The organism is Bacillus sp. ISL-34 (assembly GCF_018613325.1).
Taxonomy (GTDB): domain Bacteria; phylum Bacillota; class Bacilli; order Bacillales; family DSM-1321; genus Peribacillus.
Genome location: NZ_JAGGQJ010000001.1, coordinates 1 through 164,864 on the forward strand (window position 1 = coordinate 1; position 164,864 = coordinate 164,864).

A 164,864-nucleotide genomic window follows, 5' to 3' on the forward strand; every position below is an offset into this window, starting at 1 on the left:
AAAAATGAAATACCTTCTTCTAATTATCTAGTTTTGAGGGAATAAAATTTTTTCTTGCATTTTCTCAAAAAGACGTTATAATAATATATGTCTTGAAAAAATGTTAACATTGTTTGGTGACGATAGCGAAGAGGTCACACCCGTTCCCATTCCGAACACGGCAGTTAAGCTCTTCAGCGCCGATGGTAGTTGGGGGTTTCCCCCTGTGAGAGTAGGACGTCGCCAAGCTTACATTGTTCCGCAGTAGCTCAGTGGTAGAGCATTCGGCTGTTAACCGAACGGTCGTAGGTTCGAGTCCTACCTGCGGAGCCATTATTGGAGAGCTGTCCGAGTGGCCGAAGGAGCACGATTGGAAATCGTGTAGACGGGTAACCCTGTCTCAAGGGTTCAAATCCCTTGCTCTCCGCCATTTATACCTGGCCCGTTGGTCAAGCGGTTAAGACACCGCCCTTTCACGGCGGTAACACGGGTTCGAATCCCGTACGGGTCACCATTTAGACAACATATTGGAGGATTAGCTCAGCTGGGAGAGCATCTGCCTTACAAGCAGAGGGTCGGCGGTTCGATCCCGTCATCCTCCACCATTTTTCAATAAGATCAGGTTGTTTCTGCATAAAGGATTGATTAATCAGCCCATTGAAACGCTCAACACGAAAACTTGATGCATAAAAAGCAACATTATTACCGTCGCGGGGTGGAGCAGTCCGGTAGCTCGTCGGGCTCATAACCCGAAGGTCGCAGGTTCAAATCCTGTCCCCGCAATCTATGGTCCCGTGGTGTAGCGGTTAACATGCCTGCCTGTCACGCAGGAGATCGCGGGTTCGATTCCCGTCGGGACCGCCATTTTTATTGTTTGGCTCAGTAGCTCAGTCGGTAGAGCAAAGGACTGAAAATCCTTGTGTCGGCGGTTCGATTCCGTCCTGAGCCACCATAGTAGTGCCGGTGTAGCTCAACTGGTAGAGCAACTGACTTGTAATCAGTAGGTTGGGGGTTCAAGTCCTCTTGCCGGCACCATGTTTCATCCATATGCGGAGGGGTAGCGAAGTGGCTAAACGCGGCGGACTGTAAATCCGCTCCTTCGGGTTCGGCAGTTCGAATCTGCCCCCCTCCACCATCTTTATTACAGGGGTATAGTTTAAAGGTAGAACAGAGGTCTCCAAAACCTCCAGTGTGGGTTCAATTCCTACTACCCCTGCCAATTTCAATCCTATAATGGCGATTGTGGCGAAGTGGTTAACGCACCTGATTGTGGTTCAGGCATTCGTGGGTTCGATTCCCATCAGTCGCCCCATTTTTAAAAATATGATATAATGATTACAACGTTATTGGGCTATAGCCAAGCGGTAAGGCAACGGATTTTGATTCCGTCATGCGAAGGTTCGATCCCTTCTAGCCCAGCCATATGCGAAAGTAGTTCAGTGGTAGAATACAACCTTGCCAAGGTTGGGGTCGCGGGTTCGAATCCCGTCTTTCGCTCCAAAAACGTTGGCGGCATAGCCAAGCGGTAAGGCAGAGGTCTGCAAAACCTTTACCACCGGTTCGATTCCGGTTGCCGCCTCCAACATACATGCCGGTGTGGCGGAATTGGCAGACGCGCACGACTCAAAATCGTGTTCCTCTGGAGTGCCGGTTCGACCCCGGCCACCGGTATCATGAAACAGCCAAGAGTGCTGTTGAATCAAGGTCTTACACTTAATTGTGTAAGGCCTTTTTTCTTTTTTTTTTGGATGTCAAAGTTCGTTTACTCACTGCACATTATTTGTGTCAAATCTGTAGTGTGAGATTCTTGGACATAAAAACTGTTTCAACCTGATGAATATCTTTTGGATCATTTTAAAAGTTGTTTTATAAGGTGGTATAGAAAATGACATATTTCATTATTCTGGAAAATGTTCACGTTCGAATAAGAATCAGGTATCACCTGTTGTAAAGCAGCATATTTCAATTCCATTAGATTAGAACATCTCCTTTGCCTACTATACGATAAAATAGGATGAATTTCCTCTTTAAAAAAGACAGCTCATAATAGAGCTGTCTTTTTTAGTATTCACCATTTTCTTCTGAAATTGGAATTCCTTCTGCATCAAGCAATTCCGGCTCTGGTTCTTCATTTTCATATCTATATTTTTGTTCCTTCACTAATTTTTATCTTTTGATATTCTTCTTTGCTCATTCCTTCCCAAGTTTTCAAAAGTTGAACATGGCCAATGCCAGGATTCACATCTTGTTGAGCATCCATTAAAGCACTGCTAAAAAATATAACTCTGTAGAGAAAGGCCATTGTTACAAGCGATACAATTAAACTTACGTTTTAGCTATTTTTAGGAATTTTTCATTGGTGGGATAATTCTTTCAGAGTGCGTAATTGGTCAAAGGTGGGCATGGTTTGCCCATCCTTTTCAACTGTATAAAAGTCGACTTTCCACATTACGCAGCTCTCCAGATGAAACACAATCGGCCACAATTATTTGTAAAGTTCTTGTAGCTGTCATTTTTTTATCTGGGTGCTTCGCCTGAAGATGCTGTTGTATCGCTCGGAAAAGTTCATTATTTTCTGGACGGTTGGCGTTATAGATTTCTTGTAAACTCTTCGAATTTCCCATGGCTTTTCCTACTTTCCATCAATTGTGAATTACATATGCAAGCTTATTTCTGATATTAGTATTGTTTATATTTCGTCTGAGCGCTTCTAATTCCTTCTTTTTTCAATTAAATCATCACGCAGAAAAAGTGAGATTGCTCATAATTTTTACATGGGTGAATTTTCTAGTTTTCATCAACTATGAAGGTGAGTTCCATAAATGTAAATGGATTTTGGCATTACTGGTTTCATAATTTCACCCTCCTAATGAACTAAATATTCTGTCACTTCTGTTAATACAATAGTATGAAGTATCGGGAAAATACTGTCAATCTATATTTCAGTTGTATCTACCAAAATCGCAACATCATATATATAACTACTTAGTGAGGCATGCAAAATGGTATTTTTCTTTCTGGGAAGCGATCCATATAGAAATCTACATACTCCTGAATAGTTCATAACTTACACTGCTGTTTTTGTGCGTACTAAGTATATGATTTTGTGGATTAATAACTTATGCTCAATTTTTTATTATAAGATAAAAATTTTATATCTATATGGTTACTTCATAGTTTAAGGTATTTGTGAATATTTTATGCTAACATAATAATGGTTAAAAGAATGTAATTAAGATGAGTGAATGATCGAATTATGACTCGGAGGAACTTAAAATGAAAAATAAATTTAAATGGTCAATGGTTTCTATTGCAATTGTTGCATCAGCTCTTACAGTGGTATCCACATTAAAGCAAAATGCTGAAGAGTATGAATTAAAAAAATCAAAGGCCGAGGATCCAAACAATTATGAAATTGATCATTTTAAACAAGTGGAGAAACTTACAGAAGAAGAAATGGAAGAACAAACTTCAGAAATTGGCGGAGTTCAAAATGAACTTGGTATTAGTTCAAATTCAGCTCAAGATGAAGTTATTGAGGTTATGCATCACATGACACATCAAAAAGTTATTTCTGAAGACAAATGGGGAGCAGTTGAGATGAATTCCGAAAACATCAATGCAGTTTACGAAATAGTGAAAGATAGCGACTTCATGCTTAAAGACGATTTGTTAAGAATCGTTACTGGCTGGAAGGAAGGAAGCTTTGACAACGTTGCTCAAGATCATAACTATTTTTGGAAATATCAAGATGGAACTGTTGGGAGAGCTACCGGAATACTTAACTCAAATGAAGAAGCAGAATTTGTCAAAAATAACTTTTAATAAGTAGTAAAAAAGAGCCCATCGAGACTTAATATTATCTCACTTTTAAATATTCTTTATAATAGAAAATACCCTAAAGTACAAATATTGGTGTGGGGATAGTTTGCAATAAGTAAATAGAATTAAACTGGATATTAATTTGAAGGGTCGAGAGAAGGTTAAAATTTACAAATTACATCAATCAAAATCAAGGAGAATTGAAACCAAGAAGTATACAAAATCGAATCAAACAGCATGGCAACTTATCGGAGATTAAGGTGATAGGATTCCATGTCTTACAGTTAGACACACTCATGCTAGATTATTCATTTAAATGTTCATACAGTTAAAAATAAAAAACGAATGGGTCAAAGAGTACTAACTCTACCATTCGTTTCGTAAAAAAGAATTGGTCAGTGATTTTAGATTTCAATATTCATAGCATTTAGCTCTGCTTCCGTATAGCCAGAAGAGGATAGGGCGATTTCAATTTCTTCAGCAGCCTTATAATCAAATAATTTAAATTTAGACATTAAAGCGAAAGCATTTTGATTTTCAATTGCCAAGGCAACAGCTTCCACGTCTTGCAGTAACTTCAGGTCTTCAATGTAGAATTGAGCGGTTCTCATTGCTAAATACTCATTCATTGTACTCGAACTGTAGAAAAGTCTTGTTAAAGTGGCGATTGCGTTAGGAACGAAAATCTTATTCATAATTACCCCTCCACTATTCGTAATATTCTGTCATTTGAGCTACTACTAGTATGAGTCACTCTAAAAATGTTGTCAATCTTTATCTTTTGAGCATTTTAACTCACCATTTGAAAGTAGATCCCGAAATAATATCGTTTTGTAATATGCTTCATATTTTAAGGACAAGATGTTAAGCGTTGAAAGTAATCCCAAAAATAAAGTTTATTTGGAACTAATTGTTTTATGTTTTGAAGTATGTGATGAATTTCATTTAGTTATTAGAACTGATATGGGTGCAATAAAAGACTTGGAGGAAATCATAAATAAGTTCAAAGCATCATTTAAAGAAATGAGATGCGAATCAACACGGGCTAGTACAACTCTTGGTGATAATCAAACTGCAAATGTTTATTATTTTTATGCTGATAGGATTGCAAAATCATTAATAAAAATGATTGCAAAATCTCTTTATCAGTGGGAAATGCCTAATTTGCCTGAGGATTTGTCGTTTTTTAAACAAGGAAAGGTATGGTTGGCTACTTCTTCTCATAAAAAACAAATTTTTATTTTCCCTGAATGAAACCGAACCTTCAAAAATTATGGTATTGAAGGTTTAAAAGTTGAAGAATTGGATGATTAAACAAATTATGTCTTTTGGAAATATACAAAGAAATAACTAAAGAGGATGAACCCTATTTTGATTCCAACGCAGCATTAAAATCAAGATCTCAACGATTATGTAAGGTCTTTTTTCTTTGTCTTTATTACGACAAATATAATTTAGAACCTGTGCCTTTAGAATAGACCGGAGGGAATATGTTAAGAAGTTACAAAGGGCGATAAACGATGAAGAAGCATTTGAAAATTTCTTTAGAGAAATGTTATTTATGAAATCTAAGAACAGGGAAGTAGCCGCTTCGTAGTTTTTTTAATAATATCGATGAAATATGGTAATGAATAATAAAACCACTATCTAAGAACACTTCACATAACAAATTTTCTAAGGGGCGGAAAATTGTGAACAATATGGGCTGTCAATGCAGGTCAAATGAAGAATTACAGCAACTGGTCGATAAGGCAAAAAAATATACCAATATGGGAACGGTGGCAGACTATATACCGGCTCTTGAAAAGGCGAATCCTGAGGATTTGTCTGTTGCTATTTACTATCCTGACGGAAAAGGATTTTGTGCGGGGGATGTAAGAGGTAAATTGACCCTGCAAAGCATATCAAAAGTTTTGACACTTGCTCTGGTATTAATGGAAAAGGGAGAGGAATATGTGTTTTCCTATGTAGGAAAAGAACCCACTGGTGACCCTTTTAATTCGATTGCCAAGTTAGAGACAAACAAGCCCTCCAAGCCGTTAAACCCGATGATCAATGCAGGAGCATTGACTGTGACCCACATGATTGCAGGTAACAGTGTAAATGAGCGATTTCAGCGTGTTTTACGTTTTATCCGGGAGTTGACGCAAAATCCCACTATCGGATTTAATGAAGATGTTGCCCGGTCAGAATACAATACAGCAGACTTGAATAGGTCGTTAAGCTATTTTTTAAAGCAGCATAATGTAATAAATGAGGATGTGGAGGATTTAATTGAATTGTATTCGAAGCAGTGCGCCATTGAAATGGACAGTAAGGATTTGGCGAGGATAGGTTGTGTGCTGGCCATGAATGGGAAAGATTTGTTGACGGGAAAGCAAATCATCCCCGGGGACATTGCCCGTATTTGCAAGACATTTATGGTTACTTGCGGCATGTATAATGCATCAGGTGAATTTGCCATTAATGTTGGCATACCAGCTAAAAGCGGTGTTTCAGGGGGAATCATGGGAGCCGTTCCCGGAAAATGTGGGATTGGAATTTATGGTGCAGCGCTGGATGAGAAGGGGAACAGCGTTGCCGGGATAAAAATCTTGGAAATGATGGCGAAAAAGTATTCCTTAAGTATGTTTAATTTATAACACAGCATTAATGATGAGTCGATTGATATTCATTATGTAGGTAGGTCTTACAGAAAGTGAAACGCCTATCAGATGCATGATTGAATGAGGTTCAGTCTAAAGCTTTAAAGAATCAAAGCATTTACTTTCACGGTAAAAAAGAACCCTGCTTATAAGGCAAGGGCCATAGGCTCGATCATAACAAGTTGGAAAAAAGAGATACTTTTTTATATAATGCATGTACCTCTTTATTCCGATTTTCCCCGATGTCATTTCTTAGCTCGCCTTCCATATCGGTCATTAAATCCGCTAATTTCAATGCCTTTTGTCTGTCGGAAATATTGCTGCGAATGATATATTCATATTTTGCATTGTATTCAGTCAGTGACATTTCTTCCGTCCTCCCATCGTGCAAAGTCATTTAAGCTGTCCTCTGGTCCTTCATCATTAATCCCAATGTACTTTAGTGTAATTTCAGGATGTGAATGGTTAAGGATCATTTGTAACTCAGCAAGGTTCTTACTTCGTTTATAGTGCCAGTACCCGAAAGTTTTCCGCATGGTATGAGTACCGACGCCCTCGATGTCCACCATGTCTGCTGCTTTATTAAGCTGTCTGTAAGCTTGTATCTTGCTTATTGGCTTATTCCCCTTGCGTGAGGGGAATAGCCATTCACCATCAATGGTGGCTATATAGGCTACCAATTCATTACATATATTGTTAAGCTGTATCATTCTTGGCTTCTTTGTTTTGCCTTCCTTAATGATGACCTCATTCTTGCCTTTAATGTCCTTTATCTTCAGCGATAATAAATCAGTTACACGCAAGCCGGTATTGATGCCTAACAAGAACAATATGTAGTCTCTCTCGCTGCAATGTCTTTTCAATGACCATTTCATATCATCTAACTTTTCCAATGATCTGATTGGTTGCACGTCTATTAAATGTTCTTTCGGCAAATGTGTTCACCCTTATTTCACACTAATGAAATCAGTATTTTGAATGTATACTTTTAAGAGTAACATTGAAAAAGGATGGAAGTCAATGTGAGGAGTATACTGATATTTTTGGACTGTCCATTTTAGTCCGAGGTATTTTGGTTGTTTATTACTATTAAGGTTGAATAATAGCAATAAAAACTTATGGAACTTGATATAATGAAAATAGTAATATTTTTCTAAACTAGTGTTATTGATGGATATTTAATAGATGAATTAATTCATTCTGAATTTATGCTTTGGCAGGATTGGGGAAACCACCATGAAGAGAGTTTTAGCTATATTGAAAAAGTTACTGCCTTTAAGGTCAAGGTTGATTACTATGGCAACTATGATAGTGTTTTTTTACTGCATGTTCTTGTTCGCAGACCTGGAGAATGAAAATAGGATATCAGACAGCGAGCGTCATAACGAGCGATCAGTGAATTTTGAAGAGATGAGCAATCAAGAATCGGAAGAGGTGCCAGCAGGTTCTTTGGTGAACTATTGTAAAGATAGCGCTAATGAAAGTCGCTCCTCCAGCTGGTTTGGTATTGAAGTAAACGAAATGGAACCTAGCGAATACACGGTTGAATGCATTGAACACTTGGAATAGCAGCAGAGTTTTCTATGAATCACCTGGAAAATTGAAGTTCAGGATTCACAAAAATACATCCGTGAAGTAATTGTTTATAAGGGCTTCGCTGAAAATGATCGGTATCGAACAGGGTACACAGCAGGGGAGGCAGAGGAAGTTCTATTTGTTGCATACAGAATATTGACTTTAGCCTGTTTGGGTCTTAACCAAACAGGTTTTTCGTATGAAAGGAAAACCAATGGAAAAAATGGAATAGAATATAATGAAGAATGAAGAATGAAGGAAAATTTTTTCACCCCCATATCTTTTTCCCTTTCTGAAACGTTTATAGGATAGAGGGTGTTGAAGGAGTGAGAAAAATGATAAATAAGTTGAAGGAAGATATTTCTGAAGAAAAGGATAACGGCATGATTTTGCGTGAAGTCTATCCTGAATTGCTTCGGTTTTGCCGATTTCTGACCCAAAATAATTGGGATGGGGATGATTTGGCACAGGAAACGATATTGAAGGCAATGCAGGGCTATGGGAAGAAAACGGAGATAACAACGGCTTTATTGAAGACGATAGCCCGACATTCCTGGATTGATACGATACGAAAAAGAAAAAAAGAATCCTTAGAGGATCTGTTGGATACTGAACAGCAGGGGTCAATTGGGGAAAACGCCATTGAAACGGTTGAATATATAATAAAATCCCTTACCCCGAAACAAGCTGTAGTGTTCATATTAAAGGAAGGATTCCTCTATCGGTCAAAAGAAATCTCAGAATACTTGAACACCACGGAAACGGCTGTAAAGGCAATCTTGAACCGTGTGAAAAAGCGTTTTGACAATGACGTAGAAGAGCGTAAGTTGTCTTGCGTGGAAGATTGGCAAGATGAGGAAGAACAGCGGCTCATGTCCCTGATGACACAGGCTTTAAAAGTCCAAAATCCTGATATCCTCATTAGAAGCATCCCATCTTTCAAATCCCTGAACAGTGAATCGATGATTCCTAAACTGATGAATCGTCCGATTCTTTCCAAATCAAGCTTCACTCCTTCAAACACACTCTCAATGGCTGCATAGCCAATATCATTGTTAGGAGGAAGAAGAGATATGACCACCATTCCATATGTAATTGAGCAATCCGGCAAGGGTGAGCGCTCGTACGATATTTATTCCAGACTTTTAAAAGACCGTATCATCATGATTGGGGAAGAGATCACCGATCATTTAGCCAATAGTGTGGTTGCCCAACTGTTATTCTTGGCAGCAGATGCACCTGATAAAGAAATTACCATCTTCATAAACAGTCCAGGGGGATCGACCAGTGCCGGTTTCGCCATTTATGATACGATGCAATATATTAAGCCTGATATCCGGACTGTATGTACGGGAATGGCCGCATCATTCGGTGCCATGCTTTTGTTGGCGGGTACGAAAGGGAAAAGGTGCGCTTTGCCAAATAGTGAAATCATGCTTCATCAACCGCTTGGTGGGGCGAGGGGGCAAGCCACGGAAATTGAAATTTCTGCCCGAAGGATTTTAAAACTAAAAGATCATATCAATCAAATCATCTCGGAAAGGACTGGGCAGCCTCTCGAAAAGGTGGCGAAGGACACAGACCGTGATTACTTCTTAAGCGCAAATGAGGCGAAGGATTACGGTATAATCGATGAAATAATCGTTCAGGATAATTAATCCTGATAAAAACGACATCAGTAAGTAAGCTCAACGAAAACGAACTGCGGATATTATATCGCAGTTTCTCTGTTTGGCGACAAAATGGGGTTCGGAGTTAGTGAGGTGAAGGTCGAAAAAAATTCGTGAACGGTCGAATAAATTGCTACGGTCTTTAGGTTTTTTACTGTAATCCTCATTGGATTGAAGAAATTTGCGACACTCCTGCCGAATAACTGGCTAGCCGAGACACCAAAGGCGCATGCGCCGAGGAGGCTTGGCAGACAGTCGGCGAAAAGGGAGCGGATTTCTGAAATCAACTGAACTTTTTAAATGGAAAACTGCAGGCAAACTGAGTTTACATCGCTTTTGTCTACAGTCTGAGAAACTGCCGATATCTATATCGGCAGTTTCTTTTTTTACCCTATATTACTCCATATACTTATCCACAAAATCCCATACCTTGTTCCAATACTTTTCCGGATCCACTAATTCAGCTTCACCATGCCCAGCACCCGGTATTATCAATTTATCTTTGTCTACGTTTGCTGCATTATATATGTCATCGAGCATGGAATAAGGGACGAATGAATCTTCTTCCCCATGGATGAATAACATGGGTGTTTTACTTTTGAGCACTTGTTTGACAGCTGATGCTTCATTTAAATCGTAGCCTGCACGCAGCTTGGTCACCGTGTTGGCTGCATTCATTACTGGGAATTTTGGCAATCCGAACAAATCATCAAGTTGATAGGTGAATACGTCCATTACCGAGGAATATCCGCAATCCTCTATGATCACTTTAACATTGGAAGGCAGCTTTTCCCCGGAGGTCATCATGACGGTTGCCCCTCCCATGGATATTCCGAACAATGCAATGTCCGCCTGGGGATCTTTATCAATAATTTGCTTGATCCATAAAAGCATATCTTTCCGATCATCCCAACCCATTCCAATGTAATCACCTTCGCTTTTTCCATGTCCGCGAAGATCAGGTGCCAGCACATTGTATCCATTTCCGTAGAAATTGCGTACCCACCGAATCATTTGTGTGTTATTGCCGGTATAACCATGAACGACAATAGCCCATTTATGGTCTTGGTTATTATTTTCATAAAGTTTAGCACTAAGTTTTAGTTGATCTGTAGAAACAATGCTCATCTCATCCGGTTGATGCTCTTTGGTAAATTCCGCATCCTCCAATTTACTGGATTGTGCCATTTCACCTGAAACGGCTTCAGATTGGGCAAGATGTGGGTTATCGCTTAAAAAATCTTTTTCCTTATCCGGATTTAAGGCGAAATTGTAAAAATAGTTTCCCGTAAATCCATACATAGCGACTAGAATAATAGGAATACATGTCGCAGCGATACTGAATTTCTTCATTCAAGAATCCCTCCAAAAATCCTGACCATCATTTATTAATAGTACAATATTTTGAAATGCTTGTGAAAAAATAGAATGGTACCTTGGGTAATTATCGATATCTTAAACTACTGTAATTCTTACTGAAGGGCAGGGAAGGTTGGATGCCGCCTTTTCTGGATAGTCCATCCATTTCATATGTTAAAATAAATATTATCTTACATTATCAATGGAGGAAGTTTTTATGAAGAAAACGCAAAAGGTTTTACTTATTAGTGGGATCTCTGCTGTTGCATTATTCGGGGTGGGGTTTGCTTCTTTTAAAATCATGGAGAACTCCAATGAGTACGAAAAAGCTCAACTGGAAATCGAAGCCAGGGAAGCGAAAGAACAAATGGAAAGAGAAAGTGAGGATGTAAAAATCAAAGCCCAAAGGGAAGCGAAAGCTAAAGCGGCGGAACTTGAAGCGAAAACAGCGATATATGATGGGCTCGAATTTGAAACAGGACTTGATGATGACTCAACCGAAACCGAAGTCATGGACGTCATGCATAAAATGACTCATCAAAAGGTTCGCTCGTAAGATAAATGGGGAGCTATACCGATGTCCCCTAAGATTATAGAAGAAGTTTATAAAATAGTGGAATCAAGTGATTTTCAGCATAAAGATAGATTGCTGGCCATCGCTGCCCGGTGGCGAGACTTTGATTTTAGCACGATCGTTCAGGACCACAACTTCTTTTGGGAAGACAAAGAAGGCACCGTTGGAAAAGCCCATGGTACATTAAGTCGGGCAGAAGAGGTTGAATTCATTGAAGTCAATTTTAAATGAGGGGGAAAGTACTGAAAATGCCAAAGGGCGAGTGGCAAGACCTGTTCAATAAAAAAATACTCAAACCTCCTGCAATTAGGCCGGTTCCTCAGGAGGTTGAGTATATTCGAACCTTTCACTCGATACAGGAGTTTTATTTCTTAATAATTAGTCTGCTGGACTCGTTCTCCTTGTTTACGGGAACGTCTTTTCCGACAGTGACCCTGCGAACGACGCGGTGCTGGTCCCCGTAATCGGCAATAGCGTAATGCTGCGTGGCTAGGTTATCCCAGATGACCACGTCCCCTTCACTCCATTGCCAACGCACGGTATTTTCTAAGCGCGTGACGTATGAATCGAAGATACTTAATAATCTTTCGGATTCACTTGTTGTATATCCTTCCACTCTTCCAGCAAAGCCACCTAATAACAAATGCCTTTTTCCGGTTTCTGCGTGCACGTGAACGACTGGATGCCTTGTTTTATAAATGGTCGACTCGAATATATCACGATATTTCTTTTTAACCTCATCATCATCAATGTTTTCGGTTTGTTTGAATTGAGCATAATCATATTCATTTGTATGGATTGCCCATAGTCCATCCGCTAATTTCTTCAATCCATCCGGCAGGTCTTCATATGCTTCATTGGTATTTGCCCAGACTGTATCGCCGCCAACATCAGGGATGGTTACACCTCTTAAAACAGAGTATTTAGGAACTTCTGGAACGAAAGTGACATCAGTATGCCAATGGTTTGCTTTAGCACCCTGTTCGGAGTCAAGTTCGAAAATATAGTTCGTATTGTCTTTGACGGGTACTGTAGGATGCGCATAAGGTTCACCCAATAGTTTGGCAAATGCTTCTTGACTGGCATCGTCCAAATGGTTTTGACCTTTGAAGAATACGACTTTATGATCGTTTAACGCTTGTTTGATTTCATTGAAAATAGCTGAATCCAAGTCTCCGCTTAATTGCACTCCTTGAATTTCCGCTCCAATCCTTCCTGATACAGGTACCACTTTTATTTGTTTGGTTTTTGTCTCCGTCATAATCAATCTCCTCCTGTAAGGTAAGTTCTTTATTTTTTAAAGGCTTCATCAATGTATTCATTGTGGATCTGATTTTTAAAATTAAATGATTTCTTGATATAACCCACATCAGCTAAAGTATCGATTGATTCTTGTTGTGCTTTGATGGCATCTTCGGTAAAGTAGATATTTGGTTCTTCAGCCGTTATTATTTTCTTGACCGTATCCACAGGCAATTTAGTTTCTTTAGAATAAATTTCAGATGCTTCATCTGGATTTTCAATTTGCCAATCGGCAGCTTTTTTATAAACCTTTAAATATGCCTCGACAATTTCAGGATGTGCTTTTGCAAATCCGTCACGTGCAATGATTGCACCAGGAGCTAATATTTTTCCTTTCACTTTAAGTGCGACAGCATTCCCTTTTTCAATATTATTAAGGTAATAAGGGTTCCAGATAGCCCAGGCGTCCAATTGTTTGGTTTCAAAAGCGGATTGAGCATCATCCGGTTGTAAATTGATGAGTTTAATATCTTCAGTCGTTAAACCATGTGCTTTCAATGCCTTGATTAAATAAACATGACCCGTTGTCCCCGAGGCAACACCGACCGTTTTTCCCTTTAAGTCTTCAATCTTCTTTATGTCTCCTTCTGGTTGAGCCAGGATCCTGACAGATGACTCACCTCTTCCTGTTTGTGCAATCACTTCAAATGGCAGATTCTTATCAATGCCAGCAATCAGTGCACCATCCCCTAAAAAGGACAGGTCAACCCGATTGGAAGCGAGGGATTCCAAAAGCGGGGGACCACTCGGGAATTCACTCCACTCGATTTGGGCATCCAGTTTAGAAAACTCTTCGTCGAACAATCCCTTTTCCTTTGCAATGACCAAGGGCCCCATCTTGCCATTTAAGGCAATATGGACTTTAAGTGAATCACTTTTCCCGGAAGCTGTACTGGCATCGGAATTACAGCCTGCCAGTACAGCGAGGCTTATGATGGCAAGTAGTATTGCGGTTAACTGGTTACGATATTCCTTCATGAATTCCCTCCTTTTTTTATTACACTTACCACATCTGGATAGTCAGATTAATGACAAAAAAGAGATTCAACGAAGAGTATGCAGGTTCACTCTTCATTGAATCTCCGGTAGTCCAGTTGATTCACATGACCTTTATTGAATTGGCTCCTTTGTGCATCGGGTTTGTGTATGATTGCATCTTAACAGCTGTTAGAATAATCTGTCAATTGCTTTTTTTAAAACTAATCCGATAAAAAAAGTTGGCATTAGGTGTTGATTATAAATAATCGATAAGTTAATATAAAATGAAATATTGAATCGACTAGTTAACTAGAGATTCAGCAAAGGGACAATATGTGCCTTATTGCTGGATCTCTTTTTTTTATTTGAGAAAGGGTGAGGATATTGGTAGCGACGTTAGAAATTAATCATGTAAGCAAAACATTTAAGGATGAGAATGAAAGTGTCCATGTTTTGAAAAATTTAAATCTGACCGTCAACAAAGGTGAGTTCGTCACCATCATTGGTCCGAGCGGCTGCGGGAAAAGCACATTATTAAAGTTGATTGCAGGACTTGATTCAGACTTTGATGGCGCGATCATAGCAGGGGATCATCCGGTTAGCGGTCCTTCTAAAGACCGTGGTTTCATTTTTCAGGAGCACCGATTATTTCCATGGCTAAACGTGGAGAAGAATATTGCAGGTAACCTTCCATTAAAAAAAACGGACATTAGAAAAAGGGTGGATGATTTGATTTCACTTGTTAAACTAAAAGGATTTGAAAAGGCGTATCCACGCCAATTATCCGGTGGAATGTCACAGCGTGTTGCCATTGCCAGGGCCTTATTACGTAATCCTGAAGTTTTATTGCTGGATGAGCCATTCGGTGCATTGGATGCATTCACACGAACGCATCTTCAAGAGGCTTTACTAGAAATATGGGAGAGGAATAAGACAACGATGGTGCTTGTCACCCACGATATAGATGAATCCATCTTTTTATCGAGGAAAGTTGTCGTCATGGATGCAAAGCCTGGACGGATTAAAGCTATCGTTCCAATTGATTTGCCATATCCAAGAACTCGAACAAGCAAAGCGTTTCAGGAATTCAGATCCGTCATTTTAACCCAACTTGATCATCATCCTGAAGAAAGGGAAGATTGGAGCATTTAATTAAATTTTTGAAAAAAGGAAGGATGAAGAAAATGTCTACACAGACTGTTGCTCAAAACAAACCGCTTGTCATAAGGGAAACAACAAAACAATCCAAACTTGCCAAAACAGCATTGCGGGGTTCGGTCCTTCCCGTTGTCGTGTTGATTGCATGGCAATCATTAGGTTCAATAGGCATCCTGCCTGCCCAATTATTCTCATCACCTTTATTGATCGTCACCACATTCATTAATCTCGTTCAGTCAGGGGAAATGGGCATGCATTTACAAATCAGTTTAACGCGGGCTCTTCTTGGCTTTGCATTAGGTGGTTTTTTAGGCTTATTGCTAGGAGTCATCGTTGGCATGCAAAAAAAATCCGAAGAATATCTAAACCCAAGCATTCAAATGTTACGAACAGTGCCTTTACTTACGATTACCCCTTTATTCATTATGTGGTTCGGATTTGGCGAACTATCTAAAGTGCTGCTTATTGCTTTAGGTGCTTTTTTTCCTCTATATTTACAAACTTTTTTGGGCCTTCGGAATGTGGATAAAAAACTATACGATGTTGCCCGAATCTTAGAGTTCAGCCGAATGGAACAAATCACGAAGCTGATGATTCCTGCAGCATTGCCAAACATATTACTTGGTATCCGATTAGCCTTAAGTGCTGCTTGGATGTGCCTGGTCGTCGCTGAATTGTTAGGTGCGGATAGAGGGGTGGGCTTCATGATCCAGGATGCCCGTTCATTCATGCAAACGGATGTCGTATTCGTAGGCATCATCATTTTTGCCCTGGCTGGTAAAATCTCAGACTCGGTTGTCCGCTTTTTAGAAAATCATTTGCTGAAATGGCAAGATAGTTTCAAAGCCTAATTGAAAAAGGATGACCGCCGGGTGATGGTAGGTCATCCTTTTTCTTGTTTGGAATGTATGTTTAATCTATTTCTTTAAATAAGGGCAAATAAATGGTGAAAGATGTTCCTTTGTTCACTTCACTCTGTACCACGATTTTCCCTTTGTATTTTTGAACGATGGAGTAACAAACGGTCAGGCCGATACCAGTTCCCCTTTCTTTAAGCGAATAAAATGGGGTACCAAGTATTTCAAGCTGTTCTTTTGAGAGGCCTATTCCTGTATCCGTTATTCGTATTTTTGCCATGGTGCGTTCCTGCTCTGTTTCCACCTTGATGAATCCGGGTTTGTTCATTGACTCAATTCCATTTTTCATGATATTGACCAGTATCTGTTTTAGCTCGATCGGGTTCATGTTAATCTGCAGTTCGTCACGGAAATCCAGAAGAAAGCCTATGTTTCGATTATTGGCGAAACTGGTTAATAGATCGGAAATCTTTTGGATTTCATAATTTAAAGGAATGACCTGTACATTATCCGTTTGCGGTTTTGCCAATGACAAATAGTCATTGATTATCACTTGTGTATATTCAAGTTCTGTAAGCATGGTCTGTACATAAAATTTTTCCGTTTCATTCAATTCCTTCTCTTGATCTAATAACTGGGCAAACCCTTTCACGACTGTAATCGGATTACGTATTTCATGTGCAATGGTGGCAGCGAGCTGTCCGACTGAGTTCAATTGCTTGGCCTGCTGTATTTCCTTATGAAATGCATTAGTGGATTCCATCCTATTATTGGTTCCTATGAATACGAATACCAATATGATTTGTATGGCGATGAAATTAAGCGCGTTGCCGAAACTATCCAAAGCGACATATTCATAAGTGTATTGAAGATCCGTTTTTGAAATGAACAAGATGGAAGCAGGACCTAATATGATATTTAAAGTGGCGACAATATAAAACCCGAATTTATCAAAGAGAAAAATGGGAATCAAGGGTGCTATAGCAAATAAAGCCAGCATGATTGCAGTATCCGGGAATATCCAGAATTTGCTGTATAAATAAACAGTAATTAAGAAAATGAATAGGGTTTTATAAAAATTGACTTCTGTTTTTAAGAAAAATAACAGAGAAATTATCATCCCCGATATTAAAATGACCTGTAATGCCATCTCGTAGGGATTATCTTTCCAACTTATAGGTGATACAGAAATCCCAACTAATAGTAAAAAGGATATCATTGCCATGAATGCCTTCAGTATAAATCGGTGTTTGGTTTGATAATATTGGTAATTTTTTAACATAATTCCCCTTAGTATTAATATTCTGTTTGTTTAATAGTAATATGATACTAGTTTTTTGTAAATCAGAAAAAGATAGATTTTGTCATCGATAGTCTCTCTGCCTATACTTTAGAAATGGCAAGGTTCGGGTGGAATTTAGTACCGGAAGGGGAGGTCAAGGAGTTAAGGTATCCATTCTGTCCAGGCCCTCTTAGTATGTCAACATTGGCACACCTGATCTAATATATGAAATTTATCGGCTTTAGGTTTGGTTTATTATGGATATGAAAGGCTTGAATTTTTAATGAAAACGGTTAAAGACTTATTTAATAACGAAGTAAGGAGTTAAGTAAGTAATGAGAAGGATTTGAAAATACTTAATCATGTTCATTTAGGTGACTGTTTTTTTCTACTATTTCAAAATGTACATGCCGAGAAACTTTTTATATTTCCTTATTGGATTACCAGTATCCATGTTCAGCACATTTTTCATTTATGATTTCTTTAGAAAAAGAGGCTTTTAGCTTTTAATCATTAATCAAATAATTAAGCTGTCATTCTACTTTAGGCATAACAAATTAAATGAATGCCTTGGGGGTAATTCGTTTGATAGGATATTTTACCCGTTTTATCTAATATATCATTTCTTTACATAATATTTGCTGGAGATTCACATTCACCTCCTAAAATGATGGTAATAATAGGAGGGAGAGAGGGAAAATGAAAACGAATATAAAGAAATTCGGTTTTTGTATGATGAGTGCGGCCTTTATCTTGCAGGCTACTTCCATGGGGGCTACAGCTGCAAATGGAAGTCATTCCAATTCATCTATTTATGAGAAGAAAATCGTCAATATCGCACATCGGGGAGCTTCTGGTTATGCTCCTGAACATACCATTCCCGCTTATCAATTGGGAGAACAAATGAAAGGCGACTACATAGAAATCGATCTTCAGATGACCAAGGATGGAAGATTGATAGCAATGCATGATGAAAAGGTGGATCGTACAACGAATGGTACTGGTCTGGTGAAGGATTTAACGCTGGCAGAAATCAAGAAACTGGATGCCGGTACATGGTTCAATGAAAAAAATCCGCAATTGGCAAAAGAGGTATATGAAGGGTTAACGGTTCCCACTCTTGAAGAAGTCTTTAAGAAGTTCGGAAAGCAGGCCAATTACTATATCGAAACAAAGTCCCCTGAAGTATATCCAGGAATGGAAGAAGAACTTCTGCAGGTTCTGGAAGAATATAAAATGGTGGATTCAAAAGGCCGTACCAAGAATGTATTAATTCAATCGTTCAGTAAAGAAAGCCTTATGAAGGTTCATGACATGAATCCAAAGTTACCGCTTGTGCAACTTTTTTCTTATAAGAACCAAGCAACCATTTCCGATGAAGAATTGGAATCCATTAAGGAATATGCAATTGGCGTTGGCCCGAACTTCAATAAGGTAGACGGACAATATGTGAAGATGGTTCGCGAACATGACCTTCAATTCCATCCATATACAGTAAATGAAAGAGCGGATATGAAAAAGGCTCTTGAATGGGGGGCAACGGGGCTGTTTACGAATTATCCCGATGTATTCAATGAGGTACTAAGTGAGTATAAGCACAATAATAAAGGAAATATATAAAGTTACTAAATAAATGGTTTCATGGGTGAGCCCCGGTTTTCCGGGGATTTTTTTGTAATGAAGGATATGTATTCTTGGGAAACTCAGGTGTTCATAGGCTTAGTAGTCTTTTTTGGCGGGTATATCAAATGTATTAAGAATATTTTAGGAGGTTGAATATGAAGGCTGTAACTTTTCAAGGAGCAAAGGATATACAGGTAAAACAAGTTGAAGATCCGAAACTTCAGCAAAAGGATGATATCATCGTCCGAGTGACTTCAACGGCCATTTGCGGGTCCGACCTCCATATATATCAGGGTGCTTTGCCGACGCATAAGGATTACGTCATTGGCCATGAACCGATGGGCATCGTCGAAGAAGTGGGTCCGGAAGTAACGAAGGTGAAAAAAGGGGACAGGGTTGTCCTGCCTTTCAACATTTCTTGTGGGCACTGTTATTATTGTGAACATGATATGGAGAGTCAATGTGATAATTCAAACCCCAATGAAGCTGTGGATACAGGCGGGTACTTTGGTTTTACAGAACGATATGGGAACTATCCAGGCGGGCAGGCAGAATATTTAAGGGTCCCATATGGAAACTTCATGCCGTTTGTCATCCCAGAGTCATGTGAACTTGAAGATGAGGCGCTTTTGTTCATGTCCGATGTGCTGCCAACAGCATATTGGAGTGTAGAGAACGCTGGCGTCAAGAAAAATGATACGGTAGCGGTATTGGGCTGTGGGCCGATTGGCTTGATGGCTCAGAAGTTCGCTTGGATGAAAGGAGCAAAAAGGGTCATTGCCATCGACAATCTTCCTTATAGACTCAATAGGGCAAAACAGATGAATAAGGTTGAGGCGTATAACTTCGATGAATATAATGATATGGGCAGCTACATTAAGGAAATCACTTCAGGCGGGGCCGATGTGGTCATAGATTGTGTGGGAATGGATGGCAAGAAATCAACGATAGAGGCAATTGAGCAAAAGCTGAAACTTCAGGGTGGAACGTTAAGTGCTATCGAGATCGCACTTAACGCCGTACGTAAATTCGGCACGATTCAACTGACTGGCGTATACGGATCCAAATATAATATGTTCCCATTAGGTAATTTATTTGAGAGGAACATTAACCTGAAAATGGGACAAGCACCGGTCATTCACTACATGCCCAAGCTTTTTGATAAAATCACGGCTGGAGAGTTCGACCCCACGGAAATCATATCCCATAAAGTCCCTCTCGAAAAAGCGAGTGAAGCCTATCAAATCTTTAACGATCACGAAGATGAATGTATTAAAGTGGTGTTAAAGCCATAATGTGATAGCGTGAAAGGATACAAAAAAACAGCTAACTGTTGAATATCAACGGTTAGCTGTTTTTTATTTTTCTTAGCCCTGCTTAGCCTTTCTCCCAAAAACCGTCCACAATAAATAAATCAATAATGATACTACTTGCATTTGTTAAGCGGGGCTTTTAAGCTGAATAATAAGTTTGAACAATGTGTAGGAAATTGTTGAAAATCAAAGAGTATAGGAGTACAGCTAACAAACAGATGCTTTGAAGGAGATTAATTTTAAATTTATTAATAGTAAAGTCCAACAATATCCATACAAGTATTCGTTATAAGATGTGTTAATAGATAACAATTGGTTGGATTAAATTAATGGAGGAAAGTTATGGGGAATACAGAAGATATATGTTCTATTTTGGTAGATGGGGATAAAGAAACTGTTTGGAATGCTATTACTAATGAGTATAAGCTCTCACAATGATATGTTCCGGGTTTTCCTTGGAAAATCCCCAACCTGAATGTAGGGGAGAATGTAACTTTTACATTAATGCCTAGTGTTCATAATAATCTAACAGAGAAGCTTCTTATGTCCTTTATATTAGATGAGGAAATAAATGGAATAAGAGTTACAATGAATTCGGGAGGCTTCAATCAGTCGTTAGCAAATTTGAAAGCCTTGATAGAGGGGAAGGGAATACCCTACATCTAATGAAATATTTGTTTTAGTTCAATTATTGAGGTTACTGAGGCAACCTTCTTCTTGTGGAACTATCGGGGTAGCATTCCTTTAATAACTGAAAATGAGGTTTGAACGAAAAAAGACCTATTGATAAGATGAATGTGTCTCAAGCTGGCCAGCTAAAAGGACCAAAACATCTATTTGGAGGCCTCACAATGAATTATAGCCAAAATCCTAAAATCTCTCAAATTACTTCTGAAATCTTAATTGTCGGAGTAGACACCGCAAAACACAATCATGTTGTGAGAGCCGCCGTGCATAAATGATTTAGTAGGCGCTTCAGTGTCTAAGAAGGAGCAGGGAGTATAATTCTATTAAATTCCTTCGTTCTATTCGTTTCAGATTACTTGTAAAAAGCCGATAATTCCTACGTAGGAATCATCGGCATTATTCATTCAGAACTATGTGTATTCTGCGTTGGTTAGTAGAGAGGGTACAGTCAAAGCGGTACCCCTAGTGTAAGTGATTACATGGAGAATGAACATACCTTCAATTATAATCATGTGAAGTCTGTTCTTACCTCAATAGGTTTTTTCACAATACCCCAAAAACAAAGAGCCGCACATCCGGCAATAATTCCACCCGAAATAAATGCTAATGTGTAAGAACCGGTAGTGTCCACAATCATACCTGCTACAATTGGGGAGAATGCACCGCCAAAGTAACCACCAAAACTCATAATTGCACTAGTAGATGCCACGACAGAAGTAGGTGAAACGTCCGCAGCAAGGGCCCAAGATCCACCTGTAATTGATGAAATAAAGCAGATTGCGAGAGTCATTAAGGCAACGGTGAAAATGATACTATGAACAAACGGAAGTATCACGACAACAACAGCTGTCAATATAGCACTTGTTGAAATTAAGATGCGTTTTGAATTCATTGGAGAGGCCATACCACGATCCACCATTTTCTTCGTTAAATATCCACCAAATATGTTGCCAAAAACACCACCTAAATATGGAATGCTTGCGTAGACACCTAGCTCAGTTAAAGATATATGATAGGTCTCAATTAAATAGAGTGGTAAGAAGACCAGGAATATATTCCAAATCCAAATTGTACAAAAGTAACCTAATATCAACCCCCACATCGTTCGATATGTAAAGAGGGCTCCCCATTTAATTTTCGCAGTTTTCTCTTTTTCATTTTCTTCTTCATGATCAGATGAAATGTAATTCAGTTCTTCCTCAGTAAGTTTGCGGCTCTTCTCAGGGCTACGGTAAAAGATGAGAAAAATAACCCCGAAGATTATACCAATTAAACCGGTCGCGAAAAATAACCCCCTCCATCCAAAGGTAACCATTAAGAAAATAAGAATCGGTGGAGAAATTGCTGGTCCCCATTTGGAGGCAGAATCCCAGAATCCCGTAGCCAAACCTCTTTCTTTTTTTGGAAACCATTCGGAAGTAATTTTCGCACCTGTCGGCCAAGTTGGGGCCTCCCCAATTCCAAGGAAGATCCTAGCAATAATAAACATGACTAACGTATTCGCCATTCCTGTTAAAGCTGTGGCAACACTCCATAAAATGATTGCAACAAAATATACTCTTTTTGCTCCATACTTATCAATAAGCCACCCTGCGGGAAGTTGCATGGACGCATAGACCCAGGAAAAAATCGCTCCTAACAGACCTATATCTGTCTTTGAGAAACCTAAATCTTTCATAATTTCTGGTGTCGCAATTGATAAATTAGTGCGATCAAGATAGTTAATTATCCCGCCTATTAAGAGCCAACAAACAATCGTCCAACGGAATTTTTTCGTCGTTTCTAACGGATATTGCATTTGATTAGTATTCGATGCAATTTTCAAAGTCTTACCCCTTTCCCTTTACAAGGGTTCACGATAACAAAACGGAAATTTTGTACGTTAGCAAATTTGAATAGGGAAAATGATCATTTTATGTGCACTAAGAACGAATAACGGTAACTTGTTAAATTGATATTACTTTGTTTTTTTGAGAATGAGTTCAGCTTCTTGAAATAGTGATTTGAATTGAAGTTTAAGAACGTTTAAGCCCCAAAAACTCTTGTTATTGATACGTTCCTTTTATTTCAACATTTATAGCCTTAAGTACAATTTTTCCGAAATGTTGTCTGTATAGCGCCATTTGGGATTCAAATTCAAATCAATATCTCCAGTGGTATTAAATAAGGTGACCACTGAAGGGATGATGCCGTGAAACTTCATTCACTTTACTTCCTTTCAATCATGAGATCATTTAGCAAATTCTTATAGGTATTACCGCTTGTTAATCATTTTAACTAACCTTTAATAAAGACTGTTTTTATAGCCGTGTAGAATTCCTTCGCAGCTTCCCCTTGTTCACGTGATCCAGTACTAGATGCTTTCATGCCTCCAAATGGTGCTTGAAGTTCAACTCCTGCACTTTCTGCATTGATCCGAACGAGACCTGCATCAATGTCATCAATGAATTCAAGCAAAGAGCTTATATTAGATGTGAAAATGGATGCACTCAATCCATACTTTGTATGATTAGCTATTTCAATGGCTTCTTCTAAGTCTGTGGCTCGAAGGAGGGCAATAACTGGACCAAAGATTTCTTCCTGGGCTATTTTCATATTTGATTTTACAGCTCCAAAAATAGCTGGAGAAACATAAAAACCTTTTTCAAATTCTCCACCTGTTAATGTCTCCCCGCCAGTTATGAGAGTAGCGCCTTCTTCTTTTCCAAGTTCAATATATTTTCTTACTGTATTAAATTGGCTTTCACTTGCACATGGACCCATCCAGATACCTTCTTTTAGACCATTTCCTACAGTAATTTTCTTCGTGTCTTGAACCAATTTTTCTACAAAAGCATCGTAAATTGGACTCTCTACAATTACCCGACTTGTGGCGGTACATTTTTGACCAGTTGAGCGGAAAGCACCACTTATCACGCCTTCTACCGCTACTTCTAAATCGGCATCTTTAGTGATAATTACTGGGTTTTTCCCACCCATCTCTAATTGAAATTTAATACCGCGTGCAGCAGCGGATTTTGCCACACCTTCACCAACAGTTTCTGAACCAGTAAACGTGATGGCATTTAATAGAGGGTGATCAATTAAAGATTGTCCGATTACTGATCCAGAACCTGTAATGAAATTCAATACTCCCTCAGGAAGTCCCGCTTTAGCAAAGCATTCCACCACTTTCGCCGCCGTTACCGCTGCTTCAGTTGCTGGTTTAAACACGACTGTATTACCATACACGAGAGCAGGTGCAATTTTCCAAATTGGAATAGCGACAGGGAAGTTCCAAGGCGTAATGACACCGACAACACCAATTGGTGTTCGTTTTGTAAACATAAGGGCATCCTTATCAGAAGAAGGAATGACGTCACCATCCTTTCTCACTCCTTCACCAGCATAGTAACGAAGGATTGCGATGCCACGCGCTGTTTCTCCTTTTGCCTCAGGAAGTGTTTTCCCCATTTCCTTTGTCATGGTTTCAGCAATCTCGTTCAAGTTCTCCTCAAGAATGTTGGCTATAATAAATAAAAATTGGCCTCTTTCTGCCTGCCCCATTTTTCTCCACGCTTTTTTTGCTTGATGCGCTGCTTTGACTGCCTTTTCTAAATCTTCTTTTGTTGATTTTTGAATATGACCTACTATCTCGTTTTTGTTAGCGGGATTAATGCTTGCTTCTACTTGTTCATTTAAGCCAGTTACCCATTCGCCATTTATATAATTTAAATATGTTTTTGCTTTTGTACTTACAGTCATGCTAACACCCTTTCTTGAAAAATAGTGAATGGGTACAAATTATTAAAGCCCAATGTACCCATTCAGATAGATTTTTTATGTTTTTAAAAAATTAAACACTTACTTGTTTAGAATAATTAAAAGCCTCTTCTAATTTTTGATAGTGTTCTTTACTCAATGGTAAGCGAGGCGGACGTGTAGGACCTACTGGTTTACCAGCTAATTCCATCATATATTTAATAGATTGAACTAGTTGAGGACTAGCATCATAACGGAAAAGAGGTAAAAGATGCTTATAAAGCTCAAGTGCTTCCTTTACTTTTCCTTCTCTTGCTAACTGGAATAATTCTACACCTTCTTTTGGTAAAGCATTTGGAACTCCAGAAATCCAACCAGTAGCTCCAACCAACGCTCCTTCAAGAGCAAGATCATCTACCCCAACCATTACTTCAAGATTGGTTTTTTCTAGAATTTCTTGCATACGACGTACATCACCTGAAAACTCTTTGACGCCAACTACATTTTCAAATTTCGAAATTTCAGCTAGTAAATCAGGAGTTAAATCAGTTGGATAATCTTTTGGATTATTATAAGCAATAATTGGTAGACCAATCTCAGATAGTGCTCTATAGTGTTCGATAATTTCATTTTCTAGAGGCTTATAGTTGATTGGAGGTAAAGCCATAATACCTGCTGCACCATGTTCTTTTGCATGTTGTACCCATTTAACAGATTGAGCAGTTGAAGGTGCACCTGAACCGACTACAACCGGAACTCGACCATTAGCCGCTTTGATTACAGTTTCTATTAATTTTGCTCTTTCTTCGCCTGTAAGAGTAGCATATTCTCCTAAAGAACCCCCTGGAACAAGCCCATCTACTCCTTGTTCAATTAACCAATTACATAATTCTGTCAATCTATCATAATCAACCTGATAATCCTCAGTAAAAGGGGTAACGAGCGCTACATAAACTCCATTAAATTTTGTCATAATAAACTCCTCCTAATTTAATCTTTTTTTTAAATATACTTTTTTTACTAAAGTTTTCACTAAAATTGAAGTGGAGCTTCATTTTTTAGTGTTGCCACATGGGTTTGTGAATATCGTGATCTTCTGGATAATCTTCAGTAAAAGGGGGGACTTGCATGAAATTCAAAGAGTTTTGCCATAATAACATCCTCCTAATTTAATCTTTTTTGAAAACACACTTTTTCTTCAGTGAAATTTTTTTGATAAAATTGAAGTATCACTTCATTTATTGATGATGTTATCACACTGATTACACTTTGTAAACAGAATTTTCTGAATTTAACTTTTTTAATTTAGAAGTAAAGGGGTCCTAGGTGGGGGATTATGCTGAGTTAATCAGTAATCCACTTGATTTCGAATAATATATTAAGTACGATTAATGAAATTAACGTAATACTTTAATTGCTAAGCAAAAGAGAGTTTTACTCACTATGACCCGTGTGGAACATAAATTTCTAGTATATATAGGTTAAAGGTGGATAAAGAATGGACGATTCAATAGGAGTTAAAATAAAAAAATTGCGCAAAGATCGAAAATTGACATTAAAACAAGTATCTGATAAAACCAATCTTTCTATTAGTTTTTTATCACAAGTAGAACGTTTAAAGTCATCTATTACACTTGAATCGTTAAAAAGGGTTTCTGAAGCCCTTGATGTCAATCCAAGCTACTTTTTTTCTGATCCAGAAAAAAAGACTAAATCTACCGTTATACGAAATGCTTTAAATGATTTAAACAATAGACCGAATAGTTTTATTTATAAAGATTTAACTAGTAATATAGAAAATCCACTTTTTACTCCTTTTTTAGTCATGCTGAAACCGGGTGATAATAAGGGAAGTTCTTATTCACATAAAGGACAAGAGTTTCTTTATGTTTTAGAAGGCACTCTTACTATTTTAATGGACGATGAAGAATATGATTTGTATCCATCTGATTGTATGTATTTAGACTCGACTACCCCTCATAATTGGATGAATAAAACAGGTTCCGATGTGAAGTTTCTATGCATTTCATCTATCACTATTTAATATTCAGAAGTCGGCTCTGATGTAAAAAACTTCAGAACATACCGTACTATTAAACTAGAGAGAATGTGTATCGGTATAAAAAGACCTGTAGACTTCAAATGGGAACATCATCAGTCCAACTAGAGTGACATAGAAGCGATTCTTATGATTAATATGAGCAGGCTCACCAAGGGGTGAGGTCTGCTCAAAATCACAGTGCATTCAGTGATGAACTGTTTGGCATCGCATCATAACCCGTAACAGGAAATTCATGTCACCCGTGTTAATGAATTATCCTTGTGCCTGGTAGAGATTTCCCCAAAGCTTGTTCATTTCCTGGATTGAATTGGATTGCAGATTGTTGGCGAGCGATGCGGACATTTTGTATTGCTTGTTGCAGTTCTTGATCAATTGTTTTCAATCCTTTTCCGGCATGTTTGGTGATTGAGAGGCCTGCAGTTGTTCCTTGGGCCATGGCAATTTTACCGCTTTCAATACCTGTTATATTACCGGCTACAAATAGCCCATCGAGAGGGGTTTCCATCGCCTCTGAATGGTGGGGCACATGGCCACCAAGTTCAGGAACGTATTGAAATGGACACCCGGCAACGGCAGCAAGCTCTGTCAGTGGATATAACCCACCTGCTATACAGACAAAATCTGCCTCGTGAATTGTTTCTGATCCAGCAACAACATTGCCATTAACATCTATATCGGCGATACGAACTCCTTCTACTTGATCTTTACCGATAATTTCGAGTGCAGCTTTACGAAGTTGGAGGGGAGTACCGTTTACTTTCATGCCGTTTTTTGGATAAAATTTCAACCCGATTTTTCTGATCCAGTCATTTTTCATGAACCCGCTCCCGATTCGTAATAGCGGTGATGGAGCGAGATGAGCCGCTTTTAAGAGCGATTTCATAACTTCCTCAGGTTCACCCGCTTTTTGGCTAAGGGCACTTTTTTCTGGGAGAACAACTCGATTAATCGTTATGCCAGCTAATTGTAATTCATTTAAAATCGCAAATGCTAAAATATTCGCTCCGATAATGATACCCTTTTTGCCAACTTGAATGCGATGAACGTTTGTCATTACTTGAGCCGCACCGATGGACATTACACCGGGAAGGGTCCAACCGGGTAGTGGGATAGGGTACTCGGCTGCTCCGGTGGCCACTAGTACAAATGGTGCTTCTAGCGTACCTAGGCTCGTATGCACATTCCATAGGTGATTTTCTTTCTCTAAGTTGTAAACAGATACACCACAACGGATATCGACCAATAACTTTTTCGCTTCTTGATGAAGGCGTTCGGATTCTTTAATGCCATTCCACCATTCTCCAGAAGCTTCTTGATGAAGTTGTCCGAGCAATCTGCCGCCTGGCTTTATAAATTCATCAATAACTGTCACTTTGAGTCCAGAGCCTGCACAGGCAATAGCTCCTGATAATCCTGCTGGTCCTCCTCCAATCACAATTACATCAATCATCGTTGTTCCACCATCCTTCTTATAATATTTGGATGCTGTTTTCCGCTTTCAACGACCATATCTTTTTCTACAACCGTTAAGCAGGCTCTGACGTTGACTTGATCATTTACAGTTACACGGCACTCCAGACAGTGGCCGATGTTGCAGTAAATACCCCTAGGTGTTCCATTATCTTCATGAACGCGCAGTTTTCTTATTCCATTTGCTAAAAGAGCAGCAGCAACTGTTTCATTTTCAAACGCTTCATATGTAACTCCATCAAATTGAAAAGAAATACGTTCACTATCATCTAAATTCCCTAAAATAGGATGATTTACTATTCTAGTCATTGATTTTCACCTACTGTTCCAAATGTCACCGGTCGAATAGGTGGCTGGTATTTTAACGGAATTTCACCAGGTGAAACATTAGGAATGATACTCTCGATAATCCTATCTATTGTCGGCCTGCACGTGCGGCCTCCACAAAAGCCCATTCCAGCTCTCGTTCTTAATTTTAATTCTCTTGCTGTGCATTTATGTTCATTTGCTGTTGACTGAAGATGTCCGAAAGTAACTTCCTCACAACGGCAAATAACGATGCTCTCTTTGTTAGCCATTTGTATTCCTCCCTCATTTTCTTATATGAAGGATATTATGCAAAAAACGTGCCAACTTAACGACGCAAGAGGATTAATTTAAGCCAAGTCGCTTCAATCGATTGTATAAAGTAGTTCTTGTAATACCGAGTTGTTTAGCGCATTCTAATTTATTTCCATCCAAAATCTGTAACGCTCTTTCAATTACTTTTTTCTCGTGTTGATCCATTTCCTCTTGTAGAGTTTTAATAACGAAGTCATTTTCTTTAAGTGCATTAGATGCAATCGTGGGGGTGTTATCAAAGCTGATATTATTTGTATGAAAGGGCAAATAATCTCTTATTATTACGCCATCTGTCGCAAATACGATAAGCCGTTCCACAACATTGCGAAGTTCGCGAATATTTCCAGGCCAATCATAACGAAGAAGTTCATGGATTACTTCTGGAGGAAATTCATGAACCGGACGCTGATAACTCAATGAAAAATCGTTTAAAAAATAATGGGTTAATTCGATAATATCCTCTTTCCTCTCTCTTAAAGGAGGGATGTGCAGACTGACTACATTCAAGCGATAATATAAATCTTCACGAAACTTCCCTTCTTCCATTAATTCTTGTAAATCACGATTTGTGGCAGCAATGATACGGAAGTCTATATCGATTTCTTTTTCTCCACCGACACGATAATATTTCCGCTCCTGTATTACGCGTAGAAGCTTTACTTGTATATCGAGCGGCATATCGCCTACTTCATCAAGAAATAATGTACCTCCTTTTGCCAGTTCTATTTTTCCTTTTTTTCCTTTAGGGTTAGCGCCGGAGAAGGCGCCTCGCTCATACCCGAATAATTCACTTTCAAATAAAGACTCTGGTATCGCGCCACAGTTAATTGAAATAAAAGGTGCGTGTGGTTCTTCACTCGCTTCATGAATAACTTTAGCAAATACCTCTTTTCCGACACCGCTTTCGCCCAGTATTAAAACCGTTGATTTAACAGAACACACTTTTCTAGCTAAATTCACTGTTTTTTGAAGGGCAACACTCTTTCCTTTAATGGAATTAAAGGGATCAGACGAGTCTTTATACTTTGCTACTTCTTGTTCTAAACGGTGTACTTCGTTGGACATATTAAATAATTTTTCATTAAGCACGACTTGATTCGTGACATCCGTTTCTGAAACGACTGCACCGATAATCTGCCCATTAATATAAACTGGGTTAGCGTTAATTAAAACAAACAAATCGGACCGAGGCTGATGGTACTGGCCTACAATACTTTTCCCTTCATGCAATGATTGCAAGATTATTAGGTTATTATAGTCAAAAAAATCGGTAATCGGTCGGCCAATTATATCTTGATTGTTGACTGAGAAAATTTTTTCTGCACCTTCTGTCCATGTACAAACGCGCTCCTTGTCATCAATGACTGTGACGGAGGCGTCCGTCGTTTGAATGACAGTTTCATAAAAGGCCTTTAATTGATAGTAAGAGTTATAAAGAAAATTGAGAATTTGTACGGCTGTTATATAGCCTATTGGATTTTTGTTTGTATCAAGAATAACAGCTGTGGAATGATGACTAAACGCCTGAATCAAGTTGATGAACGAATCATCCTCATAAACAACCTTGCATGGAAGCTCATGTGTTTTTGCTGTTGAACAATAATAAAATTCACCGTTTTTCTCTTCAATGTGGTCCTTATCGAACGGTGTATCCATTAGCAGACGTTTTATTATTTCTTTCACTGACGGTAATGAAAATAACATGATACCCTCCCGGACTGTAAAAAAATATTAACACTGTGAAAAAAATTATACACTTATTTTTAAAACATTCAAAAAATTTTTACAATTATTCCGCATATAAGGCAGTAGAACCATAACCTCTAGAAATCGAGGGGCCTAATCAGGAATAACTGTCCATAAGTGCCTGATTATAGGAACAAAGATTAATAGTGCCACGTCTCTAAAAGCTATCGCTTTTCTTTGTTGCTTTCTCCCCACGAGGTCTCTCTAACAATCAGTAGAGATGGAATAATTACCCATAGTAAAGCTTCACTCTAGTTGGCACACTAATTGCTTCGTTAGATAATGAAGCCATTTCGTCGAGGGGAGGAATGTTATGTGAAACACTGTGACGTTTTAGTGATTGGTGGGGGAATAATTGGTTGTTCAATTGCCTACTATGCTTCTAAATACGGAAGAGACGTAACGATAATTGAAAAAGGGGAATTTGTCAGTGGCACGTCGTCACGATGTGACGGCAATATTTTGGCTATTGATAAAGATCCAGGTTTTGATAGTCAGATGTCGTTGGTTAGTCAGAATTTAGTGGATGAATTAAGCAGGGAGTTGGAGCATTCTTTTGAATATCGGGCCCCGGGGAGCATCCTAGTTTGTGAGTCAGAAGAGGAGATGGAAGCGGCTCAGAAATGGGTTGACCGTCAAAAAGAAGCTGGCTTACCATTCCGAATGCTTGATCGGCAGGATATCCGGCAGGATTCTCCCTTTTTTGCAGATGATTTATTTGGCGGTTTGGAATGTGCCACTGATTCCACGGTTAATCCTTATCTTCTAGCTTTTTCACTTCTTGAGGAAGCAAAAAAACTAGGTGCTAAAACCTTGAAACATACCGAAGTAAAACAAATGAAAAAAGAAGAAAGTGGTTCATTTACTGTAGAAACGACAAACGGAGTTTTTACCGCGGATCATGTCGTTAATGCGGCAGGGGTATGGGCGCCTCGAATAGGAGGGATGCTTGATCTTTCAATTCCGATTGAACCGAGAAAAGGCCATATTATCGTTGCTTCAAGGCAACAACATGTTGGATCTCGAAAAGTAATGGAGTTTGGTTACTTAATTTCAAAGTTTGGTGGAAAGCGTCGCGTCGATCCACTAACTGAAAAATACGGAGTAGCCCTTGTCTTTGAACCAACTGAAAGCCAAAATTTTTTAATCGGAAGCAGCAGGGAATTCGTTGGCTTTAATACGAAAATAAACAATGAAGTCATCAAATGTATCGCTAACCGAGCAATACGCTTTTATCCAAAAATGGCGGATATGATGGTGATTCGCTCGTACGCAGGGTTACGACCGTGGACGGAAGACCATTTGCCAATCGTTTCCCGGGTGGAGCAAGTTCCAAATTATTATATTGCGGCCGGTCATGAAGGTGACGGAATCAGCCTGGCGGCAGTGACAGGGAAAATAGTGGAAGAACTAATTAATGAAAAAGAAACGTCTATTCCCGTTGAACCGATTAGCTTTAACCGTTTTAAAGAGAGGGTGTTGAGCAGATGAAGGCACAAAGAGTCTTTACAACAATTGATACACATACAGGAGGGAATCCAACGAGGACGCTAATTAACGGTCTCCCGAAACTCGTTGGAAAAACCATGTCAGAAAAGATGCTCCATATGAAAAAGGAGTATGACTGGATTCGCAAGCATTTAATGAACGAACCACGTGGCCATGATGTCATGTCTGGCGCTTTGTTAACGGATCCGTGCCATCCGGAAGCGGATATTGGCGTGATTTACATAGAGACGGGTGGATATTTGCCAATGTGTGGACATGACACAATTGGTGTGTGTACTGCTCTAGTTGAATCGGGATTGATACCAGTTAAGGAACCGGTCACTTCGTTAAAATTGGATACGCCTGCTGGACTCGTTGAAGTGGATATTTCCGTAGAAAATGGAAAGGCGAAAGAAGTATCTTTTTGTAATATCCCAGCGTTTCTATTAAAAAGCGTTTCCGTTGATATTGAGGGACTAGGATGTATAGATGCTGATATTGCGTATGGTGGCAATTTTTACGCAATCATCGACGCTAAATCGATTGGATTGGATTTAATTCCAGAGAATGCTTCCAACATTATTGAAAAAGCGATTAACATTAGAAATACCATTAATGAAAAAACTGAAATTGTTCACCCGCAATATACATTTATCCGAGGGTTAACACATGTTGAGTTCTTTACCGAACCGACCCATGAGGAAGCAGATGTGAAAAATACAGTTGTTGTTCCTCCAGGAGGAATCGACCGCTCTCCATGTGGAACTGGCACTTCTGCTAAATTGGCAGTTCTATATGCTAAGCAAGAAATTTCAATTGGGGAAGAATTTGTTCATGAAAGCATTGTCGGATCCCTATTTAGAGGGAGCGTACTGGAAATAACGGATGTAGAAGGCATCGAGGCTGTAGTGACCAAAATTTCGGGGTCAGCTTGGCTGATGGGAATGCATCGGTTCTTCTACCACGAAGAAGATCCGCTCAAGGAAGGGTTTCTACTCATTCCCCCGATGGAACATGAAATGGAGGACGTGAAATGAAGATTCAAAAGGTATATTCAACCACAGATGTACATGTAGCCGGTGAGGCGTTCCGGGTTATCAAAGATGTGCCATTCATTCATTATCAGAATTTGGAACAATTAAATGAACAGTTTCCGCAGGTTTTTGCAGAAGAAATCAACCTTTTATTGAATGAACCGCGCGGATTTGCAGGCTTAAATGGCTGTCTTGTTGTTCCGCCGTTTATTCGAGAAGCAGATGCCTCAGTGTTATTTTTCAATCATGAAGGAACGGTTCCCCTTCATTACGGTGGCATCGTTGCTGTGATTACAACTTTACTGGAATGTGGCCATATGAAACCAAGGGCGTCAGGTGAATACAAAATCGAAACGGTCAGTGGTGTGATTTTGGTTACCACTATTATGGAGAAGGATGAAGTGGTTTCAGTGGTGATTGAAAGTGAACCGTGTCAAGTAGTCCAGACAAACATCCCATTGTCTTATTCGCATTTAAATACAAAGTTTTCTCTCGTGAAAGCTGATCAGTTATATGCAGTGTTTGATAAACGTGATATGTCTGCAGAGATTCTTGTCGAGGAACTTTCTGAATTGAAGAGATGGGGGCAAACAGTGTTTCAGGCTCTCGAGTCAAAATTCCCTGTAAAAGGTGCCATCTTAATGGATGATTCTCATCTAGAAGAGGGACGAATTAAAACGATCACTTTCCGTGAGGACAAGTATATTGTTCGTTCTCCTGGCTTCGGATCGACGATGGCATGTTATACAAGCTTACATTCTAAAGGTGGATTGTCTATGGAAGAACCATTCGTAAATGAAAGTATTTTTGAAAGCTCTTTGACAGTACTAGTAGCCAAACAAACAGAGAGTGGATACAAGTTCACTTTGACAAGCCGCGGCTTCATTACAGGTATGCAGTTATTTGTATTGGACCCAACTGATCCCCTGCCTGCTGGATTTTTATTGAAATAATTGAAAAGAGCAAATAATACTCCATTTAAACTCGCTGCAGAAAACATTATAGCGCACAAACTGGTGAATCGCTTAAAGCAGACACAATCTGGATTAATAATTGCAACATAGAAGACTGCAGTCATTCAATGGTTATATACCATTGAAATGGGCTCTTATAAATTTAAAATAAGAGTATTCATAGTTGCCTAGTTGTTGTTTTAAGGAGGCTGTTTAATATAGCTATCAAACAGAGCTTATTGATTATGGGAGTGCCCACCTTTTTAATTGGTGTAGAGAACCACTCTTATAATTAAATATTACAAGAGTGTATAATCTATTATTTTAATACAGAGAGACTTTTGGACCGAAAATAAACTACCATCCCAGAACTACAATATTTACAAGAATTGAACTCTTTCAAATAGCATTGTCTAGTTGCATTTGAAGAATAGAGAGTTTCAGAATTTTCATTAAATATACAAGTATAATATTGGGGGGATTGGATGGAGAAAATAGTAGAATGGTTAGTTGGACAAGTGTGGAGTCTCGGATTGGTCGTCTTTGCACTAGGAGCAGGGTTATTTTTCTCGATTGCCACTCGATTTTTACAAATACGATATTTTAAAGAAATGATTAAATTGCTGTTCGAAGGCAAGAGCTCAGATACAGGAGTATCATCTTTTCAGGCTTTTTGTATGGCTCTGGCAGGACGTGTAGGAATTGGGAATATAGCAGGTGTGGCTACGGCCATTGCCTTTGGAGGTCCAGGGGCGATTTTCTGGATGTGGGTAATGGCAATATTAGGAGGGGCTAGTGCCTTTATAGAATCCACTCTTGCCCAAGTATATAAAAGTAAAGTAGGAAATGAATACCGAGGAGGTACACCCTATTTTATTGAAAAGGGATTAAAGATAAAGTGGTTTGCTGTGTTGGTCGCTATCGTTGTCACAATTTCCTATGGATTTTTATTGCCAGGCATACAATCAAGTACTATTGCGGTTGGATTTGAAAATACATCTGGTATAAATAAGAGTATCACCGGAGTTTTATTAGTTGTCTTGCTTGCAACGATTATTTTTGGTGGTGTTAAGCGGATTGCTAATGTCGCAGATAAAATAGTTCCTTTTATGGCAATGGGATATGTGGTAGTTACATTCATCATTTTATTTGCGAATATTACGAAGGTTCCTGATATGTTTTCTCTTATCTTCTCGAGCGCATTTGGCACGAATCAGGCTTTTGGGGGCATCATCGGTGCAGCTATTGCGTGGGGAGTCAAGAGGGCGGTCTTCTCTAACGTTGCTGGTGTTGGTGAAGGAACATACAGTTCTGCAGCTGCTGAAGTTTCACATCCTGCCAAGCAAGGATTAGTTCAAGCCTTTTCTGTCTATATCGATACGATTGTTGTATGTACTGCGACGGCTCTAATGATTCTTGTAACGGGCATGTATAGCGTTACACCAGAAGGAAAAGAACCAATTGTTGAAACAATGGGTAATATTGAAGCTGGACCAATCTATACTCAGGAAGCTGTAGAAACTGTTCTACCAGGATTTGGTTCTGCATTTGTTTCCATAGCCATCTTTTTCTTCGCTTTCACCACCTTGATGGCCTATTATTATATTGCCGAAACGACCCTTGTTTATCTTGATAAAAAACTAAAGTTTCAGTGGTTGAAAACAGTCCTGAAAATTGCATTTTTAGTAATGGTGTACATTGGAAGCGTCGAATCAGCATCTTTATTATGGGCCCTAGGGGATTTGGGTATAGGAAGTATGGCTTGGCTTAATCTTATCGCTATTTTACTTCTGACAAAACCGACCTTAAAAGTATTAAAGGATTATGAAATTCAGAAAAAAGCAGGTAAAGACCCGATTTTTGATCCAAGAAAAGTAGGGATAAGTGGAGCTGATTTCTGGGAAGGGAAATGTAAAGAGATGGAAAGTGAGGCTTCTAAAGACAAAGAGTCTATCGGTTAAGGGAGGAGGGGACAAATAAAACACTCCCTTACCATAGAATATGTCTTTGTGTGAGATTACGTCAAAATGTGTGTGTACCTTTAGTGAAATGAGGAACAAAAAAACGCTTTTATCGAGGATACTGAAAAACGAATATTATGTAAATAAAGAAGGGAAAGGAAACCACCTTTTTCTTAACATAATTCTACAGTTAATAAATTTCTAACATTAATTATAGTTCTTCAACAATCAGGCGCTTTTGTGGAATAAATAAAAAAGGATCATACATATTAGCAGGACTAATACGTATGATCCTTTTTTACTTTTCACGCAAAAAATATGTATTAAAAAAGTGCAAAATAAATCCAAAAGTTACACTAAAAATTTAAATGCTGAAGCGGATTATTATTATATCATTAAAACAAGAGACTCTTCTCTCCTCTTAGTTAGGCCATTTGGGGACCTTTTTAAATCCAATGCCGTTTCAAGAATATCCAACCTGTTGCAGTAATTGCTTTTTGAACTAACAGGTGCTGCACTTCATTACCAGGAGTTGGTCAGCAGCTTCTTTACTTATGGAACTGAAGGGGCAGGATAGTTTAATAAGCAAGGTGGAATTTAAATAGTATTTAGGGGAATTTGGACTGGATAAGGAACTTGAAGAAATAATTGTAAAAGCATTTTTTTCTAAGAGAATTCAAAAAGGAGTTTTGTTTGAAGCGTAGTTTAGTAAAAGATATCAGTACATAAGTAAGCGGAGATGAAACATTGAAAAATCAATTATTATGAATCGAAAAAGTAAAGTGATCTTCAAAAAAGAGACGATGCTTAGTGTTCTTGAATAAGGGTTTTTGGTAATGAAATGGAGTATTTATATTATATAATGATAGTGACAAAAGGAGGATGTACAGATGGTATATAATTCGGCAACAGAACTTTGTGAAGGGTTTGGGTTTCCGCCCGTTCACGTTAAATTGACGATAGAGATCGTCGATAAGAGATTGGGACCTGTAAAGGCGGAAGCAGAGATTGCCATCAAGCCTGTTAAGTCAAAGGAATATCTAGAAGTATTGGTGGAAGAATTGGAATCGGAGCATATCTTTGCTGATGAAAATGGCAGTATCTATGGCAGCTTCGGCATCGATCAAAGCATCCAGATATATGATGAAGTCCTGACTACCATTCCGGTCGATGAGTTGATCGGAAAGGAAAATTGGAAAGAAACAATTGAGGAATCCATCACTGTGGATAAGCTAAAGGAACAACTGGGGAAATCCCTAAATGATTATCAATTCAGTGATTTGAGCGGAAAATATAAATTCAGGAAAAGATGTACGATAACAGAACTTCAATTCATAGAATGAACGATAAATGGAGAATGCGAGATGCGTTCTCTTTTTTCGATGCTATCATAATTAAACTCCTGGATCTTTAAAATTTTTTAAACATACACAATGTCAAGGGAGAGTCCAGTAAGGTTTTTTAATGGTTTCAACATACTTTTTTTTATAGTTTTACATAGGGTAATATATTGATAAGGGCATTTACAAGAAACGATTATTTTAAAAGATAAAAAGGAGAATATATGAAAATTGGTTTGGTACGGCATTTTAAGGTGGCACATGAATTTCCTACTGGGAGATCTGTGACGGCGGATGATATGAAGCAATGGTTTGAGGACTATGATGCAGCGGATATTATTTATGGAACGACTTTATTTGGCGCGGAGGATTGGCAGGAATGTTATTGCAGTGATATGTCGAGAGCGGTCAAGACAGCGGAACATATCTACCCAGGTACGGTTCATCGGATGGAGGATCTGCGGGAAATACCTTCCCCCCCTCTTAAAGGAAGGGTAAAGCTGCCTTTCATCCTTTGGGCCATCTGGATTCGCTGCTGCTCGGTGTTAAACAGGCAGACAAGGTCGGAAATTAAGATTGCAGAGCGAAGAATCAATAAAGTATTGGATGAAGTCTTTGCAAAGGGGGAAAGGGATGTTCTGATCGTAAGTCATGCCGCCCTCATGGTATATATGAGGAAAGAGCTGATCCGACGAGGGTTCACCGGTCCAAAATTCAAGATTGCCAGTAATGGAAAGCTGTATGTATTTGAAAGATGATAAGTGGGAAAATATCTGGTTGCCTACCAGAAAAGGTAAGTCATTTTTGCTGATTTTAAGAAAGAGGAAGGGATTTTCCGAATAGTTATTCTTTTTTTATTGGTTGTGGTTTATTATTGTAATAGTGTAATTTTTTCGAATTCAATAATAGGGAAAGAGGGGTGGACATTTTGCTGAAGGCAGTTTTTTTTGATTTAGATGATACATTACTATGGGATCAGAAAAGTGTAAAAGAGGCTTTTGTGGCCACATGTGAAGTGGCCAAGGAGAAATATGATCTGAATGTCGAAGAGTTTGAAGAAGCGGTGCGAAAGGAAGCGCGTGAGCTTTATTCTTCTTACGATACATATGCATTCACACAAATGATCGGAATCAACCCATTTGAGGGACTATGGGGGAATTTTCAGGATGATCATGATGAATTCCGGAAGATGGCCGGGATTGCACCGGCATATCGGAAAGAAGCGTGGACGAGAGGTTTGAAGGCATTAGGGATCGATGACCCGGAATTTGGGCTTGAACTGGCAGAACGTTTCCCTGCCGAGAGACGCAAAAAGCCATTTATCTATGAAGAAACATTTCGTGTTCTGGATGAATTAAAAGGGAAGTATAAATTGCTATTGCTTACGAACGGATCTCCTGAGCTGCAAAATACCAAACTTGAAATTACGCCTGAACTAGTTCCTTATTTCGACCAAATCGTGATTTCAGGCGCATTTGGAAGAGGTAAACCGGATGCCTCCATTTTTGAGCATGCTTTGGAAATCATGGAGCTTGATAAGGATGAAGTATTGATGGTCGGGGATAACTTAATGACCGATATCCTTGGAGCATCAAGAGTAGGCATAAAGTCGGTTTGGATAAATCGCCATGATAAGGAACGGAATGAAGTGATTCCAACCTATGAAATCAAGCATTTAGAGGAGCTTTACCCAATCCTTGAGAGCCTGGGGAATTAATTGACGGTCCTCTCCAAATAACAAATTTTGGAGAGTTGTAATGAAAATATTAGGTCTTTCAAATTATTTACAGAATGAAAAGGGTGAGATATAGTTACCCTGTAATCAATTAAATTATTTAGACTAGGGGTGTCCAATAAAAGTTGGGCTGAGAGAGAAGCGCTTAAGCTTCTTAACCCTCAGGACCTGATCTGGTTCATACCAGCGTGGGGAAGTTAGAATCTACTAAACAATGACTTTTCAATTGGTCATTTCTGTAGCCATACTAACGTTAGCCAGGTCTTAAATATGAGATCTGGCTTTTTCGTGCGAAATGGATTGGATTTTGTCCTTTTTAAATGAACTTAAAAAGGAGAAATGAAATCATGATGAGTAATTCAGTAAATGACATTAACGTTTCAATTATGTCCAGTTTTGCCGGGAGTAAAAAAGTGTATGTTGAGGGATCTAGACCCGATATTAAAGTACCCATGCGTGAAATTAAGCTAAGTCCGACTACAGGGTCATTCGGCGAAGAGGAGAATGCGCCTTTACGAGTATATGACACAAGCGGTTTTTATACGGATTCAGAATATCCCATTGATATTCATAAAGGTCTTGCCCCGATTAGACGTAACTGGGTTCTGGAAAGGGAAGATGTTGAAGAGTATGAAGGACGTGAAATAAAGCCCGAAGATAACGGGTATAAAAAAGAGTCACAAACCAAAGCGGAAGTTTTTCCGGGATTGAAAAGAAAACCATTGCGTGCAGCGAAAGGGCAAAACGTAACCCAGCTCCATTATGCCCGAAAAGGTATCATTACTCCGGAAATGGAGTTCATTTCGATCAGGGAAAATGTAACCCCTGAGTTTGTAAGAGAAGAGGTTGCTAGCGGGCGGGCAATCATTCCGGCAAATATTAACCATCCTGAAAGTGAGCCCATGATCATCGGACGTAATTTTCATGTGAAAATAAATGCGAATATTGGAAATTCCGCTGTTAGTTCATCGATCGAAGCTGAAGTGGAGAAAATGACTTGGGCTACACGTTGGGGTGCCGACAACATAATGGATCTTTCCACCGGAAAGAATATTCACACGACCCGGGAATGGATTATCAGGAATTCACCTGTGCCAGTTGGGACGGTTCCGATATATCAAGCACTGGAAAAGGTGAATGGAGTCGCTGAAGATTTAAATTGGGAAGTTTTCCGGGATACATTAATCGAGCAGGCTGAGCAAGGTGTCGATTACTTCACCATACACGCTGGTGTGCTTTTGCGATACATTCCCATGACTGCAAAGCGAGTTACGGGAATCGTTTCCCGGGGGGGCTCCATCATGGCACAATGGTGCTTGGCTCACCACCAAGAAAGTTTTCTCTATACTCACTTTGAAGAGATTTGTGAAATCATGAAGGCTTATGATGTCTCTTTCTCATTAGGTGACGGCCTCCGTCCTGGATCCATTGCAGATGCAAACGATGAGGCACAATTTGCTGAGTTGGAAACACTCGGGGAACTGACGAAAATAGCTTGGAAGCACGACGTTCAAGTCATGGTGGAGGGACCCGGTCACGTACCGATGCATTTGATTAAAGAAAATATGGATAAGCAGCTGGAAGTCTGTCAAGAAGCACCATTCTATACCCTGGGACCATTGACGACGGATATAGCTCCTGGATACGATCATATCACTTCTGCGATTGGTGCTGCCATGATTGGATGGTTTGGAACGGCCATGCTTTGTTATGTGACACCGAAAGAGCATTTGGGACTTCCGAATAAAGAGGATGTTCGTGTAGGGGTCATTACTTATAAAATTGCAGCCCACGCAGCTGATCTTGCTAAAGGCCATCCGCAGGCAAGAAAACGGGATGATGCCCTTTCGAAGGCTAGATTCGAATTTCGTTGGAGAGATCAATTCAATCTTGCCCTCGATCCTGAAAGGGCAGTTGAGTATCACGATGAAACACTTCCGGCCGAGGGTGCCAAAACAGCCCATTTCTGTTCAATGTGCGGACCAAAATTCTGCAGTATGAGGATTTCTCAGGACATCCGTGATTTGGCGAAGGAAAAGGGTCTGGGTTTTGAGTCGGTAATCGATGAAGGCCTTAAAGAAAAAGCGAATGAATTTAGGAAAACGGACGGGGAAATCTATCAATGATTCCGACGAGAGGGAGAATTCGATGAATCGGGTAATCCAAATAAAAGTTGAAATGAAACAGTTGGAAACTCAATTGGAACAGCTGAAAAGGGAGCTGAACATTTTACACGAGAATTGTAATCATGAATTTGTAAAAACTGATTATAGTCAACAATGCACAAAGTGCCACTTAATCGAAAGTCTGCAATGGTAGTGATTCCGTAATCGTCCTCGGATTATCGAAATGAATTCCTTAATCATGTTGGGCATCCAATCACAAATGTCACATGATTAGGGGATATTTCATTACTATTTACATTACATACTTGTTTTATTAATATGAAGAGGAGGAGGGACAAGCCACCCTTTTTCCTTATTCAATCTTAGGAAGTCAGCACCCAATGCAGCTTTATTGGTATGGAATTGTGCGAACATCTGTGCAATATCTTCGCGGATGCATTGACCCATGATTTGGCTGCAAGCAACTAATCCTGCATTGATATCGATTGATACTGAAGCAGAGATTTCAGGATCTTGAAGACGTGCCCCAACGGGAATATCCTCCAAATTAGCTTTAGGTCTTTCAGGTGGTGACGGAGGCAGTCCTACGTTATTTTCTTTTAATAATAATTCAATTTGGTCATGTTCCTGTTTCCCTTGTTTGATCACTTCAACAAGTAATTTATGCAGGTCCTTGTCGCCAGTATGATTAAGCATGGTTTGATGACAGGCAATCAACCCTTTTGTAGTTGTTAGAAATGCCCATGTTCCAAATACCTCTCCGTAATGCATAGGCTCTTCTTTCGGATTTCCGCTTAAAATTCCCATAACCATCCTCCTTGGAATTCACTATTTAACGCATTTAAATTACCCTGAATTCATCCATGTATACATCGTTGATGTTTGGAAAAGTTAGAGGGCTTTCAATGCTTAACCTTTTATTCCTTGTAGCCATTCTTGATAACATTCATCACAGAGCATTTCATTTCTATCCGTGTCAGTAACTTGGAATGTTACGACATGGATTTTTTTTTCTTCCGTGTCATCACTGCAATAGAAGCATTTATGTGTCATTAGAAATCCTCCCATAATATAAAGTGTTTATAGTTTAAAGCGCCACGGTTTTTTTATACAGAAAACATGATGCAGCAGCTTATTGGTCTTCTTGGAAGAGTTTAGATTGAATAATCCTGTTGGGGTTTAACATACTAAACTTGTTCGCACCATTGATAAAACAAGGAGGAAATACGATGCAAAACCAAAATCAACAAGGTCAAGTACACCAGAACATGCAAACGGGTGCTATTCCCCCACAAATGAATCACGGTGGTCACGAAGTATTCGATGTACATGAAGTGTTGTCGGGAGCGATTGGTACTTTAAACACGTATACTCTTTTGCGTCAGCATGTACAGGATCAGGAATTGCTGAACATTTTGGATCGTCAATATCAGTTCATCCAAGAAGAATATAATATATCATTGGAGTGCTTCCAATCGGGCCAGGATCCTTCTAAACCGACCCAGAGCTACAAAATGAATCAAGGTAACGATTTTATATATGGATTGACACCAACACAGCCAAAGAAACCTTTGCAATCCGTCTCGGAAATTACGGATGAATGCATTTCAGCGATGATGCTCGGAGCTGTCAAGTCTGCAGCATCCATGAAAGCGATGGCAGCGCTTGAAATAACGAATCCGGTGGTACGCCGCGTATTTGCAGATTCCGTTCCGAACTGCATTGAAATGGCATATGAGATTTCGTTATATCAAAACAAACATCATTACTACCAAGTTCCACAGCTTGCACAGCAGGACATGCTGCAAATGATGAATTCTTATGCACCCGCACAAAGAAATAACAACATGAGTCATTAAAAGCATTTGTAAAAAATAAAGAAGGGATGGGACAATTGTCCCATCCCTTCTTTATTCCTGTTTCATCTGATTTATTTCCTGGATGCATTCCTGGACGAGGGTTACAGCCTGACTCATTGTGGCTCCTCCGCCGAATGCCGCGGTCACACCAATGGCTTCAAGAATTTCCTGTTCGGAACAGCCTTGATCAAGACATCCTTTTGTATGATAGATAATACAGTATTCATCTTGTGAATATAAGCTTATTCCTAGTGCGATAAGCTGTTTATCTTTCTTGGATAATTGACCTTCTTTAAAGCACTCTTCCGTAAACGAATTGAATTTCTCAGCGAGATCAGGCATTTTATACGTAAAGACACCAATTCCAGCTTTATAATCACGAAGAGCATTTTCAGTAGAATTGTTAGCTTCAAATTCCATTTTCCATTCAGCTCCATCCTAAATTTTTTTCATCAAAAATTAGTATGAGCTAAATGTTGGTTGATTAAACAGAAACACAGGAGTTTACCGAAGTAATCATGGAACCGCCTGCCTACAAGGAAAGTGATTCCTTGGGCCGGGTGGCTTTGAACCATTGATAGCAAAGGATGCATATAAGTGCAACGTCAATGGCATCTCCGGCATAGTACATTAACATTCCTCCATTTTCCGCTTGTACCTTTGTGACTCCGCTTGGCGGATGGGCAAAAATATATTTAGAAAGGATATCATGGCCAGCCAGTGAAATTGTAAATACGATAGCTCGAAACATGAAGCTGAACCTGTGGGGCGCAGGGTCCATATAAATCATCGAGGCAGTGAATAGATAGCCCGCTATGAACACGTGAAAATGCACTAATGCATGTAGAAGGGCATTCTGATGCATCAACCCATACAAACCGGTCGTATAAAGTATCCAAAGCCCCCCAATATTAAGCACAGAGGCAGTGATTGGATTGCTTATAATGCGCAGCTGCCAACTTTTCAACACCTTTGAAAGGCGTCTTGCTGATTGTACATCAAGTGTTCGCAGTGCAAGGGTAATAGGTGCAGCAAGCACGAGTAGGATGGGTGCAATCATTCCAAGCAGTAAATGACCAACCATATGCGCCGTGAAGTCCAAATGCGCGCGATTGGCTATGGGACCTATAATTGCAGAGGCTGCACAGATGGTGCCAAAAATCCAAAAGAGTGTACGGTATAAGGGCCATTTTTTAAAGCGGCGGCTCGAAATTACGACTGCTGCGATATAAATCACTATAACAAGCGCGAATGGAATCAATAAAATCGGTTCAAAACCAGCTCCATTATCATGAATATGTCCATTACTGTGCATTCCGGCCATCTTCTTTCAAGTTAAGTAAGCTTCGTCTTGTTTGAATGACGAGGGTAATGCCGATCAAGATCATGATTGTGGCTGCAATATTCCAAATCAAATCGTATGGGAGAATATCGACATTGTATCGGATTTGATGGAGACGCATGAGCTTGTGCTGGATGATCCCGTCATATAACTGAAAAGAACCTGCCCCGAGCAAAACTCCCCCTATCCACCTTTTCAGCCAAAATCCCCTTCGACGGCGAAGGTCAGCGAACATGAACAATGACCCGACCGTTGCAAACCAGCTTAGGGCATGAAATAAACCATCCGAGACAAGCCCGATATTGGATGTGGACTTGTCATAGAAATGATGCCAATGTAATAGTTGGTGAAAGATGGCCTCATCGATGAATGCCACCAATCCGATCCCGAATAGAAAACCGGACCATAGATTACGAGCTGAATAAGTATAGCGTAATTCTGAAATAGATTGATCTTTTTGATTTCGGGGCTTGAAATCCATTTTCCACCCTCCTTTTAAGTTTTTTTGTAAAATGATCATTTTCCTATATATGGTTCTTTCTACTTTACCCTGTAATGTAAAGTTATAGACAGGTAAATGGACCTTTTATAAATCTTATTTATTGAGCATTTCATAGCCCTTAGATAATCAATGGCTTACAGTTCAGTGATTGTTGTTAACAGTATGTAAATTTTTTCTAATTATTGTTCGTTATAACAGGATTCATGTTTCAAGCATGGACAGGCGGGTAATAAAAAACCGTAGATCAATAAAACAACGAACTATAATAAAAGGAGGAGTTAATATGTTTCGTCATCAAAAGGAATTGCAATTTGAAGTTAAGGTAGATCGACCAGATCCGATGCTTGCCCGTCAAATTCAGGAAGTGTTAGGTGGACAGTTTGGGGAAATGACAGTCATGATGCAATATCTTTTTCAGGGTTTTAACTGCCGTGGAGAAGAAAAATACAAAGATATGCTGATGGATATTGGTACAGAGGAAATTGGACATGTAGAGATGCTTTGTTCGCTCATTAGTCAATTGCTTGATGGCGCTTCTCCGGAAGATCAAGCAGAGGCTGCAAAAGATCCTGCTATAGCAGCGATCATGGGTGGAATCAATCCCCAGCATTTGCTCGTGAGCGGTCTTGGCGGACTGCCAACCAACTCGAATGGGGTGCCATGGAACGGATCTTATATTGTAGCGAGCGGAAATCTATTAGCGGACATGCGATCGAATCTGCATGCTGAAAGCCAAGGACGCCTTCAAGTGGCCCGTTTATATCATATGACCAAAGATGAAGGGGTACGTGCTACCTTCCGTAAAATGTTAGCCCGTGATCGTTACCACCAATATCAATGGATGGCAGCCATTGCAGAACTTGAAGAAAAAAATGGCGTAGTGGTTCCCGCGTCATTCCCACCGGAAGCGGAAATGGAATCTCAACCGGAAGCGTACGAATTCTGGAACTTGTCAGAAGGTAATGAATCAGCAGACGGCCTGTGGGCAACAGGAAGCGCCCCAGATGGTACAGGAGATTTTGTTTATGTAGCTGAACCAGTTGCAAAAGGGCAGATTCCTAACCCTAAGGTTCCTGCAACACAATTGCATCATGACCTGGATAGAAGTCAATCGCTTAATAAAAGGTAATAGAAACTCTTCTAAAAAAGCTCGATGGACCCGAAAGGGACATCGGCTTTTTTTATTCTATCATGTTTACCAAAACCGATTATTTGCTTGTGGATATTTTTTGGAGTAGCATAGTTTCCATCTTCAAGACAAACGATTTTAAAGCGTGATACTAATTTAATTGTAAGGAGTGGGACAAATGAAAGCAGTGGTAGTTAAAGAACCGGGTGGAGCGGAACAATTACTATTTAAAGATTTTTCCAAGCCTGTGCCGGGAAAAGGGGAAATATTAATTAAGGTAAAAGCCTCTGCAATAAATAGAACGGATATTGTTTCACGAGAAGGGAAATCCGGTTATATGGCCAATCCAATATTAGGGATTGAAGTTTCTGGGGAAGTGGTGGAAACAGGGGAAGGTGCAAATATACAATTAGGGACAAGGGTCATGGGCCTTGTAAACGGCGGCGGTTACTCAGAATTTGCCTTGATGCCGGCTGATAGAGCGATGAAAATCCCGGATAACCTGTCATTTGAAGAAGCGGCAGCGATTCCTGAAGTATTCTTGACTGCGTACCAAACCTTGTTTTGGTTAGGCGAATTGACGGATCAAGATACGGTTTTGATTCATGCTGGCGGAAGCGGTGTAGGCACAGCAGCTATTCAACTGGCAAAAAAACTGACAAAAGCGAGAATCATCACTACAGCCGGCTCAAAGGAAAAATTGGATTTCTGTCACTCACTGGGGGCCGATATTTGTATCAACTATAAAGAACAATCTTTTGATGAGGAAGTAATGAAAGCTACAAATAATCAAGGAGTGGATGTTATCCTGGATTTCATCGGTGCTTCTTACTGGGAGAAAAACCTTAAAAGCATAAAAACTGATGGACGATGGGTACTGATAGGGATTCTGGGCGGAACTGTAGTCGAGAAGGTGAACTTGATGGAACTTCTCTTAAAAAGAGTTCAATTAAAAGGCACTCTATTAACTCCTAGAAGTGATGAATATAAAAAAGAGCTAACGGAAGAATTCGTTACAAAGGCCATGCCGTTGTTCCTCCAAAATGAAATCAAGGCAATCGTGGATCATGTCTTCCCTTTTGAAGAGGTACAAAGGGCGCATGAACATATGGAAGCAAATAAGAATTTAGGTAAAATCATCTTACAGGTAAATGAATGATTAAAGAAAACAGTTTCGAAGCATGTATGGAGGAGGATGCCTAGAATTACGACATTATTGGGCGCCCTCTTTTCATGGTGCTTGATAAGGAAAAGGTGGAATGTGGGTTTTGTTAATGGCATATCGTTGAAGAATGAAATATGGGCAAAGTATAATGAATATATACAAAGTCAAGATGCTCTTCATCGGTATCTGTTAAAATGGGGGAATCGTAATGAATGAACTGAATGCATTATTCAGGAAAAGAATAGGGCTCCAGGAAGATGTGAAACTGACATTCGAGAAATTAGATGATATTCTGGATAAAGCTGCGAAAACCATTCCGTTTGAAAACTTATCAATCATGGCATCCCATCTGAGTGATATCAATAGAGCCAATATCATGAACAAAGTCCTCGTGAGGAATGAGGGTGGATTGTGCTATGAATTGAATGCAGCCCTTTATTTTTTCCTGAAGGAAAATGACTTTGATGTATCCTTGGTTCGAGGTGTCATCTATAATCAGGGGTGGATGACCATAGGAAGGACCCATGTTACCATTCTATTGAACCATGAGGGCAAAACCTATTTGATCGATACGGGCTTTGGCGGGAATCTGCCTTTAAAACCAGTTCCGTTGGACGGAGAAACGGTCGTTTCCCAAAATGGTGAATTCCGGATAAAAAAAGAAAGTACCGACCATGGAGATCATATCCTTGAATTAAAACTGAAACATAAAGATCGCGATTGGAGAATAGGGTATGCTTTCGATTCTTCAAAACCCGTAGGAAATATAGCGGAACTTAATGAGGTCCAAACGATCATAAGGGAAAATCCCCAATCGCCATTCAATAAGCATCCATTAATCACCCGTCTGACAAACAACGGGAACATCACTTTAACTGATACATCCTTTACAAAGTGGGAAGGTGGGAAAGTGACGAAAGAAGAAATAGATGGAACACGATTTAAAGAGTTAATGAAACAGCACTTCGATAGATAGTGGAAAAAAGGACTGAATTTCAAAGGCATCCCTACCGAGATTGTCCATTCTCGATAGTCTTTTTATGAATACAATGATCATTCCTTGGGATGTCATTGATGTGAAAATTTATAAAGCTCATACTAAATAAATAATTTTCTACACTCCTGCCTGGCTTGTCGAGACCCCGCAGGCGCTTGCTTTGATGAGGTATGGCAGCCAGTCGGCGGAAAGGGAGCGAATTTCCGATAACATTTGAAAACTGTAGGCAAACCAGCTTTCTTCAAATTTGTCTACAGTCTGAAACATCCATTACGGATGTTTTTACTATATATTCAATAGATTCGAATTCAGTGGGGTGAGAAGGATATGGAGAGGAAGAATCGATTGGTTTTTACTAGATCGAATGCTGCTGCTAAACGAAAATTCGATGAAGCGATCACCATTTTGGAATATAGCGTAATGCTCGTTGAATTCTTTGGATTAGAAGAGTTCAATAATATAATTGCCGGACAGTTAAGGCTGATTTTATGTGAAACGAAAAATACGCGCATAAAGCGGGAAAAGGTCACGATTGATCAATCCTTAATAAAGAAAATTAATCCTAACCCGCGGTTGTATCCCATTAAAGACTCCATTCAAATGAGCAATGTTCATATTACGGAAGACATCTTCGATTATACTAAACAGAGGATTGAGCTAAAGCTTTGGAGAAATCAAATTATCTATAAAAACGATATCGAAGGAAAAATCCAGGAAATTAAAATCATTGATTTTATTAAGGAAACAGCTAATAAGATTGGCGGTGCACAAGCTGAATCAAGTTTCCCTAATAAGTCCATTATTTCGGATGGTCATACCAAAATCATGTTAATAGCTATAGCGAAAGGGTTATTCAAATCCATAGGCAGGGATTATAAAAATCATGCCTCCATGAACCTTTCGCATATCATGCAAAAAATCGAACAATCAACTTTATGAGACTAAACATAAGAAGGACTTTTGGCCAAGTCCTTCTTGCTTGGTTTCCGGAAGGATTGAATACCTCTAATAACCTCTATCAATAAACCATCTCTTTTTACTTCTGTTAAACCACTCTCGATAGCATGCTGTGCACTTTTATTATTAAACCCTGATTACAAACAAACATTGAGGCCTTATATGTAAATGTAAAGACTTCTAAAATGCAGCTATAGACGTTTGAGATCATTTATAATGATATTTCACATGGGAAAATAGCCCATACAGATAAATTAACTAAAGATAAAAAGAAAGAGATGATGATTATGAAGGATTTTGATGGAAACCTTCCTGACGAATGGCTGGAACTAGTAACATTGGCAATGAAATCTGATGTTACAAAAGAGCAATTCAAAAAGTTTCTTAAAGAAAAGTCGAATGGCAATAAAAGTAGCGATTGTGGTGGCTAATGAACGCCATCAGGTTAAATTGAGGCAGGACCATTGCATAAAAAGTATGAGGCTTCATTTCTTTTGCCACGAGTGTACTCCATATTTTCTGCATATTTAATTGGTAAGATGGATGTAATCATAAGGGAGGTTTTATTCATGAAAAAAAGAACAAAATTGCCTATCATCCTATCATTATTAGCAGCCCTGTTTTTAGTCCTTGGTGCATGTTCCAACAGCGATGATAAAAACAAAGAAGATAAAAAAGAAAAGGATCATAGTGAAATGGACATGAACCATTCTAGCTCGGGTGATGTTCCAGAAGGATTAAAGGCTGCAGAAAATCCAACCTATGAAGTTGGAAGTCAAGCGATTATCGAATCAGGTCATATGGAAAGCATGAAGGGGGCGGAAGCAACAATAGTGGGTGCCTTTGATACGACTGCTTATGCAATTTCGTATACGCCTGCAACTGGCGGAGAAAAAGTTGAGAATCATAAATGGATCATTCACGAAGAAATCAAAGATGCAGGTGAGAAAACATATGAACCCGGAGCGGAGGTCACAGTAAATGCTTCTCATATGGAAGGGATGAACGGGGCTGTCGCTGAAATTGAATCTGCTGAAAAAACGACTGTTTATATGGTCGATTTCACTCCGACTACTGGAGGAGAAAAAGTGAAGAACCATAAATGGGTAACGGAAAGTGAATTATCAGCGTCTGAATGATTTAACATCATGATTTGCAAATCAGAAGAAGAAAATAAGACTTGGTTATCCTTAATGGTTTGTTCCTATTTTATGAAATCTCACTAGGTTGAAGAAATTTGCGACACTCCTGCCGAATAACTGGCTAGCTGATGAGGCTTGGCAGACAGTCGGCGGAAAGGGTGCGGATTTCTGAAATCAACTGGAACGTTTTTTAATAATAAAAAAGACTGTAGACCGACAATAGAATATGTTGGTCTCAGTTAGTTCACAACATTGGGGGGAATGGTCTTATCCGAATCCCTTTCACGATTTTTTTGAGGGAATGGTTACCATAATTTTAAAACAGAATTGGTTATACTCCATGACTTTTTATTCATTCAAATGGCATGAAACCTCACTAGGTTGAAGAAATTTGCGACACTCCTGCCGAATAACTGGCTAGCTGATGAGGCTTGGCAGACAGTCGGCGGAAAGGAGCGGATTTCTGAAAACAACTGGAACATTTTTTGAAAAAACTGAACAAATTCGCTTTAATTCGAGTTTGTCTACAGACTAAAGGAATGGTAAACAAAGCCATTCCTTTTTTTGTGAATGGATTTTCTTGTTTGCAGTGGGTTGTAAAACTTTAGTATCTGTTAATATGGCTTTATCAGATATGTAAGAAATGAGGTGCGTATGATGAGTGGATTAACTATTAAACCTTTTACGGAAAATGACTATGAGGCGCTGAGCAATTATTGTTTACCTATAGAACAAGCAATCTATACTTCTTTACCTTTGAAAGTTATCGAAGACTTCAGGAAGGATAAATATAACCTCCCCATGGTCATTTATTTAAATGAGGTTTTGATTGGTTGTTTTGCCTTATATACGGATAAAGCGGGAAATCAATATACAAGTAATGAGAATGCAATTCTTCTAAAATCATTCTCATTGGATTTGCGCCATCAAAAAAAGGGGCTAGCTTTTAAGACTTTAAAGGTGTTGCCTGATATGATCAAACTAAGTCATCCAGATAAAGATGAGATTATTTTAACAGTGCATCATTCGAATGTTCCAGCGATAAATTTATATAAAAAAGCTGGATTCATTGACAAAGGATACAGATTTAATGGGGAAGAAGGGGAGGAATTTATTTTCCACTTTGCTCTGGATTAAACAAATGAAATACTTCGGGAGAGTAAGATAGAAGAAAAACAGATCACCCATGAGACGATTATCAGAAAAGAAACGATACCTGCTTAAAATGACAGTCGGCGGAAAGGGAACGGGTTTCTGAAATCAACTGGAACGTTTTTCATAGAAAAAAAACTGTAGGCAAACCCGTATTTCGAATTTGTCTACAGTCTGAAGCAATTAACTTATTTTTTTAGAAGGTATTTCATCCCAAACCTATCTTGCAGGAAAATTTTCACCATGAATTCATGAATATGGATACGATATGATTCAGAATTCATGGAAGCCATCCTACAATTTCTAAAAGGGTCAGAACAATCTCAAAGACAATGAGGATCACAATGATCCATTCAACGAATAGTCCCCTGATCGAATGGCTGATGTTAGAAAACCCATCCATAATGTTATATAAAATCTCGGTTTTACTTTTCAGGATTTTATACCGATCATTCAATTCAAAAAAATTAAGCATGCTGTCATAAAATTCGCCGGCAATGCTGCTTGTCCATGTAATATCAGGTTTGTCCAGAATCATGATATACGCTAGGGTATTGTACTCGTGACGTACGATTTTTGCAGTCGTCCTCGCTAGTTCCTTGTTGCCGATTCTCAGCTTGCCTTTTTCCAGTCGGTCTATCATGGCTTCGAGCTTGTCGTGGATATTTCCGAGTTGTTCCTCAGTTTTTTCAAGTGCCACCGATTTTGCGAGAATAGTGGAAATTAATTCAGGGTAGAAAAATTCATATTTAGGCACAACTACATATTCGTCTGTCAAATTGATGTTTTCAGTTTCACTGAAGTGAAGGCTGTAATCGTCTGTATATCTATCTAAATTGACGAGATCAATGTCCGGCTCGAAAGAAAGGATAAAGGATGAAAATTCCTTAATCTCCTCCGCGTGTGAGTAATTGATGAAGACAATGCTGCCAAAGGAAAAAACCAGCACCTGCTGCGATTCTTCCACATTTTTATTAAGGATGGAACTTAGAATATCGCCCTTAAGGATTAAAGGCTCTTCCCAGGTGAATTTTTTTGGAATGCCGCAATGAATGGCGATTTTATTCAAATCGATTTCATTAGTGATTGCAAATGCTTTAAAGGTAATTGGTTCCATCTATATCACTCTCTTCAGCAAATTGGTCTTTTTTCGATTCTATTCTATTCTTACAAAAACATGCTTGAATAATTTTTGAGGATAGAAAAAAGTTCGCTGATTGTTCAGTAGATAAAGAAAGAGATCCTGATGATCTGGTAACCTAAACGAATATCTTCCATTAAGGATAAAAAATTTTAACAACAGAAAAATATGATTTTCACTGTATTTAAATAACCAATATTCCATAAATTTCTTCAGAAGGTATATGGATAAAAGATGAAAGTTTCGTAGAGATGTCATGAACATAAATCCCGCAATCCAGCAATATGTTCGTATGTTTTTTTAATAAAACCGGTATTTGCCTACTCTCACTTTGGCCGATAAACATCGTTTGATTTCTAACTGCTAAACCTCGAGTATAACCAAGGCATTTAAAAATATTTTCCTCATTTCTTTTTACTAGGAATTCACCTGAAACACAATAATACATCTTATTATCATAATGAAGTACACTGTGAGGCTGATGTAATTTTTCATGGCAAATCTTAACCACTTTTCTTTCCTGTAAAGAATATTCTAGAATCACACCTTGGTGGATTGTTTTATTAGGGAAATAACTTGCGAAAGAGAGGAAATGTTTCCTTGGAGGATATGAAAACATTGATACATATAGCTTATCATTTGCTATATACAAATCGTTGACGTGGCAAACATCGTCATTTTCAGGTGAAAATCTAATTTCATCAATTCTTTCCAAATCGTTTTCCAAATTATAAACACCAATTGAGTTAGTTTTGGTTTCAATAATATAAGCTTTATCATTGTCTATTGCTACACCATGTAAATCTAATTCTGTAGATAAAGCCTTATTCTTTATAACCTTTAAGTTTTCATCCAAAATGAAGATTCCATGAGAATTGGAAATTACGACAAAAGAGCTGCCGTATTTTGTAATGCCTGTGCATCCAACATTTAAAATTTTTTTTATTTCATATTGTTGTTGTTTAAATTGGACTAAATATAGACCACCTTTATGATTGCAGCATGAAATTAATAATTTACAATCATCTATGGGTATCATGTAAGTTCGCACCTCATTTTTTTAGACAATTCCTTTTCTTATAGTATGAATTTTTATTGTAATGGTGTAGACAAGTTATGGAGGATAATAGTGGACTTTATAACCGATTAAAAAGGAGTATTCGTTTTGATTATGCAAGTCCTATTAACACTTAAAATACACTAGTTTATATGTAAGAGGGCGATTCCGCTAAATGGATCGTCCTCCTTTTTTATTTTGCTTGTTTATATGCCAGCCTCCTTCATGCCAATCATGATGCTCCCAGTTATGTCATTACTTAAGCTTTACAAAAACATATAAAAGTTCATGAAAACTTTACTTTTATTTACAGAATTCTCATATTGATGTCAATATTCAGTAATACATGTTTGTTATAATCGATTGACGGTTTTAAAGGTGATTGGAAAAGAGTCTCTTAAAAATCCTTCATTTACAGATAAGTAGCAGGCCGATTGAAGATGACTGAATAGTAGGAGTGAACAAAAATGGAGGAATCTATAAATCTATATGAGCTTACATTTAGTGAAAAAGATAGATATGTAATCATTACGAATGCTTATCCACATGAAGATCAGTTATATCGGAATGGGTTTATCCACCGAAGAGTCAAGGCTTATCTGGATGAGGGTTTGAAGGTTGATGTCTTTGTTTTGCATCCTGCCTATAAAAAAGCAGAAAAGTATACGTATGAAGATGTGCCTGTTTATCGTGGAACTGAACAGCATCTGCGCATTTTCTTAAATCATAAAGTACATAAAAAAGCGCTCATTCATTTTGTTAATCCTAAAATGGTACAAGCGATAAAAGAAACGAACACCGATTTACCGATTATCACCTGGATACATGGATTTGAAACGGAGGCATGGCATAGAAGATGGTTTAATTTTCTTGAAAGTCCTGAAAGCTTGAGGAAGATACTTGAAATGTCGGACGACTATTATGTAGCACAGCTTTCTTTCATGAATTGGTTTTATCAAACGAATGAATTGGATACAACCTTTGTTCATATTTCCAAATGGTTCAAAGAACATATAGCGGAATGTGACGCAAGAGCAGAATCGAAAAATTCAGTAATCATTCCTAATGTAATAGATGACAAGCTGTTTACCTTTATTGAAAAGCCAGTTGAAATGCGGACAAAAGTCCTTTCAATCAGGCCATACGCTTCACGAAAATACGCCAATGATTTATCGGTGAAAGCAGTTCTAGAACTATCGAAGAGACCATACTTCGATAAGTTAGAATTTGCATTTTATGGTGATGGAAAATTGTTCGATCAAACCGTTGAGCCAATCAGGGATTTTGAGAATGTAACGATTCATAAAGGTTTCCTATCTCAGGATCAAATCGCTGCATTACATAAGGAGTATGGAATTTTCCTTTGCCCGACCCGTTTGGATTCTCAAGGCGTTTCCATGTGTGAGGCAATGTCGAGTGGGCTAGTGCCGGTTTCAACAGATATTACGGCAATCCCGGAATTCGTTAAACATGATGTTTCTGGCCTTCTGACAAAACCTGAGTCTCCTATCGAAATTGCAGATGCAATAGAGCGCTTATATTACAACCCGGACGTATTTTTAAGAGTGTCAAAACAAGCTTCTCAGTCGATTCGAGAAAAATGCGCGGTAGATGTTGTTATAAATAGAGAATTGGAGATTATCCAAGGTTAATGGAAGGGAGTTTTTTCAATATGGACGAACGAAACGAATATTGGAAAACTATGTATGAGGAACTCGAATTACAAATGAAAGACATGATGTCCATGACATTGGAGCTCATAGAGGGCAATGGCACTGAAAAACAAAAAATCATTGAGAATATTACAAAAGAAAATAATATGCTGCGAGAAGAATTAGAAAAAAGTAAGATGGCCCAAAAAGAAAATATTAAGCTTAACAAAGAAATACGAAGACTTAAGTTATTAGAACACAAATTCAACGTTACATATGCAGGGAAATTCACATTAAAATATCTTGCGCTTAAATCATCTATTAAAGAACAAATAAAAAAATAAAAATTCATATCAGATTTCAGTCATTGGAGTGAAAACTTTGAATTCACATGAACTAGTTGAAAACAAAAAAATGAAGGTACTTCTATTTGGCTTTATTGACATGAATTCAATGGATGGATCTGCAGTATTTTTATCTTCCTTAGCATCGACCATTGCGTTAGATTCTAACATCGAAGTTGACTTACTCTTAGCTAGCCCGGTCAAACGTGATATATTAATTCAGCCTCTTGAGAAATTTGATAATATAACCATTCTAAATCCTTTTGTTGATCCTTTTTTTAGTGTCTCCGATGATGAATGGGTAAAAAAAGGTGTCATTGATTTTGATATAGCTGAAATGCTCATTTCTCATTATTGGAGTCAAAAGGGATATGATTGGCTATTTGTTAGAAGCATTGAGACTGTTGAAAAAATAGCAAAGCATAAGCATATCATAAAGAATACATTAGTTTATGCTACAGGATTGACTCACATAGGCCAGGATGTTAATGAAAAAAAATTTGAGAGCATCAAAAATATATATGATCAGTGTGCGTATTTCTTATGTCAAACAGAAGAAATGTGCGAATTTGTCATTGAGATTCTTCATTTGAATAAAGAAAAAAACAAAGTTTCCCTGCTTACCCCGATGATACCAAACATTGAATCAGCGGAAGGGCAGATCCGGTTAAAAAACAAACTAGTATATACAGGGAAATTCGACCCAGATTGGAAGACCATTCCGATCATTACTGCTTTTAAAGAATTAAAACGCGAGATTCCGAATCTATCACTTGATGTTGCGGGGGATAAATTCAAATGGGTTAAAGATGATTCTCAGTTTAAGGAAGAAGCGGCATACCTCCTTAAAAATACAGATGGGCTTACATGGTACGGGGCATTAACAAGGGAGAATGCCCAACAATTAATCGTGAACAGTGATATTGGGATAACCTGGAGAAGTGAGGAAATGGACAGCAGCCTGGAACTGTCTACAAAGCTTTTGGAGTATGGGATTTTAAGGAAGGCTGTAATAATGAATCCAACCAAAATGCATATAAAGCTTTTTGGCGAAGATTACCCGTTATATGCTGTTACAGAGAAGGATTTTCGTGACGCTGTCAAATTAGCATTATGTAATAAGGATATATATGAGTTTGCGGCAAAACGAATGTATCAGGTCAGCAGGCAGTTTTTATTTTCGGAAGCAATAAAAAAACTGCAAGGACTATTATGGAGCAAGCGTATTACAGATTTTGTGGAGCAAAGTACAAATATGTTTTATGTTGATGTAGATGACTTTGATGAGCTGAATAAGCATGCACCATCAAAAAAAGTGAAAAAATTGCCTGCAGAGTTTATTGTTGACGAAGTTTTCACCTACATTGTCAAAAACATACCTGAAGAAATAAAACGAGTCGAAAAGCTGTTTAAACTTTCTGGGTATGGTCAAATCATTTCAGCAGAAAAAGCTGGATGTTATACATTTCTCCACATCCATAAAAGTTATGGAAACTTTGAACAAAATTTTCAAAATAACATGCCATATTTAAAAGCTATAGGATTTGAAACCAATGGAAATCCTAAATTAAAACCAAAAGATGTGGAAATTCCGATGAAGGAACAGGCAATTGCTGATAAAGAAAAATATGATTTGAAAGGGAAAAATAAAGAATTCGTTAAAGAAGTAAAGCAATTAAAAAAACTGAACGCAGCTCAACTTAAACAAATTACTAAGCTGGAAAAACAAAACCTAGCGCTTGGACGTAAATACGATTCACTTTCGAAGTCGAAAATGGGTAAAATGACATTCAAGTATTGGGATTTAAGAAAAAGGCTTAACTTTTAATAAGAAGGGAAAAGCTTTCCGGCAATGCAATGGAAGAACTTCTCAACCTATATTTATCAAAGAAAAGCTCCTGAATGCTGCATCGCTTACAGGGGCCTTTGTCATTTATATCGAGAAAAGGAGCAAGGATTCTTGCAAACTTTTTATGTATGTTGTCGATTTCCACAATGTACAGTTTACTATTCCATGAAAATTAAAACCTGGACGTAAGCTTAATATAGAATCAAGAATTACAAAAAACTAACCTTTTAGCACCAAATAGACCGATTATCCTTTTGTGGTGTTATAATATTCTGAAAAAGGGGGAGAGATGATGGAGGAGATTGTGGTAAAAGCGATTCAGGATGATTATCCAGATGCATTTGCATGGTGTTATGGATGTGGTCGGTTAAATAAAGATGGTCATCACTTTCGAACGGGTTGGCTAGGTGAGCAAACAAGGACAATTTATACACCGCTCCCAGAGCACACCGCAATTCCAGGATTTGTTTATGGCGGCTTGATCGCATCTTTAATTGATTGTCATGGAACAGGTTCCGCTGCATTGGCAATGCATCGTAAGAATGGGCATGAAGTTGGAGATGGAGTGGAGCCTCCCAGGTTTGTAACTGCGTCACTGAAAGTGGAGTTCGTAAAGCCAACCCCAAACGATGTGCCATTAACAGCAGTTGGGACGATTCATGAGGTTCATCCAAAGAAATGGAGAATCGAAACAGAGGTATTTGCCATCGATAAACTATGCGCCCGTGGAGAGGTAATCGCTGTGGTGATGCCAAGTACTTTTACAAGCAAAGAGTGATCAAGCCCTTGGAACAGGTCAATAGTAAGCTGATTGATGAAAACGTATTCAAAAGCAGAATTAGATTTTTTGTATCAAAGGGCCGTCCAATTTTTTTGGACGGTTATTTCGTGTATCTGAGTATCCATTTCAAGCATGTTATCGCTGTAAAGTTGCGTGTAGCTGGAAATCACAATCCAATTATCAAAATATCAATATACTTACATTATAAGCAAAGGGAGGTCGCAGAGATGAAAATAAACGTAGAGATAGATGAGGAGATCAAGGCGATAGAGGTGCTTATCCGCAATCATGAATGGAATGAGGAAGTGCAGGAACTGATGGAGCGCTTGAAGGAGAGGAAAAGACCGTATTTTGTTGGCAGGAAAGAAGAAATGCAGCATGTCTTCCGGGCAGAAGAAATCATCTGTTTGTTCACAGAGCAAGATTCCATAATGGTGCGGACGAAACAGGGGACTTTCGAAATGAAAGAAAGGTTATATGAGCTGGAAAGGGACCTTCCTGGCAATCAATTCGTGCGATTGTCCAAGTCAGTGATTGCCAACTTAGATGAGTTAAGCAGATTCGAGGCATCCTTCAACGGGACCTTATGTGTGTATTTCCGGTCAGGGGAAAAAGAATATGTTTCTCGCCACTATGTTCAAGGAATCAAGAAAGCATTTCAATGGAAAAGGAAGGGATTATGATGAAAACACTATTATTCCGTAGCTTTGTTGGGATTTGCTTTGGGGCACTCGTGATGGTGCTGACGTGTTTTGGAGTGATCGCTTTTGGGGAGGCTACTTCATTAGACAGTGGAATATTTGTGAAAAACGCGATAGGCTGCATATTATGCGGCTGGTTCTTCAGCACGGCAACAATCTTCTTTGAAAATGAAAAATGGAGTTTGTTATTTCAAACCATCCTGCACTTCCTGACTGTCAGCATTCTTTACTTCCTATTATCTTTCTTTGTTGGTTGGATTCCATTCAGCTTAAAAGGATTAGCTATAGGAATTGGGATATTCATCCCATTCTATATGATTATTTGGATCGTATTCTATCTCTACTTCCGCTTCCAAATGAAAATATTGAATGATGGACTTGATAAAAGAAGGAATTGAGAGCGGACTGACACATGGGGATGAAAGCCCTTATACCTGCTCGATCTATAGCAGGTCTTATCATTTCATTTTTCCTGTGGTACTCATCCATTTGTTTGACCCTCCTTTGGAAATTCAATAAGGAGACATCGCTCCCTGTTGAAACGGTGTCTCCTTATATTTTATCAGCTTTCTATCATTAACATTTCATCATAGATTAAGTTTTGTCTAAGCTCAGTTGCTGTTTGCATCGATATTTGCTCATCTTCAACCATTTGCTGAATGATATCACGTTCGATTTGCATTGCATTCAACTGAAAATGACTCACCATCTCTTCAAAGCGATTTGCTTCTTTTTCACTTAATGTTCCGAATGGATTCAAATAACGATTATATCTTTGAATGACAAGCATGACTTCATGACGGTTTTCAGGTGTAGTTTGTTGTTTGATCAATGAAATGGCTTCCTTTGAAGCTTCTTTTTGTGCTTTACGGACCTCCCGGATCAGGTCCGCATTTTTTACGATGGAGTCCTCTAATTTCGCTTCCCATTTCTTATCCCATTTGACATTGATCTTTTTCTTGAAAAGAATCGCCTGTAAATTGATCCAAGCCCTTTTCAGGGATGATTTTTGCATATAATTTAAAGTTCTTGAAATATACACTTTATAAAGTTCAAAGGCAGTTTCAGATATAGCCCCTTTTTCGACTAATCCAGAAACGACTTCCAATTCCTTATTGGCCCCTAGTTTCACTAAATCGCGTATTGTCCGATTATCCGGTCTCTTCGTTATTCCACGTTCCAAATCTATCAGTTGTTCATTTAAATTTTCCATTACTTGATGGACAGCTTTCTGGTTATCGATGGTTGCTTCTTTGCTCAGTTGATTGATCGTTTTATTTAAAACAATTTTATAAGCCTCATCAGAGGTTAGGCGTTCATCTTTGAATTCAATCGGTGTCTTTACCAGTAATGGCAAGAGAACCGTAGCCAATATGACGCTTAGCAATATAACGCACGCTGCGATAAACAAGACTGTATTACGCATCGGGAATAAAGTATCATCCGGCATAAAATATGGTATGGATAAAGCTGTAGCCAATGTAATGGTTCCATGAATGCCGCAAACGGATGTCAAAAATGCAAATCGTGATCTTGAAACATTCTCCTCATCAGTGTCATTGCTATCTTCTGGATGAACCCTTGACATGATGAATTGCTCTAATGGATTCACTCTGTTTTTCGTAAAAGTATTATGCAGAATGTATACCCAAATAAAACGGATCACCAATAATAAAAGAACAATCAAAACACTTATCCCAAAAAGAATACCCCTATTTAAGTCGGACTCAATTTCCTTATAAACACTCGGCAGCATGAATCCTAATAAAGCAAATACCAGTCCATTCAAAACATAACCTAATACAGACCATGTATTAGTTGATACAATTTGCAATTTAGTTGTGGAACTCTGAAGGCGATCCCTCTCGATTCCATGAATTACACCTGAGGCAACCACGGCCAAGATTCCGGAAACATGGAATTCCTCCGCTACCATATATATGACAAAAGGCGTAATCAGCTCGATAACAATGGACATGGAGATTTCTTCAAGTCCATGAACCCGTAAAAATAATCGCAATTTAACGATTAAGTAGCCCAATAGGATACCTATAAAGATACCGCCTAAAGCTACAAATATAAAATTAAGCGAAGCATCTTTTATGGAAAATACTCCAGTTAAGGCAGCTGCCAGGGCAACTTTAAATGCAACGATTCCAGCAGCATCATTGAAAAGTGATTCACCTTCAAGGATGGGCATCATATTTCCGGGCAATTTCAATCCTTTTGTTATCGATTGTACCGCTACGGCATCCGTAGGGGTAATCGTGGCTGCTAAAGCAAAAGCGACAGCCATCGGCATATCGGGTATTAACCAGTGGATGAAAAAACCTCCCGCAAAAACAGTCACAAATACTAACCCAAAGGCCAATAACAGAATAGGTTTACGCAATTCAAGCATTTCTTTACGGGACGTATTTTTTCCTTCTGTAAAGAGCAGCGGAGCAATGACACAGATCATGAATAATTCTGAATGAAAATCCAACGATAATTGAAATGGCAATAATGAAAGCACTGCTCCCATGGATATCTGATATATCGGCAGTGGAATACGAGGCCATATGGCATTTAATATTGTAGCGATTATTGTGGAAACTAATAATCCGAGCAATGTGATTAAGAATGACATAGAATCTCCCTTATTTTCTAATGTTTTAGTCTGATTGCCCATGAAACTTATATAAAAAGTTAAAAAAGCAGAGGTATTTTAAAGCGAATATCCATCCCTTAAAAAAATAACCCCTACTCTATGGTCTTGCGTATCATGTTCAAAATCAATACGTAAACAGAGACAAAATTTTCGGCTAATCTGCAGCCTCGGTTTTTGATATACCCCTTAGTCATTAATTACAAACAGGATATCACAAGAGTTTACGGTTTATTCAAAATCAACTTATAACATAGCTATTGCTATCAATTCTGCTAAATGAAAATTAGTTCATGCTGGGCTCAGGGATTTTCTGTATAAAATACCCTTAATGAAGAAACATAGAAAAATGGAGTTAGAGCGACCTGCAAAAAAATGGGGGTAACCAGCTTGATTCGTAATGTAGGTAGATTGTTAAGGAAAACGAAAGAAAAAAAATCCATTGTACAAAATAATTACCAGGATTCTAAGCCTGCAGATGCACTTGATGCGAATTTCAGTCAAAATGTAGAAACACTTCGTTCTGTTTATGATAATTGCTCGGATGTCATGTTCCGTTCGTTCTTACTTTTCGGAAAGACGAGAGCCATGCTTATTTACATTGCAGGACTCTCAGACATCGAGGCTATAGAGCAATATGTGCTATCTCCACTCATGCAAGAGTCATCAAAAGAGCCACAGCCATTAAATGAGTTTATTGAACATAAAATGCCCGTTCCTAAAGTGGTAAAAGTGAATATGTTGGCGGATTGCATTGAATCGATTTCCTCTGGAAACCCGATCCTTCTATATGAAGGGGAAAGCGATGGATTTTCTTTAGGATTGTCCAAATGGGAAAAGCGGGCGATTGAAGAACCTATGGCAGAGGGGGGAGTTAGGGGGTCACGAGAGGGATTTATTGAATCTCTGGAGGTAAATACGTCCCAATTGCGACGTATTATTAAAAGTCCTGCCCTTAAATTACAATCGATGAAGATCGGAACTTATACCAGGACGAATGTTTCAATTGCTTATATTGATGGACTTGTGGATAAAACACTGATTGAAGAGATTACAACTCGGTTGGAACGAATTAAAATAGACGGTATTTTAGAAAGCGAGTACATCGAGGAAATGATTGAGGATAATCCGTATTCACCTTTCCCTCAGATCATGACGACAGAACGGCCGGATGTAGCCTGTTCTTGCTTGCTGGAGGGACGGGTTGTCATTCTTGTAGAAGGAACCCCTTTTACTTTAATTGCACCAATATCCTTCTTTTCTTTGATTCAATCACAAGAGGATTATGCTCAACGTTTTATGGCAGGCACTTTTATCCGTTGGTTACGTTACTTTTTTATGGGATTATCCCTTTTGCTTCCTTCACTTTATGTTGCTATTTTGACGTTCCATCATGAGGCGGTCCCAACCGCACTCCTGCTAAGCAGCGCGGCATCCCGGGAATCGGTCCCTTTTCCTGCAATAGTAGAGGCATTGGCTATGGAAATTACCTTTGAAGCACTAAGAGAGGCAGGGGTTCGATTGCCGAAGCAGGTAGGTTCTGCTGTCAGCATTGTTGGAGCGCTAGTGATTGGTCAAGCTTCCGTACAAGCGGGGTTGGTTTCAGCGCCAATGGTCATTGTAGTTGCGATTACGGGAATCGCTTCTTTTATGATGCCTCGTTATATTGCCGGAATTGCTTTCCGGATGCTGCGTTTTCCAATGATGCTGCTTGCCGGTACATTAGGACTGCTTGGTATCATGATGGGGATCATTGCCATAGTCATTCACTTATGCAGCTTGCGTTCCTTCGGTGTTCCCTACTTAACGCCACTAGCACCGTTAAAAGGTCAAGAGCTGAAAGATGTGCTGTGGAGAGCTCCTTGGTGGAGGATGACTACACGCCCGCGCCTCACAGGGGATTCTAATGTATACCGTCAACCCCCGGAGCAGGGACCAAATCCGAAAAGGGGAAGTGAAACGGAGTGAATAATGGTTGGAGGCGAATAAAGATATTGGAGAAAGTAAAGAGCCGTCATTTCATGAAAAGCGTCCTTCTTTTGCTCGGTATTTGTGGAACAACCCCTTTTCTAAGCGGTTGTTGGGATCGAACAGAAATCACTGATTTGGCGATTGTCACAGCAGCCGCCATCGATAAGAAGGATAATAATCAAATCGAACTATCCGTCCAAGTCTTTATTCCAAGTTCAATAAGTAGTGGAGGCGGCGGTCAAGGAGGAGGGGCCAGTCAAGGGGGGGCTGTTACGACATTGGTGAGATATGAAAAAGGCTCCAATATGTCAGATGCATTGTCTAAGCTTCAAAGCAAGCTTCCGCGAAAAGTATTTTGGGGACATTGTAAAATATTTGTATTCGGTGAAAAGTTAGCGAAGGAAGGAATTCATGAGCAGCTGGATTTTTTACTGCGCCATCCGCAGCCAAGAGAGAAAGCAAATGTGTATGTCAGCAAAGGGAAAGCAAAGGCTATCGTTGAATCTTTGCCACCCCTGGAAAACTATTCAGGGGAAGTGCTTAGAGAACTATCTGATTTACATATTGGGATGCTGGTCACAATGCAGGATTTAGATGAAATGTTAACGGGTAAGCCTCAAGCGGCCGCACTTCCATTCGTTAAAATATTGCCTCCAGAGAAAGGGCAAACGAAATTACAGGGAATTCCTTACATTGTCGGAACAGCCGTGTTCAAAAAAGATAAAATGACTGGAACGATGACGGAAAAGGAAACTAGAGGGCTATTGTGGTTGAGGGATGAAGTGGAATCATACACCGTGACCATAAAGCCCAAAGGGGTGAAAGGGAAGATATCTTTAAGTCCAGTGTCAGCCAAAGTCAAGATCATTCCGCAAATTATCAACGACAAATGGAAATTATTGGTGAAGGTAAATACAGAAGGAGCTGTTATTCAAAATGGAACGAATTTAAACCTTTCAAGTCCAAAATCTCTAAAAGCTGCAGAACGAGCATATCAAAAAGATATAGAAAAACGCATCGAGATGGCTTTTCTGCATACTCAGGATAAGAAAGCGGATATTTTAGGGTTAGGTAAAGATTTCTATAGGAAATATCCTAAACAGTTCAATAAGATCGAGAACCAATGGAATGAAGTATTTTCAGAGTTGGAAGTGGAAATCGATGTTATGGCCCATATTCGCAGACAGGGCTATATTAACAAACCGGCGGGTTTGTCTGAGAAAGAGGTGAAGGACAAGTGAGATGGGGGGCTTTTTTGTGTACAACCGTGATTGTAACTCTAATCATTTTGTATGAATGGCCGAAAATGAAAAAAAATCCTAAAAAAGATAAAGTGGCATTTCTTACACTGCTCCTCATGTGCTTGGTTCTGTCCATGTTCAATCTCCCACAGATGTCAGGACCCACTCAATGGGTGGAAACACTTTTCAGACCATTTGGAGAGTTTATGGAAAAGTGAATCTATCAGTAGGTTGCGTGATTTCAAATCCATACTATCACAGAAAGGAGGAAGCAGATGGAGAAAGGGAAAATTTCATCTCTGCAGATGGCATTCATGATGTATCCGACGATTGTGGCAACTGCTATTCTCGGGGTTCCCAGCATCACAGCGAAATATGCCAAAACTGATTTATGGCTGTCTCCCATTTTTGCTGCGCTCATAGGGTATCTGACGGTGTATATCGCTTATAAACTGCACCAACTTTATCCGAAACAAACGGTGATCCAATTCGCTGAAAAGATCATTGGTCGGATTCCGGGGAAAATTTTCGGTTTTTTACTCTTGTTTTTTTATATCCAGAACACGGGGCTAATCCTTAGAGGTTACGGAGAATTTGTTGTCGACTCCTTTCTGGTACGTACCCCGATTAGTGTGATCATGGTATCGATGGCACTCCTTTGTGCATTTATCGTACGCGGAGGGATTGAGGTGTTGGGGAGAGCTGCCGAATTGTTTGTACCTGTTTTCATTTTTCCAATCTGTATCTTAATCCTCTTGCTGATTCCTGATCTTGAATTCAAGAATATATTCCCGGTATTGGGGGAAGGAATTATGCCTCCAATCAAGGGTGCGATTGTACCGGGGGGATGGTTCAGCGAGTTTTTCCTGATCATTTTCCTCCTTCCTTTCTTAGCGGATATGAAAAAAGGAATGAAACACGGGATGATGACTGTGTTTGCCGTGATGATGACGTTAATTGTGGTGAATCTTACGGTTCTTTTTGTACTTGGGTCAACAACATCCACAAAGCTTTACCCCTTGATGAATGCATCTCGATACATCAGTTTGGCCGACTTTTTTGAACATGTAGAGTCCGCCGTCATGGCGGTATGGATAGTAGGGGCGTTTGTGAAAATTTCCGTTTTTTATTATGCATCTGCTTTAGGTACAGCGCAGTGGCTGAATCTCTCCGACTATCGTCCTTTTGTATGGCCGATAGGGATTTTGATTGTCATGTTCAGTTTGTGGTCGTTGCCTAGCTCTATGGATGTCAGTCGTAATGATGTCAACGTCTTTCCGTTACAAGGAATTTTGATGCAAACGATCATTCCTCTGTTATTGTTGGTGATTGCTGTTCTAAGGAAAAGAAATCGTAAAGGAACCGAAACCAGCTAACTGGGCATTTTTTATGCTAAATATCCTATCGAAAAGGTGCTATCTATGTTCGCATTCACGCAGGTGGCAGGACCAACTGAATGGATTGAAACTCTTTTTAAGCCGTTTGAGGAGTTTATGAAAAAGTAAATCTATCAGTGGGCTACGATTTCAAATTTACATACTATCACAGAAAGGAGGAAGATGATGGAGAAAGGTAAAATTTCATCTCTGCAGATGGTATTCATGATGTATCCGACGATTGTGGCAACGGCCATTCTCGGTGTTCCAAGCATTACAGCGAAATATGCCAAAAATGATTTATGGCTGTCCCCCATTTTGGCGTCTCTCATCGGGTATGCGACGGTATATATCGCTTATAAACTGCACAAACTTTATCCGAAACAAACGGTTATCCAATTCAGTGAACAGATCATTGGTCGGATTCCAGGGAAAATTCTAGGTTTTTTATTCTTGTTTTTTTATATCCCGATCACAGGGCAAATCCTAAGAAGTTACGGAGAATTTATTGTCGACTCTTTTCTGGTCAAAACCCCGATTAGCGTGATCATGGCATCGATGGTACTTCTCTGTGCCATTATCGTACGCGGAGGGATAGAGGTGTTGGGGAGAGCTGCCCAATTGTTTGTTCCTTTGTTTATCTTTCCAATCCTCCTTTTAATCATCTTACTGGGCCCTGATCTTGAATTTAAGAATATATTCCCGATATTGGGGAATGGAATTATGCCTCCAATCAAGGGTTCGATTGTACCGGGTGGATGGTTCAGCGAGTTTTTTCTGATGATTTTTCTCCTCCCTTTTTTAACCGATAGAAAAAAAGGGATGAAATACGGGATGATGTCTGTTTTTGCCGTGATGATGACGTTAATTGTGGTGAATCTTCTGGTTCTTTTTGTACTCGGTTCAACAACAGCCACAAAGAATTATCCCCTGATGAATGTATCTCGGTACATCAGTTTGGCCGACTTTTTTGAACATTTGGAGTCCGCCATCATGGCCGTATGGATAGTAGGAGCGTTTGTCAAAATTTCTGTGTTTTATTATGCGGCTGCTTTAGGTACCGCGCAGTGGCTGAATCTCTCCGACTATCGTCCTGTTGTATGGCCGATAGGGATTTTGATTGTAGAATTCAGCTTTTGGTCGTATCCTAGCGCTATGGATGTCAGTCGTTTTGATATCATCGCCTTCCCTTTTTATGGGGTTTTGATGCAAACATTGATTCCACTGTTATTGTTGGTGATAGCTGTTGTTAAAAGAAATAGACAGAGAAAAGGAAGCAATTCAAGCTAACCTTTTCTGTCACTTGGTTTAAGAGAATTGAAAGAGTATGTAATTAAAGTCATGCCCCATTCGAAAAAAGATACTTTTTCGAATGGGGTGTTTTTGTTGAGAAAAAAGAGAAAAGCTTATGATCATCAGATGTATTTTGCAGCAGGTTAAAAATAATTAACAATTTTTTTCAAACCGTTTTGAAGTTTGTCCCGTTATCTATAGTACAAAGTTTTTTTAGAAGGGAGAGGAGAAAGACTTGAAAAAGATCATTTTCGTTGGGTGTATATCATTGATGGCAGTACTGTTAGGATTTTCACCGGAAATGGGTTCGAAACGGGGGCAAGCTGTCAACGATGTCGTAAAAGTATATGGACCAGGTGGCCCTCTTGGACCTATCAAGGAAGTGGCGGAACAATTCACCAAAGAAACGGGGATAAAAGTTGAAGTAACAGCGGGACCCGAAGCAAAATGGATTGATCAAGCGAAACAGGATGCGGATATCATTTACGGAGGGTCCGAGTATATGCTAACAGAATTTATGCATGATCATCCGGAGGTCCTTGATGAAAAAAAACGTACAGAGTTGTATACACGGTCAGCTGGAATTCTGGTTAGAAAAGGAAACCCAAAGAATATACAGTCATTGGAGGATTTAACGAAGAAGGGCGTAAAGATTGTAGATGTTAATGGAGCCGGGCAACTGGGGCTATGGGAAGATTTGGCTGGAAGAAAAGGACTTATTCCTGGAATTAGCAGGAATATTGACATTTCAGTGAAGTCCAGTGCAGAAGCTATCGATCTATGGAAGGCAAATTCTAAATTAGACGCCTGGATTACATATGAATCCTGGCATTACCGTCTGGCGGATGTGACGGACCTGGTTCAACTCCCTGAGGAAGACAAGCTCTATAGAGGGACCCCGGTAAGCATAACAAGTAAGAGTGAAAACAAAAAAAAGGCAAAACAATTCATTGATTATCTTAAGACGGAAGAATCCCATCTAGTATTTCAAAAATGGGGATGGAAATAAATTGACGAGGAGTGAGAGTATATGAAAAAGTGGATGGTATTTTCAGTTTTTATGATGGTCCTAGTTTTGGCGGCATGTGGAAATGAAGCTAATAATTCAACCCAAAATGATCAAGTGGTTAGTGGTACAGCCGATGAAAAAGCAGTAACCCTAAAATTAATGGAAAGTGAAACAACAGGCGAATACCTGGCTGATTCCAAGGGAATGACACTTTACTTTTTCAAGAATGATAAATCAGGAAAAAGCAATTGCATGGGTGATTGTCTGAAAAAATGGCCACCGTTCATGGAAAGGGATTTTACTGTCCCTGAAGGATTTGAGGAAAAAGACTTTGGAACCATAAAAAGGGAAGATACAGGGGAAGAGCAGGTAACGTACAAAGGGTTTCCACTCTACTATTTTGTGAATGATAAGGCAGCGGGAGATGTCAATGGCGAAGGTGTAAAAAATGTTTGGTATATTGTAAATAACAAGACGATTTTTCCAAAATAAGAAAAAAAGGGAACGATCACGGATGGTCGTTCCTGTTACACGTTTTTTCCAAATTTACTGGTGAGGAGTTGCAGGTGCGATTGAAAGAAAAACTTGATAAGGAATTGATGGCATTAGTAATGAAAAAGCATCGTCCTGCTCTGGAAGAACTTTATGACCGGCATATTAAATTAATCTATGGTTTTATTTATAAGTTCACAAATGGAAATGCTGAAAAAACTAAAGAGATTGTGCAGTTGGTCTTTTTAAAGCTCTGGACCACAAAAAGCAGCTACAATTCCGAAAAGGGGCACTTTGTAAGCTGGCTTTTGACCGTTACACGAAATGTGTGTGTGGATTATGTCCGTAAAGACAGCGTTCATATTCGGAATAACAAACACATGGACATGAGTCGTCCAATTGACATAGAAGATCCGAATAATGATATAGAAAATGGGCTATTACACAGTGAAATTGCCAATGCAAAAAGTAAGTTAAGCAAGCCGCAAAAAAGACTGATTGATTTACTGTATTGGAAAGGGTACTCGTTAACGGAAATTGCCAAAATTGAAAATGAACCGATTGGTACCATCAAGAGCAGACTTCACCAGTCGCTTAAATTGTTGAAAAAGTATTTGGAAGTAGGTGGTTTGTAAATGAATAAAGAGTGCGCTAACCTGCTTTCATTTTTATCGGGAGAACTGGGAGAAAAAGAAAAAAAAGCATTCGCGGAACACTTAATTCAATGCTCTGAATGCACTAGGGAGTATGAACAAATGACGGAAGCCTGGAATTCATTGAAATGGGATTTCGAAGAAAAAGAACCTTCTTCTTCCCTGAAATCAGAGGTTATGAATTTTGTCTTTGAGACTGATGATGAAGTTCCGGTGAGAAAGGAAAAGAATTGGAGCAGTTTTTTCTTTAAGCAGTTTACTCCAGTAACTTCAGGACTTTTGTTGGCAGCGCTAGTTTTGGCGTTTGTACTGTTATATTCCAATATTCAACTGAAAAAGGAACTTGCAGCTATCAATCTGCCAATGGAGGTTAAAACGGCGCTATCTTTGCAGCCTGTCGATAAGACGGCTGTAAATATGAATACGGACGGTGCTGCATACATTTTGCAGCAAGGAGAAGATAGAAGGTTAATCGTGCAAATTCAGAATATGCCTAGCCTTCAAGAGTCCGAGGTGTATCAAGTGTGGTTGCTGAAAGATGGAAAACGGACAAACGCAGGAACTTTCAAGCCTGATGAAGCCGGCACAGGATCATTGACATACAAACTGTCAATTAATGATAAATTCAATCAAATTGGCATCACAAGAGAACCAGATTCAAATAGTACAAAGCCGAGAGGCGAAAAAATAGTTGGCTCTTCATAAAAATAAGAGACTTGCCCGCAAAGGGAAGTCTCTTATTTTTATGTTCGCACTTTGACCATGGAGTCGTGATTTACAAAATGGAAGTTCATATGAATTGGAATATAAGAGTTACCATTATCGATCACTAGCAACGTATAACCAGCATGATTCGGTTTGGGGGCAAAAGGATTGTTCAGTGAAATATATTCAGGTTAAACAATGTATTTTGCTATTTATTCATTAAGTCCTCACAGTACTCCCTGATCAATGCCGAGGCTTTCGTTTGGCTGATAGAGAGGTCCTTCGCGACTTTCCTTGATGATTTGTATGTTTGGTAAGATTTCCTGATCAATATCCGTTTCGTTTCATCAAGTGCTTTATCGAGAGAAGTGGGGAGATCAATCTGTGTGACCTTTTCAACGTTTTCGGTAATCATTTCTGGCAAGTCGGACATTAGGATAACGGAGTCACTTATTAAGACCAACCGTTCAATCAAGTTTTCGAGCTGGCGTACATTGCCTGGCCATGAATAATGAATTAATAGGTTCAAGCATTCTTCTGAAATGACTTTATTTTCATGATATCTTTCATTGAACTTATTTAAAAAATTGTACGTAAGGGGAATGATATCTTCTTTACGTTCTCGCAATGGAGGCAATTGAATATCAATCACATTCAATCGGTAAAATAAATCTTCCCGGAATCTTTTATCATTGACCATTTCTATTAAGTTCTGGTTTGTTGCAGCGACGATGCGGATGTCGACTTTTTTCATTTCACTGCCGCCGACGGGAATGAACTGTTTGTCCTGGATTACTTGGAGAAGCTTTGCCTGGAGAGCGAGCGGTATTTCCCCAATTTCATCAAGAAAGACAGTGCCACCGTCTGCGGATTCAATCAATCCGCGTTTTCCAGTTTTGTTTGCACCGGTAAAAGCTCCTTTTGAATAGCCGAATAGTTCGGATTCGAGCAGTTCTTCCGGAATGGCTGCACAGTTGATCGTCAGGAAAGGTTTGCTTTTCCGCTTACTGATCCGGTGGATGAAATGGGCAAGCACTCCTTTTCCAGTTCCAGATTCCCCCTGGATCAAAATCGTGGAATCCGTCGGCGCCACCTTTTCACAAAAAGTGAGGATGCGGTTGATTTTACCGCTGTTAGTAATGAATCTCCCCGTTTCATCTTCGTCATGAGTTAATTTCGACTCACTACTTGCTTCATTCGCTTTTAACATTTTATACGTTTGGGTTTCTGTCGATGTAGTGACGACCAGTTCAATTTCACCGGCATCATTTAAAATCGGAATCGCTGATGTCATCAATTCCGCCCCAATATACGTTTGTTGTTTCATGTAGCAAGGCTTTTTCCTTTTAAATACCTCAGGCACGATGGAGGGCGTCCAGTATCCTTTTTCAAATAAGTCCACATTATTTTTCCCGATGACATCAGCAGGCTTCAGCCCATAATGGCGCTCACATGCCTTGTTGACGTAAAGAATCCGCTTTTCACCGTCAAGGACGAAAATCTCATCTGAGGAATGATCAAGAATCTTTAATAGAGTTTGGAGCGTCATCTCGACACTTTCAGTAGAATCCGTGCTTTTCATAAGGTAATCCTCTCTTTTCAAAAGGGAATGAGTGAATTCTGAATAACGTTTCATCAAATTTGAGTTAAGTATAACTCAATATGACAGCGTTTTCAAAGAGAATTCCAAATATTTAGTTTATTGAAGGCGGTTTCCGGGTTTGGCACGCATATTGCATTATATAAAATTATCAATTGGTGAAATTGACGATTGGCAGGGCTTGCATGTCAATAATTATTGCATGAATTCACATGCAAGCATATTGGTTCCAATAAATGGAACCATATCAAGAAAGACATCTAGGGGGGAATGAGTTTGGAAGAAAAATATACTGACATCACTATTATCGGGGGAGGACCGGTTGGTTTGTTCACCGCTTTTTATGCGGGGATGCGCCAAGCTTCAGTGAAAATCATTGAAAGTCTCCCTCAATTGGGAGGGCAGCTGTCTGCTTTGTACCCTGAAAAATATATTTATGATATTGCGGGTTTCCCGAAAATTCAGGCCCAGGAGCTCATCAATCGATTACTGGAACAAATGGGTCAATTCAAAACGGATATTTGTCTTAATCAATCTGTGGAGACCATTGTTCGTACTTCGGATGGGATGTTTGCCATTACGACATCCGAAGAAACACATTATACGAAAGCGATAATCATCACTGCTGGAAACGGGGCATTCCAGCCTCGGAAACTAAAAATCGAAGGCGAAGAAAGATTTGAAAATGCCAACCTTCATTATTTCGTCCAGAATATGAGTCAATTCGCTGATAAGAAAGTGGTTGTGTTCGGTGGCGGTGATTCGGCGGTCGACTGGTCGCTAATGCTTGAACCGATAGCCGAAAAAGTGACACTCATTCACCGAAGGGATAAATTTCGTGCCCATGAACACAGTGTAGAGCGTTTGAAACAATCTAAGGTGGAGGTCTTGACTCCTTATCTCCCAGCCGAACTGATCGGAGAAGAAAGTATAGAAAAAGTGATTGTGACGGATGCGAAGAGTGGAAAACCGCTTGAATTGGAAGTCGATGACGTTCTCGTCAATTATGGATTCGTATCATCAATAGGGCCAATAAAGGATTGGGGACTTGAAATAGAAAACAACTCCATCGTTGTCAATTCTAGGATGGAAACGAATATCAAAGGCATATACGCCGCAGGAGATATTTGCACGTACGAAGGGAAGGTGAAGCTGATTGCCAGCGGGTTCGGTGAAGCGCCTACAGCAGTGAGTAATGCAAAAGTTCATATCGACCCGAGTGCGAAAGTTCAGCCGCTGCACAGCACGAGCACAATGGGAGGGAAAGAGAAAAGCACAACGTCCGTTTAATAATGTGAAAGGGAGGAGGGAAACCACATGGCTATATACACACAATGGTTGACCAGGAGACATGTATCGCTTGCGGGGCATGTGGAGCGACTGCACCGGAAATCTTCGATTATAACGATGAAGGAATCGCTTTTTCAATCCTGGATGCCAACACAGGAGCAACTGAAGTATCCGGTGATCTGGAGGAGGACCTGGAAGATGCTTTTGATGGTTGTCCGACAGATTCGATTAAGTTGGCGGCGGAACCTTTTGCCAATATACCAGTGACATCAGGCTGAAGCGGAAGGTAGGATCAATTAAGAGATATCAACCTTTATATCTAGTATGGCAGGAATGCTTGTAATCATTTTTTAGGGGGAAATGAATGATGGCTTATAACAAGGTGGAAAATGTAACAAATCGTACATTTGAAAGAACATTGACATATGACAAATACACGGATCCGAAAGTTCTCGAAAAGGAAATCGATCTAGTATTCTCTAAATCTTGGCAGCTTGTGGGTCATGTCAGCCAATTGGAAAAAGTGGGATCATTCTTTACGACAGAGGTAGCCAATGAGCCGATCATAGTGAACCGCGGCCAGGATGAGGTGATCCGCGCTTTTTATAACGTTTGTCCGCATCGTGCTACTAAGCTTGAAAAAAGTGAATCAGGCAAGAAGAAAATCTTACAATGCAGTTATCATGGTTGGACGTTCAAATTGGATGGGAAATTGAACAAAGCGCCGAATTTCAAAGGCGAAGATGAAGCCTGTGTACAAGATGCCTGTTTACGCTCCGTTCGCATGGAAATCTTGGAATCTCTAATTTTTGTAAACTTGGATGATAATGCGAAACCGCTTAGCGAATCTTACGGCGATTTCTTTGACCGTTTAAGTAAATACCCGTTTTTAAGTGAGTTAAAAAGAACAAGCCAAAAAACGAGGGTGATCAAGGCAAACTGGAAAGCGTTCATAGATAACTATTTAGAATGCGACCATTGCCATGTAGCACATCCAAGCTTTGTTGCAGCACTAGATATGGATGATTACCAAATCATTACTTGCGATAACTATTCACTGCAAGGTTCGATCGTTAAACCGGATAAAAATTACGGAACGGTCGATTTAAATCAGGCGGAAATGCAAGGTGGATCCTTTTTCTGGCTGTGGCCTAACTTGATGTTGACCATTTATCCAGGTCCCGGCAATATGGCAACCATTCAAATGGTTCCGATTGATCACGAAACGACTTTGGCTGTTTACACATATTATTTCCGCGATGAGAATTTGACTCAGGAAGAGAAAGATCTTGTTACGTTTGCCGAACAAGTCCGACAGGAAGATGTGGAACTTGTAGAGCTGGAACAAATCGGTTTCCGCTCCCGTGCTTTTAACAAAGGCAGATATTCTTCTTCGGAAAAAGCAATTGTTCAATTTCATGAAATGGTATTGGAGGCCCTAAATGAGTAAATTAGCGAATCAATTGAAATCGAAACAATATCTAATGATCAATGGTGAAAAAGTCGAAACGGTAAGCTATGCTCCGCTATATTCCCCTTATTCCGGGGAAGAAATCGCCCAAATTGCGATGGCGGATAAAGAGCAGACGGAAAAGGCGATTGCTGCCGCCTACAATGCGCGCGAAGTCATGGCAAAAATGCCAGCTTATCAAAGGGCGGATATATTGGAGAAGGCTGTCGCGTTATTAATGGAAAATGAGGAAGAAGCGGCAGAAATCATATCCCGTGAATCAGCCAAACCGATCATGTTCGCAAAAGCGGAAGTCGGAAGGACCATCGAAACGTATAAGTTCTCGGCTGAAGAAGCGAAACGGATTCACGGTGAAACAATTCCTTTTGATGCTGCCATAGGCGGAGTTGGCCGAATTGGTTACACGTTAAGAGAGCCGATCGGGGTTATTGGCGCCATCACCCCATTTAACTTCCCGATGAATTTAGTGGCGCATAAAGTCGGACCGGCAATAGCTGCAGGGAACACCATCGTGTTGAAGCCTGCTTCGCAAACTCCGCTGTCCGCACTTTTCATCGCAGAAATATTTGAAAAAGCGGGTCTTCCGGCTGGCGTATTAAATGTAGTGACAGGTCCGGGCAGCACGGTTGGGGAAGCGATTGTAGAAAACGATCGGGTAAGCATGATCACATTCACAGGCAGTCCAAGCGTTGGAATCGGCATCCGCAACAAAGCGGGTCTGAAAAAGACCACACTTGAACTTGGCTCGAACTCGGCTTTAATCATTGATAAAGATATAGATATCGATAAAATTATTGATCGTTGCATCATGGGTGCCTTCTCCAATCAGGGGCAAGTCTGTATTTCATTGCAACGTGTATATGCACATGAAGAAGTGTATGAAGAGTTTGTCGAAAAATTCACTGCAGCGGCCAAAAAACTTAGAATTGGCGATCCATTGAATCCGGATACGTATATTTCCTCCCTAATCTCCAAAGGGGAAGCTGCCCGTGTATTGGGCTGGATTGAGGAAACTAAAGACAGTAAGGCAACGATCGCTGCAGGGGGGAAATTGCAAGGTGACATTCTTGAACCGACAATCATTACAAATGCGGATCATACGCTAAAAGTTTCATGCCAAGAAGCATTTGCTCCGGTTGTCATTGTCAATAAAGTTGGTTCAGTGAAGGAAGCGATTGATCAAGTGAATGATTCCCGCTTTGGTTTGCAGGCCGGTATATACACAAACAATGTGAAAAACGCATTGTACGCATCACGGGAATTACGTGTAGGCGGTGTGATCATCAATGATGTGCCGACCTATCGTGTCGATCAAATGCCATACGGCGGAGTGAAAGAAAGCGGGACTGGCCGTGAAGGCATTAAATATGCCGTGGAAGAAATGACCGAAATGAAATTGGTCGTTTGGAATCAAGACTAAAAATCGAGGAGATCATTTATGAAACAATTCAAAATTGCGGTCATCGCAGGAGATGGCATTGGCCCTGAAGTGATTATTGAAGGCATAAAGGTATTAAAAAAAGTGGCTGAACTGGATTCAGGTTTTCAATTGGATTTCACATACTTCCCATGGGGCTGCGAATTTTATGCCGAAAATGGTAGAATGATGGATGATGATGGGATCGATAAGCTGAAAGCTTTTGACGCAATTTATTTGGGAGCGGTCGGGTTTCCGGGAGTTCCAGACCATATATCACTATGGGAGCTATTATTGAAAATCCGTAAAAGCTTTGATCAGTATGTCAATATCCGGCCCGTGACATTGTTAAAAGGGGCCCACTTGCCTCTCGTTGATGTGAAACGTGAAGATATTGATATGCTGTTCATCCGCGAAAACACTGAAGGTGAATATTCAGGCGCAGGAGATTGGCTGTTTAAAGGGCAGGAACATGAAGTTGTTCTGCAAAACGGTGTGTTTTCCCGTAAAGGGACGGAAAGGATCATCCGTTATGCTTTTGAAACCGCGAAAAAAGAAGGCAGATCGCTCACGAGCATTTCTAAAGCCAACGCCCTGAATTATTCGATGGTTTTCTGGGATCAGGTATTCGAAGAGGTCAGCAGGGAATATCCTGAAGTCGAAACGGCTTCATATCTTGTCGACGCAGCGGCAATGCTGATGATCAAAGACCCGAAGCGCTTTGAAGTCGTTGTCACTTCGAACCTGTTCGGTGATATTTTAACAGACTTAGGGGCTGCGCTTGCTGGAGGAATCGGCCTTGCTGCCGGTGCCAATATTAATCCTGAAAGGGAATTTCCGTCGATGTTCGAACCAATTCACGGTTCAGCCCCTGACATTGCCGGCAAAGGTATCGGAAACCCGCTTGCCTCCATTTGGTCAGCAAGCCAAATGCTCGACTTTTTTGGCTATGAATCACATGGTAAGATTGTTCTTGCTGCGATTGAGCAATTGTTGCAGGAAGCCCGGGTGCTCACGCCCGATATGAATGGCACGGCATCCACTTCCGAAGTGGGGGACCGGGTAACGGATATCATCGAGTCAATCATTTTATCCAAGGTCTGACTTGTATTGATAATGGATCGTTCAATAGGATTGAATGGTCACTGAATATAATGATGCATCCAAGTATTAAGCCAATCGTTTATACAAAAGGAAGGGGCCAAGGCTTGGATAGAAAAGCACTTGGCCTCTTGTTTTTACGAGCAGGGAACACCGGAATCGGGAAGGGGATCAGGAATACACAAAAGTATCTCTAATCAATGGTATAGCTAAGAGGAGCGGTCATGATGAAAAAAGTTGAAATACTTGTCGAAAAAAATGTGCCATGCACTATGAGGGACGGCACCGTACTTTATGCGGATGTATACAGACCTAATTTGAGTGGGCAGTTTCCGGTTTTATTGACCAGGCTTCCGTACAGTAAGGACTTACCGCATTACTCCCATCGTTATTTGGATACAAATCGTCTTGTAGAAAATGGATTCGTTGTCATCATTCAGGATGTGAGAGGACGCTTTCAGTCAAATGGAGAATTCCAGCCATTCAGCCAGGAAGCGGATGATGGATACGACACAGTGGAATGGGCGGCCTCACTCTCGTATTCTACAGGGAAAGTGGGCATGTTTGGCCTATCTTATTATGGATACACGCAGCTGCTTGCAGCGGAAAAAAAACCTCCACACTTAATCGCCATTTTTCCAGCAATGACGCTGAATGACCAAAGAAATGGAACGGTATATCGTAATGGGGCTTTTGCTCTCGGCCTTTTTGAGACGTGGACATTGGAATCGATTGTACCTGATTTGCTGAAGCGGAAGTATGAAAAAAATAAGGAAAGAACTTCAGCATTCCGAAAGCTTGCTGACTTCCTCAACAATATTGAGGACTTGTATGCATATGCACCTATTAATGATTGGCCGCCATTAAAGGTTCTGGACGGAGATAACTTTTTCTTTGAACATTTGAATCACCCGATCGAAGACGAAACTTATTGGCAGAGTTCAAGTATTACTGAGAAATTTGATAGGATACAGCTGCCTGCTTTTCATTTGGGCGGTTGGTATGATTGTTTTATCGGTCCTACTCTGGAAAATTACGTGGAAATGAATAAAGTGAATGGCCAATTAAGCAAAACTCAAAAACTGATTGTTGGACCATGGAGCCATGGCCTTTTTTCCTCGATCCAGGGTGAACGCTCTTTTGGAGTGCACGCGTCTGGGGATTGGATTAACCTTGAAGAAGATATTACCATCCTTCATATTCGCTGGTTTAATCACTGGCTGAAAGGCATCGATAATGGAATTGAAAAGGAACCGCCCGTGAAAATATTTGTAATGGGGATTAATGTATGGCGTGATGAAATGGAATGGCCGCTTGAACGTACTGAATATACGAGTTATTATTTGCACAGTAAGGGAAAAGCGAATACGAAAACGGGTGATGGGCGCTTAAGCAGAGAGGAACAGGAGGATGAAAAGACGGATTCATATATATATGATCCCCAAAATCCTGTACCGACAAAGGGTGGAGCTACACTTTTTTCCGGCCCGCTTACAATGGGGCCATATGATCAGAGCGAAATCGAAAAGCGGAACGACGTGCTTGTTTATACTTCTGAGCCATTGAAAGAAGCACTTGAAGTAACAGGTCCGGTTAAAGTGAAGTTGTTTGCATCAACTGACGCAGCGGACACAGATTTTACTGCAAAGCTTGCGGATGAATCACCGGATGGCAAAGCGATTATTTTAACCGAGGGAATCGTCAACGCAAAATACCGGAACGGCCATCGAGCTGAAAAAGAATTGAATGGGGAAATCGTTGAATACGAAATTAACTTGTGGGCTACAAGCAATGTCTTTCTTCCGGGTCATCGAATCTTGCTTGAAATTTCATCAAGCAGTTTCCCACAATATGCCCCAAATCCGAATACAGGGAAAACAATGATCGAAAGCAGTGAAACAAAAACGGCCAGACAAACGATTTATCATAGCAGGGAATTTCCTTCTCGCATTCTATTGCCAATCATTCCTACAAGTGAAAAATGATTATAAAAGCTGGGAGGAGAGTCTTCCTTATGTTTGTTTTTCAACATTGTCACCTGTTTTATGAGTTAAAAACAGTTCAGGTGAGGTGATTAAAACTCAAGGAACAGATGATTAGTATTAAAAAACAAAATTGTAAAAATCTTAAATCACTAATATTGATAGGGTTAAGGGGTGAATGGTTATGAATAAAAGCAATTGGCATAACTCTTGCAAATAATAGAATGATGGGGGGATAAGTTCATCCATTATAATAGATTCCAGGCATAAGGAAATGACCGAACAGATAGGCATAGTTTTGTCTCTTATGTTATTTGTAAGCCAAGGAAAAGATGATTACATTGGAATCTGTTCTGCATCCATAATTAGAGAGAAAATGATATTAGTAGTTTGAAAATTTTTAATATTTTATCTTTTTTAGGTTAGTAGTGAAGCTACTGCCAGTGTGAAGGTGTTTAAGGAACAAGATTTGCATAACCCATTTTTTAAGCGCTTTCATAAGCCGTTTCATTAACAGATTTATTAAGAGGGGGACTTCAATTGAAGAAAATCATTGTGCTGCTCAGCGTCATACCCGCAATTGGCTCATTATCTGTGGTTAACCGTGTAGAGCCATATATATTAGGTTTGCCTTTCATTATCTTTTGGTCCACAGCCTGGCTTATTTTAACATCCATCTGCCTTTATATTAGCAGCGTGATCTGTGATAGACAGGAGGAGAATAAATGAACAGTTCCATATTAATCATCACCCTGACTCTTGCTTTGGCTTTTTACTTAGGTATCCGCGCAAAAAAGGGGCGTGAAATGAAGCTTGACCAGTGGGCAGTCGGGGGGAGGAACTTCGGTTCTTTAATCATGTTCGTTCTGATGGCAGGAGAGATGTTTTCGACTTTTGTGTTTCTTGGAGCCAGCGGAGCGGCATACCGTATGGGCGGTCCCACTATCTATATATTTTGCGCTCTTACTTACATCGTTCCTTTCTGGATATTACCCCCTATTTGGCGCTATGCAAAAAAACATAATGTGCTGACGCAATCTGACTTTTTCACAAAAAAGTATAATAGCAAGTCATTGGGACTTCTCGTTGCTGTTATTGGAGTCCTATCAATGATTCCCTATATCGTATTACAATTAAAAGGCTTTCAGATCATTGTTTCCGAAGCATCATATGGATTGATTCCCCCAACGGTTGCTGTTTGGATCGGAATGCTCTGCGTAACTGTTTTTGTATATGTGTCAGGAATTCACGGTTCGGCGTGGACGGCAGTATTGAAGGATATCCTCATTCTTGTCGTAATAGTGTTTTTGGGCATATATTTACCTATTCATTACTTCGGCGGAATACAACCGATGTTCGAAACCCTAGAAGCAACAAAACCGGGATTCTTGTTGCTTCCTGATGAAGGGCTGAGCATCTCTTGGTATATTTCCCTTTGCCTGACCATCGCACTGGGCCAATATATGTGGCCGCATTGCTTTGGAGCGAGTTTATCTTCCCAAAACGAATCAGCTCTGAGGAAAAATTCTGCCATTTTACCTCTGTATCAAATCATTCTGGTTTTCATTCTTTTTATCGGTTTTACGGCGGTTTTGCAGATACCGAATTTACAAGGCGGAGATACGGACCTTGCCTTATTTAAAATCGCGAAAGATGCTTTCCCGCCCTGGATTGTTGGCGTTGTCGGAGCAGCAGGCATGCTGGCTGCCCTTGTACCATGTTCGATGTTAATCTTGACGGCAGCCACGATTTTATCAAAGAATATTTACAAAGCTGTTAAGCCTGACACATCGAATGAACAGCTTGCCAAACTAACCCGTATATTTGTTCCGATCGTATCTTTAGTCTCCTTGATCTTTACATTCTATGGAGGTAATACGATGATTGCGTTACTGACCATGGCTTACAGTTTTGTGCTGCAGCTATTCCCTCCTTTAGTATTCAGCTTGCTTAAGAGAAACCCGGTAAGTAAAGCGGGGGCCTCTGCAGGAATGATTTTAGGGGTGGGGTTGGTCGCTTACTTTACGCTGGCAGAGGCAACAATGGCCACTTTATTACCAAAGGCACCGCATTTCATACAGGATCTTGATATAGGAATCGTCGCCATTACCTTTAACCTTATCGTCATGCTGGCTGTCAGTGCTTTCACAAGAAAAGACAAACAAACGATTCTGGAAGAAGAACCGGTTAAACGAATAATCACTTCTTGATCAAAGGAAGCCTTATAACTGGGGTGCTTCCTCTATAAAGAACGATACAAAAAAGGATAGCCTTTGAAGCTATCCTTTTTGTAGTTTTCCAAGCTTGCAGTATATATTTACCATGAATTTGTATAAGTAATACGTAATTAAAGGAAATGTGTTAAGTTGGACTAAAATGATTATGGAGGCAGCGATGAAATACGAGATTATCTTATTTGATGTTGATGATACATTGCTAGACTTTGGAATATCGGAAAAAAAGGCACTGCATGAAGCTTTCTTAGAGTTCGGTTTGCCCACAGGGGCTAGGGATTATGCGGGATGCTACCAAGAAATCAGTAAGGTTTTATGGAGGGATTTGGAACAGGGGCTTATTGATTTAACAAATCTGGGAGTGGAAAGGTTCAAGCGGTTGTTCCTGAAGCATGGGCTTGATATCGATGCGGATGCGTTCGGCCTTGCGTACCTAGAACATTTGGGAAAGGAAATACATCTTCTGCCCGGGGCTTTGGAGGTTTGCGAGAAGCTTGGAGGATGCCGGCTGGCTATTATAACAAATGGCTTCACGACAGTGCAGACAGCAAGAATCGGGGGCTCACCCCTTTGCAATACCTTTGAGACTTTGATAGTTTCCCAAGAGGCTGGGTTTCAGAAGCCAGATAGAAGGATTTTTGATTATGCATTTACCAAGTTAAAGATTACAGATAAATCGAAAGCGTTGATAGTGGGTGACTCCCTGACATCAGATATACAGGGCGGCTTGAATCATGGAATGGATACATGCTGGTACAATCCCAATCAAAAGGATAATAATCTGGGAATCAAGCCCACCTATGAAATCCGGACGCTGACCGACCTTTTGGAGATTGTAGGAATTAAGGAAGCTTAGAGAGTTATGTGCGTTCATAAAAACAGAGGCTGGTTGTCCAAGTGATAGGACGTGCAGCCTCTGTTATTACTTATGCCAGGGATTTTAGAATCAGTTCAAATCCAGCTCATGTGGTTTGAGTGTTTGATCACTTTCTTTCCTTCTGCTGAAATGAGGTGATAATATACAAAGCGCCAGGGAAATTGCGAGACCTGCCATCATGAATCCGCCAAATACCAAAGGGGATGGGCCATATGATTCCGCCATGGTGGTCCAGATGAGCGGACCGAAACCTGCAATGGCTGCCGCGATCTGATAACCGACGGATAATCCAGTATAACGGACCTTGGCTGGAAAGAGCTCCGAGAATAATGTTCCTTGTGTAGAAAAAATGGCTCCCCAGATGACGCCGAGTACAACTGCCTGCATAAAGTAGAACCAGCCGACCCCTTGCCCAATCATTGTGAAATATGGGATGGCCAAGATGAAAAGGAGAATCAGGCCCCCAAAATAGATGATTTTTCGATCTATAAAATCAGAAATGTAACCAATGACAGGAATCGTAACTAGCATTGTAGCGCAGCCAATCGTTAAACCGGTCAAAGCAGAATCTTGGGAATAACCAAAATACAGTGTAGTAAAGACGAGAACATAGGACATGATGAATACATTGAAGAACCCGTCCCCAATTTTTAGTCCGATCACTTGCAGCACATTTCTCCAATCGTGTTTCAACGTTTCAATAATGGGAACTTTCGCAAGATCACCGCTATTTTTCTGCTGCTGGAATTCCGGCGTTTCTTCAATGCCACTCCTTACCCAGATTGCCAATGCGATCAGTACACCGCTTAAAAGGAATGGAATCCGCCACCCCCAAGATAAAAATTGGGCATCGGTTGTCAAGGAACTGATAAGGGTTAGGCTGAACGAACCGGCAACCAAACCGATGGGGACTCCTAGCTGGGGAATGGATCCATATAACCCACGAACACCCTTTGGAGCAGATTCCGTTGCCAATAGGATGGCTCCGCCCCATTCACCTCCCAAGGAAATCCCTTGAATCAACCTCAGCACCACCAAGATGGCGGGGGCTGCCAACCCAACCTGGGCATAAGTGGGCAGAACACCGATAAGCATTGAACTCCCTCCCATACCAATCAGGGTGAACATGAGTGCTGCCTTCCGTCCGATGCGATCACCCATATGACCGAATAGGATGCTTCCGATTGGACGGGCTGCGTAACCAGCCCCGAAAGTGACAAAGGCGAGAAGAAGTGAAATGGCAGGATCATGATTTGGGAAGAATAGAGTTGTAAAAACCAGGCCCGTTGCTGTCCCGTATAAATAGAAATCATACCACTCAATAACGGAACCAGCTAAACTAGCGAAAAGAACTCGACTTTTTTTCATGATAAATGCTCCTTTAATTCTTAGTTTTTCATCAAAATTGTTTTCAACAATAAATAAAGCCGAAATGAACAAAAATAATGGTTAAGGAATATAAGTGGAAAACTGGATTATTTAGATTATTTTAGAAGGCTTATCCATACCGGTCAACATATTTCTGACTTTTCTGAAAAAATGAAACGAATAACTTAGCTCTCATCACCTGTAATGGAATATAATTAATTCTAAAGTAATGGAAATAAACGATTCGATCTTCCCGGATAAAATGAAAAAGTTTTAACTAAGGAGGAGAATTAAACTCAAATCATTTAGTATTTTTTATGTATAGAAGAGTGGCAAAGTGGAAATCATGTGGATAAGAAAATAAAAAAAGAGGAAAGGATAAGATTTTAATAAATAATAATAATCTCCAAGTTATTTAGTATAATAGAAAAAAGGTTAAGGAGTTGGTTTCATATGGAGAAGCAATTGCCAGGAACATCGCTTGAACCTGAAGAGATGGCTGAAATGGTTTTGAAAAAGGCCCTTAGTGATTACCGGAAAGCACAAATCGAAAAAGAAATCGATGACTCATTAAGAAATCGTGATAAGGAAGAATTCCTGCGTTTAACTGAAATATTGAAGGGCATTTCATGAAATTTTATACACTGTGAACAAGACAAGTAGTAATGATGATATAGAAAGTACACCTAAAAGCCAGCACGGCTTGATAATATGAATATGAAGCTTTATATAACTGATACATTCTAATTAAATAGCAATCTTTAGTATTATAATATTTTACATTGTAAGCGCTTTCTTGTATAATCAAATAAAGAAAACGTTGGGGAGAAGTTTTGTATGTCAGCTAATGGCGGAATTCACAGGTATTAGTGGCTGAAAAGGTTTGCACCGGGATAAAAACTAAAGGGGGAAAAAGTTATGAAAAAGAATGGAGTGTCGTTAGTTGAATTTGTTCAGGAGGATCGGTTCGAACTCAGCTCCTACATTACTTCTTTATTTAATAAACTGAATGACTATGTTCCCAAAAGTCTTAAAGATAAAAGGTGAATGACAATAAAAAATGGATCAGGAAGATATGCATAACTTCCTGATCCATTTTTTATTTGGTTTTTTGGATTTAGAGTTTTAAGTAGTGCACTTAAATGGAAGTCTCAATAATTGACAATGAGAATCGTTATCGAATAAAATGATTCATTATAAGTATATCGATTGGAGATGTTCAGATTGTTCGTTCAGATGAGAAAAATGGAGGTAAAAGAAGGTAATGCAGAACTAGTAGTAAAACGGTTCAGTGGCGAAGGGATCATAGAAAAGCAGGAAGGGTTCATCGATTTAAGTGTGATGGTGAAAAAAGTGCGACGCGGGGATGAAGAGGTCATCATTATGATCAATTGGGAGTCGGAGGCGCATTGGAAGCAGTGGGAAAAGAGTGAAGCCCATATCGCAGGCCATAAAGCAAACCTTGGGAAACCAAAGCCTGAATATATCGTCAGTTCGGAAGGATCATTATATGAAGTGAAAGCTATAAAAAAGGCAGTGAAATAACCGACTTAAGCTAGCCTTTTTTAAATTCCGTACAATAGAAAAGATATTTCCTACGTTACTGGGTGGAATATCCTATTTCTCAATCATCGTGTAGCATAAGGATGCGGAATGGTTACCGTTCACATATAATAGCTTACCTTCACTAAAATTCAGGCTCCCATTATGGGTGCCTCTTTTTTTATGAATTCATCTCAAAATAGGATATGTAATTCCATTTCTGTTGATATAGTAAAATATCTTTTATTTTCATTAAAATGGAGACATTCATATAAATGTAAAAAAAAGGAAAAAAGGAAGGCAGTCCGAAAAGTTTACATATATGAAATAAATAGGGGTGCTGTTCTTAGGTTAGCGGGAATACCTATTATAAAGTCAATTGAGTTTAGAAGTATTAATATACCAAAATACCATACCGATATCGATAAAGTAGTTATTTATATGGAATCAAGACCGGTCCTAGCTTGGATTTCGATTACGACGATGAGGTATTCTCCCTGGAAATGTTTTTTACTAAAGATTCAAGCCCATTTCCATATCCATCAATGTTTTGAAGTGGGAAGAAGAGAGAATATTATAAAAAATCCAAAAAAAGTGTTTACAGGGAAAAAAATTCATTGTAGTATTTCCTTATAAAGTAAATGAAATCGATTTCATCCCGAATCAAGATTATGTACAAGCTATAACAGAAATGGGAGTGGATTGGTCCATACCTTTTCTTCAGGTGGACCTCCTGAAAGAAATGAAATCGATTTCATTCGCAGATTATTAGCTTGGATTTTGGGATCGAGCTAGAAAACTTATTGATTGATCCTAATAAGCAACATGGATGGATTTTTTCCATAGTCAAATGAAATCGATTTCATTGACGGCGATACTTATACTGGCTTGATTCTACAAAATACTTTATTTTAAGGAGGAAAAAACATGTCTTCAGTAACACATGAGGTGAAAAAATTAAAAAATTATATAAATGGTGAGTGGATTGAATCCACTTCAAAGGAAACGGAAATCGTGTTCAACCCTGCAACTGGTGAGGCGATTGCCGAGGTGCCACTTTCAACTAGGGAAGATGTGGATCGTGCGGTTCAAGTGGCGGATGAGGCTTTTAAAAAATGGTCGCAGGTTGCTGTCCCGAAAAGGGCTCGCATATTGTTCAAATATCAGCAGCTTCTTGTGGAAAATTGGGAAGAACTTGCTAAACTGGTCACTATCGAAAATGGTAAAAGCTTATCGGAATCGATGGGTGAAGTACAGCGGGGCATCGAGTGTGTCGAGTTTGCGGCGGGTGCACCTACGCTGATGATGGGAAAACAGCTTCCGGATATCGCGACAAACATTGAATCGGGTATGTACCGTTACCCAATTGGTGTAATCGGCGGTATTACTCCATTTAACTTTCCGATGATGGTCCCTTGCTGGATGTTCCCGCTTGCGATCGCATGTGGCAATACATTCGTGTTAAAGCCATCTGAACGTACCCCTTTGCTTGCAGCACGCATTGTTGAACTGTTTGAGGAAGCAGGTCTTCCTAAAGGAGTACTGAACATTGTTAATGGAGCACATGACGTGGTTAATGGGCTTCTGGAGCATGAAGATGTGAAAGCCATCTCCTTCGTCGGTTCACAGCCAGTGGCGGAATATGTATATAAAACAGGCACGGCTAACTTGAAGCGCGTCCAGGCTCTTGCGGGAGCGAAGAATCACTCGATTGTCTTGAAAGATGCCAATCTTGATATGACGGCCAAGGAAATAACAAGTGCAGCTTTTGGATCGGCCGGTGAGCGTTGCATGGCCGCTGCTGTTGTTGTCGTAGAAGAAAGTGTAGCGGACCAGCTAGTTGAAAAATTGAAACAGGCAGCTGATGCCATTACGATCGGTAATGGTCTGGATGACGGCGTTTTTCTAGGACCTGTGATCCGGGAAGGAGCTAAGAAGAGGACTATTGATTACATCGAATCAGGTATAGCTCAAGGTGCGACCCTTGTACGCGATGGCCGTAAAGACGAGGCAGCAAGCGGCAATGGATATTACCTTGGGGCTACGATTTTTGATCATGTGACACAGGAAATGAAAATCTGGCAAGATGAAATTTTTGCACCAGTGCTCTCCGTTGTCCGTGCAAAAGATTTAACGGAAGCCGTTGAGATTGCCAATGCTTCAGCACTGGCAAACGGGGCTTGCCTTTATACGGACAGTGCAGCTGATGTACGCCAATTCCGTGAAACGATCCATGCCGGGATGTTGGGCATAAACGTGGGTGTTCCAGCACCTATGGCATTCTTCCCATTCTCTGGATATAAAGATTCATTCTATGGTGATCTTCATGCAAATGGAACCGATGGTGTGGAGTTCTATACACGTAAAAAAATGGTCACTGCACGCTACGTGAAATAAGGTGAACGAAAGATATTGCAAGATGGCCCGTTTGGATACGGGCCGGATTTTTTGAAAACCAAGGAGGTACATATGAGTAAACTGCTCCAAAAGCCGGAAAAACAAGAGGTCGCTGAAGGTGTTACAGCCGTTCAATCAGTTACGAAGGGAAATTCTCCTTTAGAATTTGTTGAATTCAAAATAATTGAGTTGGTTCCGAATGCTAGATATTCCGAATTATTAAATAAAACAGAATGCTGCATTGTCGCACTTACGGGAAAAATCAATGTGACTGTAGGCGAAGATGTATACCGTGATTTGGGCACACGAGATAGTGTATTTGATAAAGTGCCGACTGATAGCATTTACGTCTCGAATGATAGAAGTTTTGAATTGGAAGCGATAACCAAAGTCAGAGTGGCACTGTGTTATTCGCCTTCTGATAAGCAACTTCCGACTAAATGGATTAAAGCGGGAGATGTTGATGTGGAACATAGGGGCATTTTGAGCAATAAGCGGATGGTGCATAATATATTACCGGATTCAGCTCCGTATGCGAATAGCCTTCTCGTGGTTGAAGTATATACAGAAAGCGGAAACTGGTCGAGCTATCCCCCGCATAAACATGATCAGGATAACTTACCAAATGAGTCATTATTGGAAGAGTCCTATTATCATGAAGTGAACCCGCCTCAGGGATTCATCTTTCAGCGAGTATATACAGATGACCGTTCGATCGATGAGACCATGTCGGTTGAGAACGGCGATGTCGTACTTGTACCGGCAGGTTATCATCCGGTAGGGGTGCCTGACGGTTATGAATCATATTACTTGAATGTAATGGCCGGTCCGGCAAGGACATGGAAATTCTACAATGATCCCGATCATGAGTGGATCCTGAATCGTTAAAGGAAAAGGAGCTGTTAACCGGATGAACTATACATTTCATGCCGATAAGGAATTTGACTTGATTGCCATTGGCCGTGCTTGCATAGACTTGAATGCCAATGAATATAACCGTCCGATGGAAGAGACCATGACATTCACGAAATACGTTGGCGGTTCACCTGCCAATGTTGCCATCGGAAGTGCGAAATTAGGCTTGAATGTCGGATTCATCGGTAAGCTTGCCGATGACCAGCACGGCCGTTTCATCGAATCTTATATGCGTGAGGCAGGTGTTGATACATCGAATATGATAATCGATCAAGAAGGACATAAAACGGGACTCGCCTTCACCGAAATTAAAAGTCCTGACGAATGCAGTATCCTGATGTATCGGGATGATGTAGCCGACCTTCATTTAGCACCTTCGGAAGTGGATGAAGAATATATCAAAAAATCAAAGATCCTATTGGTTTCAGGGACGGCCTTAGCAAAAAGCCCATCACGTGAGGCCGTTTTAAAAGCAGTCAGCCTTGCGAAAAGAAATGATGTAAAAGTCGTATTTGAATTGGATTACCGTCCTTACACATGGAATTCCATTGAAGAAACCTCCGTTTACTATTCGTTAGTCGCAGAGCAATCAGACATTTTGATTGGCACGCGTGATGAATATGATGTAATGGAAAATACCGAAAAAGGTACAAATGAAGAAACCGTCCGTTACTTGTTTAAACATTCCGCAGACCTGGTCGTCATCAAACACGGCGTCGAGGGTTCATATGCCTATGCCAAATCAGGCGAAGTTTTTACAGCGAAGTCCTATAAAACGAAAGTATTGAAAACATTCGGCGCAGGGGATTCATATGCTTCCGCTTTCTTATATGCGTTAGTGAGCGGAAAAGGGATTGAAAGCGCTTTGAAGTTTGGCAGTGCTTCCGCTTCCATAGTAGTGAGCAAGCACAGCTCATCAGAGGCAATGCCCGTTGCAGAAGAAATCGAGGATTTGATTGCCGAACGCGTGTAAGGAATTTATCTACATAGAGGGGTGAACAGAAGATGGGAACAGTGAGGTTGACGACAGCCCAGGCTTTGATCAAGTTTTTAAATCAGCAGTACATTCATGTTGATGGTGAGGAATCTCCATTTGTAGAAGGGATATTTAATGTATTCGGCCATGGGAATGTCGTTGGTATCGGTCAGGCACTCGAACAGGACGCTGGCCACTTGAAAGTAATTCAAGGAAAGAATGAGCAAGGGATGGCCCATGCAGCAATTGCCTACAGCCGCGAAATGCTCCGAAGGAAAATTTATGCCGTCACTACATCTGCCGGGCCAGGCTCGGCAAACTTGATAGCTGCGGCGGGGACGGCACTTGCCAACAATATTCCTGTCCTCTTGCTTCCTGCTGATACATTTGCGACACGTCAGCCGGATCCGGTTCTTCAGCAACTTGAGCATGAGCATAGTACGGCCATCACCACAAATGACGCTTTTCTGGCAGTATCAAGATATTGGGATCGCGTCACTCGCCCTGAGCAGCTCATGTCCAGTCTGATCCGGGCCTTCGAGGTGATGACCGATCCCGGGAAAGCCGGGCCAGCGACGATATGCATCTCACAGGATGTAGAAGGGGAAGCATTCGATTTCGATGAACATTTTTTTGAAAAACGCGTCCATTATTTAGATCGGAAAGCTCCGGTTGAACGGGAACTGCAAGGAGCTGCCGAGAGAATTAAAGCAAGTAAGAAGCCGATCATCATCGTCGGTGGCGGAGCAAGATATTCCGGAGCTCGGGATATTTTGATGAAGCTGGCAGAAAAGCATAACATTCCACTTGTGGAAACACAGGCAGGTAAATCGACGGTGGAATCATCTTTTTCTAAGAATTTGGGCGGAGTCGGAATTCTCGGTACGATGGCTGCCAATAAGGCTGCACGCCAGGCAGATCTCGTAATTGGTGTCGGGACCCGGTATACGGACTTTACGACTTCTTCCAAAACTGCATTTGATTTTGAAAGGACAAAGTTTTTGAACATTAACGTCAGCCGCCTTCAAACCTATAAATTAGATGGATTTCAGGTCGTCGCCGATGCAAAAGTGGCGCTCGAGAACCTTGAAGAGTTACTAGTGGGCTATGAAACCGAATATGGGGAAATGCTTGGAGATTGGAAGGCGGAGTGGCTTTCCGAACGGACCCGTTTAAGTCAAGTCACTTTCAGCCGTGAAAATTTCATGCCTGAAATCAAAAGCCAGTTTTCACAGCAAGTCTTGAATGAATACTCGGATGCATTGAAAACTGAATTGGCCCAATCCACTGCGATGATTGCAATAAACGATACGGTCGATCAGGAAAGTGTGGTGGTCGGTTCAGCCGGATCACTTCCGGGTGACTTGCAGCGCCTCTGGCATTCAAGCGTGCCAAACACGTACCATCTTGAATATGGATTCTCCTGCATGGGCTACGAAATTGCAGGAACTTTAGGAGCTAAGCTTGCCCATCCAGACCGGGAAGTCTATGCCATGGTAGGGGACGGCAGTTTTCTGATGCTTCATTCGGAATTGATCACAGCCATCCAATATAATCATAAAATCAACATTTTGTTGTTTGATAATTCAGGCTTTGGCTGCATCAATAATCTGCAAATGGAGAATGGCAGCGGAACATATTGCTGTGAGTTCAGAACACATGATAACCAAATTATGAATATTGATTACGCAAAAGTGGCGGAAGGGTACGGAGCCAAAACTTATCGGGCCAATACTGTCGATGAGCTGAAAGCTGCATTGGAGGATGCAAAGAAACAAACGGCATCTACATTAATAGAAATGAAGGTTCTGCCGAAAACGATGACGGATGGTTATGACTCCTGGTGGAATGTTGGCGTGGCAGAGGTCTCGGAACGAGAAAGTATACAAAGGGCATATGAAGCGAGACAAGAGAAATTAAAAATGGCCAAACAATATTAAAAGGGGGCAGCGGAAATGCAGGAGATTTCGTGGGGGATTGCCCCAATTGGCTGGCGTAATGATGACATTCCGGAAATCGGAGCTGAAAACACTTTATCCCACCTTTTAAGCGATATTGTCGTGGCAGGATTTCAGGGGACCGAAGTGGGAGGTTTCTTCCCGGAACCGGCGGTCCTGAATAAAGAGCTGCAGCTTCGGAACTTAAAAATAGCCGGTCAGTGGTTCAGCAGTTTCATCATCCGTGATGGCATCGAAAAAGCAGAACAGGATTTCCATGAACACTGCAAATATTTACAGGCTGTCGATGGAGATGTAGCAGTGGTATCCGAACAGACTTACAGTATCCAAGGCGGAAGGTACGATGTGTTTAAGGAAAAGCCACACTTTACTGATGAAGAATGGGGAATATTGAGTACGGGCCTGAATAGGCTCGGGGATATTGCAGGACTTTACAACTTAAAACTGGTGTATCACCACCACCTGGGGACAGGGGTCCAGACACTGAGTGAAATTGACCGCCTTATGGAAAATACCGAAAAGAAAGTACACCTGTTATATGATACTGGACATATTTATGTATCGGATGGTGATTGCATGTCCCTTCTGCAAAAGCATATCGACCGCATAGGGCACGTTCATTTCAAGGATGTGAGGCATAACGTGCTGGAGCAGTGCAGGAAAGTGGGAAAATCATTTCAAGAATCTTTTTTAGCCGGCATGTTCACAGTGCCTGGTGACGGCTGCATTGACTTTGTGGAAGCTTACCATACATTACTGGAAAATCATTATAAAGGCTGGATTGTAGTAGAGGCGGAACAAGATCCGTCCGTTGCCCATCCATTGGAATACGCATTAATCGCTCGCAAGTATATAAATGACAGGCTGCTCCTAGTTCAAGATTAAAAACCGGAAAGAAGTGATTAATTTGAGTAATGATGGAAATCAGATGGCATTCTTACGCAAGATTATTATTATCTCGACGTTAGGCGGTCTTTTGTTCGGATATGATACTGGTGTCATAAATGGTGCCTTGCCGTTCATGTCCGAAGCGGATCAACTTAACCTTAATTCACTTACGCAAGGACTTGTTGCCAGTTCACTTCTTTTAGGCGCGGCACTTGGAGCGTTTCTGGGAGGCAGGCTCTCGGATTATGCGGGCCGCCGAAAAAACATTCTTTTTCTTTCGGTACTTTTTTTCTTTTCCACCATTGGATGCACGTTTGCACCGAATGTTACGGTCATGATTGCCTGCCGTTTTCTACTCGGCCTTGCGGTAGGTGGGGCGTCAGTAACCGTTCCTACTTATTTGGCGGAAATGTCTCCTGCTGAACGACGCGGCCGGATCGTCACCCAAAATGAATTAATGATTGTTAGCGGACAGCTGCTCGCATTCATCTTCAATGCCATTCTTGGGACAACGATGGGTGACAGTTCACATGTTTGGCGTTACATGCTGGCCATAGCATCACTTCCTGCCATTCTTCTTTTCTTTGGCATGATCAGGTTGCCTGAAAGTCCAAGGTGGCTTGTGTCCAAGAACAAAAATGAAGAGGCCCTGAAGGTTTTGAAAAGAATACGTAAATTGGATGAGGCAGAATCGGAATTTCAGGGAATCAAGGCGACATTCGAAAAAGAGAACCATGTTAAAAAAGCTACATATAAAGATTTGACCGTCCCATGGATACGGAGAATCGTCTTTCTAGGAATCGGGATTGCCATCGTTCAGCAAATAACGGGCGTTAATTCTATCATGTACTATGGTACCCAAATTTTAAAAGATGCAGGGTTTGAGACAAAAGCTGCTTTGATCGGAAATATTGCAAACGGTATCATTTCTGTTTTGGCAACGTTTTTAGGTATTTGGCTGCTTGGTAAAATCGGGCGCCGTCCAATGCTCTTAACCGGTTTGATCGGGACTACGACCACATTGCTATTGATTGGGGTCTTATCTTCCCTTCTTGAAGGGACGGCTGCCCTTCCCTATATCATTTTGTCCTTGACTGTCACTTTCCTTGCCTTCCAGCAGGGGGCCATTTCACCGGTTACCTGGTTGATGCTTTCAGAGATCTTCCCGCTTCAAGTACGTGGGCTCGGTATGGGTGTCACCGTATTTTTCCTTTGGGTCGTAAACTTTCTAATCGGCTTAACATTCCCGGTTTTACTAGATAAAGTCGGATTGTCTTCAACATTTTATATCTTTTTCGCTTTAGGCATCATGGCTATCATCTTTGTGAAAAAATGGTTACCGGAAACTAGAGGACTTACACTTGAACAGCTTGAACAAAACTTCCGCAATCATGGAAAAGAATCTGCTAAGGAAATGACAAAAATAATTTAGAGTTATAGAGAAATAAACCAGATACGTATAAAGGAGGAATATGATCATGACATTAAATATTGGTGTAATAGGAACGGGTGCCATCGGCCGGGAGCATATTAAAAGAATTACAGACAAATTATCCGGAGGGAAAATTGTGGCTGTAACCGATGTGAATGAAGAGGCGGCAAGGCAGGTCGTGAAACAATATGGACTTGAGGCACTTGTATATCCGGATGACAAATCACTCGTAAACTCGGAAAATGTCGATGCAGTACTTGTTACGAGTTGGGGACCTGCACATGAGCAAAACGTATTGAATGCGATTGAGGCTGGCAAATATGTATTCTGTGAAAAGCCACTGGCGACAACGGCGGAAGGCTGCAGGAGAATTGCCGAAGCTGAAATGAAACACGGGAAGCGTTTGGTGCAAGTTGGTTTTATGCGACGTTATGATAGCGGTTACGTCCAACTGAAAGAAGCCATTGATAGAAATGAAATTGGCGACCCCCTCATGGTCCGCTGTGTACACCGCAATCCAGAAGTGGATGATAAATATACGACGGAAATGGCGGTCGTTGATACTTTGATTCATGAGATTGATGTATTGCATTGGTTAATCAGCGATGATTACAAATCAGTTCAAGTCATTTACCCGAAGAAAGCAAGCCGCGCGCATGCTAACTTAAAAGATCCCCAGCTCATCATAATGGAAACGAAGAGCGGGATTGTCATTCAAGCTGAAGTATTCGTGAATTGCAAGTATGGCTATGACATCCAATGTGAAGTCATTGGTGAGGACGGTGTTGCATATCTTCCTGAACCAGCGAGCATCGTGACAAGGAAAGGCGCAAAACGCAGCACGGATATCTTGGTAGATTGGAAAGATCGTTTTATGGATGCATATGACATAGAATTGCAGGATTTCATAGATTCCATTATAAAGACAGGTCAGCCGAATGGTCCGACTTCATGGGACGGATACATTGCTGCCGTAACAGCTGATGCTTGTGTAAAAGCACAAGGGTCCGGTCAGAAAGAATCCGTTGATTTAGAAGAGAAGCCAGTTTTTTATACGGGGAAAATCACTGTACAGTAAACGTTAACAGGCATTGAAACGAAAAAAAAATTATAGGGGGAACGACAATGAAACTAGCTTTGGATCCTACGATGTATGCCAATTTATCATTAAAAGAAATGGTCAATAAAACGGCGGAACTTGGGTATGAATATATCGAACTGTCACCGAGGGAAGATTTTTGCCCATTCTATAAATATCCTAAAGTGGATAAGGAACAGATTAAGAATTTGAAACGGTGGTGCAGTGACGCAGGTGTGAAGATATCATCCTTGCTTCCGCTTTACTACTGGGCCGGTCCTGATGAGGAAAGGCGCCAGGCGGCAGTCCGTAATTGGAAACGTGCCATTGAAGTGGCAGTGGAATTGGATGTTGACTTGATGAATAGTGAATTTAACGGATCTAAATTCAATGAAGTTATCTGTGAAGAGAAATTCATTAAATCAATGGATGAGCTCATCCCGGTATTTGAACGGGAAGGCGTTAAACTTAATTTGCAGGCGCACCCATTCGATTTCATCGAAACGCATGAAGGAGCGATGGATATGATCCGTGCCCTTGACCGTTCTTGGATCAACCTTGTGTATTCAACCGCACATACATTTTTCTATGATGATGGCAAAGGCGATATTGCCCCTATGTTCGATTCTGCCGGGGATCGCCTGCAGCATGTCTTGTTTGCAGATACATTCAATCATAAAGCATCCAACGGACTCCGTTATATCGTCAATCCTCCGGGTGTCGAGGCAACCGTCCACCAGCATTTAAACATCGGCGAAGCGGAAGTTGACTTTGATACGATCTTCAAAAAACTGAAAGAAATGAATTTTGACGGCATCGCGACAAATGCGGTATTTGCTTGGATCGACAAAGCAGACTGGTCAAGTAAGCTTATGCTTCAAAAGATGAGAGACGGATTGGGTTTAGCAGAAAGAATTGGAGGCTGATAAAATGAAACTTTGTTTCAACCAAGCGACCACACTTGAAAATTCCAACTTGGTCAAAGATCTCAAATACTGTGAAAAACACGGTTACGATTATATCGAAATCCGTACCATGGATAAATTGCCTGAGTATTTGGAAGAGCACACAATTGAAGAACTAGCCGAATTTTTTAATGCAAATCATATTAAACCACTTGCCTTCAACGCACTCGTATTCTTTAATAACCGCGATGATGACGGCCATAAGGCGATAATAGCCGAATTTAAAAACATGCTGATCATGGCGGAGAAATTGGGTGTGAAATATGTGGTGGCTGTTCCGCTTGTAACGGAAGCGAAAATATTGAAAGAAGATATTAAAAACAGCTGTGTGGAAGTATTGACTGAGCTTTCCGAGATAGCTGAACCGTTTGGCGTTAAAATTGCAGTGGAATTTGTCGGGCATCCGCAATGTACTGTGAATACATTCGGTCAAGCATACGATATAGTTGAAACAGTCAACCGTGATAATGTCGGGTTGGTGCTGGACTGTTTTCACTTCCATGCCATGGGTTCCAGTTTGGAAGACTTGAAGAAAGCGGATGGGACGAAAATCTTCATTTTACACATTGATGATACAGAGGATTTTCCGATCGGTTTCTTGACGGATGAAGACCGGGTATGGCCTGGACATGGTGCCATAGATTTAGACAGCATATTAACCATCTTAAAGGGAATTGGTTATTCTGATGTCGCCTCTGTGGAATTGTTCCGTCCAGAATATTATGAACTCGATGCCGAAGAAGTAATTGAGACCGCAAAAGAAACGACAATTCAAGTTATTTCGAAATACTTTGCACTACAGAACGCGTGAGTGGATCATGATAATCTCGGGAATAAGGGGGTGATGGAATAATGCCTTTAGTATCAATGAGAGAGATGCTTTTAAAAGCAAAAGCAGAAGGGTATGCTGTGGGTCAATACAATATTAATGGTCTGGCATTCGCACAGTCGTTTTTACAGGCTGCCAATGAGGAACGAGCGCCGATCATACTTGCGGCATCAGACAGGCTTGTTGATTATCTTGGCGGATTTAAAACGGTTGCCGCTATGGTAAAAAGCCTTATGGAAGAAATGGATATTACGGTTCCGGTTGCCCTTCATCTTGATCATGGAATGGATGTGGAACGCTGCAAGAAAGCGATAGATGCGGGTTTTACTTCGGTCATGATCGATTGCTCACATCATCCAATAGATGTAAATATTGAAATCACCAAAATGGTTGTCGACTATGCCCGGAAGAGCGGAGTTTCCGTTGAGGCGGAAGTGGGGACAGTCGGTGGGACGGAAGATGGGCTCGTCGGAGGTATTCAATATGCAGATCCCCATGAATGCACGAGGATTGTAAAAGAGACGGAAATAGATGCACTAGCGGCTGCTTTGGGTTCGGTTCATGGCCCATATCAAGGAGAACCTAAACTCGGTTTTGCGGAAATGGAATTAATTTCGAACATGACGAATGTGCCTCTCGTCTTACATGGAGGCTCTGGTATTCCGCTGCACCAAATCAAAAAAACAATTGAACTTGGACATGCTAAAATAAACGTCAATACCGAAAGCATACAAGTGTGGGCAAAAACGATTCGGGAAGTATTGGCCGTTGAAGGAAAAGTATACGAGCCTCGCGCCATCATCACACCGGCGAAAGAAGCCATCATCTCCGTCGTGAAGAGAAAAATGGCAGAGTTCAATACAAGTGGAAAGGCTTAAGAATGAAAAGGTGTTCCCGATTACATTGCGGGCACCTTTTTGTATATTCACTTTTTGCATGATGGTGAAAATGGTTCGCTGGTCAGAGGAGGTGGTGCAATGACTTTATTACATACCGCACGAAATAGATTTTTGTTTTTAGTGCTCTCATTCATTTTTTGGTTTTCCAATTTCATCTATATTCCCATTTTATCTCCTTACCTTGAGACGATTGGAGGGGATTATACATTTATCGGCATTGTATTAGGCAGTTATGGGCTGATGCAATTTCTCTTCAGGCTTCCGTTCGGAATCTTTTCCGACCTCATAAAAGTCAGAAAACCGTTTATTATCTTTGGTATGGTCGTGAGTACGTTGAGTTGCGTGACATTTGCATGGGCCGATAGTTTAGGCTGGATCCTTTTGGCCCGCTCGTTAGCTGGAGTTGCCGCCGCAACGTGGGTAGCGTTCACCATTTTATTTTCCAGCTACTTTTTAGAACGTGATCTTCACCGAGCGATGGGCAGTATCTCGTTGGCTGTGGTTCTGGCACAGCTGCTTGGAATGGTGGTCAGCGGATACATTGTCGATCTATGGGGATGGCACGCGCCTTTTTGGATGGGAGGACTCATTGGTTTCGTGGGTATCGTCCTTTCCCTTTTTATTTACGAATCGAACGAAGATTTTCAGAAAGAGCCCATTCAATTGAAAGAGCTTATATCAGTCATGCTTGAACCGGCACTTTTAAAAGTATCATTTCTATCCATTCTTGCACATGGCATCATCTTCACGACAATGTTCGGCTTCACCCCAGCATATGCTGTAAAGCTTGGGCTCCAGACTGATGAGATCAGCATGGTCATCTTTTCATTCATGATTCCTCATGCCATTGCCACCATTCTTAGCGGGAAAACGTTCGTACCATTATTCGGACAATGGAAGTTACTGAAATTAGCTTTCGGCCTAACGTCCATTTCTACAGCATGTACGCCATTAATAGATACAAAAGGAATGCTTTTTCTGCTTCAAGGGTTGAATGGATTCTCATTGGGCACTCTTTTTCCATTGTTTTTAGGAATGGCGGTGGAGTCGATCCCCCCTGAAAAAAGGGCAACGGCCATGGGGGCATATCAAGCAATCTACGCGATTGGTATGTTTGCTGGACCTTTCATTGCAGGAGTATTGATTTCGCATGTAGGTCTTTCAGCAGGATTTTATTTCGCGGGGTCATTAGGTTTAACCGCTGTGTTCTTTATGATTGTATGGAGTCGCCTTGAAAGGAAAGCAACAAAACATGATTTGAAATTGAATTAAGCGATTTTGTAAGTGATGCTAGTTCTAGGAGGCGCACTTATGAAGGTTGGTTTAGTTACTGATATTTTAGGTTACATGCCATTTTAAGAGATGCTGGATACGTATGAGGATCAGGGAATTGGATGCGGCAATTGGTTGGATGCTCCAAATTACGATCTCGATGGACTTCTTGGCAGTGCGGCAAATCGAAATCAATTTTTAAATGTAAGGGGAATTCGATATTTTAACATGAAGTCTAAATTACTTTATAATGGAATTAATGAAAATGACAAAAAGAAATAGGCAGGTGGAGATAATAGTATGAAAATGAGCGATGTGGCGAAATTGGCCAACGTATCTCCTGCAACCGTTTCAAGAGTGCTCAGACAGCCGGATTTAGTCAGCGAGGATACCAAACAAAAGGTGCTGCAGGTGATTGAAGAGATGAATTACAAGCCTCACATGATTGCCAGTCAGTTCAGGACGAAAGAAACTAAGATCATTCTGGTCGTCGTTCCTGATATAACAAGGCCCTTTTTTTCCGAAGTGCTTCGGGGAATTGAGCATACAGCTGTAGAAAATGGCTATCAGGTTATATTGGGAGATACGGAAAACGACATTGAACGGGAAAAGGAATACATCGATTTGCTATACAAAAAGCAGGCAGATGGAGCGTTACTACTTACCGCTAGAATGAACAAGGAAAGCCTGGAAAAACTATCAAATCAATTTCCGATTGTACTGGCATGTGAATACGTGGACGGACTGGACATTCCAACTGTATCGATCGACAATGTAAGCAGTGCCAGAAAAGTAACGGAACATTTAATCAAGCTTGGACATACACGAATTGCCCATATAACAGGGCCAATGAACATCATTCTTAGCCGGGATCGCCTAGGGGGGTTCCAGCAGGCAATGGAGAATCATCACTTGAAGATCAACCCGGATTTCATCCAGGAAGGGGATTATGGCATTGACTCAGGTTATGACCAGATGGTGAAATTATTATCCCTGGAAAAAAAACCTGAAGCAGTGTTCGTTTTTAATGATGAAATGGCGCTGGGAGCCGTTAAGGCGATCCAGGATCATGGCTTGAGCGTTCCCGAGGATATTGCTGTCGTAGGTTTTGATAATTTGAAAATAGCATCGATTTTTAATCCTCATATAACGACCATTGACCAGCCTAAGTACGAAATAGGGAAAAAGGCAACGAACTTATTGCTGACCTTAATGAAAGGCGGGACCATAGAAAAGAAAAAATTCGTTCTGAAAGATGAGTTGATCATCCGCGAATCTTGCGGCTCCAAATTGGAAAAAAGCATGAATGTATAAAGTGAATGATAGGCTTCCTTTAATGGGAGCCTTTCACAAGTTCTTGGGGAGTTGGCCAAACATAGTGGCTACAGTTGTCTAAACAGGTGGGGCAGGAGCTTCACTGACGATCATCCGTTTGAATTAATGTAGGCTTTAACTTCGAATTGCTGTCATATAAGGTTTCAAAATGTGCCCTTAGCTTGAATAGCATCTATGACTATAGGCTAAGGACCATTCATGGTTTGCAGGGATTCCAGTACAGATGAATTTACAAATACTTTTTGTATTTCTTTAGTTTATAGATGACTGTTGGCTGGCTGATACCCAAATGTTCTGCCATTTCGTATGTGGTTTTACATTTTTTCCATGCCTTTGCAATCAGTTGCCTTTCAACCTTTTCCAGTGTCTTCTTTAAATCGATATTCTCTTCACATTCCTGTTCGATTGCCAAAAATGTGGAATCTTCAGGCTGTTCCATTTGCCCTGTGATGGATTGGGGAAGGTGTTCGGGAAATATAATTGGCTCTTCGATGGTCAGGATTAACCGTTCAATTAAGTTTTCTAATTCTCGTATATTTCCGGGCCAATGATAATGGGTCAAAACTTCATAAGTCGATGGATGGATTTTTTTGAATTTCTGATATTTATCATTGGTTTTCTGTAAGTAATGCTGAATTAAGAGAGGGATATCTTCTTTACGTTCATGTAATGCCGGAATTTGGATCGGAATCACATTCAAACGATAAAATAAGTCCAATCTAAACTTACCTTGACTTACCATCTCCTTCAAATCTTGATTAGTTGCTGCAACCAGGCGGAAGTTAATATGGTTTTCTTTTTTCCCACCGATACGCTTTATCTTTTTTTCCTGTAATACTTTCAGTAATTTAGCTTGCATGGCAAGTGGGAGTTCCCCGATTTCATCTAAGAAAAGAGTTCCGCTGTCAGCCTGCTCAATCAAGCCTTGCCTCCCTTGTTTATTTGCCCCTGTAAATGATCCCGGCTCATAGCCGAATATTTCTGATTCAAACAAACTTTCAGGTATCGTGCTGCAATTCACTTCGATAAAAGGTTCTTTCTTTCGGTTGCTTTGGTCATGAACAGCACGGGCAAAAGTGCTTTTCCCTACCCCGGAAGGTCCTAATAAGAGAATCGTGGCATCGGTTTTTGAAACATTATGAATCGTTTTTAAAATATGCTTCGTTTCATTACTTCTGGCAATCATATAATGGTAATCCAGTTCCTTTTCCCTTAAATCCTCGACTTCCGTTTGATAGCCTTTTACTTTTCGTTGTAATTGCTCAAATTGATCCTGTAATTGCAGGATCTCGGTTTGGTCCTGACCATAGCTGATTACCCTGACGAGAAGTCCTTCCTTATTAAAAATGGGGTAGCCGGTCGACATGACAACATGACCCGTTTTCGTTTCTTGCATTATGCGCTTCGCTTTCTTTTCTTTTAAAACAATCGCATTGATGGAAGGTGTGAGAAGGCCCTCACTTTCTAATTGATAGACGGAGGTACCGATATAAGAGTCACTTTTCATACCATAAATCTCCCAAAGCTTGGGGTTGGAATATAAAATGATTCCATCTTGATCGGTAATGAGAATGTTATTATTCGATGTTTCAATGATCTTATTTAGTTCTTCCTCCAGCATATCGTCGTACATAAGTTCCGCTCCTTTGGGTCTTGGGATGCTATTTAATTAAAATATAAATCAAAAAGTCAAAATAATCAAAAATTAAATTAAAAAACAAGAAAATGATTAAGTTTTTAATCAATCGATGAAACAAAATAACGAAAGGCCTTATATACCGCAGCGAAATAGTTGGCCTGAATCTTGCTTATGTAATTAGGTAAGAAGAGAATTTCCATAGCCATTCTATTAGAAAAGATGGAAGTTTGTATGACATCTGCAATTGCAGTGAAGTGAAAAATAATAATGGCAGAATTAGAATTTAGGAGGATGTTACATGATGAAGTATCAACCGAAAGACTCATTCAAATCACCCCGTTTTTGTGGAGTGCGTACGTTTATGCGGCTCCCATTTGTTGAACGGGTGGATGAACATATGGATTTTGTCATTACGGGGATTCCTTTTGATTCCGGGCAATCATTTAGAACGGGAGCGAGATTCGGACCGGAAGCCATTCGCGATTTTTCAATCCTTTTACGTCCTTATAATCCAGAACAAGATATTAATATTTTTGACTATATTTCTGGAATAGATTATGGGGATATTCCGATCATTCCGGGGTATATCTCTGAAACATATAAAAAGATCGAAGAAGGGCTTACCCCCGTCATTGAAAAAGGGATCATTCCCATTTCATTGGGGGGCGATCATTCCATTACACTAGGAGAGTTACGTGCAATCGTAAAAAAACATGGACCTGTTGCCCTGCTTCAATTCGATGCTCACTCTGATACTTGGGATAGTTATTTTGATCAAAAGTATAATCACGGAACCGTTTTTCGCCGTGCAATAGAAGAGGGTCTCATCGATGTATCGCGATCTCTTCAAATTGGTATGAGGGGAGGTCTGTATGGACCGGAAGATCTTCAGGATGCCCGGGATTTAGGTTTAGGCGTTTATACGACAAACGATTATAAACGTATCGGGGTCGAAAAGATGCTAGGGGTCATTCATGAGCGTGTCGCGAATGGTCCGGTATTTTTATCTTTTGACATTGATTTTTTAGATCCGGTCTATGCTCCAGGAACGGGTACCCCAGAAGTTTCCGGTGCCAGCATTGATGATGCTTTAGCCTTGGTAAGAGGCTTGACGAATATAGATTTTGTCGGCTTCGACCTTGTTGAGGTTTTACCATCATACGATCACGGACAAATCACGGCTGCCGCAGCCGCTAATATTGTCTATGAATTCATCACACTCATCGCTCTCGCAAAAAAAGGGAAACTGGAGAAAAAAGAGAGAGTGGGAGATTTCGAAACCCAGCTTAACAACTAGTTTCCTCATTTAACTGTAAAGAAGGAAGGAACCGGTGCAATCCTTTCTTCCCTCTTTACAAAGCTATAAGAACAATACAAGCCCAAAAGGAGATGTGTAAATGCATATTTTGGATATATCGATCATGATTCTATATTTTTCTGTTTTAATCATTGTGGGAGTAATTGGATCCAGACGGGCAAAAACAGCAGATGATTTCATTGTAGCAGGACGTAATCTTGGTCATTTTATGTATTTATCCTGTTTAGCTGCTGTGATATTAGGGGGTGCTTCTACTCTAGGAACAGCAAAGTTAGGTTATCAGTTTGGGATATCCGGTATTTGGCTAGTGGTGATGATCGGGCTCGGCATTATCGCTATCGGGTTGTTTTTAACGAATAAGATATTTAATTTAAAAGTATTGACGATCAGTGAAATGCTTGAGAAGCGCTACAACTCTCAAACAAGATTGATCAGTGCCCTTGTCTCTGTTATCTATACATTCATGCTGACTGTAACACAAGTGATTGGGATGGGGACAATTTTACATGTTTTGGCTGGCTGGAATTTAACGGTTTCCATGATAGTCGGGGGTGGGATCGTTTTATTTTATACAATATTAGGAGGTATGTGGTCAGTAACCATGACTGATGTCGTGCAATTCGTCATCATGACGATCGGCATTTTCTTTATCATGCTTCCAATGAGCATCTCTAAGGCTGGAGGGTGGGGCTCGCTTAAAGAAAATCTCCCTGCATCACATTTCGAGTTAGGCAACATTGGCGGAGAGACGATTTTTCAATATTTCCTACTATTTACTCTGGGGGTAATCGTAGGCCAAGATATATGGCAGCGTCTTTTTACCGCACGAACCAAAGCTGTTTCTCGTGGAGGAACGGTTGGAGCGGGACTATATAGTGTTTTTTATGCGATTGCAATCAGTATCATTGGAATGTGCGCTTTTATTATCCTTCCTAATTTAGGCGATCCACAAAATGCATTTACCAGTATAGCGATGGTAACTTTACCTGCCGGTCTATTGGGGGTTGTCATTGCGAGTGTGGTATCGGCCCTTATGTCCACAGCTTCAGGAACTTTGCTTGCTTCGTCCACTTTGGTTGTTAATGACATCATTAAAAAATATATCGGTCAAGGAATGAATGAACGTCAATTTTTAAAAACATCTCGAATTACAACTTTAACGATTGGTGTATTGGCCATAATCGTTTCGATATGGATTCAAGATATTTTAGTTGCATTGGATGTAGCTTACGCAATTTTATCCGGTGCTGTGTTCTTTCCGATCATCCTAGGTTTCTTTTGGAAAAGGGTCACGGCTACGGCCGCATTTTACTCGATTCTTGCCAGCATGATCGTTATTATTGTCGGATTGGTGATTAATGGACCTTCCTCCACTCAACCAATTCTGTACGGGCTCGCTACTAGTTTTGTCGTCATTACTACAATCACTCTCCTAAGTAATAATGATCACAAGAACGAAAGTGAAGTAAAGCAAGATGTAAAGGGTAAATCTGACATGGACACCATGGCTAATTGATGTTTCGGCAAAAAAACGGAAAAAGATTCGAGGAGGAAAGAAATATGACAAAGACAATTTCCCTGCAACCCGCAACATTCAATACATTGGAAGAAGAGCGCAATCACAGGAAGGAACGGTTGGCAGCTGCATTCCGTCTTTTTTCAAAGTTTGGTTTCGATGAAGGGATAGCTGGCCATATTACGGTCCGTGATCCTAAATATACTGACCATTTCTGGGTTAATCCGTTTGGGATGCATTTTAGTCAAATTTCCGTTTCGGATCTTATATTGGTTAATCATAAAGGTGATATTGTAGAGGGGGAACATTCAGTGAATGGTGCAGCCTTTGCCATTCATTCTGAAATCCATAAAGCGCGACCGGACGCCATTGCAGCGGCACATGCTCATTCAGTCTATGGAAAGACATGGTCTTCCTTAGGCAGACTGTTAGATCCGATTACGCAAGATGCCTGCCAATTTTACAGAGATCATGCATTATTTGATGATTTTACTGGTGTGGTTTATGCATCCGAAGAAGGGAAACGCATTGCTAAGGCTTTAGGCCAATACAAAGCTGTCATCCTTCGCAACCATGGATTGTTAACTGTAGGCCAGTCTGTAGATTCAGCTGCGTGGTGGTTCATAACAATGGAACGTTCATGTCAAGCACAGATAATGGCTGAATCTGTAGGTAAGCCTGTTTTTATAGAAGAAGAGTATGCAAAGTTAACGGCAGAACAAACGGGAACGGAATATGAGGGATGGCTGAGCTTTCAGCCTCTTTGGGACAGAATCAGAAAAGAGCAATCAGATTTCTTGAAGTGAGCATAAAGCACGGCGTGGTATAATCGCGACGGATTCCCTTCCCATAAAAGAAGGAAAAAAGGTATTGTAGGTTCTTGAGGAGGTTTTATAATGTCCGGTTCCAAGAAAACAGCACCTTCACTTTATATCAGGGTCGATATACCGGAAAAATACATCAATCAGTTTAAGGAGATTTGTTCAGAAGTTGTTGTCGAGCCATGGGAATTCGGTGAACCCGAACCACAGCCAACAGTTGATCTATCAAGGTTTGATGTCATTTATACGCTGGGTCTTCATGATAATCTTAACATTATAAAAAAAGCTCCAAAGATTAAATGGGTCCATTCAGACACAGCTGGAGTGGAGGCCATGCTGAATGAAGATATACAAAACAGCGATGTCATCATCACCAATGTCAAAGGCTGCACATCTGTCCCGATAGCCGAGCATACAATTGCGATGCTGTCTTCGTTAGCAAGAGGTGTACCGACAATGATCAGAAATCAAATAAACAACACCTGGGTTGAAATTCCTGTGAAAGATCTTGAGAATGCGACAGTGGGGATAATTGGGTATGGTGATATTGGCCATGAGATAGCAAAGAGATGTAAATCACTAGGTATGACCGTTATTGGCTGCCGCCGGAATCCCTCCAAGAGGAACACAGAATATGAACCTGCTGATTTGATAATGGGTATGGATCAAGTGGATGAGGTCCTTTCCAGGTCAGATTTTGTCGTCTTGGCCCTTCCGTTTACAAAAGATACATCATACTTTTTTAATAAAGAGCGCTTAAATAAAATGAAAAAAGGCAGCTATGTAATTAATGTCGGCCGAGGTAATACGATTGTGGATGAAGATTTAATCGATTCCTTGAGCAATGGGCACATAGCAGGTGCGGCTCTCGATGTATTTGAAGTAGAACCACTACCTAAGGATCACCCTTTCTGGCAGCTGGAAAATGTCATGGTTTCCCCACATAATGCTTACAACTCTTCCAAACACCTAGATCGTGTAATGGAAGTATTCCTGAAAAATTTAAAGCTTTATTCTGACGGTAAACCCCTAATGAACGTTGTAGAAAAAAAACTGGGTTATTAACTATTGAAAAGAAAATTTCAACAATCAATCATAGAAATAGAGTAAGAGGGCAGACCCTGATTGGGTTTGCTTTTTTTGTTTAAAAGCCAATGCTTCATCTTTTTCTTGTATAGGACAATCTCTGATCAGGAAAAGCTGAATGTAAGGAGGCGATGTATGAATGGGTACTTTCGAAGTTATTTCCCTGATGCTAAGCTTTGGCATGTTTGTAATTGCTATTCTTGATTTCAAAAATCATGACAAGAATCCTTGAAGATAATGGAGCAGGCCGATGTGTTTGATTAATAATGGAAGCGTTTAAAAAAATGCCGGGTTGTGAAGGTATTGATTTTCTCGATTTTTTAAACTTGCAGAGAACACTTATGAGGTGTTCTTCAGACTGTAGACAAACTCGATGAAAACTCAGTTTGCCTGCAGTTTTTTGTTTGAAAGGTCCAGTTGATTTCAGAAATCCGCTCCCTTTCCGCCGACTGTCTGCCAAGCCTCCTCGGCGCAAGCGCCTTTGGTGTCTCGGCTAGCCAGTTATTCGGCAGGAGTGTCGCAAATTTCTTCAATCCAATGAGGATTACAGTAAAAAACCATAAAGACCGGAGCACTATATTCGATTCGCTGCACTGTCTTGGGCAGTTGACGCAGTTTATCGACCTAAACCACACTTTATTCGACCGTTCACGCACAGTATTCGACCTACCCCGCACAGTATTCGGCCGTTGAGGCACTATATTCGACCGTTCACAAGTTTTTTTCGACCTTCACCTCACTTATTTGGTATCCGAACACCCTTTTGTCTACGAGAACACCATTAGAGGTGTTCTTTTTTGTTTTCTTAGGTATCATCTTTGACAAAACAATGATATACAAGTATAGTCTCTAATAGACCGGTTGATATAATTTCAAGGAGTGATCCAGCTATGGCAGAAAAACGAAACTCTAAAGACATTCTTATTGAAGCTGCTTCCCGACTTTTTCGAATACGTGGATATTATGGTGTAGGGCTTAAGGACATTATTGAGGAAAGTGGTATTCCAAAAGGTTCTCTGTATCATTATTTTCCGAAAGGCAAAGAAGAATTGGCGATAGAGGCGATTATTCATACAAAAGAATTCGTGATAGATGAAATTCAACGGGGATTTGATGAAATCGAAGACCCTATCAAAGCCATTCAGGCTCATATTTTTCAATTATCCGAGGTATTTGGTGATAGTGAAAATCTATTAGGACTGCCAATCGGGACGATTGCAGCGGAAACATATACAACGAGTGAGCAGATAAGAACGGCCTGCCAAGAAGCGATAGAAGATTGGCAATCCATATATGTGAAGAAATTACTCGAGGCGGAATTCAGTGAGAAACGGGCAAAAGAATTGAGTATCGTAATCAATGCTTTAATTGAGGGCGGTATCCTTTTATCCTTAACGGCGAAAAGCGGGGAACCTCTCCAGGCCATTGCGGAACAGATACCATTATTGCTGATAAATAAATAAGTCATGCGGAAAAATTATCTTAAGCTTAGGTCGAACAGTTAGTAATTGGAGGAAATATTTTATGTCTACAGATGCAACACAGCAACAAAACCCAGTCATTAGAACGACCCCCATTTTAATTGCATTTTTAATTGCAGGGTTCATTGGGTTATTCAGCGAGACGGCATTAAACATGGCGCTGGGCGATCTAATACAAGAGTTCAATGTCAGTCCTTCCACCGTGCAATGGCTGACAACGGGTTACCTATTAACATTGGGGATATTGGTTCCCGTTTCGGGACTCTTGATTCAGTGGTTCAATACTCGTCAATTATTCATTGCCTCAATGGTGTTCTCCATCATTGGGACGCTCATTGCAGCAATTGCACCTGGGTTCGGCATCTTGATGCTGGCCCGTGTCATCCAGGCAATCGGAACGGGTCTTTTATTACCTCTCATGTTCAATACCATTTTATTGATTTTCCCTATTCATAAAAGGGGAGCGACGATGGGATTGATGGGGTTGGTGATCATGTTTGCTCCGGCCATCGGACCGACAGTTTCAGGTTTGATTATCGAAAATTTAAAGTGGAATTACATTTTCTGGGTGTCTTTGCCGTTCTTTGTGATCGCTTTACTATTCGGTCTCAAGTATATGCAAAACGTTTCTACAATCACCAAACCTAAAATCGATGTACCATCCATTATTTTATCGACCATTGGTTTTGGGGGAATTGTTTATGGCTTTAGTATTGTTGGAGAGCAAGGATGGAGCAATCCGATAGTTCTATCCTCGATCATTGTCGGCCTTATAGCGCTATTCCTGTTTGCTGTAAGACAATTCAACATGGATAAGCCGATGATTGACTTGCGCGTTTTTAAATACCCGATGTTCACGTTAGGGTTAATAACCGTCTTCATCACCTTCATGATCATCATGTCATCCATGATTCTCTTACCGTTATACCTGCAAACCGGGCTTGCATTAGCTGCGTTTTCTGCTGGGCTGGTACTGTTACCGGGTGGAGTGCTTAATGGTATCATGTCTCCGGTTACGGGGCGCATTTTTGATAAGTTCGGGCCAAGAGGGTTAGTGATCCCAGGCTTCATTATCATGATTGTCATGTTATGGACTTTGACGAACGTAACGACTGAAACTACGATCATTATGGTAATCGTCATGCATTCTCTCCTTATGATTGGTGTTTCGATGGTCATGATGCCGGCCCAGACAAATGGGCTGAATCAACTGCCGAAAAATCTTTATCCGGATGGAACGGCTTTAATGAATACATTGCAACAAGTATCGGGGGCCATCGGTACAACCGTTGCCATTACAATCATGTCAGCATCCCAAAAAAATTATATGGCAAATGCAGAAGATCCGTTCGATCCATCAGCCATTAGCGGTTCATTGACTGCAGGCGTTCAAGATGCCTTTATTTTTGGTCTTGTCCTTGCAATCATTGGTTTGATCGTGTCTTTTTTTATCAGAACAGCAAGAGACTAATAAGATATTAATGAAAAAAGATAAATTAGCCAGCAGCGAAAGAATTTTCTCTGTCTGGCTTTTTTGTTTGAAAAAAAGCATGATGAATAAATCGTTTTTATTGGTCCTTTTTACCATATTTTATCAAAAGCCACAAAAACTAGAGTAAATCATTTGAAAATTAACCACTTATCGGATAATCTTACACAGTAATAGTTACTAAAATTTAGCTCAGGTAAAGCGGTTAACGGGAGGAATTCAAATGAATACGATAAAAACCAAATTGTTTGAATCTGTAACAATAGGTGCATGGGATTTAAAAACAAGAACGGCAATGGCTCCTATGACACGGGCGTTTGCCGATAACGAAACTGGTGTTGTGAATGACCTGACCGTAGAATATTACCGTAAACGGGCTCAAGATGGAATTGGACTTATCATTACTGAAGGTGTAGTGATTTCACCAAGAGCAAAGGGCAATCCTGGAGTTCCCGGAATATATACTCAAGAGCAAATAAACGGGTGGAAAAAAGTAACGGAAGCAGTACACGCTGAAGGCGGAACGATTATTGCGCAAATCTGGCATGTGGGCCGTGCAAGTCACCATGAAATTGCAGGAGGACTTCCTCCGCAGGCTCCATCACCTATCGCTGCAGAAGGTAAGGTTTCCCGATTCGGCAAACCTTTTGATATTCCTGAAGAAATGACAGAGACGGATATTTCAGAAGTGGTGAAACAATATAAACAAGCTGCAAAGAATGCAATGGATGCTGATTTTGACGGCGTTGAAATTCATGGAGCACACGGCTACTTAATAGACCAGTTCAATTCTGACACTTCCAATAAAAGGACCGATCGGTACGGTGGTGATTTAAAACAGCGCCTGACATTTATGAAGGAAGTGCTAAAGGCAGTTATTGATGCGGTTGGAGTGGAACGTACCCTTATTCGTTTCTCTGCTTTGAAAATTGACCAGCCGTCTTACATGTGGGAAGACCCTGAAAAAGCGATCCAAACATTTATTGAAGCGTTCAATGAAACAGGAGTGAAAATGATTCACCCATCCACGATGGAATTTACCAAACCGATTGCAAGAGGATTGACCATGCATGAATTGGTACGCAGCCACTGGGATGGAATTATAGTCGGTGTGGGCGGGCTTGATCCTGAAACAGCAGAAGCCGCACTGGAAAAAGGCATCATTGACGTTGCGGCGATTGGACGTCCGCTTATTGCCAACCCGGATTATCTGGCACGAATTAAGCGGGATGAAAAACTTGTTGATTACGAGGCAAAGAAACACTTAGGGCAACTGATTTAATAGAGATAAAAGATAAGGCAGGCTTGTTCATGACAGGACACCGCAGCAACAATGCTTCCTTTTTTGATAACTGATGCGATTCTTCTTCAAGAAGGGTCGCCTTTTCTTATGGAACTAAAAGGGGAGAGTAGAGGAAGAAGGATGTTAAAAAGATTATATATATTTGGTAAGCTTACTGGTTATTTTCAATAAATAAAGTGAGGAAGCTGGTATATCAATGGAACGTATCATGGTTATCGGAGTGTCCGCGGGTGTCGGAAAATCTACTTTTGCAAGAAGACTTGGAGATAATTTGAATATCGAGGTACATCATTTGGATACATACTACTGGAGGCCTGGCTGGGTGGAAGCTCCTTTAGAGGATTTTATTTCTGCCCAGAAGGAAGTATTGAGTCATGACAAGTGGATAATGGATGGCAATTATAGTAATTCTATTCATTTACGTTCGGAGCTTGCCGATACGATTATTTATTTAGAACTTCCTCTCCGTGTTTGTCTTTACCGTGTTATAAAACGTTGGTTGTCCAATATAGGTAAAACAAGACCGGATATGGGCAAAGGCTGCAATGAAAAATTAGACTGGCAGTTTATTAAATTTATCATGACCACCTACTTTCCTCGCAAGAAAGAAATGAAAGCAAGATTTGCCGATCTAAAAAAGAGTGACCCTGAAAAGGTATTTGTTATTTTAAAAAGCAAGCACGAAATTGAAGGATATCTGTTGAATGTGAAGGGATGAATTTTTATGACTCTTAGAGATTTCCTAAACTAAGGCTTTTATGGAGTTAATATAAGTCCAAATGGAAAAGGGATCTTCCAATCGAAGAATCCCTTTTTATACATACTGCAACTAACTAATCTAGTCTATCATTTTTTAACTAAAGGCTTTACATCTTGCGGAATAGGGGAGATATAGCTTTTCCCTTGTAATCGTTCTTTTAGCTCTGTTTTTGCCTTTTCAATTAATTCCGGATTTTGAAGCACTTCTACTGCAGTTGCTGCAATAACCTTGCCAGCATGAAGCATTCCTGAGATGGATGTTTCTGTGGCTGTTGGAATTTGTTTTGGTGAGACGGCTGCATCAGCAGAAATCAATGCCCGCAAGGCGATCCGTCATTCGAAGAAGCAAGACAGCTCCGGAATTGTTGTTATTCAGGAAGATGGTGTAATGATCGAATCCGTAGGTCAAGAAGAACAATTGGCATATACCTTCCGTTCCAATGATAAAGAACTGCTAGATAAATTAAATCAGGCTAACATTAGTGTAAAAACGTATAAAAAGATAGAAGCATTGATTGATCGTATGGGTTGGGACGGCTTCACTTCCTCAGACTTAGCTTCTCATTTATCCATGACCGTTCGAAATGCCCAGAGAATTATGAGTGGTTTAAGTGAAAGCGGTTTAGTGGAGTACAAAGGAGAAGAACTTCAATCACCTCGGGGAAGACCTCGTAAAATTTATAAGTTGAAGAAGTAACACCTCGACTTCTTGGTACACACTTAAATGAAATTCGATTTTGATTATCTAAATCTATCTCAGCTAAATTTGGCCCTGGTTTAGGGCAGTGTTACCATATAATCTTAAAACAGTATCGTTTTATCATAAAAATGGAGATTATATCATTATCCGAGAGCTGATTATCAGCTCTTTTTCTTATGGTGCTATAGGGGCAATGCTATTTTTCATTAGTACATTAGAATTACCAGAACAGTTATAAAATAATAGTACTAACGTTATTCAATTTAAAGAGTTGCTGCCTTGTTGGGAATTTACAACGATCTATATAGAAAGCTGACTTGTAAACCTAACATTAATAGCTTGTACAACGTGTTTTTCCTTCTTGCCACATGATAAAATGGTACAAAAGGGAAAAGCAGGCGGGGATATGTATACAGCTATATATCATTTCTATCATTCTTTTCTTTTTGCTTCTGTTATGATCAAGAGTAACAAACAAACTAATCAACAGGACTCAAATGCAAATTGAGCAAAAGTTAAACAGCAGAAGAATTAGCATTGTGATAACATCCTTTCGTTAAACCAGGATATTCTACAAAGAATCATGAATATATTAAAGATGATAAAGGAAGTCGATTACTGGATGTATAAAATCGGACTAGTTGGTCTAAAAACTTCTATAGAACAAATTTTAATCTTGGCAGAAGAATATAAACATGAGTTGGAATTCATCTCTTTGCCCTATGTAAAGACAGAAGAGGTAGGGGGGATTGTAAAAGAATATAATTCTCACGTACATGCATGGCTTTTTTCTGGTCCACTTCCCTATGAAATTGCGGGAAAAACACTAGGCACAGATAAAATAATGGTGCATGTTCCTGCTACGGAATCAGGATTTTATAAATCCTTTTTAGAGTTGGTTTATGAACAAGGGAAAATTATTGAGCAGCTCAGTATCGATACTATGTCTTCAAATAATATTAGTGAAGAAGCCCTGTCACAGTTGAAAATAAGAATCCCAAAGATTCATACGAAAGTGTTTGAGTCAGATGTCGATACGAATGAATTGATACATTTTCACTTGGATTTATGGAATAAGGGAATGACAGAAGGTGCGTTATCTTGTTTTCCGTCCGTCTGTGAAGCTTTAAATGAATATGGGATTCCAGCTTACCGAATGTCGATGAGCAAGATGGAAGTTCGGCAAACGCTTCGTATCCTCTCTGAAAAAGTAAAGACTTCCTACTTTAAAGATACACAAATCGGAGTGGAGATCATTGAAGTCGAATACTTTGACAAAGTGGCTGAGGAAATGAAAACTCCTTATCATTTACAGTACTTGGAACTTCGGCTAAAAGAAATGTTGATTCAGCTTGGTGAAAGAATAAATGGTTCCTTTTCAGAGAAAGGGAATGGGAGGTACATGATTTTTAGTTCTCGCGGCGTAATTGAACGGGAAATCATTACGCTCGAGGATACCATTCAAAAATTGGCCTTTGAAGCAGGTACAACCGTTGCCGTTGGAATTGGTTTCGGTGAGACGGCCTATTCGGCAGAAATAAATGCTTTTCGTGCCATTCAACATTCAAAAGAGATGAAGAAGCGAGAAATTGTGATTATCCAAGATGATGGCAAAATTATCGAATCACCAGGCAAAAAGAAAGAACTGCAATTTGATACCCGTACCCACAATAAGCCCCTTATAGAAAAGTTGAAATCCGGAAATATCAGTGTGAAAACGTATAAGAAGATATCTGCCCTCGTTCAAAGAATGGGCTGGAGTGATTTTACTACAAAGGACTTAGCGAAACATCTTGAGATGACAGAGCGCAATGTACGGCGCATTGTTGCGGATATGTGCGAAGTTGATTTGGCACAATGCGTTGGTGAAGAGGCTAATGCCACACGAGGAAGGCCGAGTAAAATTTATCAATTATTATAAATTACAGGCACCCATAATTTGGGTGTTTTTTTATTTCTGCTTCATGTCGCATTTAAAAAATAGTTTTGAATTTTCGAAAAATATTGTAATAAAGACCTTGTGAGATTATACTCTATTTAAGGAATTTTTTCCTTAAACTATCCTAAATTAAAGACCGTTATGTAAATTGAATGAATAAGGGGTTGTAGGGGATGTCTCAAACGATGATGATTGATGATTTGATCGAGGCTGTTAAAGATGAAGTGATTGCTTGGAGAAGGTATTTACATAAGTATCCGGAGCTGTCTTTTCAGGAGGAGAAAACGGCACAATTTGTTTATGAAACGCTGCAAACCTTTGGTGAATTGGAAATTTCACGTCCGACAAAAACGAGTATAATGGCTCGTTTGACCGGTCAGAATCCTGGGAAGGTCATTGCACTGCGGGCAGATATGGATGCGCTTCCAATTGAAGAAGAGAATGATTTTGACTTTGTGTCACGGAATTCAGGCGTGATGCATGCCTGCGGTCATGATGGGCATACGGCGATGCTGCTTGGAACAGCAAAAGTTCTTGTACAGTTAAAGGATCAAATTAAGGGGGAGGTGCGCTTTTTATTTCAACATGCTGAGGAACTGCCGCCCGGTGGAGCTCAAGAGATGGTGAAAGCCGGTGTGCTTGATGGAGTGGATATGATCATTGGATCCCACCTCTTGTCGACGCTTCCTTTAGGGAAAATTGGTCTGGGCTGCGGTCCGGTGATGGCTGGAGCTGATACTTTTAACATTATAGTGGTGGGTAAAGGGGGGCACGCCTCGCAGCCAGAACTGACCATTGATCCCATAGCGATTGGAACACAGGTCGTATCGAATCTCCAGCACATTGTTTCTAGATATCGGGAAGCCCAGGAAGCTCTTGTGGTTTCAGTGACTCAGTTCCATGCGGGAAGTGCGATTAATGTCATTCCAAGTAAGGTAAGCATTGGTGGATCGGTTCGAAGCTTCAATCCGGAACTGCGGAAAAAAATCCCGGATTTAATCGAACGCATAGTAAAAGGGATTACTGAAGCGCATGGTGCTACGTATGAATTGGATTATCAGTTCGGTTATGCTCCTACCATTAATGATGAAGAAGTTACCCGTTTGATGGACGAAACGGTCTGTGAAGTATTTGGTGAAGAAAGTCGAGAGATTTTAAAGCCAATTATGGGAAGTGAAGACTTCTCTGCTTTTCAAGAAGTAGTTCCGGGATCTTATCTTGTAATAGGAGCTCGAAATGAAGAAAAAGGAATTATATATCCTCACCATCATCCCAAATTTACAGTCGATGAACAGGCTTTACAAAACGGGGTGAAGTTATTTGTTCACGGTACTATAAAAATGTTAAATGAAATTTACTAGGGGGCTAAGAGTATGAAAAAAATATATTGGCTCGGAATCATCCCGTTTCTTGGCTTCATCGTAGGAGCTTTGTTTACAAATAAAGTGACTCCATATGTTCTGGGAATGCCTTTTTTTCACTTTTGGATTGTACTCTGGTCTGTGCTAACCACAGGTATTATGGGGATTATATATCTACTGGATCCTGCTAATCAGAAGGGAGATTCAAGATGAATATTGCCGTTTTTTTCATCCTATTTTTTTTCGTCATTTCGGTATTGATTGGTATCCAGGCTAAAAAAGGGAAAGAAATGAACTTGGAACAATGGTCGGTTGGAGGACGCGGGATGGGAGCCCTATTGATTTTCCTTTTATCCGCAGGTGAAATGTACACTACCTTTACCTTTTTAGGTGCAAGTGGATCCGCTTATGGGGAAGGTGGTTCCATCTTTAGTATCGTGACATATGGCTGTCTGGCTACAGTAATCTCCTACTGGACATTTCCAGCAATCTGGAGGTATGCAAAGAAACACCAATTAGTTTCCCAATCTGATTTTTTTGTGAAAAAATATCAAAGCCCATATCTTGGTGTACTTGTTGCGGTTATAGGTGTTATAGCTTGTACTTGCTACTTGGTCCTGCAATTGAAGGGGCTAGGATATATCGTTTTTGCTACATCATATGGAGCAATCTCTTCTACAGCTGCCATTTGGGTTGGAGCAATTGGTGTTACCATTTTTGTAATGGTTTCCGGTATTCATGGGTCAGCCAGAACAGCTATTTTGAAGGATATTCTGATTCTTGGCATTGTTGTATTTTTAGGTGTTTATTTTCCTATGCATTATTATGGCGGTCTTCAACCTATGTATGAGGCCATTGAACAGGCAAAGCCGAACTTTACCATCCTTCCAGATCAAGGAATGAGCGTATCGTGGTATATATCGACCGTTGTATTAAGCTCTATTGGATTTTATATGTGGCCGCACGGGTTTTCTCCTATTTATGCTGCCTCTAGCGAGAAAGCCTTAAGAAAAAATGCAATCCTAATGCCAATGTACCAATTGATTTTATTGTTTGCCTTTTTTGTTGGATTCGCCGCTATCTTACAGACACCAGGTTTAAAAGGCAGCGACACCGATCTTATCTTGCTGCAGCTTTCTAAACAGGATTTTGATCCGTGGTTTGTGGGCTTAATCGGTGGAACTGGTGTGTTAGCCGCTCTAGTGCCAAGTTCCATGCTGTTGATGTCTATATCAACATTGCTGGCGAAAAATGTATATGGCGTATTCACTCCATCAGCAACGGAAAATCAGATTGCAAAACTGGTAAAATACATGGTTCCCCTTATTTCTCTTTTAGGGATATACTTGACCTTTCAAGGTGGAAACACCCTGTTTAGTCTCGCATTAATCGCCTATAATTTTATAACCCAACTCGCTCCTGCCTTTTTCGCCAGTTTGATGAGAAATAATTTTGTAACCAAACATGGAGCATTTGCCGGGATTATAACAGGAGGAGTGCTAGTCTCTATTATGGAACTGGGGAACATAAAAATTGGTCATCTGTTTCCTTATCTTCCTCAAGCAATTAAAGACCTGAATGTAGGAATTATCGCCCTATTTATTAACATTGTGGTTTTAGTGGTGGTCAGCCTGATGACAAAAAACATTACTTATACTCATCAAGATACTGATGATTTGGAGACATCAACAGCGGAGCACAAGGTCCTAATGCAAAAAGAATCAAATAGCTAACTCAACATGATTATTCACTTCCGATATGATTATGAAAAACGAATGCCCTACAATTAAAGCTTTTCTGGGGACAGTTTTGCATCACTCCATTTACAGTTCGGATAACGCTGATAATGAATTGTTCTTTTTGATCGCTTTATGCCCAATAACAAAGATTATCTACAAATGAAACAAACCGGTCTGAAAATGGCCGGTTTGTTTCATTTAGTTATTCTGTTTTAGAGCTCTCATCTTTATTTCTTTTATTTCCTTTGCTGTTGTCCCCACTAACAGGAGCTTGTCCGTGTAATTGCGGTGAATTTTGATTACGGCTCCCTTTATTAAATTTTTTTGTCATGTTCACATCTCCTTTCTTTTTTCAAATACAGTTTGTCCCTTTTTGGTGAACTTATGTTTTTCACTTGAAAGGAACACCTTTATCCAAGTGATATTTTTCATTCACGGCTAGTATGGTATCTCAGTAGGGAGAGGATAGGTAATAATCAATACCTGTTGAAAAAAGGGGGTCAGCGCTGCATTTCAAGTCAGGTTGGTTAGAATTGAGTTACAGAGCTGAGTTAAATTCTTAAAACGCTTGTCGGACTCCAAGTTTATCGGTCTGGAACCAGCAAAGGGAATTGTCATTTCGCCTTTGAGGGATCTTGCACAGACAATGCGGGCAAAATGGCTGTTATGGCTGTTGAAAGTTCTAATTATGGAGATAAAATAAAATAATCGTTTGGGAATGTTCGGAACTAGAGGATCTAAGATCATTCAAGAGGTTTTAAATTACATAATTCTTACTTTATTTTTAATAAGCTTGCAGTAGTAGTTTGTAGCTCTGAAAAAAAGAACAGTATATACAGATAAATGATTTCAAGGATACATGTGGTATTCTTTTTTAAAGCATGCATAAACATCTTCATAGTGATCTTTCCTTTCTTATTGTAATTTCATCAATTATACTAATGAATTTATACAAAATCTTCCTCTTTGTTAGATTACCTACCATTGTTTTTCTGGATGTAAGCTTTTGTTGAAAAAGGATCGTTCACCATTAGCAACTGGTGGATATCCTCATGTAAATGAAGGAAGGCTATTTTAAGTGGACAATATTTTCAACAATCGCCTCGATAGAATATTTTACGTGCTTTTTTGGGAAGGCAAAAACTGATTTTGGTATGTACTTTATGAATGATCAATATGATGTAACTTAAGGACAGAATATGTAATTTTGGGTGATTACTTTTAATTCCACTCAAAACTACAGTCCATAAGTTCCTGTTCCATTTTCGGTGATCACCGCCTTCCCGAAAGAGACGTTATCAATTCCCCAACCATCGAAAACTCCAAGAGTAAAACTAGATAGTAAGTCGCGAGTACAGCTTTGCCCAAAAAATTACAGTATTCTTCTGTTTTATTGTTTTAAATCATTTACTCCATAAGGTCAATATAGGGGATGTCCTCACACTCCAGAACTACGCATATTCAAAGAACTAGAAAAAGTCGATTCCTGGTTGAATTAGATGCCCTTACTTAATCACATATTATTTAGCTCCCCAATCATTTTCTTGTACTCTCAAGATAAATCGAAAAATTTATCAGTTATCCACTAGGCAGTCAAACACCATAAATTAGGCTTCATATAACACGAAAATCCTCCTTTGAATTCATTGTAACAGTGCCATGCCAGGTGTTCAGAAAAGGCCGAGTATTACATTGACCTGTTAGAAATAAAGGCCCTAATGTGAGTGGTAATGAGTAAGAAGATCCATTTTTATAACATTCGTTGAATTCTGAAAACTCTCGTGTTAAAATTTGGTAGCACCAGCAATCATTTTACGTATTTACATATTAATAGGGCCCTATTATTCAGAAGATTGCTAGATTTTTTCGCATCTAGACTTTAGTGATTTACTGCGTAAAAATAAAATCAATAGGATTGGAGCTAAGTTAATGGGTGTAGATACTAATGCAAGTACGAAGAATAAATTAAAAGTTGATTATGTGTTTACAGATGCAGAGAATCAACTTCTTACAAATAAATTTTTGGATTTAAAATGTAATCCCTATGAAGATTACACTTCCTTTCGTTCAGAAATCGAAAACATTGTGGAAAACGATGTTGAAATAAAAGATATTGTGGAAAAAATAAAAGCTGCCGGCGATAGGATTTGGAAGGAAGAACCATACTTATACCTACAAAACTGCCCTATAGATAAAGATGTTCCTATTTTTGACCATGAATCACCAGTTCAATCAAAAAGAGAGCTTAAAAAAACATATGTTGGGGAAGGTTTTCTTCAATTCTATGCTCAAGTCATGGAAATGCCAGCTATTGGATATATAAATGTAAATGATGGCGATGTCTTTCAAGATATCTATCCAATGAAATCTTTATCAGAAACACAATCACAAAAAGCATTGGTAGCTTTAGGATTCCATAAAGACTTAGCAAATCATTTTGTTCGCCCTGATTTTGTGAATATGTTATCAATGAGGGCCTATGAAGGAAATCAAATCTTTACAACATTCGTCAAAAATATTGATTTAATTCAGAAACTTGATCCTTCTGATTTAAATTTGATGCGTCAAGAACTATTCTATACACCTTTTGATGATTTATCGACATATGGTAATCGTACTGAATTAGGGCGTGCAAAAAATCACGCCATCCTATTAAATGAAGAAGAATTTGATATTGCATATTTTGAAAATCGGACAGTTGGTCTTACAGAAGAAGCCCAGGAAGTTGTAGATAAAATTAAAGTATTATTACATGAATTAAAGGCTCCACACCTACTAAAAGCGGGTGAATTTATTTCCTTGTCAAACAATCATTCTATTCATGGCAAGGATGTTGAAGAAATCACGGATGTGGAAAAGCAAAGAACTCGTTGGATAATGAAAACTGTTAATTTGTGGAATTTAGATGAACACAAAGAGCACTATGTAGATGGTACAGATTGCATTGTAAATGGATAAATAATAGATCTGTCGGGAGTTAACTCCCGACAGGTTTATTTCCTCTAATAGTTTTAAAAAATACATACTTAAGTAACCCAAAGGAGGACAGCGTTATTGATTTACCAATACGCTAAATTATTATGAATAATAGGTTTCTTCAAAATACTTTCGAACTTATGGTAACTATATATCCAAATAACATTGCAATAAAAGATAAAGATATGGTTATAACATATAAAGAATTAGATAATTGGGCAAATGCACTTGCCCATTTGCTTGTAAAGAAGGGCATTAACGAGGGAGACCGGGTCGCCATTGCATCAGAAAGATCTATTTCATTAATAGCTGCTATGCTTGCAACGCTAAAAGCGGGTGCTGCTTACGTACCACTTGATCCTTCTTATCCATTGAACAGACTGAAATATTGTATTGAAAAAGCAGAAGTTAATGTATTAATGACTGACCGTTCTGTTCCAGATTTAACCTTTAATCGAAATTCAATAGATTTAAGAGAGCATTCTAAAATTAGAGTGGAAAATCCTCCAATAGTTCTGATTAATAATGAAACACCGGCCTATATCATTTTCACATCGGGTTCTACCGGACGACCAAAAGGTGTAGTTATCCCGCATCGTGCCATTGTCAATCATATGCAATGGATGCAAAAAGAATTTTCTTGGACAAAAGATGATGTTTTTTTACAAAAAACTGCATCGGGATTCGATGCTTCTGTTTGGGAGATATTTGCACCACTATCGACTGGTGCTACTATGGTTATTGGTTCATCCAACCCATTTGATATTGCAACTGATATCAAAAAGCATGAAGTAACAGTTGTACAGTTTGTACCAACTGTACTTAAAGTATTGTCAGAACTGGAATTATTATCTGATTTTACATCTTTACGTCTATTGTTTTGTGGTGGAGAATCTTTGCAAACATCATTAGTAAAGAAAATCCAAAAGACTTTACCAATACCAATTATAAATTTATATGGTCCTACTGAAGCAGCTGTTGATACCACTTATAGAGTTTGTTTGCCTGGTGAAAATCATCTATTTAGAGAAATTGATTTGGGACAGCCAATCGATAATGCTTCAGTACATGTTGTGGATGATGAGTTGAATATATTAGGCACTGGTTGCGAAGGAGAACTACTGATTTCCGGTGAAGGTCTAGCTTTGGGTTATTTTGGTCTTCCCGATGTTACAAAAGAGAAGTTCGTTTTATGTCCTTCTACAGGTCAATTGTCTTATCTTACTGGAGATCTTGTTTATATTAGGGAAGATGGTAATTACGAATTTCGAGGCCGTAAAGATTTACAAATAAAGTTAAGGGGACTTCGTATCGAACTTGGTGAAATTGAAGAAACCATACGAGAAGTATCTTTCGTAAAAGACATAGTTGTAGAGGTTCGTGAAGAAGTTGAAGAACAATGGCTTGTAGCTTATATACGTTGTGATTCTAAGTCTTGGGATGAGAATGAGTTAAGAAGCTATATTGAAAAACGTTTGCCTTCCTATATGATTCCTAATTTTTTTGTTCAGATGGATAGTTTCCCATATTTAGAGAATGGGAAAATGAATCGACGCGAATTATCTTTAATACCTTTTAGAAGTAATAATAATTTTGAAGGGATTCATGATAAATGGGAGCAAGTTATTGCGAATATTTGGGAAGAAGTAATTGGGGAAAAAATTCATTCTGCAACAAATACATTTGCCTCAGTAGGAGGACATTCATTACTGGCAATTCGACTCGCAAACCTTCTTTCCACTGAGTTTCAGATATCGTTAACACATGGTTTTGTCTTTTTGTATCCAACAATTCGAAAACAAGCAGATTATCTGAAAAAGAATATTTTAAAGAATAGCAAGAATACTGTAGTACCTAAGAAACTGGACAAGATAAAACAAAAATTTGATGCTAATCTTGAAGCTCCATTATCTTTGGGACAACAGGGAATACTATTCTTTGAACAAGAAAAAGGAGCATCTCAATATCATATAGCGTTTCTATTAAGCTTTGAAAAAGGTAAAACGACAAAAATAGTAAAAGCAATTTCCTATTTACGGAGAAGACATCCGATTTTAACATCACGAATTATTTTAACTAACAATGGTGAATATATACAGAAATATGACAGCTCATTGAACTCTGAAATAAGTGAATATTCAGTTATGGAAGCGAACTTAAGAAAAGTAATTCAAACTGAAGCAGAACGGAAATTCGAATTAAATAAGGGAGGATTTCGTGCCTCATTATTTAGTACTGAAAAGGCGGAATATTTATTATTAACTTTCCATCATCTTATAGTTGATGGTTGGTCATCTCAGTTATTTGTAGACGAGCTACATGAACTTATTGAAACTGATCTAGTCGAAAATAAGGAAATGAATGCTGCATTCTTCCAATTTGCACGTAATCAAAATTCAATGGATTTTAGTGAGGGTCTTACATTTTGGAAGGAGTATCTAGAACGGATTCCAAATAAATCAAGATTCTCAACAAGTATGATGAAGGGGAGTACCCAAACAATAAATGGAAAACATATAAAGTTTTCATTACCAAAAGAACTAGAGCAAAAAATACTTTCTTTTAGTCAGAATACATCAATTACAGAATTCTCCATTCATCTAGCAATGGCAGCTTATGTCCTTGCTAGAATGAGTGGTCAACGAGATATCTGCATAGGGGTACCAGTGGCAAATAGAACCTACGAACAGGATTTTGAAGCAATTGGGAATTACGTTAATGTTGTACCATTTAGAATTAACTTTACTGAAGATGCTACATTAAAAAGTATTTCTGAAAAGATTGCACAGGATTATGCTGAGATAATAAAGTATGAGCATATTCCAATTGAAAAAATCATTCCGTCTGTTCTAATGAGTAGAAATAGTGACTATCGGCCACTATTTCAAGTTATGTTTGTATATAATAGATTTTTGAAAAAGCAACCCTATACTCAATTTAAATTGGAATCAGTTTTAAGTGATACTGCCAAATGCGATCTTAGTTTTATCATAGAACATGATGGAGAGAATTCAACATTCACTATAGAATACTGTGACGACTTATTTACGGATAATGTAATCTCAGAAGTGAAGCAAGAATGGATCTCTCAAATGCAAAAAATAGCTGATGAAACAATTAAATTTGAAATCCAAGAAAATAGCATTGAAGCTATAACGATAGAAAATGAAAAAAACTATCATGCAGATAAAGAAACTATAATGAAAGTTCAAAACATATGGAAGGATATCTTCAGAAACTCAGACCACAATTTAAATAGTAACTTTTTTGAAATAGGTGGCCATTCGTTGTTAGCCATGAAATTTATTGCTCAACTAAATAAGAAATTCGAGCTAACTTTGCCAGTATCCATTGTATTTGATTATCCCACTATACAAGGGATAGCTCATGTTATAACAAACTCCATTAAACCTAATGGCGTAGTACACGTCTCACCAGCTGAGAACCGTCAAAAAATATGGTTTATTCACCCAGCTGGCGGAGCACTTTGGTGTTATAAAGAAATGGCTACGGAACTGAATGAAATGTTTGACGTATGGGGAATTGAAAGTGCGGAGATTCCTGAAAGTGATAAATTTGAAGATGATTTATTAAATATGGCTAAACGATATGCTTCTTATATTTTATCTGTTCAACATGAAGGGCCTTATTATATTACGGGTTATTCGTTCGGTGGTAACGTGGCTTATGAAATAGCTCGTTCCTTTGAAGCTGAAGGAAGAGACGTTGGTTTATTAACATTATTAGACTGTCATTTCAGTAAAGCTCGTGAGTTCGACAAAATGGAGTTTGTTAAATCATATGCCTTAAAGTTTACAAATGGAGCAAATGATAAGTTTAATCCTGATGATTTAACCCTTATGGACAAAGAAGAACTATTGGAATTCCTTTTAAACTTAGGAAAAGATGGCGGGCATCTCCATATGGACGCAGAAGTTGAGGATGTTAAGAGTGGCTTGGGAATTTGGGAAGCAAATAATATCGCTATTCATCGTTACAATATATCAGGATCTTTTTATGGTAAAGTTCTGTTTATACGAGCTGAAGAAAATGAGCATGATACCACTGTAGGTTGGGAAAATTACTTGGCTGGGGAACTAACAGTGCGTTCAGTTCCAGCTCAACATTTTACGATCTATAAATCTCCAAATGCTGAAAATGTTGCTAAGATTATTATGGAACAAGTTGCATCTATAAGATATGTATAAATTTAACGAAAAGGGTTTTTAGTATGAAAAAAAATCAAATGCGTTGGAGATTTTTTGCTGAGGGTATTCAAAACACTTTATTTTACATGCTATTTCCATTTATTGTTTTATATTTAAACGATGCTTGGAATCCTTACCTAGCATCTGTCGGTTTGGCCATAATTTCAGTATTGGGTGTAATATCAGGTATTTGGGGTGGGATCTTTGCAGATAGGATAGGAAGAAGACCTATGATGATATCTTCAAGTATAGGTTTTCTAGCTGCGACTATATTATTTATCATTGGAAGAATAGTTGGAAGTAATATAATGGTATTTGGTAGCTTCGGTTTAATGAGTATAGCTTATTCTTCATATATACCTGCAGGAAGAGCTTATATATCTGATTGGCTCGATGAAAAGGAACAAAAAAAAGCTTATGTATTCACCTACCAAATATTTAATGTTGCGGTGACGCTTGGTCCTCTTATAGGAAGTTTTATATTTGATTCTATGCCTATTTGGTTTATCGGTACATCCTTAGTATCTGTTCTGACTTTAGTATATATATCACTATGGAAAACTCCAGAATTTCAGGTTAATAGAAAATTAGGTAATGAAGAAAGAATAGATTCAAATGGTAAGTTTACAAAAGCAGTAGTGCTTATAGGAAAAGATAAACGTCTTTTAATTTTTGTTGTTGCCAGTGTATTTGCAGCTCAAGCTTTCATGCAGTTAGAAATATTGCTTCCTTCAACTTTACTGGATAGTTTAACTAAAAGTACATCAATATTCGGTTTTTCAATTAATGCTTCTCAAAACTATGCTTCATTGTTAATGACGAATGGCATTTTGGTAATTATTTTAGGTAGCATGGCGGCTAGACTTTCTTCAAAGTATAGCACGCGTTTTGGGTTTGTAGGTTCCAGTATATTGTATGCTTTCTCTATGGTCATCTTTGGTTTTTCTCAAAACTATATAGGTTTTTTTATAGGAGTCTTAATCCTTACAGTAGCTGAATTACTTGTTGTTAGTACACAGGATTCTTACATTGCTGGTATTGCACCTGCTAACCAAAAAGCACAGTACTTTGCTGCGGCAAATATTCGGTATTCAATAAGTCGGATATTTGCTCCACAGTTACTGGCATTTGTACCATTGATTCGGCATGAGGGAGCTTTTCTGGTCGCTGCTTTTTCTTCCTTAATAAGCGCTTTTTTATTTTTCATGCTCTTTCAAAAAAGAATATTAGCTTATAATTCAAAAGTGGGACAGAGTATCTCGGAGAAAATATAAAAAAAGGCAGAAATATTCTGCCTTTTTTTATCTGGCTTCTACATAGTAATATAAAGCTAATTAAAGTGCTTTCAGCTCATTCATTAAACTATTCAATTCTATAATATCGATATTATCTGGGAATTCAAAATGATTTTCATTTCGGTTATTAATACAAACACTTAAGGGATACCTAGGGCTAAGATGATACAACTTAAAAAGATAGTTAGACGCATCTTCAATTTTCAAACCTAGTGTTTTTAGTTTTGAAAATTCCTCTGTTGGTATTTCTAAACTATATTGATTACTTCCATTCAAGATTGAAAAAGTATTTGGGGAAACGAAGAACCCTGAACCTATACACTTTAACCAGCTTTCCTTCAGCGTCCACATTTTAAAGAAAATTTCGATTTGTTTAGCTTTGGGTGATTTATATAAATACTTCAATTCTTTACTGCTAAAAGTACTTTTGGTAATTTCATGGATGTTAAAATTTTTGACTTCTTCTATATCAACGCCTATGGGATCATTATGAATGCCAACAACAACCCAATCACCTGAATGGGAAATATTAAAGTGAAGTCTTCCTCCTACTAGATTGGGTTTCCCATTTTTATCTAAGATAAAGTGGATATTTTGAAACGGTTCTTTTAAAATGTCACTTATGAACCACTTAGCTGATAGCTCCCCAAATAAAGAGCGGTATTTATCATTTTTCTTTTGTAATTTGTGTATGCTTAATTGTCTTTGTTCAGGTAACAAATTGAGCATTTCTTCATAAGTAGTTTCATTCAAATTAATTGGTAATTTTAAAGCGATAATCTTCACATTTGATCTCCTTATTTACCCTAATATTGGGGGCACGAGGATCATTTGGGTGATCTTTGCAAACCCGGGGAGACACAATTCTCAATTGTTATTTTTACTGGTAATGTCATTTTTGTTTAAAAATTCAATGATTCCACTCACCAATCCAGAGGATAATGGTAGTTCAGAATTTGTATAGGTTGCTAGATTTCCCGCTCGATCTGCAGGGGCTTCTTTCAATACATGATTCATCTTTTCGAGTATAAGTAATTCAGAATCGCTTTTTTCCTTATGTAATGCTTTTGCGTTAGTTGCCGGCACTTGAATGTCTCTATTGCCGTTTACGATTAGAACAGGGATATTCAGTTCCTTTACTGATTCTATCGGGTTATATTGAATCCAAGAAATCATGTAAGCTTGAACAGAAGGACGGAATACACTCTGCAAATCAGCACTGACAGTCTCGACTTGTTTTCCTTGTTTTAGCTTTGCCAGTATATCTTTGGATTCCGTTAATAAAGTCGGTGTCAGTTGCTCTTCAAGCTGTTTGATGAGTACCTGGTCAATAGGTTCGCCTGCACCCGCCAATGAAATGAATATGTCTGTTTCTGTTTTCTTTGCGGCTTCCATTCCAATTAAAGAGCCTTCGCTATGGCCAATGATGCCGACTTTGGAAAAACGGCCATCCTTTTTGGCAAATTGAACCCAAGCAGCTGCATCATCAATATACTGTTCAAATCTCAGGTCCTCTTCTTTTCCTGCCAAATGAATGTTTTCACCAATTCCGCGCTTATCATACCTAATGCTTGCGATACCCTTTTCTGCAAGACTCTCGGCTAACATTTTCAAACTATTATTTTTTCCGGTATTTGCAATGGTGTTACCATCTTTATCGGTCGGACCAGAACCCGCAATTAAAATCATCACAGGAAAAGGCCCTTCATTTTTTGGTGTTTCTAAAAGGCCTTTAATGGTTCCGTTCTTTAAGTCGGCCTGCAGTATTTCACCTGATTCTTTTTCTTCATCTGCCTGATCGGATTTCTTGGCCAATTCAAAGGGGTACTCTTGCTCATTTTGAACAAATGTTCCTGAAATCCTTTCCTGGTCTACTTTCCCATCAAACGTTATTTGCTGATTTTGGATTTTCATATCAAAGAACAAGTCTGATTTACTTAACTTTACACTTGTTAAGGGAAATTCGTTCAACCCTTGTACAGGAATACTTATCGTTCCATCTTTCTTCGTAAAATGAACAATGATTGGAAGCGGTTGATTTGGAATCTTAATATCTCCCTCCCACCTGCCTTCAATAGCTTTCAATGAGCTCACTTCCTTTGAATTATCTTCCACCTGTACCGCCTCCTTGGTTCTGCAACCTACCATTAATACAAAAGCACTTACGATAATACATATAAGCGACAAAAGTCTTTTCATTTGAGCAATTTCCTTTCTAAAGTAATTAGAGATAAAAGATATTTTTTATTAATACATGTAACTTGTTTTTTTGTTTCAGTCATCCATATCCGTCTTCATTATAAGTAAGTTTCAATATATAATTCCAATATTTTCCCTTAAGCTTGTATTTTTTTCCGTTGTATCTTTTTACATAAGGGTGGCAATTGGGGAGAAATCTTTTGAATATTGAAGAGACCCAGACCGTCTTAATCGAGAGCGCTTAAGTCGGTGCTGCTTTCACGTTTCCTTTGAAAGGTCAGGATATTAGGTCAAAATTAGAATTATTTGAATAAAACATTGACATCTAAAAGAAACTCTTTTAGAGTGGATGTGTAAATTAAATATCCTCGTTAGGTGAGGCTCCTGTGTAGGAGATACGCTACTGCCCAAAAATGTCGAAAGACGCCAATGGGTCAACAGAAACCATCGACATAAGGTGGTTTTTAATGTAGCTGGCTTTGTCCTATGCCACACAGTGCTAAAGCTCTACGAATGGAGGAAACTGGATTTATGCTTGTATTTGTCATTCAGTCGTATACGGCTGTTTGTATTTGTCATCCAGACAATGTACGCATATATACCGTATGTAACACCTCCATTTGTAATGGAGGTGTTTTTATTTTTTCTGGAGGTGAGGAATTTGGATGACTCACGACGAAATACTCGAAGCTTAATGAGAATTGAATGACACAAAGATTTTGGAAGGGGAATAATAATATTTTTTTTACTCTTAATATTTAAGGGAAATATTTTTTGGCTCCCCTAAAAAGGAGTGAGTGACGAAATGATAAAAGTCCTGACGGAAGATCAAATAACTTTACAAATCATAAAAGTTTTAAAAGAAGGAAAAAAGAAAGAATTTCAAGCAATATTAGAAGAACTCCAACCATATGACATTGCTCGCATTTTTGAGGGGCTCCCAGAAAAACACCATACACGTTTCTTGTTGTTACTTGATTCAGAACAAATCGCTGAACTGATTCAAGAAGTTGAGAAAGTGCATCAATTAACAATTCTTAGTAAATTAGGGATAGAGAAATCCGGCCATGTAATGGATTTAATGGATAATGATGATCTAGCTTCATTGTTAGAGGACCTATCCCCTGGAAAAATCGAAGAACTTCTTTCAGGCATGAAACAGGAAGAATCAAAAATCGTTCAAAATATCATGAATTATCCCCCTGAAACGGCCGGGCGAATAATGACAAACCGTTTTGTATGGATCCCCCAACATTATACGGTTCGTGAATCAGTTGAAAAACTGAAAATCTTTGCGGAGTTTTCGGAAACGATCAACTATCTTTATGTAATAGATAATGATAAAAAATTAGTGGGTGTTGTCTCATATCGGGATTTAATAATAAATGATGAATCTGAAAAAATTCAAGATATTATGTATAGCCGGGTTATCTCCGTATCTGCTTATGAAGACCAAGAAGAGGTAGCTCGTGTTATTGAGCGATATGATTTTTTAGCAATTCCTGTAGTTGAAAAAAATAATGAGTTATTAGGAATTGTAACCGTCGATGATATTATTGATGTTGTCATTAAGGAAGCGAATGAGGATATTGAAAAATTATCGGCATCCGGTAAAGCTATAGACTTTGACACGAAGGCGCACGTGGCTGCATATCGTCGGCTGCCCTGGCTTATTTTACTTTTATTTATCGGATTAGTGTCTGGAACCATTATAAGCGGTTTTGAAGAAACATTGTCAAAAGTGGTTGCACTTGCCTTCTTTATGCCGATGATCGCAGGGATGACTGGAAATACAGGTACTCAATCTTTGGCTGTTGTTGTAAGAGGCCTAATCACTAGTGATACGGATAAAGGGGTCGTGACCAGACTTATTATACGGGAACTGAAAGTTGGATTGATAATAGGCATTACCTGTGGAATATTGATTTCCATCATAGCTTATGTTTGGCAGGGAAATCCCGTTCTGGGATTAGTGGTTGGAAGTTCGTTAGTGATGACCCTAATTATCGGGACTTTAGCTGGGACCATTATTCCTTTGATTTTATATAAATTCAACATCGATCCTGCAGTTGCTTCTGGTCCGCTAATTACAACACTAAATGATATACTCTCGTTGCTTATTTACTTTGGAATTGCAACGATGTTTATTTCTAAATTGATGTAGTCTATCCATTAAATCAGTGTTTTTTCAAGGGCGAACATGGTCTCAATGATTGCAGTGCAAACTGTCCAGGCTGACTTTTTAAATCGGGAAAGTGCGGTGCTTGATCATCTGCCAAGCGAACATGAAAATTAGAGTATTTCAAGCTGCGGCCTTTTTCTCGGTATCCAATCGGGGAAAGGCCGTTAAATTTTGAGTAGCGAACCGTATATTAAAATGAAAAACATGGGACATAATAGGCTATAGCAAGTTTGGGGAAAGGCTACATAAAGAGTGTTATGGAAGCAATAGCCAATCATATTCTTTGACCTATGAACTTCATCAGTGATACGCTTCTTTTCGAAATTACGTATTCAAAACCAAGGAGGAACAATGATGACACAAACCAAACAACAAATAATCACCCTGGCAAACCGTCCAAAAGGTATGCCCTCGAAAGGGGATTTTAACTTTGTTGAGAGTGAAGTTCCCACACCAAAGGATAATGAGATTTTAATACGTACACTATATTTATCTGTCGATCCATATATGCGTGGCAGAATGCAAGATACCAAATCATATATTGCTCCATTTGAATTGAATAAGGTCATCACGGGCGGCGTTGTTGCTGAAGTTGTTGAGTCCAAATCGAATTCCTTCAAACAAGGGGATGTCGTTGTTGGGAATATCGACTGGGCAGAATACACAGTTGTCACCGAAAAGGAAATCCGCGTGATTGATCCCATGGTGGCTCCGGTCACAACTCATTTAGGGATTCTTGGAATGACCGGTTTAACTGCTTACTTTGGTTTGCTTGATATTGGTAAGCCTCAAGAAGGTGAAACGGTAGTCGTTTCAGGAGCGGCTGGAGCAGTTGGTTCAGTAGTCGGACAAATTGCTAAGATTAAAGGTGCGAAGGTTGTTGGCATCGCTGGTTCAGATGAAAAACTTGAGTACTTAACGAAAGAGCTCGGATTTGATGGAGCCGTAAATTATAAAAGTGATAGTTTTACGACAGATTTAGCTAATGCCGTTCCTGATGGAGTCGATGTTTATTTCGATAATGTGGGCGGCGAGGTGTCCGATGCTGTTTTCACACTTTTGAATGCGAATGCCCGAATTCCATTATGCGGAGCGATTTCCTCGTATAACGCAGAAGGAAAAGATCTAGGACCGCGTCTGCAATCGGCGATGATTAAAACGAGTGCACTCATGAAAGGTTTCACAGTTGGAAATTATGCCGCTAGATTCCAAGAGGGTGCTACGGAATTAGGCAAGTGGCTTCAAGAAGGAAAGCTGAAGTATGAAGAAACGATTATTGAAGGGTTCGAAAACACACCTGATGCATTTTTAGGTTTGTTTAAAGGAACGAACCTCGGTAAACAGCTTGTAAAAGTTGCGGAACCTGAATTCGCTCAACTATAAGTTTTAGGAAATAAAGCTGAAGAAGGTCCTTTGTTGTGATTTTTAAGCAGCTTATAACAAAAGCGGCCTTTTTTCGATATTCAATCGGGAAAAGGCCGTTTTCCTTTCAAGTAAAATATATTAGTGGTATCTCTTAAACCATTTGAAGGATAAACCATGGCGATAGCGGCAGATAAAAGTCGATCACATACGAATAAAGAAGTTCCTGAAATTGAAGGATACTCAAAAATTCGCCAGGAAATTTTGGACCTTCAAGAATCGCTTCAGTTTTGCGGAGAAGCAACTGGCAAATCAATCTAATGATTCTATTAAGGAGTTCATATTTGACTCCCTTTCTTTTAATGAGTGAATTCTTCGCCCTTGTAATCGGATGAAATTGGAAGATTTGTAGAAAAGTCTGTAAAAATGCCAGTTTTCATTATAAAATGTACTTACAAACAGAAAGGTGGATGAGCCATGTCAAACGTTGCTAAATTTCGTGATTTTTTAACTAGTGAGAAAATCTATATGAATGAGTTGAATGAAGATGGCACCACCTTTTTTAGAGCTGAGCAAAAGTTAAAGGACGGGTGGAAGGTCCTTTTAGTATTTGCATTCAATCAAGATGAAAATGTGGCGGACTTATTTTGCTTTAATGTCGCCGAGTTGAAGAATCCTGAAAAGAAACAGGATGTACATACACTGTTGAATGAATATAATGCTAATTTTAGGTATTCCAAGCTGTATGAGGAAAATGGGACCATTTCCATTCGTTATTCATACTCCATTGAGGGGGATATCGTACCGGATCTGGCGTTCAGGAAGTTAATCATGCTGCTTGAAACGGCACAGCAGGTTTATCCGCGGTTAATGGAAGTCATTTGGTCTTAAATCATCATATAGGATGAAAAAGTTCTCTGAATCAGGGGACTTTTTAACATTTTTACTAGAGTGAATGAATATATTAACGTTACAATACGTTAATTATTAATTTTTTTTAAAAGAACTATTGCATTTTTTCACATTAAACTATATAATTAATTTTGTTGATTGGTAATTCGACAAACTTCTACAAGGATATGCGGGTGTAGTTTAGTGGTAAAACCTCAGCCTTCCAAGCTGATGATGAGGGTTCGATTCCCTTCACCCGCTCCAATACATACTCATAACGTAGGGTTTCGTTACCTGGAGAACGAAGCTTTGCGTTTAAATATTATTACAAGAATTCTACTGTTTACAGTGGGATTTTTTTATTGTCCAAATTTCTTACATTTTGTTGAAGCAATAGTACCGGAGTATTCTATTTTTTGATTATCCTCCATTCGGAGGGATTTCGAAGCAGCACAAACTTGTTCAATCTGATTAACTACGTTGTAGAATCAGTTTGAATAAGTTTGTGCTTTTTTTGTCTAAACTGTCAAGTTGTGTAATTGAAGTATGTTTAGCGATTGTTAATGAGGAGAGAAAGCGTGCCAGGCAATGTAACCATCGATTATTATACCCGCCAATAATATAAGGATGATTATCTATTCTAAAGGCAGAAAGTAACCATTGTTATGGTTGCAGTTTGGCGGCACAAAAGGGATTTGGAGTCCGAATAGTGAGGTGAAGGTCGAAAAAAGTGCTCCAGCTGAATCAACTGAAACGTTTTTACAGAAAAAAACTGCAGGCAATCTCGCGCTTTATGTTTTATGAAACCCCCTACTAGATTGAAGAAATTGCGACACTCCTGCCGAATAACTGGCTAGCCGAGACCCCACAGTCGCATGAGGCTCGGCAGACAGTCAGCGGAAAGGGAGCGGATTTCTGAAATCAACTGCAACTTTTATTAATTTGTCTACAGTCTGTAATCATTGTTATGGTTGTGTTCGCTTAGAAACAAATCAAAGGGATTATAAATATTATTTGTCATGTAATTACCCAAGCTTGTTGTATTGATAAAGAGAGTGAATATCCTTTACGAATCATTTTATCGCCTTTTTTCAGGGTTTGGATCGATCGGTTGAATAAAAGGATATAGCGCACTGGTTTTATTAATCGGAAAAAATCATGAAAAAGACCCCTTCCGATTGTGGAAGGGGTTTATTTCCGTTCAATTTTTAATTATCCTTCTAAAATCGAGTAAGTCCCTTCACCACCGTGGATTTCAAGGAACATGTCCATCAGGGATTTCGTTAGCTGATCTGCTTCCGTGATTGGAGTATTGGGTTGTAAATAAATGATTTGGATGGCTTTTTTCGTTTCTTCGGTGACTTTAGTGCGTTCTGAATCAACGTAAGGACTTCCGAATGCGCCCTCTTGATCGGCTGATGTAATCATATTTTCCATGGAATTCAAGCGGCCGTTCAAACCGTCATAACCATCTGACCCCTCGCCAATCTTAATGGAGATGTCCCCCGACAATTTTTCCGCATCATAAATGCCGATCGGAACTTCATATAACAGCGAGAAGAAGTTATTTAAATCGATGGCAGAATGGATGGGTGTCAAGTAATTCTGTTTTTTTACGCGGCGGTAAAGGGCTTCCACGGAGGGGCGATACCGTGACGGGTTTGTTCCCGTAGCCTTGAAAATCTCTCGCCACACTTTAATGCCGGGAAAGTCGGTCAATTCCTTTTCTTCAAGGTCGAAGAAAAGAGCTTCCTGAAATAGTTGAAGTCTTCCTTTCACCATTTGCGGGGAGGGACCTACTTCGATGTTTTCATATGTAATGATCCCAACTTTGAATTGAGGGATTTTACTGCTAATATTAGCTGATAAGGTAATTTCCAACCGTTTCACCTCCAAAAATGATTGCAATTAGTTTATCATAGATAGCAATGGTTTGAAATGGATTCAAGCTTCAATGGGAATACTGAATGAACGTAGGTGATTAATATGGATATGAACACATTCAAGCAAGAAGTGATTTTATATAGTAAGGAAATCGGCATCGATAAAATCGGCTTTACATCGGCCACGGCCTTTACCGAATTGAAAGGTCGTCTGATACGCCAGCAGGAGCTGGATTATCAGTCAGGGTTTGAAGAAGCCGATATAGAAAAAAGGGTAAGGCCTGAATTGATATTCGATAAACCGCAATCCATCATTTCGATTGCGCTTGCTTATCCTTCGAAATTGAAGGATGCGCCGCAAAGTACAAAAAGTGAGCGTCGGGGGATCTTTTGCCGGGCTTCTTGGGGAACGGATTATCATACCGTTCTTCGTAATAAATTGCAGTTACTTGAGGATTTCATTAAAGATAAAGTGCCAGGGGCAGTGACGAAGTCCATGGTTGATACGGGCGAATTATCAGATAGGGCAGTGGCTGAGCGTGCAGGTATTGGCTGGAGTGCAAAAAATAGTATGATCATCACACCGGAATTCGGGTCTTATGTATACTTGGGAGACATGATCACCAACCTGCCATTTGAACCGGATCAACCGATGGAAGATCAATGCGGGACATGCAATAAATGTGTCGATGTTTGCCCGACTGGTGCGCTCGTTCAGGGCGGGCAGCTAAATTCCAAGCGTTGCATTGCGTTCTTAACGCAGACAAAAGGTTTCCTTCCGGATGAATTCAGGACGAAAATAGGCAATCGTTTGTATGGGTGTGATACATGCCAGACCGTTTGTCCGAAAAACAAAGGAATGGATTTTCATTTTCATGAAGAAATGGAACCCGATCCGGAGCTGGCGAAACCGCTGTTGAAACCCCTGCTTTCGATTTCGAATCGGGACTTCAAAGAGACATACGGCCATGTATCTGGCTCTTGGCGCGGTAAAAAACCAATCCAACGAAATGCCATTTTAGCATTGGCCCATTTCAAAGATGAAACGGCATTGCCTCAATTGATACAGGTCATGAAGGATGATCCTCGGCCTGTCATCAGGGGGACGGCGGCTTGGGCAGTTGGGAAAATTGGCCGAAAGCAGGCTGTTTCCACTTTGGAGGAAGCACGAATGAAGGAAACGGATGAAGAGGTACTGGCGGAAATTGAGAAAGGACTGCAGTTTACCTTGGAAACATAATGATATCTAAAATGCAGCCGCCCCGCTAAATATTAACGGGGCGGCTTTTTTTGCTTGAAATATTCCGTTACCTTCAAGGAAACCTTTTTAAACGTTTCATTATATTTATAGGATTGAAAATCCCACATTTTATGAAGTTGTGTTTTTGTCCATGCCCTCATACATACACATTAGCATAGATGGTAAGAAGGAGGGCATGAACTTGAGGGAACAATTGCAACGCCTTTTACAAGAAAGAGTGGAGTTTTATACTTCCGATGATCTGGAACGGGGTGAAAGGAAGTTACATTTGAAGAAGGAAATGATGAGGAACCGTGCTGCGGAAATTGTTCGGGTGAATGCGGCAGGCAAGGTACATTCGAAAAGAAAGGAAGACAATGATACAGTCCTGACATATCATGTGCACCTGCAATATTTATTGAAACAGGAGGATTCATTTTATATAGAAGAAGAAATGGAAGAAAGGGAGGCACGGTTTCGAAATGGATATATAGTGGATGAACGTGAGCTGTTTCCCAGCTTTGACACCGAAGAGGCACCGCCAAAATGTGATCCAGGCGCAGATCGTCTCGCATATAAGTATGATCGAATGAAGGCCGTCCAATATGCCGAGCGTTGGTGGAACGAATTCAATCCGGCTTATTATAAATTCACTGATGATTGTACGAATTACATTTCACAATGTTTACATGCGGGAGGAATACCGATGTGGGGGGCGCCAAACAAAAGTAAGGGCTGGTGGATAAGAGGGAAAAGCTGGAGCTATTCATGGACGACGGCCCATTCTTTATATCATCTGCTTAAAGCCGGAAATGCCATCAGGACAAAGCAGGTCGAGTCGGCCAAGGAATTGAATTTGGGTGATATCCTCTGCATAGATTTCGAAGGGGACGGACGGTTTGATCATAACTTGATCGTAACGGCAAAGGATCAGGACGGGATGCCGCTAGTGAATGCACATACGATGAACAGCCGTCACCGGTATTGGACATATGAGGACTCAACCAGATACACACCGAACATCGTTTATAAATTCTTTGTGATTTTGGATGGAGGGTGATTGGTTTTTAGTCTTTTTTGTTTAATGCTATAATTAAGGTGAAGTTCAAACTAGAGGTGAAAATGAAGTGTCAATACATGTAGTTTTATATCAACCACAGATTCCAGCAAATACAGGAAATATCGCAAGAACGTGTGCAGGGACGGATACGTCTTTACATCTCATTCGCCCGCTCGGTTTCTCTACGGATGACAAACAGCTCAAACGGGCCGGGCTCGATTACTGGGAGAATGTAAAGATCCATTATTATGATTCGTTAGAAGAGTTTTATGAAAGAAATGCCGGCGGTGAATTTTATTACTTGACGAAATTCGGGGAGCAGCCGCATTCCAGCTTCGATTACAGTGATCAAGACAGTGAGATATTCTTCATTTTTGGCCGTGAAACGACGGGTCTTCCGAAAGAGCTGATCCAAGAAAATATGGATCGGTGCCTAAGGATTCCAATGACGGATAAAGTACGTTCCCTTAATCTGTCGAACACGGCTGCCATCTTGGTTTATGAAGCACTTAGACAGCAAAATTACCGTGAATTGGATTTGAAAACAAAAGGTTGAGTTTCATCAATGTCATACTGTCATCGGGGGTATTGCAGCCCCGATGATGGATACTTTACATATTCATTAGGGGTGGGAGCATTGAATAACATTATTGAGAAGATTTTAGATCACCGTTCGGTTCGTTCTTTTGAGGACAAGTTATTGTCTGAGGAGCAAATCAATACGATTGTGGAATGTGCCCAATCTGCATCGACTTCAAGTTATATTCAAGCGTATTCAATCATAGGGGTAACCGATCCGGAAAAGAAGGCCAAGCTTGCTGAACTTGCCGGACCACAGTCATATGTAGAGAAGAATGGACATCTATTCGTCTTTTGCGCCGATTTATATCGTCAGGATATGGTTTCCGAAATGGAAAACACGGACCTGTCCGAATCGATTGAAAGTACGGAGAAATTCATGGTTGCCTGTATTGATGCTGCTCTTGCGGCCCAAAATGCAGCACTGGCAGCAGAATCGATGGATCTTGGCATTTGCTATATAGGAGGGATCCGCAATAATCTCCCGAAAGTGTCAGCGATTTTGAATATACCGCATCGTGTCATACCATTATTTGCTTTAGTGGTCGGATATCCGAAAAACCGTTCGGATAAAAAGCCGCGTTTGCCGCTGTCCAATATCTATCATGAAAATGGATATCAGGAGGATAAGCAAGAGTTCATCGGACAACTTGAAGAGTATAATGAAACGATTTCCAGTTATTACGAGCGTCGGACTAAAGGTAAACGAAAAGACACCTGGACCGAGCAAATGGCTGGAATGCTTGGAAAGAAAAGCAGGTTGTACATGAAAGATTATGTCGAGAAGCAAGGATTTAAAAAACATTGATGAAAATGGCTTATTAGGAAAATTCTTGCCCTTCCCATAAGGGACATATTCCAAAGGCCTGAGTAGGGACCAAGCAGTAAAGATCCCGGAAACATTTCCGGGATCTTTACTGCTTTCATTTGTCAGTTAAATTACGGTTCGGCTCAAAAAACCTAGCGGAATTTCTTCTTATATACCCATGAAATTACCATTGACAATATATATAGATAGAATTATATTAATTAAGTAATGGATAATGATAATCATTTTCATTTGAGTTCTTACTTACCTATTTTTCAATAAATGGAGGTTAAAAAATGGTTCGCCTATATACAGAGGATTTAAATATTGGTTATGGTGAACGTTTAATTGTAAAAGATCTCAGTGTGGAAATTCCAGATAAAAAAATCACGACGATCATCGGTTCAAATGGATGTGGGAAATCCACACTTTTGAAAGCAATCACCAGAATCATTCCAAATCAATCAGGTACGGTTGTTTTAGATGGGGTGAATATCTCAAAAGAAAGCACTAAGATCCTTGCAAGAAAAATGGCCATACTTCCACAGACACCCGAGAGTGCAAGCGGATTGACAGTTGGGGAGCTCGTATCATATGGGCGCTTTCCCTATCAAAAAGGTTTTGGGCGCCTGACCCAAAAAGACTATGATGTGATTGATTGGGCACTTGAAGTGACCGGAACGAAAGACTTTAAGTTCCGTCCGGTGGATGCTCTTTCAGGAGGTCAGCGCCAGCGTGTTTGGATTGCGATGGCCCTTGCCCAGGAAACGGAAATCATCTTCCTTGATGAGCCGACCACTTATTTGGATATGGCGCATCAACTGGAGGTTCTGGAATTATTACAGAGGCTGAATGTAGAACAGGGACGTACTATCGTCATGGTTCTTCATGACTTAAACCAAGCTGCTCGCTTTGCCGACTATATCATTGCCTTAAAGGACGGGGAAATAGTCAAAGCGGGAGATTGTGAAGAAGTCATCACTCATGAAGTGCTAAAGGAAGTATTCCATATTGATGCGGTAATCGGACGAGATCAACGAACGAACAAACCAATGTGCAGCACCTACAATTTATTAAAAGGAGATTTGACAACAAATGAAAAAGATAATGATCCCGTTTATACTGCTGTTAGTGTTAATTATTAGCGCTTGTGGTAACGAGTCAGCCGAAAAAGAAAAAGGCTCCGCTTCCAAAAAGGAAAAATCAGGTACCATCACATATCAATCTGAAAATGGTCCTGTTGAAGTTCCGGCAGATCCCCAGCGTGTTTTAGTACTATCTACTTTTGCAGGTAACGTAATGGCTTTGGATGTTAACCTTGTAGGTGTCGATTCATGGTCTAAAATGAACCCGAACTTTAAAGAATTAAAAGATGTCGAAGAAGTGACGGACGAAGATCTGGAAAAGATCATCGAGTTGGATCCGGATTTAATCATTGGTTTATCAACGATTAAAAATGTTGATAAATTAAGTGAAATTGCTCCAACCGTAACGTATACATACGGAAAAGTCGACTATTTAACACAGCATGTAGAAATTGGTAAGCTTTTGAATAAAGAAAAAGAAGCCCAAGCATGGGTGGATGATTTCAAAAAACGGGCAAAAACAACCGGTGAAGACATTAAAGCCAAAATCGGTGAAGATACAACCGTTTCCGTATTCGAAAAGTTTGACAAACAGTTCTATGTATTTGGCGATAATTGGGGTCGTGGAACGGAAATCCTTTATCAAGAAATGAAGTTGGCCATGCCTGAAAAAGTAAAAGAAGCAGCGTTGAAAGATGGTTACTTTGCTCTATCTTTAGAAGTCCTGGCAGACTATGCTGGTGATTATGTGATTTTGAGTAACAATAAAGACGAGGACAATTCATTCCAACAAACTGATACGTATAAAAACATTCCTGCTGTTAAAAACAATAAACTATTTGAAGTGAATGCGAAAGAATTCTACTTCAATGATCCAATAACATTAGATTACCAATTAGATTTCTTTTCCAAAAGTTTTCTTGGAAAATAATACAGCGAGGGAGAGGGATACCAATTCCTCTCCTTTTATTCTATAAAAAAGAGATGAGAGAGACAGATGACTAATGAAAATCAACGTTTCATCCCATTTATATATAAACTGATCATAGGGATTGCTGTATTCATAGGCATGTTCATTATTTCAATGGCATTTGGTGCGGCGGATGTTACTGTAAAAGATGTCTGGCAAGCACTGACATCAAATGCTGCCGGTGAAAAGCTTTCAATCATCCGGGAAATCCGTTTCCCCCGTGAAGTGGGGGCAATCTTTGTGGGTGCAGCGCTTGCCGTTTCTGGTGCCATCATGCAGGGAATGACCAGGAATCCACTTGCCGATCCGGGTTTGCTTGGATTGACGGCAGGAGCCAATGCAGGTCTCGCCATTACTTTGGCATTTATTCCAAATGCTAATAATTTAGGGATCATGATTGCGTGTTTTATAGGTTCCGCTGTGGGGGCAACCATGGTTTTCGGAATCGGAGCGATGAAAAAGGGTGGATTTTCACCTTTGCGAATCGTATTGGCTGGTGCTGCAGTCTCTGCATTCCTATTTGCCGTTTCGCAAGGGGTCGGCATTTATTTCAAGGTATCTAAAGATGTATCGATGTGGACAGCTGGCGGGAATATCGGAACTTCATGGGAGCAGCTTCGTGTAATCGTCCCGTTCATTTTAATAGGCATCCTGATCTCCCTTTTCTTTTCCAGACAGCTTACAATACTTAGCTTGAGTGAAGAAGTGGCGGTAGGCTTAGGGCAAAAGACAACACAAATAAAGGCGGTTCTCTTCGTAGTCATCATTCTCCTGGCAGGCGCTGCCGTTGCGCTTGTTGGAAATATGGTGTTCATCGGGTTAATGGTCCCCCATATTGTTCGGGCTATCGTGGGTACGGATTATCGATTCATCCTCCCTATGTCTGCGGTTTTGGGAGCCACTTTCATGCTGCTTGCCGATACGATCGGCCGTACCATCAATTCTCCATATGAAACACCTGTGGTAGCGGTTGTTGCGATGATAGGTTTACCTTTCTTCCTCCTAATCGTGCGTAAAGGAGGTAAAGCATTTTCATGATCCAGTCAGCTTTATTCAAAAAACAGCGATGGATACTAGGTGCATTAACTGCACTCACCATCATTACGATTATTATAGGGACGTGTTCGGGATATTCCAATCTTTCTTTAGGGCGACTGATTCCAACGCTTTTCGGGCAAGGGACGTTTAAAGAGGAGTTCATTTTATTTTCCGTCCGATTGCCACGAATCGTCATCACCCTTTTGGCAGGCATGGCCCTTGCACTGTCAGGAGCCATTCTACAAGGGATCACACGTAATGATTTAGCCGATCCCGGAATCATCGGGATCAACTCAGGAGCAGGTGTTGCCATTGCCGCTTTCTTTCTGTTTTTCCCGCTTGACGCTGGTTCGTTTGTTTATATGGTTCCGCTTGTCGGTTTTATCGGAGCGTTACTGACGGCCTGTTTAATATATATCCTCTCATTCAAGAGAAGGAGTGGCCTTGAACCCGTTCGGTTAGTGTTGATCGGCGTTGGTTTTTCAATGGCGCTTTCAGGCCTGATGATTGTCCTCATTTCATCAGCGGAACGAGCAAAGGTCGATTTCATCGCAAAATGGTTGGCGGGAAATATATGGGGCACGGATTGGCCTTTCATTTGGGCAATTCTTCCATGGTTGGTCATCCTCATTCCATTCACTTTATATAAAGCAAATCGTTTGAATCTGCTTGGTTTAAGTGAACCGGTCGCAATTGGGGTGGGTGTATCGATTGAAAAGGAGCGGATCGTATTGCTAATCACGGCTGTTGCGTTGGCCGCGGCTGCCGTTTCTGTTACAGGCGGAATTGCATTCATTGGACTCATGGCCCCGCATATAGCAAAATCCCTGGTAGGACCTCGAAATCAACTATTCATTCCAGTTGCCATTTTAATCGGTGGATGGCTATTGTTGCTTGCCGATACGATCGGCCGTAATATAATTGAACCCGAGGGGATTCCTGCGGGTATCATGGTTGCATTGATCGGTGCTCCTTATTTCATGTATTTATTGTTGAAAAAATAAGAACTTGCTAAAACCCCCGAAATCTTTCAGGGGGTTTTATGTTTTTTGAGTGCTTCCGTAGTTTTTTGTTTTAATAGTGATTATCTATATCTAATTATTTCATCAGGATTCAATCGTTTCGCTTCGAAATAAAATACTTGAATGAACTTTTTTGTATTTACCCGGGTAGGTGTAAGAACTATTGTTGAATCATTTTGCAGTTCTTTCATCTTTTGGCGGACGACTGTGAAATCAAAAAATTTGGAAGCGTAATTTTCAAACTTCGGATTTGAAAAATCCGTTAAACCGAGCGAAGCAAAATGATTTAACGAATGGTTAATCGTTCTGCGTATTCGCTGTTCGGCAGCTTTTATTTCCCGATTGATATCAACCTGCAAAGCTGCTGTGCCGAGCTTTTTTTTGGTGATTTCTACAAAGATATCTTTAAGGGTCGGGAAATGCTTCCCAAAAGTAAAAGTCCTTTCATACATAAATAAATATTGAAGCATTTCCATTAAATCCTTTGCACCATTTTCTCCAACGATCCCTAATTCCGATAGTAGGAATTCACCTACCTCCCTTATGCTTTTTTCATTAGAACTATTGGATTTATCAACTTTTGGCTGTTCAAAATTCATTACACCATTTAAAGAGGCTTGGATATTTGTGATCGATCTTTCTAAATGAATCCGTTCCATAACTTTTCGGATGACTGTTAATATTTCAATACGATTGATTGGTTTAGTAATATAATAATCGATTCCAAGTGAGTATGCCTCACCAATAAGCTCCTTTGATTCAACCTGCGAAATCATAATTATTTTCCCGTTAAATGTACTTTTTATATGACGAAGTGTCTCAATGCCATCCCGGATGGGCATTAATAAATCAATGAATAATATATCAATTTGTTTTAAATTCAAAATATGTCCTTCTAATAGACTTCCATCCTCGGCTTCCTCCACCACTTCACCTAAATCTTCGTTCTCTATAATTTGGCTTAAGTTTGAACGTATGGCACAATCATCATCTGTTATAAAAAAACGCATGGAATCATCCTTTCTGGATCAACTTATGAATGGGTAATTTTATTGAAAAAACGGCACCGTTAAAACTATTTTCAAACAGGATATCGCCTCCCAGTTCTTTTACGACCTCTTTTACATATGAGAGACCAATCCCTGTTGAAGGTGTCCCGAAAAGGTCATATTTTGAAGTGAATCCAGGTTTGAATATGACAGTCTGATATTTTTGAGGAATTCCAGGTCCAGTATCAGCTACTTTAAATTCTACATTGTCGCGAATTTCACACAAACTTAAACGGATGATTCCCTTTTCTTTAATTGCTTCCACTGCATTAGCGACTAAATTATTGAAAAGAGATAACACGGTATATACATGATAATGTGAATCGTTTTTTCCATCCAATGAGTATTCAAATTGAATATCCTTTCCTAGTGATAAGGCATATTTTTCATTAATTCGGATAATTAAATGAAAAAGTTCAGCAGCATTCATATAATCTTTAAAACTCTCATTGGAAATCAATTTGGAGAGACCGGCAAAAATTCGTTGATTATCTTTCTTGACTTCATGCATTTCACCCGCAATGCGCAATGCTTTTTGACTATATGGCTCTGTAATAACATGAAGTTGCTCTCCCTGTTTTTCCAGTGCCTTTAAATCTCGATACAAATCATACGATTTCTTAGTAATATTCTCTGCATTTTTTAATGTTTTTTTTAAATGAATCGTTTCCTCGTATAAGTTGGAAATGAGCATCAGCATATGTTCATTTTGTTTTCTGATTTGTCGTTCCCTTGATTGTGCTTCATATAGCTTCATCATATTAAAAAAGCTTAAAACGATAAAACTGTGGGCGAATGCGATCATGATCATCTCGTTTAGTGAACCTAATGTAATGGTTGTTTCTAATACAATATATTGAAAGATTAATTCTACAGAGTCGGACAATATTTCGATAATGAGACCAATAAATCCAATAATCAAAGAGCGGTTTTGAAAGCGATTTATTTTCACTAAATAAAAAAGAAAGCAGTAGGTGAAATAAAAGAAAAAACTAGGATAATGAACTTGGAAAGCGGAAGCCCAAGAAAAACTATCATGCATGAAAAAATCTATTAAAATACGAAATGCCACAACCATTGTTCCTGTCAGGAAGCCCGAAAGAATGGCAGGCGTTTTCTGTAGTAATAGTAAAAAGAAGAAAAGTACAGGCGGACCAAAACTTACCCGAAACGTTTCATTTAAAGGATAAAAACTCAATTCGCCTGCTAACGGCACTGTTAACAACATCAAAGCAAGGATATTGACCTCTTTTTTCATTAACGTACTGAGATTCAAGTCGTCACCTCCCAATTTGTTTAAAAAATCAGTATACAGTTTCATCGGCCTCAATACAACGCTTACTTTGTTCTTGAATGGAACGGGCTTATAACCAATTATGGCAAAACCAATCTGTTTTTCTATCCACAAAAAATGGTAACGGAAACGTGTGAGATGTTTCCGTTTTTTTAGTGGATTTTTATTTTTTAGATTTTGTAGGTTTTCGTATGATTATGTAGTTCCCAATTTAAAATTAACGGTAGATAGAAATTTTTGAAAGCGCTTAATAATTTTTAGAATATTCATTATGTTTTTCATCGAATCTATTACAAGTAAGCATGATGGCATTCGGTAAAACGCTCATATTGAAAATATAATGATACAACAACTGAAGAGGTGGAAGAATGTGATTGAAGAATTGTCAAAAGAGTATGACATTCGCGTTAATAGTCAAAAGCAAGCCGACTTAGATGAATGGGTGGCACATTACAGACCCTATGCTACTGAAGGGCAAACCGCCAATTATATACCGGCATTGAGGAATGCACACTTATCGCAATTAGGTATTTGCATACTGGAGCCTGGTGGAACAATGATCAAGTCAGGGGATTGGGAAGTCCCATTCACGCTGCAAAGTATTTCAAAAGTGCTCAGCTTTATAGCCGCATGCTTGGGTTGCGGCATTTCTTATGTGTTAGAGAGGGTCGATGTAGAACCAACTGGGGATGCTTTCAATTCAATTATCCGTTTAGAAATGCATAAGCCGGGAAAGCCGTTTAATCCTATGATAAATGCTGGGGCGATTACCATAGCTTCGCTTCTCCCAGGTGATTCTTCACAAAAGAAATTGGAATTTCTCTATGCATTATTTGAAAATTTGTTAGGGAAGCGCCCGGCCATCAATGAGGCAGTGTATCAATCTGAATGGCAAACCTCTCATAGAAATAGAGCTTTGGCTCACTATTTAAAAGAGACGAATTATTTAGAATCGGATGTAGAGGAAGCTTTGGAGGTTTACCTCAAACAATGTTCCATAGAAGTAACCACGGAAGACATAGCCCTGCTTGGGCTGATTCTTGCACAAGATGGATACCATCCCATCCGTAAAGAACAAGTACTCCCTAAAAAAGTGGCTAAGCTGGCCAAAGCATTAATGCTTACTTGTGGTATGTACAATGCTTCGGGTAAATTTGCGGCTTTTGTAGGGGTGCCTGCCAAAAGCGGGGTATCTGGCGGAATCATGGCGCTTGTTCCTCCAAGTGCCAGAAGCGGGCTTCCTTTTAAAGATGGATGTGGCATTGGGATATACGGACCTGCCATTGATGAATATGGGAATAGCGTAACAGGTGGCATGTTGTTGAAACAAATGGCACAGGAATGGGATCTAAGCATCTTCTAAAAGCAGAGAAAATTTGTTCATATAAAAAAGCAATATAAGGGACATCCATATATACTTCTTATCAATTTCCTAAACTTTAGCAAGAGGTGATGCAATGCAGCAATCACTTTAAAATTCTATTGGACGTATTTGAAACAATTCATAAATCGGATAAGAACGTCATTAAATAATGAATTTTGGAAAGCATGGTGATGAACATATGAATAATTTGCAGCGAAAGATGGGAACGTTTTCGTTAACGATGGTAGGACTCGGGTCAATTATTGGCTCAGGTTGGTTATTCGGAGCTTGGAGAGCGGCACAAATCGCAGGACCGGCTGCCATTATCTCTTGGATTATCGGGATGGTTGTTATTTTATTTATCGCACTATCCTACAGTGAATTAGGGGCTATGTTTCCTGAAGCTGGGGGGATGGTAAAATACACGCAATACTCTCATGGCTCGTTTATAGGGTTTCTTGCAGGTTGGGCAAACTGGATTGCAATTGTTTCCGTAATTCCAGTCGAAGCGATTGCTTCTGTTCAATATATGAGCTCATGGCCATGGGAATGGGCACGGTGGACACATGGTTTAGTGGAAAATGGGAGCCTTACTGGGGGAGGCTTGGCAATTGCCTCTGCATTACTGATCGTCTACTTTTTATTAAATTACTGGACAGTTAGTTTGTTTTCAAAAGCAAATTCATTTATTACAGTCTTTAAGGTTATTATACCTGGACTTACGATCGGCTCACTTTTATTTGCCGGGTTTCATGGATCCAATTTTACCTCTGCAGGTAGTATCGCTCCTAATGGTTGGGCAAGTGTACTTACTGCTGTAGCAACTTCTGGTATCATCTTTGCATTTAACGGATTTCAAAGTCCGATTAATATGGCAGGTGAGGCAAAGAATCCTGGACGTTCGATCCCAATTGCAGTAATTGGCTCTATTTTAATTGCAACGGTTATCTACGTTTTATTACAGGTTGCGTTTATTGGAGCCGTGGATCCGTCCATGATCGTGAACGGATGGCAACATTTGAATTTCAATTCACCGTTTGCTGACTTAGCAATTGTTTTAGGCATAAACTGGTTAGTTATTTTACTATATGTGGATGCTTTTATTTCTCCTTCCGGCACAGGAATAACATACACGGCGACAACGTCACGGATGCTTTATGGAATGGAAAAGAATAAATATTTACCAAGCGTATTTGGAAAACTTCATCCACTTTATGGTATTCCGCGGCAGGCCATGTTTTTAAATCTAGGTGTTTCTTTCTTATTTTTATTCATGTTTAGAGGCTGGGGCGTATTGGCAGAGGTTATTTCGGTTGCGACTTTAGTCTCTTATATTACAGGTCCAGTTACTGTTATGACATTAAGGCGCACGGGTCAGAACTTGTATAGACCATTACGTTTAAAAGGATTAAGCATCATTGCACCACTGGGCTTTGTTTTTGCTTCCTTGGTTCTATATTGGGCAAGATGGCCACTGACAGGACAAGTATTACTTATCATTTTGATTGGTCTTCCCGTTTATTTCTATTATCAATCAAAAATAAAATGGAAGGGCTTCCGTCAAAACTTCTCGGCAGGGCTTTGGATGGTTGTTTACTTACTTTGTATGATGACCATTTCATATTTAGGCAGTGAAAAGTTTGGTGGACTAAACATAATCCCATTTGGTTGGGATATGGCCATCATTACATGTTTATCTCTAGGGTTTTATAGTTGGGCAATAAAGAGTGGATTCCAAACAGAATATTTGGAACAAGGCCGAAAAGTAAATGACGACTTGAGATCGATGGAGAACAACATCGTAGCTCAAACTGATAAAAAGAACGCTGTATAAATGATGAAGCCACTTAATTGAGTGGCATGCTCCAATAAGCATGATTAAGCTATTACATTCGTTGAATGACTTCGAAAGTGCTTCTTTCTATTTATATTGATGAGGACGCTAAAAAGGGGACGGCATATTTAATTTGCTGTCCCCTTTTTGGAATTTAAGAAAGGCTGTTATTTTTTTATTTCACACCTGGTTTATCGTCATACCCGGCAGTGAAGATAGCGGCTATAAATGTAATAGCAACTCCAACGATAATAACTGTGCCCATGCTGTGACCTCCCTTTACCCATATTGTCCCACTTAAGTATAGGCTTAGTATACCCTAATTTTTAGCAGGAGTGCACACAATTTTTTCTTGTAAGCATGATTGTCATCAATTCTTCAATGATAAAGCCTTCTCCGATACATGGAGAGTCAAGGGGGATTCGAAACAATGCCCGGCGACTTTTTAAAGTCTGACATGTTTGTCAGACTTGGAGCATAGATTTAAGTATTCTCTGAAAGTGACAGGGGGAGGTTCCTTAATGGATATTTTAAAGAAAATCGAAAAATTTAGAGAAGATGAACAGAAGCTGAAGTGGGAAGGCACCTTCGCAGAGTACTTAGAAATATTGAAAGAAACGCCTTTAGTTGCTCAATCTGCTCATTCACGTGTATACAACATGATCAGAGATGCAGGGATAGAGGAAGTAAATGGGACAAAGAAATACAATTTTTTCAGCGGTCAGTTGTTTGGCCTTGAGGATTCACTGGAAAGGCTCATCGAGGAATATTTCCATCCGGCGGCAAAGCGGCTGGATGTCCGTAAGCGGATATTGCTTCTCATGGGTCCGGTCTCAGGTGGGAAGTCCACACTCGTTTCTTTACTGAAGCGTGGACTTGAAAATTATTCGTTAAAAGACTCTGGTGCCATTTATGCAATAAAAGGATGCCCGATGCATGAAGATCCACTGCATCTCATTCCGCAGTATTTACGGGATGATTTTTATGAAGAATATGGCATCAGGATTGAAGGAAACCTATCGCCGCTGAATGTAATGAGGTTAGAACAAGAGTATGGAAGCAGGATTGAAGATGTGATGGTCGAGCGTATTTTCCTTTCGGAGGATAAGCGTGTTGGAATTGGAACATTCAGTCCTTCTGACCCTAAATCACAGGATATTGCTGATTTGACGGGCAGCATCGATTTTTCGACCATTGCCGAATACGGATCTGAATCAGATCCGCGTGCCTACCGTTTTGATGGCGAGCTGAACAAGGCGAACCGCGGGATGATGGAGTTCCAGGAGATGCTGAAATGTGATGAGAAGTTCTTATGGCATTTGCTATCATTGACACAAGAAGGGAATTTTAAAGCAGGCCGTTTTGCATTGATCAGTGCAGATGAACTCATTGTGGCTCATACGAATGAAACGGAGTATAAAGCGTTCATTTCCAACAAGAAAAATGAAGCATTGCATTCCCGTATCATTGTCATGCCGATACCATATAATCTGAAGGTTACCGAGGAAGAAAAGATTTATGAAAAAATGATCCGTGAAAGTGATGTCTCGGATGTTCATATAGCCCCGCATACATTAAGGGTGGCGGCAATCTTCAGCATCATGACCCGCCTGAAGGATCCCAAAAAGGGCGATATCGATTTATTGAAAAAGATGAGGCTTTATGATGGGGAAAATGTCGAAGGATTCAATTCCGCAGACATCAATGAATTGAAAAAAGAATATCAGGACGAAGGCATGAGCGGAATCGATCCGCGTTATGTGATTAACCGAATTTCCTCTACGATCATTCGTAAGGAAAATCCGTCCATTAATGCATTGGATGTACTTATGTCATTAAAAGCTGGTCTTGACCAGCATCCGTCCATTACGAACGAACTTCGGGAGAGGTATTTGAATTTCATTTCACTGGCACGTAAAGAATACGATGCCATTGCAAAAAATGAAGTGCAAAAGGCATTTGTTTATTCATATGAAGAGTCGGCGAAGATCCTCATGGATAACTATCTGGATAATGTCGAAGCATACTGCAATAAATCGAGGCTGCGCGATCCATTGACTGGGGAAGAAATCAACCCTGATGAAAAATTGATGCGCTCGATTGAAGAGCAAATTGGAATTTCCGAGAATGCAAAAAAAGCATTCCGTGAAGAAATATTGATTCGCATTTCTGCATATGCGCGTAAAGGTAAGCGATTCGATTATAATTCCCATGATCGTTTACGGGAAGCGATCCAGAAAAAACTATTCGCGGATTTGAAGGATGTCGTTAAGATCACTACTTCAACGAAGACACCAGACGAAAGGCAACTGAAGAAAGTGAACGAGGTCATCACGAGACTTATCGATGAGCACGGTTATAATTCCACTTCAGCCAATGATTTGCTGCGCTATGTGGGCAGCTTGTTAAATCGGTAATCCATACTTTTTTGCCCCTGCCCCCGATCGGGCAGGGGTTTATCTCCTTTTGCCTAAGGTAAAATGCTTGATAAGTGGATTAGAGGGAATTCAATCAATTCCTTTTCAACTTCTGTATTTCCATTGAAATCATGCATCTTTTGAAGGTGTTAAAGGGTGATTACAGAAAGCATGAGATATTATAAATCAATAAAGCACCGGTCCCCTCTGAATGGAGGGGAGCCCGGTGCTTTTGATTTCTATTTAGTTACATTCAAGCCATACTGTTCAATAAGTGTAATAAGTTGATTCGGTGATAGTTTGTCTTCGCTATGATCGATTTTAATTTCCCCATCATCAACATCGATGATCGCACGTTCCACACCTTCCGTTTTCAAAAGTATGGACTCCAGATTTAAAATCGGGCCTTCTGACGTTGCTTCCTTAACATAAAGGGTAGTTGTTTGCATACTTCTTGCACCTCCTTACATTTGCTCATAATGTCTTATCTATACCCTATATTTCCATTAGATATGTTACGTTTTGGATTTGGAAATATTGGGTATCAATAAGTAGAGGTGATGGCAAATGAGTAAAGAAGAATTGAAAAAAGAACATGTTCCGGAAAATAGCTCCATGGCTAAGGACTATGAAGAGATGAAAGAACTTGGAAAGCAGATGGAAAATCAAAGGACGAATGAAGAATTGAAAGAGTGGGATAAACGCCCAGGTACAGTTCAACATGAAATTGAGGAAGATAAAGATTGACTAATATCACAACAAGAATCATTCTATCTGTGTAAAAGGGGTGTCCAGAAAAACTACTGGGGCACCTTTTTGTTGTGTTTCATTATATTTTGATATGTCCTTGAATGTCTCTGTTTTGCAGATCAATTACGCCGGCATTTGAGTTAACCTATAATCCGACAAAATAAACCTGCTAAAAAACGAACAGACCTGATAACCATCTGGTCTGTTCGTTTTCCTGAAATACTTATTTTATAGTAACGTATTGAAAAAAAACTTTATAGGGCCTCTAATGCCCGTGTCAGGACTTGTCTAGTTCGTAGGCAAACGTCCATTATTGAATTTTGTTGTAAATTATCCAGCATCGCTGCATAAGATAGAGTAATACTTTTCTTTTAATCCGTTTTTTCGCACTGTATTTTTCATTGGAAAACCGGAATGATGTGGGCTTTCCCACACTAATTTATTATATGAAGGAATGATGAAAAGCGTGCAAACATTTTTAAGGGGGGAAGAGAATGTCGGAAGAGAGTAATCAACAGTATGTTATCTCACAGGAAAATTGGTCCCTCCATCGGAAAGGCTATGATGATCAACAACGTCATCAGGAAAAGGTGCAGGAAGCGATTAAGAATAATTTGCCTGATCTAATTTCAGAAGAAAGCATCGTGATGTCCAATGGCCGGGATGTTATCAAGATTCCCATTCGCTCCTTGGATGAATACAAAATTCGTTATAACTATGATAAAAACAAACATGTAGGGCAAGGCGATGGAGACAGTAAAGTGGGTGATGTGGTCGCGAGGGATGGCTCACCGTCCGATGCCGGGGCCGGTAAGGGCCAAGGTGCAGGTGACAAGGCCGGCGAGGATTATTATGAAGCCGAAGTGTCGATGATGGAATTGGAGGAAGCCCTGTTCAGCCAATTGGAACTCCCTAATCTGCAGAAGAAAGAACACGCGGAGCACACGCTTGAACACATCGAATTCAACGATATTCGCAAGACAGGCCTAATGGGAAATATCGACAAAAAGAAAACGATGATATCGGCTTTCAAACGGAACGCATTAAGGGGGGACCCAGGTTTTCATCCCATTTATAAGGAAGATTTTAAATTCAAAACCTGGAATGAGATTCAGAAACCTGATTCCAAAGCAGTTGTACTGGCAATGATGGATACTTCCGGAAGCATGGGGTTATGGGAAAAATATATGGCCCGAAGCTTTTTCTTTTGGATGAACCGCTTCTTGCGGACAAAATATGAAACGGTGGAAATCGAGTTTATTGCCCATCATACAGAAGCGAAAGTTGTTCCGGAAGAGGATTTCTTTTCAAAAGGGGAAAGCGGCGGTACGATTTGTTCGTCCGTATACCGAAAAGCATTAGAACTTATTGATCATAAATATGACCCCGCGAAGTTTAATATCTATCCGTTTCACTTTTCCGATGGTGATAACCTAACATCCGATAACGTCCGCTGCGTTAAGCTTGTTGAAGAACTCATGAAGGTTTCCAATATGTTCGGATATGGCGAAGTCAATCAATACAATCGTCATTCAACATTGATGACAGCTTATAAGAACATCGATAATGAAAAATTCAGGTACTATATTCTTAAGCAAAAGGCAGACGTTTTCCATGCAATGAAGAGCTTTTTTAAAGACGAGGAAAGTAAGAAGTATGCATAAAAAGTGAAAAGTGGAAAGTTAAATTTACAAATCAAAATAATTGTAAGTTAAAGGGCGTGCGATTAACATTGTACGTCTTTTTTCAAATCTTCTTTTTTGCAGAGTCAGGGTAAGGGATAAGATATCAAATTACAATTGAAAAGACCGTTGCTCAACAGAAGCAACGGTCTTTTCATATCCACACTATATTTATATCATTCGTTTGAAATTATATAATATATAAATTTACAATATTTATAAAGTTGAACAGACTCCAAAGAAAACAAAAAACAACCATACCCTTATATAAGTATGGTTGTTTTACAAAATTTCATGACAGGCTTTATTGAGTAGTTACATATTCATTATTTCCTGCACGCATTCCAACAAAGAAAATAAGTGCCGATATTACGGCCAACATCAATAAGGGAACTGTCCAGCTGTGTGTAATGTCATGAAGCAACCCGAATAATACTGGGCCAATGGCAGCTAAGAGGTACCCGAATGATTGAGCCATTCCTGATAATTCCGTCGCCTCATGGGTGCTTTGTGTTCGAAGGCTAAAGAACATCATGGATAAACTGAATATGGTTCCGACTCCAATCCCGATCAATATCATGCATACGGGAATGAAGAGAGTGCTTCCATATAATATGCCGAATATCCCTGAAATAAGGAAGACGACAGGCGGGACCACTAACAGACGCTGACTTTGTAGGCGTCCAGCTAAAATTGGCACAAGGAATGTTATGGGAATGACGGAAAGCTGCATGATGGATAGCATCCAGCCAGCCTCATCAGCGTTCAGGCCTTTTTGCTCCAGGATTTCCGGCATCCAGGTAATTACTGTATAGAAAATAAAAGATTGCAATCCCATGAAGAATGTTATCTGCCAGGCTAAACCAGAACCCCATAAGTTAATCTTTTTATCACTTTGTGCCTTTTGTACATCCTTAGCTGACTTGAATGGCCGTCTTAATTGCGGCATCCATAAGAAAACTGTAATGAGTGATAAAATTCCCCAACATCCAAGGGCACCAGCCCATCCCAATCCCGATGAAGAAGCAAGGGGAATGCTGATCCCGGAACCTATTGCGCCGCATAAATTCATGGAAACAGCATAGGTTCCTGTCATCAAACCGATATTCCTGGCAAAGTTATGCTTAATCAGACTGGGTAACAATACATTGCCGATTGCAATGGCTAACCCGATTAAAATGGTCCCTATGAACAATGTCGGCACTCCGCCAACTGAGCGTACCCCAATCCCGATTGTTAATAATATCAAGGAAAGGAAAAGTGTAAGCTCCATTCCAAAACGCCGTGCTATCCTAGGGGCAAATGGTGATAATAAAGCGAAGGAAAGCAAAGGCAATGTCGTTAATGAACCTGATAATGTATTGGATATCCCCAAGGTATCACGGATCGAAGTGACAAGCGGGCCAACCGATGTTAAGGGAGCCCTCAGATTTGCCCCAAGAAGAATGATCCCGATGATGAGTAGTCCAACTCTAGGTTTAATATCCATTTTTGTTTGTTCTAGTTGATTTGCCGCTTGATGAATGCCCATAATCTCCTCCTTACTTACTCTAAAGATTTTTTGAATTGTGCAATGTATTCATTCACTGTTTCGATTGCCCGGTTCACATTTTGTTCGATGATGGCATCTACAAGGTTGCAATGAATGTTCAAATGAAAGTTCACATCAGAACTCATCTCCACTATCTGATGAATGGATTCATGCAGGGAGTGCTCCATATGTTCGTACAAATCAATCAATAAATCATTATGTGATGAACCCATAATCGATTTATGCAATTGTATATCGGCTTCTTCGTAAGCCTTGAGATCCTTTGCTTCGGCAGCTTTACTGCATGCTGTTATATGAAACCGCAATCGTTCTATATCTTCTTGATTACGTCTTGAAGCCGCTAACTGAGCTCCCTCTCTTTCAAGGGCATGACGGACCTCTAACGTTTCTAATAAACTCGACTGCTGGATCCTTCTTTCAAATGCAGCCCCCAAGGCACTTGATGACCTAACGAATGTCCCCTTTCCTTGTTTCGTTACTAAAAGACCTGCATAAACGAGTGATCGTACAGCTTCTCTTAATGTATTTCTGCTTACATCGAACTGTTGGATCAAATCCATTTCAGGGGGAATTTGATTTCCAATTTTCCATTCACCTGATTCGATTAACGATTCGATTTGGGAAACCACTTGCTCTACAAGTGATAAGCGATTTGTTTTAGATATGGTCAATATACACACCTCTAATTTGTAGGATGATTGGGTCATTGGTTATTTTAACATATGTATGTTGAAAATGGAGCAAACGAGTATTTTAAATCCAAATTTGTTTCCCTTTTATTCTTCAGTAAAAAAGTTGCAGTAGATTTCAGAAATCCGCTCCCTTTCCGCCGACTGTCTGCCAAGCCTCCTCACAGCAAGCGGCTGTGGGGTCTCGACTAGCCAGTTATTCGGCAGGAGTGTCGCAAATTTCTTCAATCCAGTGAGGGTTTCATCCCAAAAGGCGTAACCCAAGTTTGTTTAAAATCAATCATGGTTAGTGGTGAGACCATTTTTATTGATGGAACCGCCAGACTGTAGACAAATTTAAAGAAACGCCAGTTGGCCTATAGTTATTAAAAAACATTCCAGCTGATTGGAACGGAAGGTACGATACTCCTGCGGGAAAAGCGAGTGCAAGGGAGACACCGCAGGCGCAAAGGCGCCGAGGAGGCTTCCGGACCGCCCGCGGAAAGCGAGTGCCCTACGTTCCAATCGACGTTCAAATTGTTCTAGCACTAAAAAGACTGTAGGCAAATTCGACTTTCATCGAGTTTGTCTACAGTCTGAACCGACCTTTCAAGGTCGGTTTTTCTTAATATAAGGTACGAAGCGGGAAAAGCTAACGAGACTATCCGTTCTCATATAAAAAGGGGAGAGGGGGCGGCTGTAGGTATTCGGTTTCTTGTATTGGCTCAATTTCGCTTAGAAATTCCAAATAACCGGTATATACCTGTGAGGCCATCCCTAAATAGTGCAATTCAGTGTGGATAATTCCCTTCCGTGGTGAATGGAGCATAAACATTTTTCATCCCTCCTTTCCAAAAGAATTGGCCAGTTTATGAGATCATCCTTCAAAAATTGGATGCGCCAGGTTCGAAGGCTTCTGCATCTCTTTCTTCTATCACCATGCGCAGTCCACTCTTGGGTCTGAGTGTAAGGGATGGAAGGGGGGTTACTTCATGATGGTCAGGTGCAAGTTTTATCCTATATCGTTGGGCAATGCAGGCCAGGACAAACACCGCTTCCATCATGGCAAAATGATTGCCTATACAAATTCGCGGCCCTCCGCCAAATGGAAAGTAAGCGAACGCAGGCAGGCTTTTCATAAAGTTATTTTCAAATCGCTCAGGAATAAATGATTCCGGTTGAACAAAATACTCCGAATCATGCTGCATCACATAAGAACTTATTAGGATCATATCGCCTTTTTTAAAGAGATATCCTCCTATTACGACGTCCTCCGTCACATCACGGGATAAGATATACAGTGGCGGGTACATGCGAAGTGTTTCATGAATGATATTTTGAGTGTATGGTAATTTCATGAAGTCTTCAGGCTTGGGTGTCCGGTGACCGATTATGCTATTCACTTCACTGAAAAGCTTGTCTTGAATTTCTGGATGCTTCGAAATTGCGTACAGTGCCCAGGAAAGAGCATTTGCAGTCGTTTCATGACCGGCAAGGAAAATAGTCATTAATTCATCACGTACTTGATGGCTTGTCATAGCTAATCCGTCGTCGGCATCACGGGCGTCCATCAGGATCCCAAGCATGTCTTCATGTTTTACAGTGTCGTTCTTTCGTTTTTCAATAATGTCGTAAATCACTTTATCAAGTCTTTGTATTGCCTTTTTATATTCACGGTTGATTTTGGTTGGTACCCATAATGGCAAGCGGAAAATCTTTCTCATCCTTTTGACTGTAATTTTTAAAGCAGTTTCCAGAGGTTTTCCAACAATTTCATACCCATCCTTGAATTCCATGCTGAACATTGTCTTGCTGATTATCCCGAGAGTGATGTCCATCATATCCTTCGTTATGATCCGTTCATCATCATGTTGCCAAGTTGATATATAATCCATTGTGGTATCAATCATATCCTTGGCGTATTGGCTAATATGATTCTTTTTGAAAGAGGGTTGGATAAGCCTTCTCTGTCGCATATGAAAGTCTTTTTCGCTTGTAAGTAGACCTTCACCGATAAGCGGTTTTAAAATAATGAAGTCCTTGGATTTGATGAAGGATTTTTGTTTAGTTACGAGTATTTGTTTTATTAAATCAGGATTTAAAACGTGATAAACATTTTGGAATGGGCCTAAACGGAATTTAGCGACTTCTCCATATTCCTTGGCCAATCGGGTAAGAAAGCCAATGGGATCTGCTTGAAACTCCTTTGTATGACCGGAAATCAGCCTTCCTTTTGGAACCTTTGGAGAAGTCCGGAAGACATCATCAGCGTGTCTCAATGTGGTTTTTCCCCTTTCTTTAAAATAATTACATGTAATCATTCTATGAGGATAAGCTAAATCGGTTTGGACAAGTCGTTAAAGAAAGGGCGGATAATTCTATGGAAGAAATAAAGCTACAAAAAAAACTCTGGCTGAATAGAGCCAGAGTTTTTTCATGAAAGCTGATGTGTGATTTAACTTCTTTCTTCATCGTCCCCATGTTGGAAACGATCATTTTTTTCATTAATGGGCCCGCCAAATTGTGCATTGATTTCCTTAACCACTTGATCTAAAAATTCATCGGATAGAATTGGATTATTAGTTTTTTTATGCATGTACAATCCTTTCTGGTTATCGTTGTTTGGATCAATAATGAAGGATACGTTATCAACATAACCTCACTTTTAATAAATTATTCATTCTCTGTCCAACATTTTCACTTGCATTTACATTTCACGGAAGCATTTATAATAAACAGTTTATATTTGCTTAGAGATTATGGTAAGTGGAAATGTTACAACCAAAGGGGTGAATCCGATGTGCAAATAGCCCAATCACCTCTAGGTAATTGGGCGTGGATTATATTAACTTCATTGAGGGAACAGTTGCTTTAAATATGTTTGTAGCTGATCACGAAGTTCTGGTCGTTTCATGGCGAAATCTAATGAAGCTTGGAGGAAGCCGAATTTATCTCCGACGTCATATCGATTTCCCTCTATGATATACGAGTATAATGGTTCCTTTTCTAACAAAAGGTCTAAAGCTTCGGTAAGCTGGATCTCCCCCTTCCGATCGGGCTGTACGGTTTCAAGGATTTCAAAAATTACAGGTGATAAAATATATCGGCCAATAATCGCCTGTGTTGATGGTGCATCCTCCACTTTTGGCTTTTCCACTAAGTTTCTTACCAGAAATAAATCCTCATATCGTTCTTGCGAATTTACGATCCCGTACTTGGAGACATCGGCTGGTGACACTTCCTTACATCCGATAATGCTCGCTCGAACCTTGTTATAACGTTCCATTAACTGCTTCAAAGCCGGAACCTGGCTATCCACGATATCATCACCTAACAGGACGGCAAAAGGTTCGTCTCCGATAAAGGTTTTGGCACATAAAACTGCATGCCCCAGACCTAAAGGTTCCTTTTGTCTTACATAGTGGATATCCACCATGTTGGATATGTTCTCCACGATCTTAAGCAAATCATGTTGACCTTTCATTTGCAGAAGCATTTCCAGTTCAATGGATTTATCGAAATGATCTTCGATGGCACGTTTGTTTTTACCCGTAACGATGATAATATCTGTAATCCCTGATTGAACCGCTTCCTCGATAATATATTGAATGGTCGGCTTATCGACAATCGGCAGCATTTCCTTTGGTTGAGCTTTCGTAGCAGGTAAAAACCGGGTTCCTAAACCGGCTGCTGGAATCACCGCTTTCTTTATCATAGCCCAGCCCCTTTTTAAGGTTCTTTTATATGCTTTTTGTTCTACCCTTCATTTTATGTGGCCATTGGTTGACCTATATCAAAAAAGGTGAAAATAAATCCCTGAAAAAGAATAGATTTACCTTTGAAGCAAATATTATGGATATATGAATTTGGTCAAGAGGTGTATATTTTGCCAATTGAAAATCAAGAGAGAAAACAAATCCTTTTTGCCCTACTCGTCATTGTTTTATATCTTTCTCCTTTATTCATCCTTGGAGAAAATGCGCATATTCGCGTGCATGATAATTTGGATTCCAACCTTGCCTGGTATAAAGTCCTTTCAGAAAGCGGTGAGTTATTCGGTGCGATAGACGCCAAAATTCCCCAGATTATGAATGGGCTGCCTCGAAATGCTTTTGGCAGTGAGTTCAGTATTATCGTATGGCTTCATTCACTTTTTCCAACATTGTTTGCATATGCAATAAGCCAGGCATTAACAAGATTTATTGCATTCTTTGGTATGTATATCTTATTAAAGAAACATTTGGTTACAGGAAGCCAATCAAGTTGGATCAGGGTTGGAACATCCTTGGCCTTTGCCCTTACCCCATTTTGGCCATCGGGAATGCTCAGTACACTTGGGATGCCGCTGGCACTTTGGGCTTTTTTGAATATTCGCAGCAAGGACCATTCGTGGAAGAATTTTTTGGTTCTTACACTTTTACCGCTTTATTCAAGCATCGTGCTTGGCTTTTTCTTTTTCCTTGTTGCAATGGGCTTTCTTTGGCTAACGGATTTGATCAGGAGAAAAGGGTGGAATATAACGTTTCTTCTTTCAATCGTGTATATGACCGTCATTTTTGGTTTGGTGGAGTATCGTTTGGTCGCTTCATTCATTTTTGATTCTGAGCCAAACAGCAGAGATGAATATTTTCACGCAAGGCTGCCGCTCGATTGGGTCATCAAGCTTACTTTCAAAAATTTCGTTCTTGGACATACGCATGTCATGACTGTACATGCGCTTATCATTCTGCCGATTACAGTCTTTGCCCTTTATATCATTCTGACCAAAAAACTGTGGAGACAGGAAAAGGTATATGTATTTTTATTCGGCTTGAATTTTATACTTTCAGCATGGTACGCATTTTGGTTTTATAAAGGCTGGCTTCCTTTGACGGAAAGGTTTCACACCCTGGATACCTTTAATTTTGCCAGATTTCACTTTTTGAGGCCGATGGTGATTTACCTGGGCTTTGCCCTCGCGATAAAAATTATCTGGGAAAACAGCGATTATGCTAAGAAAACCCTTTCTATTTTCATCGCCATTCAAATCATGATCTTAATCGGTTTCAATGAAGAAATCACTTACAATAAAAAACCATCTTTTAAAGAGTTCTATTCAGAAAGCCTTTTTCAGGAGATAAAAGATCATATTGACCTTCCACAAGAAGAATATCGTGTTGCTAGCATTGGGCTGCATCCCGCAATCGCACAGTTTAATGGATTTTACACGCTCGATAGCTATAACAATTTCTATCCGCTTTCTTACAAACATCAATTTCGTCAAATAATTGAAAACGAATTGGCTAAGAATAAAAACATCAGAATCTACTTTGATGAATGGGGAGGACGTTGTTACCTATTTACCGATGAGCTTGGGAAGCATTATATGTTCAAGAAAGGTTCGAAGAAAGAACTGGAAAATTTGGACCTTAATATGAATGCGTTTAAAGGATTAGGTGGCAAGTATATATTTTCTGCCATCCCAATCAACAACGCGAAGGAAAACGGATTGGTACTAGATGGGATTTTCAAAAAGAAAGGCAGCGTATGGAAAATTTATTTATACAGAGTCATGTGAAAAGGGGGGAATAGAATGAATTCACCGATAGTAACGATTGTTGTACCTTGTTATAACGAAGAAAGCGTTTTGCAGGATACTATTTCCCAGCTTTGTGGATTGATGAGGGGGTTAGTCGAAGAAAACGTTGTTTCTGGTCAAAGTAAAATTCTGTTGGTTGATGATGGAAGCCAAGATCAAACTTGGAAGATCATTTATAAAGAAACGATTAATAATGAACTGGTTCGCGGGCTAAAGCTTTCCCGGAATGCAGGACATCAAAATGCACTCCTGGCAGGATTGTTTACAGCCAAGGAAGCCTCCGATTGTGTGATTTCCATTGATGCAGATTTACAGGATGATATTCAAGTCATCCCTGAATTCATTCGGAAATTCAATGAAGGCTGTGAAATTGTATATGGTGTCCGCCAGAAAAGGGACCTTGATTCATTTTTTAAACGAAAATCTGCAACTGGTTTTTATAAATTGATGAACAAGATGGGGGTTAACCTTGTCTATAATCATGCCGATTTCCGGCTAATGAGCAAAAGGGCGATCACGGAGTTGGAACGATTTGATGAAACGAATCTTTTTTTACGGGGAATCGTCCCGCTCATTGGGTTTAAGACGGACTCTGTTTATTATGACCGAAAAGAAAGATTGGCTGGGGAAACGAAATATCCATTTAAGAAGATGGTTGCTTTTGCGCTTGATGGCATCACTTCCTTTTCAGTTACACCGATCCGGCTTGTATTATGGCTAGGATGTCTTTCCTTTTTCATTAGCTTACTCTTTGGTTCTTACTTTTTATGGTTAAAGTTTTATGGGCAGACCGAAACTGGCTGGACCTCTTTAATCACCTCCATATGGTTGATCGGCGGACTACAGTTGATTGCTGTCGGCTTGATTGGGGAATATATCGGTAAAATCTATAATGAATCCAAACGCCGGCCTAAATATATTGTAGATCTGGATCTATTTAATCCGCTCGATTTAAAAAAACGGGAGCAACTAGACAATGAACGGAACAGTATTGAAAAACTATCTAAAACACACTAACTCCTTTATCCGCTTTTTATTGGTTGGAATAGTCAATACAGCGGTTGGACTTTCCATCATGCTTTTTCTTATGAATGTTATTGAATTATCTTACTGGGTCTCCACCTTTTTCGGCAATGGTACGGGAGCTGTAACGAGTTTTCTTTTGAACAGGACTTTTACCTTTAAAAGCGATATAGAATGGCGGCGAGGAGTTGCCCGTTTCTTTTGCGTCATCCTGATTTGCTATTCCGCCGCTTATTCTATAGGCCAAGCTATTGCAGAATCACTGGAAGGATCCGTTCATTTATCCATACAACAAAATTTGGCTGTTCTGATAGGAACAATCTTTTATACAGTGCTTAACTATATTGGCCAGAAATACTTTGTCTTTAAAAAAAGCAATTTGAGACCAATTCAAGAAGGAAGGAACTAATTAGGGTGGATAAGTGGAGTAGTGCCCCAACTGGACGGGAATTAAAGCGAAATTTGATTTTCAATGCAAGTTTACCCTTTTAATGACGTCCGAGCTGGGGCAAATCTGTTAATTTAGTCCTTCGCATCTCCATGTGGCTGATCATTTTACCTTTTCGGACCACCTTCTGTTCATTGACTCCTTGATTATTTTCTTTATAACATTTACTTACCTCCTTTCCTACCTTCAAATCATGTCATTGCATGACTTATGTTATATACGTCAAAAAACAAAACCTCACTTACAAAGAATTTTTCTATTTTCGAGCAAAATATTCATTTACTTTTCCATTTCACGGGAGTATGATAATCAACAGTTTCATATTTCTAAATCGCTTAAACCATATGGTGCGGGGGACCCGTTATTGGGATTGTTTACAATCCAAGGGGTGAATCCTTTCAAGGTAGGGCTACTCTTAGGTCCGAATCCGACAGCTAACCTCGTAAGCGTTATATGAGAAGGAAGGTGGAGCTTGTTAGACAAAAAAATTGATGTCTACAGGTCTATTTAGCTATGACTTGTAGGCATTTTTGTGTTTCTTCTTGTTTTTTGCTACAGCTGGGTAACATAAACTTATAAATTAATTATGGTGGTGAATTCTTGATGTTATCTTCTATAAAGAGGTTCTTGATTGGGAGACCTTTGAAGTCAAATGCACTTGGTGAACAAAAGCTTAACAAAACAAAGGCTTTGGCGATATTATCTTCTGATGCTTTGTCTTCGGTTGCATATGGGCCGGAGCAAATATTGATCGTCCTGATCACGGTAGGTGCTGCGGCATTCTGGTATTCCATCCCTATCGCGATCGGAGTATTGATCCTGTTAACTGCTTTGATTTTGTCTTATAGACAAATCATTTTCGCTTATCCGCATGGCGGGGGAGCGTATGTGGTTTCAAAAAACAATTTAGGTGTCAATCCAGGGTTGATAGCGGGAGGATCTTTATTGGTGGATTATATATTAACTGTGGCTGTTAGTGTTTCTGCAGGTACGGATGCCATCACGTCCGCTTTTCCCGGCCTTCATTCATATAATGTCGTCATAGCCATCATTTTCGTAATTCTACTCACGATCCTGAACCTTCGGGGGGTTACGGAGTCGGCCTCTGTTTTGGCCTATCCGGTATACCTATTCGTTTTGGCATTGTTCATCTTGATTGGTGTTGGGATTTACAAGATTTTGACGGGAGGAGTTTCACCGGAATTGCACGCGTCTATCGGCACTCCGGTAGCGGGCATCAGTTTATTTATACTGTTAAGAGCATTTGCATCGGGAAGCTCCGCCTTGACAGGAGTCGAAGCGATTTCCAATGCAATCCCGAACTTTAAAGACCCAGCCCCGAATAATGCTGCGAAAACTTTAATAGCGATGGGTTCCTTGCTAGCAGTATTATTTTCGGGAATCGTATTTTTAGCCTATTATTTAAGCATTGTTCCCAGTGCAGAGGTAACGGTCGTCTCCCAGATTGCTGAAGAGATCTTTGGACGGAATTTCATGTATTTCTTCATTCAAGGTACGACTGCCTTGATCTTGATACTTGCGGCAAATACTGGCTATTCGGCTTTCCCTCTGCTTGCTGTAAATCTGGCGAAGGATAAATTCATACCAAGGGCGTTTACGATCAGAGGGGACCGATTAGGGTATTCCAACGGAATCATCATACTGGGACTCGCATCCATCATCTTAATAGTCGCATTTGAAGGACATACAGAAAATCTCATTCCTCTTTATGCGGTAGGGGTATTCATTCCATTTACGTTATCCCAGACCGGAATGATTGTTAAATGGATTCGCGAAAAGCCAAAAGGCTGGATGATGAAATTAACCATTAATTCAATTGGTGCCATAATTAGCTTTATCGTCACAATAATATTCTTTTTAACCAAATTTACTCAGGTTTGGCCTGTGTTGATTTTTTTACCTATCATCATTTTTATTTTTCATCGAATTAATAAGCATTATGAAGCAGTCGGTGACCAACTAAGGATAACAACATGTGAGCCGATCTCACCAATTGAAGGAAATATCATTATTGTCCCTGTGGCAGGTATAACTCATGTGGTTGAGAACTCTTTAAATTACGCAAAATCTCTTTCAGCACATCAGGTCATTGCCGTTTATGTTGCTTTTGACAGAGAAGATGAAAAGAAATTCGGAGAAAAGTGGAAAAAGTGGCAGCCGGATGTCAGACTCGTAACGCTGAATTCATATTATAGAAGTATCATTCAGCCATTGACTAAATTTGTGGATACAGTTGAACATAAGGCAAGTGAATCCAATTATAAAGTTACGGTGATCATCCCCCAATTCATTCCGAAAAAGGGCTGGCACAATATCCTTCATAACCAATCAAGTTTACTGATTCGTGCCTACTTACTTTATAGAAGAGATGTGGTTGTTACGACAGTGCCATATCATTTGAAGAAGTAAGTTCCATATCCAAGAAAAGAAGCAAACCTACATAAGGTTTGCTTCTTTTATGATCTTATAATAAAGACAGCAGTAACTTACGCTGCCGATATTTGAGTATGAACATCATTACCAATTCATAAAATTCACAGTAACTATGAAGCCCATACAAGAAAAAGAGTTGCAGTAAGATGTGGGATACTTCCTCTTTTACAGCTTTAATTAATGTTAATATAAAACTTACTCCATCATCATTTTCCGAACGACGGCTGTTTGGGAAAGTGATTATTTCAAAGACGCTGATGATTCGGAAATGGATACTCAACATCATCAACATGGTGGCTAGCATCAATCAGTATCATTAATAAGGGCTGCGTCTGAAGTGAACCCAAAAAGTTAGACACTTTATTTACTTAGGCAGCCTTGAGGGCATGAACCCGGTAATCTACCGGGCTCATGCCTTTTAATTTTACCTTGATTCGTTGATGATTGTAGTAATGGATATATTCTTCTAGTTCTTGTTTGAAATGCTCCATGCTTTCAAATTCTTGAAGATAGAGTAATTCGGATTTTAATAAGCCAAAGAAGTTTTCAATGACCGCATTATCGAGACAATTTCCTTTGCGGGACATGCTTTGTGTAATGTTATGTTTTTTCAAATCATGCGAGTATTGTTTCATCTGATAATGCCAGCCCTGATCTGAATGGAGAATGGGTGAATCTTTCGATTCCAAGCGATCAAAGGCTTTATCCAGCATTTTGGA

The 164,864-nt window shown here is 39.7% G+C and carries 145 protein-coding genes, 16 tRNA genes, 1 rRNA gene, 1 pseudogene and 3 riboswitches; of the genes and pseudogenes, 123 read left to right on the forward strand and 40 right to left on the reverse strand.

Features of this window, described 5'->3' with window-relative positions; genetic code table 11:
- The first annotated feature begins 112 nt into the window (after positions 1 to 112).
- The 16 genes from rrf (at position 113) to J7E52_RS00080 (ending at position 1,650) form a co-directional block, all read left to right on the forward strand.
- A 5S ribosomal RNA gene (gene rrf / locus J7E52_RS00005) occupies positions 113 to 228 on the forward strand.
- A 9-nt stretch (positions 229 to 237) separates the two neighbouring features.
- Positions 238 to 312 (forward strand) — tRNA-Asn (locus tag J7E52_RS00010).
- 5 nt (positions 313 to 317) lie between these two features.
- Positions 318 to 409, forward strand: a tRNA-Ser gene (locus tag J7E52_RS00015).
- A gap of 9 nt (positions 410 to 418) precedes the next feature.
- Positions 419 to 493, forward strand: a tRNA-Glu gene (locus J7E52_RS00020).
- 15 nt (positions 494 to 508) lie between these two features.
- Positions 509 to 584, forward strand: a tRNA-Val gene (locus J7E52_RS00025).
- A gap of 104 nt (positions 585 to 688) precedes the next feature.
- Positions 689 to 762, forward strand: a tRNA-Met gene (locus J7E52_RS00030).
- A 5-nt stretch (positions 763 to 767) separates the two neighbouring features.
- Positions 768 to 843, forward strand: a tRNA-Asp gene (locus J7E52_RS00035).
- A 12-nt stretch (positions 844 to 855) separates the two neighbouring features.
- Positions 856 to 931 (forward strand) — tRNA-Phe (locus tag J7E52_RS00040).
- Between the two features lie 7 nt (positions 932 to 938).
- Positions 939 to 1,014, forward strand: a tRNA-Thr gene (locus J7E52_RS00045).
- 16 nt (positions 1,015 to 1,030) lie between these two features.
- Positions 1,031 to 1,114 (forward strand) — tRNA-Tyr (locus J7E52_RS00050).
- Between the two features lie 10 nt (positions 1,115 to 1,124).
- Positions 1,125 to 1,198 (forward strand) — tRNA-Trp (locus J7E52_RS00055).
- 17 nt (positions 1,199 to 1,215) lie between these two features.
- Positions 1,216 to 1,291, forward strand: a tRNA-His gene (locus J7E52_RS00060).
- Positions 1,292 to 1,326: 35 nt separating this feature from the next.
- Positions 1,327 to 1,401, forward strand: a tRNA-Gln gene (locus J7E52_RS00065).
- 3 nt (positions 1,402 to 1,404) lie between these two features.
- Positions 1,405 to 1,479: transfer RNA gene (locus tag J7E52_RS00070), tRNA-Gly, on the forward strand.
- Between the two features lie 8 nt (positions 1,480 to 1,487).
- Positions 1,488 to 1,561, forward strand: a tRNA-Cys gene (locus J7E52_RS00075).
- 8 nt (positions 1,562 to 1,569) lie between these two features.
- Positions 1,570 to 1,650: transfer RNA gene (locus tag J7E52_RS00080), tRNA-Leu, on the forward strand.
- Between the two features lie 749 nt (positions 1,651 to 2,399).
- Here the strand turns inward: J7E52_RS00080 and J7E52_RS00085 are convergent.
- Positions 2,400 to 2,603: a hypothetical protein gene (locus tag J7E52_RS00085; RefSeq protein ID WP_214743137.1), complete on the reverse strand. Its 204-nt coding sequence runs from the start codon at positions 2,601 to 2,603 to the stop codon at positions 2,400 to 2,402.
- Positions 2,604 to 3,255: 652 nt separating this feature from the next.
- Between J7E52_RS00085 and J7E52_RS00090 the strand changes: the two genes are divergently transcribed.
- The gene (locus tag J7E52_RS00090) at positions 3,256 to 3,804 is read left to right on the forward strand and encodes a DUF6241 domain-containing protein (protein ID WP_214743138.1); all 549 of its coding nucleotides are present in this window, start codon (positions 3,256 to 3,258) and stop codon (positions 3,802 to 3,804) included.
- A gap of 401 nt (positions 3,805 to 4,205) precedes the next feature.
- Here the strand turns inward: J7E52_RS00090 and J7E52_RS00095 are convergent, their stop codons facing one another.
- The gene (locus tag J7E52_RS00095) at positions 4,206 to 4,496 is read right to left on the reverse strand and encodes a hypothetical protein (RefSeq protein ID WP_214743139.1); all 291 of its coding nucleotides are present in this window, start codon (positions 4,494 to 4,496) and stop codon (positions 4,206 to 4,208) included.
- 166 nt (positions 4,497 to 4,662) lie between these two features.
- Here J7E52_RS00095 and J7E52_RS00100 point away from each other — a divergent pair, with 166 nt between their 5' ends.
- Together J7E52_RS00100 and glsA are read left to right on the forward strand one after the other, a co-directional pair.
- Positions 4,663 to 5,055, forward strand: a complete 393-nt coding sequence (locus J7E52_RS00100; RefSeq protein ID WP_214743140.1) for a stage III sporulation protein AH — start codon at positions 4,663 to 4,665, stop codon at positions 5,053 to 5,055.
- A gap of 446 nt (positions 5,056 to 5,501) precedes the next feature.
- Positions 5,502 to 6,443, forward strand: coding sequence for a glutaminase A (gene glsA / locus J7E52_RS00105; protein WP_214743256.1), 942 nt, complete (start codon positions 5,502 to 5,504; stop codon positions 6,441 to 6,443).
- A 175-nt stretch (positions 6,444 to 6,618) separates the two neighbouring features.
- Here glsA and J7E52_RS00110 read toward each other — a convergent pair whose 3' ends face one another.
- Both J7E52_RS00110 and J7E52_RS00115 read right to left on the reverse strand, forming a co-directional pair.
- Positions 6,619 to 6,813, reverse strand: coding sequence for a hypothetical protein (locus J7E52_RS00110; RefSeq protein ID WP_214743141.1), 195 nt, complete (start codon positions 6,811 to 6,813; stop codon positions 6,619 to 6,621).
- Positions 6,800 to 7,321, reverse strand: coding sequence for a tyrosine-type recombinase/integrase (locus tag J7E52_RS00115; RefSeq protein ID WP_214743257.1), 522 nt, complete (start codon positions 7,319 to 7,321; stop codon positions 6,800 to 6,802). Before J7E52_RS00115 ends, J7E52_RS00110 begins: the two co-directional genes overlap by 14 nt.
- Before the next feature lie 361 nt (positions 7,322 to 7,682).
- On the opposite strand from J7E52_RS00115, the gene J7E52_RS00120 reads away from it, so the two are divergent.
- From J7E52_RS00120 to clpP, 3 genes are all read left to right on the forward strand, one after another.
- Positions 7,683 to 8,015, forward strand: coding sequence for a hypothetical protein (locus J7E52_RS00120; protein ID WP_214743142.1), 333 nt, complete (start codon positions 7,683 to 7,685; stop codon positions 8,013 to 8,015).
- 341 nt (positions 8,016 to 8,356) lie between these two features.
- Complete coding sequence (locus J7E52_RS00125) at positions 8,357 to 9,064, forward strand: sigma-70 family RNA polymerase sigma factor (RefSeq protein WP_214743143.1); 708 nt, start codon at positions 8,357 to 8,359, stop codon at positions 9,062 to 9,064.
- A 30-nt stretch (positions 9,065 to 9,094) separates the two neighbouring features.
- Complete coding sequence (clpP, locus tag J7E52_RS00130) at positions 9,095 to 9,679, forward strand: ATP-dependent Clp endopeptidase proteolytic subunit ClpP (RefSeq protein WP_214743144.1); 585 nt, start codon at positions 9,095 to 9,097, stop codon at positions 9,677 to 9,679.
- A 408-nt stretch (positions 9,680 to 10,087) separates the two neighbouring features.
- Here clpP and J7E52_RS00135 read toward each other — a convergent pair whose 3' ends face one another.
- On the reverse strand, positions 10,088 to 11,044 hold the full coding sequence (locus J7E52_RS00135; RefSeq protein ID WP_214743145.1) for an alpha/beta hydrolase: 957 nt from the start codon (positions 11,042 to 11,044) through the stop codon (positions 10,088 to 10,090).
- A gap of 223 nt (positions 11,045 to 11,267) precedes the next feature.
- Between J7E52_RS00135 and J7E52_RS00140 the strand changes: the two genes are divergently transcribed.
- Positions 11,268 to 11,606, forward strand: a complete 339-nt coding sequence (locus J7E52_RS00140; RefSeq protein WP_214743146.1) for a hypothetical protein — start codon at positions 11,268 to 11,270, stop codon at positions 11,604 to 11,606.
- Positions 11,607 to 11,618: 12 nt separating this feature from the next.
- A pseudogene (locus tag J7E52_RS00145) lies at positions 11,619 to 11,855 on the forward strand (DUF6241 domain-containing protein); the annotation flags it as partial.
- Positions 11,856 to 11,988: 133 nt separating this feature from the next.
- Here the strand turns inward: J7E52_RS00145 and J7E52_RS00150 are convergent.
- A complete protein-coding gene (locus J7E52_RS00150; RefSeq protein ID WP_214743148.1) occupies positions 11,989 to 12,885 on the reverse strand; it encodes a TauD/TfdA dioxygenase family protein in 897 nt (298 codons plus the stop codon).
- Positions 12,886 to 12,914: 29 nt separating this feature from the next.
- Positions 12,915 to 13,904 carry an ABC transporter substrate-binding protein gene (locus tag J7E52_RS00155; RefSeq protein WP_214743149.1) on the reverse strand — a complete coding sequence of 330 codons (990 nt, stop codon included), beginning with the start codon at positions 13,902 to 13,904 and terminating at the stop codon, positions 12,915 to 12,917.
- 402 nt (positions 13,905 to 14,306) lie between these two features.
- On the opposite strand from J7E52_RS00155, the gene J7E52_RS00160 reads away from it, so the two are divergent.
- A complete protein-coding gene (locus J7E52_RS00160; protein WP_483861528.1) occupies positions 14,307 to 15,056 on the forward strand; it encodes an ABC transporter ATP-binding protein in 750 nt (249 codons plus the stop codon).
- Between the two features lie 32 nt (positions 15,057 to 15,088).
- A complete protein-coding gene (locus J7E52_RS00165; RefSeq protein ID WP_286197297.1) occupies positions 15,089 to 15,913 on the forward strand; it encodes an ABC transporter permease in 825 nt (274 codons plus the stop codon).
- A gap of 61 nt (positions 15,914 to 15,974) precedes the next feature.
- Here J7E52_RS00165 and J7E52_RS00170 read toward each other — a convergent pair whose 3' ends face one another.
- Positions 15,975 to 17,201, reverse strand: a complete 1,227-nt coding sequence (locus J7E52_RS00170) for a sensor histidine kinase (RefSeq protein ID WP_214743151.1) — start codon at positions 17,199 to 17,201, stop codon at positions 15,975 to 15,977.
- Positions 17,202 to 17,900: 699 nt separating this feature from the next.
- Between J7E52_RS00170 and J7E52_RS00175 the strand changes: the two genes are divergently transcribed.
- A complete protein-coding gene (locus tag J7E52_RS00175; RefSeq protein ID WP_214743152.1) occupies positions 17,901 to 18,821 on the forward strand; it encodes a glycerophosphodiester phosphodiesterase in 921 nt (306 codons plus the stop codon).
- Positions 18,822 to 18,979: 158 nt separating this feature from the next.
- On the forward strand, positions 18,980 to 20,119 hold the full coding sequence (locus J7E52_RS00180) for a zinc-dependent alcohol dehydrogenase (RefSeq protein ID WP_214743153.1): 1,140 nt from the start codon (positions 18,980 to 18,982) through the stop codon (positions 20,117 to 20,119).
- 1,213 nt (positions 20,120 to 21,332) lie between these two features.
- On the opposite strand, the gene J7E52_RS00190 is transcribed toward J7E52_RS00180, so the two are convergent.
- The 3 genes from J7E52_RS00190 to dapA all read right to left on the reverse strand — a co-directional run bounded on the left by J7E52_RS00190 (position 21,333) and on the right by dapA (position 25,538).
- Positions 21,333 to 22,649: an MFS transporter gene (locus J7E52_RS00190; RefSeq protein WP_286197300.1), complete on the reverse strand. Its 1,317-nt coding sequence runs from the start codon at positions 22,647 to 22,649 to the stop codon at positions 21,333 to 21,335.
- Between the two features lie 452 nt (positions 22,650 to 23,101).
- Positions 23,102 to 24,568, reverse strand: a complete 1,467-nt coding sequence (gucD, locus tag J7E52_RS00195; protein WP_214743154.1) for an alpha-ketoglutaric semialdehyde dehydrogenase GucD — start codon at positions 24,566 to 24,568, stop codon at positions 23,102 to 23,104.
- 91 nt (positions 24,569 to 24,659) lie between these two features.
- The gene (dapA, locus tag J7E52_RS00200) at positions 24,660 to 25,538 is read right to left on the reverse strand and encodes a 4-hydroxy-tetrahydrodipicolinate synthase (RefSeq protein WP_214743155.1); all 879 of its coding nucleotides are present in this window, start codon (positions 25,536 to 25,538) and stop codon (positions 24,660 to 24,662) included.
- A 525-nt stretch (positions 25,539 to 26,063) separates the two neighbouring features.
- On the opposite strand from dapA, the gene J7E52_RS00205 reads away from it, so the two are divergent.
- On the forward strand, positions 26,064 to 26,609 hold the full coding sequence (locus J7E52_RS00205) for a helix-turn-helix domain-containing protein (RefSeq protein WP_214743156.1): 546 nt from the start codon (positions 26,064 to 26,066) through the stop codon (positions 26,607 to 26,609).
- A gap of 262 nt (positions 26,610 to 26,871) precedes the next feature.
- Here the strand turns inward: J7E52_RS00205 and J7E52_RS00210 are convergent, their stop codons facing one another.
- From J7E52_RS00210 to J7E52_RS00225, 4 genes are all read right to left on the reverse strand, one after another.
- The gene (locus J7E52_RS00210) at positions 26,872 to 28,077 is read right to left on the reverse strand and encodes an NAD(P)/FAD-dependent oxidoreductase (RefSeq protein ID WP_214743157.1); all 1,206 of its coding nucleotides are present in this window, start codon (positions 28,075 to 28,077) and stop codon (positions 26,872 to 26,874) included.
- Entirely contained in the window at positions 28,074 to 28,406 is a 333-nt protein-coding gene (locus tag J7E52_RS00215) for a (2Fe-2S)-binding protein (protein ID WP_214743158.1), read from the reverse strand. Before J7E52_RS00215 ends, J7E52_RS00210 begins: the two co-directional genes overlap by 4 nt.
- Positions 28,403 to 28,675, reverse strand: coding sequence for a (2Fe-2S)-binding protein (locus J7E52_RS00220; RefSeq protein WP_214743159.1), 273 nt, complete (start codon positions 28,673 to 28,675; stop codon positions 28,403 to 28,405). Before J7E52_RS00220 ends, J7E52_RS00215 begins: the two co-directional genes overlap by 4 nt.
- 73 nt (positions 28,676 to 28,748) lie before the next feature.
- Positions 28,749 to 30,422, reverse strand: coding sequence for a sigma-54 interaction domain-containing protein (locus tag J7E52_RS00225; RefSeq protein WP_214743160.1), 1,674 nt, complete (start codon positions 30,420 to 30,422; stop codon positions 28,749 to 28,751).
- Positions 30,423 to 30,779: 357 nt separating this feature from the next.
- Between J7E52_RS00225 and J7E52_RS00230 the strand changes: the two genes are divergently transcribed.
- From J7E52_RS00230 to thiC, 8 genes are all read left to right on the forward strand, one after another.
- A complete protein-coding gene (locus J7E52_RS00230) occupies positions 30,780 to 31,955 on the forward strand; it encodes an NAD(P)/FAD-dependent oxidoreductase (protein ID WP_214743161.1) in 1,176 nt (391 codons plus the stop codon).
- Entirely contained in the window at positions 31,952 to 32,989 is a 1,038-nt protein-coding gene (locus J7E52_RS00235) for a proline racemase family protein (protein ID WP_214743162.1), read from the forward strand. The genes J7E52_RS00230 and J7E52_RS00235 overlap by 4 nt, the downstream gene beginning before the upstream one ends.
- The gene (locus J7E52_RS00240) at positions 32,986 to 33,939 is read left to right on the forward strand and encodes a proline racemase family protein (RefSeq protein WP_214743163.1); all 954 of its coding nucleotides are present in this window, start codon (positions 32,986 to 32,988) and stop codon (positions 33,937 to 33,939) included. Before J7E52_RS00235 ends, J7E52_RS00240 begins: the two co-directional genes overlap by 4 nt.
- A 485-nt stretch (positions 33,940 to 34,424) precedes the next feature.
- Positions 34,425 to 35,900: an alanine/glycine:cation symporter family protein gene (locus tag J7E52_RS00245; RefSeq protein WP_214743164.1), complete on the forward strand. Its 1,476-nt coding sequence runs from the start codon at positions 34,425 to 34,427 to the stop codon at positions 35,898 to 35,900.
- A gap of 890 nt (positions 35,901 to 36,790) precedes the next feature.
- The gene (locus J7E52_RS00250) at positions 36,791 to 37,243 is read left to right on the forward strand and encodes a hypothetical protein (RefSeq protein WP_214743165.1); all 453 of its coding nucleotides are present in this window, start codon (positions 36,791 to 36,793) and stop codon (positions 37,241 to 37,243) included.
- A 221-nt stretch (positions 37,244 to 37,464) separates the two neighbouring features.
- On the forward strand, positions 37,465 to 37,998 hold the full coding sequence (locus J7E52_RS00255) for a histidine phosphatase family protein (protein ID WP_214743166.1): 534 nt from the start codon (positions 37,465 to 37,467) through the stop codon (positions 37,996 to 37,998).
- 170 nt (positions 37,999 to 38,168) lie between these two features.
- Positions 38,169 to 38,957, forward strand: coding sequence for an HAD family hydrolase (locus tag J7E52_RS00260; RefSeq protein ID WP_214743167.1), 789 nt, complete (start codon positions 38,169 to 38,171; stop codon positions 38,955 to 38,957).
- A 115-nt stretch (positions 38,958 to 39,072) separates the two neighbouring features.
- Positions 39,073 to 39,187: riboswitch (TPP riboswitch) on the forward strand.
- A gap of 135 nt (positions 39,188 to 39,322) precedes the next feature.
- Positions 39,323 to 41,101 (forward strand): phosphomethylpyrimidine synthase ThiC, encoded by a 1,779-nt coding sequence (gene thiC, locus J7E52_RS00265; RefSeq protein WP_214743168.1) that lies wholly within the window; start codon positions 39,323 to 39,325, stop codon positions 41,099 to 41,101.
- A gap of 297 nt (positions 41,102 to 41,398) precedes the next feature.
- Here thiC and J7E52_RS00270 read toward each other — a convergent pair whose 3' ends face one another.
- Positions 41,399 to 41,908 carry a DUF3231 family protein gene (locus J7E52_RS00270; protein ID WP_214743169.1) on the reverse strand — a complete coding sequence of 170 codons (510 nt, stop codon included), beginning with the start codon at positions 41,906 to 41,908 and terminating at the stop codon, positions 41,399 to 41,401.
- A gap of 102 nt (positions 41,909 to 42,010) precedes the next feature.
- A complete protein-coding gene (locus tag J7E52_RS00275; protein ID WP_214743170.1) occupies positions 42,011 to 42,154 on the reverse strand; it encodes a hypothetical protein in 144 nt (47 codons plus the stop codon).
- Positions 42,155 to 42,330: 176 nt separating this feature from the next.
- Between J7E52_RS00275 and J7E52_RS00280 the strand changes: the two genes are divergently transcribed.
- A complete protein-coding gene (locus tag J7E52_RS00280; protein ID WP_214743171.1) occupies positions 42,331 to 42,960 on the forward strand; it encodes a spore coat protein in 630 nt (209 codons plus the stop codon).
- A gap of 51 nt (positions 42,961 to 43,011) precedes the next feature.
- Here J7E52_RS00280 and J7E52_RS00285 read toward each other — a convergent pair whose 3' ends face one another.
- The 3 genes from J7E52_RS00285 to J7E52_RS00295 form a co-directional block, all read right to left on the reverse strand.
- Positions 43,012 to 43,380, reverse strand: coding sequence for a carboxymuconolactone decarboxylase family protein (locus tag J7E52_RS00285; protein ID WP_214743172.1), 369 nt, complete (start codon positions 43,378 to 43,380; stop codon positions 43,012 to 43,014).
- A 112-nt stretch (positions 43,381 to 43,492) separates the two neighbouring features.
- Positions 43,493 to 44,275 (reverse strand): cytochrome c oxidase assembly protein, encoded by a 783-nt coding sequence (locus tag J7E52_RS00290; RefSeq protein ID WP_214743173.1) that lies wholly within the window; start codon positions 44,273 to 44,275, stop codon positions 43,493 to 43,495.
- Positions 44,265 to 44,783, reverse strand: a complete 519-nt coding sequence (locus tag J7E52_RS00295; RefSeq protein ID WP_214743174.1) for a DUF2243 domain-containing protein — start codon at positions 44,781 to 44,783, stop codon at positions 44,265 to 44,267. The genes J7E52_RS00290 and J7E52_RS00295 overlap by 11 nt, the downstream gene beginning before the upstream one ends.
- Positions 44,784 to 45,087: 304 nt before the next feature.
- On the opposite strand from J7E52_RS00295, the gene J7E52_RS00300 reads away from it, so the two are divergent.
- From J7E52_RS00300 to J7E52_RS00330, 7 genes are all read left to right on the forward strand, one after another.
- On the forward strand, positions 45,088 to 45,933 hold the full coding sequence (locus J7E52_RS00300) for a manganese catalase (protein ID WP_214743175.1): 846 nt from the start codon (positions 45,088 to 45,090) through the stop codon (positions 45,931 to 45,933).
- Positions 45,934 to 46,111: 178 nt separating this feature from the next.
- Entirely contained in the window at positions 46,112 to 47,092 is a 981-nt protein-coding gene (locus tag J7E52_RS00305; protein ID WP_214743176.1) for an NAD(P)H-quinone oxidoreductase, read from the forward strand.
- A gap of 214 nt (positions 47,093 to 47,306) precedes the next feature.
- On the forward strand, positions 47,307 to 48,074 hold the full coding sequence (locus tag J7E52_RS00310) for an arylamine N-acetyltransferase family protein (protein WP_214743177.1): 768 nt from the start codon (positions 47,307 to 47,309) through the stop codon (positions 48,072 to 48,074).
- Between the two features lie 348 nt (positions 48,075 to 48,422).
- Entirely contained in the window at positions 48,423 to 49,034 is a 612-nt protein-coding gene (locus tag J7E52_RS00315; RefSeq protein ID WP_214743178.1) for a hypothetical protein, read from the forward strand.
- 305 nt (positions 49,035 to 49,339) lie between these two features.
- Positions 49,340 to 49,483 (forward strand): anti-repressor SinI family protein, encoded by a 144-nt coding sequence (locus J7E52_RS00320; protein WP_214743179.1) that lies wholly within the window; start codon positions 49,340 to 49,342, stop codon positions 49,481 to 49,483.
- A 138-nt stretch (positions 49,484 to 49,621) separates the two neighbouring features.
- Positions 49,622 to 50,191: a YdhK family protein gene (locus tag J7E52_RS00325; RefSeq protein WP_214743180.1), complete on the forward strand. Its 570-nt coding sequence runs from the start codon at positions 49,622 to 49,624 to the stop codon at positions 50,189 to 50,191.
- Positions 50,192 to 50,848: 657 nt separating this feature from the next.
- Entirely contained in the window at positions 50,849 to 51,331 is a 483-nt protein-coding gene (locus J7E52_RS00330; protein ID WP_286197305.1) for a GNAT family N-acetyltransferase, read from the forward strand.
- Between the two features lie 295 nt (positions 51,332 to 51,626).
- On the opposite strand, the gene J7E52_RS00335 is transcribed toward J7E52_RS00330, so the two are convergent.
- On the reverse strand, positions 51,627 to 52,463 hold the full coding sequence (locus tag J7E52_RS00335) for an RMD1 family protein (RefSeq protein ID WP_214743181.1): 837 nt from the start codon (positions 52,461 to 52,463) through the stop codon (positions 51,627 to 51,629).
- 208 nt (positions 52,464 to 52,671) lie between these two features.
- A complete protein-coding gene (locus J7E52_RS00340) occupies positions 52,672 to 53,526 on the reverse strand; it encodes a DUF4915 domain-containing protein (RefSeq protein ID WP_214743182.1) in 855 nt (284 codons plus the stop codon).
- A 485-nt stretch (positions 53,527 to 54,011) separates the two neighbouring features.
- On the opposite strand from J7E52_RS00340, the gene J7E52_RS00345 reads away from it, so the two are divergent.
- The 6 genes from J7E52_RS00345 (at position 54,012) to J7E52_RS00370 (ending at position 59,269) form a co-directional block, all read left to right on the forward strand.
- Complete coding sequence (locus J7E52_RS00345; RefSeq protein WP_214743183.1) at positions 54,012 to 55,196, forward strand: glycosyltransferase family 4 protein; 1,185 nt, start codon at positions 54,012 to 54,014, stop codon at positions 55,194 to 55,196.
- Positions 55,197 to 55,216: 20 nt separating this feature from the next.
- Positions 55,217 to 55,540: a hypothetical protein gene (locus J7E52_RS00350; RefSeq protein ID WP_214743184.1), complete on the forward strand. Its 324-nt coding sequence runs from the start codon at positions 55,217 to 55,219 to the stop codon at positions 55,538 to 55,540.
- Positions 55,541 to 55,577: 37 nt separating this feature from the next.
- Complete coding sequence (locus J7E52_RS00355; protein WP_214743185.1) at positions 55,578 to 57,368, forward strand: glycosyltransferase family protein; 1,791 nt, start codon at positions 55,578 to 55,580, stop codon at positions 57,366 to 57,368.
- Positions 57,369 to 57,681: 313 nt separating this feature from the next.
- Positions 57,682 to 58,167, forward strand: coding sequence for a PaaI family thioesterase (locus J7E52_RS00360; protein WP_214743186.1), 486 nt, complete (start codon positions 57,682 to 57,684; stop codon positions 58,165 to 58,167).
- Positions 58,168 to 58,397: 230 nt separating this feature from the next.
- Positions 58,398 to 58,853, forward strand: a complete 456-nt coding sequence (locus J7E52_RS00365) for a LytTR family DNA-binding domain-containing protein (protein ID WP_214743187.1) — start codon at positions 58,398 to 58,400, stop codon at positions 58,851 to 58,853.
- Positions 58,850 to 59,269, forward strand: coding sequence for a DUF3021 domain-containing protein (locus J7E52_RS00370; protein WP_286197306.1), 420 nt, complete (start codon positions 58,850 to 58,852; stop codon positions 59,267 to 59,269). The genes J7E52_RS00365 and J7E52_RS00370 overlap by 4 nt, the downstream gene beginning before the upstream one ends.
- Positions 59,270 to 59,433: 164 nt before the next feature.
- Here J7E52_RS00370 and J7E52_RS00375 read toward each other — a convergent pair whose 3' ends face one another.
- Positions 59,434 to 61,500: a Na+/H+ antiporter gene (locus J7E52_RS00375; RefSeq protein ID WP_214743188.1), complete on the reverse strand. Its 2,067-nt coding sequence runs from the start codon at positions 61,498 to 61,500 to the stop codon at positions 59,434 to 59,436.
- 393 nt (positions 61,501 to 61,893) lie between these two features.
- On the opposite strand from J7E52_RS00375, the gene J7E52_RS00380 reads away from it, so the two are divergent.
- The 8 genes from J7E52_RS00380 (at position 61,894) to J7E52_RS00415 (ending at position 70,258) form a co-directional block, all read left to right on the forward strand.
- Positions 61,894 to 63,486: a spore germination protein gene (locus tag J7E52_RS00380; RefSeq protein ID WP_214743189.1), complete on the forward strand. Its 1,593-nt coding sequence runs from the start codon at positions 61,894 to 61,896 to the stop codon at positions 63,484 to 63,486.
- A gap of 26 nt (positions 63,487 to 63,512) precedes the next feature.
- Positions 63,513 to 64,730 (forward strand): Ger(x)C family spore germination protein, encoded by a 1,218-nt coding sequence (locus J7E52_RS00385; RefSeq protein WP_286197309.1) that lies wholly within the window; start codon positions 63,513 to 63,515, stop codon positions 64,728 to 64,730.
- 275 nt (positions 64,731 to 65,005) lie between these two features.
- Positions 65,006 to 66,106, forward strand: a complete 1,101-nt coding sequence (locus J7E52_RS00390) for a GerAB/ArcD/ProY family transporter (RefSeq protein WP_214743190.1) — start codon at positions 65,006 to 65,008, stop codon at positions 66,104 to 66,106.
- 186 nt (positions 66,107 to 66,292) lie between these two features.
- On the forward strand, positions 66,293 to 67,396 hold the full coding sequence (locus J7E52_RS00395) for a GerAB/ArcD/ProY family transporter (RefSeq protein ID WP_214743191.1): 1,104 nt from the start codon (positions 66,293 to 66,295) through the stop codon (positions 67,394 to 67,396).
- 238 nt (positions 67,397 to 67,634) lie between these two features.
- Positions 67,635 to 68,408: an extracellular solute-binding protein gene (locus J7E52_RS00400; protein WP_286197311.1), complete on the forward strand. Its 774-nt coding sequence runs from the start codon at positions 67,635 to 67,637 to the stop codon at positions 68,406 to 68,408.
- 21 nt (positions 68,409 to 68,429) lie between these two features.
- Positions 68,430 to 68,900, forward strand: a complete 471-nt coding sequence (locus tag J7E52_RS00405) for a COG4315 family predicted lipoprotein (RefSeq protein ID WP_214743192.1) — start codon at positions 68,430 to 68,432, stop codon at positions 68,898 to 68,900.
- Between the two features lie 80 nt (positions 68,901 to 68,980).
- Positions 68,981 to 69,535, forward strand: coding sequence for an RNA polymerase sigma factor (locus J7E52_RS00410; protein WP_214743193.1), 555 nt, complete (start codon positions 68,981 to 68,983; stop codon positions 69,533 to 69,535).
- Positions 69,536 to 70,258, forward strand: coding sequence for an anti-sigma factor (locus J7E52_RS00415; RefSeq protein WP_214743194.1), 723 nt, complete (start codon positions 69,536 to 69,538; stop codon positions 70,256 to 70,258). It abuts the gene before it with no gap.
- Between the two features lie 208 nt (positions 70,259 to 70,466).
- On the opposite strand, the gene J7E52_RS00420 is transcribed toward J7E52_RS00415, so the two are convergent.
- Positions 70,467 to 71,840: a sigma-54 interaction domain-containing protein gene (locus J7E52_RS00420; protein ID WP_214743195.1), complete on the reverse strand. Its 1,374-nt coding sequence runs from the start codon at positions 71,838 to 71,840 to the stop codon at positions 70,467 to 70,469.
- A gap of 288 nt (positions 71,841 to 72,128) precedes the next feature.
- On the opposite strand from J7E52_RS00420, the gene J7E52_RS00425 reads away from it, so the two are divergent.
- The 9 genes from J7E52_RS00425 to J7E52_RS00465 all read left to right on the forward strand — a co-directional run bounded on the left by J7E52_RS00425 (position 72,129) and on the right by J7E52_RS00465 (position 82,209).
- On the forward strand, positions 72,129 to 73,148 hold the full coding sequence (locus J7E52_RS00425) for an NAD(P)/FAD-dependent oxidoreductase (protein WP_214743196.1): 1,020 nt from the start codon (positions 72,129 to 72,131) through the stop codon (positions 73,146 to 73,148).
- A 44-nt stretch (positions 73,149 to 73,192) separates the two neighbouring features.
- On the forward strand, positions 73,193 to 73,426 hold the full coding sequence (locus J7E52_RS00430; RefSeq protein ID WP_214743197.1) for a ferredoxin: 234 nt from the start codon (positions 73,193 to 73,195) through the stop codon (positions 73,424 to 73,426).
- A gap of 89 nt (positions 73,427 to 73,515) precedes the next feature.
- Positions 73,516 to 74,598: an aromatic ring-hydroxylating oxygenase subunit alpha gene (locus J7E52_RS00435; protein ID WP_063235396.1), complete on the forward strand. Its 1,083-nt coding sequence runs from the start codon at positions 73,516 to 73,518 to the stop codon at positions 74,596 to 74,598.
- On the forward strand, positions 74,591 to 76,039 hold the full coding sequence (locus tag J7E52_RS00440; protein ID WP_214743198.1) for an aldehyde dehydrogenase family protein: 1,449 nt from the start codon (positions 74,591 to 74,593) through the stop codon (positions 76,037 to 76,039). Before J7E52_RS00435 ends, J7E52_RS00440 begins: the two co-directional genes overlap by 8 nt.
- An 18-nt stretch (positions 76,040 to 76,057) precedes the next feature.
- Complete coding sequence (locus J7E52_RS00445) at positions 76,058 to 77,140, forward strand: tartrate dehydrogenase (RefSeq protein WP_214743199.1); 1,083 nt, start codon at positions 76,058 to 76,060, stop codon at positions 77,138 to 77,140.
- Between the two features lie 221 nt (positions 77,141 to 77,361).
- Positions 77,362 to 79,122: a CocE/NonD family hydrolase gene (locus J7E52_RS00450; RefSeq protein ID WP_286197313.1), complete on the forward strand. Its 1,761-nt coding sequence runs from the start codon at positions 77,362 to 77,364 to the stop codon at positions 79,120 to 79,122.
- A 537-nt stretch (positions 79,123 to 79,659) separates the two neighbouring features.
- Entirely contained in the window at positions 79,660 to 79,848 is a 189-nt protein-coding gene (locus J7E52_RS00455; protein WP_214743200.1) for a DUF3311 domain-containing protein, read from the forward strand.
- The gene (locus J7E52_RS00460) at positions 79,845 to 81,329 is read left to right on the forward strand and encodes a sodium:solute symporter family protein (protein ID WP_214743201.1); all 1,485 of its coding nucleotides are present in this window, start codon (positions 79,845 to 79,847) and stop codon (positions 81,327 to 81,329) included. The genes J7E52_RS00455 and J7E52_RS00460 overlap by 4 nt, the downstream gene beginning before the upstream one ends.
- A 184-nt stretch (positions 81,330 to 81,513) precedes the next feature.
- Positions 81,514 to 82,209 (forward strand): YjjG family noncanonical pyrimidine nucleotidase, encoded by a 696-nt coding sequence (locus J7E52_RS00465; protein WP_214743202.1) that lies wholly within the window; start codon positions 81,514 to 81,516, stop codon positions 82,207 to 82,209.
- 90 nt (positions 82,210 to 82,299) lie between these two features.
- Here the strand turns inward: J7E52_RS00465 and J7E52_RS00470 are convergent, their stop codons facing one another.
- Positions 82,300 to 83,598: an MFS transporter gene (locus J7E52_RS00470; protein WP_214743203.1), complete on the reverse strand. Its 1,299-nt coding sequence runs from the start codon at positions 83,596 to 83,598 to the stop codon at positions 82,300 to 82,302.
- 453 nt (positions 83,599 to 84,051) lie between these two features.
- Here J7E52_RS00470 and J7E52_RS00475 point away from each other — a divergent pair, with 453 nt between their 5' ends.
- From J7E52_RS00475 to J7E52_RS00540, 15 genes are all read left to right on the forward strand, one after another.
- Positions 84,052 to 84,231, forward strand: a complete 180-nt coding sequence (locus J7E52_RS00475) for an IDEAL domain-containing protein (RefSeq protein ID WP_034315231.1) — start codon at positions 84,052 to 84,054, stop codon at positions 84,229 to 84,231.
- Between the two features lie 285 nt (positions 84,232 to 84,516).
- The gene (locus J7E52_RS26720) at positions 84,517 to 84,645 is read left to right on the forward strand and encodes a hypothetical protein (protein ID WP_260359184.1); all 129 of its coding nucleotides are present in this window, start codon (positions 84,517 to 84,519) and stop codon (positions 84,643 to 84,645) included.
- A gap of 177 nt (positions 84,646 to 84,822) precedes the next feature.
- Positions 84,823 to 85,143 (forward strand): antibiotic biosynthesis monooxygenase family protein, encoded by a 321-nt coding sequence (locus J7E52_RS00480; RefSeq protein ID WP_214743204.1) that lies wholly within the window; start codon positions 84,823 to 84,825, stop codon positions 85,141 to 85,143.
- 924 nt (positions 85,144 to 86,067) lie between these two features.
- A complete protein-coding gene (locus tag J7E52_RS00485) occupies positions 86,068 to 87,537 on the forward strand; it encodes a CoA-acylating methylmalonate-semialdehyde dehydrogenase (RefSeq protein WP_214743205.1) in 1,470 nt (489 codons plus the stop codon).
- Positions 87,538 to 87,609: 72 nt separating this feature from the next.
- The gene (iolB, locus tag J7E52_RS00490; protein WP_214743206.1) at positions 87,610 to 88,425 is read left to right on the forward strand and encodes a 5-deoxy-glucuronate isomerase; all 816 of its coding nucleotides are present in this window, start codon (positions 87,610 to 87,612) and stop codon (positions 88,423 to 88,425) included.
- A gap of 22 nt (positions 88,426 to 88,447) precedes the next feature.
- Positions 88,448 to 89,425, forward strand: a complete 978-nt coding sequence (gene iolC, locus J7E52_RS00495; RefSeq protein WP_214743207.1) for a 5-dehydro-2-deoxygluconokinase — start codon at positions 88,448 to 88,450, stop codon at positions 89,423 to 89,425.
- Between the two features lie 32 nt (positions 89,426 to 89,457).
- Entirely contained in the window at positions 89,458 to 91,368 is a 1,911-nt protein-coding gene (gene iolD, locus J7E52_RS00500) for a 3D-(3,5/4)-trihydroxycyclohexane-1,2-dione acylhydrolase (decyclizing) (RefSeq protein ID WP_214743208.1), read from the forward strand.
- A gap of 15 nt (positions 91,369 to 91,383) precedes the next feature.
- On the forward strand, positions 91,384 to 92,271 hold the full coding sequence (gene iolE, locus J7E52_RS00505; protein ID WP_214743209.1) for a myo-inosose-2 dehydratase: 888 nt from the start codon (positions 91,384 to 91,386) through the stop codon (positions 92,269 to 92,271).
- A gap of 16 nt (positions 92,272 to 92,287) precedes the next feature.
- Positions 92,288 to 93,706: a sugar porter family MFS transporter gene (locus J7E52_RS00510; RefSeq protein ID WP_309476835.1), complete on the forward strand. Its 1,419-nt coding sequence runs from the start codon at positions 92,288 to 92,290 to the stop codon at positions 93,704 to 93,706.
- 46 nt (positions 93,707 to 93,752) lie between these two features.
- On the forward strand, positions 93,753 to 94,784 hold the full coding sequence (gene iolG, locus J7E52_RS00515) for a bifunctional inositol 2-dehydrogenase/D-chiro-inositol 1-dehydrogenase (RefSeq protein WP_214743211.1): 1,032 nt from the start codon (positions 93,753 to 93,755) through the stop codon (positions 94,782 to 94,784).
- 47 nt (positions 94,785 to 94,831) lie between these two features.
- Positions 94,832 to 95,710 (forward strand): sugar phosphate isomerase/epimerase family protein, encoded by an 879-nt coding sequence (locus J7E52_RS00520; protein ID WP_214743212.1) that lies wholly within the window; start codon positions 94,832 to 94,834, stop codon positions 95,708 to 95,710.
- Between the two features lie 4 nt (positions 95,711 to 95,714).
- Positions 95,715 to 96,560: a 2-keto-myo-inositol isomerase gene (iolI, locus tag J7E52_RS00525; protein WP_214743213.1), complete on the forward strand. Its 846-nt coding sequence runs from the start codon at positions 95,715 to 95,717 to the stop codon at positions 96,558 to 96,560.
- Positions 96,561 to 96,601: 41 nt separating this feature from the next.
- Positions 96,602 to 97,456 (forward strand): class II fructose-1,6-bisphosphate aldolase, encoded by an 855-nt coding sequence (gene fba / locus J7E52_RS00530; RefSeq protein ID WP_214743214.1) that lies wholly within the window; start codon positions 96,602 to 96,604, stop codon positions 97,454 to 97,456.
- Positions 97,457 to 97,555: 99 nt separating this feature from the next.
- Positions 97,556 to 98,749 (forward strand): MFS transporter, encoded by a 1,194-nt coding sequence (locus J7E52_RS00535; protein ID WP_214743215.1) that lies wholly within the window; start codon positions 97,556 to 97,558, stop codon positions 98,747 to 98,749.
- 300 nt (positions 98,750 to 99,049) lie between these two features.
- Positions 99,050 to 100,063 (forward strand): LacI family DNA-binding transcriptional regulator, encoded by a 1,014-nt coding sequence (locus J7E52_RS00540; protein WP_214743216.1) that lies wholly within the window; start codon positions 99,050 to 99,052, stop codon positions 100,061 to 100,063.
- A gap of 250 nt (positions 100,064 to 100,313) precedes the next feature.
- On the opposite strand, the gene J7E52_RS00545 is transcribed toward J7E52_RS00540, so the two are convergent.
- On the reverse strand, positions 100,314 to 101,717 hold the full coding sequence (locus J7E52_RS00545) for a sigma-54 interaction domain-containing protein (protein ID WP_286197315.1): 1,404 nt from the start codon (positions 101,715 to 101,717) through the stop codon (positions 100,314 to 100,316).
- 304 nt (positions 101,718 to 102,021) lie between these two features.
- Here J7E52_RS00545 and speB point away from each other — a divergent pair, with 304 nt between their 5' ends.
- The 9 genes from speB to J7E52_RS00585 all read left to right on the forward strand — a co-directional run bounded on the left by speB (position 102,022) and on the right by J7E52_RS00585 (position 111,455).
- Positions 102,022 to 103,020 (forward strand): agmatinase, encoded by a 999-nt coding sequence (gene speB, locus J7E52_RS00550; RefSeq protein WP_214743217.1) that lies wholly within the window; start codon positions 102,022 to 102,024, stop codon positions 103,018 to 103,020.
- Between the two features lie 100 nt (positions 103,021 to 103,120).
- On the forward strand, positions 103,121 to 104,557 hold the full coding sequence (locus tag J7E52_RS00555; protein WP_214743218.1) for a sodium:solute symporter family protein: 1,437 nt from the start codon (positions 103,121 to 103,123) through the stop codon (positions 104,555 to 104,557).
- On the forward strand, positions 104,557 to 105,363 hold the full coding sequence (locus J7E52_RS00560; protein ID WP_286197325.1) for a class II aldolase/adducin family protein: 807 nt from the start codon (positions 104,557 to 104,559) through the stop codon (positions 105,361 to 105,363). The genes J7E52_RS00555 and J7E52_RS00560 overlap by 1 nt, the downstream gene beginning before the upstream one ends.
- Positions 105,364 to 105,453: 90 nt before the next feature.
- On the forward strand, positions 105,454 to 106,443 hold the full coding sequence (locus J7E52_RS00565; protein ID WP_214743220.1) for a D-2-hydroxyacid dehydrogenase: 990 nt from the start codon (positions 105,454 to 105,456) through the stop codon (positions 106,441 to 106,443).
- A 160-nt stretch (positions 106,444 to 106,603) separates the two neighbouring features.
- Entirely contained in the window at positions 106,604 to 106,696 is a 93-nt protein-coding gene (locus tag J7E52_RS26725; RefSeq protein WP_220126990.1) for a putative holin-like toxin, read from the forward strand.
- Positions 106,697 to 107,354: 658 nt separating this feature from the next.
- On the forward strand, positions 107,355 to 107,927 hold the full coding sequence (locus J7E52_RS00570) for a TetR/AcrR family transcriptional regulator (protein WP_214743221.1): 573 nt from the start codon (positions 107,355 to 107,357) through the stop codon (positions 107,925 to 107,927).
- 61 nt (positions 107,928 to 107,988) lie between these two features.
- Positions 107,989 to 109,416 carry an MDR family MFS transporter gene (locus J7E52_RS00575; RefSeq protein ID WP_214743222.1) on the forward strand — a complete coding sequence of 476 codons (1,428 nt, stop codon included), beginning with the start codon at positions 107,989 to 107,991 and terminating at the stop codon, positions 109,414 to 109,416.
- A gap of 241 nt (positions 109,417 to 109,657) precedes the next feature.
- Complete coding sequence (locus J7E52_RS00580; protein WP_214743223.1) at positions 109,658 to 110,716, forward strand: alkene reductase; 1,059 nt, start codon at positions 109,658 to 109,660, stop codon at positions 110,714 to 110,716.
- Positions 110,717 to 110,933: 217 nt separating this feature from the next.
- Positions 110,934 to 111,455: a P-loop NTPase family protein gene (locus J7E52_RS00585; RefSeq protein WP_214743224.1), complete on the forward strand. Its 522-nt coding sequence runs from the start codon at positions 110,934 to 110,936 to the stop codon at positions 111,453 to 111,455.
- Between the two features lie 128 nt (positions 111,456 to 111,583).
- Here J7E52_RS00585 and J7E52_RS00590 read toward each other — a convergent pair whose 3' ends face one another.
- On the reverse strand, positions 111,584 to 111,820 hold the full coding sequence (locus tag J7E52_RS00590) for a hypothetical protein (RefSeq protein ID WP_214743225.1): 237 nt from the start codon (positions 111,818 to 111,820) through the stop codon (positions 111,584 to 111,586).
- A gap of 64 nt (positions 111,821 to 111,884) precedes the next feature.
- On the opposite strand from J7E52_RS00590, the gene J7E52_RS00595 reads away from it, so the two are divergent.
- The 5 genes from J7E52_RS00595 to J7E52_RS00615 all read left to right on the forward strand — a co-directional run bounded on the left by J7E52_RS00595 (position 111,885) and on the right by J7E52_RS00615 (position 117,229).
- Positions 111,885 to 112,193, forward strand: a complete 309-nt coding sequence (locus tag J7E52_RS00595; RefSeq protein WP_214743226.1) for a helix-turn-helix domain-containing protein — start codon at positions 111,885 to 111,887, stop codon at positions 112,191 to 112,193.
- A 625-nt stretch (positions 112,194 to 112,818) separates the two neighbouring features.
- Positions 112,819 to 114,117 (forward strand): helix-turn-helix domain-containing protein, encoded by a 1,299-nt coding sequence (locus J7E52_RS00600; protein WP_214743266.1) that lies wholly within the window; start codon positions 112,819 to 112,821, stop codon positions 114,115 to 114,117.
- A 191-nt stretch (positions 114,118 to 114,308) separates the two neighbouring features.
- Positions 114,309 to 115,496, forward strand: coding sequence for a M20 family metallopeptidase (locus J7E52_RS00605; protein ID WP_214743227.1), 1,188 nt, complete (start codon positions 114,309 to 114,311; stop codon positions 115,494 to 115,496).
- Positions 115,497 to 115,508: 12 nt separating this feature from the next.
- A complete protein-coding gene (locus J7E52_RS00610) occupies positions 115,509 to 115,709 on the forward strand; it encodes a DUF3311 domain-containing protein (protein ID WP_053344651.1) in 201 nt (66 codons plus the stop codon).
- Positions 115,706 to 117,229 carry a sodium:solute symporter family protein gene (locus J7E52_RS00615; protein WP_286197317.1) on the forward strand — a complete coding sequence of 508 codons (1,524 nt, stop codon included), beginning with the start codon at positions 115,706 to 115,708 and terminating at the stop codon, positions 117,227 to 117,229. Before J7E52_RS00610 ends, J7E52_RS00615 begins: the two co-directional genes overlap by 4 nt.
- 208 nt (positions 117,230 to 117,437) lie before the next feature.
- On the opposite strand, the gene J7E52_RS26730 is transcribed toward J7E52_RS00615, so the two are convergent.
- Positions 117,438 to 117,566: a hypothetical protein gene (locus tag J7E52_RS26730; RefSeq protein WP_286197318.1), complete on the reverse strand. Its 129-nt coding sequence runs from the start codon at positions 117,564 to 117,566 to the stop codon at positions 117,438 to 117,440.
- 1,598 nt (positions 117,567 to 119,164) lie between these two features.
- Here J7E52_RS26730 and J7E52_RS00620 point away from each other — a divergent pair.
- The 3 genes from J7E52_RS00620 to J7E52_RS00630 all read left to right on the forward strand — a co-directional run bounded on the left by J7E52_RS00620 (position 119,165) and on the right by J7E52_RS00630 (position 125,693).
- Positions 119,165 to 120,193, forward strand: coding sequence for a hypothetical protein (locus tag J7E52_RS00620; protein ID WP_214743228.1), 1,029 nt, complete (start codon positions 119,165 to 119,167; stop codon positions 120,191 to 120,193).
- A 158-nt stretch (positions 120,194 to 120,351) separates the two neighbouring features.
- Entirely contained in the window at positions 120,352 to 124,419 is a 4,068-nt protein-coding gene (locus tag J7E52_RS00625; protein WP_286197326.1) for a non-ribosomal peptide synthetase family protein, read from the forward strand.
- Positions 124,420 to 124,442: 23 nt separating this feature from the next.
- On the forward strand, positions 124,443 to 125,693 hold the full coding sequence (locus tag J7E52_RS00630) for an MFS transporter (protein WP_214743230.1): 1,251 nt from the start codon (positions 124,443 to 124,445) through the stop codon (positions 125,691 to 125,693).
- 60 nt (positions 125,694 to 125,753) lie between these two features.
- Here the strand turns inward: J7E52_RS00630 and J7E52_RS00635 are convergent, their stop codons facing one another.
- Entirely contained in the window at positions 125,754 to 126,500 is a 747-nt protein-coding gene (locus tag J7E52_RS00635; protein WP_214743231.1) for a 4'-phosphopantetheinyl transferase family protein, read from the reverse strand.
- Positions 126,501 to 126,581: 81 nt separating this feature from the next.
- On the reverse strand, positions 126,582 to 127,829 hold the full coding sequence (locus J7E52_RS00640; RefSeq protein ID WP_309476833.1) for an alpha/beta hydrolase family protein: 1,248 nt from the start codon (positions 127,827 to 127,829) through the stop codon (positions 126,582 to 126,584).
- 444 nt (positions 127,830 to 128,273) lie between these two features.
- Positions 128,274 to 128,439: riboswitch (M-box (ykoK) riboswitch) on the forward strand.
- A 279-nt stretch (positions 128,440 to 128,718) separates the two neighbouring features.
- Here J7E52_RS00640 and mgtE point away from each other — a divergent pair.
- The 6 genes from mgtE (at position 128,719) to J7E52_RS00670 (ending at position 133,152) form a co-directional block, all read left to right on the forward strand.
- Positions 128,719 to 130,077: a magnesium transporter gene (gene mgtE / locus J7E52_RS00645; RefSeq protein WP_214743233.1), complete on the forward strand. Its 1,359-nt coding sequence runs from the start codon at positions 128,719 to 128,721 to the stop codon at positions 130,075 to 130,077.
- Between the two features lie 372 nt (positions 130,078 to 130,449).
- The gene (locus tag J7E52_RS00650) at positions 130,450 to 131,478 is read left to right on the forward strand and encodes an NADP-dependent oxidoreductase (protein ID WP_214743267.1); all 1,029 of its coding nucleotides are present in this window, start codon (positions 130,450 to 130,452) and stop codon (positions 131,476 to 131,478) included.
- Positions 131,479 to 131,634: 156 nt separating this feature from the next.
- A complete protein-coding gene (locus tag J7E52_RS00655; RefSeq protein WP_214743234.1) occupies positions 131,635 to 131,778 on the forward strand; it encodes a hypothetical protein in 144 nt (47 codons plus the stop codon).
- 156 nt (positions 131,779 to 131,934) lie between these two features.
- Complete coding sequence (locus J7E52_RS00660) at positions 131,935 to 132,348, forward strand: YbjN domain-containing protein (RefSeq protein ID WP_063235961.1); 414 nt, start codon at positions 131,935 to 131,937, stop codon at positions 132,346 to 132,348.
- Positions 132,349 to 132,538: 190 nt separating this feature from the next.
- Positions 132,539 to 132,612 (forward strand) — tRNA-Gly (locus J7E52_RS00665).
- A gap of 396 nt (positions 132,613 to 133,008) precedes the next feature.
- Positions 133,009 to 133,152, forward strand: coding sequence for a hypothetical protein (locus J7E52_RS00670; RefSeq protein ID WP_214743235.1), 144 nt, complete (start codon positions 133,009 to 133,011; stop codon positions 133,150 to 133,152).
- A 408-nt stretch (positions 133,153 to 133,560) separates the two neighbouring features.
- Here the strand turns inward: J7E52_RS00670 and J7E52_RS00675 are convergent, their stop codons facing one another.
- Entirely contained in the window at positions 133,561 to 134,229 is a 669-nt protein-coding gene (locus J7E52_RS00675) for a B3/B4 domain-containing protein (protein ID WP_214743236.1), read from the reverse strand.
- Between the two features lie 105 nt (positions 134,230 to 134,334).
- Here J7E52_RS00675 and queG point away from each other — a divergent pair, with 105 nt between their 5' ends.
- The 8 genes from queG (at position 134,335) to J7E52_RS00715 (ending at position 142,015) form a co-directional block, all read left to right on the forward strand.
- The gene (gene queG, locus J7E52_RS00680) at positions 134,335 to 135,471 is read left to right on the forward strand and encodes a tRNA epoxyqueuosine(34) reductase QueG (RefSeq protein WP_214743237.1); all 1,137 of its coding nucleotides are present in this window, start codon (positions 134,335 to 134,337) and stop codon (positions 135,469 to 135,471) included.
- Between the two features lie 202 nt (positions 135,472 to 135,673).
- Entirely contained in the window at positions 135,674 to 136,531 is an 858-nt protein-coding gene (locus J7E52_RS00685; RefSeq protein WP_214743238.1) for an amidase domain-containing protein, read from the forward strand.
- Between the two features lie 67 nt (positions 136,532 to 136,598).
- Positions 136,599 to 137,087 carry a tRNA (uridine(34)/cytosine(34)/5-carboxymethylaminomethyluridine(34)-2'-O)-methyltransferase TrmL gene (trmL, locus tag J7E52_RS00690; protein WP_063235965.1) on the forward strand — a complete coding sequence of 163 codons (489 nt, stop codon included), beginning with the start codon at positions 136,599 to 136,601 and terminating at the stop codon, positions 137,085 to 137,087.
- Positions 137,088 to 137,168: 81 nt separating this feature from the next.
- On the forward strand, positions 137,169 to 137,918 hold the full coding sequence (gene nfsA / locus J7E52_RS00695) for an oxygen-insensitive NADPH nitroreductase (RefSeq protein WP_214743239.1): 750 nt from the start codon (positions 137,169 to 137,171) through the stop codon (positions 137,916 to 137,918).
- 296 nt (positions 137,919 to 138,214) lie between these two features.
- Positions 138,215 to 139,063 carry an ABC transporter ATP-binding protein gene (locus J7E52_RS00700; RefSeq protein ID WP_214743240.1) on the forward strand — a complete coding sequence of 283 codons (849 nt, stop codon included), beginning with the start codon at positions 138,215 to 138,217 and terminating at the stop codon, positions 139,061 to 139,063.
- The gene (locus tag J7E52_RS00705) at positions 139,014 to 139,934 is read left to right on the forward strand and encodes an iron-hydroxamate ABC transporter substrate-binding protein (RefSeq protein ID WP_214743241.1); all 921 of its coding nucleotides are present in this window, start codon (positions 139,014 to 139,016) and stop codon (positions 139,932 to 139,934) included. Before J7E52_RS00700 ends, J7E52_RS00705 begins: the two co-directional genes overlap by 50 nt.
- Before the next feature lie 66 nt (positions 139,935 to 140,000).
- Positions 140,001 to 141,011 (forward strand): FecCD family ABC transporter permease, encoded by a 1,011-nt coding sequence (locus tag J7E52_RS00710; protein ID WP_214743242.1) that lies wholly within the window; start codon positions 140,001 to 140,003, stop codon positions 141,009 to 141,011.
- Positions 141,008 to 142,015, forward strand: coding sequence for a FecCD family ABC transporter permease (locus J7E52_RS00715; protein ID WP_214743243.1), 1,008 nt, complete (start codon positions 141,008 to 141,010; stop codon positions 142,013 to 142,015). Before J7E52_RS00710 ends, J7E52_RS00715 begins: the two co-directional genes overlap by 4 nt.
- An 80-nt stretch (positions 142,016 to 142,095) precedes the next feature.
- Here J7E52_RS00715 and J7E52_RS00720 read toward each other — a convergent pair whose 3' ends face one another.
- Positions 142,096 to 143,043, reverse strand: coding sequence for a response regulator (locus J7E52_RS00720; protein WP_214743244.1), 948 nt, complete (start codon positions 143,041 to 143,043; stop codon positions 142,096 to 142,098).
- A 4-nt stretch (positions 143,044 to 143,047) separates the two neighbouring features.
- Positions 143,048 to 144,310: a sensor histidine kinase gene (locus J7E52_RS00725; RefSeq protein ID WP_214743268.1), complete on the reverse strand. Its 1,263-nt coding sequence runs from the start codon at positions 144,308 to 144,310 to the stop codon at positions 143,048 to 143,050.
- Between the two features lie 439 nt (positions 144,311 to 144,749).
- Here J7E52_RS00725 and J7E52_RS00730 point away from each other — a divergent pair, with 439 nt between their 5' ends.
- From J7E52_RS00730 to J7E52_RS00740, 3 genes are all read left to right on the forward strand, one after another.
- Entirely contained in the window at positions 144,750 to 145,739 is a 990-nt protein-coding gene (locus tag J7E52_RS00730; RefSeq protein WP_214743269.1) for a glutaminase, read from the forward strand.
- Positions 145,740 to 145,938: 199 nt separating this feature from the next.
- Complete coding sequence (locus tag J7E52_RS00735; protein ID WP_214743245.1) at positions 145,939 to 147,573, forward strand: glutamate/serine transporter AimA; 1,635 nt, start codon at positions 145,939 to 145,941, stop codon at positions 147,571 to 147,573.
- 521 nt (positions 147,574 to 148,094) lie between these two features.
- Positions 148,095 to 149,990, forward strand: a complete 1,896-nt coding sequence (locus J7E52_RS00740) for a PrkA family serine protein kinase (protein ID WP_214743246.1) — start codon at positions 148,095 to 148,097, stop codon at positions 149,988 to 149,990.
- A 239-nt stretch (positions 149,991 to 150,229) separates the two neighbouring features.
- Here J7E52_RS00740 and J7E52_RS00745 read toward each other — a convergent pair whose 3' ends face one another.
- On the reverse strand, positions 150,230 to 150,439 hold the full coding sequence (locus tag J7E52_RS00745) for a hypothetical protein (RefSeq protein WP_063235974.1): 210 nt from the start codon (positions 150,437 to 150,439) through the stop codon (positions 150,230 to 150,232).
- 118 nt (positions 150,440 to 150,557) lie between these two features.
- On the opposite strand from J7E52_RS00745, the gene J7E52_RS00750 reads away from it, so the two are divergent.
- Positions 150,558 to 150,737, forward strand: coding sequence for a hypothetical protein (locus tag J7E52_RS00750; protein WP_063235975.1), 180 nt, complete (start codon positions 150,558 to 150,560; stop codon positions 150,735 to 150,737).
- Positions 150,738 to 151,234: 497 nt separating this feature from the next.
- Entirely contained in the window at positions 151,235 to 152,404 is a 1,170-nt protein-coding gene (yhbH, locus tag J7E52_RS00755) for a sporulation protein YhbH (RefSeq protein ID WP_101223356.1), read from the forward strand.
- A 322-nt stretch (positions 152,405 to 152,726) separates the two neighbouring features.
- On the opposite strand, the gene J7E52_RS00760 is transcribed toward yhbH, so the two are convergent.
- From J7E52_RS00760 to galU, 5 genes are all read right to left on the reverse strand, one after another.
- Positions 152,727 to 153,911, reverse strand: coding sequence for a CynX/NimT family MFS transporter (locus J7E52_RS00760; RefSeq protein WP_286197329.1), 1,185 nt, complete (start codon positions 153,909 to 153,911; stop codon positions 152,727 to 152,729).
- Between the two features lie 56 nt (positions 153,912 to 153,967).
- Positions 153,968 to 154,645: a FadR/GntR family transcriptional regulator gene (locus tag J7E52_RS00765; RefSeq protein ID WP_214743248.1), complete on the reverse strand. Its 678-nt coding sequence runs from the start codon at positions 154,643 to 154,645 to the stop codon at positions 153,968 to 153,970.
- An 881-nt stretch (positions 154,646 to 155,526) separates the two neighbouring features.
- Positions 155,527 to 156,921 carry a cytochrome P450 gene (locus J7E52_RS00770; RefSeq protein WP_286197321.1) on the reverse strand — a complete coding sequence of 465 codons (1,395 nt, stop codon included), beginning with the start codon at positions 156,919 to 156,921 and terminating at the stop codon, positions 155,527 to 155,529.
- A gap of 176 nt (positions 156,922 to 157,097) precedes the next feature.
- A complete protein-coding gene (locus J7E52_RS00775) occupies positions 157,098 to 157,238 on the reverse strand; it encodes a hypothetical protein (protein WP_214743250.1) in 141 nt (46 codons plus the stop codon).
- Between the two features lie 255 nt (positions 157,239 to 157,493).
- Entirely contained in the window at positions 157,494 to 158,357 is an 864-nt protein-coding gene (gene galU / locus J7E52_RS00780) for a UTP--glucose-1-phosphate uridylyltransferase GalU (protein ID WP_214743251.1), read from the reverse strand.
- A gap of 177 nt (positions 158,358 to 158,534) precedes the next feature.
- On the opposite strand from galU, the gene J7E52_RS00785 reads away from it, so the two are divergent.
- From J7E52_RS00785 to J7E52_RS00800, 4 genes are all read left to right on the forward strand, one after another.
- Positions 158,535 to 160,199 (forward strand): DUF6044 family protein, encoded by a 1,665-nt coding sequence (locus J7E52_RS00785; protein ID WP_214743270.1) that lies wholly within the window; start codon positions 158,535 to 158,537, stop codon positions 160,197 to 160,199.
- Positions 160,200 to 160,214: 15 nt separating this feature from the next.
- Positions 160,215 to 161,237 carry a glycosyltransferase family 2 protein gene (locus J7E52_RS00790; RefSeq protein WP_214743252.1) on the forward strand — a complete coding sequence of 341 codons (1,023 nt, stop codon included), beginning with the start codon at positions 160,215 to 160,217 and terminating at the stop codon, positions 161,235 to 161,237.
- Positions 161,197 to 161,652, forward strand: a complete 456-nt coding sequence (locus J7E52_RS00795) for a GtrA family protein (protein ID WP_214743253.1) — start codon at positions 161,197 to 161,199, stop codon at positions 161,650 to 161,652. Before J7E52_RS00790 ends, J7E52_RS00795 begins: the two co-directional genes overlap by 41 nt.
- Before the next feature lie 361 nt (positions 161,653 to 162,013).
- Positions 162,014 to 162,156: riboswitch (cyclic di-AMP (ydaO/yuaA leader) on the forward strand.
- Positions 162,157 to 162,294: 138 nt separating this feature from the next.
- Entirely contained in the window at positions 162,295 to 164,121 is a 1,827-nt protein-coding gene (locus J7E52_RS00800) for an APC family permease (RefSeq protein WP_214743254.1), read from the forward strand.
- A gap of 392 nt (positions 164,122 to 164,513) precedes the next feature.
- On the opposite strand, the gene J7E52_RS00805 is transcribed toward J7E52_RS00800, so the two are convergent.
- Positions 164,514 to 164,864 (reverse strand): IS3 family transposase (locus J7E52_RS00805; RefSeq protein WP_214743255.1); only part of this gene is annotated, 351 nt, incomplete at its 5' end.

What these genes read in the sequence shown, in the direction of transcription:
- clpP (WP_214743144.1), top strand. Translation starts at nt 9,095, where the DNA reads ATGACCACCATTCCATATGTAATTGAGCAATCCGGCAAGGGTGAGCGC.
- J7E52_RS00615 (WP_286197317.1), top strand. Translation starts at nt 115,706, where the DNA reads ATGAATATTGCCGTTTTTTTCATCCTATTTTTTTTCGTCATTTCGGTA.
- J7E52_RS00420 (WP_214743195.1), bottom strand. Translation starts at nt 71,840, where the DNA reads ATGAAAAGCACGGATTCTACTGAAAGTGTCGAGATGACGCTCCAAACT.
- J7E52_RS00090 (WP_214743138.1), top strand. Translation starts at nt 3,256, where the DNA reads ATGAAAAATAAATTTAAATGGTCAATGGTTTCTATTGCAATTGTTGCA.
- J7E52_RS00155 (WP_214743149.1), bottom strand. Translation starts at nt 13,904, where the DNA reads ATGAAGGAATATCGTAACCAGTTAACCGCAATACTACTTGCCATCATA.
- J7E52_RS00540 (WP_214743216.1), top strand. Translation starts at nt 99,050, where the DNA reads ATGAAAATGAGCGATGTGGCGAAATTGGCCAACGTATCTCCTGCAACC.
- J7E52_RS00375 (WP_214743188.1), bottom strand. Translation starts at nt 61,500, where the DNA reads ATGTCATTCTTAATCACATTGCTCGGATTATTAGTTTCCACAATAATC.
- J7E52_RS00735 (WP_214743245.1), top strand. Translation starts at nt 145,939, where the DNA reads ATGAATAATTTGCAGCGAAAGATGGGAACGTTTTCGTTAACGATGGTA.
- J7E52_RS00605 (WP_214743227.1), top strand. Translation starts at nt 114,309, where the DNA reads ATGTCTCAAACGATGATGATTGATGATTTGATCGAGGCTGTTAAAGAT.
- J7E52_RS26720 (WP_260359184.1), top strand. Translation starts at nt 84,517, where the DNA reads ATGAAAAAGAATGGAGTGTCGTTAGTTGAATTTGTTCAGGAGGATCGG.
- J7E52_RS00740 (WP_214743246.1), top strand. Translation starts at nt 148,095, where the DNA reads ATGGATATTTTAAAGAAAATCGAAAAATTTAGAGAAGATGAACAGAAG.
- J7E52_RS00800 (WP_214743254.1), top strand. Translation starts at nt 162,295, where the DNA reads ATGTTATCTTCTATAAAGAGGTTCTTGATTGGGAGACCTTTGAAGTCA.
- J7E52_RS00180 (WP_214743153.1), top strand. Translation starts at nt 18,980, where the DNA reads ATGAAGGCTGTAACTTTTCAAGGAGCAAAGGATATACAGGTAAAACAA.
- J7E52_RS00465 (WP_214743202.1), top strand. Translation starts at nt 81,514, where the DNA reads ATGAAATACGAGATTATCTTATTTGATGTTGATGATACATTGCTAGAC.
- iolI (WP_214743213.1), top strand. Translation starts at nt 95,715, where the DNA reads ATGAAACTTTGTTTCAACCAAGCGACCACACTTGAAAATTCCAACTTG.
- J7E52_RS00715 (WP_214743243.1), top strand. Translation starts at nt 141,008, where the DNA reads ATGATCCAGTCAGCTTTATTCAAAAAACAGCGATGGATACTAGGTGCA.
- J7E52_RS00275 (WP_214743170.1), bottom strand. Translation starts at nt 42,154, where the DNA reads ATGACACATAAATGCTTCTATTGCAGTGATGACACGGAAGAAAAAAAA.
- gucD (WP_214743154.1), bottom strand. Translation starts at nt 24,568, where the DNA reads ATGACTGTAAGTACAAAAGCAAAAACATATTTAAATTATATAAATGGC.
- J7E52_RS00380 (WP_214743189.1), top strand. Translation starts at nt 61,894, where the DNA reads ATGGGGGTAACCAGCTTGATTCGTAATGTAGGTAGATTGTTAAGGAAA.
- J7E52_RS00655 (WP_214743234.1), top strand. Translation starts at nt 131,635, where the DNA reads ATGGCGATAGCGGCAGATAAAAGTCGATCACATACGAATAAAGAAGTT.
- J7E52_RS00660 (WP_063235961.1), top strand. Translation starts at nt 131,935, where the DNA reads ATGTCAAACGTTGCTAAATTTCGTGATTTTTTAACTAGTGAGAAAATC.
- J7E52_RS00110 (WP_214743141.1), bottom strand. Translation starts at nt 6,813, where the DNA reads ATGTCACTGACTGAATACAATGCAAAATATGAATATATCATTCGCAGC.
- iolC (WP_214743207.1), top strand. Translation starts at nt 88,448, where the DNA reads ATGAACTATACATTTCATGCCGATAAGGAATTTGACTTGATTGCCATT.
- J7E52_RS00450 (WP_286197313.1), top strand. Translation starts at nt 77,362, where the DNA reads ATGATGAAAAAAGTTGAAATACTTGTCGAAAAAAATGTGCCATGCACT.
- J7E52_RS00335 (WP_214743181.1), bottom strand. Translation starts at nt 52,463, where the DNA reads ATGGAACCAATTACCTTTAAAGCATTTGCAATCACTAATGAAATCGAT.
- J7E52_RS00175 (WP_214743152.1), top strand. Translation starts at nt 17,901, where the DNA reads ATGAAAACGAATATAAAGAAATTCGGTTTTTGTATGATGAGTGCGGCC.
- J7E52_RS00170 (WP_214743151.1), bottom strand. Translation starts at nt 17,201, where the DNA reads ATGTTAAAAAATTACCAATATTATCAAACCAAACACCGATTTATACTG.
- J7E52_RS00290 (WP_214743173.1), bottom strand. Translation starts at nt 44,275, where the DNA reads ATGCACAGTAATGGACATATTCATGATAATGGAGCTGGTTTTGAACCG.
- iolG (WP_214743211.1), top strand. Translation starts at nt 93,753, where the DNA reads ATGACATTAAATATTGGTGTAATAGGAACGGGTGCCATCGGCCGGGAG.
- J7E52_RS00565 (WP_214743220.1), top strand. Translation starts at nt 105,454, where the DNA reads ATGTCCGGTTCCAAGAAAACAGCACCTTCACTTTATATCAGGGTCGAT.
- J7E52_RS00430 (WP_214743197.1), top strand. Translation starts at nt 73,193, where the DNA reads ATGGTTGACCAGGAGACATGTATCGCTTGCGGGGCATGTGGAGCGACT.
- J7E52_RS00485 (WP_214743205.1), top strand. Translation starts at nt 86,068, where the DNA reads ATGTCTTCAGTAACACATGAGGTGAAAAAATTAAAAAATTATATAAAT.
- J7E52_RS00395 (WP_214743191.1), top strand. Translation starts at nt 66,293, where the DNA reads ATGGAGAAAGGTAAAATTTCATCTCTGCAGATGGTATTCATGATGTAT.
- iolE (WP_214743209.1), top strand. Translation starts at nt 91,384, where the DNA reads ATGCAGGAGATTTCGTGGGGGATTGCCCCAATTGGCTGGCGTAATGAT.
- J7E52_RS00310 (WP_214743177.1), top strand. Translation starts at nt 47,307, where the DNA reads ATGAATGAACTGAATGCATTATTCAGGAAAAGAATAGGGCTCCAGGAA.
- glsA (WP_214743256.1), top strand. Translation starts at nt 5,502, where the DNA reads ATGGGCTGTCAATGCAGGTCAAATGAAGAATTACAGCAACTGGTCGAT.
- J7E52_RS00255 (WP_214743166.1), top strand. Translation starts at nt 37,465, where the DNA reads ATGAAAATTGGTTTGGTACGGCATTTTAAGGTGGCACATGAATTTCCT.
- J7E52_RS00470 (WP_214743203.1), bottom strand. Translation starts at nt 83,598, where the DNA reads ATGAAAAAAAGTCGAGTTCTTTTCGCTAGTTTAGCTGGTTCCGTTATT.
- speB (WP_214743217.1), top strand. Translation starts at nt 102,022, where the DNA reads ATGATGAAGTATCAACCGAAAGACTCATTCAAATCACCCCGTTTTTGT.
- J7E52_RS00595 (WP_214743226.1), top strand. Translation starts at nt 111,885, where the DNA reads ATGATCGAATCCGTAGGTCAAGAAGAACAATTGGCATATACCTTCCGT.
- J7E52_RS00285 (WP_214743172.1), bottom strand. Translation starts at nt 43,380, where the DNA reads ATGGAATTTGAAGCTAACAATTCTACTGAAAATGCTCTTCGTGATTAT.
- J7E52_RS00570 (WP_214743221.1), top strand. Translation starts at nt 107,355, where the DNA reads ATGGCAGAAAAACGAAACTCTAAAGACATTCTTATTGAAGCTGCTTCC.
- J7E52_RS00115 (WP_214743257.1), bottom strand. Translation starts at nt 7,321, where the DNA reads ATGAAATGGTCATTGAAAAGACATTGCAGCGAGAGAGACTACATATTG.
- J7E52_RS00725 (WP_214743268.1), bottom strand. Translation starts at nt 144,310, where the DNA reads ATGTTGTTAACAGTGCCGTTAGCAGGCGAATTGAGTTTTTATCCTTTA.
- J7E52_RS00370 (WP_286197306.1), top strand. Translation starts at nt 58,850, where the DNA reads ATGATGAAAACACTATTATTCCGTAGCTTTGTTGGGATTTGCTTTGGG.
- J7E52_RS00710 (WP_214743242.1), top strand. Translation starts at nt 140,001, where the DNA reads ATGACTAATGAAAATCAACGTTTCATCCCATTTATATATAAACTGATC.
- J7E52_RS00240 (WP_214743163.1), top strand. Translation starts at nt 32,986, where the DNA reads ATGAAGATTCAAAAGGTATATTCAACCACAGATGTACATGTAGCCGGT.
- J7E52_RS00330 (WP_286197305.1), top strand. Translation starts at nt 50,849, where the DNA reads ATGATGAGTGGATTAACTATTAAACCTTTTACGGAAAATGACTATGAG.
- galU (WP_214743251.1), bottom strand. Translation starts at nt 158,357, where the DNA reads ATGATAAAGAAAGCGGTGATTCCAGCAGCCGGTTTAGGAACCCGGTTT.
- fba (WP_214743214.1), top strand. Translation starts at nt 96,602, where the DNA reads ATGCCTTTAGTATCAATGAGAGAGATGCTTTTAAAAGCAAAAGCAGAA.
- J7E52_RS00750 (WP_063235975.1), top strand. Translation starts at nt 150,558, where the DNA reads ATGAGTAAAGAAGAATTGAAAAAAGAACATGTTCCGGAAAATAGCTCC.
- J7E52_RS00120 (WP_214743142.1), top strand. Translation starts at nt 7,683, where the DNA reads ATGAAGAGAGTTTTAGCTATATTGAAAAAGTTACTGCCTTTAAGGTCA.
- J7E52_RS00435 (WP_063235396.1), top strand. Translation starts at nt 73,516, where the DNA reads ATGGCTTATAACAAGGTGGAAAATGTAACAAATCGTACATTTGAAAGA.
- J7E52_RS00100 (WP_214743140.1), top strand. Translation starts at nt 4,663, where the DNA reads ATGTTAAGCGTTGAAAGTAATCCCAAAAATAAAGTTTATTTGGAACTA.
- J7E52_RS00700 (WP_214743240.1), top strand. Translation starts at nt 138,215, where the DNA reads ATGGTTCGCCTATATACAGAGGATTTAAATATTGGTTATGGTGAACGT.
- J7E52_RS00625 (WP_286197326.1), top strand. Translation starts at nt 120,352, where the DNA reads ATGGTAACTATATATCCAAATAACATTGCAATAAAAGATAAAGATATG.
- J7E52_RS00280 (WP_214743171.1), top strand. Translation starts at nt 42,331, where the DNA reads ATGCAAAACCAAAATCAACAAGGTCAAGTACACCAGAACATGCAAACG.
- J7E52_RS00320 (WP_214743179.1), top strand. Translation starts at nt 49,340, where the DNA reads ATGAAGGATTTTGATGGAAACCTTCCTGACGAATGGCTGGAACTAGTA.
- J7E52_RS00245 (WP_214743164.1), top strand. Translation starts at nt 34,425, where the DNA reads ATGGAGAAAATAGTAGAATGGTTAGTTGGACAAGTGTGGAGTCTCGGA.
- J7E52_RS00125 (WP_214743143.1), top strand. Translation starts at nt 8,357, where the DNA reads ATGATAAATAAGTTGAAGGAAGATATTTCTGAAGAAAAGGATAACGGC.
- J7E52_RS00095 (WP_214743139.1), bottom strand. Translation starts at nt 4,496, where the DNA reads ATGAATAAGATTTTCGTTCCTAACGCAATCGCCACTTTAACAAGACTT.
- J7E52_RS00545 (WP_286197315.1), bottom strand. Translation starts at nt 101,717, where the DNA reads ATGTACGACGATATGCTGGAGGAAGAACTAAATAAGATCATTGAAACA.
- J7E52_RS00445 (WP_214743199.1), top strand. Translation starts at nt 76,058, where the DNA reads ATGAAACAATTCAAAATTGCGGTCATCGCAGGAGATGGCATTGGCCCT.
- J7E52_RS00560 (WP_286197325.1), top strand. Translation starts at nt 104,557, where the DNA reads ATGTTTCGGCAAAAAAACGGAAAAAGATTCGAGGAGGAAAGAAATATG.
- iolB (WP_214743206.1), top strand. Translation starts at nt 87,610, where the DNA reads ATGAGTAAACTGCTCCAAAAGCCGGAAAAACAAGAGGTCGCTGAAGGT.
- J7E52_RS00350 (WP_214743184.1), top strand. Translation starts at nt 55,217, where the DNA reads ATGGACGAACGAAACGAATATTGGAAAACTATGTATGAGGAACTCGAA.
- J7E52_RS00705 (WP_214743241.1), top strand. Translation starts at nt 139,014, where the DNA reads ATGAAAAAGATAATGATCCCGTTTATACTGCTGTTAGTGTTAATTATT.
- J7E52_RS00620 (WP_214743228.1), top strand. Translation starts at nt 119,165, where the DNA reads ATGGGTGTAGATACTAATGCAAGTACGAAGAATAAATTAAAAGTTGAT.
- J7E52_RS00300 (WP_214743175.1), top strand. Translation starts at nt 45,088, where the DNA reads ATGTTTCGTCATCAAAAGGAATTGCAATTTGAAGTTAAGGTAGATCGA.
- J7E52_RS00220 (WP_214743159.1), bottom strand. Translation starts at nt 28,675, where the DNA reads ATGGCTAACAAAGAGAGCATCGTTATTTGCCGTTGTGAGGAAGTTACT.
- J7E52_RS00165 (WP_286197297.1), top strand. Translation starts at nt 15,089, where the DNA reads ATGTCTACACAGACTGTTGCTCAAAACAAACCGCTTGTCATAAGGGAA.
- J7E52_RS00535 (WP_214743215.1), top strand. Translation starts at nt 97,556, where the DNA reads ATGACTTTATTACATACCGCACGAAATAGATTTTTGTTTTTAGTGCTC.
- J7E52_RS00600 (WP_214743266.1), top strand. Translation starts at nt 112,819, where the DNA reads ATGTATAAAATCGGACTAGTTGGTCTAAAAACTTCTATAGAACAAATT.
- J7E52_RS00235 (WP_214743162.1), top strand. Translation starts at nt 31,952, where the DNA reads ATGAAGGCACAAAGAGTCTTTACAACAATTGATACACATACAGGAGGG.
- J7E52_RS00475 (WP_034315231.1), top strand. Translation starts at nt 84,052, where the DNA reads ATGGAGAAGCAATTGCCAGGAACATCGCTTGAACCTGAAGAGATGGCT.
- J7E52_RS00760 (WP_286197329.1), bottom strand. Translation starts at nt 153,911, where the DNA reads ATGGATATTAAACCTAGAGTTGGACTACTCATCATCGGGATCATTCTT.
- J7E52_RS00270 (WP_214743169.1), bottom strand. Translation starts at nt 41,908, where the DNA reads ATGGGAATTTTAAGCGGAAATCCGAAAGAAGAGCCTATGCATTACGGA.
- thiC (WP_214743168.1), top strand. Translation starts at nt 39,323, where the DNA reads ATGATGAGTAATTCAGTAAATGACATTAACGTTTCAATTATGTCCAGT.
- J7E52_RS00650 (WP_214743267.1), top strand. Translation starts at nt 130,450, where the DNA reads ATGACACAAACCAAACAACAAATAATCACCCTGGCAAACCGTCCAAAA.
- J7E52_RS00365 (WP_214743187.1), top strand. Translation starts at nt 58,398, where the DNA reads ATGAAAATAAACGTAGAGATAGATGAGGAGATCAAGGCGATAGAGGTG.
- J7E52_RS00225 (WP_214743160.1), bottom strand. Translation starts at nt 30,422, where the DNA reads ATGTTATTTTCATTACCGTCAGTGAAAGAAATAATAAAACGTCTGCTA.
- J7E52_RS00585 (WP_214743224.1), top strand. Translation starts at nt 110,934, where the DNA reads ATGGAACGTATCATGGTTATCGGAGTGTCCGCGGGTGTCGGAAAATCT.
- dapA (WP_214743155.1), bottom strand. Translation starts at nt 25,538, where the DNA reads ATGACAAAATTTAATGGAGTTTATGTAGCGCTCGTTACCCCTTTTACT.
- J7E52_RS00295 (WP_214743174.1), bottom strand. Translation starts at nt 44,783, where the DNA reads ATGGATTTCAAGCCCCGAAATCAAAAAGATCAATCTATTTCAGAATTA.
- J7E52_RS00580 (WP_214743223.1), top strand. Translation starts at nt 109,658, where the DNA reads ATGAATACGATAAAAACCAAATTGTTTGAATCTGTAACAATAGGTGCA.
- J7E52_RS00315 (WP_214743178.1), top strand. Translation starts at nt 48,423, where the DNA reads ATGGAGAGGAAGAATCGATTGGTTTTTACTAGATCGAATGCTGCTGCT.
- J7E52_RS00340 (WP_214743182.1), bottom strand. Translation starts at nt 53,526, where the DNA reads ATGATACCCATAGATGATTGTAAATTATTAATTTCATGCTGCAATCAT.
- J7E52_RS00610 (WP_053344651.1), top strand. Translation starts at nt 115,509, where the DNA reads ATGAAAAAAATATATTGGCTCGGAATCATCCCGTTTCTTGGCTTCATC.
- J7E52_RS00520 (WP_214743212.1), top strand. Translation starts at nt 94,832, where the DNA reads ATGAAACTAGCTTTGGATCCTACGATGTATGCCAATTTATCATTAAAA.
- J7E52_RS00790 (WP_214743252.1), top strand. Translation starts at nt 160,215, where the DNA reads ATGAATTCACCGATAGTAACGATTGTTGTACCTTGTTATAACGAAGAA.
- J7E52_RS00440 (WP_214743198.1), top strand. Translation starts at nt 74,591, where the DNA reads ATGAGTAAATTAGCGAATCAATTGAAATCGAAACAATATCTAATGATC.
- J7E52_RS00085 (WP_214743137.1), bottom strand. Translation starts at nt 2,603, where the DNA reads ATGGGAAATTCGAAGAGTTTACAAGAAATCTATAACGCCAACCGTCCA.
- J7E52_RS00405 (WP_214743192.1), top strand. Translation starts at nt 68,430, where the DNA reads ATGAAAAAGTGGATGGTATTTTCAGTTTTTATGATGGTCCTAGTTTTG.
- J7E52_RS00140 (WP_214743146.1), top strand. Translation starts at nt 11,268, where the DNA reads ATGAAGAAAACGCAAAAGGTTTTACTTATTAGTGGGATCTCTGCTGTT.
- J7E52_RS00720 (WP_214743244.1), bottom strand. Translation starts at nt 143,043, where the DNA reads ATGCGTTTTTTTATAACAGATGATGATTGTGCCATACGTTCAAACTTA.
- iolD (WP_214743208.1), top strand. Translation starts at nt 89,458, where the DNA reads ATGGGAACAGTGAGGTTGACGACAGCCCAGGCTTTGATCAAGTTTTTA.
- J7E52_RS26725 (WP_220126990.1), top strand. Translation starts at nt 106,604, where the DNA reads ATGGGTACTTTCGAAGTTATTTCCCTGATGCTAAGCTTTGGCATGTTT.
- J7E52_RS00795 (WP_214743253.1), top strand. Translation starts at nt 161,197, where the DNA reads ATGAACGGAACAGTATTGAAAAACTATCTAAAACACACTAACTCCTTT.
- J7E52_RS00425 (WP_214743196.1), top strand. Translation starts at nt 72,129, where the DNA reads ATGAGTTTGGAAGAAAAATATACTGACATCACTATTATCGGGGGAGGA.
- J7E52_RS00360 (WP_214743186.1), top strand. Translation starts at nt 57,682, where the DNA reads ATGGAGGAGATTGTGGTAAAAGCGATTCAGGATGATTATCCAGATGCA.
- J7E52_RS00555 (WP_214743218.1), top strand. Translation starts at nt 103,121, where the DNA reads ATGCATATTTTGGATATATCGATCATGATTCTATATTTTTCTGTTTTA.
- J7E52_RS26730 (WP_286197318.1), bottom strand. Translation starts at nt 117,566, where the DNA reads ATGACAAAAAAATTTAATAAAGGGAGCCGTAATCAAAATTCACCGCAA.
- J7E52_RS00325 (WP_214743180.1), top strand. Translation starts at nt 49,622, where the DNA reads ATGAAAAAAAGAACAAAATTGCCTATCATCCTATCATTATTAGCAGCC.
- J7E52_RS00390 (WP_214743190.1), top strand. Translation starts at nt 65,006, where the DNA reads ATGGAGAAAGGGAAAATTTCATCTCTGCAGATGGCATTCATGATGTAT.
- J7E52_RS00745 (WP_063235974.1), bottom strand. Translation starts at nt 150,439, where the DNA reads ATGCAAACAACTACCCTTTATGTTAAGGAAGCAACGTCAGAAGGCCCG.
- J7E52_RS00210 (WP_214743157.1), bottom strand. Translation starts at nt 28,077, where the DNA reads ATGATTGATGTAATTGTGATTGGAGGAGGACCAGCAGGATTATCAGGA.
- J7E52_RS00135 (WP_214743145.1), bottom strand. Translation starts at nt 11,044, where the DNA reads ATGAAGAAATTCAGTATCGCTGCGACATGTATTCCTATTATTCTAGTC.
- J7E52_RS00775 (WP_214743250.1), bottom strand. Translation starts at nt 157,238, where the DNA reads ATGCATAAAAAAACTAATAATCCAATTCTATCCGATGAATTTTTAGAT.
- J7E52_RS00630 (WP_214743230.1), top strand. Translation starts at nt 124,443, where the DNA reads ATGAAAAAAAATCAAATGCGTTGGAGATTTTTTGCTGAGGGTATTCAA.
- J7E52_RS00305 (WP_214743176.1), top strand. Translation starts at nt 46,112, where the DNA reads ATGAAAGCAGTGGTAGTTAAAGAACCGGGTGGAGCGGAACAATTACTA.
- J7E52_RS00205 (WP_214743156.1), top strand. Translation starts at nt 26,064, where the DNA reads ATGGACGATTCAATAGGAGTTAAAATAAAAAAATTGCGCAAAGATCGA.
- J7E52_RS00460 (WP_214743201.1), top strand. Translation starts at nt 79,845, where the DNA reads ATGAACAGTTCCATATTAATCATCACCCTGACTCTTGCTTTGGCTTTT.
- J7E52_RS00150 (WP_214743148.1), bottom strand. Translation starts at nt 12,885, where the DNA reads ATGACGGAGACAAAAACCAAACAAATAAAAGTGGTACCTGTATCAGGA.
- queG (WP_214743237.1), top strand. Translation starts at nt 134,335, where the DNA reads ATGGATATGAACACATTCAAGCAAGAAGTGATTTTATATAGTAAGGAA.
- J7E52_RS00215 (WP_214743158.1), bottom strand. Translation starts at nt 28,406, where the DNA reads ATGACTAGAATAGTAAATCATCCTATTTTAGGGAATTTAGATGATAGT.
- J7E52_RS00575 (WP_214743222.1), top strand. Translation starts at nt 107,989, where the DNA reads ATGTCTACAGATGCAACACAGCAACAAAACCCAGTCATTAGAACGACC.
- mgtE (WP_214743233.1), top strand. Translation starts at nt 128,719, where the DNA reads ATGATAAAAGTCCTGACGGAAGATCAAATAACTTTACAAATCATAAAA.
- J7E52_RS00415 (WP_214743194.1), top strand. Translation starts at nt 69,536, where the DNA reads ATGAATAAAGAGTGCGCTAACCTGCTTTCATTTTTATCGGGAGAACTG.
- J7E52_RS00345 (WP_214743183.1), top strand. Translation starts at nt 54,012, where the DNA reads ATGGAGGAATCTATAAATCTATATGAGCTTACATTTAGTGAAAAAGAT.
- yhbH (WP_101223356.1), top strand. Translation starts at nt 151,235, where the DNA reads ATGTCGGAAGAGAGTAATCAACAGTATGTTATCTCACAGGAAAATTGG.
- J7E52_RS00250 (WP_214743165.1), top strand. Translation starts at nt 36,791, where the DNA reads ATGGTATATAATTCGGCAACAGAACTTTGTGAAGGGTTTGGGTTTCCG.